Origin of the sequence: Acuticoccus sediminis (assembly GCF_003258595.1) — a bacterium.
In the GTDB taxonomy this organism is placed as follows: domain Bacteria; phylum Pseudomonadota; class Alphaproteobacteria; order Rhizobiales; family Amorphaceae; genus Acuticoccus; species Acuticoccus sediminis.
In genome coordinates this window covers 1-224,252 of record NZ_QHHQ01000005.1, presented here as the reverse complement: position 1 = coordinate 224,252, position 224,252 = coordinate 1, and the positions used below count along the sequence as shown (strand labels likewise).

Annotated in this window: 217 protein-coding genes, 2 tRNA genes and 2 pseudogenes (1 of these 221 running past the window's edge); 127 read left to right on the top strand and 94 right to left on the bottom strand. The window is 69.0% G+C overall.

All coding sequences use genetic code 11. The features are described 5' to 3' along the window. Window positions 1–203 carry the final stretch of a transporter substrate-binding domain-containing protein gene (locus tag DLJ53_RS22645; RefSeq protein ID WP_111349474.1) on the top strand. Its footprint begins 1,009 nt before the window's first position, so only the last 203 of its 1,212 coding nucleotides appear in the window; its start codon lies beyond the left edge, outside the window; its stop codon occupies window positions 201–203. Here the strand turns inward: DLJ53_RS22645 and DLJ53_RS22640 are convergent. Further along, window positions 182–1,537 carry a DNA polymerase IV gene (locus DLJ53_RS22640; RefSeq protein ID WP_111349473.1) on the bottom strand — a complete coding sequence of 452 codons (1,356 nt, stop codon included), beginning with the start codon at window positions 1,535–1,537 and terminating at the stop codon, window positions 182–184. The two genes, DLJ53_RS22645 and DLJ53_RS22640, sit on opposite strands and share 22 nt — an antisense overlap. Window position 1,538: 1 nt before the next feature. Continuing rightward, entirely contained in the window at window positions 1,539–1,928 is a 390-nt protein-coding gene (locus DLJ53_RS22635) for a DUF3572 domain-containing protein (RefSeq protein WP_202913295.1), read from the bottom strand. A gap of 60 nt (window positions 1,929–1,988) precedes the next feature. Here DLJ53_RS22635 and DLJ53_RS22630 point away from each other — a divergent pair, with 60 nt between their 5' ends. Further along, complete coding sequence (locus tag DLJ53_RS22630) at window positions 1,989–2,357, top strand: response regulator (protein ID WP_111349471.1); 369 nt, start codon at window positions 1,989–1,991, stop codon at window positions 2,355–2,357. Here the strand turns inward: DLJ53_RS22630 and rpmG are convergent, their stop codons facing one another. The 6 genes from rpmG to rnr all read right to left on the bottom strand — a co-directional run bounded on the left by rpmG (window position 2,358) and on the right by rnr (window position 7,980). Continuing rightward, window positions 2,358–2,525 (bottom strand): 50S ribosomal protein L33, encoded by a 168-nt coding sequence (gene rpmG, locus DLJ53_RS22625; protein WP_111349470.1) that lies wholly within the window; start codon window positions 2,523–2,525, stop codon window positions 2,358–2,360. A gap of 103 nt (window positions 2,526–2,628) precedes the next feature. Continuing rightward, window positions 2,629–3,888, bottom strand: coding sequence for an MFS transporter (locus DLJ53_RS22620; protein WP_111349468.1), 1,260 nt, complete (start codon window positions 3,886–3,888; stop codon window positions 2,629–2,631). 225 nt (window positions 3,889–4,113) lie between these two features. After that, window positions 4,114–4,863: an NUDIX hydrolase gene (locus tag DLJ53_RS22615; RefSeq protein ID WP_244935135.1), complete on the bottom strand. Its 750-nt coding sequence runs from the start codon at window positions 4,861–4,863 to the stop codon at window positions 4,114–4,116. After that, window positions 4,860–5,321 (bottom strand): DUF983 domain-containing protein, encoded by a 462-nt coding sequence (locus DLJ53_RS22610; RefSeq protein WP_226579746.1) that lies wholly within the window; start codon window positions 5,319–5,321, stop codon window positions 4,860–4,862. The genes DLJ53_RS22615 and DLJ53_RS22610 overlap by 4 nt, the downstream gene beginning before the upstream one ends. Beyond that, window positions 5,318–5,701, bottom strand: a complete 384-nt coding sequence (locus DLJ53_RS22605) for a DUF983 domain-containing protein (protein ID WP_111349465.1) — start codon at window positions 5,699–5,701, stop codon at window positions 5,318–5,320. The genes DLJ53_RS22610 and DLJ53_RS22605 overlap by 4 nt, the downstream gene beginning before the upstream one ends. Continuing rightward, window positions 5,698–7,980, bottom strand: coding sequence for a ribonuclease R (gene rnr, locus DLJ53_RS22600; protein WP_425320972.1), 2,283 nt, complete (start codon window positions 7,978–7,980; stop codon window positions 5,698–5,700). Before rnr ends, DLJ53_RS22605 begins: the two co-directional genes overlap by 4 nt. 166 nt (window positions 7,981–8,146) lie before the next feature. On the opposite strand from rnr, the gene DLJ53_RS22595 reads away from it, so the two are divergent. Beyond that, entirely contained in the window at window positions 8,147–8,638 is a 492-nt protein-coding gene (locus DLJ53_RS22595) for a GFA family protein (RefSeq protein ID WP_111349462.1), read from the top strand. 87 nt (window positions 8,639–8,725) lie between these two features. On the opposite strand, the gene DLJ53_RS22590 is transcribed toward DLJ53_RS22595, so the two are convergent. Further along, window positions 8,726–8,977: a hypothetical protein gene (locus tag DLJ53_RS22590; RefSeq protein WP_111349460.1), complete on the bottom strand. Its 252-nt coding sequence runs from the start codon at window positions 8,975–8,977 to the stop codon at window positions 8,726–8,728. 207 nt (window positions 8,978–9,184) lie between these two features. Between DLJ53_RS22590 and topA the strand changes: the two genes are divergently transcribed. The 6 genes from topA to crcB all read left to right on the top strand — a co-directional run bounded on the left by topA (window position 9,185) and on the right by crcB (window position 16,897). Beyond that, window positions 9,185–11,977, top strand: a complete 2,793-nt coding sequence (topA, locus tag DLJ53_RS22585) for a type I DNA topoisomerase (RefSeq protein ID WP_111349458.1) — start codon at window positions 9,185–9,187, stop codon at window positions 11,975–11,977. A 138-nt stretch (window positions 11,978–12,115) separates the two neighbouring features. Further along, a complete protein-coding gene (locus DLJ53_RS22580; protein WP_111349457.1) occupies window positions 12,116–13,540 on the top strand; it encodes a Do family serine endopeptidase in 1,425 nt (474 codons plus the stop codon). Between the two features lie 145 nt (window positions 13,541–13,685). Beyond that, entirely contained in the window at window positions 13,686–15,062 is a 1,377-nt protein-coding gene (locus DLJ53_RS22575; protein WP_111349455.1) for a replication-associated recombination protein A, read from the top strand. Continuing rightward, complete coding sequence (locus DLJ53_RS22570; protein WP_111349454.1) at window positions 15,059–15,607, top strand: AAA family ATPase; 549 nt, start codon at window positions 15,059–15,061, stop codon at window positions 15,605–15,607. The genes DLJ53_RS22575 and DLJ53_RS22570 overlap by 4 nt, the downstream gene beginning before the upstream one ends. A 91-nt stretch (window positions 15,608–15,698) precedes the next feature. Next, entirely contained in the window at window positions 15,699–16,523 is an 825-nt protein-coding gene (locus tag DLJ53_RS22565) for a sterol desaturase family protein (RefSeq protein ID WP_111349452.1), read from the top strand. Next, window positions 16,520–16,897 carry a fluoride efflux transporter CrcB gene (gene crcB / locus DLJ53_RS22560; protein WP_111349451.1) on the top strand — a complete coding sequence of 126 codons (378 nt, stop codon included), beginning with the start codon at window positions 16,520–16,522 and terminating at the stop codon, window positions 16,895–16,897. The genes DLJ53_RS22565 and crcB overlap by 4 nt, the downstream gene beginning before the upstream one ends. A gap of 3 nt (window positions 16,898–16,900) precedes the next feature. Here crcB and DLJ53_RS22555 read toward each other — a convergent pair whose 3' ends face one another. Beyond that, on the bottom strand, window positions 16,901–17,632 hold the full coding sequence (locus DLJ53_RS22555) for a hypothetical protein (protein WP_146620068.1): 732 nt from the start codon (window positions 17,630–17,632) through the stop codon (window positions 16,901–16,903). A 218-nt stretch (window positions 17,633–17,850) separates the two neighbouring features. Here DLJ53_RS22555 and DLJ53_RS22545 point away from each other — a divergent pair, with 218 nt between their 5' ends. Next, entirely contained in the window at window positions 17,851–18,798 is a 948-nt protein-coding gene (locus DLJ53_RS22545) for an RluA family pseudouridine synthase (RefSeq protein WP_111349446.1), read from the top strand. A 33-nt stretch (window positions 18,799–18,831) separates the two neighbouring features. On the opposite strand, the gene DLJ53_RS22540 is transcribed toward DLJ53_RS22545, so the two are convergent. Further along, window positions 18,832–19,170 carry a hypothetical protein gene (locus DLJ53_RS22540; RefSeq protein ID WP_111349444.1) on the bottom strand — a complete coding sequence of 113 codons (339 nt, stop codon included), beginning with the start codon at window positions 19,168–19,170 and terminating at the stop codon, window positions 18,832–18,834. 312 nt (window positions 19,171–19,482) lie between these two features. Between DLJ53_RS22540 and DLJ53_RS22535 the strand changes: the two genes are divergently transcribed. Further along, window positions 19,483–20,409, top strand: coding sequence for a LysR family transcriptional regulator (locus tag DLJ53_RS22535; protein ID WP_111349442.1), 927 nt, complete (start codon window positions 19,483–19,485; stop codon window positions 20,407–20,409). 3 nt (window positions 20,410–20,412) lie between these two features. Here DLJ53_RS22535 and DLJ53_RS22530 read toward each other — a convergent pair whose 3' ends face one another. Beyond that, the gene (locus tag DLJ53_RS22530) at window positions 20,413–21,738 is read right to left on the bottom strand and encodes an MmgE/PrpD family protein (RefSeq protein WP_111349441.1); all 1,326 of its coding nucleotides are present in this window, start codon (window positions 21,736–21,738) and stop codon (window positions 20,413–20,415) included. 9 nt (window positions 21,739–21,747) lie between these two features. Next, on the bottom strand, window positions 21,748–22,923 hold the full coding sequence (locus DLJ53_RS22525; protein ID WP_111349439.1) for an acyl-CoA dehydrogenase family protein: 1,176 nt from the start codon (window positions 22,921–22,923) through the stop codon (window positions 21,748–21,750). Window positions 22,924–23,103: 180 nt separating this feature from the next. Between DLJ53_RS22525 and DLJ53_RS22520 the strand changes: the two genes are divergently transcribed. Both DLJ53_RS22520 and DLJ53_RS22515 read left to right on the top strand, forming a co-directional pair. Beyond that, window positions 23,104–24,240, top strand: a complete 1,137-nt coding sequence (locus tag DLJ53_RS22520) for a CaiB/BaiF CoA transferase family protein (RefSeq protein ID WP_111349437.1) — start codon at window positions 23,104–23,106, stop codon at window positions 24,238–24,240. Window positions 24,241–24,401: 161 nt separating this feature from the next. Continuing rightward, window positions 24,402–25,289, top strand: coding sequence for a DUF1932 domain-containing protein (locus tag DLJ53_RS22515; RefSeq protein ID WP_111349435.1), 888 nt, complete (start codon window positions 24,402–24,404; stop codon window positions 25,287–25,289). A gap of 7 nt (window positions 25,290–25,296) precedes the next feature. Here DLJ53_RS22515 and arsH read toward each other — a convergent pair whose 3' ends face one another. Further along, window positions 25,297–26,007, bottom strand: a complete 711-nt coding sequence (gene arsH / locus DLJ53_RS22510; RefSeq protein ID WP_111349434.1) for an arsenical resistance protein ArsH — start codon at window positions 26,005–26,007, stop codon at window positions 25,297–25,299. A 328-nt stretch (window positions 26,008–26,335) separates the two neighbouring features. On the opposite strand from arsH, the gene DLJ53_RS22505 reads away from it, so the two are divergent. The 14 genes from DLJ53_RS22505 (at window position 26,336) to DLJ53_RS22440 (ending at window position 42,333) form a co-directional block, all read left to right on the top strand. After that, the gene (locus DLJ53_RS22505) at window positions 26,336–27,373 is read left to right on the top strand and encodes a serine hydrolase domain-containing protein (protein WP_111349432.1); all 1,038 of its coding nucleotides are present in this window, start codon (window positions 26,336–26,338) and stop codon (window positions 27,371–27,373) included. A gap of 122 nt (window positions 27,374–27,495) precedes the next feature. Beyond that, window positions 27,496–28,515 (top strand): LacI family DNA-binding transcriptional regulator, encoded by a 1,020-nt coding sequence (locus tag DLJ53_RS22500; protein ID WP_111349430.1) that lies wholly within the window; start codon window positions 27,496–27,498, stop codon window positions 28,513–28,515. 124 nt (window positions 28,516–28,639) lie between these two features. Continuing rightward, window positions 28,640–30,112, top strand: coding sequence for an FAD-binding oxidoreductase (locus DLJ53_RS22495; RefSeq protein ID WP_162409483.1), 1,473 nt, complete (start codon window positions 28,640–28,642; stop codon window positions 30,110–30,112). After that, window positions 30,105–31,601, top strand: a complete 1,497-nt coding sequence (locus tag DLJ53_RS22490) for a xylulokinase (RefSeq protein ID WP_111349427.1) — start codon at window positions 30,105–30,107, stop codon at window positions 31,599–31,601. Before DLJ53_RS22495 ends, DLJ53_RS22490 begins: the two co-directional genes overlap by 8 nt. Next, entirely contained in the window at window positions 31,601–32,668 is a 1,068-nt protein-coding gene (locus tag DLJ53_RS22485; protein ID WP_111349426.1) for an ABC transporter ATP-binding protein, read from the top strand. Before DLJ53_RS22490 ends, DLJ53_RS22485 begins: the two co-directional genes overlap by 1 nt. A gap of 46 nt (window positions 32,669–32,714) precedes the next feature. Further along, window positions 32,715–34,040 carry an ABC transporter substrate-binding protein gene (locus DLJ53_RS22480; protein ID WP_111349424.1) on the top strand — a complete coding sequence of 442 codons (1,326 nt, stop codon included), beginning with the start codon at window positions 32,715–32,717 and terminating at the stop codon, window positions 34,038–34,040. 127 nt (window positions 34,041–34,167) lie between these two features. Then, entirely contained in the window at window positions 34,168–35,028 is an 861-nt protein-coding gene (locus DLJ53_RS22475; RefSeq protein ID WP_111349423.1) for a carbohydrate ABC transporter permease, read from the top strand. Next, window positions 35,025–35,855 (top strand): carbohydrate ABC transporter permease, encoded by an 831-nt coding sequence (locus DLJ53_RS22470; protein WP_111349422.1) that lies wholly within the window; start codon window positions 35,025–35,027, stop codon window positions 35,853–35,855. The genes DLJ53_RS22475 and DLJ53_RS22470 overlap by 4 nt, the downstream gene beginning before the upstream one ends. Before the next feature lie 3 nt (window positions 35,856–35,858). Next, a complete protein-coding gene (locus DLJ53_RS22465) occupies window positions 35,859–36,932 on the top strand; it encodes a glycerol dehydrogenase (protein ID WP_111349421.1) in 1,074 nt (357 codons plus the stop codon). Then, on the top strand, window positions 36,929–37,624 hold the full coding sequence (locus tag DLJ53_RS22460; protein WP_111349420.1) for an SDR family NAD(P)-dependent oxidoreductase: 696 nt from the start codon (window positions 36,929–36,931) through the stop codon (window positions 37,622–37,624). The genes DLJ53_RS22465 and DLJ53_RS22460 overlap by 4 nt, the downstream gene beginning before the upstream one ends. Before the next feature lie 240 nt (window positions 37,625–37,864). Then, entirely contained in the window at window positions 37,865–39,187 is a 1,323-nt protein-coding gene (locus DLJ53_RS22455) for an HlyD family secretion protein (RefSeq protein ID WP_111349419.1), read from the top strand. Next, the gene (locus DLJ53_RS22450; RefSeq protein ID WP_111349418.1) at window positions 39,184–40,788 is read left to right on the top strand and encodes a DHA2 family efflux MFS transporter permease subunit; all 1,605 of its coding nucleotides are present in this window, start codon (window positions 39,184–39,186) and stop codon (window positions 40,786–40,788) included. Before DLJ53_RS22455 ends, DLJ53_RS22450 begins: the two co-directional genes overlap by 4 nt. A gap of 180 nt (window positions 40,789–40,968) precedes the next feature. Next, window positions 40,969–41,271, top strand: coding sequence for a hypothetical protein (locus DLJ53_RS22445; protein WP_146620067.1), 303 nt, complete (start codon window positions 40,969–40,971; stop codon window positions 41,269–41,271). Window positions 41,272–41,658: 387 nt separating this feature from the next. Next, window positions 41,659–42,333 (top strand): L,D-transpeptidase, encoded by a 675-nt coding sequence (locus DLJ53_RS22440; RefSeq protein ID WP_162409481.1) that lies wholly within the window; start codon window positions 41,659–41,661, stop codon window positions 42,331–42,333. A gap of 27 nt (window positions 42,334–42,360) precedes the next feature. Here DLJ53_RS22440 and DLJ53_RS22435 read toward each other — a convergent pair whose 3' ends face one another. The 4 genes from DLJ53_RS22435 to DLJ53_RS22420 all read right to left on the bottom strand — a co-directional run bounded on the left by DLJ53_RS22435 (window position 42,361) and on the right by DLJ53_RS22420 (window position 47,741). Beyond that, entirely contained in the window at window positions 42,361–44,151 is a 1,791-nt protein-coding gene (locus DLJ53_RS22435) for a gamma-glutamyltransferase family protein (protein WP_111349416.1), read from the bottom strand. Between the two features lie 267 nt (window positions 44,152–44,418). After that, window positions 44,419–45,255, bottom strand: a complete 837-nt coding sequence (locus tag DLJ53_RS22430) for a PPC domain-containing DNA-binding protein (RefSeq protein WP_111349415.1) — start codon at window positions 45,253–45,255, stop codon at window positions 44,419–44,421. Continuing rightward, entirely contained in the window at window positions 45,252–46,898 is a 1,647-nt protein-coding gene (locus DLJ53_RS22425; RefSeq protein ID WP_111349414.1) for an acyl-CoA synthetase, read from the bottom strand. Before DLJ53_RS22425 ends, DLJ53_RS22430 begins: the two co-directional genes overlap by 4 nt. A gap of 30 nt (window positions 46,899–46,928) precedes the next feature. Then, a complete protein-coding gene (locus tag DLJ53_RS22420; RefSeq protein WP_111349413.1) occupies window positions 46,929–47,741 on the bottom strand; it encodes an IclR family transcriptional regulator in 813 nt (270 codons plus the stop codon). A 175-nt stretch (window positions 47,742–47,916) separates the two neighbouring features. Between DLJ53_RS22420 and DLJ53_RS22415 the strand changes: the two genes are divergently transcribed. The 5 genes from DLJ53_RS22415 to DLJ53_RS22395 are packed head-to-tail and all read left to right on the top strand — an operon-like array spanning window position 47,917 to window position 52,492. Then, complete coding sequence (locus tag DLJ53_RS22415; RefSeq protein WP_211100658.1) at window positions 47,917–48,939, top strand: TRAP transporter substrate-binding protein; 1,023 nt, start codon at window positions 47,917–47,919, stop codon at window positions 48,937–48,939. Between the two features lie 44 nt (window positions 48,940–48,983). Then, complete coding sequence (locus DLJ53_RS22410; protein ID WP_146620066.1) at window positions 48,984–49,523, top strand: TRAP transporter small permease subunit; 540 nt, start codon at window positions 48,984–48,986, stop codon at window positions 49,521–49,523. Next, window positions 49,520–50,887 carry a TRAP transporter large permease gene (locus tag DLJ53_RS22405; protein WP_111349411.1) on the top strand — a complete coding sequence of 456 codons (1,368 nt, stop codon included), beginning with the start codon at window positions 49,520–49,522 and terminating at the stop codon, window positions 50,885–50,887. Before DLJ53_RS22410 ends, DLJ53_RS22405 begins: the two co-directional genes overlap by 4 nt. Continuing rightward, window positions 50,884–51,702: an SDR family NAD(P)-dependent oxidoreductase gene (locus DLJ53_RS22400; RefSeq protein WP_111349410.1), complete on the top strand. Its 819-nt coding sequence runs from the start codon at window positions 50,884–50,886 to the stop codon at window positions 51,700–51,702. The genes DLJ53_RS22405 and DLJ53_RS22400 overlap by 4 nt, the downstream gene beginning before the upstream one ends. Before the next feature lie 13 nt (window positions 51,703–51,715). Next, window positions 51,716–52,492, top strand: coding sequence for an SDR family NAD(P)-dependent oxidoreductase (locus DLJ53_RS22395; RefSeq protein ID WP_111349408.1), 777 nt, complete (start codon window positions 51,716–51,718; stop codon window positions 52,490–52,492). 93 nt (window positions 52,493–52,585) lie between these two features. Here the strand turns inward: DLJ53_RS22395 and DLJ53_RS22390 are convergent, their stop codons facing one another. After that, complete coding sequence (locus DLJ53_RS22390) at window positions 52,586–53,767, bottom strand: CaiB/BaiF CoA transferase family protein (protein WP_111349407.1); 1,182 nt, start codon at window positions 53,765–53,767, stop codon at window positions 52,586–52,588. Between the two features lie 275 nt (window positions 53,768–54,042). Between DLJ53_RS22390 and DLJ53_RS22385 the strand changes: the two genes are divergently transcribed. Both DLJ53_RS22385 and DLJ53_RS22380 read left to right on the top strand, forming a co-directional pair. Beyond that, the gene (locus tag DLJ53_RS22385; RefSeq protein WP_111349406.1) at window positions 54,043–54,879 is read left to right on the top strand and encodes an ABC transporter ATP-binding protein; all 837 of its coding nucleotides are present in this window, start codon (window positions 54,043–54,045) and stop codon (window positions 54,877–54,879) included. After that, window positions 54,876–55,760 (top strand): ABC transporter permease, encoded by an 885-nt coding sequence (locus DLJ53_RS22380; RefSeq protein WP_244935134.1) that lies wholly within the window; start codon window positions 54,876–54,878, stop codon window positions 55,758–55,760. The genes DLJ53_RS22385 and DLJ53_RS22380 overlap by 4 nt, the downstream gene beginning before the upstream one ends. A 184-nt stretch (window positions 55,761–55,944) precedes the next feature. On the opposite strand, the gene DLJ53_RS22375 is transcribed toward DLJ53_RS22380, so the two are convergent. After that, a complete protein-coding gene (locus DLJ53_RS22375; RefSeq protein WP_111349405.1) occupies window positions 55,945–56,982 on the bottom strand; it encodes an ABC transporter substrate-binding protein in 1,038 nt (345 codons plus the stop codon). Between the two features lie 318 nt (window positions 56,983–57,300). Between DLJ53_RS22375 and DLJ53_RS22370 the strand changes: the two genes are divergently transcribed. From DLJ53_RS22370 to DLJ53_RS22355, 4 genes are all read left to right on the top strand, one after another. After that, entirely contained in the window at window positions 57,301–58,485 is a 1,185-nt protein-coding gene (locus tag DLJ53_RS22370) for a DUF3734 domain-containing protein (RefSeq protein WP_111349403.1), read from the top strand. A 175-nt stretch (window positions 58,486–58,660) separates the two neighbouring features. Continuing rightward, complete coding sequence (locus DLJ53_RS22365) at window positions 58,661–59,416, top strand: acetoacetate decarboxylase (RefSeq protein ID WP_111349401.1); 756 nt, start codon at window positions 58,661–58,663, stop codon at window positions 59,414–59,416. Window positions 59,417–59,663: 247 nt separating this feature from the next. Then, window positions 59,664–60,053, top strand: coding sequence for a MarR family winged helix-turn-helix transcriptional regulator (locus tag DLJ53_RS22360; protein ID WP_202913293.1), 390 nt, complete (start codon window positions 59,664–59,666; stop codon window positions 60,051–60,053). Next, entirely contained in the window at window positions 60,050–61,381 is a 1,332-nt protein-coding gene (locus DLJ53_RS22355) for a multidrug effflux MFS transporter (RefSeq protein ID WP_111349398.1), read from the top strand. Before DLJ53_RS22360 ends, DLJ53_RS22355 begins: the two co-directional genes overlap by 4 nt. A gap of 79 nt (window positions 61,382–61,460) precedes the next feature. Here DLJ53_RS22355 and DLJ53_RS22350 read toward each other — a convergent pair whose 3' ends face one another. After that, complete coding sequence (locus DLJ53_RS22350) at window positions 61,461–62,831, bottom strand: MFS transporter (protein WP_111349397.1); 1,371 nt, start codon at window positions 62,829–62,831, stop codon at window positions 61,461–61,463. Window positions 62,832–63,084: 253 nt separating this feature from the next. On the opposite strand from DLJ53_RS22350, the gene cyoA reads away from it, so the two are divergent. From cyoA to DLJ53_RS22315, 7 genes are all read left to right on the top strand, one after another. Next, the gene (cyoA, locus tag DLJ53_RS22345; RefSeq protein WP_111349395.1) at window positions 63,085–64,164 is read left to right on the top strand and encodes a ubiquinol oxidase subunit II; all 1,080 of its coding nucleotides are present in this window, start codon (window positions 63,085–63,087) and stop codon (window positions 64,162–64,164) included. A gap of 12 nt (window positions 64,165–64,176) precedes the next feature. Further along, window positions 64,177–66,174 (top strand): cytochrome o ubiquinol oxidase subunit I, encoded by a 1,998-nt coding sequence (gene cyoB / locus DLJ53_RS22340; RefSeq protein ID WP_111349393.1) that lies wholly within the window; start codon window positions 64,177–64,179, stop codon window positions 66,172–66,174. Next, on the top strand, window positions 66,175–66,807 hold the full coding sequence (gene cyoC, locus DLJ53_RS22335) for a cytochrome o ubiquinol oxidase subunit III (protein ID WP_111349391.1): 633 nt from the start codon (window positions 66,175–66,177) through the stop codon (window positions 66,805–66,807). Then, a complete protein-coding gene (gene cyoD / locus DLJ53_RS22330) occupies window positions 66,807–67,214 on the top strand; it encodes a cytochrome o ubiquinol oxidase subunit IV (RefSeq protein ID WP_111349390.1) in 408 nt (135 codons plus the stop codon). Before cyoC ends, cyoD begins: the two co-directional genes overlap by 1 nt. A gap of 7 nt (window positions 67,215–67,221) precedes the next feature. Beyond that, window positions 67,222–67,998, top strand: a complete 777-nt coding sequence (locus DLJ53_RS22325) for an SURF1 family protein (RefSeq protein ID WP_211100656.1) — start codon at window positions 67,222–67,224, stop codon at window positions 67,996–67,998. Between the two features lie 99 nt (window positions 67,999–68,097). Continuing rightward, window positions 68,098–69,432 carry an ATP-binding protein gene (locus DLJ53_RS22320; protein ID WP_202913292.1) on the top strand — a complete coding sequence of 445 codons (1,335 nt, stop codon included), beginning with the start codon at window positions 68,098–68,100 and terminating at the stop codon, window positions 69,430–69,432. Continuing rightward, window positions 69,422–69,955: a response regulator transcription factor gene (locus DLJ53_RS22315; RefSeq protein ID WP_111349388.1), complete on the top strand. Its 534-nt coding sequence runs from the start codon at window positions 69,422–69,424 to the stop codon at window positions 69,953–69,955. Before DLJ53_RS22320 ends, DLJ53_RS22315 begins: the two co-directional genes overlap by 11 nt. Window positions 69,956–69,992: 37 nt before the next feature. Here the strand turns inward: DLJ53_RS22315 and ppk2 are convergent, their stop codons facing one another. The 4 genes from ppk2 to mnmA all read right to left on the bottom strand — a co-directional run bounded on the left by ppk2 (window position 69,993) and on the right by mnmA (window position 73,041). Continuing rightward, the gene (ppk2, locus tag DLJ53_RS22310) at window positions 69,993–70,859 is read right to left on the bottom strand and encodes a polyphosphate kinase 2 (RefSeq protein WP_111349386.1); all 867 of its coding nucleotides are present in this window, start codon (window positions 70,857–70,859) and stop codon (window positions 69,993–69,995) included. A gap of 211 nt (window positions 70,860–71,070) precedes the next feature. After that, window positions 71,071–71,147: transfer RNA gene (locus DLJ53_RS22305), tRNA-Met, on the bottom strand. Window positions 71,148–71,228: 81 nt separating this feature from the next. Beyond that, window positions 71,229–71,861, bottom strand: a complete 633-nt coding sequence (locus DLJ53_RS22300; protein WP_111349385.1) for a class I SAM-dependent methyltransferase — start codon at window positions 71,859–71,861, stop codon at window positions 71,229–71,231. A 16-nt stretch (window positions 71,862–71,877) separates the two neighbouring features. After that, the gene (mnmA, locus tag DLJ53_RS22295) at window positions 71,878–73,041 is read right to left on the bottom strand and encodes a tRNA 2-thiouridine(34) synthase MnmA (protein ID WP_111349383.1); all 1,164 of its coding nucleotides are present in this window, start codon (window positions 73,039–73,041) and stop codon (window positions 71,878–71,880) included. A gap of 139 nt (window positions 73,042–73,180) precedes the next feature. On the opposite strand from mnmA, the gene sciP reads away from it, so the two are divergent. Continuing rightward, a complete protein-coding gene (sciP, locus tag DLJ53_RS22290; protein WP_111349381.1) occupies window positions 73,181–73,456 on the top strand; it encodes a CtrA inhibitor SciP in 276 nt (91 codons plus the stop codon). A gap of 126 nt (window positions 73,457–73,582) precedes the next feature. Here the strand turns inward: sciP and DLJ53_RS22285 are convergent, their stop codons facing one another. Further along, a complete protein-coding gene (locus DLJ53_RS22285) occupies window positions 73,583–74,458 on the bottom strand; it encodes a metallophosphoesterase family protein (protein WP_111349380.1) in 876 nt (291 codons plus the stop codon). Window positions 74,459–74,661: 203 nt separating this feature from the next. On the opposite strand from DLJ53_RS22285, the gene DLJ53_RS22280 reads away from it, so the two are divergent. Further along, window positions 74,662–75,087 (top strand): NUDIX domain-containing protein, encoded by a 426-nt coding sequence (locus DLJ53_RS22280; RefSeq protein ID WP_226579855.1) that lies wholly within the window; start codon window positions 74,662–74,664, stop codon window positions 75,085–75,087. Here DLJ53_RS22280 and DLJ53_RS22275 read toward each other — a convergent pair whose 3' ends face one another. Genes DLJ53_RS22275 through DLJ53_RS22265 form a run of 3 tightly spaced genes read right to left on the bottom strand, consistent with a single transcriptional unit; the run spans window position 75,088 to window position 78,159 of the window. Then, window positions 75,088–76,359 (bottom strand): HlyC/CorC family transporter, encoded by a 1,272-nt coding sequence (locus DLJ53_RS22275; protein ID WP_111349376.1) that lies wholly within the window; start codon window positions 76,357–76,359, stop codon window positions 75,088–75,090. Window positions 76,360–76,399: 40 nt separating this feature from the next. Next, window positions 76,400–77,524, bottom strand: coding sequence for a 3-dehydroquinate synthase (gene aroB, locus DLJ53_RS22270; RefSeq protein ID WP_111349375.1), 1,125 nt, complete (start codon window positions 77,522–77,524; stop codon window positions 76,400–76,402). Then, window positions 77,521–78,159, bottom strand: coding sequence for a shikimate kinase (locus tag DLJ53_RS22265; RefSeq protein WP_111349373.1), 639 nt, complete (start codon window positions 78,157–78,159; stop codon window positions 77,521–77,523). Before DLJ53_RS22265 ends, aroB begins: the two co-directional genes overlap by 4 nt. 221 nt (window positions 78,160–78,380) lie before the next feature. On the opposite strand from DLJ53_RS22265, the gene DLJ53_RS22260 reads away from it, so the two are divergent. From DLJ53_RS22260 to DLJ53_RS22245, 4 genes are all read left to right on the top strand, one after another. After that, window positions 78,381–79,295 carry a tyrosine recombinase gene (locus tag DLJ53_RS22260; protein ID WP_111349371.1) on the top strand — a complete coding sequence of 305 codons (915 nt, stop codon included), beginning with the start codon at window positions 78,381–78,383 and terminating at the stop codon, window positions 79,293–79,295. A 67-nt stretch (window positions 79,296–79,362) separates the two neighbouring features. Next, entirely contained in the window at window positions 79,363–80,319 is a 957-nt protein-coding gene (locus DLJ53_RS22255) for an acetyl-CoA carboxylase carboxyltransferase subunit alpha (protein ID WP_111349370.1), read from the top strand. Window positions 80,320–80,469: 150 nt separating this feature from the next. Continuing rightward, window positions 80,470–81,807, top strand: a complete 1,338-nt coding sequence (locus tag DLJ53_RS22250) for a L,D-transpeptidase family protein (RefSeq protein WP_111349368.1) — start codon at window positions 80,470–80,472, stop codon at window positions 81,805–81,807. A gap of 310 nt (window positions 81,808–82,117) precedes the next feature. Beyond that, a complete protein-coding gene (locus DLJ53_RS22245) occupies window positions 82,118–82,954 on the top strand; it encodes an SDR family NAD(P)-dependent oxidoreductase (protein ID WP_342353611.1) in 837 nt (278 codons plus the stop codon). Between the two features lie 85 nt (window positions 82,955–83,039). Here DLJ53_RS22245 and DLJ53_RS22240 read toward each other — a convergent pair whose 3' ends face one another. Next, window positions 83,040–83,681 (bottom strand): VOC family protein, encoded by a 642-nt coding sequence (locus DLJ53_RS22240; protein ID WP_111349364.1) that lies wholly within the window; start codon window positions 83,679–83,681, stop codon window positions 83,040–83,042. Between the two features lie 145 nt (window positions 83,682–83,826). On the opposite strand from DLJ53_RS22240, the gene DLJ53_RS22235 reads away from it, so the two are divergent. After that, the gene (locus DLJ53_RS22235; RefSeq protein WP_111349362.1) at window positions 83,827–84,603 is read left to right on the top strand and encodes an IclR family transcriptional regulator; all 777 of its coding nucleotides are present in this window, start codon (window positions 83,827–83,829) and stop codon (window positions 84,601–84,603) included. 31 nt (window positions 84,604–84,634) lie between these two features. Here the strand turns inward: DLJ53_RS22235 and DLJ53_RS22230 are convergent, their stop codons facing one another. The 5 genes from DLJ53_RS22230 to DLJ53_RS22210 form a co-directional block, all read right to left on the bottom strand. After that, the gene (locus DLJ53_RS22230) at window positions 84,635–86,929 is read right to left on the bottom strand and encodes a xanthine dehydrogenase family protein molybdopterin-binding subunit (protein WP_111349360.1); all 2,295 of its coding nucleotides are present in this window, start codon (window positions 86,927–86,929) and stop codon (window positions 84,635–84,637) included. A gap of 146 nt (window positions 86,930–87,075) precedes the next feature. Further along, the gene (locus tag DLJ53_RS22225) at window positions 87,076–87,408 is read right to left on the bottom strand and encodes a Rid family hydrolase (protein WP_211100655.1); all 333 of its coding nucleotides are present in this window, start codon (window positions 87,406–87,408) and stop codon (window positions 87,076–87,078) included. Between the two features lie 19 nt (window positions 87,409–87,427). Then, the gene (locus tag DLJ53_RS22220) at window positions 87,428–87,778 is read right to left on the bottom strand and encodes a RidA family protein (protein ID WP_111349356.1); all 351 of its coding nucleotides are present in this window, start codon (window positions 87,776–87,778) and stop codon (window positions 87,428–87,430) included. A gap of 48 nt (window positions 87,779–87,826) precedes the next feature. Beyond that, entirely contained in the window at window positions 87,827–89,188 is a 1,362-nt protein-coding gene (locus DLJ53_RS22215) for an AtzE family amidohydrolase (RefSeq protein ID WP_111349354.1), read from the bottom strand. Next, window positions 89,185–89,355: a DUF4089 domain-containing protein gene (locus DLJ53_RS22210; RefSeq protein WP_146620065.1), complete on the bottom strand. Its 171-nt coding sequence runs from the start codon at window positions 89,353–89,355 to the stop codon at window positions 89,185–89,187. The genes DLJ53_RS22215 and DLJ53_RS22210 overlap by 4 nt, the downstream gene beginning before the upstream one ends. A 397-nt stretch (window positions 89,356–89,752) precedes the next feature. On the opposite strand from DLJ53_RS22210, the gene DLJ53_RS22205 reads away from it, so the two are divergent. Beyond that, window positions 89,753–91,372: an ABC transporter substrate-binding protein gene (locus DLJ53_RS22205; RefSeq protein WP_111349350.1), complete on the top strand. Its 1,620-nt coding sequence runs from the start codon at window positions 89,753–89,755 to the stop codon at window positions 91,370–91,372. A 149-nt stretch (window positions 91,373–91,521) separates the two neighbouring features. Here the strand turns inward: DLJ53_RS22205 and DLJ53_RS22200 are convergent, their stop codons facing one another. Next, window positions 91,522–92,364 (bottom strand): universal stress protein, encoded by an 843-nt coding sequence (locus DLJ53_RS22200; protein ID WP_111349348.1) that lies wholly within the window; start codon window positions 92,362–92,364, stop codon window positions 91,522–91,524. Window positions 92,365–92,513: 149 nt separating this feature from the next. Here DLJ53_RS22200 and DLJ53_RS22195 point away from each other — a divergent pair, with 149 nt between their 5' ends. Beyond that, entirely contained in the window at window positions 92,514–93,512 is a 999-nt protein-coding gene (locus tag DLJ53_RS22195) for an NADPH:quinone oxidoreductase family protein (RefSeq protein WP_202913290.1), read from the top strand. Window positions 93,513–93,548: 36 nt separating this feature from the next. Here the strand turns inward: DLJ53_RS22195 and DLJ53_RS22190 are convergent, their stop codons facing one another. Beyond that, entirely contained in the window at window positions 93,549–94,337 is a 789-nt protein-coding gene (locus DLJ53_RS22190; RefSeq protein ID WP_111349346.1) for an ABC transporter permease, read from the bottom strand. 1 nt (window position 94,338) lies between these two features. Then, on the bottom strand, window positions 94,339–95,232 hold the full coding sequence (locus DLJ53_RS22185) for an ABC transporter permease (RefSeq protein WP_202913289.1): 894 nt from the start codon (window positions 95,230–95,232) through the stop codon (window positions 94,339–94,341). A gap of 248 nt (window positions 95,233–95,480) precedes the next feature. Here DLJ53_RS22185 and DLJ53_RS22180 point away from each other — a divergent pair, with 248 nt between their 5' ends. After that, window positions 95,481–96,566, top strand: a complete 1,086-nt coding sequence (locus DLJ53_RS22180) for an SGNH/GDSL hydrolase family protein (protein ID WP_111349343.1) — start codon at window positions 95,481–95,483, stop codon at window positions 96,564–96,566. A gap of 20 nt (window positions 96,567–96,586) precedes the next feature. On the opposite strand, the gene DLJ53_RS22175 is transcribed toward DLJ53_RS22180, so the two are convergent. The 9 genes from DLJ53_RS22175 to DLJ53_RS22135 form a co-directional block, all read right to left on the bottom strand. Further along, a complete protein-coding gene (locus tag DLJ53_RS22175) occupies window positions 96,587–97,591 on the bottom strand; it encodes an ABC transporter permease (RefSeq protein ID WP_111349341.1) in 1,005 nt (334 codons plus the stop codon). Then, window positions 97,588–99,123 (bottom strand): sugar ABC transporter ATP-binding protein, encoded by a 1,536-nt coding sequence (locus tag DLJ53_RS22170; protein WP_111349340.1) that lies wholly within the window; start codon window positions 99,121–99,123, stop codon window positions 97,588–97,590. The genes DLJ53_RS22175 and DLJ53_RS22170 overlap by 4 nt, the downstream gene beginning before the upstream one ends. Next, window positions 99,120–99,992: an amidohydrolase family protein gene (locus tag DLJ53_RS22165; protein WP_111349338.1), complete on the bottom strand. Its 873-nt coding sequence runs from the start codon at window positions 99,990–99,992 to the stop codon at window positions 99,120–99,122. Before DLJ53_RS22165 ends, DLJ53_RS22170 begins: the two co-directional genes overlap by 4 nt. Window positions 99,993–100,262: 270 nt before the next feature. After that, the gene (locus DLJ53_RS22160; RefSeq protein ID WP_111349337.1) at window positions 100,263–100,700 is read right to left on the bottom strand and encodes an RbsD/FucU family protein; all 438 of its coding nucleotides are present in this window, start codon (window positions 100,698–100,700) and stop codon (window positions 100,263–100,265) included. A 7-nt stretch (window positions 100,701–100,707) separates the two neighbouring features. Next, entirely contained in the window at window positions 100,708–101,490 is a 783-nt protein-coding gene (locus tag DLJ53_RS22155) for an SDR family oxidoreductase (RefSeq protein ID WP_111349335.1), read from the bottom strand. A 33-nt stretch (window positions 101,491–101,523) separates the two neighbouring features. Then, entirely contained in the window at window positions 101,524–102,573 is a 1,050-nt protein-coding gene (locus DLJ53_RS22150; RefSeq protein ID WP_111349334.1) for a phosphotransferase family protein, read from the bottom strand. A 119-nt stretch (window positions 102,574–102,692) separates the two neighbouring features. Further along, a complete protein-coding gene (gene alaE / locus DLJ53_RS22145) occupies window positions 102,693–103,121 on the bottom strand; it encodes an L-alanine exporter AlaE (RefSeq protein ID WP_111349332.1) in 429 nt (142 codons plus the stop codon). A gap of 16 nt (window positions 103,122–103,137) precedes the next feature. Beyond that, window positions 103,138–104,091: an aminotransferase class IV gene (locus DLJ53_RS22140; RefSeq protein WP_111349331.1), complete on the bottom strand. Its 954-nt coding sequence runs from the start codon at window positions 104,089–104,091 to the stop codon at window positions 103,138–103,140. A gap of 143 nt (window positions 104,092–104,234) precedes the next feature. Beyond that, window positions 104,235–104,645 (bottom strand): response regulator, encoded by a 411-nt coding sequence (locus DLJ53_RS22135; RefSeq protein ID WP_146620064.1) that lies wholly within the window; start codon window positions 104,643–104,645, stop codon window positions 104,235–104,237. A 255-nt stretch (window positions 104,646–104,900) separates the two neighbouring features. Between DLJ53_RS22135 and DLJ53_RS22130 the strand changes: the two genes are divergently transcribed. Together DLJ53_RS22130 and hspQ are read left to right on the top strand one after the other, a co-directional pair. After that, window positions 104,901–107,936: a chemotaxis protein CheB gene (locus tag DLJ53_RS22130; RefSeq protein ID WP_111349328.1), complete on the top strand. Its 3,036-nt coding sequence runs from the start codon at window positions 104,901–104,903 to the stop codon at window positions 107,934–107,936. Between the two features lie 222 nt (window positions 107,937–108,158). Further along, on the top strand, window positions 108,159–108,470 hold the full coding sequence (gene hspQ / locus DLJ53_RS22125; RefSeq protein ID WP_111349326.1) for a heat shock protein HspQ: 312 nt from the start codon (window positions 108,159–108,161) through the stop codon (window positions 108,468–108,470). Window positions 108,471–108,493: 23 nt separating this feature from the next. Here hspQ and DLJ53_RS22120 read toward each other — a convergent pair whose 3' ends face one another. Next, window positions 108,494–110,692 (bottom strand): putative bifunctional diguanylate cyclase/phosphodiesterase, encoded by a 2,199-nt coding sequence (locus DLJ53_RS22120; RefSeq protein WP_111349325.1) that lies wholly within the window; start codon window positions 110,690–110,692, stop codon window positions 108,494–108,496. Between the two features lie 607 nt (window positions 110,693–111,299). Between DLJ53_RS22120 and DLJ53_RS22115 the strand changes: the two genes are divergently transcribed. After that, window positions 111,300–112,244 carry a hydroxymethylglutaryl-CoA lyase gene (locus tag DLJ53_RS22115; protein WP_111349323.1) on the top strand — a complete coding sequence of 315 codons (945 nt, stop codon included), beginning with the start codon at window positions 111,300–111,302 and terminating at the stop codon, window positions 112,242–112,244. Between the two features lie 5 nt (window positions 112,245–112,249). Here the strand turns inward: DLJ53_RS22115 and DLJ53_RS22110 are convergent, their stop codons facing one another. Then, the gene (locus DLJ53_RS22110; RefSeq protein ID WP_111349322.1) at window positions 112,250–112,987 is read right to left on the bottom strand and encodes a GntR family transcriptional regulator; all 738 of its coding nucleotides are present in this window, start codon (window positions 112,985–112,987) and stop codon (window positions 112,250–112,252) included. A 492-nt stretch (window positions 112,988–113,479) separates the two neighbouring features. Between DLJ53_RS22110 and DLJ53_RS22105 the strand changes: the two genes are divergently transcribed. From DLJ53_RS22105 to DLJ53_RS22080, 6 genes are all read left to right on the top strand, one after another. Then, window positions 113,480–114,787, top strand: a complete 1,308-nt coding sequence (locus tag DLJ53_RS22105; protein ID WP_111349320.1) for an ABC transporter substrate-binding protein — start codon at window positions 113,480–113,482, stop codon at window positions 114,785–114,787. A gap of 122 nt (window positions 114,788–114,909) precedes the next feature. Next, window positions 114,910–115,815 carry a branched-chain amino acid ABC transporter permease gene (locus tag DLJ53_RS22100; RefSeq protein ID WP_111349319.1) on the top strand — a complete coding sequence of 302 codons (906 nt, stop codon included), beginning with the start codon at window positions 114,910–114,912 and terminating at the stop codon, window positions 115,813–115,815. A 31-nt stretch (window positions 115,816–115,846) separates the two neighbouring features. Further along, window positions 115,847–116,839 (top strand): branched-chain amino acid ABC transporter permease, encoded by a 993-nt coding sequence (locus tag DLJ53_RS22095; protein ID WP_111349317.1) that lies wholly within the window; start codon window positions 115,847–115,849, stop codon window positions 116,837–116,839. After that, window positions 116,836–117,585, top strand: coding sequence for an ABC transporter ATP-binding protein (locus tag DLJ53_RS22090; protein ID WP_111349315.1), 750 nt, complete (start codon window positions 116,836–116,838; stop codon window positions 117,583–117,585). Before DLJ53_RS22095 ends, DLJ53_RS22090 begins: the two co-directional genes overlap by 4 nt. After that, window positions 117,585–118,262, top strand: coding sequence for an ABC transporter ATP-binding protein (locus DLJ53_RS22085; protein WP_111349314.1), 678 nt, complete (start codon window positions 117,585–117,587; stop codon window positions 118,260–118,262). The genes DLJ53_RS22090 and DLJ53_RS22085 overlap by 1 nt, the downstream gene beginning before the upstream one ends. A 27-nt stretch (window positions 118,263–118,289) precedes the next feature. Then, window positions 118,290–119,249, top strand: a complete 960-nt coding sequence (locus DLJ53_RS22080; protein WP_111349312.1) for a cyclase family protein — start codon at window positions 118,290–118,292, stop codon at window positions 119,247–119,249. Window positions 119,250–119,403: 154 nt separating this feature from the next. On the opposite strand, the gene DLJ53_RS22075 is transcribed toward DLJ53_RS22080, so the two are convergent. Then, entirely contained in the window at window positions 119,404–120,324 is a 921-nt protein-coding gene (locus DLJ53_RS22075; protein ID WP_111349310.1) for an EF-hand domain-containing protein, read from the bottom strand. Window positions 120,325–120,507: 183 nt separating this feature from the next. Here DLJ53_RS22075 and DLJ53_RS22070 point away from each other — a divergent pair, with 183 nt between their 5' ends. Next, a complete protein-coding gene (locus DLJ53_RS22070; protein WP_111349308.1) occupies window positions 120,508–121,227 on the top strand; it encodes a response regulator in 720 nt (239 codons plus the stop codon). An 11-nt stretch (window positions 121,228–121,238) separates the two neighbouring features. Beyond that, window positions 121,239–123,086, top strand: coding sequence for an ATP-binding protein (locus DLJ53_RS22065; RefSeq protein WP_146620063.1), 1,848 nt, complete (start codon window positions 121,239–121,241; stop codon window positions 123,084–123,086). A 141-nt stretch (window positions 123,087–123,227) separates the two neighbouring features. On the opposite strand, the gene DLJ53_RS22060 is transcribed toward DLJ53_RS22065, so the two are convergent. Further along, window positions 123,228–126,665 carry an indolepyruvate ferredoxin oxidoreductase family protein gene (locus DLJ53_RS22060; protein WP_244935133.1) on the bottom strand — a complete coding sequence of 1,146 codons (3,438 nt, stop codon included), beginning with the start codon at window positions 126,663–126,665 and terminating at the stop codon, window positions 123,228–123,230. A 101-nt stretch (window positions 126,666–126,766) separates the two neighbouring features. After that, complete coding sequence (locus DLJ53_RS22055; protein WP_146620062.1) at window positions 126,767–127,765, bottom strand: M15 family metallopeptidase; 999 nt, start codon at window positions 127,763–127,765, stop codon at window positions 126,767–126,769. 309 nt (window positions 127,766–128,074) lie between these two features. On the opposite strand from DLJ53_RS22055, the gene DLJ53_RS22050 reads away from it, so the two are divergent. From DLJ53_RS22050 to DLJ53_RS22035, 4 genes are all read left to right on the top strand, one after another. Further along, window positions 128,075–129,925, top strand: coding sequence for an ABC transporter ATP-binding protein (locus tag DLJ53_RS22050; RefSeq protein WP_111349302.1), 1,851 nt, complete (start codon window positions 128,075–128,077; stop codon window positions 129,923–129,925). 177 nt (window positions 129,926–130,102) lie between these two features. Continuing rightward, a complete protein-coding gene (locus DLJ53_RS22045) occupies window positions 130,103–130,957 on the top strand; it encodes a transketolase (RefSeq protein ID WP_111349300.1) in 855 nt (284 codons plus the stop codon). An 11-nt stretch (window positions 130,958–130,968) separates the two neighbouring features. Beyond that, complete coding sequence (locus DLJ53_RS22040) at window positions 130,969–131,997, top strand: transketolase family protein (protein ID WP_111349892.1); 1,029 nt, start codon at window positions 130,969–130,971, stop codon at window positions 131,995–131,997. Between the two features lie 61 nt (window positions 131,998–132,058). Next, window positions 132,059–132,811, top strand: a complete 753-nt coding sequence (locus DLJ53_RS22035) for an SDR family NAD(P)-dependent oxidoreductase (RefSeq protein ID WP_111349299.1) — start codon at window positions 132,059–132,061, stop codon at window positions 132,809–132,811. Window positions 132,812–132,835: 24 nt separating this feature from the next. Here the strand turns inward: DLJ53_RS22035 and DLJ53_RS22030 are convergent, their stop codons facing one another. Next, window positions 132,836–133,816, bottom strand: coding sequence for a LysR family transcriptional regulator (locus DLJ53_RS22030; protein ID WP_162409477.1), 981 nt, complete (start codon window positions 133,814–133,816; stop codon window positions 132,836–132,838). 234 nt (window positions 133,817–134,050) lie between these two features. Between DLJ53_RS22030 and DLJ53_RS22025 the strand changes: the two genes are divergently transcribed. Continuing rightward, window positions 134,051–134,124: transfer RNA gene (locus tag DLJ53_RS22025), tRNA-Gly, on the top strand. 64 nt (window positions 134,125–134,188) lie between these two features. On the opposite strand, the gene DLJ53_RS22020 is transcribed toward DLJ53_RS22025, so the two are convergent. The 6 genes from DLJ53_RS22020 to DLJ53_RS21995 form a co-directional block, all read right to left on the bottom strand. Next, on the bottom strand, window positions 134,189–135,487 hold the full coding sequence (locus DLJ53_RS22020; RefSeq protein WP_111349296.1) for a hypothetical protein: 1,299 nt from the start codon (window positions 135,485–135,487) through the stop codon (window positions 134,189–134,191). After that, window positions 135,484–135,729 carry a hypothetical protein gene (locus DLJ53_RS22015; protein ID WP_146620061.1) on the bottom strand — a complete coding sequence of 82 codons (246 nt, stop codon included), beginning with the start codon at window positions 135,727–135,729 and terminating at the stop codon, window positions 135,484–135,486. Before DLJ53_RS22015 ends, DLJ53_RS22020 begins: the two co-directional genes overlap by 4 nt. A gap of 402 nt (window positions 135,730–136,131) precedes the next feature. Beyond that, window positions 136,132–136,413 (bottom strand): hypothetical protein, encoded by a 282-nt coding sequence (locus DLJ53_RS22010; RefSeq protein ID WP_111349292.1) that lies wholly within the window; start codon window positions 136,411–136,413, stop codon window positions 136,132–136,134. Between the two features lie 10 nt (window positions 136,414–136,423). Beyond that, entirely contained in the window at window positions 136,424–136,552 is a 129-nt protein-coding gene (locus tag DLJ53_RS35310; protein WP_162409475.1) for a single-stranded DNA-binding protein, read from the bottom strand. 304 nt (window positions 136,553–136,856) lie between these two features. Next, the gene (locus tag DLJ53_RS34840; RefSeq protein ID WP_146620060.1) at window positions 136,857–137,105 is read right to left on the bottom strand and encodes a hypothetical protein; all 249 of its coding nucleotides are present in this window, start codon (window positions 137,103–137,105) and stop codon (window positions 136,857–136,859) included. A gap of 84 nt (window positions 137,106–137,189) precedes the next feature. Further along, the gene (locus tag DLJ53_RS21995) at window positions 137,190–137,507 is read right to left on the bottom strand and encodes a helix-turn-helix domain-containing protein (protein WP_111349286.1); all 318 of its coding nucleotides are present in this window, start codon (window positions 137,505–137,507) and stop codon (window positions 137,190–137,192) included. Window positions 137,508–137,602: 95 nt separating this feature from the next. On the opposite strand from DLJ53_RS21995, the gene DLJ53_RS36705 reads away from it, so the two are divergent. The 22 genes from DLJ53_RS36705 (at window position 137,603) to DLJ53_RS21890 (ending at window position 153,716) form a co-directional block, all read left to right on the top strand. Beyond that, window positions 137,603–137,860, top strand: coding sequence for a helix-turn-helix domain-containing protein (locus DLJ53_RS36705; RefSeq protein ID WP_111349285.1), 258 nt, complete (start codon window positions 137,603–137,605; stop codon window positions 137,858–137,860). Window positions 137,861–138,454: 594 nt separating this feature from the next. Beyond that, window positions 138,455–138,799, top strand: coding sequence for a hypothetical protein (locus DLJ53_RS21985; RefSeq protein ID WP_111349283.1), 345 nt, complete (start codon window positions 138,455–138,457; stop codon window positions 138,797–138,799). Continuing rightward, window positions 138,799–138,948, top strand: coding sequence for a hypothetical protein (locus DLJ53_RS35305; RefSeq protein WP_162409473.1), 150 nt, complete (start codon window positions 138,799–138,801; stop codon window positions 138,946–138,948). Before DLJ53_RS21985 ends, DLJ53_RS35305 begins: the two co-directional genes overlap by 1 nt. 199 nt (window positions 138,949–139,147) lie before the next feature. Continuing rightward, on the top strand, window positions 139,148–139,501 hold the full coding sequence (locus tag DLJ53_RS21980) for a hypothetical protein (RefSeq protein ID WP_111349282.1): 354 nt from the start codon (window positions 139,148–139,150) through the stop codon (window positions 139,499–139,501). Beyond that, on the top strand, window positions 139,491–140,342 hold the full coding sequence (locus DLJ53_RS21975) for a DUF2303 family protein (RefSeq protein ID WP_111349280.1): 852 nt from the start codon (window positions 139,491–139,493) through the stop codon (window positions 140,340–140,342). Before DLJ53_RS21980 ends, DLJ53_RS21975 begins: the two co-directional genes overlap by 11 nt. A 30-nt stretch (window positions 140,343–140,372) precedes the next feature. Beyond that, complete coding sequence (locus DLJ53_RS21970) at window positions 140,373–142,904, top strand: phage/plasmid primase, P4 family (RefSeq protein ID WP_111349279.1); 2,532 nt, start codon at window positions 140,373–140,375, stop codon at window positions 142,902–142,904. 350 nt (window positions 142,905–143,254) lie between these two features. Continuing rightward, window positions 143,255–143,896, top strand: a complete 642-nt coding sequence (locus DLJ53_RS21965; protein ID WP_111349277.1) for a hypothetical protein — start codon at window positions 143,255–143,257, stop codon at window positions 143,894–143,896. 122 nt (window positions 143,897–144,018) lie between these two features. Continuing rightward, window positions 144,019–144,393 (top strand): HNH endonuclease, encoded by a 375-nt coding sequence (locus DLJ53_RS21960; RefSeq protein WP_202913286.1) that lies wholly within the window; start codon window positions 144,019–144,021, stop codon window positions 144,391–144,393. Window positions 144,394–144,550: 157 nt separating this feature from the next. Then, the gene (locus DLJ53_RS21955; protein WP_202913285.1) at window positions 144,551–144,886 is read left to right on the top strand and encodes a hypothetical protein; all 336 of its coding nucleotides are present in this window, start codon (window positions 144,551–144,553) and stop codon (window positions 144,884–144,886) included. 93 nt (window positions 144,887–144,979) lie between these two features. After that, window positions 144,980–145,471, top strand: a complete 492-nt coding sequence (locus DLJ53_RS21950) for a P27 family phage terminase small subunit (protein ID WP_111349276.1) — start codon at window positions 144,980–144,982, stop codon at window positions 145,469–145,471. Further along, a complete protein-coding gene (locus tag DLJ53_RS21945) occupies window positions 145,468–147,264 on the top strand; it encodes a terminase large subunit (RefSeq protein ID WP_111349274.1) in 1,797 nt (598 codons plus the stop codon). The genes DLJ53_RS21950 and DLJ53_RS21945 overlap by 4 nt, the downstream gene beginning before the upstream one ends. Then, complete coding sequence (locus DLJ53_RS21940) at window positions 147,264–148,547, top strand: phage portal protein (RefSeq protein WP_111349273.1); 1,284 nt, start codon at window positions 147,264–147,266, stop codon at window positions 148,545–148,547. The genes DLJ53_RS21945 and DLJ53_RS21940 overlap by 1 nt, the downstream gene beginning before the upstream one ends. Further along, entirely contained in the window at window positions 148,519–149,358 is an 840-nt protein-coding gene (locus tag DLJ53_RS21935; protein ID WP_111349271.1) for a head maturation protease, ClpP-related, read from the top strand. Before DLJ53_RS21940 ends, DLJ53_RS21935 begins: the two co-directional genes overlap by 29 nt. Window positions 149,359–149,364: 6 nt before the next feature. Then, a complete protein-coding gene (locus DLJ53_RS21930; RefSeq protein ID WP_111349270.1) occupies window positions 149,365–150,609 on the top strand; it encodes a phage major capsid protein in 1,245 nt (414 codons plus the stop codon). 68 nt (window positions 150,610–150,677) lie between these two features. Then, window positions 150,678–150,857, top strand: coding sequence for a hypothetical protein (locus tag DLJ53_RS21925; protein WP_111349268.1), 180 nt, complete (start codon window positions 150,678–150,680; stop codon window positions 150,855–150,857). A gap of 5 nt (window positions 150,858–150,862) precedes the next feature. Beyond that, window positions 150,863–151,450 (top strand): head-tail connector protein, encoded by a 588-nt coding sequence (locus tag DLJ53_RS21920; RefSeq protein WP_111349267.1) that lies wholly within the window; start codon window positions 150,863–150,865, stop codon window positions 151,448–151,450. After that, the gene (locus tag DLJ53_RS21915) at window positions 151,450–151,770 is read left to right on the top strand and encodes a phage head closure protein (protein ID WP_111349265.1); all 321 of its coding nucleotides are present in this window, start codon (window positions 151,450–151,452) and stop codon (window positions 151,768–151,770) included. The genes DLJ53_RS21920 and DLJ53_RS21915 overlap by 1 nt, the downstream gene beginning before the upstream one ends. After that, complete coding sequence (locus DLJ53_RS21910) at window positions 151,770–152,231, top strand: HK97-gp10 family putative phage morphogenesis protein (RefSeq protein WP_202913284.1); 462 nt, start codon at window positions 151,770–151,772, stop codon at window positions 152,229–152,231. Before DLJ53_RS21915 ends, DLJ53_RS21910 begins: the two co-directional genes overlap by 1 nt. A gap of 9 nt (window positions 152,232–152,240) precedes the next feature. Then, the gene (locus DLJ53_RS21905) at window positions 152,241–152,651 is read left to right on the top strand and encodes a DUF3168 domain-containing protein (RefSeq protein ID WP_111349262.1); all 411 of its coding nucleotides are present in this window, start codon (window positions 152,241–152,243) and stop codon (window positions 152,649–152,651) included. A 2-nt stretch (window positions 152,652–152,653) separates the two neighbouring features. Further along, window positions 152,654–153,073 carry a phage tail tube protein gene (locus DLJ53_RS21900; RefSeq protein WP_111349261.1) on the top strand — a complete coding sequence of 140 codons (420 nt, stop codon included), beginning with the start codon at window positions 152,654–152,656 and terminating at the stop codon, window positions 153,071–153,073. After that, on the top strand, window positions 153,073–153,417 hold the full coding sequence (locus tag DLJ53_RS21895; protein WP_111349259.1) for a hypothetical protein: 345 nt from the start codon (window positions 153,073–153,075) through the stop codon (window positions 153,415–153,417). Before DLJ53_RS21900 ends, DLJ53_RS21895 begins: the two co-directional genes overlap by 1 nt. 20 nt (window positions 153,418–153,437) lie before the next feature. Beyond that, window positions 153,438–153,716, top strand: coding sequence for a phage tail assembly chaperone (locus tag DLJ53_RS21890; protein ID WP_111349258.1), 279 nt, complete (start codon window positions 153,438–153,440; stop codon window positions 153,714–153,716). 8 nt (window positions 153,717–153,724) lie between these two features. Here DLJ53_RS21890 and DLJ53_RS21885 read toward each other — a convergent pair whose 3' ends face one another. Further along, a complete protein-coding gene (locus DLJ53_RS21885; RefSeq protein ID WP_111349256.1) occupies window positions 153,725–154,012 on the bottom strand; it encodes a hypothetical protein in 288 nt (95 codons plus the stop codon). Window positions 154,013–154,034: 22 nt separating this feature from the next. Between DLJ53_RS21885 and DLJ53_RS21880 the strand changes: the two genes are divergently transcribed. The 12 genes from DLJ53_RS21880 (at window position 154,035) to DLJ53_RS21825 (ending at window position 169,416) form a co-directional block, all read left to right on the top strand. After that, window positions 154,035–157,388: a phage tail tape measure protein gene (locus DLJ53_RS21880; protein WP_111349255.1), complete on the top strand. Its 3,354-nt coding sequence runs from the start codon at window positions 154,035–154,037 to the stop codon at window positions 157,386–157,388. After that, the gene (locus DLJ53_RS21875) at window positions 157,388–157,963 is read left to right on the top strand and encodes a hypothetical protein (RefSeq protein WP_111349253.1); all 576 of its coding nucleotides are present in this window, start codon (window positions 157,388–157,390) and stop codon (window positions 157,961–157,963) included. The genes DLJ53_RS21880 and DLJ53_RS21875 overlap by 1 nt, the downstream gene beginning before the upstream one ends. 1 nt (window position 157,964) lies before the next feature. After that, window positions 157,965–158,363, top strand: a complete 399-nt coding sequence (locus DLJ53_RS21870) for a DUF6950 family protein (protein ID WP_111349251.1) — start codon at window positions 157,965–157,967, stop codon at window positions 158,361–158,363. Beyond that, on the top strand, window positions 158,363–160,180 hold the full coding sequence (locus DLJ53_RS21865; RefSeq protein ID WP_111349250.1) for a phage tail protein: 1,818 nt from the start codon (window positions 158,363–158,365) through the stop codon (window positions 160,178–160,180). The genes DLJ53_RS21870 and DLJ53_RS21865 overlap by 1 nt, the downstream gene beginning before the upstream one ends. Window positions 160,181–160,192: 12 nt before the next feature. After that, window positions 160,193–160,801 (top strand): hypothetical protein, encoded by a 609-nt coding sequence (locus DLJ53_RS21860; protein WP_111349248.1) that lies wholly within the window; start codon window positions 160,193–160,195, stop codon window positions 160,799–160,801. Further along, window positions 160,801–161,220, top strand: coding sequence for a hypothetical protein (locus DLJ53_RS21855; RefSeq protein ID WP_111349247.1), 420 nt, complete (start codon window positions 160,801–160,803; stop codon window positions 161,218–161,220). The genes DLJ53_RS21860 and DLJ53_RS21855 overlap by 1 nt, the downstream gene beginning before the upstream one ends. A gap of 15 nt (window positions 161,221–161,235) precedes the next feature. Continuing rightward, the gene (locus DLJ53_RS21850; protein WP_111349245.1) at window positions 161,236–164,073 is read left to right on the top strand and encodes a hypothetical protein; all 2,838 of its coding nucleotides are present in this window, start codon (window positions 161,236–161,238) and stop codon (window positions 164,071–164,073) included. Window positions 164,074–164,153: 80 nt separating this feature from the next. Beyond that, entirely contained in the window at window positions 164,154–166,721 is a 2,568-nt protein-coding gene (locus DLJ53_RS21845) for a hypothetical protein (protein ID WP_111349243.1), read from the top strand. Between the two features lie 38 nt (window positions 166,722–166,759). Then, on the top strand, window positions 166,760–167,005 hold the full coding sequence (locus DLJ53_RS21840) for a hypothetical protein (protein WP_111349242.1): 246 nt from the start codon (window positions 166,760–166,762) through the stop codon (window positions 167,003–167,005). A gap of 513 nt (window positions 167,006–167,518) precedes the next feature. After that, complete coding sequence (locus DLJ53_RS21835) at window positions 167,519–168,487, top strand: C40 family peptidase (RefSeq protein WP_111349240.1); 969 nt, start codon at window positions 167,519–167,521, stop codon at window positions 168,485–168,487. Further along, window positions 168,484–168,735, top strand: a complete 252-nt coding sequence (locus tag DLJ53_RS21830) for a hypothetical protein (protein ID WP_111349238.1) — start codon at window positions 168,484–168,486, stop codon at window positions 168,733–168,735. Before DLJ53_RS21835 ends, DLJ53_RS21830 begins: the two co-directional genes overlap by 4 nt. A gap of 228 nt (window positions 168,736–168,963) precedes the next feature. Then, on the top strand, window positions 168,964–169,416 hold the full coding sequence (locus DLJ53_RS21825) for a hypothetical protein (RefSeq protein ID WP_111349237.1): 453 nt from the start codon (window positions 168,964–168,966) through the stop codon (window positions 169,414–169,416). A 357-nt stretch (window positions 169,417–169,773) separates the two neighbouring features. Here the strand turns inward: DLJ53_RS21825 and DLJ53_RS34835 are convergent, their stop codons facing one another. Next, window positions 169,774–170,235 (bottom strand): hypothetical protein, encoded by a 462-nt coding sequence (locus DLJ53_RS34835; protein WP_146620059.1) that lies wholly within the window; start codon window positions 170,233–170,235, stop codon window positions 169,774–169,776. Window positions 170,236–170,697: 462 nt separating this feature from the next. Continuing rightward, window positions 170,698–170,863: pseudogene (locus DLJ53_RS21820) on the bottom strand (helix-turn-helix domain-containing protein); the annotation flags it as partial. Between the two features lie 89 nt (window positions 170,864–170,952). On the opposite strand from DLJ53_RS21820, the gene DLJ53_RS21815 reads away from it, so the two are divergent. After that, window positions 170,953–171,765 carry an IS5 family transposase gene (locus DLJ53_RS21815; protein ID WP_111349235.1) on the top strand — a complete coding sequence of 271 codons (813 nt, stop codon included), beginning with the start codon at window positions 170,953–170,955 and terminating at the stop codon, window positions 171,763–171,765. A 387-nt stretch (window positions 171,766–172,152) separates the two neighbouring features. Beyond that, window positions 172,153–173,442 carry a class I SAM-dependent methyltransferase gene (locus DLJ53_RS21810; RefSeq protein ID WP_111349234.1) on the top strand — a complete coding sequence of 430 codons (1,290 nt, stop codon included), beginning with the start codon at window positions 172,153–172,155 and terminating at the stop codon, window positions 173,440–173,442. Here DLJ53_RS21810 and DLJ53_RS34830 read toward each other — a convergent pair. The 10 genes and pseudogenes from DLJ53_RS34830 to DLJ53_RS21765 all read right to left on the bottom strand — a co-directional run bounded on the left by DLJ53_RS34830 (window position 173,423) and on the right by DLJ53_RS21765 (window position 184,674). Then, entirely contained in the window at window positions 173,423–174,523 is a 1,101-nt protein-coding gene (locus DLJ53_RS34830) for a hypothetical protein (RefSeq protein WP_146620058.1), read from the bottom strand. The genes DLJ53_RS21810 and DLJ53_RS34830 overlap by 20 nt on opposite strands. Then, window positions 174,516–175,169 carry a hypothetical protein gene (locus DLJ53_RS34825; protein WP_146620057.1) on the bottom strand — a complete coding sequence of 218 codons (654 nt, stop codon included), beginning with the start codon at window positions 175,167–175,169 and terminating at the stop codon, window positions 174,516–174,518. The genes DLJ53_RS34830 and DLJ53_RS34825 overlap by 8 nt, the downstream gene beginning before the upstream one ends. After that, entirely contained in the window at window positions 175,169–177,151 is a 1,983-nt protein-coding gene (locus DLJ53_RS34820; RefSeq protein WP_146620056.1) for a coiled-coil domain-containing protein, read from the bottom strand. Before DLJ53_RS34820 ends, DLJ53_RS34825 begins: the two co-directional genes overlap by 1 nt. A 660-nt stretch (window positions 177,152–177,811) precedes the next feature. Beyond that, window positions 177,812–177,922, bottom strand: a pseudogene (locus tag DLJ53_RS21800) (transposase); the annotation flags it as partial. Window positions 177,923–178,783: 861 nt separating this feature from the next. Then, on the bottom strand, window positions 178,784–179,881 hold the full coding sequence (locus DLJ53_RS21790; RefSeq protein WP_111349229.1) for a mandelate racemase/muconate lactonizing enzyme family protein: 1,098 nt from the start codon (window positions 179,879–179,881) through the stop codon (window positions 178,784–178,786). Between the two features lie 10 nt (window positions 179,882–179,891). Then, window positions 179,892–180,617 carry an ABC transporter ATP-binding protein gene (locus DLJ53_RS21785; RefSeq protein ID WP_111349228.1) on the bottom strand — a complete coding sequence of 242 codons (726 nt, stop codon included), beginning with the start codon at window positions 180,615–180,617 and terminating at the stop codon, window positions 179,892–179,894. A gap of 3 nt (window positions 180,618–180,620) precedes the next feature. Beyond that, window positions 180,621–181,388, bottom strand: a complete 768-nt coding sequence (locus DLJ53_RS21780; RefSeq protein ID WP_111349226.1) for an ABC transporter ATP-binding protein — start codon at window positions 181,386–181,388, stop codon at window positions 180,621–180,623. Continuing rightward, on the bottom strand, window positions 181,385–182,434 hold the full coding sequence (locus tag DLJ53_RS21775) for a branched-chain amino acid ABC transporter permease (protein WP_111349225.1): 1,050 nt from the start codon (window positions 182,432–182,434) through the stop codon (window positions 181,385–181,387). The genes DLJ53_RS21780 and DLJ53_RS21775 overlap by 4 nt, the downstream gene beginning before the upstream one ends. Continuing rightward, window positions 182,431–183,291 (bottom strand): branched-chain amino acid ABC transporter permease, encoded by an 861-nt coding sequence (locus tag DLJ53_RS21770; RefSeq protein ID WP_111349223.1) that lies wholly within the window; start codon window positions 183,289–183,291, stop codon window positions 182,431–182,433. The genes DLJ53_RS21775 and DLJ53_RS21770 overlap by 4 nt, the downstream gene beginning before the upstream one ends. A gap of 168 nt (window positions 183,292–183,459) precedes the next feature. Continuing rightward, window positions 183,460–184,674, bottom strand: coding sequence for an ABC transporter substrate-binding protein (locus DLJ53_RS21765; RefSeq protein WP_202913283.1), 1,215 nt, complete (start codon window positions 184,672–184,674; stop codon window positions 183,460–183,462). 192 nt (window positions 184,675–184,866) lie between these two features. On the opposite strand from DLJ53_RS21765, the gene DLJ53_RS21760 reads away from it, so the two are divergent. Beyond that, on the top strand, window positions 184,867–185,733 hold the full coding sequence (locus tag DLJ53_RS21760) for an IclR family transcriptional regulator (protein ID WP_162409469.1): 867 nt from the start codon (window positions 184,867–184,869) through the stop codon (window positions 185,731–185,733). Between the two features lie 75 nt (window positions 185,734–185,808). On the opposite strand, the gene DLJ53_RS21755 is transcribed toward DLJ53_RS21760, so the two are convergent. From DLJ53_RS21755 to DLJ53_RS21745, 3 genes are all read right to left on the bottom strand, one after another. Next, window positions 185,809–186,000 (bottom strand): 2-hydroxymuconate tautomerase, encoded by a 192-nt coding sequence (locus DLJ53_RS21755; RefSeq protein ID WP_111349220.1) that lies wholly within the window; start codon window positions 185,998–186,000, stop codon window positions 185,809–185,811. A gap of 91 nt (window positions 186,001–186,091) precedes the next feature. Further along, complete coding sequence (locus DLJ53_RS21750) at window positions 186,092–187,177, bottom strand: mandelate racemase/muconate lactonizing enzyme family protein (protein WP_111349219.1); 1,086 nt, start codon at window positions 187,175–187,177, stop codon at window positions 186,092–186,094. A gap of 33 nt (window positions 187,178–187,210) precedes the next feature. Further along, window positions 187,211–188,188, bottom strand: a complete 978-nt coding sequence (locus DLJ53_RS21745; RefSeq protein ID WP_111349217.1) for a quinone oxidoreductase family protein — start codon at window positions 188,186–188,188, stop codon at window positions 187,211–187,213. 204 nt (window positions 188,189–188,392) lie between these two features. On the opposite strand from DLJ53_RS21745, the gene DLJ53_RS21740 reads away from it, so the two are divergent. After that, a complete protein-coding gene (locus tag DLJ53_RS21740; protein ID WP_244935148.1) occupies window positions 188,393–190,039 on the top strand; it encodes a thiamine pyrophosphate-binding protein in 1,647 nt (548 codons plus the stop codon). A gap of 60 nt (window positions 190,040–190,099) precedes the next feature. Here DLJ53_RS21740 and DLJ53_RS21735 read toward each other — a convergent pair whose 3' ends face one another. The 5 genes from DLJ53_RS21735 to DLJ53_RS21715 are packed head-to-tail and all read right to left on the bottom strand — an operon-like array spanning window position 190,100 to window position 194,335. Then, the gene (locus DLJ53_RS21735; RefSeq protein WP_111349214.1) at window positions 190,100–191,086 is read right to left on the bottom strand and encodes an amidohydrolase family protein; all 987 of its coding nucleotides are present in this window, start codon (window positions 191,084–191,086) and stop codon (window positions 190,100–190,102) included. A gap of 1 nt (window position 191,087) precedes the next feature. After that, a complete protein-coding gene (locus tag DLJ53_RS21730) occupies window positions 191,088–191,546 on the bottom strand; it encodes an OsmC family protein (protein WP_111349212.1) in 459 nt (152 codons plus the stop codon). Then, complete coding sequence (locus tag DLJ53_RS21725; RefSeq protein ID WP_111349211.1) at window positions 191,546–192,202, bottom strand: cysteine hydrolase family protein; 657 nt, start codon at window positions 192,200–192,202, stop codon at window positions 191,546–191,548. The genes DLJ53_RS21730 and DLJ53_RS21725 overlap by 1 nt, the downstream gene beginning before the upstream one ends. Next, the gene (locus tag DLJ53_RS21720) at window positions 192,199–193,431 is read right to left on the bottom strand and encodes an alpha/beta hydrolase family protein (RefSeq protein ID WP_111349209.1); all 1,233 of its coding nucleotides are present in this window, start codon (window positions 193,429–193,431) and stop codon (window positions 192,199–192,201) included. The genes DLJ53_RS21725 and DLJ53_RS21720 overlap by 4 nt, the downstream gene beginning before the upstream one ends. 10 nt (window positions 193,432–193,441) lie before the next feature. Beyond that, window positions 193,442–194,335: a polysaccharide deacetylase family protein gene (locus DLJ53_RS21715; protein ID WP_111349207.1), complete on the bottom strand. Its 894-nt coding sequence runs from the start codon at window positions 194,333–194,335 to the stop codon at window positions 193,442–193,444. Between the two features lie 216 nt (window positions 194,336–194,551). Between DLJ53_RS21715 and DLJ53_RS21710 the strand changes: the two genes are divergently transcribed. Then, window positions 194,552–195,139: a cupin domain-containing protein gene (locus tag DLJ53_RS21710; RefSeq protein WP_111349206.1), complete on the top strand. Its 588-nt coding sequence runs from the start codon at window positions 194,552–194,554 to the stop codon at window positions 195,137–195,139. A 39-nt stretch (window positions 195,140–195,178) separates the two neighbouring features. On the opposite strand, the gene DLJ53_RS36425 is transcribed toward DLJ53_RS21710, so the two are convergent. Further along, window positions 195,179–195,310 carry a hypothetical protein gene (locus DLJ53_RS36425; protein WP_264194648.1) on the bottom strand — a complete coding sequence of 44 codons (132 nt, stop codon included), beginning with the start codon at window positions 195,308–195,310 and terminating at the stop codon, window positions 195,179–195,181. Here DLJ53_RS36425 and DLJ53_RS21705 point away from each other — a divergent pair. Genes DLJ53_RS21705 through DLJ53_RS21680 form a run of 6 tightly spaced genes read left to right on the top strand, consistent with a single transcriptional unit; the run spans window position 195,309 to window position 201,025 of the window. Next, window positions 195,309–196,319: a TRAP transporter substrate-binding protein gene (locus tag DLJ53_RS21705; RefSeq protein ID WP_162409467.1), complete on the top strand. Its 1,011-nt coding sequence runs from the start codon at window positions 195,309–195,311 to the stop codon at window positions 196,317–196,319. The two genes, DLJ53_RS36425 and DLJ53_RS21705, sit on opposite strands and share 2 nt — an antisense overlap. A 21-nt stretch (window positions 196,320–196,340) precedes the next feature. Continuing rightward, window positions 196,341–196,913 carry a TRAP transporter small permease gene (locus DLJ53_RS21700; RefSeq protein WP_111349202.1) on the top strand — a complete coding sequence of 191 codons (573 nt, stop codon included), beginning with the start codon at window positions 196,341–196,343 and terminating at the stop codon, window positions 196,911–196,913. Beyond that, window positions 196,913–198,187, top strand: coding sequence for a TRAP transporter large permease (locus tag DLJ53_RS21695; RefSeq protein ID WP_111349201.1), 1,275 nt, complete (start codon window positions 196,913–196,915; stop codon window positions 198,185–198,187). Before DLJ53_RS21700 ends, DLJ53_RS21695 begins: the two co-directional genes overlap by 1 nt. A gap of 4 nt (window positions 198,188–198,191) precedes the next feature. Next, window positions 198,192–198,629, top strand: a complete 438-nt coding sequence (locus tag DLJ53_RS21690) for a DMT family transporter (protein ID WP_111349199.1) — start codon at window positions 198,192–198,194, stop codon at window positions 198,627–198,629. Between the two features lie 11 nt (window positions 198,630–198,640). Continuing rightward, on the top strand, window positions 198,641–199,513 hold the full coding sequence (locus DLJ53_RS21685) for a polysaccharide deacetylase family protein (protein ID WP_111349197.1): 873 nt from the start codon (window positions 198,641–198,643) through the stop codon (window positions 199,511–199,513). 3 nt (window positions 199,514–199,516) lie between these two features. Further along, the gene (locus tag DLJ53_RS21680) at window positions 199,517–201,025 is read left to right on the top strand and encodes an aldehyde dehydrogenase family protein (RefSeq protein ID WP_111349195.1); all 1,509 of its coding nucleotides are present in this window, start codon (window positions 199,517–199,519) and stop codon (window positions 201,023–201,025) included. Here the strand turns inward: DLJ53_RS21680 and DLJ53_RS21675 are convergent. Both DLJ53_RS21675 and DLJ53_RS21670 read right to left on the bottom strand, forming a co-directional pair. Further along, window positions 201,016–201,873, bottom strand: a complete 858-nt coding sequence (locus DLJ53_RS21675; protein WP_111349193.1) for an alpha/beta fold hydrolase — start codon at window positions 201,871–201,873, stop codon at window positions 201,016–201,018. The two genes, DLJ53_RS21680 and DLJ53_RS21675, sit on opposite strands and share 10 nt — an antisense overlap. Further along, window positions 201,870–202,799, bottom strand: coding sequence for a LysR family transcriptional regulator (locus DLJ53_RS21670; RefSeq protein WP_111349191.1), 930 nt, complete (start codon window positions 202,797–202,799; stop codon window positions 201,870–201,872). The genes DLJ53_RS21675 and DLJ53_RS21670 overlap by 4 nt, the downstream gene beginning before the upstream one ends. Window positions 202,800–202,900: 101 nt before the next feature. Between DLJ53_RS21670 and DLJ53_RS21665 the strand changes: the two genes are divergently transcribed. The 7 genes from DLJ53_RS21665 to DLJ53_RS21635 all read left to right on the top strand — a co-directional run bounded on the left by DLJ53_RS21665 (window position 202,901) and on the right by DLJ53_RS21635 (window position 210,223). After that, a complete protein-coding gene (locus DLJ53_RS21665) occupies window positions 202,901–204,040 on the top strand; it encodes a CoA transferase (protein WP_146620055.1) in 1,140 nt (379 codons plus the stop codon). A 70-nt stretch (window positions 204,041–204,110) separates the two neighbouring features. Beyond that, window positions 204,111–205,154 (top strand): TAXI family TRAP transporter solute-binding subunit, encoded by a 1,044-nt coding sequence (locus DLJ53_RS21660; protein WP_111349187.1) that lies wholly within the window; start codon window positions 204,111–204,113, stop codon window positions 205,152–205,154. 85 nt (window positions 205,155–205,239) lie between these two features. Next, a complete protein-coding gene (locus DLJ53_RS21655; RefSeq protein WP_111349185.1) occupies window positions 205,240–207,228 on the top strand; it encodes a TRAP transporter permease in 1,989 nt (662 codons plus the stop codon). After that, the gene (locus DLJ53_RS21650; protein ID WP_111349183.1) at window positions 207,225–207,437 is read left to right on the top strand and encodes a hypothetical protein; all 213 of its coding nucleotides are present in this window, start codon (window positions 207,225–207,227) and stop codon (window positions 207,435–207,437) included. The genes DLJ53_RS21655 and DLJ53_RS21650 overlap by 4 nt, the downstream gene beginning before the upstream one ends. Before the next feature lie 4 nt (window positions 207,438–207,441). Next, window positions 207,442–208,359, top strand: coding sequence for an HpcH/HpaI aldolase/citrate lyase family protein (locus DLJ53_RS21645; protein ID WP_162409465.1), 918 nt, complete (start codon window positions 207,442–207,444; stop codon window positions 208,357–208,359). Continuing rightward, complete coding sequence (locus DLJ53_RS21640; RefSeq protein WP_111349180.1) at window positions 208,356–209,483, top strand: CaiB/BaiF CoA transferase family protein; 1,128 nt, start codon at window positions 208,356–208,358, stop codon at window positions 209,481–209,483. Before DLJ53_RS21645 ends, DLJ53_RS21640 begins: the two co-directional genes overlap by 4 nt. Then, the gene (locus DLJ53_RS21635; protein ID WP_111349178.1) at window positions 209,480–210,223 is read left to right on the top strand and encodes an SDR family oxidoreductase; all 744 of its coding nucleotides are present in this window, start codon (window positions 209,480–209,482) and stop codon (window positions 210,221–210,223) included. The genes DLJ53_RS21640 and DLJ53_RS21635 overlap by 4 nt, the downstream gene beginning before the upstream one ends. A gap of 15 nt (window positions 210,224–210,238) precedes the next feature. On the opposite strand, the gene DLJ53_RS21630 is transcribed toward DLJ53_RS21635, so the two are convergent. After that, window positions 210,239–211,045 carry a helix-turn-helix domain-containing protein gene (locus DLJ53_RS21630; protein ID WP_111349176.1) on the bottom strand — a complete coding sequence of 269 codons (807 nt, stop codon included), beginning with the start codon at window positions 211,043–211,045 and terminating at the stop codon, window positions 210,239–210,241. A gap of 132 nt (window positions 211,046–211,177) precedes the next feature. Between DLJ53_RS21630 and DLJ53_RS36140 the strand changes: the two genes are divergently transcribed. From DLJ53_RS36140 to DLJ53_RS21620, 3 genes are read left to right on the top strand one after another with little or no spacing between them, the layout of a single operon-like run. Next, window positions 211,178–211,573 (top strand): hypothetical protein, encoded by a 396-nt coding sequence (locus DLJ53_RS36140; protein ID WP_244935131.1) that lies wholly within the window; start codon window positions 211,178–211,180, stop codon window positions 211,571–211,573. Beyond that, the gene (locus tag DLJ53_RS36135) at window positions 211,570–211,950 is read left to right on the top strand and encodes a DUF1330 domain-containing protein (protein ID WP_244935130.1); all 381 of its coding nucleotides are present in this window, start codon (window positions 211,570–211,572) and stop codon (window positions 211,948–211,950) included. The genes DLJ53_RS36140 and DLJ53_RS36135 overlap by 4 nt, the downstream gene beginning before the upstream one ends. Before the next feature lie 60 nt (window positions 211,951–212,010). After that, a complete protein-coding gene (locus DLJ53_RS21620; protein ID WP_111349172.1) occupies window positions 212,011–213,012 on the top strand; it encodes a peptidyl-prolyl cis-trans isomerase in 1,002 nt (333 codons plus the stop codon). Window positions 213,013–213,097: 85 nt separating this feature from the next. Here DLJ53_RS21620 and DLJ53_RS21615 read toward each other — a convergent pair whose 3' ends face one another. From DLJ53_RS21615 to DLJ53_RS21580, 8 genes are read right to left on the bottom strand one after another with little or no spacing between them, the layout of a single operon-like run. Continuing rightward, window positions 213,098–213,613 (bottom strand): TRAP transporter small permease, encoded by a 516-nt coding sequence (locus tag DLJ53_RS21615; protein WP_111349170.1) that lies wholly within the window; start codon window positions 213,611–213,613, stop codon window positions 213,098–213,100. Window positions 213,614–213,616: 3 nt separating this feature from the next. Beyond that, entirely contained in the window at window positions 213,617–214,645 is a 1,029-nt protein-coding gene (locus DLJ53_RS21610) for a TRAP transporter substrate-binding protein (protein ID WP_111349169.1), read from the bottom strand. Window positions 214,646–214,679: 34 nt separating this feature from the next. Beyond that, window positions 214,680–215,978, bottom strand: a complete 1,299-nt coding sequence (locus DLJ53_RS21605; RefSeq protein WP_111349167.1) for a TRAP transporter large permease — start codon at window positions 215,976–215,978, stop codon at window positions 214,680–214,682. A gap of 31 nt (window positions 215,979–216,009) precedes the next feature. Then, window positions 216,010–217,299 carry an MFS transporter gene (locus DLJ53_RS21600; protein ID WP_146620054.1) on the bottom strand — a complete coding sequence of 430 codons (1,290 nt, stop codon included), beginning with the start codon at window positions 217,297–217,299 and terminating at the stop codon, window positions 216,010–216,012. A 4-nt stretch (window positions 217,300–217,303) separates the two neighbouring features. Next, the gene (locus DLJ53_RS21595) at window positions 217,304–218,593 is read right to left on the bottom strand and encodes a TRAP transporter large permease (protein ID WP_111349164.1); all 1,290 of its coding nucleotides are present in this window, start codon (window positions 218,591–218,593) and stop codon (window positions 217,304–217,306) included. Then, window positions 218,593–219,087, bottom strand: coding sequence for a TRAP transporter small permease (locus DLJ53_RS21590; protein ID WP_111349162.1), 495 nt, complete (start codon window positions 219,085–219,087; stop codon window positions 218,593–218,595). The genes DLJ53_RS21595 and DLJ53_RS21590 overlap by 1 nt, the downstream gene beginning before the upstream one ends. Next, window positions 219,084–220,067, bottom strand: a complete 984-nt coding sequence (locus DLJ53_RS21585; RefSeq protein WP_111349160.1) for a TRAP transporter substrate-binding protein — start codon at window positions 220,065–220,067, stop codon at window positions 219,084–219,086. The genes DLJ53_RS21590 and DLJ53_RS21585 overlap by 4 nt, the downstream gene beginning before the upstream one ends. Window positions 220,068–220,118: 51 nt before the next feature. Further along, window positions 220,119–220,982, bottom strand: a complete 864-nt coding sequence (locus DLJ53_RS21580; RefSeq protein ID WP_111349886.1) for an isocitrate lyase/PEP mutase family protein — start codon at window positions 220,980–220,982, stop codon at window positions 220,119–220,121. Between the two features lie 92 nt (window positions 220,983–221,074). Between DLJ53_RS21580 and DLJ53_RS21575 the strand changes: the two genes are divergently transcribed. Further along, window positions 221,075–221,725 (top strand): GntR family transcriptional regulator, encoded by a 651-nt coding sequence (locus DLJ53_RS21575; RefSeq protein ID WP_244935129.1) that lies wholly within the window; start codon window positions 221,075–221,077, stop codon window positions 221,723–221,725. A 374-nt stretch (window positions 221,726–222,099) separates the two neighbouring features. Here the strand turns inward: DLJ53_RS21575 and DLJ53_RS21570 are convergent, their stop codons facing one another. Continuing rightward, on the bottom strand, window positions 222,100–222,831 hold the full coding sequence (locus DLJ53_RS21570; protein ID WP_111349156.1) for a formyltransferase family protein: 732 nt from the start codon (window positions 222,829–222,831) through the stop codon (window positions 222,100–222,102). A 485-nt stretch (window positions 222,832–223,316) separates the two neighbouring features. Then, the coding region (locus DLJ53_RS21565) for a GMC family oxidoreductase (protein ID WP_202913282.1) at window positions 223,317–224,252 on the bottom strand (936 nt) is incomplete at its 5' end.

The window sequence follows — 224,252 nt, the reverse complement described above, 5'->3', positions numbered from 1 at the left end:
CGGAGCTTCATGCGGCGATCGCCAGGGAAGGGGTCCGGCGCGCCCTGGTGGCGACCACGCGCGACCCGCAGTACGTCGCGATGGCGATCCGGCAGGACACGCCGAAGGCGTTCAGCGAGGCGCTGGAGCGCGCGGTGCTGGCCCAGGTGACGAGCCGCGCCTGGTGGGCGCTCGTCGCCCGCTACGTTCCCGAATCGCCCTGAGGCGGCTTGCCGGGCTTCGGTCCGCCCGGCGCGGCGAGGTCCTTCGCCGAGGCGGGACGCCGCCGCGGGTGTGACAGGGAGAGGCCCGTCATCACCGCGTCGTCGCCGAAGCGGGCACGCAGCGCGTCCATCGCCTTCTCGGCCTTGCCGAGGCGGGTGCGGGCGGGATCGAAGAGTTCCTCGCCGTCCGCCTCGCCGGCCGGGACGAGGCCGCTGACGCCGATGCCGATGAGGCGGTAGCGCTGCCCCTCGGGTTCGGCCAGCAGCAGCGACTTGCCGACCGCGAAGATCCGGTGCGCCATCGCCGTCGGCGCGTCGAGGCTCTCCGAGCGGGTGATGGAGCGGAACTGCGGCGTCTTCAGTTTCAGCGTGATGGTGCGCCCGCCGATCTCCGCCGCCTTGGCGCGCGTCGATACCTTCTCGGAGAGGTGGCGCAGGATCGCGAGGAGCGTGTGGCGGTCGGAGAGGTCGACGTCGAACGTCTGCTCGGCCGAGACGGACTTGCGCTCGCTGGCCGGGTCGACGACGCGGTTGTCCTCGCCGTGGGCGAGGCGCTTGAGGCGCTGCCCGGTCTCGCCGAAGCGGCGCATCAGGTCGGTGAGGTCCGCGCGCTGCACGTCCCGCACGAAGGTCACGCCGCCCTGCTGGAGCTTGCGTGCCGCGGCCGGTCCGACGCCGGGCAGGCGCGTCACCGGCTCGTCGGCAAGGCGCGCCTCGGCGTCGCTCCGGCCGATGACGGTGTAGCCGCGCGGCTTGTCGTGGTCGGAGGCGAACTTCGCGAGGAACTTGTTGGGGGCGAGGCCGACCGACACGGTGATGCCGATGTCCGCCTCGATGCTCCTCGCGAAGCGGGCCATCACCGCCGCGGCCGGGGCCCCGTGGAGCCTCTCGGTGCCGGAGAGGTCCAGGAAGGCCTCGTCGATCGAGAGCGGCTGCACGAGGGGCGTGAGGGCCTTCATGCGCTCGCGCACCTCCCGGCCGACGGCGACGTACTTCTCGAAGTCGGGGCGCAGCACGACCGCGTCCGGGCAGAGCTGGAGCGCCTTGAACATCGGCATCGCCGAGCGGACGCCGTGGATGCGGGCGAGGTAGCAGCAGGTCGAGACGACGCCGCGCCGGCCGCCACCGACGATGAGCGGCACGTCGCGCAAGGACGGATCGTCCCGCTTTTCCACAGAAGCATAGAAGGCGTCGCAGTCGACGTGGGCGATGACGAGGCGCGTCATCTCCGTGTGGCGCACGAGGCGCGGGCTGCGGCACCGCGGGCAGCGGGCCGGGGTGTCGTAGGGGAGGATCGCCGCGCAGTCGCGGCAGAGCGCCGCGGCGGCGCTCATCTCATGCCCAGTCGTCGTGGGGGCGGGGCGGCCAGCCGTCGTCGCCGACGGGTTTGGAGCCCACGTCGATCGGCTCGTTGGGGCGACGCTCGAGGGCCTGGCGGGCGCGCACGATGGCCTCGGGCGTCGTCTCCTGCGCCTCGGCGACGGCGAGCAGGATGCGCTCGTCGGCGAGGACGAAGTCGAGGAGGCCGGCGACGAAGGTGGGCGAGGCCGCGGCGTCACGCAGCGAGGTCGGATCGAGGCCGGTGAGCGCGAAGAAGCGGCTCATCGTCTTCGGCTCGGTGGCGAAATAGGATAGAGCGGCGATGGCGATCGTGCCCGCGTCGGGGTCGTCCGCCTGGCGGCGCGACCTGGGAGCGGGATGGCGTGGCGAGCGACTTGACGGCACGGTTATCGCCCCACACACACGAGAGGCCGCCACGTCGGCGCGGTCACAGAGGAAGTGCGCATGGCCCACAGGGTGCTCATCGTGGAAGACAACGAGCTGAACATGAAGCTCTTCCACGATCTGCTCGAGGCGAGCGGGATGGAAATCCTGGAAACGCGCAACGGGATCGACGCCTTGAAGGTGGCCAAAGAACAGCGGCCGGATCTCATCGTGATGGACATCCAGCTGCCTGAGATGTCCGGCCTCGAGGTGACGGAGCAGATCAAGTCGGACCCCGACCTGAAGCCGATCCCCGTCATCGCGGTGACGGCGTTTGCGATGAAGGGCGACGAAGAGCGCATCCGCGCCGCCGGTTGTGAGGCCTACCTCTCCAAGCCGATCTCGATCGACCGCTTCATCTCGACGATTAAATCGTTCCTGCCGAAGTAATTACTTGATTTTCGCTTCGCGGAATTCGACGTGCTTCTTCGCGACCGGGTCGTACTTGGTCTTGGTCATCTTCTCGGTCATGGTCCGAGTGTTCTTCTTGGTCACGTAGAAGTAGCCGGTGTCGGCGGTCGACACGAGCTTGACTTTAATGGTGTTGGCCTTCGCCATAGGAGCCTCCGACGCCGCCCCGCGGCGCTAACTGGGTGAACCGGAACAAACCTTGCTGATGGGGGCCCGACGCGTCGCTGTCAAGCCTTGCGGCGCGCGCTTCTCAGTCCCCGACACCGTCGTGAAGGATCCTGAACGAGCCCAGCAGCACGTAGATGCCAAAGATTACGGCGATGGCAAGAGCAAAGCCGTGCGGCGGGATCATTTCGAGGCCCGCGCCCAGGGAAACCGGCCCGATCAGCATCCCGAACGCGTACATCATGACGAACGCGGCGTTGGCCGAGGCGAGGTCGCTGCCGGAGAAGCGCGACCCGAGCTGGGTGAGGCCGATGGTGTAGAGGCCGGTCACGATGCCGCCGGTCACGAACAGCACCGCCAGCAGCACGAAGTAATGGTCCGACACCAGCGGGATGAGGAGCGCACCGCACGCGCCGACCGTGGCCGAGCCGAGGAGCAGGACCCTCCGGTTCACCCGGTCCGCCAGGTAGCCGATCGGGATCTGCGAGATGATGTTGCCGAGGGCGACCGCGCTGACCAGCACCACGGAGTGGCTCGCGGCGAGGCCGATCGCCGTACCGTAGAGCGGCAGGATCGCCGTTCCGCCCGACTCCACCGCGCCGAACACCAGCGCCGCGAAGAGGGCGAGGGGGGCCATCGCAACGAAGCGCAGCAGGTTCTTCTGGCCGCCCGTCGGCAGCACCGGCTCGCGGCCGGAGACGAAGAGGACGGGCACCGTCGCGGCGAGGATCGCCGAGGCGCCGATGGCGAACGGCAGCACGCCCTGCGTGCCGACGAGCGCCAGGATGAGCGGGCCCATCGAGATGCCGATGGACAGGAACGCGGTGTAGATGCCGACGACGAAGCCGCGGCGTGTCGGCGGCGCAAGGCAGCCGATCCAGAATTCGGTCAGCGCGAAGATGAGCGTTACCGAGGCCGAGAAGACGAACCGCAGCGGGAACCACAGCGCGAAGGTGTGCGTGACGTGGAAGCCCATCAGCGTCACCGACATGGCGATGAAGGCCATGACGATGACGCGGGACGTCCCGAACTGCTTGGCGAGGGTGGTGACGAACGGCAGGATGACGATGGCGGCGATGCCGCCCGTCGCGGTATTGATGCCCACCAGCATCGGCGAGACGCCGCGTTGCTCCAGTACGATGGAGAGCAGCGGAAGGCTCAGCGACAATGCGGCGCCGACCCCGGTGATCCCACTGATGACGGCCGCAAGCGCCCAGATATCGGTAGGACCGTCCGGCGGGCGGTGCTCTTCATGGGGCATCGGCCGCCCGGGGACCGCCGCATAGGGATCGGCAGCGATCGAGGGGGACATCGAGGCCACAGTCTGGCGAGACGTCTGGTCCATGGCTCCGACGGGGTACGCTCTTACGGGTTGTCTTTGGCCGAAAACGCGACAAAGCGCCAGCGGCGATCGGATACGGGATGCGGCCCCGCGCAAGCCGCAGAACGACTGTGGCGTGGCTGCGACGGCGTCGTTCGGGAAGGGCGGTCGTGGTGGCCGCTCGTCCGGCGATCCATCGTCGGCAGGGCGCGGGCGGATAACCCGTGCCTGCGGCTCCGGATCGGGAGGCTAGAGCAGTTCCATCGTCCGCTCGCCGCGCACGAAGCGGAAGAAGGGCACGGGTCCGCCCGCAGGCAGCTCCGGCGACTCCGCGAGGCGCTTGGCGAGGCTGTCGATCACCGTGTGGGTGATGCCGGGAAGCTCCAGGGTGCGGGCCTCGTCGAGCGTCACCCAGGCGATCTCCTCCAGCTCGGCGTCCTCGCCGATGCGGGTGGGATCGATCTCGGCGATCGCCTCGCGCGGGACGGCGAAGAAGCGTGTGTCGAACCGCCGCGGCCGGCCGGGGGGCGTGATCGCCCGGAAGACGTAGCGCAGCGCCGAGAAGTCGAGGCCGATGCCGCGGTCGCGGAAGGGCTGCCAGGCCGGCCCCGTAGGCAGCGTCTCCGCGCCCTTGGCGCCGACGAGGACGCCTGTCTCCTCGTACACCTCGCGGATCGCCGCCGCGCCGAGCGCGCGGGCGCGGGCGTCCGAGTGCTTGGAGCGCATCTGCGCGGTGAGCTTGGTGAGCGTCGCGTCGTCGAACGTGGTGTGCAGCCTGACGCGCGAATCGGTCGGGTCGACGCGTCCGCCCGGGAACACGAAGCGCCCCGGCATGAAGACGTGCTTCATCGAGCGGCGGCCCATCAGCACCGACGGGCCGTTACTGTCGATGAGGATCAGCGTGGCGGCGTCGCGGATCGTGACTCGGCGGTGCGCCTCGGTCTTGGCGGCGGCCTGGTCGCGCTTCAGCCGCTCGGCGGCGGTCATGGCTCCGCTCACACGTCACCTCCCGCGTATTCGGGGTCGAAGCCGTGCATGAGGTTGGCCCACTGGAGGCCGACGAGCGCGCCCTTCGTGGGGCGCATCAGGATGAGCGACATGAGAACCGTTAGAGGCAGGAAGATCGCCGCGTGCAACCACAGCGCAGGAGACATGGTGATCTCGTATAGCAGCATTATCGCAACCACCACATGTCCGACGATCATCATCACGATGTAGGGCGGTGCGTCGTCGGCGCGGTGGTGGTGGAGCGCCTCGCCGCAATGGGGGCACGCGTCGCTGACCCTGATGAAGCCGTCGAAGAGCCCGCCGGTGCCGCAGCTCGGGCAGCGGCTCCTGAGGCCGTTCCACATCGCGCGCCAGACCGAGCGCTCGGCCAGCAGCGCCATCGACGCTTCGGACGGCAGCCGCGGATGCGGGGAGGGGACGGTGTCGCCCGCGCCCGATACGTCGTTCATGCGTCGCCTCCCGCGCCGTTGGGGTTGAAGCCGTGCATCCGCTTGGCCCACTGCAGGCCGACCATGAGGCCCTTCGTCGGCCGAAGCAGCACCAACGAAAGCACAATGGTCAGCGGCAGGAAGATCGCCGCGTGGATCCAGAGCGCCGGCTCGTAGGCGATCTCGACGTAGAACATCACCGCCACCACGAAGATCCCCACAAACGACATGACGATGTAGGGCGGCGCGTCGTCGGCGCGGTGGTGGTAGAGCGCCTCGCCGCAGTGGGGGCAGGTGTCGCGCACCTTGAGGAAACCGTCGAAGAGGCTGCCGACGCCGCAGTTGGGACAGCGTCCCATCATCCCCTTCATCATGGCGTCCATCGGCGAGCGGTCGTTCATCTCCGGCCTCTTTTCATCGGGCGTTTCATCGGGCGCTTGTGCGACGGGCGGGACGTGTGGCGGCCCCGACGGGGCAGCTTCGTCGTCGCCTCGTGCTCGATGATGTCGAACCGGAGCGCGCCGGAGAACGGGGCCGCCTCCATGAGGCGCACCGTCACGTCGTCGCCGAGCCGGAAGGTCGTGCCGGTCGCCTCGCCGACGAGCGCCTGGTTGGCCTCGTCGTAGATCATGTACTCGTTGCCGAGGGTGGAGATCGGCACGAACCCGTCCGCGCCGGTCTCCTTCAGCTTGATGAAGAGCCCGGCCTTGGTGACGCCGCCGATGCGGCCCTCGAACGTCGCGCCGATCTTGTCCGTCAGCCACTGGGCGATCAGGCGGTCGATCGTCTCGCGCTCGGCCAGCATGGAGCGCCGCTCGGTGGAGGAGATGTCGGCGCCGATCTGGCTGAGCTCGGAGATCTCGTGGTCCGACAGCCCGTCCCTGCCGAGGTCCAGCGCGCGGATCAGCGCGCGGTGGACGATGAGGTCGGCATAGCGGCGGATCGGCGAGGTGAAGTGCGCATAGCGGCGCAGCGACAGGCCGAAGTGGCCGATATTGTCCGGCGCATACTCCGCCTGCGCCTGGGACCGCAGGATGACCTCGTTGACGAGCTGCGCGTTCTGCGTCCCGCCCACCTTGAGGAGGATGCCGTTGAAGTCGCCCGGCCGCACGCCCGCGCCGCTCGCCAGCTTCAGGTCGAGCGTCCCGAGGAACTCCTTCAGCGCCTCGATCTTCTCGAGGCTCGGCTGGTCGTGGATGCGGTAGAGCAGCGGCAGCCGCGCCGCCTCGCAGGTCTCCGCCGCCGCGACGTTGGCCTGGATCATGAACTCTTCGATGAGCTTGTGCGCGTCGAGCCGCTCCGGAACGACGACGCGGTCGACCTGGCCCTCGGGGGTCAGGATGATCTTGCGCTCGGGAAGGTCGAGCTCCAGCGGGTCGCGCGCGTCACGGCCCTTCGACAGGCAGCGGTAGGCGGCCCAAAGGTTGTCGATGAGCGGCTTGACGTCCGACTCCAGCGCGCCGTCCGCGATCTTCTGCGCGTCCTGGTAGGCGAGGCGGCGCTCGGAGCGCATCAGCACGCGGTGGAAGGTGTGGCGCTGCTTGCGCCCGTCGCGGGCGAAGACCATCCGCACCGCCATGGCCGGCCGCACCTCGCCCTCGCGCAGGGAGCAGAGGTCGTTGGAGATGCGCTCCGGCAGCATCGGCACGACGCGGTCGGGGAAGTAGGTGGAGTTGCCGCGCAGCCGCGCCTCCTCGTCCATCGCCGAGCCGGGCGTCACGTAGTAGGCGACGTCGGCGATGGCGACGGTGACGATGTGCCCGCCCTCGTTGTGCGGGTCGGGCTCGGCGAAGACGGCGTCGTCGTGGTCCTTCGCGTCGGGCGGGTCGATCGTCAGGAAGGGGACGTCGCGCCAGTCCTCCCGCGCCTTGAGGGTCGCCGGCTCGGCCGCCGCGGCCTCCGCCAGGACGCGCTCGGGGAAGCGGTCGGGAATGCCGTGCGCGTGGATCGCCAGCAGCGACACCGCCTGCTCTGAGCCGACCGGGCCGACCACCTCGACGACGCGGGCCGAACGGCCGCGGTCCACCTCGATCCGCACCAGCGTGTCGCTGGGGATGTCCTTCACCGCGTCCGGGTGCACGAAGTAGATGTCGCGCTCCTTCTTGGACGTCGGCGAGAGCTGCGGGCGGTCGCCGAATCGCTCGAGCACCGCGAGCGTCGAGGCCGGGCGGCGCTCGATCACCTTGATGACCTTGCCGACCGGACGCCCGTCGTCATCGTAGGAGATTCGCGCCAGCAGCCGGTCGCCCATGCCGGGGGCCGGCTTGGTGCCGATGAGCGTCACCTTCGGGCGCGGCTCGTCGAATTCCCAGGTGGTCGGCTCGGCGAGGAGGTCGCCGTCGGAGGTGCGGCCCGAGACCGACAGCAGCGCGACGCGCGGCAGCTCGCCCGGGCGCGCCAGACGCTTGCCGGACTTGGCGAGCAGCCCCTCGTCGGCCATCTCGGCGAGCAGGGACTTCAACTCGACTCGATTCGCGCCTTTGACGTTGAAGGCCTTCGCGATCTCGCGTTTCCCCACTCGGCCGGTGCTATCGGCGACAAAGCGCAGGATCTCGTCGCGGGTGGGGACGGGTGTCTTTGACATATGGTCTATGTGGAGTCGGGAAAGGCGCCCGTCGAGCCGCAGGGATGGGGCCGCCGCCGATGCATTACTACCAGCGACGGTATTTAACGAACCCATCTTATGCGCGTTCGTTCGACGTACTTCTACCCCGGCGGCCGTTCCTGCGCATATTCAACCGAGCCGCACTGCGCCGCGAGCAGGACGCGGCGCCTGGCCGAATCCCTGTCGCGACGGTGGCTTAGCCGGGCCCGACGGTTCCATGGTGACGAAGCGAGGGCCGAACATGCCGATGACACTCGAGGGGAGCTGCCGCTGCGGCGCCGTCTCCTTCACGCTGGCGAGCCATACGCCTGTGCCATACCAGCGATGCTACTGCCGCATCTGCTGCAAGACGCAGGGTGGGGGCGGCTACGCGATCAATCTAGGCGGGATCGCCGACAGCCTCGATGTGAAGGGGCGCGACGCCATGGCCGTCTACAAGGCCGAAATCGAGGACGGCGGGGTCTGTCACGTCTCGTCCGGCCAGAGGCACTTCTGCCGCCACTGCAGCAGCGGGCTCTGGCTCTTCGACCCCACGTGGCCGGAGCTCATCCACCCGTTCGCCTCGGCGATCGACACGGACCTCCCGGTGCCGCGCGAGCAGACGCACATCATGCTGGCCTACAAGCTCAACTGGGTGGAGCCCCAGCTGAAGCCCGGGGACGTCTGCTTCGACCAGTATCCCGACGAGAGCCTGGCGGACTGGCACCGGTCGAGGGGCCTTTGGGTCGAATGACCGGCGCGGCCCCCGGCGCGCTGCGGGTTACGCTGCGGGTTACAAGGCGTCCGGCCCCGTCCCGGAGTTGCGGGCGGGCCGGTGGACTCACATGTTGGGTGGCGGCAGCTCGCCGTGGAATTCCATCGGGCGGGCTTTTTGGGGGGTGCGGTGCAGCGCCGCTTCCTCGCGCGCCACTTCGAGGAGGTAGGCCAGGAACCCGAGGCCCGTCTGTTCGGCAAGGGAGACGAGTTCGCCGGACATCTGCTCGATGTAGTCGGCCACGTCGCGCTCGGATTGGCCGAGCTGCCGGGCCGGGATTGCCGTCTTGGCGGGGACCTGTTCGCTCAAGGCTGGCATGGTGTTCTCCTTCAAACGGTGAACCTATGGTGCAACAAGACCACCATGCGAGCCGAAGCTGGACTCAACCTTGCCGAGTATGAACATCTTTTTTCGAGTGTGGACCGAACGGAACACGAGTACGCTTTTGGCGGAAGTTGAAGCACTCCCCCTTTGCGTCGGCGGCCAACCGCCTCTATGTGCGGGACGGCTTGAGGGGGGCCAGAAATGAACGTCGTCGTTGTCGAGTCTCCGGCCAAGGCAAAAACGATCAACAAGTACCTGGGGTCCGACTACCATGTGGTCGCGTCCTACGGTCACGTGCGCGATCTGCCGCCCAAAGACGGCTCGGTGGATCCGGACAATGATTTCGAGATGCTGTGGCAGGTCGACGCCAAGGCCGCCAAACGTCTCAATGATCTTGCCAAGGCCGTGAAGGATGCAGACCGCCTGATCCTTGCCACCGACCCGGACCGTGAGGGGGAGGCGATCTCCTGGCACGTCCTGCAGGTGCTGAAGGAGAAGAAGGCGCTGAAGGCGCAGCCGGTCCAGCGGGTGGTGTTCAACGCCATCACCAAGCAGGCCGTGCTCGACGCCATGGCCGCGCCGCGCGACATCGAGGACCACCTCGTCGACGCGTACCGCGCACGCCGTGCGCTCGACTACCTGGTCGGCTTCAATTTGTCGCCGGTGCTGTGGCGCAAGCTCCCGGGCTCGCGCTCGGCCGGCCGCGTGCAGTCCGTCGCCCTGCGGCTCGTCTGCGACCGCGAGGCGGAGATCGAGCGATTCGTCGCGCAGGAGTACTGGTCCGTCATCGCGACGCTGACCAACCCGGCGGGCGAACCGTTCGACGCGCGCGTCTCGGTCCTCGACGGCAAGCGGCTCGACCGTCTCGGCATCAAGAACGAGACGGACGCCCGGGCCATCGTCGACCACCTCAACCAGGCCGCCTTCTCGGCCGTCTCGGTCGAGGCCAAGCCGCAGAAGCGCAACCCGGCGCCCCCGTTCACCACGTCGACGCTGCAGCAGGAGGCGAGCCGCAAGCTCGGCTTCTCGTCCGCCCGCACCATGCAGACGGCGCAGAAGCTCTACGAGGGCATCGCCCTAGACGGCGAGACGACCGGCCTCATCACCTACATGCGGACCGACGGCGTGCAGATGGCGCCGGAGGGCATCTCCGCGATCCGCCGCCTCATCGGCAAGGACTACGCCGAGCCGTATCTGCCGGAGAAGCCGCGCTACTACGCCACCAAGGCGAAGAACGCGCAGGAGGCGCACGAGGCGATCCGTCCGACCGACCCGTTCCGCCGCCCGGCGCAGATGAAGCGCTACCTCGGCGACGACGAGTTCCGCCTCTACGACCTCATCTGGAAGCGCGCGATGGCGAGCCAGATGGAATCGGCCGAGTTCGAGCGCACGACCGTGGAGATCGACGCCAAGGCCGGGGCGAAGTCCATCGGCCTGCGCGCCACCGGCTCGGTCATGCTCTTCGACGGCTTCCTGTCGGTCTACATGGAAGGTGTGGACGACCAGGAGGACGACGAGGACGGCCGCCTGCCGAAGATCACCCAGGGCGACAGGCTGGACCGCAAGGCGGTCAAGCCGTCCCAGCACTTCACCGAGCCGCCGCCGCGCTTCACCGAGGCGACGCTCATCAAGCGCATGGAAGAGCTCGGCATCGGCCGCCCGTCGACCTACACGGCGACGCTGTCCACCCTGCGCGACCGCGAGTACGTGACGCTCGACAAGAAGCGCCTCGTGCCGGGGTCCAAGGGCCGCATCGTGACGGCGTTCCTGGAGAGCTTCTTCGAGCGCTACGTCGAGTACGGCTTCACCGCCGACCTCGAGGAGAAGCTCGACGCCATCTCCGACGGCAAGGCGGACTGGCGGGAGGTGCTGCGCGAGTTCTGGGCGGACTTCTCGCGCCAGATCGGCGAGGTACTGGAAGTTCGTACGGCCGCCGTCCTCGACGCGCTGAACGAGGACCTGGCGCCGCTCATCTACCCGCCGCGGCCGGACGGCTCGGACCCGCGCATCTGTCCCGTCTGCCACCAGGGCAACCTGTCGCTGAAGACGAGCCGGTACGGCGCGTTCATCGGCTGCTCGAACTATCCTGAGTGCAACTACACCCGGGAGTTCGGCGACGACCCGAACGCCGACCCGAAGCCGAGCGGGCCGCAGGTGCTGGGCATCCACCCGGACACCGGGCTCGAGATCGCGCTGAAGTCGGGCCGCTTCGGCCCCTACATCGAGATGGGCGCGGCCGCCGATGGCGAGAAGCCGGCCCGCTCCTCGCTGCCGAAGGGCTGGGCGCCGCAGGAGGTGACGCTGGAGAAGGCGATCCAGCTCCTGTCGCTGCCACGCGAGGTGGGGCTGCACCCGGAGACGCAGGATCCGATCCAGGCCGGCCTCGGCCGGTACGGGCCGTACCTGCTCTACGGCGGCAAGTACTCCAAGCTCGATTCCATCGACGAGGTGTTCGAGATCGGCCTCAACCGGGCTGTCGCGATGATTGCCGAGCGGAAGGAGGGCAAGGGCTTCTCCCGCACGCCCGCCGCGCTGAAGAGCCTCGGCGAGCACCCCTCCGGCGGTGAGGTGACGGTGCGCGAGGGCCGCTACGGGCCGTACGTGAACCACGGGAAGGTCAATGCGACGCTCCCGAAGGGCACCGACCCGCAGGCGCTCACGCTGGAAGAGGCGCTGAAGCTGATCGCGGAGCGCGCCGGCAAGACCAAGGCCGCGCCGAAGGGCAAGGCCAAGGCCGCCAGCTCGAAGAGCAAGGCGTCGGGCACCAAGGCCAAGTCGGCCGCGAAGTCGAAGGCGGCGAAGGCCGACGGCGATTCGCTGGTCGAGGACGACGGCGAGACGCCGAAGGCGAAGACCGCGTCCAAGGCGAAGTCGACGGGTGCCAAGTCGACGGGAGCGAAGTCGGCGGGCAGCAAGAAGGCGGCCGCCTCGAAGTCCTCCGCCGCCTCGACCAGGCGCAGCGCGGCGAGCGATACGCCGCCCTGGGAGGACTGACAGCACCGGCCCCGCGATCCGGGGCCGGGACGCGCTGCGACCGTGTGCCTCCCCGAGGCCGGGGCGCCCCACCTTGCCCGACGGGCCGGAGGGGCGCATCCGGTTGACCGGACTTTGCGGACCAGTCGAAGTTAGCCGATGCGTTTGTCCCTGATCCTCCCCGCCCTCGCCGTCGCCCTCGTTCCCGGAGTGGCGAGCGCCGAAACTGCGGTCACCCCGACGCCCCCCGCGGCCGAAGCCGCGGCACCGGCGGCGCCGGAGATACCCCAGTCCCGCGCCCAGATCGCGCTGTCCTTCGCCCCCGTGGTGCGGCAGGTCGCGCCGGCGGTGGTCAACGTCTACTCGATGCAGAAGACGGTGGACCCGTTCTACTCGGACGATCCGTTCCTGCGCCGGTTCTTCGGCCGGCAGCAGCCGCGCGGCGGCTCCGCGCTCGGCTCCGGCGTCATCGTCGACCCGTCCGGGCTGATGGTCACCAACGCCCACGTCATCAAGAACGCCAGCGAGATCCGCGTCGGCTTCAACGACCGGCGCGAGGCGGACGCGAAGCTCCTCCTGCGGGACGCGCGCAGCGACCTCGCGGTGCTGCAGATCGAGGGTGACGGGCCGTTCCCGACGATCCCCTTCGCCCCGGCGGACGAGCTGGAGACCGGCGATCTGGTGCTCGCCATCGGCAACCCGTTCGGCGTCGGGCAGACCGTGACGCAAGGCATCGTGTCCGCGACGGCGCGGACGCAGGTCGGCGTCGCCGACCAGCAGTTCTTCATCCAGACCGACGCGGCCATCAATCCCGGCAATTCCGGCGGCGGACTGATCGACATGGCCGGGCGCCTCGTCGGCATCAACTCCGCGATCTACTCGCGCTCGGGCGGCTCCAACGGCATCGGCTTCGCGATCCCGGCGGAGACGGTGCGGCTCGTGGTGGAGGCGGCGAAGAGCGACGGCGTGGTGCATCGTCCCTGGCTCGGCGCCAAGCTTGAGAACGTGACGCGCGAGCTCGCCCGCCAGCTCGGCCTCGACCGCCCCGCCGGCGCCGTCGTCGTCGAGCTGTCCGAGGACGGCCCGGCGCGGCGTGCCGGCATCCGCGTCGCCGACGTCATCACCGCCGTCGACGGCGTCCCGGTGACGGACATCGACAGCTTCAGCTATGCCTTCGCGACCCGCGGCACCGAGGGCGAGACGGAGATCACGTTCGAGCGCGCCTCCACCAGGCAGACCGCTGCATTGACCCTGGAGCGCCCGCCGGAGTCCGAGCCGCGCGACACCCGCCGCCTCGGCGGCCGTTCGCCGTTCGCCGGAGCGACGGTCCAGAACCTGTCGCCCGCCGTCGCCGACGAGCTCAACATCGACATGACCGCCACCGGGGTCGTCATCGCGAGGGTCAACGAACGCACGCCGGCCGCCCGGTTCGGACTGCGTCCTGGCGACATCGTGCGCAGCGTCAATGGCAACCGGGTCGAGACCACCGAGGACCTCGAGCGCATGACGCGCCAGCGCGCCCGCTACTGGGACCTCGACATCGAGCGCGACGGCCGCCGGCTCAGCGTCGTCTTCGGCGGCTGACCCGTCCGGCCGCGGGCGCGGGGCGGGAGACGTCCCCGCCGCTCTCGGGACGGTGGGGCGGACGCGCCCCTTCATCCCCGGCCGATGTTGTCCTATTGTTCATGCCGATGGCGCGGCGCCGCACCGGCGCGTCGCGCGGATCGGCATGGCCCGTCGGGGGTGCCGTCCCGGGGACAGACCAACGGAAAGACTGGAATTGACCGACCTCTTCGCCGCTTCCGGCCTCGAGAAGGCCGCGCCTCGGCCGCTCGCCGACGAGCTCAGGCCGGGCCAGCTTTCCGACATCGTCGGCCAGCCGCACCTCCTCGGCCCCGAGGGCCGGCTCACGCGCATGCTGAAGGGCGAGCGCATCGGCTCGCTCATCCTCTGGGGACCACCCGGCACCGGCAAGACCACGCTCGCGCGCCTTCTCGCCCATCACGTCCGGCTCGAGTTCGTGCAGATCTCGGCGATCTTCTCCGGCGTCGCGGACCTGAAGAAGGTGTTCGACACGGCGCGCGGGGCCCGCAGCGTCGGCCGCGGCACGCTCCTCTTCGTGGACGAGATCCATCGCTTCAACCGCGCCCAGCAGGATGCTTTCCTGCCCGTCGTCGAGGACGGCACCATCACCCTCGTCGGCGCCACCACCGAGAATCCGTCCTTCGAGCTCAACTCGGCGCTCCTGTCGCGGGCGCAGGTGCTCGTCTTCCACCCGCTGGAGGACGCGGCGCTGGAGACCCTTCTCACCCGCGCCGAGGGCGTGCGGGGTCCGCTTCCCGTCGCGCCGGACGCCAGGGCCAGCCTCATCCGCATGGCGGACGGCGACGGCCGGGCCATCCTGACCCTCGCCGAGGAGGTCTACCGCGTCGCCGAGGAGGGGGAGGTCCTGTCGGCCGAGGAGGTGCAGGCCATCCTGCAGCGCCGCGCTCCCGCCTACGACAAGGACCGCGACGGGCACTACAACCTCATCTCGGCGCTGCACAAGTCGGTCCGCGGCTCGGACCCCGATGCGGCACTCTACTACCTGATGCGCATGATCGCGGGCGGCGAGGACCCCATGTACCTCGCCCGCCGCCTGGTGCGCATGGCGGCCGAGGACATCGGCCTCGCCGACCCGCATGCGCTGACGCTGGCGATCGCCGCGCGCGACACCTACGAGTTCCTCGGCACGCCGGAGGGCGAACTGGCGCTGGCGGAGATCACAGTCTACCTCGCGCTCGCGCCCAAATCGAACGCCCTCTACAAGGCATTCAACAAGGCACGCCGCTTCGTCGCCGAGACGCCCTCGCTCAACCCGCCCAAGATCATCTTGAACGCGCCCACCAAGCTGATGCGCTCGGAGGGCTACGGCGCGGGCTACGAGTACGACCACGACGTCCCCGGCGGCGTCTCCGGTCAGAACTACTTCCCCGAGGGGCTGGAGCCGCAGCGCTTCTACGAGCCGACCGAGCGCGGCAAGGAGGCCTCGCTGCGGGCGCGGATGGACGAGCTCTCGCGCGTGCGGCGCCAGCGCCGGGACAAGGGAGGGCCGGACGAGTCGTGACCTGCCGTGTCGTCATCTCCGGCTGCTCCGGCGGCGGCAAGTCGACCCTTCTGGAGGCGCTCGCCGCGCGCGGCTACGCCACCGTGGAGGAGCCGGGCCGGCGCATCGTGCGGGAGGCGCTCGCCAGCGACGGCGGCACGCTCCCCTGGCGGGACCCGGTCGCCTTCGCCCACCGGGCGATCGCGATGGCGCAGGACGATCACGCCCGGGTGGACGGTCTCGGACCGCTGGTCTTCTTCGACCGCGGCCTCGTCGATGCCGCCTCCTTCCTCGACCACGTCACCGACGGCGACGCGCTTTCCGGGCTCGCTTCGGCGACGCGCTATCACACGACCGTCTTCCTGACGCCGCCGTGGCCGGAGCTCTTCCAGAACGACGCCGAGCGGCGGCACGGGTTCGGCGAGGCGATCTCCGAGTATGCGCGCCTCGCGCAGGCGTACCCCGCGGCCGGGTACACCGTCGTCACCCTGCCGCGCGTCTCGGTGAAGGAGCGGGTGGGGATCGTTCTGGCCGAACTTGATGCGCCGCAATTCGCGGAGCCTTGAATTGACGCAACTCTGATCGACGCCGGCGCGGTTGCGTTCGCCCCGCTGTCGGCCCTAAGTCGGTACGAGCCAGCGAGAGAGGTGTAACGCGATGCGTACTGTCCTGGAGTTCCTCGCCGTTTGGGCGGCAGTCTACGCGACCACCTTCGGCACCTACCTCGCGTTCGGCGCGATCTTCAACTGGTACTGCTTCCGCCACCCCGAACGGCGGATCCAGAAGAACCGGGACGGGCTGAAGCGCCGCGGCAAGGAGATCCGCCAGTCCGCCTGGTCGCTGCTCGGCACCTGCTTCTGCCTCGCCGGCGGCCTCTACGCGCAGTACCGCGGCTGGACGCTGTTCGCGCCGCTGGAGCTGTCCTGGTGGTCGGTGCCGCTGATGGCGGTCGTCTCCATCCTCGCCTACGACACCTGGTACTACTGGGGGCACCGGGCGATGCACTGGGGGCCGCTCTACAAGCACCACCAATACCACCACCGCTCCGTCGCGCCGACGGTCTGGTCCAACTACTCGGACTCGATGGTCGACGCGCTGGCGATGCAGAGCTACTACCTCGTCGCCCCGCTGATCCTGCCGATCCCGCCGCTGGTCCTCGTCGGCCACCGCGTCTACGACCACTTCAACGGGATGATCGGCCACTCCGGGTTCGAGTTCGCCGCGTCGAAGTGGACGCGGGTGCCCTCGCCGATGGTGTGCACCCTGTTCCACGACCTGCACCACTCGAAGTTCAACTACAACTACGCCAACTTCTTCTCGTTCTGGGACCGGGTCTGCGGCACGCTGCACACCGACTATGACGAGGGCGTCGAGCGGTGGGAGACGCTGCCGGACGGCGGCGTGCCGATGCCGAGGGCACGCGCGGACAAGCGGACGCCCGGCGCGGTGGCAGGCCCGGTCTCGGCGACGCCCGCCGAATGAGCCCCTTTGCAGCGAGCCTTTGCGTCGCGCTCGGCGGCGCCGTCGGTGCGCTCGGGCGCTTCTGGGCCAACGTCCTCATCAGCGGTCTCGTCGGCGCCGCGCTCCCGTACGCGACCTTCACCGTCAACGTCCTCGGCTCGTTTCTCATCGGTGTGCTGGCGACGCTGCTGTCGGGCCGCCTCGCGCTGACGGCGCTGGTGGTCACCGGCGCGCTCGGCGGCTTCACGACCTTCTCCACCTTCTCGATCGAGACGGTGCGCCTCATCGAGGGCGGGCGCTGGGTCGAGGGGGTCGGCTACGCGCTTCTCAGCCTCGTCGTGTGCGTCGTCGCGGCGGCGATCGGGATCGCCGCCGTCCGGGCCACCATGTCGTAGGCGCTATTTCGTGGCGGAGCTCAGCGAATAGGCGCTGAAGGCGAAGGTGCCGATGCCGGCGGCGATGATGCCGGTCGCGCCCTTGCCGAGGGTGGACGACTTGGCCGTCCCGAGCGACTTGCCGTTGACGGTCATCTCCACCGACTCGCCCTCCTCGGCGATCGCGAGGCGGTAGGGTCCGCCGCCGAGGACGCCGAGGCCGGCCTGGGCGAGGCGCTTCATCCCGCTCGGGTCGCGGCGGTAGAGGCCGACGCGCTCGCCGCTCTCGATCACGAGCATGAAGTAGGTCTTCGTCGCCTCGTCGAAGCCGTAGAGGAGGCCGGCGAGGGCCGGGCCGGTGCCGCGCGGCTCGACGCTGACGTCGACGCTCACCGTGCGCGCGCCCTTGGTCTCGCCGGCGTTGACGTAGAAGTAGCGCACCGCGTTGGCGTCGGTGCGGTTCGTCATCGTAAAGCCCGCGGGGGTCTTCTCGACCGTCCAGGGACCGTCGGTCTCGGTCTCCGGCAGGATCGTCGTGAGCTGGCCCATCGTCCCGGCGGCGTCCGGGGCAGCGTCCTGGGCGGCGTCCTGGGCGGCGGCGGGGGAGGCGAGGGGGAACGGCGCGACCAGCGCCGCCGCCATGAGCGACAGGGCGAGCAGGGCGCCGCGCGGCATCGATCGCAGGGCCGCTGTCCGGATCGGGGGTACGATCGAGGATCGGGTCGCGGGCATCGCCGCGGCGGGGTTCGCGGACATGGACGGACTCCTCATGTTCGTCGCCCGGGCGCCGGTTGTGCAGCGGGGACAACGTGTTTTCCATAGACCTGGGGTGCCCGGTGGAGGCATGAACGCAACCGACACCCCAAGTATCGACGGCGGCCTCGGCCGCCCCCATGTTGGGGCGGACCCTATGCGATGACGCCGCCGACGTCACCGCGACGCCCCGCTGCGGGCCGGATTCTGGAGGATGATTGATGGCCGAGGCGCAGGTCTCCCACGTCGAGGTGGATCCCGACGACGCCGGGATGCGGCTCGACCGCTGGCTGCGGCGCTCGTTCCCGGACGTGCCGCTTGGCGCGCTGTCGAAGGTGGTGCGCACCGGGCAGGTCCGCGTCGACGGTGCGCGGGCGAAGCTGGAGACGCGGCTCGAGGCCGGGCAGAGCGTGCGCCTGCCGCCGCAGATGACGATGCCCCCGCCCGCCGGCTCGCTCGGCGGCGACGCGGCCGCGCTCGAGGCGATGGTGATCTACCGCGACGACGCGCTCGTCGTCCTCAACAAGCCCTACGGCCTCGCCGTGCAGGGCGGCTCGGGCGTGTCGCGGCACGTGGACGGGATGCTGGAGGCCTGGCGCGACCGCAAGGGCCGCAAGCCGCGCCTGGTCCACCGCCTCGACCGGGACACGACCGGCGTCCTCGTCGTCGCCAGGACCCGCAGCGCGGCGGCCGACCTCGCCGAGGGCTTCCGCGGCCGCGACGCGCACAAGACCTACTGGGCGCTGGTGCGCGGCCACCCGGTGCCGGAGGAGGGCAAGGTCTCCACCTGGCTCGGCCGCGATCCGAACGACTCCGAGAAGATGGCGGTGCTGCCGCAGAAGACGAAGGAGGCGGTGCGCGCGACCAGCCTCTACGAGACGCTCGACCGCTCCGGCCAGCTCTCGCTCCTGCGGCTCTCGCCGGTGACGGGGCGCACCCACCAGCTTCGCGTACACTGCATGCACATGGGCGTGCCGATCATCGGCGATCCGAAGTACTTCAATATCGAGAACTGGGCGCTGCCGGGCGGCATCCAGAACCGCCTCCACCTGCACGCGCGGCAGATCGAGCTGCCGCATCCGGACGGCGGCACGCTCAACGTGACCGCGCCGGTCTCGCCGCACTTCCGGCAGAGCCTCACCGTGCTGGGGCTCTCGCCGGACGGCTGACGCCGAAGACCCCGCCGAAGCGGGGTCTTTCTCTCAGTGATACTGGTTGTAGCAGACGGTCTCGTAAGTATAGACCCAGTCGTGGTAGTGGTCGCTCCACACGCGGACCTTCTCCTGGTAGCAGCGCTTGTAGGGCTGCGCGTAGTAGTGGGTCTTGTACCCGTGGCCGTAACCATGGCCATACACGTAGCCGTAGCCGGTGTTGTAGCCGTGGTGGCCGTGGTGGCCGGACTTGTGGTGGAAGCCGACCTGCGTGACCGCGGCCTCGGCCTTCACAACCGGTGCGCCCAGCGGGGCGGCGCTCGCGACGTTGGCACCCGCGATGGTGCCGAAGCCGACGACAGTGGCGATCAGAACGGATTTGATGCTCATCTTGGGGAACCTTGTTTCCTTGTGGCCGGTCCATCCGGCGACACTCCGAAGATGGGCGCCTCCGACATCTTCCCTCGTGATGGCTGTCACGCTGCGACGTCTTTGTTTACTTCACCGTCTGTTGGTTTCGGTGTAGACGACGCGGCTTATTTATTTCGTTCGATAAAGCATTGAAGTTTTGGGGGAGAGACGCGCGCCGGTGCGCACAATCGGCTATAGGTAGTGTGAAGAGCCCCCCGACCGCCCGCCGGCAAGGAGGCTCGTCCGGCCCGCCCGGGCCGGAGATAACGATAGAACGATCAGGGCAAGACGGTGGACCTCAGGCACCTCAGATACTTCCTCGCGATTGCCGAATCGCGGTCGATTTCCGTTGCGGCGCATACCATCGGGGTCGCGCAACCGTCGCTCTCGCAGCACCTGAGGCGGATGGAGGAGGAACTCGGCGTGCGCCTCGTCGAGCGTTCGCCCCGCGGCACGATGCTCACCGAGGAGGGGCAGGTCCTGGTCGAGCACGCGCGCCGCATCTGCGGCATGCTGGACGCGTGCGTCGAGGAGATGCGCAACCTCTCCGGCGAGGTGAAGGGCACGGTCGCGTTCGGCATCCCCCCGTCCGCGGCGATGGCGATGTCCGTCCCCCTTGCCGAGACGGTGCGGCTGGAGCTCCCGCACGTGCGCCTTCGCGCGATCGAATCGATGAGCACCTACATCAAGAGCTGGATCGACGACCGCACGGTGGACCTCGCCATCGTCTACGACCTCGAGAACGCCGACCACCTGCGCGCGACACACCTCGTCAACGAGGAGCTGCACTTCATCTCCGCGCCCGACAGCTGGCCGTTCGACACCGATCCGGGCACGCCCGTGCCGTTCAAGGCGCTGGAGGCGGTGGAGATGATCCTGCCCTCCAACGGGCTGCGCCGCACGATCGAGCGGTACGCGGAGGCCCACGGCGTGACGCTCAACGTCGTCATGGACATGGACGCGATGACGCAGATCAAGGAGCTGGTGGCCCGCGGTTCCGGCTATGCGATCTTCGCCCCCGCGGCGACGCAGGACCTCGTGGCGCGCGGCGAGCTGGTGCGCGCGCGGATCATCGACCCGGTGCTCATCCGCCCGGTCCATCTCGTCAACCACCGCGACGTGGTGCTGAGCCGCGCGGGCCGCGCCGTCGAGGCGATCACCCTGAAGGTGGTGCACGAGCTGGTGAGCCGCGGCCTCTGGGAGGGGAGCCTCCCCTGACGGTCAGGCGACGGCGCGGGGCGAGGCGCGCTCCGCCCGGTCGCCACGCAGGATTGCGCCGATGTCCGCCGCCGAGAGGCCGGCCTCGGCGAGACTGGCGGCGAGTGTGTCCCCCTCCGGTCCCAGCAACGTGCGCGCCTTGACGGCGAGCCGTGCCTCGAGCGCCTCCGGCGTCGGCCGCTCGGTGACGTCGTGCGCGAGGTCGACGGTGGCGCCGTCGCGTGCGGTGAGGGTCACGGCGACGGCCCCGTCGCCGAGACCCGCGTCGCCGGCGACGCTCACCCGCGAGGCGAACGCGGTGAGGACGGGGTCGGCGGCGAGCTCGTCGGTGTAGAGGCGGCCGTTGCCGGTCGGGATGTCATGCAGGACCATCCCCGCGAGCCACGCGTAGCTGAACTTCACGTCGCCGCCGGTCTTCGGGGCCTTGATGTCGCAGACCGTCAGCCAGCGCGGGTTGGTGCGCACCTCGACCCCGGCGACCTCGGCAGCGCCGAAGCCCGCGGGGCGCTCGCCCAGTGCCTCGATCATCGCGTGCAGCCCGTGGCAGCAGGCGTGGAACTTGTAGGTGTTGTCCAGAAAGAGGAAGCGGTCGGGCCCGGGAAGGGCACCCACCTCCTCGGTGTGGGTCGGGATGAAGCCCTGGTGGCCCGACAGCCCGTCCTCGCCCGCGGTCAGGCCCAGCTTCGCGAGCCGAGCCACCTCGACGCCGTTGGAGGCGGCGGTGCCGGCGTTGTACGGCTTCGCCATCGTGCCGAAGAGCGAGCGGAGCCCGCCTGCGCGCGAGGCGCAGAGGCCGATCGCCGAGCGCATCTCGTCCCGCGTCAGCCCGAGGATCCGGCCCGCGGCGATGGTCGCGCCGAACGCGCCGGCGGTGCCGGTCTGGTGGAAGCCGCGGTCGTAGTGCGCCGCGCCCAGCGTGACGCCGACCCGCACCGCGCCTTCCGCACCCACCAGGAAGGCCGCGACGACCTCCTCGGCCGACGCGCCCGCCTCCTCGCCGAGCGCCACCACAGCCGGGTAGATCCCGACCGAGAGGTGGCCGATGTGCGCGAGGTGCGTGTCGTCGAGGTCGAGCGCGTGGCTGATCACGGCGTTGACCATCGCGGCCGTCCGCGCCGACGTCCGGTCGCCGCCGAAGAGCGACGCCGTGGGGCGCCCGCCCTCGGTGTCCGCGAAGGCGCGGAACGTGGCCGCCACCGGCACGTCGAGCGCCGCGCGGCCGCAGACGACCCAGTCGACCAGCGACAGCCTCGCCATCGCCAGCGCCTCGCCGGGGAGTTCCGCGCGGGGGCGTTCGGCGAGGTCGAGGAGGTCGTCGATGAGCGCCATGTCAGCCTGCTATTTCTTGCCGTAGGACTTCGGCAAACCTAGCACCTGCTCGGCGATGTAACAGAGGACGAGGTTCGTGGAGATCGGCGCGATCTGGTAGAGGCGCGTCTCGCGGAACTTGCGCTCCACGTCGTACTCCTCCGCGAAGCCGAAGCCGCCGTGCGTCTGCAGGCACGCTTCGGCCGCCTCCCAGCTCGCGTCGGCGGCCAGCATCTTGGCGGTGTTCGCCTCGACGCCCGGGTTGTGACCGGCGTCGTACATCGCCGCCGCGCGGTAGACGATCGCCTCCGCCGCCATCAGGTGCGCGTAGGCCTTCGCGAGGGGGAACTGAACGCCCTGGTTGGCGCCGATGGGAGTGCCGAACACCTCCCGCTCGCGCGCATAGTCGGAGCCCTTCTTGAGGAACCACTTCGCATCGCCGATGCACTCCGAGGCGATGAGGATGCGCTCGGAGTTCATGCCCGACAGGATATAGCGAAAACCTTTGCCCTCCTCGCCGATCAGGCTGGAGGCCGGGATCACCGCGTTGTCGAAGAAGATCTCGGTGGTGGCGTGGTTGATCATCGTGCGAATCGGGCGGATCTCGACGCCGTTGCCGCGCAGCTCGCGCAGGTCGATGAGGAAGACCGACAGCCCGTCGGTGCGCTTCGCGACCTGGTCGGCCGGCGTGGTGCGGGCGAGCAGAACCATCAGGTCCGAGTGCTCGGCGCGGGAGATCCAGATCTTCTGGCCGTTGACCACGTACGTGTCGCCCTCGCGCCGCGCGGTGGTCTTCAGCGCCAGCGTGTTCGTCCCGCTCGTCGGCTCGGTGACGCCGAAGGCCTGGAGGCGGAGCGAGCCGTCGGCGATGCCGGGGAGGTACTGGCGCTTCTGCTCGTCGCTGCCGTGCCGCAGGACGGTGCCCATGGTGTACATCTGCGCGTGGCAGGCGCCGGCGTTGCAGCCGCTCTTGTGGATCTCCTCCAGAATGACCGCCGCGGCCGTCAGCGGCAGGCCGGAGCCGCCATACTCCTCCGGGATCATCGCGGCGAGGTAGCCCTCGCGGATCAGCGCGTCCACGAACGCCTTGGGGTAGGCGCGCTCGCGGTCGAGCTCCTGCCAGTAGGAACCGGGGAAGTCGGCGCAGACGTTCGCCACGCCCTCGCGAATGTCGGCATAGGCCGCTGTGGGGTCAAACTGGTCCATCGGTCGTCCGTCCTCGTCCGTCGTTCGCGCAGATAGGTGGCAGCAATGTGCGCCCCTCAGAAGCCGCGATGAGGCGCTCGCCACCATAGGATTTGTCAATAGCGGTCCGAACCGGCGACAACCTTCCTGCGCCGCCCGCGCGTGTGCAAGGTTCGGCCAAACCGGCGAAGGAGGTTCAACGTGCGCGATCTCGAAGGCTTGACTGTCGTCTCCGTGGAGCAGGCGGTGGCGGCACCGTACCTGTCGGGCCGGCTCGCCGAGGCGGGGGCGCGTGTCATCAAGGTCGAGCGTCCCGAAGGCGACTTCGCGCGCGGCTACGACAGGTTCGTGAAGGGGCAGAGCGCCTACTTCGTCTGGCTGAACCGCGGCAAGGAATCGGTCTGCCTCGACCTGCGCACGGATGCCGACAAGGCCGTCCTGGAGGCGCTGATCGCCAAGGCGGACGTCTTCATCCAGAACCTCGCGCCCGACGCCATCGACCGGCTCGGCTTCGCCCCGTCGCGGCTGCGGGCGGACTACCCGCGCCTCATCACGGTGTCGATCTCCGGCTACGGCGACGAGGGTCCGATGCGCCTGGCCCGCGCCTATGACCTGCTGGTGCAGGCCGAGACCGGGCTTGTCACCATCACCGGCAATCCCGCCGGGCCGGCCCGCGTCGGCGTCTCGGTCTGCGACATCTCCTGCGGGATGACGGCGCATCAGGCGGTGCTGCAGGCGCTCTACGCCCGGGAGCGGACGGGGGAGGGGCGGCATATCGCCGTCAGCCTCTTCCACGCCCTCTCGGACTGGATGAACGTGCCGTACCTGCAGTTCACCTTCGGCGGCGTGACGCCCCGGCGCGACGGGCTGCACCACCCGACCATCGCCCCCTACGGCGCCTATGCCGGGCGCGACGGCAAGGAGGTGCTGTTCTCGATCCAGAACGAGCGGGAGTGGGTGCGCCTGTGCGAGGAGGTGCTGAAGCGGCCGGACGTGTCCGTCGATCCGCGCTTCAACAACAACACCGTGCGGGTCGAGAACCGGGTCGAGCTGAACGCCATCATCGACGGCGTCTTCGGCCGGCATGACCGGGACGAGCTGGCGGCGATGCTGACGGCGGCGAGCATCGCCAACGGCCGCGTCAACACGATGGACGACCTCGCCGCCCATCCCCAGAACCGCTACATCGAGGTCGAGACGCCCGCCGGCCCGGTGCGGATGCTGGCGCCCGGTGCGACGGTGGACGGGACCGTCGCACCCACAGGCGCCGTCCCGGCGCTCGGCGCCCACACCGAGGCAATCCGCCGCGAGGTGCTGGGCGAGGATGCGCCGTCCTGACCCCCGGCACGCCCCGCACCCGCGCTACCCCCCGGGTGGGGGAGTTGCGGTATCATCGCACCTGCGGTGATTTGGGCCGAGCGTCGCTCCGCACGGTTCGCGCTATAGCGGCGGACCGGCGCGCGCGACGCGTCCGGACGACCCATGTGTAGGGGAAGAGTATGAGCGACTACGTCACCAACGCGCACACCATCGCGCTCGTCGGCTTCGGCGAGGCGGCCAACGCGGTCCTCGCCGGCTGGGGCCTCGGCGGAAGCGGCCGCGTCAGCGCGTACGACATCAAGACCGACGACGCCGAGACCGCGCCCCGGATGCGCTCCCACTACACCGTGGCGGGCGTGAGGGGCGCCGACACGCTGCAGGACGCGCTCGCAGGCGCCTCGCTCGTCTTCTGCCTGGTGACGGCGGACCGCGCGCTCGCGGCGGCGGAGGCGGCGGCCGCCGCCATCGAGCCGGGCACGCTATGGCTCGACGGTAACTCCTGCGCGCCGCAGACCAAGCGCGCCGCCGCCGAGGCGATCGACGCCGCGGGCGGTCGCTACGTCGACGTCGCCATCATGGCGCCGATCTTCCCCATGCGGCACCAGACGCCGATGCTGCTCGCCGGCCCCTTCGCCGAGGACGCCGCGGCGGCGATGACGGCGATGGACATGCGGGTCGACATCGCCGGCGAGACCGTCGGCGACGCCTCGACGATCAAGATGATCCGCTCGGTGATGATCAAGGGTATCGAGGCGCTGACGGCCGAATGCATGCTCGCCGCGCACAGGGCCGGCGTCGCCGATGCGGTGCTTCAGTCCCTCGCCGGGTCGGACCCCGGCCGCAACTGGCCCGCCAAGTCCGCGTACAACCTGGAGCGGATGATGGTCCACGGCGCGCGACGCGCGGCGGAGATGCGCGAGGTCGCGGCGACGCTCGACGGGCTGGGCCTGCCGAGCCGCATGGCGCAGGCGACGGCGGAGTGGCACGACCAGGTCGCCCGGCTCGGACTGCCCGGCGGCGAGGCCGAGCTCGACTCGCGCGCCCGGCGCATCCTCGACGCGCTCTGAGCCGGGCTCAGATGCGGGACTGGTTGACCCGCGCGGAGAGGGCCGCGGCACTCTCCACCCGCTCGGAGTAGCGGTCGGTCAGCATCCCGGAGCGGCCGCGCGTCATGTAGGTGAACTTCACCAGCTCCTCCATCACGTCGACGATGCGGTTGTAGTAGGGCGAGGGGCGCATCCGGCCGGCGTCGTCGAACTCGTCCCAGGCCTTGGCGACGGAGGACTGGTTGGGGATCGTCACCATGCGCATCCAGCGGCCGAGGATGCGCATCTGGTTGACGGCGTTGAAGCTCTGCGAGCCGCCGCAGACCTGCATCACGGCGAGCGTCTTGCCCTGCGTCGGCCGCATTCCACCGAGCGACAGCGGCAGCCAGTCGATCTGCGCCTTCATGATGCCGGTCATCGCGCCGTGACGTTCCGGGCTCGACCAGACCATCCCCTCCGACCACATCGCGAGCTCGCGCAGTTCGGTCACCTTGGGGTGGTGTTCCGGCTCGCCGTCCGGAAGGGGCAGGCCGGCCGGGTCGAACACCCGCACCTCGGCGCCGAACCATTCGAGGATCCGCCTGGCCTCCAGGGCGGCGAGGCGCGAATAGGAGACGGTGCGCAGGGATCCGGTGAGGATCAGGATGCGGGGCGGATGCCCGTCGTCGTCCGGCGCCGCATAGGGCGCCGGGTCGATGGGCTGAAGGCAGGCGGGGTCGATGTTCGGCAGATCGGTCATGGAGATCGGTAAGGTGCCCTTGGTGCAAGCTGAGGGTCGGACGGGGCCGGGACAGTCCGAGCGGTGTTAACCGACGCGCGGCGGCAGGCAAGGGGCGCCCGCGCGTGGCAGCGCCGCAGGTGCCCTGCCGGACCGCCGTCGATGGCCCGCGCCGGAGCGGCCGGCGAGGGGGGCACGCTGCTGCGCGGCGGATCGGGATCGTCCTCCCTCGCGGGCTGCCCGGCGGCCCCGCGCGGCCATGCCACGTTTTGGCCGCGTGTGCGATGGCCCATTCTGGTGGCGCGTTACGACATGAACTTTCTGCCGATTCTGCTCCGGAGTGTGCCGCATGGACCGACCCGTACCCGATCGACGCATGGTCCTCGCCGCGCTGGCGGGTGCCGTGGCGGGCGGCCTCGCGGTGCCGCGGGCGGTGAGGGCGGCGGGCCAGGCGGACGGCGCGTTCGAGGAGGTGGCGGCTCGGGCCGGCGCGCTCGACCAGCTTCACGCGATGGTCGTCGTCCACGACGGCGAGACGCGTTTCGCCCGCGCCTTCCGGGGCCCGAACCTCGAACGCGCCGTCAACGTGAAGTCCGTCTCGAAGTCCATCGTCGCGCTGCTGGCGGGCGTTGCCATCGACCGCGGCTTCATCTCCGGCACGGACGCGACGCTGGGCGAGCTGATCGACGATCTCATCCCCGCCGACGCGGATCCCCGGGTAAAGGACATCACCGTCGCCGACCTCCTCACCATGCAGGCGGGGCTGGAGCGGACCTCCGGGCCGAACTACGGCGCCTGGGTGGGGAGCGCCAACTGGCTGCGCTTCGCGCTGACGCGCCCGTTCGTGGCCGAGCCGGGCGAGGCGTTCCAGTATTCGACCGGGAGCTACCACATCCTCGGCGTCGTCCTCGCGCGGACCACGGAGCGGACGCTGCTGAGCCTCGCGCGCGAATGGCTCGGCGTGCCCCTCGGCATCGACCTCCCGGCATGGACGCGCGATCCGCAGGGCTACTATCTCGGCGGCAACAACATGGCGATGACCCCGCGGGCGATGGCCCTGATCGGCGAAACGGTGCGGCTGGGCGGCACCTTCGGCGACGCGGCGGTCATCCCGCCGGAGTGGATCGAGGTGTCGCTGCGCCCCCGCGCGCGCTCGCCCTTCTCCGGCGACGAGTACGGCTACGGCTGGTTCCTGACCGAGCTCGCCGGCGAGCGGGCCGTCTACGCCCGCGGCTATGGCGGGCAGATGATCTACGTCCTGCCGGACGCGGTGCTGACCGTGGCGATCACCTCCGATCCGACCCGCCCGGCCCGCACCGAGGGGCATGTCGGAGACCTGCACCGGCTCGTCGCCGAGGCCGTGCTGCCGGCAGTCACCGCGGGATAGCCGACATTTCAAGGTTGTAGAGCGAGGGCTCGCGGTCGGACGAGAAATGTTGGACACGTCGGGGCATTGATCCGACCCTAGCGGTCGACGAGCCATGCCTGGACGATGTTGGACCCTGTCCGTTGAACAAGAAAACTCTCACCGGCCCCGCCACCCTGCGCGACGTCGCCGCCGCAGCGGGCGTCGACGTCTCCACCGTGTCGCGTGTCCTTCAGAACAAGGGACGCGTGGGGGCGGAGACGCGGGCGCGAATCCTCTCCACCGCCGAGCGGCTCGGCTACCAGGGCAATCCCGTCGCGCGGGCGCTGAAGACGGCGCGCTCCTCGACCATCCTGATGGTCGTGCCGCAGATCGAGAACCCGATCTTCGCCTCCGCCATCATCAGCGCCGAGATCGAGGCGCGGCGCTGCGGCTACGCGCTGCTGGTCGCCTACGACCAGGGCGGGACCGGCGGCAAGATCATCGAGGACATTTCCCGCTCCAGCATGATCGAGGGCGTCATCATCGCGAGCTACGACGATGACGAGCGCATGCGCCAGACGCTGGCGAGCACCGACCGTCCGCACGTCATCATCAACCGCGTGCTGCCTGGCGACGCGAACTGCGTGGCGATGGACACGCGCAGCGCCGCCCGGATCGGCACGCGACACCTGATCGACCTCGGCCACCGGCGCATCGGCCATCTCGCGGGCCGGCTCGGGCGCTTCAACGGCGAATCGCGCCGCCGCGGCTGGGCGGAGGCGATGGAGGAGGCGGGCCTCGAGGCGAGCGACGACCTCGTCGCCGAGGCGGGCTACGACCCCGACCGCGTCCCCGCCGGCGTCGACGCGCTCCTCGGCGCCGGCGTGACCGCGATCCACGCCGCGACGCTCCTGACCGGCGCCGCGGCCATCGCACGGCTCCACTCGCGCGGCCTTCGCGTCCCGGACGACGTCTCCGTCGTGACGATGCACGACGACCTCCTCGCCCGCGTCGTCTACCCGGACGTCACCACCGTGGCGCTGCCGACGGAGGAGATGGGGCGCGTCGCCGTGCAGAGGATCGTCGGGCTGATCGAAGGCGGGGCGACCGGGGAGGGGGTCGTGCTGCTGCCGCCGGGGGACCTCGTGGTGCGCTCCTCGGCCGCGCCGCCGAGTTCATAAAACGTGGGTTGACAGGCGCCTCGCCGATAGGCATCAAACGGCATGAACAAACGTTTGCTCAACCGCGGCGACCCCGGTGAGCGACGACGACATTCGACGTCCGACAAGGGCGCAGGGAGGACCTTTGGCGTTGCAAGACCACGACCTCGCGACCGCGTGCGCGAAGATCATCGGCGCGGACAACGTCCTCACCGAAGAGACCGCCCGCGACGGCTACGCGCACGACCGCCTGCCGTACGCGAACTTCCGCGCCCGTGAGGGTGCCCGCGTCGGGACACTCCCCGGCCTCGTGCTGCGCCCCCGCACCACGGACGAGGTCGCCCACCTCGTCTCGGTCGCGGCAAAGGCGGACCACCCGGTCATCGCCTACGGCAGCGGCTCGGGCGTGCTCGGCGGCATCATCCCGCTCGGCGGCGAGATGACGCTCGACATGCAGCGGATGGACCAGATCCTCGAGATCGACACCGAGAACAACCTCGTGCGCGTCGAGGCCGGCATGAACGGCGGCGCCTTCGAGGAGGCGCTCAACGCGAAGGGCTACACCTCCGGCCACCTGCCGCAGTCGCTCACCATATCCACCGTCGGCGGCTGGGCGGCCTGCCGCGGCGGTGGCCAGGAATCGAGCCGCTACGGCAAGATCGAGAACATCGTGGTCGGCCTCAAGGCGGTGCTGCCGGACGGCCGCGTCCTCGAGATCCGCCCGCTGCCCAAGCGCGCGACGGGGCCGTCGATCCTCGACCTCATCGTCGGCAGCGAGGGAACGCTCGCCGTCATCACCGAGCTGACCCTCAGGATCTGGAAGCTGCCCGAGGCGGAGGAGGCGCTCGTCTTCGCGCTGCCCACCCGCCAGGCGGCGCTCGCGCTCGCCAAGCGCATCATGCAGACGGGCCTCCACCCTCGCATCGTGCGCCTCTACGACGAGAAGGAGACCAAGGGCCGGACCGAGGGGATGGACGCGTTCGCCGCCCGCCCGGTGATGGCCAACGTCGTCCTCGCCGGGGAGGCGCCCATCGTCGCCGCCGAGGCCGCCGTGGTGCGCGAGTTCGCCGCCGAGGTGGACGCCGTCGAGACCGAGAGCACGCCCTTCGATGCCTGGCGCGCGCACCGCTACATCTCGATCACCAAGCAGTGGCTCGACAAGGGCTACTACAACGACACGATCGAGGTGACGGTGAACTGGACCCAGGCCGCCGCGCTCTACGACACCATCGCCGCGCAGGTGGCCGAGCTGCACGAGGACGCCCACTTCAGCGCCCACTGGAGCCACGTCTACCCGGAGGGCGTCTGCCAGTACATGACGTTGCGCCTGCCGCCGATGGACCAGTCCAAGGCTCTGCCGATCCACGCCCGGATGTGGGAGATCGCCACCGGCGAGACGCTGGCCCACGGCGGTTCGATCGCCCACCACCACGGCAGCGGCCTCTTCCGCGGCGCGTGGATGGACGGCGAGCACGGTGTCGGCATGGACATCCTGCGCAGGATCAAGGCGGCCATCGATCCGCAGAACCTCTTCAATCCCGGCAAGCTGGGCTTCCCGCCGCGCGCCGGAGCCGTCGACCCGTACCGCGACCGGCACGCCGATGTCGCCAATGTCTGAGCCGCTGCTTCTCGGCATCGACCTCGGCGCGGGCTCGCTGAAGTCGACCGTCATCACCGGTGCGGGGGAGGTCGTGGCGAGCGCCTCCGCCCCCGTCGAGACGCTGGTCCCGAAGCCGGGCCACAGCGAGCAGGACCCCGCCGGCTGGTGGGTCGCGCTCGTCGCCTCTCTGAAGTCGCTGTGGGAGGCGGGCGTCGACCCGGACCGCGTCGTCGCGCTGTCGCTTACAGCGGGCGCGCACACCAGCGTGCTCGAGGACGAGGCGGGCGAGGTGCTGCGTCCGGCGATCATGTGGAACGACGCGCGCTCCGGCGCGCAGGTCACCCGCGGCCGGGCCGAGGCGGGTACGGAGATCCTGAAACGCTCCGGCAACCGGATCAGCGCCACCTGGACCCTGCCGCAGCTCATGTGGCTCGCCGACGAGGAGCCGGACGTGCACGCCCGGATCCGCAGCCTGACGCCGGCCAAGGACTGGTTGCGCCGCAAGCTCGACGGCAGCCGCGCCACCGACCTCACCGACGCCTGGGGCATCATGCTGGCCGACGCGCAGAACGGCGGCTGGTCGGACGCGCTGTGCGAGATGGCGGGGATCAGGACCGCCGTCCTGCCGGCGATCGTCCGCTCCACCGACGCCACCGGCACGGTGACCGAGGCGGCCGCCGCCGAGACCGGCCTTCGCGCCGGGACGACCGTCATCTGCGGCACGTCCGACACGAACGCCGAGACCTACTCGGCGGGGATGACGCGCCCCGGCATCGGCGCGCTGAAGCTCGCCACCGCCGCCACCGTCTCGACCCTCACCGCAACGCCCGCCTTCTCGGACGACGTCATCCATTATCCGCACCTCGTCCCCGGCCACTACTACGCCATCACCGCCACCAACTCGTGCGCCTCGGCCCACCGCTGGCTGCGTGACGCGCTGTTCGAGGACATCGGCTTCGACGGGATGGACCGGAAGGCGCAGACCGTGCCCGCCGGGTCGGAGGGGCTCCTCTTCCACCCCTACCTCTCCGGCGAGCGCAGCCCCTACTGGGACCCGGACCTGCGGGCCTCGTTCGTGGGCCTCGGCTTCGCGCACAAGGCGGCGCACATGTGCCGCGCGCTCTACGAGGGCGTCGCCTACTCGCTGCGGGACTGCCTCGAGGTGCTGCGGCAGCGCGGCATGGGCTTCACCACCGCCCGCCTCGTCGGCGGCGGCACGCGCAGCGCATTGTGGCGGCAGACCATCGCCGACGTGACGGGCCTCACCATCGAGGTTCCGGAGCAGGGCGACGCCTCGTTCGGGGCCGCGCTCATCGCCGGTATCGGCGCCGGTGTCTTCAGCGACACGGACGACGCCGCGCGGGCGATCCGCGTCGGCGAGACGCTCCACCCCAATCCCGAGAACGCGTCGGTCTACGAGACCGGATTCGGCCTCTTCCGTGCCGCGACGCAGGCGCTGACGGGCGTGAACCACGATCTCGTCGCCGCCGCGAGGGGCGCCCGCTGATGGCCGAAGTCTCCCTGCGCGGGATGCGCAAGACCTATGGCCGCGTCGTCGCCGTCGAGGGCGTGGACCTCGAGATCGCCAAGGGCGAGCTCATCGTGCTGCTCGGCCCGTCGGGCTGCGGCAAGTCGACGACGCTGCGGATGGTGGCGGGACTGGAGACCATCAGCGCCGGCCAGCTCTTCATCGGCGGGCGCGACGTCACCAGGCTGGAGCCGAAGGACCGGGACATCGCGATGGTGTTCCAGAACTATGCGCTCTATCCGCACAAGACGATCCGCAACAACCTCGCCTTCGGCCTCAAGATGCGCGGCACGCCGCCCGACGAGATCACCCGGCGGGTCGACGCGGCGGCCGAGATGCTCGACATCACGCACCTCCTAGAGAGGAAGCCCGGCCAGCTCTCCGGCGGGCAGATGCAGCGCGTCGCGCTCGGCCGCGCGCTGGTGCGCGACCCGGCCATCTTCCTGCTCGACGAGCCGCTCTCCAACCTCGACGCCAAGCTGCGGGCGCGCATGCGCGAGGAGATCGCGCTGCTGCAGCGGCGGATCGGCAAGGCGATGCTCTACGTCACGCACGACCAGACCGAGGCGATGACGCTCGCGGACCGCATCGTCATCATGCGCGACGGCCATGTGCAGCAGATCGGCTCGCCGCTCGCCGTCTACGACCGGCCCGCCAACGCCTTCGTCGCCGGCTTCATCGGCTCGCCCGAGATGAACCTCGTCGCGGCCGACATCGCGGGCGGCCGCCTCGTCCTCGGCGAGGGGGTCTCGCTGGAGGCGCCGGCGGGCGCGGCGGACGGTCCCGTCACCGCCGGCATCCGCCCCGAGGCGCTGACGCCGGGCGGGGAGGGGGCGCCGCTCAGGATCCGAGGAATCGAGCAGCTCGGCTCGCAGACGCTTTTCATCGGCGAACTCGGCGGCCACCGGATCCGGGTGATGACCGACCGCAGGGACGACCGGTCCATCGGTGACACGCTGACGATCACGGCCCGCCCGGCCGCGATCCACCTGTTCGACCGCACAAGCGGCGAGCGCATCCGGACGGCCGAGCTGGCCGCCGCATAATCGATACGAAGACCGCGGCACACGCGGGGTTTTGGGAGGAAGACCAATGACGAAATGGACGTCGAAGAACGGCATGTGGACCCGCCGGCAGACCCTTCGTGGCGTCGGCGCGCTGGGGGCGGGGATCGCGCTGTCGGGCCTCGCCGCGCCGGCGCTGCGCGCGCAGGGGCGGCCGATCCGCTTCCTCAACTGCGAGACCGGCAAGGACAGCCTCGCCTTCTTCGCCAAGGCCGCGGAAGAGTACCAGGCCAAGACCGGCATCGAGGTGATCGTCGACTCGGTGCCGCTCGCCGAGACCTTCACCAAGATCACCAACGGCATCCGCTCCGGCCAGCCATACGACGTCGCCAACGTCGGCTTCATCGGCCACGTGCTGCTGCTCGCGGAGGAGGGGCAGATCGTTCCGCTCAACGAGCTGACCGACGCCCACGAGTGGGGCAACAACATCCTCTTCCCCATCGACGGGAAGGTCTACTGGTACCCGTTCGACTACAACCTCGCGCTCATCTACTACCGCAACGACCTCTACGAGGAGAACGGGCTCGAGATCCCCGAGACGTGGGACGCCTTCGCCTCCAACTGCGAGGCGCTGGTGAAGGGCCGCCGCAAGGGCTGCCTCTTCCCCATCGGCTCCAACAGCGCCACCAACTGGATGTCCTTCGGCTTCATGTGGGCCGAGGGCGTGAAGCTGTTCGACGACAACTGGAACGTCCTGCTCGACAATGACGAGATGAAGCCGAAGGCGGCCGCCTACCTCGACTTCATGGCGCGCATCTACCCGACGATGCCGCCGGGGGCGCTGCAGGCGAGCTACGGCGAGATGCTGACCAACCTCGTCGCCGGCACGGTGGCGCACGGCTCCTACGCGGGCCGCGTCTACGAGGTCGCCGAGCGCGACAACCCGGACATGGCGGCGAACCTCAGCGTGATGCCGTACATGGATTCGGCCGGCAAGCAGAAGGCCGTCAGCCACGGCTACGATGGCTGGGTCGTGCTCAACACCGACAACACCGGCCCGGCCATGGAGTTCATGCGCTGGCTCACCACGGAGCGGCTGGTCGACTTCCTGCACACCGCGCCGGTGCATTTCCAGCCCGCCCGCCTCGACATCTACGACAACGACCAGTGGCGCGCGAACCCGCTCGTCCAGAAGTACGGCGATGCGATCGAGACGATGCGCGGCCTCATCACCGACCCCTCGGTAGTGCTGACCTCGATCGACACGCAGGGGCCGCGGCCGGACGTGCGCCCGGGCACCGTCTTCGAGTCGTTCGCGCTGCCGGAGATGCTGCAGAACAAGATCCTGCGCGGCATGGATTCGGGCGAGGCCGTGGACGTCGCCGCCGCGAAGATGCGCGAGCTCATCGACTGACGCCCCCGCGGGCAGCCGCCTCCGGCCGGTCCCGGCCGGTAGGCGGCGCCCGTCACGCCGCATCCGAGCGCGACCTCCGCCCGCGAGGGCGGGGGACGCGTCCGCGCCCCCCTTTGGGAGACATGGAATGACCCGCTGGATGTTGCCCGGCTTCCTCGCCGTCGGCGTCATCGCGACCCTGGTGCTGATCGTCGGCCCCGCGATCTATGCCGTCTCGCTCAGCTTCTACGATGCGCCCTCGCTGACGTCCGAGCCCCAATGGGTGGGCCTCGCGAAGTACGCCGCCGTCCTGCAGAGCGCCGAGTTCTGGAACGCGCTCTGGAACGGCATCGTCTACGCCGGGCTCTCGATCGTCCTGCAGGTGGTGCTCGGGATCGGCTTCGCGCTGCTCCTCAACCAGCGCTTCTTCGGGCGCACCCTGCTGCGTGGCGTCGCGTTCCTGCCCTATCTCCTGCCAACCGTCATCGCCGTGCTGACGTTCAAGTGGATGGTCGACGGCTCGCTCGGCATCGTCACCATCACCATGGACGACCTCGGCCTGCCGCCGATCTACTGGTTCGAGACGGAGACCGCGTCGATGGTCTCGGTCATCCTGATCTCGGTCTGGCTGTGGACGCCGTTCGTCACGACGACCTTCCTTGCCGGCCTGCAGACGGTGCCGCAGCAGCTCTACGAGGCGGCGCGCGTCGACGGGGCAGGTCCGATCCGCCGGTTCTTCCACGTCACGCTGCCGTCGCTGCGGCCGATACTGACCGTGATCATCCTCCTGCGCAGCGTGTGGATGTTCAACAAGTTCGACGTGATCTGGCTGACCACCCAGGGCGGCCCGCTCGGCGCGACCGAGCACCTCCCCGTCCTCTCCTACCGCAAGGCGTTCACGCTCTACGACATCGGGTCCGGGGCGGCGGTGGCGACGCTCTCCTTCGTCGTCCTGATGGCCGTGGTGTCGCTGTACTTCCTGCTCTTCCCGATGGAGAAGGCGAAATGACCCCCTCGCGCATCGCCGGGCGCGCCGGCGTCTACGTCGCGGCCGTGGTCCTCGCGGTCTACAGCGCGTTTCCGATCTACTGGATGATCGTCTCATCCCTGCGTCCGACGCAGGACATGCTGATGAACCCGACGCTGGTGCCCGACCGCCTGACGCTCGACTACTACATCAGCCTCCTCGCCCAGACGGACTATCCGCGCCAGTTCCTCAACAGCCTCATCGTCGCCGTCTCCACCGTGGTGCTGACGATGGTGCTCTCCATCATGATCGCCTACGGCGTCACGCGGCAACGGATCCGCGGCAAGCAGATGATCATCGGCGGGATGCTCTACGCCTACATGTTCCCGCCGCTGCTGCTGGCGATCCCGCTCTACGCGATGTTCGCCAAGGTGGGGCTCAACGACACGCTGCTGTCCCTCGTCATATCGCACCTCACCATCACGATGCCGCTCGGCGTCTGGTTCCTCTGGGGCTTCTTCAAGACGATGCCGTTCGAGCTCGAGGAGGCCGCGATGGTCGACGGCTGCACCCGGCTCGGCGCCTTCCTGCGGGTCGTGCTGCCGCTCTCCGTGCCGGGGCTCGTGACGGTGGCGATCTTCGCCTTCCTCCTCTCCTGGACGGACTACACCTTCGCCCTCGTCATGATCGGCTCCGACGCCAACAAGACGGTGCCGCTCGGCCTCGCGTCGATGGTGGGAGCGTTCGACCTGCGGTGGGGCGACGTGATGGCCGGCTCGACCCTGATCGCGCTGCCGCTGTTCGCCGCCTTCGTGATGCTGTCGCGCTACTTCGTGCAGGGCCTGACGGCCGGCGCGGTGAAAGGCTGACCCATGACCATTCGGATTCTCGGCGCGCCGCAGCGCTACGTGCAGGGGCCGGGCGCCATCACGCGCCTCGCCGACGAGGTGGCGATCTTCGGCGGCGGCCCTGTCGCGGCGATCGTCGACCCCGTGGCGCGCGACCTCATCGGCGCCGAGGTGGAGCGCCAGCTTCCCGGCGTACGGCTCCTGTCCTTCGGCGGCGAGTGCACCCGCGACGAGATTGCCGCCCGGGCCGACGAGGTGGGCGACGCCCGCATGGTGCTGGGTATCGGTGGCGGCAAGGCGATCGACACCGCCAAGGGAGCGGCGCTGGCCCGGGGCCTGCCGGTCGGCATCGTGCCGACGATCGCATCCAACGACAGCCCGACGAGCCACATCGCGGTGGTCTACACGCCCGCCCACGAGGTGGACGGCGTGATCCGCATGAAGACCAATCCCGCGCTGGTCCTCGTCGACACCGCGGTGATCGCCGGCGCCCCCCGGCGCTTCCTCGCGGCCGGGATCGGCGACGCCATGTCGAAGACCTACGAGCTCGCCGGCGCGCTCTCGGCGGGCGGCCTCAACTTCTTCGGCGGTGCGCCGACCGAGCTGACGAAGGCGATCGTCGGCCGCGCCCGCGAGATCCTGCTGGCCGACGGGGAGGCGGCGCTCGCGGTCACGACGCCGGACGCCGCATTCGAGCGCGTGGTGGAGGCGGCGATCCTCCTCAGCGGTCTGGCGTTCGAGAGCGGCGGCCTCTCCATCGCGCACTCGATGGTGCGCGGCTTCTCGGTGATGCCGCAGCTCTCCGGTCTCCTGCATGGCGAGCTGGTGGCCCTCGGCACGCTGACGCAACTCGCGGCGGGGCAGGGGAGCGAGTCGGAGATCGCCGAGCTCGCCGCCTTCTTCCGCCGCCTCTCGCTGCCGACGTCCTTCGCGGACTACGGCGTCACCGACCACGCGGACTTCGAGCACATCGCCGAGGTCTCCCTGCGGGCGCCCTACGCCACGAACTACGCCCGGCCGCTCACCGCGGCCGATCTCGTCGCCGCGATGCGCTCGCTCGACACCGCGCTCGCCGCAGCGCCCGGGGCCATCCGATGAGCGCGCGGACCGTCGTCGTCACCGGCGGCGGCACCGGGATCGGCCTCGCGACGACGACGCTCCTCGCTGAACGCGGCTGGGAGGTGACGGCCGCCGGCCTTGAACGGGACGCCGGCTTCCCCGGGGCCGCGCGGTTCGCGGAGTGCGACGTGACCGACCCGGCGGCGCTCCGGGACGTGTTCGAGCCGATCGGACGCCTCGGCGGCCTCGTCACCTGCGCCGGCACGATCCGCTACGGCGAGGAATGGGACCCGGCGGTGTTCGAGAAGGTAATGTCCGTCAACGTGACCGGCGTCCTGGCGTCGATCAACGCGGCGGCCGAAGCGCTGGCGGCTGGCGGCGGCTCGGTGGTCAACATCGCCTCGATGTGGAGCTGGTTCGGCAACCCGGCCGCGCCGGCCTACGGGACCAGCAAGGGCGCCGTCGCCGCGCTCACCCGCTCCTTCGCGGTGGCGTGGGGGCAGCGCGGCATCCGCGTCAACGCGGTCGCGCCCGGCTGGGTGGAGACGCGCATCTCCGAGGGCGCGCGCAACGACGCCGCCCGCCGCGCGCGGATCGACGCCCGCATCCCCCTCGGCCGCTGGGCCGACACGTCGGAGATCGCCAGGGTCGTGGCGTTTCTTCTCTCCCCCGAGGCGTCCTACGTCCATGGCGCGATCGTCCCGGTGGACGGCGGCTACCTCGCGGCCTGAGCGCCGCCGCCGCTGGGCGCAGGGCTGATGTGCAGCGGCGCGCGGGAACCCTCGCGCGCGGAGACGATTTGTCCTTGGCACTTCGGACGGCCTGTCTTGCGCAGTCGGGTCGCCTCGCCGATGCCAGACTGCAGAGCCCGCCCCACCCGAATATAGGCCGGACATCCCTAGGGATGATTCAGCCGGGTCCAGGCGCACTCTAGCTTAACTGCGACACGTTCGCGGTTCGGAGAATGCCCGATGACCGACCAGATCACGCGTTTCGAGGAGCGTGGCGCGAGGGAGGATCACGCCCGCGACCGCGTCGACCCACCCGACCCAGCGCCGGAGACCACCGCCCGTGCGCCGGACGCCCCGCCCGCCGATGCACCGCCGCCCGGCGCCGGAGAAGGCCGCCGCCGCGAGGTACCCGAACCGGAGCATCCCGAACCCGCCGCGCCGCCGGCTGACACTCCCGCTGCCGAAGCTCCGCCGTCTCACGAGGGGACCGGCGAACCCGCCGCACAGCCCGCCGCCGACCCGCGCGCCCGGACGCGACGGCGCCGGCTGCTCCTGTTCCTCGGCCTTTCGGTCGTGCTGCTCGCCGCGGCTTTCGCCGCCTACTACTTCCTCTACGCCGTCCACTACGCGAGCACGGACGACGCCTTCATCGACGGCAAGATCGTGCGCGTCTCCGCCGAGACCTCGGGTGTCCTGTTCGACGTGTCGGTGACGGAGAACCAGCGGGTCGAGCCGGGTACGGTGCTGGCGAGGATCGACCCGCGCCAGGCGAACGCGCAGCGCGACGTCGCCGCCGCCCAGCTCAGCCAGTCGAGGGCCGCCCTCAAGGTCGCCGACGCGCAGGTCGGCGAGGCGCAGGCGACGCTGGACGCCCGCCGGAGCGCCCAGAACGCCGCCGAGGTCGCCGCCAAGAACACCTCCGACACCGCCGACCGCTACGAGAGCCTCGCCCACCGCTCCGGCAACCTCGCGATCTCCCAGCAGGACATCGAGGACGCCCGCTCCACCGCCGACCAGGCCGCCGCCGACCTTGCCGAGGCGAAGGGCGCCACCGCCGAGGCCGAGGCCGCCGTCGTCGGCGCCACCGCCCAGCAGGAGCAGGCCGCGGCCGAGGTGAAGGCCGCCGAGGCCCAGCTCGCCGACGCAGAGGTGACGGTCGACTTTCTCTCCGTCCAGTCGCGCATCGCCGGCCACGTCGCCCAGGTCGCGGTCAACGACGGCAGCTACGTCGCGCCCGGCAACCAGCTCATGGCCATCGTCCCGGACGATCTCTACGTCACCGCCAACTTCAAGGAGACGCAGCTCGAGGGGATCGAGCCCGGCGCGCCGGTGGACATCCGCATCGACGCCTTCCCGGACGTCGACTTCAAGGGTCACGTCGACTCCATCCAGCACGGCGCCGGCCAGGCGTTCGCCATCCTCCCGGCGCAGAACGCGACGGGGAACTTCGTCAAGGTGGTGCAGCGCGTCCCGGTGAAGATCGTCATCGACAGCCCGTCCATCGCGGACTACCCGGTCGGTCCGGGCATGTCCGTGGTGCCGACGGTGCACCTCGGGTCATGAGCGCGGCCACGACGGCGGACGCGGCGGGGGTGCCCGAGGCGCCCCGCCGCGCCGACCCGCTGCCCCGCTCCGCCGCCGGACTCGGCGGCCCGTGGGTGATGACGACCATCGTCTCCATCGCCACCTTCATGGAGATCCTCGACACCTCCATCGCCAACGTCGCGCTCGACACGATCTCCGGCAACCTCGGCGTCGCGGTCGACCAGGGGACGTGGACGGTGACGAGCTACCTCGTCGCCAACGCCATCATCATCCCCATCTCGGGCTTCCTCTCGGCGGTACTGGGGCGCAAGCGCTACTTCCTGATCTCGATCGTGCTCTTCACCGTGTCCTCGTTCGCCTGCGCCTTCGCGCCGAGCCTCGGGGCCCTGGTGCTCGCCCGCGTCTTCCAGGGGATCGGCGGCGGGGGGCTTGCCCCGGTGGAGCAGTCGATGATCGCCGACTCCTTCCCGCCGGCGAAACGCGGCCAGGCGTTCGCGGCATTCGGCATGGTGGTGATCGTCGCGCCCATCATCGGTCCCACCATCGGCGGCGCGATCACCGATTCGATCTCGTGGCACTGGATCTTCCTGATCAACATCCCGGTCGGCATCCTCGCCTTCTTCGCGACGCTCGTCGCGGTGCGCGAGCCGGAGCTCCTCCAGCGCGAGCGGGCGGAACTCTTCGCCAGGGGGATCCGCATCGACTGGGTCGGCTTCCTGCTGCTGGCGGTCGGCCTCGGCTCGCTCCTCATCATGCTGGACCGGGGGCAGACGGAGAACTGGTTCTCCTCGGACCTCATCGTGACGACGGCGATCATGGCCTTCCTCGGCCTCGGCGGCATGGTCGTGTGGGAGCTGAACCACGACGATCCGATCGTGCCGCTCAGGATGCTCGCCTACCGCAACTTCGCCATCTGCGCGCTGCTGATGCTGCTGCTCGGGCTCCTGGTCTTCGGCACCATCCAGCTCGTGCCGCAGATGCTTCAGGGCGTGTTCGGCTACGACGCGTACGATGCCGGCCTCGCGCTGACGTACGGCGGCTGGAGCGCGGCGATCATGATGCCGCTGTCCGGCTTCGTCACCGGCAGGGTGGACACGCGCGTCCTCCTCGTCCCGGCCTTCGGGCTGGCGGGGCTGTCCTTCTATCTCCTGTCGGTCTTCAGCACGCAGTCGACCTTCGCGGATGCGGCGATGGCGCGCTTCGTCCTCTCCTGCGGGCTGCCGTTCCTCTTCATCCCGATCTCGACGGTCGCCTATCTCGGCATTCCGCCGGGCTATGCCTCCCGCGCGTCGGCGATGCTGAACTTCTTCCGCAACCTCGGCGGGGCGTTCGGCATCTCGCTGTGCCAGACGCTGCTCGCCCAGCGCGAACAGTTCCACCAGTCGCGCCTCGTCGAGGGGCTGTCCGGCCTCAATCCGACCTTCTCAGGCGCGCTTCATTCCCTCACCGCGCAGGTCGGATCGCAGACCGAGGCGATGGCGCTCCTCTACCAGCAGGTCCAGACCCAGGCGGCGATGTTGAGCTACAACGAGACCTTCCGCCTCCTCGCGTGGATGATCGTCGCGGTGATCCCGCTGGTCCTGGTGCTTAAGGTCCGCTCCGACGGCGCCGGCGGGTAGGCGCGGGACGGGAGGGAGTGCAGCGATGTCACGCTGCGCCGCCCGCGTCATGCCGCGGGGCGGGGAACCGGGCGGCCGGTCGTTGACACCCCGGGCGGGCCGAACATATTCGCTGGTATGCGGTTGGTTTTGTTTCTTGTTAAGGTCGCTGTACTTGTGGGGCTCGTTGCCGCCGCACCGATGACGGCGTCCGCAGCGTCCGCCAAGATCGCCAAGGTCCAGCGCGCGATCGCCGCCGCCGAGGCCCGCCTCCACTCCATCAAGGAGTGTTCGGACGGCGAGTGCACCGTCCGGATCAACCGCAACCAGCTCGACTGCCTCGCCAACGCCGCGCACTGCACGACGGCGCTCGCGGCCATCCTGCCGAGCCTGCCGTCGCTCAGCCATCGCCGCGCCACATCCGCCGTCGCCACCGAGGACACCGGCTGTACGTGGGATACGGCCGCCGCCGACCCACCGCCTCCCCGACCCGTCCCCGTGTAGGGCCCGCTGCGGGGCTGCCGCAAGGCGCCGCGCCAGGGAGGCCGGCCGGACCGCCGCACGCTCGATGCGCGCGCGGGCCGGGTGAGGCTCGTCCGCGCCGCTCGCGGTCGGGCCGGTGGTTGCGCGCGCGCTCCCCGGGGCGTGCTGCCTCGCGCTGCGCCACGGTCGGCGTGCGGAGGACCAATCGGATTTCGTCATGACAGACCCAGATCGCGCCCGAGCAGCCCCCGGGCGTGCGCAGTCGAAACGGGCCGCCGGACGGCGCCCGGCCGCCGCGACAGGATATGAGGCCAGCCCGTTCGGAACGGGCAGCGGCCTCAACGCTTTCTATCTCCAGACCCAATCGCGTCACGGCCTCAATCAAGCCGTGCTCCACGAGGCCGAACAATGACCCTGATCAACCGACGCAATTTTACCCTCGGCCTCGGCGCCTTCTCGCTCGCCGGCTGCCAGATGACGCCCGACGCGGCCGTCGGGCCGATGCAGAGCCCGCTCCCCTACGACGTCGCTGCCATGTACGGGCCGCGGCCCGAGGAGCAGTTCCCGCTGCCGGCGGTCGACCTCTCCAAGGTGCAGCCGCAGTACCTGCGCCGTGAGGTGCGCGACCCGACGGGCGAGCGTCCGGGCACCGTCGTCGTCGACACCGGCACCCGCTACCTCTACCTCGTGCGCGAGAACGGGCGGGCGATCCGCTACGGCATCGGCGTCGGCCGCGACGGGTTCTCGTGGAACGGCGAGGCGAAGATCCAGTACAAGCGCGCGTGGCCGACCTGGACGCCGCCGGCGGAAATGATCGCCCGCCAGCCGGAGCTGGAGAAGTACCGCAACGGCATGCCCCCGGGCCTCGGCAATCCGCTCGGCGCCCGCGCGCTCTACCTCTTCCAGGGCGGCAAGGACACGCTCTACCGCCTGCACGGCACCAACGAGGCCTATTCCATCGGCCGCGCGGTGTCGTCGGGCTGCGTCCGTCTCCTCAACCAGGACATCATCGACCTCTACGAGCGGGTGCCGTCGGGAAGCCGCGTCATCGTGCGCCCGCAGAGCGCGCCGCTGACGGCGTAACGCCGCCGCCGCGACGCGGCCGGCCCGTCAGCGGCCGACCGCGTAGGCCTGCATCAGGCGCGGCGAGGCGGCGGCGCAGAGGCGCCCGTCCGCGCGCCGCTCCGCCGCCGTGAGCCGGCCGACGCTCCATTCGTCGACGACCGTCACCCGATGGCCGCGCCGGGTCAGCTCGTCGATCACCTCCGCGCCGAACGAGGCTTCGAGCGTCAGCTCGCCCGCCTTCGCCGCGCGCGGGTAGAACGATCCCTGCACGTGCATCGAGTGGAAGAGCGGGGCGTCGAGGTTCGCCTGCAGACTCATTCCGTGATGAACGTGGCGCAGGAAGGCGATGAGCTGCCACTGGTCCTGCTGGTCGCCGCCGGGCGTGCCGAGGGCGAGGCGGATGCCGTCCTTCTCCGCGATGGTGGGCGTCAGCGTCGTGCGCGGGCGGGCGCCCGGCATCAACGAGGTCGGCAGCCCTTCCTCCAGCCAGAACATCTGCGCGCGCGTGTTGAGCGAGAATCCGAGCCCCGGGATCGACGGTGAACTCTGGAACCAGCCGCCCGACGGCGTTGCCGAGACGACGTTGCCCCAGCGGTCGATGACGTCGAGGTGCACGGTGTCGCCCCGCCGCTCGGTGAGGTGCGCCATGGTGGGCTCGAGCGGGCTGATGTCCGGCGCGCTGTCGCGTGCGGCCCGCTCCACGAACGCGTCGGCGAGGTGCTCGAAGCCGGGGAGGCGGCTCGGCCGCTGCTCCAGGCTCGCCGTCTCGGCGATGAGCGCGGCCCGGGCGCGGTTGTGCTCCGGGTCGAGCAGCCGGGCGAGGGGCACCTCGCAGAAGGCCGGGTCGCCGTAGAAGGTCTCGCGGTCGGCGAAGGCGAGCTTGATCGCCTCGGTCACGGTGTGCACGAACACGGCCCCGTCGGGGTCCATGCCGGCGATGTCGATGTGCTCGAGGATCGCCAGCGCCTGAAGCAGAACCGGCCCCTGGCTCCACGGCGCCGTCTTGTGGACGGTCCAGCCGTGATAGGTCCCGCTGACCGGGGACTCGATGGTGGCGCGCCACTGGGCGACGTCATCGCGCGTCAGCAGCGCGCCGTGCGAGCGGCCGGTCATGTCCGGCACCGACGCGGTGTCGAGGTAGGCGAACATCGTGTCCGCCACGAAGCCCTCGCGCCAGGCCGTGCGGGCCGCCTCGATCTGCGCCACGCGGTCAGGACCGGCGCGCTCCGCCTCCTCGACGATCCGGGCGTACATCGCTGCGGTCTCCGGGTTGGCGAGGAGCTCGTGCGCGGCGGGAGCCGTGCCGTCCGGCATCCAGGTGGCGCCGGAGGTCGGCCAGTCGGTGGCGAAGAAGTCGGCGAGGCCCGCCAGCGTGTTGGCGACGCGCGGCATGACGGGGTGGCCGTCGCGCGCGAGGTCGATGGCCGCCGCCAGAGCCTCCCGCACCGTGATCGTCCCGTATTCGCGCAGGAGCAGCATCCAGCCGTCGAACGACCCCGGCACCACCGTCGGCAGGAGGCCCGAGCCGGGGACCATGTCGAGGCCCAGCTCCCGGAACCTTGCGATGGTGGCGGCCTGGGGGACGATCCCCTGCGCGCACAGGACCGCGGTCCGGCCGCTCGCCGCCTCGTGGAAGAGCACGGGCAGCTCGCCGCCGGGGCCGTTGAGGTGCGGCTCGACGATCTGCAGCGCGAAGCCCGTCGCGACGGCCGCGTCGAACGCGTTGCCGCCGCGCTCCAGCACGCCGAATCCCACGGCGGAGGCGATCCAGTGCGTGGACGTCACCACGCCGAAGGTGCCGCGGATGTCGGGTCGGGTCGTGAAAGGCGGGGTCATCAAAGCTCTGCCGGTGGGAACGGGACGGGGCGTTGGCACTGCCGGGGGCGTTCGCACCCCGGCCCGGCCATCGCCGGATCAAGCCCTGGGCCAGGTGGGGACGGAGTGCAAGGCACGCATCACGGTTCGCCATGCACCCGCCCCACCCGGAGCGCGCCCCGGTCCGGCATCGTCCCCGCCGCGGAGCCCGCCGGTGCGGGCCCCGAACCGGCGCGGCGGCCCGGCCCGCCCGCGCGCTTCCGGCCGCCCGGAGAGGTCGCGCGGGTGCTAGACCTCCGGCGAGGTCAGCATCAGCTCGAATGTGATCAGCACCGGCCCCGCGCCCTTCAGGAGGTCGCCGCGGAACATCCCGCCGTCCGGATCGACGCAGTGGAGCGGGATCCGGCCCGCCGTGGCCCCCGGCAGCGTCAGCACCTCCGAGGCGAGCGACTCCATCGACGGCCCTTCGGCGAAGTCGGCGCCGATCACGCTGCCGAGGCCGTAAAGAGGTGCCGACGTGCCGCCGTAGGGCGCCGCGAGCCCCGGCATGACGGTCACCAGATCCTCGAACGGGGCGAGCGTCGCGATGGCAGCGTTGGGCGCCCCGGCCGGCGGGCTCGTCGGCCGCGCGCGGAAGAAGGAGAAGTGCGTCTCCTCGTCGGCGGTGACGTCGAAGACACCGCCCCAGAAGGCGAAGGCGGTGACCGTGCTGTCGGCGCCGATGGTCACCTGATCGGGGAGCAGGTGGCCGGACTTCGGCTCGCTGTCGACGTCCCACACCGCGTGGCAGTGGAGGAACCAGGCGCCGTCCTTGCGGCCGACCGAGGCGACCCCGTGCTCCAGCACCGCCGACACGCCCTCGTGCGTGTCGCTATACCAGGCGACGCGGATCCCGTCGGGCGAGCCGAAGCGCGGCATCACGAAGCGGTATGGCCCCAGCGCCAGCCCGTCGAGCACCAGGATGGCGCTGTCGCAGCCGATCTCCTCCATCGCGTCCGCGACCGCGTCCATCAGGATGCGGCCCGCCGCGAGGCGCACCGGCACGCGGCGCGCGATACCCGGGACCACGTGCTGGCGGATCGCGTTCCGCGGCCCCGGGTGGGTAATCCTCTCCGCACGGCTCATGCGCGGGCGGGCTCGGTGCCGAGGAGGCCCTTCGCCTCCAGCGTCTCGCGGACCAGTTTCTTGGCGATCTTGCCGTATCCGGTCTTGGGCATCTCATCGAGGAAGACGTACCGCGCCGGGAGCTTGTAGCGCGCCAGCTTGCCGTCGAGGTGCGCCGCCAGCGCGGCTTCCGACAATGTCTCGCCCTCGGCGGCGATCACCACGGCGAGCCCGACCTCGCCCCACTTCGGGTGCGGAATGCCGATGATCGCGACTTCCTTCACGGTGGGGTGGGTGAGGAGCAGCTCCTCGATCTCGCGCGGGTACACGTTCGAACCGCCGGAGATGTACATGTCCGAGGCGCGGCCGGTGATGTAGAGGAAGCCCTCCGCGTCCACGTAGCCGATGTCGCCGGTGACGAACCAGCCGTTGCGGAACGACTTCGCGTTGGCCTCGGGGTTGTTGTAGTAGCCCGCGAAGACGCCCGGCCCGGTGACGCAGATGTCGCCCGACGCGCCGGCCGGAAGCTCGTTGCCCGCCGCGTCCTGGATGGTGAGCTGCATGCCCGTGCGCTCGAACCCGCAGGTCCCGACCTTCACGCCCGGGCCGTCCTCCGCCTCGTGCAGCGCCTGCGGCAGAACGGTGATGCACCCGGTCACCTCGCCGAGGCCGAAGTACTGCACCATAACCTTGCCGAGCTTGGCGAGGGCGTACTTCTGGTCCTCCCGGTACATCGGTGCACCGGCGTAGATCACCACCTTCAGCGAGGAGTGGTCGTAGGTGTCGACCGCCGGATGCTCGGTGAGGATCTTCACGATGGTCGGCACGGTGAAGATGTTGGTGACGCGCCACGTCTCGACGAGACGCCACGCCTCCTCGACGTCGAGCCGCTCGCCCGGCATCAGGATGGACTTTGCCCCACGTGCCGCGAGGACCAACTGGTTGACGCCGGCGCCGTGGGAGAGGGGGGCGACCACCAGCGAGGCGTCCGCGCTGGTCGTCCCGGGCATCAGGTCGCACAGGTGGTTGGTGACGATGAAGGCCATCTGCCCGTGCGTCAGGACCGCGGCCTTGGGGCGGCCGGTGGTGCCGGAGGTGAAGAAGAACCAGCACGGGTCGTCGTACTCGACGTCCGCCAGCGGGCCGGTCTCGCCCAGATGCCGGGCGACGATGGCGTCGTAGTCCTCGGCGAAGTCGGACGGGCCGATGGAGATCGCGATGTCGATCGCCGGCGCGGCGGCGCGCACGGCGGCGGCATGGTCCGGGAAGGCGGCGTGGCAGATGAGGGCGCGCGCGCCGCTGGCGGTCGCGAGATAGGCGACCTCGTCCGGCGTCTGCCGGTAGTTCGTCGGCACCCAGACCGCACCGACGCGGAAGGTGGCGAACATCGACTCGAACATCTGGTTGCAGTTCTTCGACTGCACCAGGATGCGGTCGCCCTTCGATACGCCGCGCGCCCGCAGCGCCGCCGCCATGGCGTCGACGCGGCGCTCCATCTCGCTCCAGGTCCAGGTGTCGTCGCCCCAGACGAAGCCGATCTCGCCGCCGAACCGGCGCGCGTTCTGGCGCAGGATGTAGGAGAGGTTGGCGACGCGCCGGCTGACGGGAAGCCCGCCCGCGGCGCCGCCCGGCGAACCTGTGCCGCCCGTCTCTGATCGTTCCATGCCTGTCCTCCCGTTTTATCGTTTTGTTGTTCAGGCGACGGCTGCGGTGACGTTCAGCCTTCGCTCCAGGCGCTCCTCGAAGGTGGCGGCCTGGCGCCGCAGCAGCACGGCGAGTTCCTGTTGCCGCTCGGCGCCGAGGCGCACGTCCAGCGCGGCGATGGAGAAGGCGCCGATGATCGCGCCGCCCGGCGCCCTGAGCGCCATCCCGATGCCCCAGGAATTGGCGACGTTGAGACCCGGATTGAGCGACCAGCCGCGCGCCCGCGTCTCCTCGACCATACGGCGCACGAGGGGCAGCGAGTAGTTCGGGTAATAGTTCGTCAGGGCGCAGGCGTTCTGGGCGATCGCCGCCTCCGCCTCCGCCGGCTCCAGCGCGGCGAGGATCGCCAGCGAGCCCGCGCCGACGCCGAGCGGGTGGCGGTCGCCCACCTGCAGCGCCTGCGTGCGGATCGGAAAGTCGCCGTCCTCGCGGTGCATGCACACGCCGTGGGCGCCGCGCCGGACGGTGAGGAAAGAGGTGTCGCCGCTCTCGGCCGAGAGCTTGACGAGGCTGTCGATGGCGAGGTCCACGAGGTCGAAGCGGCGCTGCGCCATGAGGCCGACGAGGTAGGCCTCCGGGCCCAGCGCGTAGTCGCGCGTCACCGCGTCCTGCTCGACGAGGCCCGAGCGCATGAGAGCGAGGAGCAGTCGCCGCACGGTCGGGCGGCTCAGTCCCGTCTCGGCCACGAGGGCGACGATCGACACGCCGCCGCCGGCGCGGGCGATGTGCGCCAGCAGCGAAAGGGCGCGGTCGACGCTCTGGGTTCCGCCCCGGCTGTCGGGCTCTGTGTCGGCAATGTCCATATTGTGGAGGTGCTTTAGACGGTCGATCTATTCCCGCATAGGCTTTCCTGAGATTCAATCCCGAAAATTGCTTTACGGACGCCAAAGCGATCCGTTATGTTGCTGCAACCAATATCCACAATGTGGATGAACCGCGGCCCAGATCGCGGAAACAACATAGGTTTTGGGAGGAACCATGAAGACTTTGGCCACGGCGCTCGTCGCCGCACTCGGCTTTGCGTCCGCAGCGCAGGCGGACACGCTCATCATGCAGAGCGTCTACCCCTCGTCCCTGCCGCTCCTCGGCGACACGGGCGTGAGGCTCACCGAGCAGGTGTCCAAGCTCACCGGCGGCGACCTCCAGATCGAGTTCAACGAGCCCAACGCCATCGTCTCCGGCAACGAGATGTGGGACGCGATCTCCACCGGCGCGGTCGACGCGGGCTGGTACAGCCCCGGTTTCGCGCAGGGCATCATACCCTCCGCCGGCATCTTCACCGCCGTTCCCTTCGGACCGGACGTGCGCGAGTACACCGCGTGGTGGTACTTCGGCGGCGGCAAGGAGCTGTGGGCGGACATCACCGCCAAGTACAACATCCACACCGAGCTCTGCGCGATCCTCGTGCCGGAAGCGTCCGGCTGGTTCGCCAAGGAGATCAACAGCCCCGAGGACCTCGCCGGCCTGAAGATGCGCATCTTCGGCCTCGGCGCGGCGGTGATGCAGAAGCTCGGCGCGGAAGCCCAGTCGATGCCCGTCGCCGACACCATGACGGGCCTGCGCCTCGGCACCATCGACGCGGCGGAGATCTCCTTCCCGCTGATCGACAAGTCGCTGGGGATGAACGAGTACGCCTCGCACTACTACTTCCCCGGCTGGCACCAGCAGACCTCGCTGATCACCTTCATCATCAACCAGGACGCCTGGGACAACCTGTCCGAACAGAACCAGTTCGCGATCCAGACGGCCTGCGCGGCGAACGTCGCCACCACCTCCGCGCGCGGCGAGGCCGAGCAGCTGAAGCCGCTGGCCGAGCTGGAGGCCGCGGGCGTCCAGGTCCACAAGTGGAACGACGCGATGATGGACGCCTTCCGCGGCGCATGGGACGAGGTCGTCGCCGAGCAGTCGGCGGCCGATCCGGACTTCAAGCGCGCCTGGGACAGCCTTTCCAAGTTCCGTGAGGACTACAAGCAGTGGTCCGACATCGGCTACGTGAAATGATCTGACGGGGGGCGCCCATCCGGGCGCCTCCCGCCTGTTTGCCCATGCGTTCGCTGCTCATCATCGCCGAAGTCCTCGCCGTGCCGTGCCGCATCGTGGCGCGCATCATCGGCTGGCTGCTCCTCGTCCTGATGGCCGTCATCATCTACGACGTCATCGGCCGCCGCTTCTTCTCGACCGGGTCCTTCAAGCTCCAGGAGCTCGAATGGCACATCCACGGCGCGATCGCGGTGCTGGGCTTCGGCTACGCCTACGTCCACAACGCGCACGTGCGGATCGACGTGTTCTCGAACTCGTTCTCGACCGCGACGAAGATGCGCATCGAGATCCTCGCCATCATCGTCTTCCTCATCCCCTTCATGGCGCTCATCTTCTGGTTCGGCCTCGACTTCGTCATGCGCTCCTACGAGCGCGGCGAGGGGAGCCCCGGGGGCGTCGGCCTGTCCGACCGCTGGATCATCAAGACCGCCATTCCCGCGGCTGCCGTGCTCGCCATCATGGGCGGCGTCTCGGTGCTGATGCGTGCCATCGTGGCGCTGCGCCGGCCGGACCTCCTCGCCGACCCGTGGGTGGACCGGTCATGACCCAGATGATCGCCGACGCCCTCCCGGGCGCGATGTTCCTCGCCCTGATCGTCACGCTGTTCTCCGGCGCGCCGGTGGCGATCATGCTGATGGGGGTCAGCCTCACCTTCGGCCTCCTCGCCATCGCCGTCGGCGAGATGCGCGTCGTGCAGGCGACGCTGATCCCCAACCGCATCTTCTCCGGCACGATCGACAACGCCGTGCTGGTCGCGGCGCCGATGTTCATCTTCATGGGCATCATCATGGAGAAGACGCGGCTCGCGGAGGATCTTCTCCTGACGCTGCAACGGCTGATGCGCGCCGTCCCCGGCGGCCTCGCGCTGGCGGTTGTGCTGATGGGCACCGTGCTCGCCGCCGCGACCGGCATCATCGGCGCCTCGGTGGTGATGCTGACGGTGCTGGCGCTCCCGACGATGGTCGAGCGCGGCTACGACAAGGGGCTCGCGGCCGGCACCGTCGCCTCGGCGGGCACGCTCGGCATCCTGATCCCGCCATCGATCATGCTGGTCTTCATGGGCGACCTGCTGTCGGTCTCGCTCGGCCACCTCTTCGTCGCGGCGCTCCTGCCGGGCCTCCTCCTGTCGGCGGCCTACGTCGTCTACATCGTCGGCCGCAGCGCGCTGCAGCCGAAGCTCGCGCCCGCCGCGCCCGCCGAGACGGCGGAGGACCGCAAGGGGTTGTGGCTCGAGACGGTGAAGTCGGTGGTCGCGCCGCTCATCCTCATCGTCGCCGTGCTGGGCTCGATCCTCGGTGGCATCGCGACGCCGACGGAGGCGTCGGGCGTCGGCGTCCTCGCCGCGCTGGTCCTCGGCCTGCTGCGCGGGCGGATCAACTGGACCACGCTCAACGAGTCGATGGACGGGTCGATCCGCCAGCTCGCGATGCTGTTCTTCATCTTCGTCGGCGCGACGGCCTTCTCCTACATTTTCCGCATCGTCGGCGGGGAGCACTTCATCGTCGAGACCGCGCGGGCGCTGCCGTTCGGCGACTGGGGTCTCCTCATCGCGATGATGGGAATGATCTTCGTGATGGGCTTCTTCTTCGACTGGATCGAGATCACGCTCATCATGCTGCCCATCTTCGCGCCGGTGGTGAAGGTGATGGACCTCGGCGACCACGTCACGTCCGCGCAGATGATCTACTGGTTCGCGATCCTCGTGGCGCTGAACCTCCAGACGTCCTTCCTGACGCCGCCGTTCGGCTTCGCGCTGTTCTACCTGAAGGGCGCCGCCGGCAAGACCATCACGATGGCCGACGTCTACCGCGGCATCGTTCCCTTCGTCCTGGTGCAGCTCGTCGTGCTGGGCCTGTGCATCGCATTTCCGGAGATCGTCCTGTGGCTACCCGAGAACGTGATGCAATGACCGGCGGCAGCGCGAAGGGGCGCGTCGCGGGCAAGCGCGTGGCCGTCATCGGGGCCGGCTCGGTGGGGCCGGGCTGGGGCAACGGCAAGGCCGCGGCGGTGCTTTTTGCCCGCGAAGGCGGCCACGTCCTCGCCGTCGACCGCGACCTCGCGGCCGCGGAGGAGACCGCCGCGATCATCCGGGACGAAGGCGGCAGCGCGCAGGTGCTCGCGGTCGACCTCACCGCCGAGGGGGCCGCGGCGACGGTGCGCGACACCGCCGCCGAACGCCTCGGCGGGCTCGACATCCTGCACTTCAACATCGGCATCTCCACCCGCGGCGGCGTCGAGGATACGCCGATGGCCGACTGGCGCCGCGTCTTCGAGGTGAACCTCGACAGCGCCTTCGTGCTGACCCAGACGCTGCTGCCGCTGGTCGAGGCGGACGGCGGCGGCGCGCTGGTCTTCGTGTCGACCCTCGCCGCCCAGCGCAACGGGCCGTACCCCTACGTCGCCTACGAGGCCTCGAAGGCCGCGCTCTGCCGGCTCTCACGCTCCATCGCGGTGGAGTACGCGGCGCGCGGCGTGCGCTCCAACACGGTCGTGCCCGGGCTGATCGACACGCCGCATGTCCTCGCCCACGTCGACAAGGGACCGGACGTCGAGGCGATCCGGTCGGGCCGCGCGGCGATGGTGCCGATGAAGCGGCAGGGCACCGGCTGGGACGTCGCCAACGCGGCAGTCTTCCTCGCCTCGGACGCGGCGGGGTTCATCACCGGCGTGGACCTGCGCGTCGACGGCGGAATGGCGCTCCTGATGGGCAACGCATCAGCATGAGAGGGAGGGGGCGATGACAAGAACGATACTCGTCACCGGCGGTCCGTCGGGCATCGGCCGTGCGGTCACGGAGGCGGTGCTCGCCGAAGGCTGGCGCGCCGTCGCGGTCGACCGTTCCGAGGAGATGCTCGCCAAGTGCCGCGAGGACCTCGCCGAGGCGGGCGAACACCTCGTCTGCCTGCCGCTCGACGTGACCGACGAGGAGGCCGCCAAGGCGCTCATCGACGGGCTCGAGGCGGAGGGTCTCGCGCTGTCCGGCGTCGTCAACTGCGCCGGCATCGCCGCCGACATCCCCGCCTTCGAGACGTCGACGGACCTCTTTCGGACGATCCTCGAGGTCAACGTGGTGGGCTCGTTCGTGGTGGCGCGCGAGGCGGCGCGGTACATGGCGAGGCGCGGCGACGGCGCGATCGTCAACATCGCCTCGATCTCGGGCATGGTCGGCAGCAGCGGCCGCGTCGCCTACGGCGCCTCCAAGGGCGCGGTGATCACCGCGACGAAGGTCCTCGCGATCGAGTGGGCCAAGCACGGCATCCGCGTGAACACCATCTCGCCGGGGCCGATCGAGACGCCGATGGTCGCCGCCGTCCACACGGCGGAGGCACGCAAGGCCTACTACGACCGCGTGCCCGCCGCCCGCTACGGCACGCCTGCCGAGATCGCCTCCACGGCGGTCTTCCTGCTCGACGGGTCGAAGTCGGGCTATATCACCGGCCAGAACATCGCCGTCGACGGCGGGATGACGATCGCCGGCGTCATGCACGGCAACATTCAGCCCGCTCAGGTCTAGGACCCCGCCCGGACGGAAGCCGGCGGCGCGGCCGGCGGCGCACCGCACGCGATGCCCGGGCCGATGCGCGGGATGCGGCCCGGGCGGCGGCGGTCAGAGGATCGTGCCGTCGGCCCGCATCCGCGCGACCTGCGCCTTCGAGTAGCCGAGCTCCTCCAGCACCGTCGCGCCGTCCGCCGCGAGCGCGGGGGGCGCGCGGTCCGGCCGGTCCTCGACGCCGTGGAAGGCCACCGGCTGGGGAACCGAGCGCGCGCGGCCCTCGAGGTCATCCGTCGGCCGGAAGAAGCCGGTCGCGGCGAGGTGCGGGTCGTCGATCAGGTCGTCCAGCGTGTTCACCCTGGCGTGCGGCACGTCGAGCGCCTCGAACATCGCGAGACACTGCGCCGTCGTCCGGGTGGCGAGCGCCGCGCCGAGGATCTGGTAGAGCGTCGCCGTGTTGGCGTTGCGCCCTGGCGCGGTGGCGAACCACGGCGCCTCGGTAACGTCCATGCGGCCGATCTCGGCCAGCGTCCGGCGCCACTGCGCCTCGGTGTAGGGGAGGGCCGAGATCCAGCCGTCGGCGGTCGCGAAGGGCCGGCGGTGCGGGCTCAGCAGCCGCTGGTAGCCGGGCTTGCCGCCCGCCTCGAACGTCGCGGCGCCGAGGTGCTCGTTGAGGATGAAGGCCGCGAGCGCCTCGAACATCGGCACCTCGATGGCGCAGCCTTCGCCCGTGCGCGCCCGGCGCATCAGCGCCGCGAGGACGGCGTAGACGATGTGCAGCGCCGCCACCTTGTCGGCCATGATGCTCGGCACGTAGTCCGGCTGCCGCCCGACCTTCAGCGGCAGCGCCGCGAGCCCGGACGCGGCCTGGATGACGTCGTCGTACGCGGCCGTACCGGCGTAGGGGCCGCCGCTGCCGAAGCCGACCGCGACGCAGTGGACGATGGACGGCTTGATCCGCCGCACCGCCTCCGCCGAGAGGCCGAGCCGTTCGGCCGCCTTCGGGCGCATGTTGTGCAGCACCACGTCGCCGCCCTCGATCAGCCGCTGCAGCACCTCCTGCCCGTCGGGACGCCTGAGGTCCAGCGCGATACTCCTCTTGTTGCGGTTGTTGCTGGCGAAGATCGAGCTGATCCCGTCCGGCCCCGGCGTGCCGGAATAGCGGGCAAGGTCCCCCTCCGGCGGCTCGACCTTGACGACGTCGGCACCGAGATCGGCAAGGATCTGGCTCGCCATCGGTCCCATCACGATGGTGGTCACGTCGACGATCCTGACGCCGCCCAGCATGTCCTTCATGGTCGCCCTCCCACGCCGCCCGTCGTCGCGACCGGCTCGTTTTGCGGCAATGATGGCCGCAAGCGGCGGCGAGCGCGAGAGCGAAGATCACGGCGGCGGCAGACCGGCGGGGGCGCCGCCCGGGCGGTTGCAGGGCCGGCATGAGCGGCGCCGCTTTGACCGCGGCCCCCCAGCTGGCGCACATGAAGCACCGCGTCGCTTTGCCAGGGGCGGATGGCGTGATCGTTGCGTCCCACGACCCACGCGCTCGACGCATTGAAAAGGAACGTGAATTGATGGCAATCGCCGAACCGGTCGCGGGGAGTGGCGTCAACCCACCGCCCCGCGACGCTCTCGTCGAAATCGACAATGTGAGCCTTGCCTACGGCCGCGGGCCGGGGCGCACGCTCGCGCTGCGCGGGGCGACGATCAACGTGGAGCGCGGCGGCTTCAGCGCCGTCGTCGGACCGAGCGGTTGCGGCAAGTCCTCGCTGATGAAGCTGGTGACGGGGCTGATGCGGCCCACCCTCGGCTCGGTCCGCGTCGACGGCAAGCCGGTGGACGGCCCGCTCAAGATCGCCGGGATGGCCTTCCAGAACCCGACCCTGCTCCCCTGGCGCTCCACGCTCTCCAACGTGATGCTGCCGCTCGAGATCGTCGAGCCGCACCGAGGCAGGCTCCGCCGCCAGCGCAAGGAGTACGAGGCGCGCGCCGAGGAGCTCCTCGAGGCGGTCGGCCTCAAGGGGTTCGGCTCCCGTTCGCCCTGGCAGCTCTCCGGCGGCATGCAGCAGCGCGCCTCGCTCTGCCGCGCGCTCATCCACGAGCCCGACCTCCTGATGCTCGACGAGCCGTTCGCCGCCCTCGACGCCTTCACCCGCGAGGAGCTCTGGGGCGTCCTCCAGAAGCTCTGGATGGAGCGCAAGTTCACGGTGATCCTGGTGACCCACGACCTGCGCGAGGCCGTTTACCTCGCCAAGACGATCCACATCATGTCCGCCCGTCCGGGGCGGATCGTGGCGACCCGCGACGTGCCGTTCGACTTCCCCCGCACCCTCGACGACACCTTCAGGCCGGAGTTCGTCGACATCGTGCACGAGCTGCGCGACCACATTGGCCGGGAGCGCCAGGCATGACCACGACGAGCCATCCCGACACGCCAGCCCCCGCCGCCTCCGACCCCGCCGCGTCGGACCTGGAGCTGGAATTCGAGGACGACGGCGCCTCCGCCCGGCGCAGCCTGATGCGCGAGAACGCCGCGCCCTGGATCATCGCCGGCGCCACGCTCGTCGTCTGGCAGCTTGCCTGCTGGGTGTTCGGCATCAAGCGCTTCGTCCTGCCGGCCCCGAGCGACATCGCGATGAGCCTCTGGAAGTGGAAGGAGGTCATCCTGATGCACGCGGGACAGACCCTCTACACCACGGTGCTCGGCTTCATCTTTGCCGTCGCCGGCGGCCTGCTGCTGGGCATCGCCGTCGGCTACTCGCGCGTCCTCTACAAGGCGCTCTACCCGATCCTCATCGCCTTCAACTCGGTCCCGAAGGTGGCGATCGTCCCGGTTCTGGTGATCTGGTTCGGCATCGGCACCATCCCGGCGGTCATCACCGCCTTCATGCTGTCCTTCTTCCCGATCGCGGTGAACGTCGCTGCCGGCCTCGCGACGGTGGAACCGGAACTCGAGGACGTCCTGCGCTCGCTCGGGGCCTCTCGGCGGGTGATCCTCTTCAAGGTCGGCCTGCCGCGGTCGTTGCCGTACTTCTTCGCCTCCCTCAAGGTCGCGATCACGCTGGCGCTGGTCGGCTCGGTCATCTCCGAGACGATCGCCTCGAACGCCGGCATCGGCTACCTCATGCTGAACGCCAGCTCGCGCTTCGACGTGCCGCTGGTGTTCGCCGGCCTCTTCGTCATCGCGGTGATGGGCGTCGCGATCTACGCGATCTTCGCGGCCATCGAGACGCGGACCACGGGCTGGGCCGTCCGCGGCCAGCTCGCCCGCTTCGACGCCGGCGGCGGCTGAGCGGCGCGCCCCGCCGAAACGAAAAAGGCGGCGCCTGGCGCCGCCTTTTTTGTGCAGATGGAGGATGGGCGAGGCCGAGGGGGCTCGGGCTTCACCAGCGAACAGGCACCGGGATCCGCCGTGCCGCGTTGTGGCGGGGCGGGGCCGCCCTGCCACGAAAGGGGAGGCGCCGAGGCGCCCCGCCTTACTTCACGTCAGCCGGAACCTGGCGCTCGTCGAGCGGGGGCAGGAAGCTGGCGTCGAAGTAGCTCTCCGACTCCGGGGTGAGCGTGATGCCGTAGGCCTCGGCGATCTGCTTCGCGGCCGTGGCGAAGCGCTCCGGGTCCACCTCGCTGATGCCCTTCTCGATCACGTCCGGCGTCAGGATTGACAGCTCCTTGGCGAGCTCCCAGCGCGCCGTCTCGACGTCGAGGTCGACCAGCGGCTCGCGCTCCTTCAGGAGCTGCAGGCCCTCCTCGGGGTTCTCCAGCATCTCGATGAGGCCGCGCATGGTGGCCTTCACGAAACCCTTCACCACGTCCGGGTGCTCCTCGGCGTAGTCGGCCTTCACGAGGATGCCGGAGCTGTAGGGCTTCAGGCCCCACTGCGCGAAGGTCGAGTAGGCGATGTCGTCGCGGTCGACGCCGGCCTGCACCATGTTGAGGACCGTCGTGGTGGCGAAGCCGAAGGTGGCGTCGGCCTGGCCCTGGATCACCAGCGCGTCGCGCAGGTTCGGCTCGACGTACAGGAACTCGACGCCCGCCGGGTCGAGGTCGTGCAGCTTGGCGACGACCGGCCACGTCAGCACCGTCGCCTCGTTCTGCGTCGCGGAGATCTTCTTGCCGATCAGGTCTTCCGGCTTCTCGATGCCGGTGTCGGCCATGGAGATCACGCCCGTCGGCGACTGGTCGTTGATGACCATCACCTGGATGACGCGGTTCTCCGGGTTGTCGGTGTTGAACTTGAAGAGGCCCGTGCCCTCGGCGAAGCCGACGTCGTAGGCGCCCGAGGCCACCTTCGAGATGGTGTCGCCGCTGCCGAAGCCGCGGTCGATGGTCACGTCGAGGCCTTCCTCCTCGTAGTACCCCTTGTCGAGGGCGATGAGGAAGGGGCCGTGCATCGCCTGCCAGGCCCAGTCGAGCACGAAGCTGACGTCGGTCTTGTCCTGGGCGTGGGCGGCGAAGCCGGACAGGGTCAGTGCGGTGCCGGCGGCGAGGGCGCGCAGCGTGCGGCGAATGGTCAAACGAGGACTCCTGTATGGCGGTTTCTGGCAGCGGACCGGTGTGCCGATCCGACACGGGCCGTCAAGCGACGGCGCTCGGACGAAATGGCATGCAAATCGAGGACCACACGAACGGGCCCTTCGCCGCACCTTTTTCCGGGCATCGCCGTGGCGGGGTCGAGATGATTCGCGTCGCGGCGCGGTCCACTCATGCTGCGTTGCAATATAACAAGTTTGGCAAACCAAATTATCACCTTTCGCAAGAGGGACTTGTCCGTCGCCTTTCGATCCGGGCCCATTCTCGATAAGACTTACTGTGGTTGGGCAGGGTTGAGGCGAATGACGACGGACGCTCCTTCGACGAGAAAGCCGCGGGTGTATGACAATCCGCCGTTCGAGAGGATCGCGCTGCTCCTCCAGGGGGGCGGTGCGCTGGGGTCGTATCAGGCCGGGGTCTACCAGGCTCTCGACGAGGCCAGGATCATGCCGGACTGGATCGCCGGGATCTCCATCGGCGCCATCAACGCGGCCCTGATCGCCGGCAACGCCCCGGAGAACCGGGTCCCCGCGCTGCGCAAGTTCTGGGAGGGGGTGACGTCGTCGCCGCTCCTGGCGCCGCCTCCGGCATTCTGGGCCGACCTCGGCGTGCCCCAGCCGAAGGGCGACCTGGCCCATTCCCTCATCAACCAGGTCCGCGCGTTCGGCAACCTGATGGCGGGGGCGCCGACCTTCTTCAGCCCGCGCCCGATCCCGCCCTTCTTCTCCCCGCCGGGCAGCATCGAGGCGCAGAGCTTCTACGACGTCTCGCCGCTGCGCCTGACCCTGGAGCGCCTCGTCGACTTCGACCGCATCAATGCCGGGGAGACGCGCTTCAGCGTCGGCGCCGTGAAGGTGCGCAACGGCAACTTCGTCTACTTCGACAACGACACCCACGAGATCGGTCCCGAGCACATCATGGCGAGCGGCGCGCTGCCGCCGGGCTTCCCCGCCGCGAAGGTCGACGGCGAGTTCTACTGGGACGGCGGGCTCGTCTCCAACACGCCGCTGGACTGGGTGCTGGACAGCCGCCCGCGCAAGGACACGCTCGCCTTCCAGGTCGACCTGTGGAGCGCGCTGGGCGAGTTCCCGCGCGACCTCATCAGCCAGGAAGTGCGCCAGAAGGACATCCGCTACTCGAGCCGCACGCGCGCCTCGACGGATCAGTTCAAGCGCATGCAGCGAATGCGCCGGGCGCTCGGCCGCCTCCTCGAGCACGTGCCCGACGCCGACGCGCTGAAGGACGACCCGGCGCTCAGGGAACTGATCGACGAGGCGGACGACAAGGTCTTCAACATCGTCCACCTCATCTACCACGCCAAGCAGTACGAGGGGGCCTCGAAGGACTACGAGTTCTCCCGGCTGACGATGGAGGAGCACTGGGCCACCGGCTACAACGACATGGTGCGCACCCTGCGCCACCCGGAAGCGCTGAGCCGCCCGACCAACCCGGAAGGGGTCAAGACCTTCGACGTGTCGCGCCACTGAGCGCCCCCGCGCGCCGTGCCGGACGGGCCGGCGCGCCCAGCGTGTCCCGGCCCCCGGGGGCCGGCCGAGTGCGAGTTTCATCCCTGGCCGGGGCGTTCGATGCCACAGCGCGCCATGAGCGGTGCCGTGCGCGATCCCGGATCGCCATGACCGACCCTTCAATGACGAGGACACCATGAAGATCGCTGATGTGCGCGCCAAGGCGTTCGCGATGCCGCTCAACAACCCGGCCTACCCGCGCCCGCCGTACAAGTTCTACAACCGCGAATTCATCATCATCAACTACCGCACCGACCCCGAGCGCCTGCGCGAGGTCGTGCCGGAGCCGCTGGAGGTCGTCGGCGACACGGTCGCCTACGAGTTCATCCGCATGCCCGACTCGACGGGCTTCGGCGACTACACCGAGAGCGGCCAGGTGATCCCCGTGCGCTTCACCACGCCCTCCGGCGAGGTGCAGGAGGGCGGCTACGTCCACGCGATGTACCTCGACGACAACTCGCCGATCGCCGGCGGCCGCGAGCTGTGGGGCTTTCCCAAGAAGCTCGCCACCCCGGTCATCCGGCACGAGAAGGAGACGCTCGTGTGCACGCTCCACTACGGGACGATCCCGTGCGTGGTCGCGACCATGGGCTACAAGCACGTCGAGCTCGACCTCGCGCCCGTCGCGAAGGGGATGGAGAAGCCCGCCTTCCTCATCAAGATCATCCCCCACGTCGACGGCACCGCCCGGGTGTGCGAGCTGGTGCGCTACTACATGGAGGACGTCACGCTGAAGGGCGCCTGGACCGGCCCCGCGGCGCTGCAGTTCTTCGAGCACGCGATGTGCGACGTCGCCCGCCTGCCGGTCCGCGAGGTCGTCTCCGCGACGCACTACGTCGCCGACATCACGCTCGGCCTCGGCGAGGTCGTTCACGACTACCTCGCCGACTGACGGGGCCGCGGCCGGGCCGCCCGCGCCGCGATCGCCGCCGTCCTCCACCGCGCGCCGTGCCGAGACGCGGGGCGCGGCCGGGGCATCCGCCGCCTGCATCCTTACGGTGATCTTGTAGGGGCGGTGCAGTCAAGTTAGATGATATGGCATCTATTTGTACTGCAGTGGTTGAGAACCGACGATGGACGGCGGAGAACGCGCGGAACTTGGGGCGAAGATTGCGTATGTGTCCCGACAATGGCGGCGAGTGGTCGACACCCGCCTCAACGCCTACGGCCTGACCGAGGCGACATGGCTGCCCCTCCTGCACCTCGCCCGCGCGAGGGCGCCGATGCGCCAGAAGGACCTCGCCGCCTCGCTGACGCTCGACTCCTCGTCCGTCGTGCGCATCCTCCAGGGCCTCGAGAACGAGCGCCTCATCGAGCGGCGCGAGGATGCGGACGACCGCAGGGCCAAGACGATCGAGCTCACCGACGAAGGGCGGCGACGCGTCAAGGAGGTCGAGGCGGTCGCCAGCGCCGTCCGTGAGGAGCTGCTCGGCCCCGTACCGGATGCCGACATCGCCGCCGCGACGCGGATCCTGACGACGATCTGCGACAGGCTCTGCCGCATGACCGAGGAGGCGAACGCCGAATGAGCCCGCCTCCCTTGAGCACCATCGACGTCTCGATCGCCGACGGCGAGGCGGCCGATCCCGCCCCATCAGGCCCGTCGAGTACCGGAACCGCCGCGCCGTCCCGCGCGGCGGTTCCCGCAACGCCGATCGTGCCGCTCTGGCTTCTGGCGCTCGTGACCTTCAGCGGTACCATCGCCATGCACGTCTTCGTGCCGGCGCTCCCGGAGGCGGCGAAGGGGCTGGGGGTCGACAGCGGCGCGATGGCGCTGACGATCAGCTTCTACATCCTCGGCCTCGGTGTGGGGCAACTCATCTACGGGCCGGTCGCGGACAAGTACGGGCGGCGGCCGGTCCTGATGTTCGGGATCACCGTCTTCACCCTTGCCAGCATCGCCGCCTACTTCGCCCCGAACCTCCACCTCCTCAACATCGCGCGGCTCCTTCAGGCGCTGGGCGGCTGTTCCGGCATCGTGCTCGGCCGGGCGATCGTGCGCGACGGGTCGGCGGCGGGGGAGGCGACGCGGCGCCTCGCGCTGATGAACCTCATGGTCACCATCGGTCCCGGCATCGCGCCGATGATCGGCGTGGTGCTCGTCGAGGTGACGGGCTGGCGCTCGATCTTCCTGGCGCTGACGGCGATGGGTATCGCCAACCTCTTCCTCGTCATCCGCCTGATGCCGGAGACGGGGGGCGGCAAGGGCCGCAGCGCCCGCGTGGTGGCGCGCGACTATCTGCGCCTGATGCGCTCGCCGGCCTTCCTCGGGTTCGCGATCGGCGGCGGGTGCGCGACCACGGCGCTCTACGCCTATGTCAGCGTGGCGCCGTTCGTGTTCGTCCACCAGCTCGGCCGGCCGAGCGGGGAGGTGGGCGTCTACCTCGCGCTCAACGTCCTCGGCCTTTGGTTCGGCAGCCTGCTTGTGAGCCGTCTCGTGCGGCTGGTGACGCCGATGCGCATCATGGTCGCGGGCAACATCGTCAGCGTCTGCGGCGCGGTGGCGATGCTGGTGCTGGCGCTCGTCGGCGAGCTCAGCGTGCCGGGCGTCGTCATCCCGATGATGGTCTTCACCTTCGGCGCCGGTCTCGCCGCCCCGGCGGCGCTGACCGAGGCGATGAGCGTCAACCCGCTCGCCGCCGGGTCCGCGTCCGGGCTCTACGGGGCGGCGCAGATGGTGATCGGCGCCCTCTGCACCTCGCTCGCCGGGCTGGGGTCGAACCCGGCCGTCGCCGCGGCGGTGGTGCTGGTGGTGGCGGGCGTCCTCGCCCAGGTCGCGTTCCACGCCGCGCGGCGCTTCGCCGGGCGCAGCCCCGTCGCCGGGGAGGTCGTGGTCGCTCCGGTGACGGTGAAATGAAAAACGGCGGGCGGGGAAACGTGTCCCCGCCCGCCGTTCGTTCCGTCCGAAGCCGGGGCCGAAGCCCCGGACGTCCGGCTCAGTTCTCGTCTTCGTGGCCGCGCAGGACCAGCCGGCGGTTGAGCGACAGCACGACCAGCGTGCACACCGCACCCGACAGCAGGTAGGCGCCGGCGGAGATCAGGCCGAAGTTGCTGGCGAGGAGCAGCGCCGCCAGCGGCGCGAACCCGGCACCGAAGAGCCAGGACAAATCCGAGGTGATCGCGGAGCCGGTATAGCGGTACTGCTGCGAGAAGTTCGAGGCGACGGCGCCCGAGCTCTGGCCGAACGAAAGGCCCAGCAGGATGAAGCCTAGCACCATGAACACGCCTTCGCCGACGCTGCCCGCGTCCAGAAGCTGCGGCGCGAAGCCGGAGAAGACGGCGATGGCGACCGCGCAGATCGCGAGGAGGAGGCGGCGACCGTAGCGGTCGGCGAGGATGCCGGAGGCGACCACCGCCGCGACGCCGAACATTGCGCCGATCATCTCGATGATGAGGAAGTTGGCCGGCAGCTCCTGAGTGTAGAGGAAGATCCAGGAGAGCGGGAACACCGTCACCATGTGGAACAGCGCGAAGCTCGCCAGCGGCACGAAGGTGCCGATGGCGACCGTGCCGCCCTCGTTGCGCAGCGTCTGCATGATCGAGGCGGGCTGCAGCTCGCGGTTGCGGAAGAGGCGCTCGAACTCCGGCGTCACGACGATGCGCAGGCGCGCGAAGAGCGCGACGACGTTGATCGCGAAGGCGACGAAGAACGGGTAGCGCCAGCCCCACGAGAAGAAGTCCTCCGCCGACAGGTTGGCGAGGAAGAAGGCGAAGAGGGCGCTCGCGACGATGAGGCCGAGCGGTGCGCCGAGCTGCGGGATCATCGCATACCAGCCCTGATGCCGGGCGGGGGCGTTGAGCGACAGCAGCGAGGCGAGGCCGTCCCACGAGCCGCCGAGCGCGAGGCCCTGGCAGATCCGGCAGATGGCGAGGATGACGATCGCCGCGGCGCCGATGCTCTCGTAGCCGGGCAGGAAGGCGATCGCGACGGTGGACGTTCCGAGCAGGAACAACGCCGTCGTCAGCTTCGCGCCACGGCCGTGGTTCCGGTCGATCCACATGAAGATCATCGTGCCGATCGGCCGGGCGATGAAGGCGAGCGCGAAGAGGGCGAACGAGTAGATCGTGCCCTGCACCGGATCGACGAACGGGAAGATGAGCTGCGGGAACACGACCACCGAGGCGATCGCGTACACGAAGAAGTCGAAAAACTCGGACGTGCGCCCGATGATGACACCGATGGCGATCTCGGCGGGCCGCACGGGGCCGAGGTGCGAGTTGACGCGGGTGGCGTCGGCCAGAATCGAATCGGTGGAGGCGGTCGATGAACTCACGGGAGCGTTCGGTCCTCGGCTAGGGGGCGACATGCGCGCTGGCATGAGCGCTGGGTAAACTAGGCGCGTGTAAGCGGTTCGCCAATCGGCGGCCATTCTTCCATCGCACAGATTGTGCACATGCGAGATTGGACGATTTGTCCAAGCCTCGTTTGTGCTGCGACGCAATATACGAAGAGCTAAGTCGATTGGGGGTGGGCAAAATGCCCAATGCCTCCTTTGTTGCGCTGCAGCTAGAACGCCCGCGTGCGGTCCGGCCGCGAGTCTCCCAAAGACAGGATTCGTCTTGCGTCCTCTAAAGCTTCTTCTCCTCCTTCCGCTTCTGGCGGGACTTGGAGGGTGTAATTTCGTTGTCCTCGATCCGTCAGGGCATATCGCTGCCCAGCAGCGCGACCTCCTGGTCATCTCGACCGGGCTGATGCTCATCATCATCATCCCGGTGATGGCGCTGACGGTGCTGTTTGCCTGGCGCTACCGCCACTCGAACAACGCCGCCAAGTATGAGCCGGATTGGGACCACTCGACAATGCTGGAGCTCGTCATCTGGGCGGCTCCGCTGGCGATCATCATCTGTCTCGGGGCGCTGACCTACCTCGGCACCCACCTTCTCGACCCGTACCGCCCGCTGGCCCGGATCAATCACGACCAGCCCGTCCCGGCCGACACCAAGCCGCTCGAGATCGAGGTCGTCTCGCTCGACTGGAAGTGGCTCTTCATCTACCCCGAATCCGGCGTCGCCTCGGTCAACGAAGTGGCCGTCCCGGTGGACCGTCCGGTCCGCTTCCGCCTGACCTCCGGGTCGGTGATGAACGCCTTCTACGTCCCCGCCATGGCCGGCATGATCTACTCGATGGCCGGCATGGAGACGCAGCTTCACGCGGTCATGAACCAGCCGGGCGAGTTCGAGGGCTTCTCGAGCAACTACAGCGGCGAAGGCTTCTCGGGCATGCGCTTCGTCATGAAGTCGGTCGACGACGCCGGTTTCGACGCCTGGATCGAGGCGGCCCGGAGCTCCGCCAGGACCCTCGACCGCGACGCCTACCTGGAACTCGCCAAGCCCAGCGAGAAGGTCCCCGCCGAGACCTTCACGAACGTCGACCCGTCGCTGTTCCAGGCGATCGTCGAGCAGTGCGTCGAGCCGGGCTCGCTCTGCATGAGCGAGTGGATGGTCGCGGACGACGGCTCGCCGCTGTGCGGCCCGCTCACGACCGCGAGCCTCAACGAAGCCGATTTCACCGTCGACGCGCCGATGTCGCGGCCGCACGGCACGGGCCTCTCCCCCGTCCGCGGCGCCGGCATGAAGACGCCCACCGACAAGTCCTGGCAAGCGACGGAAGCCGCGCTTCCCGCCCCCACGCAACTCTGACCGAGCCCAGTAATGTTTTCTCAGCTTTGGGCGTTCCTGTTCGGGCGCCTCTCGTTCGACTCCCTGCCGTTCCACGAGCCGATCCTGATCGTGACCTTCATCGCGGTCGCGATCGGCGGCGCGGCGGTCCTGGGCGCGATCACCTACTTCAAGCTCTGGGGCTACCTGTGGCGTGAGTGGTTCACCACCGTCGACCACAAGCGCATCGGCATCATGTACATGGTGCTCGGGCTCATCATGCTGCTGCGCGGCTTCGCGGACGCGATCATGATGCGCGCGCAGCAGGCGATGGCGTTCGGCGGGAACGAGGGCTACCTGCCGCCGCACCACTACGACCAGATCTTCACCGCGCACGGCGTGATCATGATCTTCTTCGTGGCGATGCCGTTCGTCACCGGCTTCATGAACTACGTGGTGCCGCTGCAGATCGGCGCGCGCGACGTCGCCTTCCCGTTCCTGAACAACTTCTCGTTCTGGATGACGGTGTCCGGCGCGGTCCTGGTGATGACGTCGCTGTTCATCGGCCTGTTCGCGCGGACCGGCTGGCTCGCCTACCCGCCGCTGTCGGACATCACCTACAGTCCGGACGTCGGCGTCGACTATTACATATGGGCGTTGCAGATCGCGGGTGTGGGCACACTCCTATCGGGCGTCAACCTGATCGCGACCATCATCAAGATGCGCGCGCCGGGCATGGGCATGATGAAGATGCCCGTGTTCACGTGGACCGCGCTGTGCGCCAACATCCTCATCGTCGCGGCCTTCCCGGTCCTGACGGCGGTGCTCGCGATGCTGACGCTCGACCGCTACGTCGGCACGCACTTCTTCACCAATGACGGTGGCGGCAACGCCATGATGTACATCAACCTCATCTGGATCTGGGGTCACCCGGAGGTGTACATCCTCATCCTGCCGGCCTTCGGCATCTTCTCCGAGGTCGTCTCGACGTTCTGCGGCAAGCGCCTCTTCGGTTACACGTCGATGGTCTATGCGACGGTGGTCATCACCGTGCTCGCCTACATCGTGTGGCTGCACCACTTCTTCACGATGGGGTCGGGTGCGAGCGTGAACTCGTTCTTCGGCATCACGACCATGATCATCTCGATCCCGACCGGGGCGAAGATGTTCAACTGGCTGTTCACGATGTACCACGGCCGCATCCGCTTCGAGCTGCCGATGATGTGGACCATCGCCTTCATGCTGACGTTCGTGATCGGCGGCATGACGGGCGTGCTGCTGGCCGTGCCGCCGGCGGACTTCGTCCTCCACAACTCGCTGTTCCTGGTCGCGCACTTCCACAACGTGATCATCGGCGGCGTGCTGTTCGGCATGTTCGCGGGCATCAGCTTCTGGTGGCCGAAGGCGTTCGGCTTCAAGCTCGACCCGTTCTGGGGCAAGGTCTCCTTCTGGTTCTGGGTGATCGGCTTCTACTTCGCCTTCATGCCGCTCTACGTGCTCGGCCTGATGGGCGTGACGCGCCGCCTGAACCACTTCGACGATCCGTCGCTGCAGATCTGGTTCATCATCGCCGCCTTCGGCGCCGCGCTGATCGCGGTGGGCATCCTCGCCTTCCTCATCCAGATCGCCTGGTCGATCAAGAACCGCGAGAAGCTGCGGGACACGACGGGCGACCCGTGGAACGGCCGCACGCTGGAGTGGTCCACCTCCTCGCCGCCGCCGGACTACAACTTCGCCTTCACCCCGGTCATCCATGACTCGGACGCCTGGTGGGACATGAAGAGGCGCGGCTACACGCGGCCGCTGGAAGGCTTCAAGTCGATCCACATGCCCAGGAACACGGGCACGGGGATCATCCTGGCCGGCCTCGCCTTTATCTGCGGCTTCTCCCTGGTCTGGTACATCTGGTGGCTCGCCGTCGTGGCCTTCGTCGCGATGATCGCCACCGCGATCCACCACACCTTCAACTACGACCGTGACATGGACGTGCCGGCCGATGTGGTCGTCGAGACCGAGGCCCAGCGCACCACGCTCCTGGGGCAGGGGGCCTGAATGTCGACTGCAACACCCGCGCCCGAGAGCGAGATGACGACGCCGACCTTCTACCTGACGGACGAGCACGCGCATGAGTCGGGCGGCTCGACCATGCTCGGCTTCTGGATCTACCTGATGAGCGACTGTCTCATCTTCGCGAGCCTGTTCGCCACCTACGGTGTGCTGAGCCAGGCGACCGCGGGCGGTCCCGGAGCGGCGGAGCTGTTCGAGCTGCCGCTCGTCGCGATCAACACGACGATGCTGCTCCTCTCCTCCATCACCTACGGCTTCGCCATGCTGGCGATGGAGAAGGGGTCGGTGCCGCAGGTGCAGCGCTGGCTCGTCGTCACGGGCCTCTTCGGCGCCGCGTTCATCGGCATCGAGCTCTACGAGTTCGCCCACCTCATCCACGAGGGGGCGGGCCCGGGCCGCTCGGCCTTCCTGTCGGCCTTCTTCGCGCTGGTCGGCACCCACGGGCTGCACGTGACCGTCGGCATCGTCTGGCTGATCGTGCTGATGGTCCAGGTCAGGAAGCTCGGCCTGATCGCCGCCAACCGCCGCCGTCTGATGTGCCTCAGCCTGTTCTGGCACTTCCTCGACGTCATCTGGATCGGCGTCTTCACCTTCGTCTATCTCCTGGGAGCCCTGTGATGAGCGCTGAGACCCACACCGACGCTCACCACGACGACCACGGCCACGGACACGACGCCGGTCACCCCGGCGGCACCTTCTCCGGCTACATGACCGGCTTCATCCTGTCGGTCATCCTGACGGCGATCCCGTTCTGGCTGGTGATGAGCGGGTATATCCCGGACAAGACGACGACGGCGCTCCTCGTCATGGGCTTCGCCGTGGTCCAGATCGTCGTGCACATGGTGTTTTTCCTGCACATGACGCCAAGCGCGGAAGGCGGCTGGACGATGATGGCGCTGATCTTCACCCTCGTCCTGGTGGTGATCACGCTCGCCGGCTCGCTCTGGGTCATGTACCACATGAACACCAACATGATGCCGTGGAACGTCGCGCCCCTCTCCGGGAGCGCGGCCAGCGGGGGCTGAGACCGCCGTGGGACGCAAGCGCCGTACGCTCGCCATCGGATTCGCCGCCTTCGCGACGGTCGTCTTCGTGTGCCTCGGCGTGTGGCAGCTGCAGCGGCGGGAGTGGAAGCTCGACCTGATCGCCCGGGTCGACGCGCGCCTCGCCGCCGCGCCGGTCGCCGCGCCCGGCCCCGACGGCTGGGCCGGCATCACCGCCGACGGGGACGCCTACCGCCGCGTCACCGCCACGGGCACCTACGAGACCGGCCACGACACGCTGGTGCAGGCCGTCACCGAACTCGGCCCCGGCAGCTGGGTCCTGACCCCGCTCGCGACGGCGGAAGGCTTCACCGTCCTCGTCAACCGCGGCTTCGCGCCGCCGGACCGCCGCACCCCCGCCGACATCGCGCCGCCGGAGGGACCGGTGACGGTCACCGGCCTCCTGCGCGTCACGGAGCCGGGCGGCGCCTTCCTGCGCTCCAACGACCCGGACGCCGGCCGCTGGTACTCGCGCGACACCGCCGCGATCGCCACCGCCGGGGGCCTCGGCGCGGTCGCGCCCTATTTTATCGACGCGGACGCGGACGCGCCGGGCGAGGTCCCGGTCGGCGGCCTCACGGTCGTCCAGTTCCGCAATTCCCACCTCGTTTATGCGTTGACATGGTTCGCCCTGGCGCTGACATCCATCGCGATCACGGCGCTCGGACTGCGCCGTGAGAGGGGACCGTCCGAGGCCGGACGATCCGGGACGGCGCGGTCCGAAAGCGGGCGGGGCGATACGAAGCGGGTGGCCGTCGGCGGTTAGCCCGGCCACAGGCCTTGCGTGCCCGCGCGGACGGTCCGGCGGCACGCCGGGGCCGGCACCCGGCGGCGAACGGACGCCCCGAATTTTGGAGGCGAGAATTTGAGCGGCACCGGCGCGGCGCGGGTCAGCGCTGCCGACGCGCTTCGGCCAGGGTCCGGCGCGGACGACAGCGGCAAGAAGAACATGCTCCTCCTGATCCAGCTCCGCTGGATCGCGGTGGCGGGGCAGGTGGTGACCATCCTCGTCGTCGGCCCCGGCTTCGGCGTGGCGCTGCCGCTCCCGGAGATGGGCATCGTCGTCCTCGCCCAGATCGCCCTCAGCCTCGTCAGCCTGCGCTGGGTGCGGCGGCGCGAGAGGGTCGCGCCGGAGACGCTCCTGCTGGTGCTGGTGCTCGACGTCGCGGCGCTGACGGCTCAACTCTACATGAGCGGCGGCGGGGCCAACCCGTTCGCCGCGCTCTACCTGCTGCAGGTCGCGCTCGCGGCGGTCCTGCTCGACGCAAGGTCGGCGTGGCTTATCGTCGCCATGACGACCGCCTGCTACATCGGCCTCACGCTCAAGTACGAGCCGCTTCAGGTTCCCGGCCGCAACGATTCCGAGCTCTTCCGCTTGCATACGTTGGGGCTTTTGACCTGCTTCGTGCTGATGGCCGGCCTCCTTGTCGCCTTCCTCACCCGCATCGCCGGCAACCTGCGCGAACGTGACGCCCGCATAGCGGCCTTGCGCCAGAACGCAGTCGAAGAAGATCATATTGTGCGAATGGGACTTCTGGCATCGGGGGCCGCGCACGAGCTCGGCACGCCGCTCGCCTCGCTGTCGGTCACGCTGGGTGACTGGCAGCACATGCCGGAGTTCGCCAACGACCCGGATCGCGCACAGGAGATCGCAGAGATGCAGGCGGAGGTGAAGCGGTGCAAGTCGATCGTCACCGGCATCCTCGTATCCGCCGGTGACATCCGCGGCGAGGCGCCGTCGGTCACGTCGGTCAGCGCATTCCTCGACACCCTCGTCACCGCGTGGATCGAGGCGCGCGGCACCAACAGCCTGCACTACCGCAACGACTTCGCGCCGGACCTGTCGATCGTCTCCGACGAGGCGCTGAAGCAGGTCGTCACCAACGTTCTCGACAACGCCTACGAGGCCTCGCCAAACTACGTCGAGCTTCGCGCCGAGCGCGACCACGAGGACCTCCTGATCATCGTGACCGACCGCGGCCCGGGCTTCGCGCCGGGCATGATCGCCGAGTTCGGCCGCCCCTATCACTCGACAAAGGGACGGCCCGGCGGCGGCCTCGGGCTCTTCCTCGTCGTCAATGTCCTGCGCAAGTTCGGCGGGGAGGCGAGGGCGGAGAACCGCCCGTCCGGCGGCGCCCGCGTGACGATCCGCCTGCCGCTCGGCGTGCTGGCGCTGGAGGGGCAGGGCCATGTCCACTGACCGCCAGCTGCTCATCCTGGAGGACGACGAGTCTTTCGCCCGCACGCTCAAGCGCTCGTTCGAGCGGCGCGGCTACGAGGTCGTGGTCGGCTCCAGCCCGGACGATATTCCGGACATCCTCGCCGTCCACGACATCCGCTTCAGCGTCGTCGACCTGAAGCTCGCCAACGCGTCCGGCCTCGTCGCCGTCGACATGCTCCACAAGAGCGACCCGGACATGCTGATCGTCGTTCTGACCGGCTACGCGTCGATCGTCACCGCGGTGGAGTCCATCAAGCTCGGCGCCTGCCACTACCTCGTGAAGCCGGCCAACACCGACGACATCGAGGAAGCGTTCTGCCGCACGTCCGGGAACGCCAACGTCGCCCTCTCGCCGCGCACAACGTCGATCAAGACGCTGGAGTGGGAGCGCATCCACGAGACGCTGGCCGACACGGGCTTCAACATCTCCGAGACCGCGCGCCGTCTCGGCATGCATCGCCGCACGCTCGCCCGCAAGCTGGAGAAGCTGCGGGTCCACTGACCCCGGTCGCAATCCCGCGAGACCCCTCGCAGGCCCGTCAGAATATGGACGGGACGACGTTGCGGGCGATCGGATCCTCCACGTAGTCGTCGGGGCGCTTCTGACGCCTGCCGAGCTCGGGCACCTCGAACGGGATGCGCTCGTAGGGGATCGAGTTCAGGATGTGCGTGATGCAGTTGATGCGCGCCGCCTTCTTGTCGTCCGAGTCGACGATCCACCACGGCGCGTGCGGCGTGTCGGTGGCCCGGATCATGTCGTCGTACGCCCTCGTGTAGTCCCACCAGCGGCGGAAGCTCTCGAGGTCCATGGGACTGAGCTTCCACTGGCGCATGGGATCGTCGATGCGCTGATTGAAGCGCCGCTCCTGCTCCGCCTCGCTGACATCGAGGAAGTACTTGAGGAGGACGATGCCGCTCTCCACCAGCAGCCCCTCGAGCGCCGGCAGGACCTCGAGGAAGCGCTTGACCGTCTCCTCCGGCGTGAAGCCCATGACGCGCTCCACGCCAGGCCGGTTGTACCAGGACCGGTCGAAGATCACGACTTCGCCCGCAGCGGGGAAGTGGTTGATGTAGCGCTGGAAATAGATCTGGGTCCTTTCGCGGTCGCTCGGCGCGGGGAGCGCCACGACGCGGAACACGCGCGGGCTGACCCGCTCGACGAGGCGCTTGATGACGCCGCCTTTCCCCGCCGCGTCGCGCCCCTCGAAGATGATGACGATGCGCGCGCCCGTTGCCTTCACCCAGGCCTGGAGATAGGCGACCTCCTCCTGGAGCCGCTCCAGCTCGCGCTCGTATGCGGCGTTGCGCTCCTTTTTGGAGGGAGCGGCAGCGTCCTTCGCGGGAGCGGGCGTGCCCGTCGCCGCGACGTCGTGTTTCCGGTCCTTGTTCTTGTGCTTCTTGCCCATCCTCGCCTCCCCCGGGGCTCCGGCGGCTCGAAGCGCGATCCCACCCGGCCGCGGTTGAGCCACCATAGGCCCACAAGCGACGCCCGGACCGCAGCGACCGTCAAGAGCCCCGACGCATTGCGGCTCGCCCTGCAGGCGTGCGACGGCTGACAGACATGGCTGCACGAAGCCGAAGCGCCGCGGTCACGATGGGAACTGGATGGGAAAGGATTGGTAGCGGAGGAGGGACTCGAACCCCCGACACGCGGATTATGATTCCGCTGCTCTAACCAACTGAGCTACTCCGCCCGGGTCGCGCCTAAGTGCGTTGGCGCGCCGTGAAAGTCAAGCGGGCAAACGCGCGATTCGCACCGCCTCTCGCAACTTCTCCTACGCGGTCCGGCGGAAGCTCAGCAGCGTGATGAGGCCGACCGGCGGGAGCTCCTCGCGCTTCTCCAGCGTGAGGCCCGGCGTGTCGAGGACACCGTCGATCGACATCGACGGGTTCCAGCCCAGGCGCTTGGAGAACGGCGTCAGGATGCGGTCCGTGACCTGCCACGGGCCGGCCTTCGCCTCGAAGTGGCTGGCGATCATGACGATGCCGCCCGGCTTCACCACGCGCGCGAACTCGGCCATCACCCTGGAGGCGTCGGGGACGGCCGTGATGGTGAACATGCACACGACGCCGTCGAACGAGGCGTCCGGGAAGGCGAGGCTCATGAGGTCCATCTCGAGGATGGCCTCGACGTTCTTCAGGCCGTTGTCGACCCGCTCGCGCGCGATCTTGAGCATGTCGTGCGAGAGGTCGACGCCGACGAGGCTGACGTTGTCGTCGTAGAGCGGCAACGCCGACCCGGAGCCGACGCCGGCCTCCAGGAAGCGCCCGCCGATGGCGTTCACGCGCTTGGCCGCGATCTTGCGGGCCGGAACGGTCGGCGTCGCGATGAACTCGTAGATCGGCGCCCAGCGGGCATAGGCCGACTTTACGTCGCGGCCCTCGACGGTGCGGTTGGTCGAAGTCATCAGGTCCGTTTTAGGTTCAGGCGTCGACGAGGCGAGGGGCCATGTTCGCCGTGGTGCGCTGGATGAAGCCGCCGCCGAGTATCTCGGCCCGCGGCGCGTTGGAGGCGTAGAGCACGCAGGCCTGGCCGGGTGCCACGCCCTCCTCGCCCTCGTCTAGCTCCACCTCCAGCCCGTCGGCGGTGCGGCGCACGAGCCCCGGCGCCGGCGGCCGCGTCGAGCGCACGCGCGCGTAGATCGAGGTCTCGTCGCCGATCTCGAGCGGGTCGCCGAGCCAGTTGGTGTCGCGCAGGATGATCCGGCGGGTCCGCAGCGCCTCGCGCGGGCCGACGATCAGCTCGTTGGTCTCCGCGTCGATCCGCACCACGAAGAGGGGCTCGCCGACCGCGATGTTGAGGCCGCGCCGCTGGCCGACGGTGTAGCCGATCACGCCGGCATGACGGCCGAGGACGCGCCCGTCGACGTGGCGGATCGGGCCCTCCTCGGTGGCGTCGGGGCGCATGGCGGCGACGATGTTGGAGTAGCGCCCGTCCGGCACGAAGCAGATGTCCTGGCTGTCCGGCTTGTCGGCCACAACGAGCCCCATCTCTGCGGCGAGCTCGCGCACCCGGTCCTTCGGCAGGTCGCCGAGGGGGAAGCGCACGTAGTCGAGCTGCTCGGCCGTGGTGGCGAACAGGAAGTAGCTCTGGTCGCGCTGCGCGTCGTGCGGGCGGAAGAGGCGCCGCCGGCCGCGCTCCACGCGGCTGGCCACGTAATGCCCGGTCGCGAGCGCCGAGGCGCCGAGCGTGCGCGCAGCCGACAGGAGGTCGGTGAACTTGACGGTCTGGTTGCAGGCGATGCACGGCACCGGGGTCTCGCCCCGGGCGTAGGCGTCCGCGAACGCCGCGATCACGCCTTCCTGGAAGCGGCTCTCGTAGTCGAGCACGTAGTGGGCGATGCCCAGCCGCTCGGCGACGACGCGCGCGTCATGGATGTCCGACCCCGCGCAGCACGCCCCCTTCTTCGCGGTGGCGGCGCCGTGGTCGTAGAGCTGCAGCGTCATGCCGACCACGTTGAAGCCCTCGCGCGCGAGGAGGCCCGCGACGACGGACGAATCGACACCCCCCGACATCGCGACGACGACACGGTGGTCCTCGGCGCGCCCGGGCAAGCCCAACGAATTCGAAGGTTCTGACGAATGCATCACGACCGTTAGCTAATAACAAACCGCTCTGACGGCAACGTACCTCGCGTGAGGGGACCTCGCCGCGTCACATTAGCTTCGCGTTAATAGGAGTCGCGGCTTATCGAAAGGACAGAAATTGGGCGTATGTCGAGGCGTCATGTCTGAGTATCCACAGCCGCGTTATCGTTATGTCATCGGTCCGGATGGCACTCCGTTAACCCTGGCGGACCTGCCACCGAAGAATACCAAGCGGTGGGTGATCCGCCGCAAGGCCGAGGTGGTGGCCGCAGTCCGCGGCGGGCTCTTGTCCATGGACGAAGCCTGCGAGCGGTATACCCTCACGGTCGAGGAGTTCCTATCCTGGAACGCGCTGATCGATCGCCATGGCCTCGCCGGACTGCGTGCCACGAAGGTCCAGCAGTACCGCGCCTGAACGTGACGGCAGGCCGGGTCCGCCCGGCCGCCATCGCGCTGTCGCCCCAGCGGCCCCGCGGCAGCGTTCCGGACCGTGGCTCCGGCCGGTCCCAGAAACGCCGCGACACCCCGCCCGATGAGACCCTCACGCCACCGCGTTGGCCTCGATTTCCACGGTCTCGATCGTGCGGATGCTCTCCCCGCCATTCACGCGTCCGCGCCGGGTCAGGTGCACGGTGCGCGCATCCGTGTCGATGTCGATCATCGCCCAGGCGCCCGGCGGGTGCGACGATCCGTCGGAGGAGGCGGACGGCACGCCGATCACCGCGGCACGCCCGCGCGGCGTCTCGAGGAAGGTGAGCGACGGCTTGTGGGTGTGTCCGTGCAGGACGAGGTCGGCGCAGCCGGCCGCCAGCACCTCGCGCACGGCCGTGACGTCCGTCAGCCCGCGCCGGCCGGAGGCGAGCGAGGCGTCCGGCGGATGATGGATCATCACCACCTTGTAGGCGTCGTCGTGCCGGTCGAGGAGGGCGGCGAGGCTCGACAGCTGCGAGCCGCCGACGCGGCCGGAGGCCACCAGCGGCGGCGTCGCCACGGCGGTCGAGACGCCGACCAGCGCCACCGCGCCCAGCCGCCGCGCGTAGGGGAAGTTCCCGCCCGGGATATAGGAGCCATAGGCCTGGACCGCGCGGCAGGCGGCGCCGGGGACGTATGCGTCGTGATTGCCGAGGACGACGCTCACCCGCTGCGCCGGCCCCAGCTTCTCGAGCCACGCGCGCGCGGCGGCCACCTCGGCGTCGGTGGCGATGTTCACGAGGTCGCCGGTGACGCAGTAATGGTTCGGGTTCTGCGCCCGCATGTCGGCGATGAGCCGGTCGAGGTCGGCCTGCACCAGCGACCCTTTGCGGTTCTTCACCCAGTTCGCGTACCCGAAGACGCGCTTGGAGACGAGCTCGCCCAGCGTCGGCTTCGGGAAGGGGCTGAGATGCGGGTCGGACAAGTGGGCCAAGCGTAGTCGCATTGCAGTCCTTGAGAGAGTCCTGTGGCGGGGTGCAAGCGTCCAATCTGGGGCGCAAACACCAATATCGAGTTTCCGATCGGCCGAGGGGTGGTGTCGATCCAAATCGGCTTTACAACCAGTTAACGCGCCGAGTGGGGCGCGCGTTCGCAAGAAGGAGGGCCAATTTGGGGCTATCACGCGCGCTGCGCTGGCGAGTTGCCGCGTTGCTGAAACCGCCTGTCAGCCTGGGAGTCCGCCTGATCGTACGTGACCCTGCGGGCACCATCCTCCTCGTCCGGCACACCTATACCGCCGGCTGGCATCTTCCCGGCGGCGGCGTCGACGTCGGCGAAACCGCCCAGGAGGCGGCCGTCCGCGAGTGTCGCGAGGAGACCGGCTACGTCCCGGACGGAGCCCTGCGCCTCGTCGGCGTGCACTTCAACCGCGGCTACTCCAACCGCGACCACGTCGTCACCTACGCCGTCGACGTGGTCGACGATCTCAACAGCTTCCCCCTGCGGGCCCAGGCGCTGGAGATCGCCGAGGTCGTCGCCGCGCCCATCGCCGGCCTTCCGGACGGCACGACCGCCTCGACCATGCGCCGCCTGGCCGAGGCGTTCGAGAGCGTCCCGACCTCCACCGACTGGTGACTACTCGCCGTCCTGCTGGTTCAGCTTCAACAGGGTGATCCGGTTGCGCTCGCGCTCCGCGACCTCGAAGCGCACCCCGTGGAAAGTGAAGGCCTGACCCACCTCCGGGATCATCTGCGCCTCGTGGATCACGAGGCCGGCGGCCGTCGTCGCCTCGTCGTCCGGGAGGTCCCAGTCGAGCGCGCGGTTGAGGTCGCGGATCGATACCGAGCCGTCCACCATGACCGTGCCGTCCGGCTCGACGCGCAGGCCCTCGACCTCGTTGTCGTACTCGTCCTCGATCTCGCCGACGATCTCCTCGATGATGTCCTCGAGGGTGACGAGGCCCATCACCTCGCCGTACTCGTCCACCACCAGCGCGAAGTGCGCCTTCTTCTTCAGGAAGGCGTTGAGCTGGTCCTGCAGCATCGTCGATTCGGGCACGAACCAGGGCGGCTTGGCGATCGCCCTGACGTTCAGCCGCTCCATGTCCCCGCCGAGCGACTGGACCGCGCGCAGGAGGTCCTTGGCGTGGAGGACGCCGACGATGTTGTCCGTCTCGCCCTCGAAGAGGGGCATGCGGGTGTAGGGGGAGTTGGCCGCCTCCTCGACGATCGCGGCCGGGGGCAGCGAGGCGTCGATCATGCGCATCCGGGTGCGGTGGACCATGACGTCCGACACGTCGAGCTCGGCGAGGTCGAGGATGGCGCCCAGCCGGTCGCGGTCGGACTTGTGCAGGCCGCCCTCGGCGTGCTGCAGGTCGACCGCGCCGCGGATCTCCTCGCGCGCCGAACTCACCGTCGCCATGTCCGCCCTGACGCCGAAGAGGCGCAGGATCAGGGCCACGATGTGGTTCACGAGGTTCGTCACCGGCGCGAAGACGATGACGATGACGCGCACCGTCGGCGCGACCGCGAGCGCGAAGCTCTCCGGCCGCAGGATCGCCAGCGTCTTCGGCAGCACCTCGGAGAAGATCAGCACGAGGGCGGTCATGATGAACGTCGCGTAGACGATCGCCGTGTCGCCGAAGATGCGGATCAGCGCCGACGTCGCGAGCGCGGACGAGAGGATGTTGACGAGGTTGTTGCCGACGAGCAGCGCGCCGATAAGCCGCTCACGCATCTCCATCAGCTTGGCTGCGGTGCCGGCGCGCTCCGAGCCCTGCTTCTCGTGCTGCATCAGCCGGGCGCGCGAGGCGGCCGTCAGCGCCGTCTCGGAGCCGGAGAAAAAGGCGGACAGGGCGAGAAGCACGGCGATCGCGCCCACTGTCAGCCAGAGAGACCAGTCGATCACCGTCAGGCTCGATCCGTTGCCACGGTCATGGCGATGGCGGTCATGGTGTGGCGAGACCCTCGGCGGTCAGGAAGTCCCGTAGCGCTTCGGGCGCCACACCGTCGGACACGAACGCATCGCCGATTCGGTTCACCAGAACGAAGCGCACGATCCCGTCCTTCACCTTCTTGTCCTGTGCCATCGCGGCGATGATCGACGGGGCGTCGAAGGTCACCGGAAGGGCGCCGAAGGTGGTGGGCAGGCCCACCGCGGCGAGGTGACGCTCGACCCGGACCGTATCCTGACCGGGGCAGAGGCCCAGAGTCTGCGAAAAGCGGAAGGCGAGGGCAAGACCCAGTCCGACAGCCTCGCCATGCACCACGCGACCATCGTACCCGGCGCAGCGCTCCACCGCATGGGCGAAGGTATGGCCGAGGTTGAGGAGGGCGCGGCGGCCGGCCTCGCGCTCGTCCGCCACCACGATCTCGGCCTTGGCGGCGACCGCGGTCGCGATCGCCTCCTGGAGGCCGTCGGTGAAGACGCGGGGTCCGAGCGCCTCGAGGCGGTCGAAGAAGTCCACGTCGCCGAGGAGGCCGATCTTCACGATTTCGGCATAGCCGGCGCGCCTGTGCCGTTCGGAGAGCGTCGCGAGGACGCCGAGGTCGGACAGGACCAGCGCGGGCTGGTGGAAGGCGCCGACGAGGTTCTTGCCGTGGCGCGTGTTGATCCCGGTCTTGCCGCCGACGGACGAATCCACCTGCGACAGCAGCGTCGTCGGCACCTGCACGAAGGGCATGCCGCGGCGCGCCACCGCGGCCGCGAAGCCCGCTAGGTCGCCGATGACGCCGCCGCCCAGCGCGATCACGATGTCGTTGCGCTCCAGCCCGGCGTCGAGGATCGCGTCCACCGTCTCCAGCAGCCGCTCGGGCGACTTGGTGGCCTCGCCTTCCGGCAGCACGATGTGCGTCGCGCCGATGCCGGCAGCGGCGAGGCTCTCCATGAGGGCGGGGAGGTGCAGGCCGGCGACGACGTCGTCCGTCACCACCAGCGCGCGGCGGCGGCCGAGACGCTCGGCGATCAGCGCGCCGGCGTTGGCGAGGAGGCCCTCGCCGATCAGCACGTCGTACGCGCGGTCTCCGAGCGGGACGTGAACCGTCTGCGGCCGGAGGGTGTCGAGAGTTGTCATGCCTGATCGGCCACCTGGGGTTCGGCCATGCCGCTGGCCTTGCAGTCGGTCTCGCCCGCGTCGCCCTGCGGCATGCCGTCCACCCGCGCCTTCAGTTCGCGGATGATGGCGTTGACGACGCGGTCATGCGGACCGGCGGACGAGGTGACCCGGATCGGCGCCTCGGCGAACACCGGGTCGCGCACGGCGCGCAGGTCGACGAGCTTCTGGCGCGGGTCCACGTTGTGGAACAGCGGGCGGTTGGTGCGGCGCACGATGCGCGACAGCAGGACGTCGGTCGACGCGTCGAGCCAGATGGCGATGCCGTCCCGGGCGATGGCCTCGCGCGTGTCGGCGCGCATGAACGCGCCGCCGCCGGTGGCGATGACCTGCGGGCCGCCGGTGACGAGGCGGGCGATGACCCGCGCCTCGCCGTCGCGGAATGCGGGTTCGCCATGCATCTTGAAAATCTCGTCGATCGTCATGCCGGCGGCTTTTTCGATCTCGGTGTCCGCATCGACGAACGGGACACCCAGCCGGGCCGCGAGTCGCTTGCCGACGCTCGATTTGCCTGCGCCTGGCAAGCCGACCAGAACCGGGTTGCGCCCCAGCGCCGTCACCAGCCCAGGTCGATCCTGGCTCAACGTCGTCTCCATCCCAGTTCACACCACGTCGGCGTCCGCTCAGCGGACCCGAAATCCGTGGCGAGGGCAAGCCCTTATCCACCCATTCATTGAAGCCGGACTTGCTGCCTGACCCCCGGCCGGCCGTCAAGTGATCCGGCCGCATTCTCTCCCCTCGATACAATTCGAATGGCCGCGGCGACGGTTGGTCAACGGCAAGGCCGCATGGTCTCCCGTGCGAGGGAGGGCGTGCCATGCAAGCGACCAGATCGAAGGCCCCGGACGCGCATCTGCACCTGATCGACGCGTTCCTGGAGATGATGGCGGTGGAAAAGGCCGCCTCGCCGCACACGCTGGCGGCGTATCGTCACGACCTTCTGACCTTCTCCGGCCACTGTGCCCGCCGCGGCACCGCCGCCGACAGGGCGGGGGCCGAGGACATCACCAGCTTCGTGCGCGCGATGGCCGCGGACGGGGCGGCCGTCTCCACCCAGAACCGGCGCCTCTCGGCGGTGCGGCGGTATCTGCGCTTCCTCTACGCGGAGGGCGCGCGCGGGGACGATCCCGGCGCCCAGGTGGCGAGCCCCAAGAAGACCCGGCCGCTCCCCAAGGTGCTTTCGGTGGAGGAGGTGGACCGCCTCCTGACCATCGCCGAGGAGGCGGCGCAGCGCGGCGATCCCGGCGCGATCCGCCGCGCGGCGCTGGTCGAGCTTCTCTATGCGGGCGGCCTGCGCGTCTCCGAGCTCGTCGGCCTGCCGGACGCGGCGCCGCGGGCGGAGAGCGACATGATGGTGGTCCGCGGCAAGGGCGAGAAGGAGCGTGTCGTGCCCCTGTCGCGCCACGCCAAGGCGGCGGTGGCCCGCTGGCGCACCGTGCGCGGCCCGTCGCGCTTCATGTTCCCGGCCACGTCGCAGACCGGCCACCTGACCCGCCAGGCGTTCGCGCGGGAGCTGAAGGCGCTCGCCGGCGCGGCCGGCCTCAGGGCGGAGAGTGTCTCGCCGCACGTGCTCCGCCATGCATTCGCGACGCATCTGGTGGCCCGTGGCGCGGACCTTCGCGTCGTCCAGGCGCTTTTGGGCCATCAGGATATTGCCACGACGGAGATTTATACCCACGTCGGCACAGACCACCTGGCCTCCGTCGTCGCCGATTGCCATCCACTTGGCTGACGCGGCTTGACAGGGCGGTCCACCCACTTAAAGGGTCCCGCCGACCCCCAACCTGCATTGCGGACGAATGCGTACATTCCTCGACTTCGAAAAGCCCGTCGCCGATGTGTTCGGCAAGATCGAGGAGCTCCGCTCGCTGGGCGACTCGTCCGCCGTCGATGCGCGTGACGAGATCCAGAAGCTGAAGGACAAGGCCGAGAAGGCGCTCGGCGAGATCTACGCCAAGCTCTCGCCCTGGCAGAAGACCGAGGTCGCGCGCCACCCCGACCGGCCGCATACGTCGCACTACATCGCCCGCCTGCTCGAGGACTTCACGCCGCTCGCCGGTGACCGTGCGTACGCGGAAGACGCGGCGATCATCGCCGGGGTCGGCCGCCTCGACGGTCATTCCGTCGCAGTCCTCGGCCACGAGCGCGGCGTCGATACCGAGAGCCGCCTGCGGCACAACTTCGGAATGGCGCGGCCGGAGGGCTACCGCAAGGCCAAGCGCATCATGCAGATGGCGGAGCGCTTCCGCCTCCCGGTCGTCACCCTGATCGACACCGCCGGCGCCTATCCCGGCATCGGCGCGGAAGAGCGCGGCCAGGCCGAGGCGATCGCCCGCTCGACCGAGCAGGCGCTGACCCTCACCGTCCCCACCGTCGCCGTGGTGATCGGCGAGGGCGGCTCGGGCGGCGCGCTGGCGCTCGCCGCGTCCAACCGCGTCATGATGCTGGAGCACGCCATCTACTCGGTGATCTCGCCGGAAGGCGCCGCCTCGATCCTGTGGCGCGACGCTGCCCGGGCGCAGGACGCCGCCGCCAACATGAAGATCACGGCGCAGGACCTCCTGCGCCTCGGCGTCATCGACGACATCATCGAGGAGCCGGTCGGTGGCGCGCACCGCGACCGCAACGTCGCGATCGACCGTGTCGGCGAGAAGATCGCCTCGGCGCTGCGCGAGCTGCGCCAGGAGGACGGCGCCGCACTGAAGTCGATGCGGGCGCAGCGCTTCCTGAACATCGGCCGCAGCCTCGAAGTTTAATCTGGACCGTTGCCCAAAGGTGACGGTCGCCTTGATTCGCGGACGCAAGCTGGGAACAAGCCCGGTCCGTGATTTGTCATGCGTGCCGTCAGACGGTAGAGGCAATGATTGGCGGCGCGTACCTGTCGCCAGAGACCGCGGGATCCACGCATGACGCATGACCCCCTCCGCACCTCGCCTCGCTCGATCCGCCGTCGGACGCGTGTCGGTCTGACGCTTGCGACGCTGATGCTGGGTGCGACCATCCTTTCGGGCTGCCAGGTCTCCGACCTCAGCACGGCGAAGCACCTCGCTCCCGTCCCGTCCGCGCTCGAGACCAAGATCTCGCGCATGAACATGGACAAGCGCTCGCCGATCATGCTGCGCATCTACAAGGAGGACAGCGTCCTCGAGGTGTGGAAGCAGGACAAGGCCGGCAAGTACAAGATGTTGAAGGAATACGACATCTGTGCCTGGTCCGGGAAGCTCGGTCCGAAGCTCAAGGAGGGCGACCGCCAGGCGCCGGAGGGCTTCTACATGGTCAACCGTGGCCAGATGAACCCGAACTCGTCCTACTACCTGTCCTTCAATCTCGGCTTTCCGAACTCCTTCGACCGCAGCTACGGCCGCACGGGCTCGAACCTGATGGTCCACGGCGACTGCTCCTCGCGCGGCTGCTACGCGATGGAGGACGAGGGGATCCGCGAGATCTACGCCCTGGCGCGCGAGGCGTTCGTCGGCGGCCAGCAGGCGTTCCAGGTGCAGGCCTTCCCGTTCCGGATGACGCCGGAGAACATGGCCAAGCACGCCGACAGCGAGAACCTCGAGTTCTGGGAGAACCTGAAGGAGGGGGCCGATCACTTCGAGGTGACCGGCGTCGCGCCGAAGGTGGACGTGTGCGAACGGCGCTACGTCTTCAACGCCTCGTCCTCCGGCCGCTTCATCCCGTCGGCGTCGTGCCCGAGCTACACGGTCGACCCGCAGGTGGCCCAACTCGTCACCAAGAAGCGCGACACGGACCTCGAGAAGCGCGCATCGCTGGTCGCGCGCGTCGAGATGCGCAAGCAGCGTGAGGAGCGGTGGGAGGAGCGCGAGCAGGCGATCTCCGGCTTCTTCTCGCGCGCCCGTGCCGACAGCCCCGAGCCTGCGGCCGCGGCGACCGCCGACACGAACACCGAGGCCGCAGCGCCTGCGGCGGCGACCCCGGCCCCGGCCCCGGCCCCGGCCGCGGCTCCGGCGGCCACCAAGCCGGAGCCGGCTCCTGCCGCGCCGCCCGCCGTGGCGTCGACGTCCGGCACGCAGCCGTCCGCGCCGGCACCCGCACCGGCTCCAGCCGCCGCTCCGCCGGCGCCCGAGGTCCCGGCCGACACGCCGGTCGCCTCCACAGCCAATCCGGACAATACCGCTCCGCTCGGCTACGCCGCGGAGGAGGAGGATACCGGCTTCTTCTCCTCGGTCGCCAAGAGCAGCCGCGGTCTCTTTCGCAAGGCCGGCAACCTCTTCAACTGACCCGCCGCTCCGGGCGATCCCCGGAGCGTCTCGTCCCGAGGCCGATCCTGAAACGAGCCCGGCGCCCATGGCGGCGGGCTCGTTTCGCTTGCGGCACGGCGCGGGACGGCGCCGCTTCCGGTCCGCCGTCCCGGTGGGTTCCGGCCGGGCCGTCGCCGCGGCAGCCGTCAGGCGCGCGGCACTTGCGGCGGGCCGGACGGCGTGTCTTTATACGGAACAATGTTTCCGGTATTCGGAACGATAGGGCCAACGCGCGGCGCGCCCACGCGTCCGTCCCGGGCCGCTTCGGGCGCCTGACGGCGGTGCGCGCATCGGCCGATCGCGGACCCGGGCGCCCGCCGTCCGGACACCGCGCGGACGCTGGCGCCCGGCGCGGCGAAGGAGAGACGACATGCTACTTTCAGGGCGAAGCGCCATCGTGACCGGCGCGGCCAAGGGGATCGGCCGCGCGTGCGCCGAGGCGCTGGCCGCCGAGGGCGCCAAGGTCGCCGTCACCGACATCGACCTCGAGGCCGCCAGGGCCACCGCCGCGTCGATCGGCGGCGACGCCGTCGCCATTCACTGCGACGTCGCCGACGACGCCAGCGTCGCCGCGATGCTCGACGCCGCCATCGTCGCCCTCGGCCCGATCTCCGTGCTGGTCAACAACGCCGGCATCGCCATCGGCAAGCCGTTCCTCGACCTCGAGGTCGCGGACTTCGAGAAGGTGCTCGCGGTCAACCTCACAGGCACCTTCCGCACCACCCAGGCGGTCGCGCGGCACATGGTCGCCGAAGGGATCAAGGGCAGCATCGTCAACATGTCCTCGATCAACGCGGTGGTGGCGATCCCGGCGATCGCGGCCTACTGCGCCTCCAAGGGCGGCGTGGCGCAGCTGACCAAGGCGTCCGCGCTGGCGCTCATCGACCACGGCATCCGCGTCAACGCGGTCGGCCCCGGCTCGATCCTCACCGACATGATGAAGGGCGTCGCCGCCAGCGAGGAGGCGATGCGGATGGTGATGTCACGCACCCCCATCCACCGCCTCGGCCAGCCGAGCGAGATCGGCGACGTCGTCACCTTCCTCGCCAGCGACAAGTCGAGCTACATCACCGGTGAGACGATCTTCGTCGACGGCGGCCGCCTGGCGCTCAACTACACGGTCTGAGCGCGGGACGGGGCCGGAGCGGGCCGAGACACGCGCGGGTCGAGACAGGGGCGGGCTGAAACAGGGGCGGGTCGAGGCGGCGGCGTCAGCCGAGCGTGACGGTCCGTCCGTCCGGCGTCAGCAGCGTGAAGCCGAGGCCGGCCACGGGCGCCTCCTCCACGGTGGCGAGATGGGCGATGCCGACCGCCTCGAGGAAGGCCTCGACCTTCGCCGGTTCCGGCGACTTCAGGGTGATGCCGGCGAGCTTCAGTCCGGCGTCCTGCATGCCCGTCGCCGGATGCGGCTCGGCATCCCACTGGATGAACGAGGGCACCAGCCCGCCGAGCGCCGCGACGCCCGATTCCGGCACGGTGAGTGTCCAGGTCAGGTTGCCGCGGCTGAGGCGGCGCGGGGTGCCGACGTCCTCCGGCGTCGCCGCGAGCACGGCGTTGAGATCGTCGGTGCGCACGACCCAGGAGACCGGCGCGGGCCCCGCGGCGAGGCGGGCCCTGGTGGCCGCCTCGTCGAGGCCGAACCACCGGGGATGGCCGGGGGCGGGGGCCTCGGGGTCGATCGCGATCAGCTCGACGAATTCGCCGGGGCCCGTTCGCGTGAGGCGGTTGTGCGTTCCCATGTCCGGATGCTTGCCGCCCGGCGCCAGCTCGACGCCCAGCATATCCTTCAGGGCCGCGCCGCCGGCTTCCAGTGTGGCCGCTCCGATCGCGACGTGGTCTATGACGTTTTGCATGGGATCTCCGACGGCCGGCGCGCGCACAGTGCCGTGAACGGGCTGGTATTGTTTGATTCTTCCAATATATGGAACGACAGTTCTAGATATTGGCACGCGGTGTTAGGCTTCTCAAGCTGCGGCGTTCACGACGAGAAGGGGCGACATGACCGAGCGTGGGGAGAGCACGGAGCGGGTGGACAGCACCCTGTCCAAAGGGCTTCAGATCCTGGAGACCCTCGCGGCGTCCCCGAAGCCTCTCGGAATCACGGAGATCGCGGCGCAGCTGTCGATGAACAAATCAAATGTTCATCGGCTTGTGAAGACATTGTGCAAAATGAACTACGCCGCGCAGGAGCCCGACCGGACCTACCGGGCGAGCCTCAAGCTCTGGCGTCTCGGCACCGCCCTGATGAGCCACCAGCGTATCGCCGGCCTGTGCGTCTCGGCGATGCACGGCCTCGTCCAGGCGACGGGGGAGAGCGTGCACCTCTCGGTCATCGAGGGCGCGCACGTCATGCATATCGACAAGATCGACAGTGACCAGACCGTACGCGCCTACACCGAGCGCGGCGAGACGGCGCCGCTCCACTGCGTCGCGTCCGGCAAGGTCCTCCTCGCCTACAACTACGAGCATCTTCGCGACGCGGCGATCCAGTCAATGATCCGGTTCACCCCGCGTACCATCACCGACCCCGAGGCGCTCGACGCCGAGATGGCGCAGATCCGCAAGCTCGGCTACGCCCGCAACACCGGCGAGCATCGGGCGGACGTTGCCGGCATCGCCGCCCCCGTCTTCGCTCTGGGCGGGGCGGCGGTTGCGGCCATCGGCATCTCCGGCCCGACCCAGCGTCTCACCCGCCAGCGGATCCGGGAGATCGCGCCGGCCGTCGTCGAGGCCGGGCGGGCCGCGTCCGACGCCCTGTCCGCCTCCTCGGCCTGACGGGCGTCCGGGCTGCCCGGTTCCGGTCGGCCTATCGCCGGGCGGCCTGAAGCGCGGCCCAGACCCGGTCGGGCGTCGCCGGCATGTCCAGCGTCTCGACGCCGAGCGGCCTGAGCGCGTCTAGCAACGCCGACATCACCGCCGGCGGCGCGCCGACGGTTCCGGATTCGCCCGCCCCCTTGGCGCCGAGCGGATTGTTGCGGCACGGCCAGCGCTCGTCGAGGACGCTGTGAATGGGGCAGAGGTCGTCCGCCCGGGGCACGGCGTAGTCCTGCAGCGAGGCCGTCAGGAGCTGGCCCGACGCCTCGTCGTAGACGATGCGCTCCGACAGCGCCTGGCCGATGCCCTGCACCACGCCGCCGTGGATCTGCCCTTCGACGATCTGCGGGTTCACCACGGTGCCCACGTCGTCGACGCAGGTGTAGCGCACCACGGCGACCTCACCCGTCACGGGGTCGACCTCCACCTCGCAGACGTGCGCGCCGTTGGGCCAGGTCTCCCCCGAGACGGTGTGCGAGAACGGGACGCCGATGGTGCCGCCCGCCTCCGCCGCGAGGTCGAAGATCGAGACGCCGACGTCCGTCCCCGCGACATCGAACCGTCCCGCCCGGTATTCGAGGTCCGCACCGTCGACCTCCAGCCTGTCGCTGGCCTTTTGGCGCAGGACGTCCAGCGTGTGGTGCGTGCCCACCGCGAGAGCGCTGCCGCCGACGAAGAGGGAGCGGGAGCCGAAGGACCCGAACCCGTTCGCGACATCCGTGTCGCCGGACAGCAGGCGGATTCGCTCCGGCGGGATCTCCAGGATCGCCCCCGCCATCTGGGCGAACGAGGTGTGGAGGCCCTGGCCCATCGGGATCGTCGCGGTTTCGAGCGAGACGGTCCCGTCCGCGTGGACGGCGATCGTCACGTCCTCGGTGAAGGCGCCGCCGCCGGTCCACTCGACGAACATCGAGAGGCCGCGTCCGCGCAGTCGCCCTTGCGCCGCGCTCCCGCTCCGCCGCGAGGGGAAACCGTCCCAGTCCGCCGCGCGCAGGATCTGCGCGAGGACTTCCGGGAAGTTGCCGGAATCGAAGGTCTCGCCGAGCGCCGTGCGGTAGGGCATCGCCTCGGGCCTGATGAGGCTCCGCGCACGCAGCTCGGCCGGGTCGACGCCGAAGCGCGCGGCGGCGTGGTCCATCAGCCGCTCCATCGCGTAGATCGCCTCCGGCCGGCCCGCCCCGCGGTAGGGGGCGGTCGCCTGCGTGTTGGTCAGGACGCCCTCGACGGCGATGGCGACCGCCGGAATGTCGTAGACGCTCGCGGCGACCTTCGGCCCCAGCATAAGGGCGAGGATGGGGCCGGCCGGGTGCGGGTAGGCGCCGACGTTCACCAGCGTGTGGCTTCGCATGGCGGTGACGCGGAGGTCCGCATCGAATGCGGCCGCGATGGTCGTGACCTGGTCGCGCGCGTGGGTCGCGCCGAGGAATTCGTCGACCCGGACCGCCCGCCAGCGCACCGGACGGGCTAGGCGCGCGGCGAAGTAGGTGACGAGGACGTCCTCAGGGTAGAGGTAGCCCTTGAGGCCGAAGCCGCCGCCGATGTCCGGCACCCTGATGCGCAGCGAGGCCTTGTCGCCGCCCAGCGTCTCGGCGAGCTGCTGCAGGGTCGCCGTCGGGTTCTGCGACCCGGTGTGCAGCGTGACGCGCCCGTCAGTTGACGGGATCGCGACCGAGGCGCGTGGCTCGAGCGGCAGCGCGGTGACGCGCTGGTTCTCGACCGCGAGCTCCACCACATGCGCCGCCGCGGTGAACGCGGCGGCGACGCGCTCCGGGTCGCCGTGAGTGCGGCCGGTGACGACGTTGCCGCCCGCTTCGGGTGCCACAAGAGGGGCGCCGGGGGCGGTCGCGGCGGCGAGCGAAAGGACCGCGTCCCGCTCGTCCATCTCGAACGCGATCGCCTCCAGCGCGTCGTTGACCGCCGCGAGCGTCTCGCCGACCACCGCGGCGACGATCTCGCCCACGTGGCGGACCATGTCGACCGCCACCGCATGGCGCGGCGGAGCCGTCATCGCCCCGGTTCCGTCCGGACCGGGATAGTCCCGCAGCACCGGGATCGGGCCGACGCCGTCGGCCACGAGGTCGCGCCCGGTGACGGCGGCGACGATCCCCGGCATCGCCAGAGCGCCGTCCACCGAAATACTGGCGATGCGTCCATGAGCGAACGGCGCGCGCAGGACTCCGAGGACGAGGTGCCCCGCCGGCGCCATGTCGTCGGTGAACGCCGCCGTGCCGGTGATCAGTCGGCCATCTTCGAGGCGGCTTGGCCGGCCGCCGGCTCCGAACTTCATACGCGCATCCGTCCGACGGCGGCGGGAGATGCCGCCACCCTGGCCTCTGCGTCCTGCGCATTGTCGCATGCAGGCAGGACGCTCCGACTGACGATCACCAGCTGCGCCCGCTCCATCGAGCCCGGGGGAGCGGGCGCCGCCGCGGCCTATTCGGCCGCGATCACCTGCACACCGACCTTGGCCCCCTCCGGCGCCATCTTGGCGACGAGCTCGGTGCAGACGGGGGGATCGTGCCACGGGACCCACTGATCCCAAAGCGCGTGCATCTCATCGAGAAAGCGCGCGTCCGAGACGAACACCGTGACGCTCAGCATGCGGTTCTTGCTGGTGCCGGCGGCGGCAAGGCGCGCGTCGATGGCGTCCAGCACCTGCTGCGTCTGGCCGGTGACCGACGGCGTGTAGACCGGCGCGGTGATGACCGGCAGGTAGACCACGTGGTCGTGGATCACCGCTTCGGCCGAGCCCGGGCCGTCGCCCATATGGCGCATCTGCATCGCCTCAGACCGCCGCGGTGACCTGGATCGCCACCAGGTGGCGCGGCGTCACGAGCTTCGATTCCATCGGCGTGCGCGTCGGCAGCGAGCCGCCGTCCGACACCCACTCGTCCCACACCTCGTTGACGGCGTCGAAGTCGCGCATGTCGGCGAAGATGATGTTGGCGGTGAGCAGCTTGGTCTTGTCCGTCCCGCAGAGCGCCAGGGTCGCCTCGATCTGCTTCAGGATCTGGCGGCACTGCTCGGCGGCCGTCGGCGCGGGATCCTTGGCGACGTTCCCGGCCAGATAGGCTGTGTTGTTGTGGATCACCGCCCGGCTGTAGCGGGTGCCGGATCCGACGTATTTGATGTCCATGAAGCGTCCTTGTCGTTGATCAGGTCTCTGGCCGTGGCGGCACGGCCGTCAGGCGCTGTGTGCGGTGACGGCCGCGGCGTTGCGGGCTGCGACGGCGCCCTCGAGGCGGCGCGCGACGTCGAGGAGCAGGGGTTCGCTGTCCGGCCGGCCCATCAGCTGCACGCCGACGGGAAGGGCGCCCGGCCGTGCCACCGGCACGCACACGATGGGTAGGCCGAGGCTGGACACGGCCTGCGTGAAGCGCCCGATGGTCGGCCGCACAGGGTGGATCGCGCCGTCGATCTCGACCTCCTCCTCGCCGAACCGGGGGGCGGGGAAGGGGTTCGCCGGCATCATGACGACGTCGACACGCTCGAACAGCTCCCGCACGCGGGCGCGCAGCCAGTCGCGGAACACCTGCGCCCTGACGTACCAGTGGGCCGGCAGGAGCGCGCCGGCGAGGAAGCGGTCGCGCGTCGCAGGGTCGAACCGCTCCGGCTGGCGGCGGAGGTCGTCCATCCGCAGCGAGGACGCCTCGATGGAGGTGATCGCGTAGGCCGCGGCGCGGGCCATGTCGGGCTCGGGAAACTCCACCGGCACCGTCGGGCCGAGCAATTCGGCCGCCTCTGTGACGGCCGCGCGCACGTCGCGGCTCATCAGTTCGGCGAAATAGCCGCCGGCGAGGCCGATCGTCGCTTCCCGCGGCGCGGCGCCATCGGTTGCGAGGGCGCCGGGCGAGGGGTGGCTGACGCGCCATGCGGCGGCGACGTCGTCGACCGTGTTCGCGAGCCACCCGACGTGGTCCTGGCTGGGGGCGAGGAGCACCATCCCGCGCCGGCTGATCCGCCCGTAGGTCGGCTTCAGGCCGACGACGCCGCAGAACGCGGCCGGAATGCGCACCGACCCGTTGGTGTCCGAACCGAGGGTCAGCGGCACGAACCCGGCGGCGACCGCCGCGCCCGACCCGCCGGAGGAGCCGCCGGCGGTCCGCGCGGTGTCGACCGGGTTGTGGGTGCGGCCATAATGGGCGTTGTCGGTCAGGAAGCCGTAGGCGAGCTCTTCCATGTTGAGCGCGCCGACGAGGACGGCGCCGGCCGCCTCGAGGTCGGCGATGCACTGCGCGTCCGCCGCCGCGGGCGGATTGTCGGCGAGGATCACCGAACCGGCGACCGTCGTGAGCCCGGCGACGTCGAAGAGGTTCTTGGCCGCGAACGGGACACCGGCGAGCGGCCCGACATGCCGGCCGGCCGCCACGTCGGCGTCGACGGCATCGGCCCGGGCGCGCGCGCGCTCCGCGGTCACGGCGGTGAAGGCGTTGATCGCCCCGTCGCCGGCCTCGATCCGCTCGAGCGAGGCGTCGACCACGTCGCGGGCACGGGTCGCGCCGGCCGCGACGCTGCGCGCGATCGTCGCGGCGTCCAGCGCCTTCAAGGCTCGAAGACCGGGGCGGGGGCCGCGTCGGCGTCCGGAGTGAAGCGCTCCAGCGGGGCGACGAGGCGCGCGTTCAGTGCGAGCTGATGCCGCACCCCGTCACGAAAGGCGGCCGGGATGTCGAGCCCGACGAGTTTCGCCATGGCGTCCAGTTCGGCGTCAGCCACCGCGTTGTCGGCACTGATTGTGCGGTCGTCCGGCACCGGCGGCCCTCCCTCGATCGCTGCGACAACACGTCCGGGCGAGCCCGTCCGGCGAGGGCGCCGCAGAATCGTGCGGTCCTGGCCTGGGGGATCGCGGCTCCAATCGTCCTGAAAGGACGGGGGCGGGCATTGTACGCCGTTGTTCCAAATGTCGGAACAATAATTTTATATATTGACACGGACGGGATGTCCATCATTAAACTTCGCTGGTCGGCGAAAAGGCGCCCCCGTCAGTGGGCACGCTCCGCCGCTTCCGTCTATGGAAATGCCCAGCTTCGCCCGCACGATGGCTGCGAGCGAGGCACCGAGATGAAGGCCCTCGGGCCACCGCATTCATGCCTCTCACGCACGGGGAACGTAGATGAACCTGACGGCTCGCGACCGACTGAAGCTTCTGGGCGGTTTGGCCGGCTATGCCGCCCTCCAGTCCACCGGGCTGGTATCGCTCGGCGATGTGGTCGGACAGGCCGTCGCGGCCACGCCGAAGAACATGCTGCGCGCCGTCCTCGTGCCCGAGCCGCCGACGCTCAACACCGCCTTCAACACCGCGATCATGGTGCAGCAGATCTCGCCCAAGATGCTGGAAGGGCTGATCGGCTACGACAAGGAATTCAACCCGACCCCCTCGCTGGCGACGGCGTGGGAGCTGGCGGACGACGGCCTGTCGATCACCTTCAAGCTGCGTGACGGCGTCACCTGGCACGACGGCAAGCCGTTCACCTCGGCGGACGTGAAGTTCACCTTCGAGGAGATCCTCAGCCAGCACCACCCGCGCGGCCGGGCCACCTTCGCCAACCTCACCGAGGTGGAGACGCCGGACGAGCTGACCGCGGTGATGAAGCTGTCGACCCCGTCGAACTACATCATGTCGGCGCTCTCGGCCTCCGAGTCGCCGATGCTGCCCAAGCACATCTACGAAGGCTCCGATCCGATCGGGAACCCGGCGAACACGAAGCCGATCGGCACCGGCCCGTTCAAGTTCTCCAAGTGGGAGAAGGGCCAGTACCTCCTCCTCGACAAGAACGAGGACTACTGGCAGGAGGGCCGCCCGCTGCTCGACCGCCTGTTCTATCGCTTCATCCCCGACGCGGGCACGCGCGCGGCCGCATTCGAGACCGGCGAGATCGACCTCGGCGGCACCGACCCGGTCTCGCTGAGCGACATCGCGCGGGTGGAGGAGCTGCCGGACCTCGCCGTGACGACCGAGGGCTATGCCCTGTGCGGCGCGATGTACTACTTCGAGTTCAACATGCGCGACCCGCAGTTCCAGGACGTGCGTGTGCGCCAGGCGGTCGCCCATGCGATCGACAAGGACTTCGTCGCCCAGAACATCTGGTTCGGCTTCGCCTCGCCGGCGACCGGGCCGATCTCGCAGAAGCTCTCCCGCTGGTACAACCCGGACGTGCCGAGCTATCCGTTCGACACCGCGAAGGCCGAGGCACTGCTGGACGAGGCGGGCTTCCCGCGCCAGAGCGATGGCGTGCGGTTCCGCATGACCCACGACCCCTCGACCTACACCGAGCAGTACCGCCGCTTTGCGGAATACTTCCGCCAGGCGATGAAGGTCATCGGCATCGAGGTCGAGGTGATGAACACCGACGCGCCGACCTTCAGCCGCCGCGTCTGGGGCACGAACGAGTACCAGACCGCGTCCTACGGCATCTTTAACCTGCCGGATCCGACCATCGGCGTGCAGCGCATGTTCTGGTCGAAGAACATCCGGCCGGGCGTGCCCTATACCAATGGATCGGGTTACGCGAGCGCGGAGATGGACCAGATACTGGAGGCGGCGCAGACCGCGGTGGATCCCGCCGAGCGTGAAGCGCTTTTTTATCAAATGCAGGTGCTGGCGATGACGGAACTGCCCATCATCCCGCTCCTGAACATCGACTACACGACCGTCTACAACACGCGTGTCTCGGGCATCACCGACGACCTGGAAGGCGTGTTCGGATCGTTTGCGAATGTGTCGGTCACCTGACGCGTCGGCCGCTCTGTTCGAGCGACGCACGTCAGGGACAGCGTAGGGCGTCTGGCGTCCGGGGGGTGTGGTGGCCCATCCGGTAGACTGTCCCTCGCGACCGACAGCGCCCGGGCCGGTTTTTTGCTCCTCCCCGGTCCGGGCGTCCCTTATCTCACGATGAGAACCGGGATCCTGCAGGAGCGCATCATCTGCGACGTCGTCGACCCGACGAGGAGGTTGCGCACGCGGCTGTGGCCGTAGGCGCCCATCACCAGGAGGTCGATGCAGTTCTCCTCGACGTAGCCGGCGATCACCTTCTCCGCGTCGCCCGGGGCCGCGTCCGTCACCACGTCGCCGCTCCAGTTCAGCGCCTCCTCGGCGGCTTCGAGCTGCCTCTGCGCCTCGGCGGTGTTGGGCGAGACGGTCAGGATGTGCGGCTTCAGCCCGGTATAGAGCGGGCTGCGCGAAATCAGCTCGATCGCCTTCCTCGCCGATCGGCCGCCGTCGTAGGCCACCAGGAACCGCTTGACCTTCGAGAAGGCCCGGCTCGCGACCATCACGTTGACGCGCGAGGCACGGACCACCCGCTCGATGTTGGAGCCGAGGTGCAGCTTGGCGAAGTCCGCCGCCGCGCCGCGCTTGCCGACGACGATGTAGCGCGCGTCCACCTCGAGCTCGTGAAGCGCCTCGATCAGGTCGCCGTGGCGCACCTTGCGGTGGACTTCCGGCGCGCCGGCCGCCGTCGTCAGCGCGGCGGCCTCGGCGAGGATCGCCTCGCCCATCTGGTCCGCCAGCGCGTGACGCTGGCCCTCCATCTCCCGCAGCCTGTCGAGGAGGTCGCCGCGCGCGCTGTCCTCCAGCAGGTCGTGCGGCGCCGTCTCGCGGCGCCCGATGACGTGGACCAGCTCCACCGGGACCTGATGCCGGCTGGCGATCCAGGCCGCATGTTCACAGACGCTCGTCGAGTAGCTCGATCCATCGACGAGGGCGACGACTTTGCCGACAGCCATAGGGCCCTCCCTGAGGAGGCCAGAGTGCGCCGGGGCGCTTGCGCCAAACTGATATTGCGGTGCAACGCGCGGGCACTGGATGGCACAGGGCGGTGCACAATCCGGTCCGACTGGGTTTAAGGTGCCGGTCAAACATTGGGAGGACGTTCGTGAAGGCACTGATTTCGCGCAAGCCGGGGCCGCCAGACACACTCGAATACGCCGAGATGCCCGATCCGGTCCCCGCCGCCGGCGAGGTGCTCATCCGCACCGAGGCCTGCGCGCTGAACTTCCCGGATGTCCTGGTGATCGAGGACAAGTACCAGTACCGGCCCGAGCGCCCGTTCGCCCCCGGCGGCGAGGTGGCCGGCGTCATCGAGGCGGTCGGCGAGGGCGTCACACGGTTCAAGGCCGGCGACCGGGTGATGGCCGACACGCGCTTCGGCGGGATGGCGACCCTCGCGACGGCCTCCGCGGAGGAGACGTTCGCGCTGCCCGAGGGGGCCTCGGCCGTGGAGGGCGCCGCGCTCCTCTTCACCTACGGCACGACCATCTATGCGCTGCTCGACCGCGGCGAGCTGAAGGCGGGGGAGACCCTCCTCGTCCTCGGCGCGGCGGGCGGCATCGGCATGTCGGCGGTGGAGATCGGCAAGGCCGTCGGCGCGCGCGTCGTCGGCGCCGTCTCCAGCGAGGAGAAGGCCGCCGCGGTGCGCGAGGCGGGCGCCGACGCCACCGTCGTCTACGGCCGCGGTCCGCTCGACAAGGACGCCTCCAAGGCGCTCGCCGCCGAGTTCAAGGCCGCGGTGGGCGAGAACGGGGCCAACGTCGTCTACGACCCGGTGGGCGGCGACTACGCCGAGCCGGCGCTGCGCTCCATCGCCTGGGAGGGGCGCTACCTGGTGACGGGCTTCACCGCCGGCATCCCGCGCCTGCCGCTCAACCTCACGCTCCTCAAGAGCTGCGACGTGCGCGGCGTCTTCTGGGGCGCGTTCGCCCGGCGCTTCCCGGAGAAGAACCGCGCGCACATCGCCCAGCTCATCGCGTGGTGGGGCGAGGGGAAGGTCCGCCCGCGCGTCAGCAGGACCTGGCCGCTCGCCGAAGGCGCCGAGGCGATCAAGCACCTCGCCTCGCGCCAAGCCATCGGCAAGGTCGTCGTCACGATGGACTGAGCGGGCCCGGCGCGCGGGACCGGCGGCGCGCGCCGGTCAGCCCGCGCGCCGCGTCCGGTACCCCGTGGCGAAGGTCGCCGCCACGACGCCGACCGCGACGATGCCGATGAGGATGGTGCACGCCGCGTTGATGTCCGGCGAGACGCCGAGGCGCACGGCCGAGAAGATCTTCATTGGCAGCGTCGTCGACCCCGGCCCGGAGGTGAAGCTCGCGATCACCAGGTCGTCGAGCGACAGCGTGAAGGCGAGGAGCCAGCCCGCGGCGACCGCCGGCGCGATGGCCGGCAGCGTCACCAGGAGGAACGCCTTCCAGGGCGGCGCGCCGAGGTCCTGCGCCGCCTCCTCGATGCTCATGTCGAACGCTGCGAGGCGCGACTGCACGACCACCGCGACGAAGCACAGCGCGAAGGTAGTATGCGCGATGGTGATGGTCCAGAACCCGCGGTCGATGCCCAGCGCGACGAACAGCAGGAGCAGCGAGAGGCCGGTGATCACCTCCGGCATCACGAGCGGCGCGTAGGTCATCGCCGTGAACAGCGAGCGGCCGGGAAGGCGTGCCGTCCGCGTCAGCGCGACGGCCGCCAGCGTGCCGAGGACCGTCGCGATGCACGCCGTGGTGAGCCCCACCAGGATCGACACGCGCGCCGCGTCCAGCAGTTGCTGGTTACGGAAAAGCTCCACGTACCACTTGGTGGAGAAGCCGCCCCACACCGTCACCAGCCGCGACTCGTTGAAGCTGAAGATGATCAGGAGGACGATCGGCAGGTAGAGGAACGCCATCCCGAGCGCGAGGGAAACGGCGTTGAAGCGGGTGAACCGGGCCATGTCAGCCGGTCGTCCGCGACTGGGCGCGCTGGAAGATGGTGATCGGCACCACCAGCACCAGCACGAGGATCACTGCCACTGCGCTGGCGAGCGGCCAGTCGCGGTTGGAGAAGAACTCGTCCCACAACGTCTGCCCGATCATCAGCGTGCTGGATCCGCCCAAAAGGTTGGGGATGACGAATTCGCCCACCGCCGGAATGAAGACGAGGAGGCACCCGGCGAGGATCCCGGGGACGGCGAGGCGCACGGTGATCTGCCAGAACGCCAGCCAGGGCGGGCTGCCGAGGTCGGAGGCCGCCTCCAGCAACGCGGGGTCCTGCCGCTCCAGCGAGGCGTAGAGCGGCAGCACCATGAACGGCAGGTAGGCGTAGACGATGCCGATGAACACCGCCGGCTCCGTGTTGAGGATCGTCAGCGGCTCGGTGATCACCCCGAGGGACATGAGGAGCTGGTTGAGCAGTCCGTCCCGCTTCAGGATCCCGATCCAGGCGTAGACGCGGATCAGGAACGACGTCCAGAACGGCAGGATCACCAGCGCGAGGAGGAGCGGGCGCCACCGAAGCGGCGCGCGCGCCATCGCGTACGCCATCGGAAAGCCGATCAGGAGCGTGATCACCGTCGAGATCGCCGCGATCCGCACCGATGAGAGGTAGGCGCGCCAGTAGAGCGAGTCCTCGGCGAGGAAGGTGTAGTTGAAGGTCGAGAATTCCTTGACGCTCTCCCACAGCCCGGAGAGGCCCTGCGATATGTCGAACGTCGGGCTGTAGGGCGGCTGCGCGATCACCGATTCGGAAAACGACATCCGCAGCACGATGATGAACGGCGCGAGGAAGAAGGCGAGCAGCCAGATGTACGGCGGCAGGGCGACGGCGATGCTGCGGAGCCGATCGGCCATTCCCACCCTTGGAGACGCTTCTTCGCCCTCCAAAGCCTGCAAATCGCCGACGCTCATCCGCAACCGCTCCCGTCAAGTCCGGGCAAGCGTGTCGCGTGGTGGGAGCGTTGTCCAGATCCGTCCCCCGGCGGACCGGCTTTACGGCCATCATTCCCGTGCAATAGACCCCACACGGCAACCAGCCCGTCTCCACGTCCCGCACCCCGGGGCGGCCGGGTTCGGCCGGCCGTGGTGAGGAGGGGGCTTCGATGACGCAGCATGGCGAGGTGAAGGCCGCTGCCGGACCGTCGGAGCCGGACGCCGCTCCGGGCGCATCGAAGACCGCCGGGCCGGACGACGGACGCAAGGTCCTCGTCGTCGGCTTCTCCAACACGCTGATGTTCGGCTACGCGCCGAGGCTCAAGCAGTCCTTCATGGAGGCGCGCGACGGGATCGACTTCGTGCGCGTCGGTCTGGGGGCGCAGCAGCCGCACGTCGTGCCGGCCTTCATCCGCCTCGCGGCGCGTCTCCATGGCCCGTTCAGCCACGTCCTGTTCGAGATCAACACGTCCGCCTTCACCCGCCACCCGCTCAGCAGCGACGAGCTCGCGGTGGAGCTGCTGTCCGACATCGTCCTCACCGCGCAGGAGGTCGGCGCCGAGCCGGGCTTCGTGATCCTCTACCGCGACTACGGCGACACGCGCACGATCGACTTCAACGCGCTGACGCGCACGTTCTGCGCCGCGCACGGCGTCCCCGTCCTGGACCGCGCCGAGGGCCTCCTGGCCGAGAGGGGGGAGCCCTTCGTCCGCTCGATCCTCCGGGACGACGTCCACACCACGCCGGAAGGATCGCGCTTCATCGCCGACGAGATCCTCCCCTTCCTGCTCGACCACATCGAGCGGCCGCTGACCCGCCGCCCGCTGACGCCGCGCTTCCGGCGGGGATACCTGGACATCCTCGACCGACTGCCCACCGGCACCGCGGTCGAACGGATGGAGGCGAGCAACCTCGGCCTCGACTACGCGGTGGTGAACGAGGGGGAGACCCTGACGGTCGATCTGGGCCGCGACGTCGTCGCCCTCGGGCTCGTCTACCTCTACGGTCCCTACGGCGGGCAGGCGGACCTTCGCTTCGGTGCGGACAGCGCCGTGCAAGCGCTGGTGTCGATGGACCGGATGAGCCACGTCACGCGGATCGCGGTGCATCCCTTCGCCTCCCACCGCGGGATGACGGGGCGCACGCTGCGCGTCGGCAACCTCCGGGACCTCGCCGAGGTCGTCCCCCTGCGCGGCGACAAGACCCCGCCGGTGCGTCAGTACGTCGGCCCGCTGCTGACGCTCGACCCCGCCTGACGATCGGGCGGGCGCGGCGCCTACGCGGTCCGCCGCCGCCGGGCCTGGTCGGCATAGACGGCGAGGATGATGATCGCGCCCGTCACCACCGTCTGCCACTCCTGCGCGACCGAGAGGATGCGCAGGCCATTGGTGAGGACCGCCATGATGAGCGCGCCGATCACCGTGCCGAGCACCGTGCCACGGCCGCCCGACAGGGAGGTGCCGCCGATCACCACCGCCGCGATCGCCTCCAGCTCGTAGCCGAGCCCCAGCGCCGGCTGCGCCGAGTTGAGGCGTGAGGCGATGAGGATGCCGGCGATCCCGACGATCGCCCCCGACAGCGCGTAGATGCCGATCTTCCACGCGTCCGTGTTGACGCCGGAGAGACGCACCGCCTCCTCGTTGGAGCCGAGCGCGAAGGTGTACCGGCCGAGGACCGTGCGGCCGAGGATGTAGGCCACGGCGAGCGCCACGAGGAACAGGATCAGCACCCCGTTGGGGATCGGCAGGCCCGGCACGACCCAGCCGATCAGCGACCCGCGCGAGATGAGGTCGAAGCCCGGCGTGTCGTTGAAGTAGATCGGCCGCGTGCCGGAGATGACGAGCGCCAGCCCCTTCAGGATGAGCATCATCCCGAGCGTCGCGATGAACGGCGGGATCTTCAGCTTGGCGACGAACGTGCCCGAGCACAGCCCGCAGAAGGCCCCCGCGCCGATCGCCGCGATCACGCCGAAGGGGAGCGGCAGACCCCAGTAGGTCAGGACCACGCCCGCGATCACCGCGCAGAAGGTCATCATCGTCCCGACCGAGAGGTCGATGCCGCCGGTGATGATGACGAGCGTCACCGCCACGGCGAGGACGCCGTTGACCGACGTCGCCTGCAGGATGGCGATGATGTTGGAGAGCTGCATGAACTGCGGCGAGGCGAGCGAGAAGCCGACGAGCAACAGCACGAGGCTCGCGAACGCGAGGAGCTTCTGCGTCGCGCCCGACGAGCCGATCCGGGAGAGCGCGCCCGGCCGCGGTGCGTCGGCGGTGGTCATTGGATCGCCTCCTGGGCCGTGGTGGGTTCCATGACCGCCTCGCGCTGGGTGGCGAGGCGCATGATGTCCTCCTGCGTCGTCTCCGCGCCGCCGGGCAGGATGCCGGTGAGGCGCCCCTCGCACATCACCGCGATCCTGTGCGACAGGCGCAGGATCTCCGGCAGCTCCGAGGAGATGACGATGATCGCCCGGCCCTCCGCGGCGAGGTCGGCGAGCAGGCGGTAGATCTCGGACTTGGCGCCGACGTCGATGCCGCGCGTCGGCTCGTCGAAGATGAGGACGTCGCAGTCGCGCAGCAGCCACTTGGCGATGACGACCTTCTGCTGGTTGCCGCCCGACAGCAGCCGCACCTCCTGCCGGTCGGACGGCGTGCGGATGCCGAGGCGGCGGATGTAGTCCTGCGCGGTCTCGCGCATCGCGCGCTCGTCGAGCGCGCCGGTTCGGCTGGTGAACCGCTCCATCGAGGCCATCGCGATGTTCGCGCGCACGTCCATGCCGGTCGCGAGGCCGAAATGCTTGCGGTCCTCGGAGAGGTAGCCGATGCCCGCCGCCACCGCGTCGTAGGGGGCGCGGATCTCCACCTTCTTGCCATGCACGAGGATCTCGCCGCTGTCCCTGCGGTCGGCGCCGAAGACGGCGCGCGCCACCTCCGTGCGGCCGGCGCCCATCAGCCCGGCGAAGCCGAGGATTTCGCCCTTGCGCACGCTGAACGAGACGTCGCGGATCTCCCGCCCGCGGTTGAGCCCGCGCACCTCGAGGAGGTCCGGCGCCGCGGAAAGGTCCGGGATCTGAAGCGTCTCGTTGTCGAGCTCGCGGCCGACCATCATCCGGATGATCTCGGCGACGGGCGTCTCGGCGGCGCTCACGGTGCCGACGGTCGCCCCGTCGCGCATCACCGTCACCCGGTCGGCGATGCGCTTCAGCTCGTCCATCTTGTGGCTGATGTAGACGATGCCTGCGCCCTCGTCCCTGATCTGGCGGATGATGATGAAGAGCTCGTCGATCTCACGGTCGTTGAGCGCGGCGGTCGGCTCGTCCATCACGAGCACCCGGCTCCTGTAGGAGAGGGCCTTGGCGATCTCCACGAGCTGCTGCCGGGCGATGGTGAGCGTGCCGACCTGTGTGCGCGGGTCGAGGTGGAGGTTGAGCCGCTCGAAGATCCCGGCGGCGGCCCGGTTCAGCGCCGGCTCGTCGAGGCGGCCGAAGCGGCGGCGCGGCTCGCGGCCGATGAAGATGTTCTGCGCCACCGTCAGGTCGTTCATCAGGGAGAGCTCCTGATGGATGATCGACAGCCCGAGGGTCTGTGCGGTGCGGGGGCTGTCGATCTCGGTCGGCGTGCCGTCGATCAGGATGTCCCCGCCGTCGCGCTGGTAGATGCCGGAGAGGATCTTCATCAGCGTGGACTTGCCCGCGCCGTTCTCGCCCATCAGCGCGTGGACCTCGCCGGGGCGGAGCTCGAACTGGACGCCCTTGAGCGCGTGCACGCCGGGAAAGCGCTTCTCGATCCCCCGCATCTCGACCAGCGGCGTCATGCTGACTTCTCCAGCCCGTAGAAGGTGGCGGCGTTGTTGCGCAGGATGGCCGCGCGCTCCTCGGCGGTGAGGTCGGCGAGGAGGAGCGCCGTCGCCGCGTCCCAGGCGCCGTAGGGCGCGGCCAGGGTGAGCACCGGCCAGTCCGAGCCCCACGCCATGCGCGACGGGCCGAACCACTCGAGGAGGTCGTCGACGAGCGGGCGCAGGGTCGCCGCCGCGGCCTCCGGGGTGGTGCGCTGGTCCGGACGCATCTCGGTGAGGAGGCCGGAGAGCTTGACGTAGGTGCCCGAATGCCGGCCGAGCGCCTCCATTCCCGCGCGCCAGGCGACGTGGCGCGGATCGTCCGGCGGGGCGCCCAGCGCCGGCTTGGCCGCGTGGTCGACGATGACGGGGAGGTCGGGGTGCGCCTCGACGAAGCGGACGAGGTGGGCGAGGTGGCGCGGCATCACCAGCGCGTCGAACCGCAGCGCCCCCGCCTTCAGGGCGGCGATGGCGTCGGCGTCCGGGCGCGTCGCGATCCAGTCGTCCTCGGGGAGGTCCTGCAGCATCGGGCGGACGCCGACGAGGTAGGGGCTGGCGATCTCCTCCAGCGTCTCGGCAGCGTCGGGGGCGGAGAGGTCCACCCACCCGACGACGCCGGCGATGGCGGGGGTGATCTCGGCGAGGTCGAGCAGGAACTGCGTCTCGGCGACGGTGGGAGCGGCCTGCACGGCGACGGAGTGGGCGACGCCCGCGGAGCCATGGACCGCGGCGAGGTCGGCCGGCTCGAAGTCGCGGCGGATGGTGTCGAGACCTTCGCCGGAGAGCCATCCGTAGTCGCCGCGCGACAGTCGCCACAGGTGGCAGTGCGCGTCGATCCGGGTCGTCATGGCTTCTCCCGCACGCCGTCGGCTGCGGACCGCCCAGTCGTCATCCGTCCCCTCCATCGACGCCTCTGGCGAGCGTCTGCGGCGAGGGTAAAGCAACATCCCGGTGGCTGTACACTACCGGGTTGTGGCCCCTGCGGTACCCGACCGGAGGGTGGGCGGACGCCCGCACACGGGCGGCGCGGCCGCCGGCGCGAGCGGGCGCCGGCCCGGCCCGGCCCGGTATGGATCAGCCGCCCGGCCGCCGCGCTCCCCGTTCGTCCCGGCGGGCGATCATTCGGGCGGGATGACGCCCTTGGTGAGGATCACGTTGCCGTAGAAGCGGCGCTCGGCCGTCTGGACGACGGCGAAGGATTCCTTCGCGAAATCGTAGAAGTCGTAGCGGTCGACGGACGCCCAGGGAAAACCCTCCGCCGCGACCACCGCCTCCATCTCCGCCACCACGGCGGGCTTGTCGTCCGGGTCGCCCACCGTCAGCATCCCGACCGCGGGGTTCGGCTCGAAGGTGTCGAGCGGCAGGAGGGTGAGGATCGCCCGCAGCGCCTCCGGCGCGCTCGCGTCGCAGCGGATGACGTTGCCCGTCACGGTCGCCGCCGCGACGCTGGTCCCGGGGAAGTTGGCGTCGACGAGGACGATCCGGTCGCCGTGGCCCATCGCGGCGAGCGCGTAGAGGAGATCGGGCGAGAGGAGGGGGTCGATGGACTTCAGCATGGGAACCTCAACCGGCGCGCAGGGTGCGTTGGAACTTCGCCATACCACCGATCCACCGCTCGTAGTTCTCCGCCTTTCGGGCCATGTAGCCGGCGACCTGGGCGTGCGGCAGGATGAGGAAGCGGTCCTCGGCGAGCCCTTCCAGGGCCGACGCGGCGACGTCCTCCGCCGTCATCACCCCGTCCGCCGACTCCGCGCCCGCCGGCATCGAGCGGAGCATCGCGGTGTCGACGCCCTGGGGGCAGAGGATCGACACGCGGATCCCGTCGTCGCGGTGGGTGATGGCGAGGTTCTCGGCAAAGCCGATCGCGGCGTGCTTGGTGGTGGAGTAGACCGAGCTGCCGATCTGGCTCAGCAGCCCCGCGGCGGAGACCGTCTGCAGGAAGTGCCCGCCGCCCCGCGCCTTCATGCGCGGCACCATGATGCGCGCCGCCCGCACATGGGCGAGGACGTTCACCTCCCAGGCCTTCTGCCAGGTCGCGTCGTCCGCGCCGGCGGCGTTGTCGAACTGGCCGAAGCCCGTCGCGATGCCGGCGTTGGAGCAGAAGAGGCCGATCGGACCGTCCTCCGCCTCGACCGACGCGACCAGCGCCTCCATGGCGTCGGGGTCGGTGACGTCGAGCCGTTCGCCGCGCCCGCCGATGGCCGAGGCGACGGCCTTCGCGCCCGCCTCGTCGATGTCGGTCACGACGACCCGGCCGGCGCCCGCGGCGGCCAGCGCCCCGGCGAGCGCGCGGCCGATCCCGCTCGCACCGCCGGTCACCACGGCGATGCATCCCTCGATCTTCATCCCAGTCCTCCCTGCGCCGTCGCGGGCGCCCGTTTATCCGCGCCCTTCGATGATCTCGCGGGCGCGTTCGGCGATCGGCAGGGCCTTGGCGCCGATGGCCGCGGCGTCCGCGTTCGCCGCCGTCCCGTCGAGGGCGCGCTTGGCGATGCCCTGCACGATCGCGGCGATCCGGAACATCGACAACGCGAGGAAGAAGGTCCAGTCACCGCGCGGGTCGAAGCCGGAGGCCTCGGCGTAGCGGCCGACGTACTCGTCCTCGGACGGGATTCCGAGCGCATTGAGGTCGGCGCCCTCCAGGCCGCGGAAGAGGTCCGGCGCGAAACGCCACGTCATCGCGTGGTAGGCGAAGTCCGCCCGCGGGTCGCCGAGCGTGGAGAGCTCCCAGTCGAGGACCGCGACGATCCGCGGCTCGGTCGGGTGGATGAGGACGTTGTCGAGCCGGTAGTCGCCGTGGACGAGGCGCGTCTCGCCTTCCGCCGGCTTGTTCTCCGGCAGCCAGGCGATGAGGTCCTCCATGGCCGGGTTCGGCCCGGTCTCGCTGGCGCGGTACTGCCGCGTCCAGCGGCTGATCTGGCGTTCGAGGTAGCCGCCGTGCCGGCCGAAGTCGTCGAGCCCCACCGCCGCCGGGTCGATCCGGTGGATCGCCGCGATGGTCTCGTTCATCGAGGCGAAGATGCCGCCGCGTTCGGCCGTCGTCAGCTCCTCGAGGCGCGGGTCCCAGAAGACGCGGCCCGGAACCATGTCCATCACGTAGAACATCTGCCCGGCGACGTCGTGGTCCTCGCACAGGGCATGGACCGGCGGCACCGGGACGTCGGTCGCGGCGAGGGCGCTGAGGACGCGGAACTCCCGGTCCACCGCGTGCGCGGAGGGGAGCGTCTCGCCCAGCGGCTTGCGGCGGATGACGTAGCGGCCGGAGGGCGCGGTGGCGCGGAAGGTCGGGTTCGACTGGCCGCCGGAGATCTTGTCCAGCGTCGCCGGACCCTGGTAGCCCGCAACGTTTGCCGTGAGCCACGCCTCCAGCGCGGGCGGCGCCGGCCCGTCGCTCAGCGGGTCGCGCGTCGGTGCCGAGACACCCGTCATGCCGTTTCCTTCCCCGTCGTCTTGGCCGACCTGATGCGGCGTTCCACCAACTGTGCCGCGGGGAGGGGTCGAGTCAACCGCATCGCCTGACGATCTCGTCAGGCGTCATGGCCGGGGCGCTAGTCCCCCAGCGTCATCGGCGTCATGCCGCCGTGGCCGAGGCCGAAGCGTGCGCGCACGAAGTCGAGCCACAGGCCGTAGGGCCGGCCGACGACCAGCATCAGCACCGCGAAGCTCGCCGAACCCTGCGCGACGCCGGCCACCGACGCACCGCTGACCCAGAGGATCGCCGCGTAGATCGGCACCTGGAAGATGAGGAGGGCGAGCGCGTCCGCCGCGACGCGCGGAAGCGGCGGCGCGATCCGGCCGATCAGCCAGTCGCGCCAGATCCCGTAGGGCCGCGCCGTCAGCACCATCAGGGGCGCGCCGATGGTGCGCGAGCGCGCCACCTCGGACCACGCCATCCCGGCGATATAGTGCTCGTTGAGAGCGCCCAGCACCGTGAAGAAGGTGACGAGCGCCAGCGTGTCGGCGATGAAGGTACGCATGGCGGGTCCCGTCGGGTCAGGCCGTGTTCTTCGCGACCAGGTCCTTGTAGAGCGCGCGGATCCGGTCGAGGACGGGACCGCCGCCGCCCGGGCGCGGGCCGATCGGCTTGCCGTCGATCTCGGCGACCGGCGTCTGCCCGCCGTGGGTGCCGGTGAGGAAGGCCTCGTCCGCGCCGTAGGTGTCGAACAGGGAATAGTTGCGCTCGAGGACGGGGATGCCGTTGTCGCGGCAGAGGTCGATCACCTTCTGGCGGGTCACCCCGTTCATGCAGTAGTCGCCGGTGGACGTCCAGACCTGCCCCTTCCGCACGATGAAGAAGTTGCAGGCGTTGGTGGTGTTCACGAAGCCGTGCGGGTCCAGCATCAGCCCCTCGTCGGCTCCCGCCTGCTCGGCCTGCAGGCACGCGATCACGCAGTTCAGCTTGGAGTGCGAGTTGTACTTGGCGTCCTGGCTCATCGGCAGGCCGCGCACCTGCGGCACCGTCGCAAGGCGGATGCCCCGGCCCTTGCTCGCCGTCGGCACCGAATGCTCCATGATGATGACGACCGTCGGCCCCGAGCGGGACAGCGACGGGTGCTGGAATGGGCGCACCTTCACGCCACGCGTCACCATCAGCCGGCAGTGGACGTCGTGCGTCATGCCGTTGGCCTCGGCCGTCATCGTCAGCGCGTCGAGGATGCCGGCGCGGTCCATGCCGATGTCGAGGGAGACTGCCTTGCAGCTCTCGAACAGGCGGTCCATGTGCTCGTCGAAGAAGGCCCACTTGCCGTTGTAGAGGCGCATGCCCTCCCACATGCCGTCGCCCAGCATGAAGCCGGAGTCGTAGACGGAGACCTTCGCCTCGGCCTTCGGCTTCATCTCGCCGTTGACGTAGATGAGCAGCGTCTCGTTGCGCGGATCGTCGGCGGCGTCGTGGGTGGTCTTGTGCTCCGCCGGCGTGTGATCCGGGGTCGTCTGGTCGGGCAGCATCGGGCCTCTCGCACGTTGTCGGTCGTTGCACCATAGGCATCACGACCGGGAGCGATAGGCCCCTGCGCACAATCCTCTACGGCCTCGCGGACATGGCACGCGATCGGAGAAGAGGAGAGCGGCGCGACGGGGGGCCTGCGGGGTCAGGCCTCCTGCGGGGAGCCTCCCGCGTCGGTCTCACGTGTGAGCGCGCGGCGGATCTCGCTCAGCACCGCGTTCGGATCGACGGGCTTGGAGAGGAGCGGGGCGGGCGGCATGTTGTCCCGCACGTAGTTCGCGCTGTACCCCGAGAGGTAGACGAACGGCACGGCGAGGGCCGACAGCGTCTCCGCGACGGGGGCGGAGGTGACGTTGGGGCCGAGGTTGATGTCGAGAATGGCGATGTCCGGCCGCTCGGTGGACAGGAGGGTGTGTGCTCCGTCGAGGTCCGCGACGGGGCCGATCGGCTCGAACCCCGCCTCCTCGACGATCATGGACAGCTCCAGCCCGATGAACATCTCATCCTCGACGATGAGAATTCGCGGTGCGCGGTCACGCGGCGCAAACTCACTCATGAACGTCTGCACACATCGGAAACAGACAGGGGGCCATAAAGAACTGCGTCCTCCACGACAGGGCCACTCGGGCACGGCGTGCTGCTGGCGTTCGCGACTTGCGACAAAGTCACAGTTAAACGCCGTTTCGATCGGGGTTAGCCTCAGGTCCGGGAAGAGATGGCGCAGGGAAGAGCGAAAGCTAGCCCCCGGGAATAATTCATGTCATTCGCTGAGACTCTGCGCGACCAAAATCATAGATTGGGTTGAGGCCGGATGGACGCCGAAGTCAGAGACATCCCCCAGCACGGCCGAACCATGGTCCCGGTCGTCGCGATCGGCGCGTCGGTCGGTGCCGCGGATGCGCTCTGCGAGCTTCTGGGCGCGATCCCCCGGTCGACGGGGGCCTGCTACGTGGTCGTCGGCCATCTCGACCCGGGCGACGACGGCACGACGCGCGAGCGGATCGTGCGCTCCACCGACCTCCCCGTAAGGTCGGCCGAGAGCGGCACCGTGCCCCGCGCCGACACCGTCGTCATGGTCGAGGAGGACGCCGCGCTGACCCTGAGCGGCGGACGCTTCCGCCTCGCCGAACGGACCCTTCAGAGCGCGCCCATCGACACCCTCTTCGCCGCCGTCGCGAGCGAGCTCGGCGAGAAGGGGATCGCCATCGTCCTCTCGGGGACAAGCCACGACGGCAGCCAGGGCCTGCGCCTCGTCAAGGCCGCCGGCGGGTACGTCATCGCCCAGTCGCCGGACAGCGCCGCCGACGCGGCGATGCCGAGCCACGCCATCGCCACCGGCCTCGTCGACAAGGTGCTGCTGCCGCGGGAGATGCCGGGCGCGGTGGTCGACTATCTCGCCATCCTCGCCGGCGCCACGGCCCCCGGCCGCGGTCCCGAACCGGACGGGCGCGCCGGCCGGTACGGCGCGAGGCCGCGCCGGAGCGAGGTCATCGCCGACGCTCACGCGGTCCTCGTCAACGAGATGGCGCCGGCCTACGTCGTCGTCGGGCCGACCCGGGAGCTGGTCCACTCGGGCGGGCCCGTCGCCGACTATCTCGAGGCGCAGCCGGGCAGCGCGTCGCTCGAGCTCGTCAACCTCATGCGGGACGACCTCAGGATCGACCTGCGCCTCATCTGGCACAGCCTGATGTCCGGCGAGGAGCAGGCGGTGCGCGACCGCGTCGGCTATCGCGACGGCGAGCGTCTGCGCCTCGTGCGCATCTCCGGCCGACGGCTGACCCACGAGGAGGGCGGCGAGCCGCACTACCTCTTCGTGTTCCAGGACCAGGGCGAGGTGACGCCCGCGCCCCCCGCCGAGCCTGCCGCCGAGGAGATCCGGGAGACGGCCGCGGACGCCCCGGAACGCTCCAGGGAGGAGCTGCAGAGCGTCAACTTCGAACTCGCCCACAAGATCGACGAGCTGCGCCGCACCAACAACGACCTCGCCAACCTCCTCGCCAGCACCAACATCGCGACGCTGTTCCTCGACACGAGCGGGCGGGTGCGCGGCTTCACGCCCGTCGCGCGGCGCACGTTCGATCTCGACGACGCGGATATCGGGCGGCTGATCGGCGACCTCTGCGACCATCTGGAGGATACCGACCTCACCGCCGAAGTTGCGGCGGTGGTCGTCTCGGCGGAGGTTACCGAGAAGGTCGTCGAGCTCCGCGACGGCAGCGCCACGTTCCTGATGCGCCTCGTGCCCTACCGCACGGCGAGCGGGATCATCGACGGCGTCGTCATCACCTTCGTTGACGTCAGCGGCTTCAAGCGGGCGCAGGCGCGGATCGACGTCCTCAACACCGAGCTCGAGGGCCAGGTCGCCGCGCTGGAGGCGATCCTCGACATCGCGCCCATCGCCATCGCCTTCTCCGACCAGCCGATCAGTCGCATGCGCCTCAACTCATACGGCCAGAAGATGCTCGGCCTCGGGGCCGAGACCGGGCCGCCGCGGTCCGAGCTGGGGCAGTACGCCATCCTCCAGAACGGTCGCGAGCTGACGCTCGACGAGCTGCCGAGCACGATCGTCTGGCGCACCGGCGAGATCGTCGAGGACGTGCAGGCGCGCTACGTCGGCCCCGGCGGCACGTTCGACGTGCTGATCTCGGCCGCGCCGATCCTCAACCGCGCGGGCGAGACGACGCGCGTCGTCGCCGTGATGCGGGACATCTCCGCGCTGACCTCCGCCCGCGCCATCGCCGAGCAGCGCGCCGAGCAGCAGGCGTACGTGGCGCGCCTCGGCGGACGCAGCCTGTCCGGCCTCACGGCCGACGAGATCATCGCCGAGCTGCCGGACCGCCTCGCCGTGCTGCTGAAGTGCGAGTACGCCAAGGTCCTGCGGCTGCAGCCGGACCGCAAGCGACTCGAGCTGATCTCCTCGCACGGCTTCGGCTCGCCGCTCGGAACGGTCGTCGACGGCGGGCTCGACAGTCAGGCCGGCTACACCCTCACGGTGCACGAGCCGGTGGTCGTGACGGACCTTCGCACCGAGACGCGCTTCTCCGGTCCGGCCCTCCTGCGGATCGAGGGGATCATCAGCGGGATGAGCGTGATCGTCGGATCGCCGGACGAGCCGTTCGGCGTCATCGGCGTCCACTCGCGCGGGCAGCGCACGTTCACGCAGCGGGACGCCGCGTTCCTCCAGTCGGTGGCGAACATCCTGGCGGCCTCGCTCCGGCGGGACGAGGCCGACCGCCAGAAGCGCCTGCTCCTCGACGAGCTGCGCCACCGGGTGAAGAACATGCTGGCGACGATGCAGTCGGTGATCCACCTGTCGCTGCGCGACTCGAACGCCACGACCGAGCTGGGCGAGCAGCTCACCCAGCGGGTGCGGGCCCTCGCGCTCGCCCACGACATCAACTTCCGCCGCGCCGACAGCGCCGTCAGCCTGCGCGACCTCATCCGGGTCCAGACCCAGGCCTACGATCCTGACAACGCGCGAATCGTGATCGACGGCGACTGCACCGTCCCGCTCCCGCCCGGCATCGCCATCGACACCTCGATGGTGGTGCACGAGCTCGTCACCAACGCGGTGAAGCACGGCGCGATGGCCCAGGACGGCGCGGTGTCGATCGCGATCGGGTGCGACACCGAGGACGGCATCTGCGTGGTGCACTTCGTGTGGCAGGAGACCGGGCCGAAGCCGGTCGGCGCGGTGCGGGAGGGGGCCGGATCGCGGCTGATGCGCGCCATCGCGAGCCGCCGCCAGTTCGACATCAAGCGCCGCTTCACCGAAGAGGGGATGCGCTGCGAGATGACGATCACCTTCGACGTGGCCGCCAACGACGCCATGACGCCGCTGGGGTGAGGCGCAGGCACCCCGGACGCACGAAACGGCACGGGTTCGCGGCGCACCGGCGGCCATGCTTGTCCCTGACTTGCGCGGCGCGGCGCGGCGACTGAACCGAACCCGCCCTCGCGCGCTTTGGTCTGCGAGGGCAGCGCACAGCCGACGAACCCACCGACCCGATGTGCCGGCCCACTCCCGTCCCCGTTCCGGCGCGCGCCGGCTGTAGAGTGAGTGCGTTCGATGGTCGTCAAATCTGCGAAGTTCAACATCGGGCAGGCGGTGCGGCATCGCGTGTACGATTTCGGCGGCCTGGTGGTCGACGTCGACGCGATCTACTCCGACAACGAGGAGACCTACAAGGCTCTCCCGAAGGCCGGCCGGCCGGACCGCAACCAGCCCTTCTACCGCGTTCGGGTGGACTACGAGGGGGTGGAGTCGATGGCGTACGTGTCGGAGGAGAACCTCCTCGCCGACGAACTGGGCGTCTACACCAGGATCGACGCCAGCGCGGGGCCGGACGACGACGGGATGCTCCTCAGCCTCATGAACTGAGCGCGGGGCCAGCGCGGGCCGCGCTATTCCGCGTTCGGCAGCGCGAAGGCGGACGCCGCCCGGGCGCGGTCTGCCGGATCCGCGCCCGGCTGCGGCTCGACCGAGGCGAGACCCGCCTGCGATGCCGGCAGCGCCGGGCCGAAGATGTAGCCCTGGACGAAGTCGCACCCTTCCGCGCGCATCGCGGTGAGCTGCTCGACCGTCTCGACGCCCTCGGCGACGACGGGCACGCGCATCATCTCGGCGAGCTTCACGACGGCGCGCATGATCTGCCGCCGCTTGCGGTCCTCGGCGAGCGACTGCGCGAACGACTTGTCGAGCTTGATCTTGTCGAACGGCAGGCTCTGCAGCATCGACAGCGACGAGTAGCCGGCGCCGAAATCGTCGATGGTGATCGTCAGGCCGAGGTGGCCCAGCGCCGTCAGCCGCTCCGCGGCGCCCTCGTTGTCGCGCTCGAAGCAGCCTTCGCCCACCTCCAGCTCGAGCCGGGTGGCCGGCAGCCCGGTCTCGGCCAGCACGCGCTTCACCGTGGCGACGAGGTCGGACCCGCCGAGCTGCACCGGGGAGACGTTGACGGCGACGGTGACCTCGCTCGGCCAGCCTGCCGCGTCGCGGCAGGCGCGTTCCAGAACGAGGGCGCCGAGCGCGTCGATCAGCCCGTGCTCCTCGGCGAGGGGAATGAAGATCTTCGGCGCGATGGGGCCGATCTCGGGATGGTGCCAGCGCGCGAGCGCCTCGTAGCCGCAGACGCTGTTGTCCGAGAGGCGCACCTGCACCTGGTAATGGACCTCGATCCTCTTCTGCTCGATCGCCTCGCGCAGGTCGTCCACGAGCTTGCGCTGCTTGTGAACGTTGCCGTCGATCGCGTGATCGAAGAAGCAGTATTTCATCCGCGCGCGCTTCGCCCGGTACATCGCGAGGTCGGCGCTGTTGAGGAGGGCCTGCACCGTGTCGCCGTCGGTCCGCGACAGGGCGATGCCGATGCTGCAGCCGCAGCGCAGCGTCGCACCCTCGAACTCGACCTCGGTGGAGAACGCCTCGTGGACCGTCTCGGCGAGGGCGACGACCTCGGCCTGACTCGTCACGCTCGCCATCACTGCGAACTCGTCGCCACCGAGGCGTGCCGCGATCTGCCCGTCGCGGAGCGATGCCGACAGGCGGGCGGCGGTGGCGCGAAGCACTTCGTCGCCGGCGGCGTGACCGTAGGAGTCGTTGATCTCCTTGAAGAAATCGAGATCGAGGCAGAGGACTGCGAACTGCGTCTCCCCGCCCTGCAAGTGGAGCAGGGTGGTCGCCCGTTCCAAAAAGGCGGCGCGGTTCCGCAGCCCCGTCAGGTCGTCGTGCTGGGCGAGGTAGGCGATCCGCTCCTCCTGCCCGATACGGTGGGTGATGTCGCGCACGCTGTAGACGATCGTCGGCGCGTCGCCGGCGTCCGGTGTCTCGCTGCGCACGGTGAGCTCGATCGACCGGGTCCGGCCGTCCGCGGCGTTCACCCGCATGGCGATGATCTCGCTCTCGGGGAGGGCGCCGAGGCCCAGCCCGTCCGGGGCCAGGAACTCGCCGATCTGCCGGCCGACGATCCCGGCACGGTCGACGCCGCAGATGCGCGAGAACGCCTCGTTGGTCTCCACGATGACGCCGCCGCGGGTCACCGCGACGCCATCGACACCGTTGTCGGCCATGTGGCGCAGGTGCGCGGCGGCCTCGGTCTTCGCCCGGCCCTTCAGCGTGTGGGAGACGATGCCGGCGGCGAGCGTGACGATGGCGAGGGTCGTCACGCCGAGCCCGGCGAGAAGGTCGATCGGCTCCGGCCGGCTCGGGTCGAGGTCGACGAGGCAGAGCCCCAGCGCGTGCATCGCAGCCGATGAGAGACCGAAGATGACACCGCCCAGGACCAGCGCCAGCGGCGACTTCAGGTCCGCGACGAGGAAGGCGAGGAGCGTTCCGACCGCGGCGAGGACGAGGAAGAGGACGCTGAGAAGGCCGTCGATCGACGCGTCGGTGCCCGTCGCGAGGACGGCGATCACGTGGGCGCACCACACCGTCGCGCCGGACATCAGCCCGCCGGCGAGGATCAGGAGTCCTCGCTGCAGGCGGCTGTGGCCGGTGGAGCGATGCAGTGCCCTTGCGGTGAGGACGGCGCCGGCGAGGCAGATCAGACCGGCCAGGGCGACCAGCGCCGTGTCGTAGTGATCGCCGGTCCACTCGGAGAGATTCAGCATGGTTGGACGGCATCCAATCTTGCTTCGGCCGACCGCGCGTGACGGACCTCAGACACGGCTATCTTGCAAAGTTACTACGTTGGCTTGCAATTGAACATCATCCCGCTGCCTCAACGTTCACACTCACCGAGATTGTGGCTGATCCGTGCACTGCATCCGCAGGTCGGCATCATGCAGGGTGTGGGTGTGGCTCGGGTCGAGCGCGGTGCTGGTCGCCATTGGCACAGACGTTCGCCTTTCTCCCGAGCGCAGAGAACGATCCAACGCACGAGCCGGCGTTACGATCCGTTCCGGTGGGCGGCGGGGCCGCCGTCGTCCGCTTAGACTGGTTCTGGCATCCCCACTCAAAACGTTGATGGAATGCAGAAAATTGGCAACATTGTGGCGTATTTCGTGATTGCATACCTAAAAGATTACACGAAATCCATATCAATTTTAGAAGTGTGTCCCTGTTGTTGGCGAACCTGCGGATCTGTCGTCGCCGCCGCAGTCCGCCCCCGTGCGGCCTGGCTCATCAGGCTGCCGACGGGGCAGAACCATGAGCGGACGGGCATTTCCGCGACGGGAGTGCTAGGAGGGGGTCGAACGACACGGAGGGGGTTCGGGAATGCGTGAAGACATTCTGGTGCGTGAGGTCGGGTTGCGTGACGGGCTTCAGCTGGTCCCCGAGATGATGCCGACCGAACGCAAGATCGAGTGGATGACCCGGTCCGCCGCCGCCGGCGTGCGCGAGATCGAGGTGACGTCCTTCGTCCCGGCGAAGATCATCCCCCAGTTCGCGGACGCCGACGACGTCGCGGCCGCGGCGCTCGCGGACGCGAGCTTTCTCGCCTCGGTGCTGGCGGTGAACTTCAAGGGCGCGGTGCGGGCGTTCGACGCCGGTTTCCGGAAGATCAACACGCTCGTCTCCGCCAGCGAGACGCACAGCCTCGCCAACGTGCGCCGTACCCGGGCCGAGGCGGTCGACGCCTTCCGCGCGATGATCGCCGAGCGGGAGGCGCGCGGGCTCGCCGGCGAGGTGACGATCGCCTGCTGCGTTGCCACCGCCTTCGGCTGCACCCTCCAGGGCGAGGTTCCGGAGCGCGACGTGGTGGACCTCGCCCGTCAGGTGGCCGAGGCCGGCGCGGACGAGATCATGATCGCCGACACCGTGGGCTACGCCGACCCGCTGCGGGTGGGCCGGCTGATGCGCGCCGTCGCGGCCGAGATCGGCGATCTGCCGATCCTCGCCCATTTCCACGACACGCGCGGGCTCGGCCTCGCCAACGTCGTGGCGGCGGTCGAGGCGGGCGTCCGGCGTTTCGACGCGTCGCTGGGCGGGCTCGGCGGCTGCCCCTTCGCCCCCGGCGCCACCGGCAACATCGACACCGAGGACACCGTCTACCTGCTGGAGACGATGGGCTTCGACACCGGGATCGACCTCGACGCGCTGCTGGCGCTCAGGACCGACCTCGAGGCGTGGCTGCCGGGGCAGCGGCTCGGCGGTGCGGTGCATCGCGCGGGCGTGCCCAAGCTCCCGGCGACCTACCCGACGCTGGTCGCCGCCGAGTAACGGCGTCAGCGTTCGCGGTAGACGGTCGCGAGCACGTACCGGCCGCTGGGGTAGAGGTGGCGCGTCAGTTCGAACGCGCGCCCGCCGGTCTCCACGAAGCGGCGCGTGACGAGGAGGGCCGCCGTCTCGCCCTCCGCCTTCAGGAGGCGTGCCATCGCCGGCGACAGCGCGATCGCGGCGACGGTCTGCGCGATGTAGTCGAGCTTCAGCCCGTAGCGCTCGAGCGCCAGCTCGTAGACGGGGGAGTGGCCGGCGCGCATCTGCTCGCGCAGTTCCTGAAAATCCTCCGGGACGAGGATCTCCGACCAGCACAGCGGCTCGCTCGCGCCGAACAGGTAGCGCGGGCCCGCGACGCGGAAGTATCGCCCGGCGTCGGCGGGGTCCGGCGCGCTGTCGGCATCGACGGTCACGATGCCCTGCTGCTGGACGCTGAAGCGCGTGACACGGCCGAAGTTCGTCACCTCGCGCAGGTCGCGCAGGGTATGGACGAACTGGGTGACGGGGGTGTCGGACAGGACGACCGAGCCGGTCTTGGGCCGCCGGGCGATGAGCCCCTGCTCGGTCAGGATCTTCAGTGCCTTGCGGATGGTGTAGCGGCCGACGCCGAAGCGGGACTGCAGGTCCGCCTCGGTGGGGAACTTCTCGCCGACGGCCCACGTCCCCGCCTCGATCTCCTGCCGCAGCACTTCGGCGAGAGCGGAGTGGCGCGACGCCGTCCGGGACTCCTCCTGTGCCACGATCACCGCCTATCGTTCGAACAATAGCGGAGAGGCCGACCGCCATTGCCCGGAACGTACGCCTCAAAATTCGGATTTGGAAGTCTTTTTAGGGACTTATATCAGGCGATCGGGCGCGGGTCCATGGCCCGGCGCCTGCCTCTCGCAGGAGCCGATCATCGCGATCGACCGCAGGTCCCAGCCGGTTTCTGCCGAATTGGCGGTGGTCCGGCATGTGTGTTCGGCCGCAATTCCGGCCGCGACAGGCTCCTTCCGTCCCGGGTGCGTGACCTGGCACCCGCAGGGCTTCAACCGCGTCGGATGTAGAGCCGGGATCGGGCGGAATTGCGGCCGGATCCGGATGCGTTTCGTCATAATTCGTCATGTAATTAATTTTTCGACCGAAAATCACCGAATGGGTCGAACAATAGCGCGTTGGCCGTAGACAAGCTGGTTAATAGGCGCCACTGTCGCGCCGCGAAGGGCCCACAGAGGCCCGCGCGAGGGAAGGAGACACGGATGTTGAAAGCCATTGCCGCTGCGACGGCGGCCCTCGTGGTGGCCTCCGGCGCCATCACCTCGGACGCGATCGCCGCCGACAAGCCCGACAAGGTGAAGGTCGGCATCACCACGTTCCTGTCCGGACCGGCGTCGGTCTTCGGCGTGCCGGGGCGGGCGGCCGCGGAGATCCTCGCCAAGGACCTCAACGACCGCGGCGGCATCGGCGGAGTGCCCGTCGAGCTCTTCTTCACCGACGAGGGCGCGGGCGGCGAGACGCTCGCCAGCGAGTTCCGCCGCCTGGTGCAGGACGAGAAGGTCGACGTCATGATGGCGGCGATCTCGTCGGGCAACTGCCTCAACCTCGCGCCGCTGGCGGAGGACCTCGAGGTCATCAACATCCTCTGGGACTGCGGCACCCAGCGGATCTTCGAGGAGGAGGACTACAAGTACAACTTCCGCACCCAGGGCAACGCCACGCCCGAGATGATGGCGGCGCTCCTCTACCTCCTTCAGACCAAGCCCGACTTCTCCACCATCGCCGTCGTCAACCAGGACTACGCCTGGGGCCGCGATAGCTGGAACCTCTTCTCCAGCGCACTCAAGGCGCTGAAGCCCGACGTGAAGGTCGTTGCCGAGCTCTTCCCCCGCTTCGGCGCGCCCGACTACTCGGCCGAGATCTCCCGCCTCCAGGCGCTTCGGCCCGACGTCATCCTCTCCACCTCCTGGGGCGGCGACCTCGAGACGTTCGTGCGCCAGGCGAGCCAGCGCGGACTGACGCAGTCGTCCACGTTCGTCCTGCCGCTGGCGGAATCGTCGTTGCAGCGGCTGGGCGGCGCACTCCCCGACGGGGCGATCGTCGGTGGCCGCGGCGACCACTACTTCCTCCATCCGGAGACGAAGGACACCGACAAGTTCAAGGCGTTCGTCGCCGAGTTCCAGGACGCGACGGGCGACTACCCGATCTATCCGGCCTTCCACATGGCCCAGGCTTTCGCCGCCCTAGAGGGCGCCTATGCCAAGGCGATCGAGGCGAACGGCGGCGAGTGGCCCGACGAGGACCAGGTGATCGAGGCCATGAACGGGCTGTCGTTCACCGGCCTCGGCCGCGAGGTGACGCTGCGTGAGGACCACCAGGGCCTCGAGGACCAGCTCATCGGCACCGCCCGCACCGTCGGCGAGTACGACTTCCCCATCATCGACAACATGCGCATCTACGCCGCCGAGGACATCATGCCTCCCGTCGGCACCGAGTCGGTGGAGTGGATCGGCGGGCTCGACCAGAGTTTCCTCGACACGAAGTTCGACGCCTACACCTACGGCGACTGAGCCGAGGCGGCGGCCCGGCCCCGTGCTCGGCCGCCGGACCTCGTGATCCGTCCGGCCCCGCGCCGGTGTCCGATGGCCCGGCGGCCGCGCCGGGCGGCACCTCTCGCCCGCAAAGGTCGCGCGTGAACACGCAACTTCTCCTCCTCGTCCTCTTCGATGGGATCGCGTACGGGGCGCTCGTCTTCCTCGTCGCCGTCGGGCTGACGCTCGTGTTCGGCGTGATGCGCATCCTCAACGTCGCGCACGGCAGCTTCTACGCGCTGGGGGCGTATGCCGCCGTCAGCCTCGCCGCGTGGCTCGCGACGCGGGGGATGCCGGGGTGGCTGGCGCTGCCGGTCTATCTCGTCACGGCGGTCGTCATCGGCGTCGTCGTGGGCGGGCTGATGGAGCGCTTCCTGCTGCGGCGCATCTACGACAACGAGCAGGCGCTGCAACTCCTCGTCACGTTCGCGATCTTCATGATCCTGGAGAACCTGCAGCGCGTGATCTGGGGCGTGCAGCCCTACTTCTATTCCGGCCCGCTGCAGGCGCTCGGCAACGTCTCCGTCGGCGGCGTGACCTATACGGCCTACCAGACGCTGTTCCTGCCGGCGATTGCGCTCTGCGTGCTCCTCGGCCTGCGCTTCTTCCTGCGCCACACGCTGGCGGGCTCGGTGATCGTCGCCGTCACCGAGGACCGCGAGGCGGCGATGGCGGTCGGCATCAACGCGCGCCGCGCCTTCCTGGTGACCTTCGTCATCGGCGCCACGCTGGCGGCGCTCGGCGGCGCGCTCGCCTCGCCGACCACCTCGGTGCTGCCGGGCATCGGGCCGGACATGATCGTCCTGTCCTTCGCGGTCGCCGCCACGGCGGGGCTCGGGCAGATCGAGGGGGCGGCGCTGGCCGCGCTCCTCATCGGCCTCGGCCGGTCGTTTGCGGTCTTCTACGCGCCCGAGTTCGAGGTCGTGATGCCCTACCTCATCATGGTCCTGGTGCTCCTCGTCCGCCCCGAAGGCCTCTTCGGCCGTACCGCCGCACGGAAGATCTGATGCGCCACACCCGAGCGGACCGCACCCCGTCATGATGCGCATCCTCTTCCCCGCCATCCTGGCCGCGCTCGCCGTGTACCCGTTCGTCGGCACCTCCTACGTGCCGCTGCTGACGATCGTGTTCGCCAAGGCGCTGCCAGTGCTGGGCATCATCCTGCTGCTTCAGGCGGGGCAGGTGTCGTTCGGCCACGCGCTCTTCTTCGCGGTCGGCGCCTACACGATGGGCTTCGTCCTGCGCGACGTCGGCGCGGTGGACCTCGTGCTGCTCCTGCCGCTCGCGACCCTGGCGGCGGGGGTGGCCGGTCTGGCGGTCGGCGTCTTCGTGGTGCGCTACCGCTACATCTTTTTCGCGATGCTGAACCTCGCCTTCTCGATGGTGCTCTACTCGCTCCTCGAGAAGTTCTTTCACATCACCGGCGGGACCGACGGCCTGCGCGTCGCCCGGCCCACCGTTCTCGGCCTCGCCATGGACCGGGCCGAGTTCGAGCTCGTCCTCTACGGCGTTTCGCTGGCGCTGCTGGCGGCGGCGCTCGCGGCGGTGCACCGCCTGCTCGACAGCCCGATCGGCCACACCCTGAAGGCGATCAAGACGAACGAGACGCGGGTGGAGTACCTCGGCGTGTCGCCGCGCCGCACGCTGCTCGCCTTCTACGTAATCTCGGCGATGCTGGCCGGGCTCGGCGGCGCGCTCGTCGCCGTCTTCCAGGGCCTCGCGACGCCTGACTACGCCTACTGGACGCGCTCGGGCGAGATGGTGTTCGTCGCGATCCTGGGCGGAGCGGGGAACGTCCTCGGCGCGCTGGTCGGCTCCTTCGCGTTCGAGTTCATCCGCTCCTTCGCGGCGGCCTACGTCGGCGACTACTGGCAGATGACGCTCGGCGTCGTCCTCCTCGTCATCATCCTCTTCCAGCCGGACGGGCTGATCGGCCTTGTCCAGCGCCTCGGCCGGCGGCCGGGGCGGGGCCGCGCCGGCGCGGCTGGCGAGCGGGGCCGGTCGGAGCGCAACGCGATGGAGCGGGTATGAGCGGGGCCATGCTGCTGGAGGCCTCGGGCCTCGAGATCCGCTTCGGCGGCGTCGTCGCCGCGGACGGGATCGGCCTCACGATCGCCGAGGGCGAGCACATCGCCATCATCGGCCCGAACGGGGCGGGGAAGACCACCTTCCTCAACATCTGCACCGGCTACCTGAAGCCGCGCGCGGGGTCGGTGCGCTATCGCGGCCGCGAGCTGATCGGCAAGAGCCCGCGTGCCATCACCCGGCTCGGCATCGCGCGCGCGTTCCAGATCCCGCAGCTCTTCGCCCAGCAGACCGTGCGCGAGAACGTCGCCATCGCCGCCGCCGCCCGCGCCGGCCGCATCGCCCCCTTCACGCGGCTGCTGGCGACGCCGGAGCGCGACAAGGCGGACGCGCTGCTGGCGCTGATCGACTGCGCGGACGTCGCCGACCGGGAGGCGCACGAGCTGCCCGAGGGCAAGCGCAAGCTGGTCGACATCGCCCTCGCGCTCGCGCTGGAGCCGGAGCTCCTGCTGATGGACGAGCCGACCTCCGGCGTCGCCTCGTCGGAGAAGTTCGCCGTCATGGAAACGCTCATCCGGGCGCTCGAGGCGCGGGGCGTCACGTCCGTCTTCGTCGAGCACGACATGGAGATGGTGACGCGTTACGCGACGCGTGTCGCGGTGTGGTCCTCCGGCCAGATCCAGCGCGACGGGCCGCCTGCCGAGGTCCTCGCCGACCCCGAAGTCATCCGCACCGTGATCGGGACGGCCTGATGCTCGAGCTCCAGGATCTCTCCGTCGCGATCGCCGGCATCCCGATCCTGCGCGGCGTGACGTTCTCCGTCGGCGAGGGGGAGACGGTCGCCTATGTCGGCCGCAACGGGGCCGGCAAGACCACCACCCTGCGCGCCATCATGGGGGCGGTCGCCTCCACCGGCACGATCCGTCTCGGCGGCCGGGCGATCGAGACGGTGCCGGCGCACGAGCGGCCGGGGCTCGGTATCGGCTGGGCGCCGGAGGACCGGCGGCTCTTCTCGGCCTTTACGGTGAAGGAGAACATCCTCCTGCCGGCACGCGTGGCGCGGCTCGACCCGGCCGAACGGGACCGGCGGCTGGAGCGGGTCTACGCGATCCTGCCGGAGTTGAAGGAGATGGCGGGGCGGCCGGCCGGCTCGGTCTCCGGCGGGCAGGGCAAGATGGTGGCGCTCGGCCGCGCGCTGATGATCGGCACGCGCCTCGTCCTGCTCGACGAGCCGTTCCAGGGCCTCGCCCCGGTGCTCGCCCAGCGCTACGGCGAGGCGCTGCGGGCGCTGCAGGCGGCGGACCCGTCCCTCTCGCTCCTCATCACCGAATCCAATCCGGCACTGCTGAAGAGCTTTGCCGACCGAACCATCGGCATCGAGCGCGGCGAAATCGAGACCGCGCCGGTGCTGGCGGATCCAGGGCGCTGACGGCGTCCCAGACAAAGGAGGAAACCGATGACGACTCACACATGGAAGACGGCCGGTCTCGCCGCGCTGCTGGCGGTCGCGATGGGCGGGACGGCGCTCGCCGAGTGCACGCCCTCCAAATGGGGACCGGACGACGAGATCGGCGCGGCCAACACCATCACGCCGGAGCGCGTGAAGGCCGCCGCCGCGCTCGTCAAGCAGGGCAAGACCCAGCACCTCGGCATCATCATCGACAAGACCATCCCCGCCTTCGGGGCGCGCAACCTGTCGGTTACGATCCTGCAGCCCGGCCAGCAGTGGGGCGAGATGCCGTTCCCGAACGGCTTCATCTACAACGACGACATTTTCACCGGCTGGCTCGGCATCGGCTCGCAGCTCGACACGCTGGCGCACGGCGGCCTGCACAACGAGGACGGCAGCTACTTCTACAACTGCAACGAGGCGGCCGAGATCTCGCAGGTCACCGGCATGACCAAGCTCGGTCTCGAGAAGGTGCCGCCGCTGGTCGCGCGCGGCGTGGTGCTCGACATGGCCGCGCACGCCGGCAAGGAGCACCTCGACGCCGGCGAGTACTTCACCGCCGACGACGTGAAGGCGCAGGCCGAGGCGCAGGGCGTCACGCTTGGCGAGGGCGATGTGGTGCTCTTCCACACCGGCTGGACCGACCACGTCCTGCCGTCCGACCCGAAGGCCTGGGGCTCGGGCGAGCCGGGCATGGCCGAGGACGTCGCCGAATACATGGCCGAGCTCGGCGTTCTGGCGGTCGGCGCCGACACGTGGGGCGTCGACGTCGTCCCGCCGCAGAACCCCGGCCGTCCGTTCCAGGGCCACATCACGCTCCTGAAGGAGAACGGGATCTACATCCTGGAGGTGATGAACACCGGGCCGCTCATCGAGGACGACGTCTCGGAGTTCATGTTCGTGCTCGGCCCCTCGCGTCTGCGCGGTGCCGTCCAGGCGATCATCGATCCGATCGCGCTGTACTGATCGCTCCACCGCAGCGAGCGCGAGCGGTGCAGGACGCAAGACAAGATCGGCACCGCTCGGCTCGGATCGGCTGAGCGATGCGGCGCCCCTGCGGGAGGGCGCCGCGCTATCGCGCCGGACGGTCGGTCCGTCCTGAGGCGCGAGGTGTCAGGCCTCAGTCGGCGGCAGCCGGAGCGTCGGCAGCGGGTGCGTCGGGCGCGTCGGTGGCCGGAGCGTCAGGCGCCGGCATCTCGGGGCGCTCGCCACGCGGGCCGTCCCAGTCGGCACGAGGACCGCGGGGACCGTCACCGCGCGGGCCGCGCGGGCCGTCCCAGTCGCCGCGGTGGCCACGCGGACCGTCCCAGTCGCCACGCGGGCCGCGGGGGCCGTCCCAGCCGCCGTGATGGCCGCGCATGCCGTCCCGGTCGCCGCGGGGGCCGCCGGGGCCGCACTGGTCACGCTTGCCATGGTGGCCGCGCGGGCCATGGTGGAATTCGCCGCGCTCGCCGCGCTCGCCGCGTTCACCCCGCTCGCCGCGCATGCCGTGACGGCCGTGCATGCCGTGCCGGCCGCGCGGGCCGTCCTCACGTGACAGCGAGCCGTCGCCGTTGCGGTCGAACCGCTCGACCACGCCGCCGAACTTCTCGGCGCGCTCGGCCTCGGAGATCTTGCCGTCGCCGTCCTCGTCGAGCGACTGGAAGCGGTCGACGATCATGCGGTTCATGAGGTCGAGATAGATCGTCTTGAACTCGTCGAGGGTGATCTCCCCGTCGCCGTCGGTATCGCCGAGCTCCACCTTCGACTGGACGAAGACGTCGATCTCCTCCTGGGTGATCTTGCCGTCGCCGTTGGCGTCGGCCTGGCGCATGATCTCCATCATCATCATCGGACCGCGCGGGCCGCCGGGACCACCCGGGCCGCCGCGACCGAAGTGCCGCCCGCCGTGCGGTCCGAAGCCCTTGCCCTCGAACTGGGCGTTGGTCACGCCGGCCTGGGCCTTGACCGGGCTGTCGGGACCCGCGGCAAACGCGGCACCCGCGCCGGCGGCCGTCAGCATGCTGCCGGTGAGCAGGGCGGCAAGGATCACGTTTCTCATCTGTGGCTCCTGTAGACTGTGAGGCGTCGTTCGCCTTCCACCCACAGCTAGTGCCTCCGGTTCGCGAATGTGTGTCGGTGCAGGACCGTGTTTGTCGCGGGGTCTGTCGTGCCGTGCGGGCTGTTACAAATGGCGACAAAGTTCTCCCCGCGCGGGCGAGATCGGCAGGTTATCTGTTTCGCCATGGACGAGACTTATGAGCCCCATATCCTGGTCGTCGACGACGCGCGCGACATCCGCGAGCCGCTCGGCGCCTACCTTCGCAAGCACGGCCACCGTGTGACGCTCGCGGCGGACGCGTCCGCCGCGCGGACGGCGATCTGCAACGGCTCCATCGATCTCGTGGTGCTGGACGTGATGATGCCGGGAGAGGACGGGCTCTCCCTGTGCCGCTGGCTGAGGTCGTCGGGCGGGCCGCCGGTCATCCTTCTGACGGCGATGGCCGACGACGCGGACCGGATCGTGGGGCTCGAGATCGGCGCCGACGACTATGTGGTGAAGCCGTTCAACCCGCGCGAGCTTCTGGCGCGCGTGCGGGCAATCCTGCGCCGCGTGCCGCCGACACGCGACCCGGTGCCGTCCGGCCGCCGCGCCTTCGCGGGGTTCGTCCATGACCCGGCGACCGGCACGCTGCTCGCCGAGGACGGGCGGGAGATCACCCTGACGACGGCGGAGAACCGCCTCCTCATCGTGCTGCTCGACCGGCCCGGGCAGGTGCTCGGTCGGGACCAACTCCTCGACCTCACCCAGGGCCGCGAGGCCAAGCCCTACGACAGGGCGATCGACAATCAGGTCAGCCGGCTGCGCCGCAAGATCGAGCCGGACGCCCGGCGCGCGACGATCATCGTGACCGAGTGGGGCGGCGGCTATCGCCTCGCCGCGGACGTCGTGGACGTCGCGTAGTGGGCACCGGTGTGACGCGTGCGTTGACGCGGTTCGGCGCGGCTCTGGTGCCACGCACCGTCACCGCGCAGTTCGCGCTGCTTCTCGTCGTGGCCCTGCTGGTGGCGAACGTCGTCGCGCTGCTGGTGGTCGGCTCGGAGCGGGCGCGCGTCGCGCGCGAGGTGCGGCGCGGGGCGCAGATCGAGCGTCTCGCCGGCATCGCGGCGGTGATGGAACAGGTCCCGCCGCACCTGCGGGCCGGCATCGCGGCGACGACGTCGTCGCCCTTCCTGCACCTCAACGTCGCCGACACGCCGATCCTCGAGGAGGACTTCGACAGTCTGACCGCCCGCGCCGTGGCCTCGCGACTGCGCAAGGAGCTGGTGGAGGCCGGCTTCGAGGCGCCGGTGCGCGTCGCGGCGGACGAGCCGCCGGTGCTGCCGCGGATGCAGCGCCCGTGGCGCCGCGAGGAGGGGGCGGCCACCGTCCCGCGCGAACCGGGCCCGCCGGCTCCGCCCTGGTGGGACCGGTCGGACGCGCCGCCCGCGGACGGTGCTGCACCGGTCGAGGAGGCCGCCGCGCCGGCCGAGGATGAGGCGCCAACCGGGCAGACCGGCGGCGCCGACGTGCGCGGGGTCCGCGAGGGGCGGCGCGCCGAGGACGCGCGGCGCGCCGATGGGCGGGACGAGGAGCGCGGAGAGGGCGGGCGCGGCTCGCGCCACGCTGAGCGCCACGGCGGGCATCACCGCGATGGGCGCGGCGCAGGCGACGGACCCGGCCGGCACCGGCCGCCGTCGATCGTCGCTTCGATTCCGTTCGGTGACGGGATGTGGCTCAACGCGGAGCTGCCGCTGGTCGATCGCGGACCGCCGGTCGACGGGCGCGCGGTGATGATGACGCTCGGCTTCTCGCTGCTCTTCGTCCTCGGGGTCGGCATCACCTTCACGCGGCGCCTGACCCGGCCGATCCGCTCCCTCGCGGCGGCCGCCGAGCGGGCCGGCGAGGGCGACCGCAGCGCGACGGCCGCGGTGGCCGGACCCGCCGAGGTCCGCCGCGCCGCCGAAGCGTTCAACGCCATGCAGGGCCGGATCGCCCAGTTCGACGCCGAGCGGGCCCGCACCATCGCGGCGGTGGGGCACGATCTGCGCACCCCGATCACCTCGCTGCGCATCCGCGCCGAGATGCTGGACGACGAGGAGCGCGACGCGATGGTGCGCACCCTCGACGAGATGCGCGTGATGGCCGAGGGCCTGCTCGCCTACGGCCGGGCCGAGGCCGAGCACGAGGCGCGCACGCTCGTCGACCTCGCCGCCCTCCTGAAGGATCAGGCCGTCGGCGGGATCCGCTACGAGGGGCCGGACAGCCTTATGGTTGAGGGGCGCCCGGTCGCCCTGTCGCGCGCCTTCGCGAACCTTGCCGAGAACGCGCGGCGGTACGCCGGTGGCGGGCGGATCCGGCTCGTCGACCGGGCCGCGGCGACGACGGTGGTGCTGGACGACGACGGTCCCGGCATCCCCGAGGAACGGCTTGCGGAGGTGCTGGAGCCGTTCGTCCGCCTCGACCCGTCGCGCAGTTCCGAGACCGGCGGTGCGGGACTCGGGCTCTCCATCGCGCGCACGATCATCCGCGCCCACGGGGGGACGCTGACATTGGAGAACCGGCCGGAAGGCGGGCTTCGCGTCACGATCGTCCTGCCGCGCGATCCGCTGCGGCGCGGCCGCCCGGGTGGGCTGGTCTCCGGCAGGCCGCGCCGCGGTCCGGTGTTCGGGCCGGCGCCGGCCAACCCGGGCGGGCAGGCCGGGGAGAGCGCGCGTCGTGCGCTCGCCGCCTCCCGCCGCCGCGAGCGCGTCCGCGCCGCCCGGATGGGCGGCGTCGCCTGACGGCGGGCCGGGAGGGGCGGCCTCGGTGATGTCCGGGGGAAATAGGTCCGTCGATGCCGGGCCTGGTCGCGCGACGGTCGCCGGCGGCCGGGTCGGCCGGGGCGAAGATCCTCTCCCGGCGGGGCCGGGAGAGGGGGACGCTTACTCCGCCGCCTGGCGGGTGGTGCTGGGGGCGTCGTTGTAGGCCGCCTCCAACTCGGGGAGGCGCGCGAGGGCCTTCTTGACGTTCTCGGCACGCACGGGGCCGTAGCCCTTGATCGGCTCGACCCACCCGGCGAGCGCGACGGCGGCGTCCGCCCGCTCGGGGCTGAGAGTCTTGACGATGTGGTCGACGGTCGCCTCGTAGCGGGCGAGCATGGCCCGCTCCTCGCGGCGCTCGGCGTTGCGCCCGAAGATGTCGAGCCAGGTGCCGCGGTGACGGCGCCACCTGGCGAGGTGCGGCAGGAGCTTCAGCATGCGCGGGCCGAAGCTGCGCTTGGCGGGCCGGCCGGTGCGGTGGTCCGTCTGCGACATGATCGGCGGCGCCATGTGGAACTCGAGGCTCTTGTACTCGGCGAACTGAGACTTGAGCTGCTCGGCGAAGCCGCCGTCCACGAAGAGGCGGGCGACTTCGTACTCGTCCTTGATCGCCATCATCTTGTAGAGCTCGCGGGCCACGGTATCGACGAGGCGCTCGCCGTCGATGCCGGCCTTCGTCGCCGCCGCGCGGACCGCCTCGATGCGGCTCTCGAAGCGGCGGGCGTAGGCCGCGTCCTGGTACTCGGTCAGGCTCGCGACGTTCTTGGCCACGCGCTCGGCGGCGTTGGCCGGGAGCTGACGGTGCGGCAGCGGCGTGCCGGCGGCGGCGTCCAGCATCCCCTGGAAGCGCGCCGGGTCGGCGACGGACAGGCGCCCGGCGCGGAAGGCGGCGAGGTTCATCGCCACCGCGGCGCCGTTGAGGCGGATCGCCTCCTCCAGCGAGGCGGCCGACAGGGGCAGGGCGCCCGACTGATAGGCCGCGCCCATCACCATCATGTTGGAGGCGATGGCGTCGCTGAAGAGCGTGGTGGCGGCCTTCGTGGCGTTGAAGGAGACCGTGTCGGCGCGCGCCTCTAGCGCCTGGACGATCCGCCGCGCGGGGAGCGAGAAGTCGATGTTCCGGGTGAAGTCGCCCGGGAACTGCTCGTGCGTGTTGACGACGACCTTGGCGTTGTCGCCGATCGCGGCCAGCACCTTGGCCGAGCCCGCGACGGCGATGTCGCAGCCCAGCACGGCCTGCGCGTCGCCCGGGCCGACGCGGATCGTGGTCACGTCCTCCGGCTTCGGCGCGATCTTGATGTGCGAGAGCACTGCTCCGCCCTTCTGGGCGAGGCCGGCCATGTCGATGACGCCCGCGCCGAGACCCTCGATGTGCGCGGCCATGCCGATGACAGCGCCGACGGTGACGACGCCGGTGCCGCCGACGCCGGTGACGAGGACGCCCATCGGCCCTGTCAGTTCGGGCCGCACCGGCTCGGGCAGGTCCTCAGGCATGTCGGGGACGGTGGTCGCCTTCAGCTTCGCGCCGTGGACGGTGACGAACGAGGGGCAGAAGCCCTTCAGGCAGGAGAAGTCCTTGTTGCAGGTGGACTGGTCGATCTGCCGCTTGCGGCCGAACGCGGTCTCCACCGGCTGGATCGCCACGCAGTTGGACTGCACGCCGCAGTCGCCGCAGCCCTCGCAGACGCGCTCGTTGATGACGACGCGCTTGTCCGGATCGGGGAAGGCGCCGCGCTTGCGGCGGCGGCGCTTCTCGGACGCGCACGTCTGGTCGTAGATCATCACCGTGACGCCCGGCGTCGCCGCGAGGCGCTTCTGCACGTCCATGATGTCGTCGCGGTGGTCGACCGTGACGTCGTGCAGGGTGACGCGGCCGTACTTCTCCGGCTCGTCGGTGACGATGGCGACTTCCTTGACGCCCTCGGCGCGGACCTGCGCGGCGATGACCGCCGGGGTGAGGTGCCCGCCGTCGTGGGTCTGACCGCCGGTCATCGCCACCGCGTCGTTGAAGAGGATCTTGTAGGTGATGTTGGTGCCGGCGGCGACGGCCGAGCGGATCGCCAGCGAGCCGGAGTGGTTGTACGTCCCGTCACCGAGGTTCTGGAACATGTGGGGGCGGGTGGAGAAGGGGGCCTCGCCAACCCACTGCGCACCTTCGCCGCCCATCTGGGTGAAGCCGAAGGTGTTGCGGTCCATCCAGATCGCCATGAAGTGGCAGCCGATGCCGGCGCCCGCCTTCGAGCCTTCCGGCACCACGGTCGACGACGAGTGCGGGCAGCCGGCGCAGAAGTAGGGCTTGCGCTCGGTGATGTTGGTGGTGGCCTTCATGCGGCTCGCGAGCGCTTCGAGCTCGGCGAGCGGGGCCTGCACCTGATCGGCGCCCATCGCGGCGAGGCGGCGGCCGATCTCGCGCGCGACGTGGTTGGCGTCGAGCGCGGCGGGGGCACGGAAGAGCTGGTGGCCGAGCTCGTCCTCCTTGCCGACGATCGCCGGGGCGTTGGCGGTGCCGTAGAGGATATCCTTCATCTGCGGCTCGATCAGGCCGCGCTTCTCCTCGACGACGATGATCTTCTCGAGGCCCTCGGCGAAGTCGGTGACATCCTCGCGCGGGATCGGCCAGGGCATCCCGACCTTCATGACGCGGATGCCGAGGTTGGCGGCGGCCACCTCGTCGATCCCGAGGGCGGCGAGCGCCTCCAGGAGGTCGAGCCAGCTCTTGCCGGTGCCGACGAGGCCGATGCGGGCCGACGGACCGCCGCGCATCACGATCGGGTTGATGCGGTTGGCGCGGGCGAAGACCCTCGCGGCCGGAAGCTTCACGTCGTGGAGGCGGGCCTCCTCGGCGAGCGCGTCGAAGCCGGGCTGGATGTTGGGGTTCTCGGCGAAGAGGAAGTCGGGCGTCACGATCTGCAGCCGGTCGGTCCGCCCGTCGATGGAGGCGGTCGACTCAACGGTGTCCTTGACGAGCTTGAAGCCCATCCAGAGGCCGGAGAAGCGGCTCATCGCGATGCCGAGGAGCCCGTAGTCGACGATGTCCTGCACGCCGGCGGGCGACAGGATCGGCATGAGCGTGTTGATCATGCCGAATTCGGACTGGTGGGCGGTCGTGGAACTCTCGCAGGTGTGGTCGTCGCCCATCAGGGCGAGGACGCCGCCGAGGGGGGCCGTGCCGGAGAGGTTGGCGTGGCGGAAGACGTCGCCCGAACGGTCGACGCCGGGGCCCTTGCCGTACCAGAGGCCGAAGACGCCATCGAACTTGTTCTCGCCCGCGAGGGCGGCACGCTGGCTGCCCCAGATCGCGGTGGCGGCGAGGTCCTCGTTGATGCCGGGCTGGAAGACGACGTTCTCGCCGAGGAGCTTCTTGGCTTTGCCGAAGGTCTGGTCGAGGCCGCCGAGCGGGGAGCCGCGGTAGCCCGTGACGTAGCCGGCGGTGCGATGGCCGTTGGCGGCATCGCGCGCCACCTGAGCGAGACAGAGCCGGACGAGGGCTTGGGTTCCCGAGAGGAAGACGTGGTCCTTCGAGAGGTCGTACTTGTCGTCCAGCGAGACCGAACGTGTCACAATCTACCCCTCCTGTTTGTCCTGGACGGTACGCCCTGGCGGGGCGGTGATCAACTTCGTCCAATTCAATTGTGGTCTCGTTCAGCTGTCGAAATCAGCGTTCAGTGGCAATGGCGTAAGAGTTCGGGTCTGTATTCGAAGTGCATTGTATCATAGTGATACCAGCGCCCCCCCCAGACGAAACAATGTTGCTCAAACACCGCGACAATCTCGGCGGGAATTTGGTTGCGGTAGGGGATCGTGCCGCCCGCCTGCTGGGCGTCCCAACGCCAATAGTTGGTAAATTTGGTGTTGATATCGATGGCGGCGCCGTACGAATGGACGCTGAGACGGTTCGTCCCGGCGATCGCGCGCCAGTTGAACGTCCCCGCCGGCGGGACGAGGTACTTGTGGAAGCGTGAAGGCAGGCGCTCCAGGTCGCGCGAGACGGCCTCCAGCTTCTCGTCGACCCCGAACCGGGTGGTGACGAGGAGCGTCCCGCCGCCGAGCTTCGGAACCCAGGGGACGGCACGCAGGTTGGCCCGCACCGCGCCTTCGCTCGCGCCGTAGAGCGCCTTGAAGAAGGCGTCGCTGCGCACGCGCCCGGGGTCCTCGTCCCGGCCCGGGGGCCGGGAGCTTCCGGCCGGGTAGGGGTAGTGGAACATGTCCTCGACGTCGCCGTCGGTGAGGAGCTCGGCCGCGGACTTGCGCCGGCCGTCGTCCCACGGGACGCGCGTGCCGGACGGGAAGACGACCGCGTTGCCCTCGATGCGGAACGCGCCGGGATAGGCGTTCAGGAGCGCCCGCTGGTCGGCACTGCCGCCGCCCGTCGCCGCTGCCGTGGTGGCTGGCGTGGTGCTGGCCGGCGCGTTGTCCCGGCCGCCGCCGAAGAGGCCGAAGAAGCCGCGCCGGGGCTGGTCGTCCGAGGATCCGCCGGTCTGCCCGGGCCGTACCCGCTCGCCGAGCGGCGCGGACGGCTTGCCGGCGGGGACCGGCGCCTGCGCGGCCGTGATCCCGGAAACGGGCGCGACGCCCGACGGCACGGGGACGGGGGAGAAGCCGGCGAGGAGCGGGGCGAGGCCGATTGCCGCGGCCAGTCCTGCCAGACGGCGTCGCCGCAAACGATGGTCCGGACGGGGGGCCGCCTGCGCCGCGAGACCGCGGCGAGACGCCCGCCGCATTGCCCGGATGGTCCGCCGGTCGCGGCGGGGATCGTCAAACTCAGCCATGGCCGCGACGTTACGGGGTTCGCCTTTGCGCCGAAAGGCCCGTCCGCCGATCGGCCGGGGGATATTGCGCCGGGCTATGGGCCCGCCGGCGTGCCGTGAGGGCGGGTGGCACGGGCGCGCGAGACGTCGGCGAAGGCGGACAAAAAACCTTCATTTCACATCCGGGGTCGGCACCTCTATATGCCTGCGACGGAGGGCACCATGCTTGGTTTCTTTGAGCGCCTGGTCGACCCCTATCCCGCTCGCGCAACCGAGACCCCGCCGAACCGCTTCCTCGCGTTCATGTGGCATTTCTCGCGCGATGTGTGGCCCTGGGTCGCGATGATGTGCGTACTGTCGGCGGCCATCGGCCTCGGCGAGGCATTCCTGTTCGGCTTTCTCGGCACGCTGGTCGACTGGCTGGCGACACGCGACCCGGTCAGCCTGATGGCCGAGGACGGGACGACGCTCGCGCTGGTCGGGGCGGCGATCCTCATCGGCCTGCCGACGCTCGTCACGCTCCAGTCGGTCCTGCTGCACCAGACGCTCGCGGGCAACTACACGATGCTGGTGCGCTGGCTCAGCCACCGCCACCTGCTGCGGATGCCGGTGTCGTTCTACGCGGACGAGTTCGCCGGCCGCATCGCCACCAAGGTGATGCAGACCGCGATCGCCGTGCGCGACGTGGCGCTGCGGGTCTGCGACGTCTTCACCTACGTCATCTCGTTCTTCGTCGGCATGGTCGTGGTGGCGGCGCAGGCGGACTGGCGGCTGATGATCCCGCTCCTCGTCTGGGCGGCGATCTACTCGGTGATGCTGTGGTGGTTCATCCCCCGGCTCGGCCGCGCGTCCGAGGCGCAGGCCGACGCGCGCTCTATGATGACGGGCCGCGTGGTCGACGCCTACACCAACATCCAGACCGTCAAGCTGTTCTCCCACGCCGACCGCGAGCGGGACTATTCGCGCGAGGCGATGGACGGGTTCCTGGGCACGGTGCATCGCCAGATGCGGCTGATCACCGGCTTCAACGTGTTCAACTACGCGCTCAACGCGCTGCTCCTGTTCGCGATCGGCGCGCTCGGCATCTACTTCTGGACGGTCGACAGCATCTCGCTCGGCGCGCTGGCGGTGTCGGTGACGCTGGTCCTGCGCCTCAACGGCCTCTCCCACTGGGTGATGTGGGAGATGACGATGCTGTTCGAGGCGGTGGGCACGATCGTCGACGGGCAGCGGATGCTGTCGCGCTCGCCGACGGTGACGGACGTCCCGGCCGCGCCGGTCCTGACGGTGCCGCGCGGCGAGATCCGCTTCGAGGGGATCCGTTTCCACTATGGCAAGGCGAAGGGCGTCATCGACCACCTCGACCTGACCGTGCGGCCGGGCGAGAAGATCGGCCTCGTCGGTCCGTCCGGCGCGGGCAAGACGACGCTGATGAACCTCCTCCTGCGCCTGCACGACCTGGAGGCGGGGCGGATCCTGATCGACGGGCAGGACATCGCGGCCGTGACGCAGGATTCCCTGCGCGCGGCGATCGGCGTCGTCAGCCAGGAGCCGGCGCTGCTGCACCGCTCGATCCGCGACAACATCGTCTACGGCCGGCCGGATGCGACGGAGGCGGACCTGCGCGAGGCCGCGCGCCGCGCCAACGCGCTCGACTTCATCGAGGGCCTCTCCGACGCGCAGGGCCGCACGGGCTTCGACGCCTACGTCGGCGAGCGCGGCGTGAAGCTCTCGGGCGGACAGCGCCAGCGCATCGCCATCGCGCGCGTGTTCCTGAAGAACGCCCCGATCCTGGTGCTCGACGAGGCGACCAGCGCGCTGGACAGCGAGGTCGAGGCAGCCATCCAGGAGAGCCTCTTCGCGCTGATGGAAGGAAAGACGGTGATCGCGATCGCGCACCGGCTGTCGACCATCGCCTCGCTCGACCGCCTCGTCGTGCTGGAGAAGGGCCGCGTGGTGGAGGAGGGGCGCCATACCGACCTCGCCGCCGCCGGCGGGCTCTACGCCCGGCTGTGGTCGCGCCAGTCCGGCGGCTTCATCTCCGCCGACATCGTCGAGGAACCGGCGGAGTAGGCGGACACTCCGAGGGGGCGGCGGACGCCCCCTCGCCCGGACGGTGGGGCGACGTCCGCAGGGTGGTCGGCGCATGAATGTTAAGCTGCGCTAATCAAGTCGTTAATCTTTCGCAAATGACAGCGCCGGCCCGGCAGTGCAGGGTCGCGCAAAAGAACATGTCATTCGGAGGAAGCGATGAGATTAGGGTCGCGACCCGTTCCAATGTCCAATCTCTCGCTCGAGCAGCGCGCCCACAACATCCGGCGCAACTCGCTGCGGATGGGCGAAGTCCAGGGACAGGGTTATATTGGCCAGGCGCTCGGTATCGCCGACGTCCTGGCCGTCGCCTACTTCCACGCCCTCGAATATCGGCCGGAAGACCCGGAGTGGGAGGGGCGGGACCGCTTCCTTCTGTCGATCGGACACTACGCCATCGCCCTCTACGCCGCGCTGATGGAGGCGGACGTCCTGCCCGTCGACGAGCTCGAGACCTACGGGATGGACGACAGCCGCATGCCGATGTCGGGCATGGCGTCCTACACGCCCGGCATGGAGATCACCGGCGGTTCGCTCGGACAGGGGCTCGGCATCGCCGTCGGGATGGCGCTGGGGCTGAAGCGCAAGTCCAACCCCGCCTTCGTCTACAACCTCATGTCCGACGGGGAGCTCGGCGAGGGGTCCACCTGGGAGGCGGCGATGGTGGCCGCGCACCATCGGCTCGACAACCTCGTCTGCCTCGTCGACTTCAACAACCAGCAGGCCGACGGCCCGTCCACCCGGATGAACTCCGCCGAGCCGCTGGTCGCCAAGTGGGAGGCGTTCGGCTGGCACTGCCAGCGCGTCGACGGCAACGACCTCGGCGCCGTGGTGCGCGCCTTCGATGCCGCGCGCGAGCTCTCGGCGCCGCAGCCGCGCGTGATCGTCTTCGACACCAGGATGTGCAAGGGCGTCCCCTTCCTCGAGAAACGGGACATCACCCACTTCGTCCGCGTCGAGGCCGACGAATGGGCCAAGGCGCTCGCGGTGCTCGACGAGGGAGGCCCGCAGTGACGCTCGCATCCATGGCCCGCAAGTACGAGCCGCGCCGCGTCCCGCGCAGCGCGGACGGCGAGGCGCTCACCACCTCGGCGATGATCGCGTCGCTGGCGGCGGAGGGCTACGACACCGTCGCCGCCCCGTTCGGCCACGCGCTCGTCAACCTCGCGAAGTCGAACGACAAGGTCGTCGGGCTGACGGCGGACCTGTCGAAATACACGGACCTCTACGTCTTCGCCGAGGCGATGCCCGATCGCTTCTACCAGATGGGGATGGCCGAGCAGGCGCTGATGTCGGCCGCCGCCGGACTGGCGCGGGAAGGCTTCGTCCCGTTCGCGACCACTTACGCCGTGTTCGCCTCGCGCCGCGCGTACGACTTCATCGCGATGGCGATCGCGGAGGAGAATCTCCCGGTCAAGATCGTCTGCGCGCTGCCCGGGCTCACCACCGGCTACGGTCCGAGCCACCAGGCGACCGAGGACCTCGCCATCTTCCGCGGCCTGCCGAACCTCACGATCGTCGACCCGTGCGACGCGGACGACATCGCCGGAATGGTGCCGCAGGTCGCGGCGCACGACGGGCCGGTCTACTGCCGGCTGTTGCGCGGCAAGGTGCCGAAGGTGCTGAGCCGGCACAAGCCGGGATACCGGTTCAGGCTCGGCGAGGCGCAGATGATCCGCGAGGGGCGCGACGTTCTCGTGGTCTCGACCGGGTTCATGACGATGCGCGCGCTCGACGCGGCGGTGGCGCTGGCCGCGGACGGGATCGACGTCGCGGTGCTGCACGTGCCGACCATCAAGCCGCTGGACACCGCGACGATCCTCGCCGAGGCGGGCAAGGGCGGGCGCCTGGTGGTGACGGCGGAGAACCACACGGTGATCGGCGGCCTCGGCGAGGCGGTGGCGTCGACGCTGCTGACGAACGGCGTGACGCCGACGTTCCGGATGATCGGCCTGCCGGACATGTTCCTCGAGGCCGGCGCGCTGCCGACGCTTCACGACATGTACGGCCTCTCCGTCGCGAAGGTCGCGGCACGGATCAAGGGCTGGCTCTGACACCGCCGCGCGGCGCTCCCCCGGGGCGGCGCCGCCATCAACGACAACTGTGGGGGGAACTATGGGGCTGCTGGAAGGCCGCTATGCCGTCGTGACCGGCGCGGCGAGCCCGAGAGGCCTGGGCCGGGCCACCGCACGGCTCTTCGCCGAGCACGGCGCGACGGTGGCGATCCTCGACCTCGACGCCGCGGCGGCGGAGCGGGTCGCCGCGGACCTGGGCGCGGACCACGTCGGCCTCGCCTGCGACGTCACCGACAAGGGCGCGTGCGAGGCGGCGGCGAGGGCGCTCGAGGAGCGCTGGGGTCGGATCGACATCCTCGTCAACAATGCCGGGATCACCCAGCCGCTGAAGATCATGGACATCGCACCGGCGAACTACGACGCGGTGCTGGACGTGAACCTTCGCGGCACGCTCTACATGAGCCAGGCCGTCATTCCGGGGATGCGGGCGCGCCGGTCCGGCTCGATCGTCAACCTCAGCTCGGTCTCCGCGCAGCGGGGCGGCGGGATCTTCGGCGGGCCGCATTATTCGGCGGCGAAGGGCGGGATCCTGGGCCTCACCAAGGCGATGGCGCGCGAGCTCGCCCCCGACGGGGTGCGCGTCAACGCCATCTGCCCCGGCTTCATCGCCACCGACATCACCGCCGGCGCGCTGACGCCGCAGATGCTGGAGTCGATCATCGCCGGGATCCCTATGGGCCGGGCCGGGGAGGCGTCGGACGTCGCGGGCTGCGCCCTCTTCCTCGCCTCGGACCTCTCCGCCTACTGCACCGGCACGGAGGTCGATGTGAACGGTGGCTCGCTGATCCACTGACGCGGAGCGTCCGCATCCGGCCGTCTAGCGCGGGGGAGGCTCGAAGAAGTCCGGGCCCGCCCCGGTGCGGACGGTGCATCCGGCCCCGGCGAGGAAGGCGCGCGCCTGCGTCTCGTGCGCGGCGCACGCCTGCGACAGCCACTCCACGAAGCGCTTGACGATGCGGCGGTTGAGGTGGCGCGCCGGGCACACGACCCAGTAGGCGCGGAACGAGACGACCTCGAACTCCGGCGCGAACGGGACCAGCTCGCCCCGCATCAGCTCCGGAAGGCACAGGTTGACGCTGTCCAGCGTGAGCCCGCCGCCCTGCTTGGCGAGCTCGATGGACATAGACGAGCGGTCGAAGCGGAAGGGGAAGGTGAGGCTCGGCAGGCTGATCCGGTTGGCGGCGAGCCACAGGTCCCAGCGGTAGAAGCCCTTGACGCTGTCGATGAGCCGCGCCTGCGCGAGCTGCTCGGCCCGGTCGCCGGAATGGCGCATCAGCTCGTCGCGGTAGGACGGGCTGCACAGCGGCAGCACCATGTCGTCGAGGATGCCGGTCTCCGAGAGGCCCGCCCAGCCGCCGAGCCCGTAGCGCAGGTCGAGGTCGATCGCCTCCGTCTCGAACGAGGAGAAGTCGGGCGTGGCGTCGATCCGGATGGCGAAGTCGCGGTTCTGGGCCGCGAAGTCGGCGATGCGCGGGCAGAGCCAGCGCACGCCGAAGCTCGGGCTGGCGCGGATGACGAGGGTGCGCAGGTCGCGCTGCCGGGTGATCGCGCTGCGCGCGTTGCGGATCGCGCCGAACGCCTGGGTCGCTGTCTGGTAGAGCCGGTCGCCCTCCAGCGTGAGGATGAGGCGGCGCTTCTCGCGGCGGAAGAGCCGCACGCCGAACTGCGCCTCGAGGTGGCCGATCTGCTGACTGACGGCCGACGGCGAGACGCCGAGCTCGTCCGCGGCGCGGGTCACGCTGCCGAGCCGCGCGACGGCCTCGAAGTATTCGGTCGCCTTGAGATTGAGGTCCCTCATCGGCGTGAGCTTAGGGGGTGGCGGGGTGCCGCGCCATGGCCGTGGACGGGCGCGGCGGCGGCCGCCCGTGCCAGCTTGCCAACGCCATGTCATCGTGCGAAGGCATGGAGTGTCGCGTCGAGGACCGTCGCCTCGCCGCCGGTCTTGCCCGGGCGGATCGGGCTCTGCGCCGCCTCCGGCCGGGGCCGGTATGCGTCGCGCCGCGCCGCCACGGTCGGCGACACGGCCCGGAATGCGGGTGTAGCTCAATGGTAGAGCAACAGCCTTCCAAGCTGATGACGAGGGTTCGATTCCCTTCACCCGCTCCACCCGCCTTTGCCAGCGATATCAGCGGCTTGAGCCTTTCGTTCCCCGTTCGTGCATGGTGCCGTTTCAACCGCTGTCAGCTGACGCGTTTCTACCGGTCGTTTGCCCGGCGTTCTCGGACGTGCCGTTTGGGGCCTCCGCGGCGACACGGAAGGCGCGGCGCTTCAGCGACGGACCAACCGCCCGTTCCTGGGTCCGCTTCGCATATCCGTGATAGGCCTTCGCCTGCTTGTGGGCCGACAGCGCCATGCCTTCGCCTTCGGTCAGGCCGGCCTCCTCGAGCTCCGTCATGCCGCCATGTCGGCAGGCGTCGAGGGTGAAGCCCGTCAGCGCGGCATTCCTCTCGGGATCGTCCCTGAGTGCCTTGTCGCGGATGCGCGCCACCAGCTTGGCAAAGGCCTGCGTCGCGTAAGGCTTGCCGCCGGCGTTCAAACATACGAGGAGGCCCCGGCGAGGGACACACGCCAGCACAGCTTCCGCTTCCGGATAGAGCCGCTCGCCCGTCCGGGGATCGGCCAGGGGGTGCCAGCCCTCCACGCCCGTCTTGTGGTGCTGGACGCTGACCCATCCGCGATGCGCCGGTGGATCGTAGCTCGCCCAGGTGAAGTGCTGGATCGTGTTCTCGGGACGCTGCAACCATTCGAAGCACACGACGGCCGCCGCGGCCGCCTCCGGTTTGCCTTGGCGCAACGCCTCCTCCGCGAAGTGATAGACCACGTCCCGGGTCACCGCAGCCTTCGGCGTTGAAGCGCGCCGTACCAGTGCGACACCGCGCCAGGGGTTCCGCTCCGGTGTCGGCATCGTGTCGGGGTAGAGGCGCCCGACCACGTCCCAGGCGCGGCGCATCTGCTTGATGGCCATCTCGCCCCGGCGAAACTTCCCGCCTTCGCACATAGCCTCATAGATCTTGTCGGCAGCACGCGGGGTGATGCTTCTCGTCGAGACCTGACCGAAGCGGGGTGTCTGCTCCGACTTCGTCGGCAGGTTGCCGACCTGCTTGAAGACGTTCCTGTAGGTCCTGGCGGTTCGGTCGCTGACGTTCGCCGCGTAGTCACGGCTCTTGACGTACTGGTCGATCAGCCAGTCGATGGTCCCATATTTCGACGGCAGGACGCTGCTGGCGTCCCGCATGATGTTCAGCTCGGCGCGCCATTCGTCCAGGGCAACGTTCCATGTCCGCGCAGCGTCGTCGAGCTCGCGCTGGCCAAGGTCGACGCCGAGGGCGATGATGTTGAAGGGGAAGGTGATCCCGTCCTTCGTGGCGCGCGCCTTGTCGCGATGCGGCGGGTTCCAATAGAAGCCGCTCCTGCCTCCGGAGAGTGGCCGCACAATCACATAGCGCGGCAGGTTGACCTTGATGCTCACAGGATGTCTGCGGCGTCGGCCACCATCTCTTCCGTCGCGTTTCCGATCGCGTGATCCAGATCCCTCTTCAGCCACAGCCGCCGCCTGCCTTCCGCTACCACGGGTCCAGGGTATTCCGATCCGACGCGGGATAGGAACGCCTCGACGCTCACCTCACCGACGTACCCGGCCGCCATCGCCGAGCCCATTCGAGCGGGCCACGATCCAGAGGGGACGACAGCTGGCCGGTGTTTCGCGCTCATCCGTGTTCTCCTTCCCCAACAGTGCGCCGGCACGACGCCGGAGCCGTGGCATGTCGCGCAACGTCGCTCCCGCACGCCAGTAAGTGCTTGCGGCGGCAAAACGGCGAGCTCCTCGCAGAGACGCCCTGAGCGACAGCCGGCGGGCTCGGACGCAAGTCGCGGGTGTCATCCGCACTGTCGCTTGCCTCGAATTGTCCCCGGGACTTCGGGCCGCCGCCGGGTCGACGTCTTCAGGTGGACGCGGTTGAGGGTGTCAAACGCAGCCGCCGTCCCCCTGGCCCGTTGCCTATCCGATCGCCCAGGCGATGCCGGCGATCAGCCCGGTCCAGATCGCGGCCGAAGCGGCAAGCGCTGCGGAGTATCCGATGATCACGTTGCGCCGCGGCGGGAGGGCTGCGGGTTTCATCGCGGCTGTCCGGTCGCTTTTCTAATGGCGGCGCGGGCGCGACAGGCGTCGGCCTCGAACCGTTCCACCTCGCGACGCAACGCGCAGTCTAGGCCGGCGGCAACGACGCCGTCGTGATCCATCAGCGCCCGCAATGCCGCGAGCATGTCAGCCGCGGCCGACGTCAGGCAATCGGAATGCTGCATTACCGGAACGGGGCGCAGCGGTGGCAGGTACTCGGTCCCCGCGTTTAGGGCGAGGGCCTTACGGTAGGGGCAGGTGTGGCAGAGGCCGGTCATCGCTGCGTCCTCAGAACGGAACATCGTCGTCAAACGGAGCGGGGTTCGAGCTCTGGAACGTGGCGACGTGCGTCCCGTTGGGAGTTTGGCGGGTCTCTGGCGCGCCGCCGACGTAGCCGATCAGCTGGACGCGGTTCACCGTAGCCTCCGTGGGTGAGGCGGAGCGCAAACTACGCGAGCCGCGCGCCTGACCTCGCGGCTGTAGGCGACCCGCGCTGCGGCCTGCGTAAGGCGGCCGGTGTATGCGTTGCGATTGAAGAGGTCCTGCTCGGACGTCGCCAGTTCGCCGAGGAGGGTGCCCAGCGCCTGAGACAGGTCGTTGACAACCTCGCCGGCGGCCTCACGGCGCGAGCAACCCGCCGCGATGTGCTGCGTCAGGGTGCTGTCAATCGCGGAGAGTAGCCAGGGGGCGGCGTCTTCGTGATGTGCGGCTTGGTTTGCCATCACGCATGCCCCGCGACGTCGGCTTCTTCATCTGCGATGGCTAGCGACTGAGCCGTGACGTCGCGATAGTCCGCGAGCGACCATCCGAGCGCCTTGGCCGCGCTTTCGCGGCGGGCCTGGCGGCTGAACCTTAGGGCGACCGTTGCGGGATCGAACCCTGCCTCAGGCGCATAGAGAAGGGGAACAGAGGCGTTGGCGGCAGCGCGGCCGTGCGCCCGAGTGCAATGTTGGTCGTTCGTGCGGAGCACATGAGCCTCCTGTCATCGTGACAGGATGAATATGGCATCAGTCGATATCGAGTGCAACGATAATTCGGTACTCAGGCGATAATTTTATCGGCGAGGCCCTGACTTCATCATCTTCAAGGTATCGAAATAGTGCCGCCGCTCTTCCGGGGTGGCGTCCGCCATCAGCAAGTTGAAGTCGGGAGAATCCGGATCGATGAACAGCTCCTGCCATTGACACTCGAGCGCCTCGGCGATCGCGAAAATGCTTGGCCACTCAATGGTTTTCCCGCGCTCAAAGTCGGAAATTACGGATTGGCTCACTCCACTGTGAACCGAGAGATCGACTTGCGTCCAACCTCGCGCACGGCGGCGAGAGCGGACTGAGGGCTTTCCTAGGGACAGTTGCGATGGCGATCTCGGCATAGACCTTACGGTAGGCCCAGTGGTCGATATCGATGTCACGAGTGATCCGGATTATTGGTTGACACGGTATACCTACCTAGTAGATATTCCCGACCATGCAAGCCGCTGACAAAATCCGTCACTGGAGGAAGCTGAACAAGCTTACACAGGTTCAGCTTGCCACCAAGCTTGGCAGGCGTCAGTCCACGATCTCCCGGGCCGAGAATGGCGGCCAGGTAGAATGGGATCTGAAAGTCGCCCTGCACGAACTCACCGAGGGGTTCGTTTCGTTCAGTGACTGGATTGAGACAGTTCCGGGGATGTCTCTCTCAAGATCTGCCACAGCGTCTGACGAAGAAGGTCATCTGTCATGACGATGGATGCACTCGACGTTGAAATATCGGCCCGCCGCGACGTCCATAGTATTCGAATAGCTCCAGGAGCGACTCTCTCGCAGTACGCTCCCGTAACAAATAGATCGATATTCGTGCCTGGTTCGAATGGGCGTTTCATAGCCGCTCCCTTGTTTGGCATGTGGGCGAAGGGTAACGGCCTTTCTCAGGTGGCGACTATGTCCAAAGTGCGGACATGGGCAACAGCAGCCCAACAGGAGCGCGAAACTTCAACTGGATGTGAAACGTTCTCCAAGACCCGCCGGGCAAGCTTTCCTCCCACTACCGTGGTCACCGGCGCAACTGCCGGAGGCCTGGTGCCTCCGGCTTCTTGCCCGATCGAAGGCTGGGGTGGCTATCGTCTTGTCGCGAGCCCGACGGCGAGTTCTTCATGACGATCGCGGGCGCACTCATCCTCTTCGCTGCGATCACGGCCGCAGCGATCCTCGCCGACCGATCCTCCCGAGGGCTCGGCGAGCCAACTGACAGGGGGTCGTCCCTGTCCCTCTTACTCCGCGGCGGCTTCGTCGAAGTGCACCGCCCTATGGCAGGCCCTCCACCCATGGAGGGCAGCCGATGAACGCGGCCGCCACCGAACGCGAGATGATGGACGAGGCGGACCGCGCCTGGCTCTTGGCCGAACCGCTCGTGCGCGATGCCTCCAAGGCGTTGGCGAGGCATCTCAACGTCCCTCACGTCCAGGCGATGACGCTTCTCGCCGAGGTCGTCCTCGGCTGCATGCAAGCTCTCGACAGCGAAGCCGCGCAGCGCCTGATCGATGCCATCGCCCGCCAGGTGCTTGCGGCTGGGAGTGACCCGCCGGCATTCCGCCGGGCGCTCGCCGACAAGGAGGCCGCGCTCGAGGAGCTCCATCACCTCTTCGTCCTCTCGATGCTTCCCGCCGAAGGCGCGGGGAACTAATGCCGCGCGGGCTCCGGTCATTGCTCTGCCGGCTGATCGGCCACGACGACGTGGACGAGTGGGAGACGTCCTGCGCCAACCGGATGATCGCGGTCGTGCGGCGGTGCCGCTGGTGCGGCCGCCAGCGCGTCGACCTGCTGGATCACTGAGACGGTCCGGCGGGCGGGGCCATGAACGAGCGCGACGCGGCGGGGGATTGGAAGCCGCTGCGCTGCGCCTGCGGCGCGTACGCCACGCATCGGCTCGGACGGGGGCCGTGGTGTTGCCGCTCGTGTTTCGAGGTGGCCCGGCTGGCGCCCGACCGGCGCGCCAGGCCGCCTTCCGACGAACCCGAGACAGGAGACCGGGATGGCGAGGCCAATCGCGGACGTGCTGCGGGAGATGAACCGTGGCGACTTCTTTGACGAGGTGTCCGACGAGCTCGGCGCGCTCGTCGAGGCCGTGCAGGAGACCGGCAAGGCCGGGATGCTCACCCTCAAGATCAGCGTGTCGCCCAACGGCGGCGCCACCGTGAAGGTCGCTGGCGACGTCAGCACCAGGCTGCCGCGGCGCGCCCGCGGCGACAACGTCTTCTTCGTCGCCAGCACGGGGTCGCTGCAGCGCCACGACCCGCGCCAGAGCGACATCTTCGAACCGCGGCTCGCCACATCCGATGACGCTGAACCGCGCCAGGCACGAAAGGTGAAGGGCTATGACGACTGATGAGACGCGCGGTTCCGGCCGCGAGATGGACCGGGTCAGCGCGATGGCCGCGCAGGTCGTGGCGGCAACCAGTCAGAGCCTTCCGGACGGCCCCGACGGCTCGCAGGTTCGGCTCGTACCGCCCGGCTGGAGCCTGGAGCGGCTCGCGCCGATCGTGCCGCCGCTGCTGCCGCACGTGAGCCAGGTCATCTCGGTCGACGAGGCCGATTCCTTCACCCTGTACTACGAGGCGTTCGCGACCCCGCAGACGCGGCTCTTCGCCGATGTCCGCCACGGCGTGCTGACCGCGGTGCTGGACTATCACGACGCCGGCTCCGACGAGACGGAGTATGCCGATCCGGCGCCGGGCCGGTTGGCGCACCGTCTGGTTTATGCGGCGCCGAAGTCCGTGGAGTGGCAGCGCTGGGCGGACCTCCACCGGCGGGCGATCGATCAGGAGGCGCTGCTCGAGTTCCTCGAGGAGAACGCCCAGGACATCGTGCGTCCGGCGGCGGCCGACGTGCTGGAAATGGTGACCGAGTTCCGCTCGATCCGCTCCACCAGGTTCAGCCGCAAGATGAACCTGACGAACGGGTCCGTCGCGATGTCCTTCTCGGACGAGGAGGCCGGCGACCAGACGGTCCATGCGCCGTCCGAGATGACGATCCATGTGCCGGTGTTCGAGGGCGGCGAGCGCGTCGAGATCAAGGTGTTCCTGCGCACGCGGGCGCCGAACGGGAAGCTGTCGTTCCTGCTGGTGATCCACCGCAAGGAACTCGTCGAGCGCGAGCTCTTCTGCGAGACGGTGCGGGGGATCGAGGAGACGCTCAGCACCCCGGTCTGGTGGGGCCGGATCTCGTGATCCAGCCGCGCTGCTGACGGACGCTCTGCCATGACGATACTCGACGCCGCCCTGGCGCTCGCCAAACGCGGGTGGCCGGTCTTCCCGTGCAATCCCGAGGCCGACAAGGCCAAGGGTTCGAAGCGACCACTCACCGAGCACGGCCTGAAGGATGCCTCCACCGACGCGGGGACGATTCGGGGCTGGTGGGGACGCTGGCCCGAGGCCTTGATCGGGCTCCCGACGGGGCCCGGCCTTGGGGCCTTCGTCGTCGACCTCGACCCTCGAGAGAAGAGCTGCTCGGAGCTTTGGGACGAGCTCGAGGCGCTGATCGGCGCACCGCTCGGCGAGCCGATTGTCGCCGTCACGCAATCGGGTGGTTGGCATCTCTATTATTCCTGGCCGACCCTCGGCGCCGGCGAGAAGCTCGGCAATCGGTCCGGCACGCGCTCCGGTCTCCCGGCCCACGTCGATGTCCGGGGAGAGGGCGGGTACGTCATCGCGCCGCCGTCCATCATGCTCGATGGCCGCCGCTACGAGTGGCGCTCGGGCCCGACACGCGGTCTCACGGCGGCGCCGGCCGAGCTGATCGACTGCATCCTGCGCCGCGGCAAGTTCGCGAGAGAGGAGGAGCCGCCGCGGCCGCGCGGCGCGCCCGTGGAGGCCTCGGAGCGGGTGCGCAAGTACGCCCTCGCGGCCCTCGACGCCGAGGTGCGCAAGGCGGCCGCCGCGCCGAACGGCGAGCGAAACGAGACGCTGAACGCGACGGCCTATGCGCTCGGCCAGCTGGTCGGCGCCGGCGCGCTCTCCGAGAGCGTCGTTGTGGCCGCGCTCGATGACGTGGCGGCCCAATGGCCGAACCGGAAGAAGAGCCGCGGCACCATTCAGTCCGGCCTTCGCGCCGGGATCGCCTCGCCGCGTGATCTCTCCGAAATCGAGGCAGCACGAACCCGGTCCCCTGATGAATGGCGTTCCCGTGGCTCGCAAATCCCGCCTCGGAGTGACGGCGCCGGCGGTGGTGGTCAGCCTCCTGGTGGGGGGCCGACGATCGGCGGCGGTGGGGGCGGGTTCGACCGCGCCACGCTGGAGCGGTGCGCCGAGCTGGAGGTGAACGACACCGGCAACGGTCACCGGCTCCTCGAGTGGTTCGGCGATCACGTCCTGCACGTTCGCAACGTCGGGTGGTCCGTCTGGGATGGGAAGCGCTGGAACGTCGACGGCGGCGACGAGGCCGTCAGCCGGATGGCTCAGGATACGGCCAGCCGCATCCGCCTCGAGGTGCCGCTCGTAAAGATCGACGACGACGAGCGTGCGGCGATGGAGGCGCGGGGCGAGAGCGAGGACGCGATCGACAAGGCCGAGAAGCAACGCCGAGCCAGCCGGATCCGCCACTCGGTGCAAAGCGGCAACTCGGGGAAGCTCGCCGGGATGATGGGCGTCGCGGCAACCCACGCGACGATCACGGTGCCTGAACTCGACGCCGAGCCGCTCGCCATCAACGTCCAGAACGGCACCTTGCGCCTGGTCGAGGCCGTCGATCCCGAGTGCCCCGACCCCGATGTCGAGCGCAAGATCTGGTCGGTTCGGCTCGATCGGCACGACCAGCGGGACCACATCTCGAAGGTCATGTCGGCCGCCTACGATCCGGGGGCTTCGTGCCCGAAGTGGGAGGCGTTCTGCAAGCGATTCCTGCCCGATCCGGCCATCCGCTGGTGGATGCAAAGATGGGCCGGTTACGCCCTGACGGGCCTGACGGGCGAGCAGATGCTCATCTTCAACCACGGCTTCGGCGCGAACGGCAAATCAACCTTCTGCGAGGCGCTGAGGCGGCTGATGGGGGATTACGCGGCGTCGCTTCCGGCCGAGGCCGTGACGGGCGATCAGGTTCGGCGAGGCGACCAGGCGACACCGGAGTGGGCTCGCCTCACCGGCGTGCGCTTTGTCCTCATCGCGGAACTGCCCCGCGGGCAGCCGCTCAAGGAAGAGACGATCAAGCTCGTCACCGGCGGTGAACCGCTGCTCGTGCGCCATCTGCACCAGAAGTTCATCGAGCTGAACTCAGTCTTCAAGGCGATGATGACCGGCAATCACAAGCCGCAGGCGACAGGCTCGGACTACGCCGTCTTTCGGCGCGTGTGCCTGGTCCCCTGGACAGAGACCCTCCTGCCTTCGGAGCGGCGGCCCATGGGCGAGGTGCTGGCCGAGTTCGGGGCCGAGGCCTCAGGCATCCTGAACTGGGCGCTGGAGGGGCTGCTCGGCTACCTTAACGAGGGGCTGAAGCCACCGGAAGGCGTCGTTGCGGCGACGGAGGATTACCGATCCGACATGGACCCGGTCGGCGAGTTCGTGAAGGCGTGCGTGGTGTCCAGGCCCGGCAACGATGTCGATGCACGCGCCTTCTACGGCGCATATGTGGCGTGGGCCGAGGCGAACGGCATGCGGCCGTTCAGCGAGAAGCGGTTCGCCCAGGAGATGGCGCATACGCGTATCCAGAAGAAGAGAGGGCGCGTGATGAAGTATCTCGATGTCATTCTGCAAGATGTTCCAATGGTGTCCGATGCGGCCGATGCGCCTCTCGTGTGACACCAGATCTGGTGTGTCGGTGGCCGCGCGAGGGTTGCGAGGGTTGCGAGAGTTCGGTGCGAGGGTCGCGAGGGGGAAAAAGGCAATATGCGCAGTGGATTAGGGATGAGGCGCGAGGGTTGCGAGGGTTTCCCGTGTACGCGTACGCGCGCGTAAGGGCTCAGCTCTCATGAGAGAACGATTCTCACACACACACCTATAGAAAACCCTCGCAACCCTCGCAGAGAGGAGAGAAGTATATGAAAAGATTGGCAAATCGGGCTGCGAGGGTTGGGTTTGGGACCCTCGCAGACCCTCGCAGACCCTCGCAACCCTCGCAACAGCGTTTTTTGAGCTCGGTGGAGACGACGATGGCGAAGTCGAAGGTGCGGAAGGCAAGGGAAGCGGCTGGGGCCGCCGGCAAGACGGCGGCCGAGGCGCGGCGGACGACGACGGCGCAGGTCGAGAACCCCTACGGCAACGGGGGCGTCGATCGCGTGACGGTCGTGTCGGACACGGTCGCCTGGCTGGCGGCCCGGGGGATGATCGACGCCCGGCAGCAGGCGGCTGCCGCAACGTATCGGCGGGCCTACGACGTGGCGCACGCTGACCTCGCCTGCCTTCTCGGGAAGGACACGATCGACGGGCGGCGTGGGGATGGCGTGACCGCCAGTCGGCTCGATGCGGGCCGGGTGCTCCGTGAAGCCGATGCCGTGCTGGGGCCAGTCAGCCGCGTGGTTCGGTCGGTGATCGGTGAGGGGCGGACCGTGGAGGAGGCTGCCGCCGAGATCCACGGCTCGTCCGGTCGGGCCCAGCGGACGGCGGTGTCGTACATGCTCCGCTTGGGGCTCGAGGCACTGGCGGACGCCTGGGAGCGTCCCGTGCGCCGGGTCGGGATCGTCTCCAGCCACTCGGACGACTATCGCCCGATGGCCGATGCTGACGGCGACCGCGCGCTCGATCACCTGATGCGCGTCGCCCACTGCACACTGCGCCGGGTGTATCTCGCTTGACGGCCTGGAACACCGCTTGACAGGTGTCATATGGTTGGGCACCTTTCCGGCACATTCCACAACTGGGTTCGAACAACGCGCCAGGAGCGACGCTCCGGGGCGCGTTTTGCGTTGGGGGTACGGTGGTGAAGGTCGCGCGGACTGAGCGAGACGTCGCCCGCGGCCGCGCCGACGATGCGCGGCGGCGTTCCGCTCAGCCGTGGCGGCGCTGGTACAAGCTCGCGGTCTGGCAGCGGCTGAGGGACACGCAACTCTCCCGGCAGCCCTTGTGCGAGAGGCACCTCGTCCGCGGTGAGGTGGTCGCGGCAACTGTTGTTCATCACCGCGCACCGCATCGCGGGGACTGGGATCTCTTCGTCGACCCGGCGAACCACGAGTCGCTGTGCGCTCCGTGCCACGATGCCGAGGTGCAGGCCGAAGAGCGGCGCGGCTACTCCAACGCGGTCGACGCGGACGGGTGGCCGAGCGACCCGCGCCACCCCGCGAATGCCGGCTGACCGGCCGCGTCGTCGACGGGAAGGGGGTGGTCCAATCTCTGGAGCCCGTCAGAGCGGGACCGGTGGATGGCCCTTTTTTTTGAACGAGCCGAAATTCAGGAGAGAAAGCCCGCCGTCGCCGCTGGAAGTTATGATCGTGTGACGCGAGGATGCTGTGATGAGCTGGCACCCCATATCGAGCGCGGACCTATCGGCTGAGATCGGCCGCGCCATTGACGCTTTGTCGCTCCCGGAACGTCAGTTCTGGGAGGCCATAAAGGTCGAGCCGCAAAAATGGCGGTGTCCGCCTTGGGGGGATGCCGGCGGCGGATTCTGGGTGGTAGGCCTCTTCGGTCAGTACGTGATCTGGTACAACGACATCGAGGACGGGTTTAACTGTTCTCGGTACACGACCCGTGGGACCATTGGCGAATACACCTGCGATCAGAACGAGCTTCAATATACCGTTCGCAGCTTGAAAGTGCTTGCCGACAGGTCCGCCGCTGACCTTTGACCGTCGGCCGACCCTGACCTTCGCACGATTGAAAGTGAGTTCCGTTGGCAAGGCATGCCTTGGTGACAGAGCTTGCGGTCGAGGAACACATCCATGAGAGGACGCCGACCCACGATCGACAACGTCGTCCCGCTGACGGAGGCGAACGAGGATGCCGCGGCGGAGCGCGAGGTGCGTCTGCTGCAGCGGGCCGAGGCGACGGCCGTCGCGCTCCGTCCCGATGGCATGGACGAGGAGACCGCCGCGGTGTGGGACCGCCTGGCGCCGCTCTACGCGCACCCGCAGGTCGGGCGGCTGAAGCCGATCTTCGTGCCGGCGTTCGAGCTCGCCTGCCAGGCGCGGGCCCGCTACGAGCGGCTGCGGGCGTTCCTCGTCGAGAACGGCGAGACGTACGCCAGCATGACGCGCAACGGGCTGCAGCAGAAGTCGCGGCCGGAGGTGGCGCAGATGAACGTCGCCTTCGGGCAGTTCCGCTCGCTGATCGAGCGGTTCGGCGGCGACCCGTTCAGCGACCGGGCGCTGCTGTCGGCCACCGCCGGCCAGGCGGACATGTTCGACGAGCCCGAGGGGATCGACTTCGCGTGACCGAGGGGACCGCCGAGCTCGACCCCACGACGGCGTGGGCCGAGGATGTCGAGGCGGGGCGGATCGTGGCGGGACCGCACATCCGCTCGGCGGCGCGTCGGCACCTCGTCGACCTCGACACGGGGGCGGCGCGCGGACTGCGGTGGGACCGGGACGCCGCCGGTGCGGCGCTGCGCTTCTTCCCGTCGGTGCTGCGGCTCAACGGGGGGCAGTTCGAGGGCAAGCCCTTCACCTTGCACCCGAGCCAGGCGTTCCGGATCGGCTCGCTGTTCGGCTGGCGGCGCGACGACGGCTCCCGCCGGTTCCGGCGGTTCTACGACGAGGAAGGCAAGGGCAACGGCAAGTCGCCGCTGCTCGCGGGGCTGGGGCTCTACGGCCTGTGCGTGGATCCCGAGCCGGGCGCCGAGGTCTATGCCGCCGCCTCGAGCCGCGACCAGGCGATGGTCCTGTTCCGCGATGCTGTGGCGATGGCGAACCAGTCGCCGGCGCTGTCGCGGCGGATCAAGCAGATGGGGATCGATCCTGTCTGGGAGCTCGTCTACCGGGGCCGCAGCGGCGACCGGCGATTCTTCAAGCCGATCTCCGCCGACAAGCGCAAGTCGGGGCCCCGGCCGCACTTCGCGCTGGTGGACGAGGTCCACGAGCACCGCGACCGGGCGATGATCGACATGCTCGAGGCGGGGTTCAAGTTCCGCCGCGAGCCGCTGCTGGCGATGGCGACGAACGCCGGTCACGACGTCGGATCGATCTGCCACGAGGAGCACATGCACGCGGTCGCGACGGTCACCGAAGGGGCGGCCGGCAATCCGATCGACGACCGCACCTTCGCGTTCGTGTGCAGCCTCGACGAGGACGACGAGTGGGAGACGGACCCGTCCTGCTGGATCAAGGCGAACCCGCTGCTCAACGTCACCATCTCCGAGGCCTGGCTTGCCGGCGAGGTGCAGAAGGCCCGGCTCATGCCCGGCAAGCGCAACGGCGTCGCGCGGCTGCACTTCTGCCAGTGGACCCACGCCGAGACCGCGGCGCTCTCACGCGAAGCCTGGATGCGGTGCGTCGGCGATGTCGACCCCGACGCCCTCACCGAGGCGGGTTATCCCTGCTACGGCGGGCTCGACCTGTCCCGGACGCGCGACTTCACCGCGCTGACGCTGGTGTGGGTCCTCGACCCGACGCCGGACGCGTGGGTGCTGGCGAGCGCGACCTGGTTCTGGACGCCGGACGAGACGATGGAGCAGCGGAGCCGCGTGGACGGGCCGCCCTATCCGGTCTGGGCGCGGGAGGGATGGATCGAGCCGGTCGCCGGCAATCGGGTCTCCTACCGCTGGCTCGCGTCGGCCCTCGCGGAGATCAACGCCCGGTATCATCCGGTGCAGTACGGCTGCGACGAGTACGGTCTCGATCAGCTGCGGGAGCATCTGGAGGAGATCGGCGCCAGGCTGCCGATCGTCGTCCACCCGCAGGGCTTCCAGCGGAAGGTCCTGGAGTCGCTGCCGGACATGCCGGAAGGTCTCGACGAGACGTACCTCTGGATGCCCGACAGCATCAACAAGCTCGAGGCCGCGGTCTACGACCAGCGCCTCACGGTGCGGCGCAACGAGATGATGAACTTTTGCGCCGGGTCCACCCGGTACGCGGAGAACCGGTCCGGCCACCGCATGTTCGACAAGGCGAAGGCGACAGGGCGCATCGACGGGATGGTCTCGCTCGCCATGGCGATCGGGATCGCGACGTGCCGGGATGAGATGCAGCAGCCTTCGGTCTACGAAGGGCGCGGGGTCCTGGTGCTCTGATGGGTCTTCTCGACGCTGTCCGGCGCTTCGCCAGCGCCGCGGGCCCGGCTCACATCGGCGCCGTGCGCGCGTCGGGCGACATCGCGACCTTCGAGGGGCTCACCGACCCATACCTCGCGCAGTTCATGCGCGGTGGGGGCCGGACCCAGAGCGGGGCGTCGGTGACGGTCGAGACGGCGATGAGGAACACGGCCGTCCTGCGGTGTGTGAACCTCATCAGCTCGTCGATCGGCATGCTGCCGCTGCACCTCTTCAGGACGGACGCGGCGAAGGCGAAGGCGGTGGACCATCCGCTCTTCGCGGTCCTCTATCGGCAGCCGAACGACTGGCAGACGGCCTTCGACTTCCGCTCGCTGATGCAGACCCGCGCGCTCGTCCACGGCAACGCCTATGCCCTCGTGGTGCGGCGCGGGCAGGAGGTGCGGCGGCTCATCCCGCTCGACCCGGCACGGGTGCGTGTCGAGCAGGATGCGAGCTGGAAGGTGACCTATCGCTGGTCGCGCGATGGCGGCGGCGAGACGATGCTGCCGGCGCCGGACGTCTTCCACCTCCGCGGCCCGTCGCTCGACGGCCTTCGCGGCCTGTCGACGGTGAAGCAGGCGGCAGAGGCCATCGGGCTGTCGCTCCAGGCGGAGAACGCCGCGGCGCGGATGTTCTCCAAGGGCATGATGGTGGGCGGGGCGCTCACGCTGCCGGAGGGCCGGACGTTGAGCCCCGAAGCGCTGGCTCGGCTGAAAGCCAGCATCGAGGAGCGCTACTCCAGCGCGGAGAATGCCGGCAAGTGGCTTCTCCTCGAGGAGGGGATGGACGCCAAGACGCTGACGCCGAGCGCGAAGGACAACCAGCACCTGGAGACCCGGCGCCACCAGATCGAGGAGATCGCCCGCGCCTTCGGCGTTCCGCGGCCGTTCCTGATGGTCGACGACACGTCGTGGGGGACCGGCATCGAGGTGCTCGGCCAGGCGTTCGTGCGCAACTGCCTGGCGCCGTGGTTCGCCGCGTGGGAGCAGGCCATCTCGCTCCGGCTCCTGACGCCGCCCGAGCAGGATCTCTTCTACGCGAAGTTCAACGCCGGCGCCCTGGAGCGCGGCAATCTCAAGGACCAGGGCGAGTTCTTCGCCAAGGCGCTCGGCTCCGGCGGCCATGCTCCCTGGATGCACCAGGACGAGGTGCGCGAGCTGATGGAGCTCGGTCCGCGCGACGACCTGCCGGCGGCGCCCGGCGCCGCTCCGGCCCCAACCAGCGAGGACGACGATGACGGTACGTCAGACGCCGGCGATTGAGGTCGCGCGGCCCGCGAGCGTGCAGGCCTTCGACCCGCTCTCGCGCCCGCAGGTCGCGGACCGCTGGCAATCGAACGTGCGGGCCGCCGATGCCGACAACAACGTCATCAGCATCCTCGACATGATCGGCGAGGACTACTGGAGCGGCGGCGGTGTGACGGCGAAGCGGGTCGGCGCGGCCCTCCGGTCCATCAAGGCCGACACGGTGACCGTCGACATCAACTCGCCGGGCGGCGACTTCTTCGAGGGCGTCGCGATCTACAACATGCTGCGCCAGGACAGCCGACCGGTCCGGGTGCGCGTTCTCGGTCTGGCGGCGTCCGCAGCCTCGGTGATCGCGATGGCGGGCGACGAGCTGGCGATCGGCCGCGCCGGGTTCCTGATGGTCCACAACGCCTGGGTCGTCGCCGTCGGCAACCGGCACGATTTGCGCTCGGCGGCCGCGACGATCGAGCCGTTCGACGACGCCATGGCGGCGGTCTACGCGGCGAAAGCGAGCGTGGAGCGGTCCGAGGCCGCCGGCTGGATGGACGCCGAGACCTGGTTCAACGGCGAGCGGGCGGTGGAGGTCGGTCTCGCCGACGCGCTGCTCGAGGCCGATCTCGAGACGAAGGACGAGGGCGGCCCGGCGAGCGCGATGAAGCGCGTCAGCCAGGCCCTCGCCCGGCAGGGTTTTCCTCGTGCGGAACGCGAAAGGCTTCTGCGCGAGATCCATGGCGGTGAGCGCAAGGCCGCCGCCGACGTCGCGCGCAACGCCGACGCATCGTGGATCGCCGGAGCGCGATCCCTACTCGACACACTCAAAGGGTAATCCAACATGACGATGCACCAGGCGCCGCGGGACATGCGCGGCATCGTGGCCGTGCGCGCGGACGCGGGCGGCGACCCCCGGGCGATCTTCGCGGAGCTGCAGACGGCCTTCGCGGCCTTCAGGGACGAGCACGCCGCGCAGATCGGGGATCTGCGCAAGGGGCTCGACGACGTCGTGCGGGTGGAGAAGGTCGACCGGATCAACGCCGACGTCGGCAAGCTGCAGTCCGCGCTCGATACGGCGGTGAGCGATATCGCCGCCCTCAAGCTCGGCGGGGCCGGCGGCTCCGACGACAAGGTGAAGGACGCCGAGTACACCGACGCGTTCCGGGCGCACTTCCGCAAGGGCGACGTGAAGGCGGCGCTCAACAAGGGCGCGGCCGACGAGGGCGGCTACCTCGCGCCGGTGGAGTGGGACCGGACGATCACCGACCAGCTCGTCCAGGTCTCGCCGATGCGCTCGATCGCGGCGGTCCAGCAGATCTCGACGGCGGGCTTCACCAAGCTCTTCAACGCCCGCGGCACGACGTCCGGCTGGGTCGGCGAGAATGCGGCCCGGCCGCAGACCGGGACCCCGACGTTCGGCTCGCTGACCTACACCACCGGCGAGATCTACGCGAACCCGGCGGCGACGCAGCAGATGCTCGACGACGCGGCGGTGAATCTGGAGGCGTGGCTGTCCGGCGAGGTCGAGCTCGAGTTCGCCTACCAGGAAGGCATCGCCTTCGTCTCCGGCAACGGCACGAACAAGCCGAACGGGCTCCTGACCTACGCGGCCGGAGCGGCGAACGCCGCGGCGCATCCGTGGGGCGCGATCCCGCAGGTGGACGCGGCCGCCACGACCGCGATCGATCCGGACGAGCTGATCGACCTCGTCTACGACCTGCCGACGGAGTTCTCAACCGGCGCGCGGTTCATCATGAACCGGACGACCCAGGCGGAGGTCCGCAAACTGAAGGACAGCGACGGCCGTTACCTGTGGCAGCCGTCCTACCAGGCCGGCGAACCGGCGACGCTGCTGATGTACCCGATCACCGAGATGCCGGCGATGCCGAGCATCGCGGCCGGGGCGATCCCGATCGCCTTCGGCGACTTCCGCCGCGGCTACCTGATCGTCGACCGGGTGGGCGTGCGGGTCCTGCGCGACCCGTTCACCAACAAGCCGTACGTCCACTTCTACACCACGAAGCGCGTCGGCGGCGGCCTGCTCAATCCCGAAGTGCTGCGGCTTTTCAAGATGGCCGCCGCGTAAGCCGGTCAACGCGACCAGTGCGCCGGGCCAGCCCCGGCGCGCCCTCCCTCTGACAAAGGACAGGATCCATGGTTCAGACCAAGGACACGCCGGCCGAGCAGCCCGAGGCCGAGGCTGCGGCAACCGCCGCCGCCGAGCGGAAAGCCGCCATTCTCGCGGAGAAGGCGGCGAAGCATGCGCGCTCGCTGCCGCCGGGTGTCGACCTGACGCCCTACGGCACCGCCGCCTCGGGCAAGCGGAAGGGGTAAGTCCCATGGGGCGGCCCTATCGCGTCGCCGCACCGGCGGACGCTCCCGTCACGCTCGCCGAAGCGAAGGCGCATCTGCGCGTCGACCACGACGACGAGGACGAACTGATCGAGCATCTCGTCCGGACCGCGACGGAGTATCTGGACGGTCACCACGGGATCCTCGGCAAGGCGATCATCACGCAGACCTGGGAGGAGGACGTCACCGCCTGGCGTGGCGGACCGCTCGCTCTGCAGGTGGGGCCACTCCAGAACGTCGTGTCGCTCGTCGTCGTGGACGCGGACGGAACCGTCGCATCGTCAGTCGACCTGTCCGGCTATCGCGTCGACACCAACCACGGGTGCCTGGTGCCTCTCCGGGGAACGAGCGTCCCTCGCACCGAGGCCGATCAACGCGTCTTCGTCCGGTACACCGCCGGCTACGGCGATGCGCCGGGCGACGTTCCTGCACCCCTCCGCCAGGCCATGCTTCTGCTGATCGGGGCCTGGTACGAGAACCGGGAGGGGACCGCGATCGGAGTGTCCGTCGCGTCGATCCCGTCGAGCTTCAACGTGCATGCACTGCTCGCACCCATCCGCGGCATCCTCATCTGATGCGTGCCGGCAAGCTGGACCGCCGCGTGACGCTCGAACGCGCGACCGTCATCGGCAAGGACGAGTTCGGTGCGGACCTGCTGCGGTGGGATCCGGTTGCAACGGTCTGGGCACAGGCACGGCCGAACCGCGGCGCCGAGCGCTTCACCGCCGCGGAGGTGAATGGGTCGGCGGTGATGTCCTTCCAGATCCGGTATCGGCCCGACGTCACCGTGAAGGACCGCCTCATCTACGAGGGCAGGGTCTGGAACATCGTCGACGTGCGCGAGATCGGCCGGCGGGTGGTCACCGAGATCGATGCGACCGCGAGGGCGGAGTGATGGCGCTCAAGGTCAGGATCGAGGGGCTGCGCGAACTCGAGAAGGCGCTCGGCGAGCTGCCCAAGGCGACCGGCAAGAACGTGCTGCGGCGTGTCCTCAAGAAGCGCGCCGAGCCGATCGCGATCAACATGGCCTCGCTTGCGCCGGTGCGGACTGGCGCCCTGGGGCGGTCCGTCGATCATGGACCGATCGGACGCCTGTCCAGACGACAGAAGGCCATGCACCGCAAATGGGGCTCGTCCACCGCCGTCGAATGGTTCATCGGCGCCGGCACGAACCCGCAGTCGGTCACCCAGGAGTTCGGCACCTTCAAGGAGCCGGCGCAGCCGTTTGCCCGACCCGCATGGGACGCCGGCAAGATGCAGATGCTTGGCGGCATCAAGGACGACCTCTGGATGGAGATCCAGAAGTCGGCGCAACGCCTGGCGCGCAAGCGGGCCCGGGCCGGCGGGGCCGGGTAGGGACCATCCATGGAAGAGGTCCTCGTCAGGATCCTGCTCGCCGATCCCGGCGTGCGGGCGTCGGTCGGCGACCGCGTCACGCCGGTCACCCGGCCGCAGGGCGTTACGCTGCCGGCGATCGTCGTGCAGACCATCAGCGGCCGGCGCGGCTACGCGATGTCCGGTCCCGATGGCCTGATCACCTCTCGCGTCCAGCTCGACGCGTGGGGCAGGCGCTATGCCGACGCCAAGACCGCGGCGCGGGGCGCCATCCGGGCGCTGTCGGGCCTCAGTGGCGAGATCGCCGGCGTCGCCTTCGGCGGCGTCTTCGTCGACGGCGAGGACGACAGCCTCGACGCCGGCAGCAACTCACAGAGCGGGCAACCCGAGCGGTACTACCGCACCCGCGTCGACTTCATCATCTGGCACCACGGAGCTTAGGCATGACGACGAATGCCGCGATTGGCTACGGCACGCTGTTCGGCATTTCCGACGACGGCGGCACCTCCTACGACACGCTGGCCGAGGTGACGTCCGTGACGCCGCCGGGGTCCTCGGTCGACATCATCGACGCGACGCACATGCTGTCGCCGGACAAAACCCGCGAGTTCATCGAGGGACTGAAGGACCCCGGCGAATGCTCGCTGGAGATGAACTTCATCCCCGGCGCGACCACGGCCGATGGCATCATCCGCGGCCTCAGCGGTGTGCAGAAGCTGCAGATCACCTTCCCCGGCGGGTTCAAGTGGCAGTTCGACGGCATCCTCACCGGCTACGAGCCGGAAGCCCCGGTCGACGATAAGATGACGGCGACGGTGACCTTCAAGGTGACGTCGTCCGTCCTCGGCGTGGCGGGCGCCTGATGGCGAGCCGTCTCACCGGCGAGCTGACGTTCTCAGCGCTCGGCTCCCACGTCATCATGGTGTTCGACTTCAACGCGATCTGCGAGATCGAGGACGAGTTCGACATGAGCGTGTCGGAGCTGCAGGACACGCTGCAGGCGCCGCGCATGAAGATGATCCGCTCCATTTTCCGGATCGGCCTGTCGCGTCACCACCCCGACATCACCGACCGCAAAGCCGGCGAGATCATCGGCGACATCGGCATCCAGCGGGCCGCCGGCCTGATCGGCGAGGCGTTCTCCGCCGCCTTCCCGAAGGCGGAGGCGACCGGCATGACCGAGGCGCGCCCTCCCGCGAGCGCCTAGCCGCCCTCGACCTTCTCGGCGTGTGGTCGGGGGAGATCGGCCTGCCGCCGGATCAGTTCTGGCGCCAGACGCCCCGGACCTTCGCCGCCATCCTGGCCGGCCGGACCCGCCGCCTCGAGGCCGAGCAGGACGGCCGTGCCTGGACGGCCTGGCACACCGAAGCCCTGGCCCGGGTGAAGAAGCTGCCGAAGCTCGAGACGCTCCTCGGCCGCAGGCGCAAGCCGAAGCGCCGGCAGACCGCGAACGACATGATCGCGATCGCGAAGGCGTGGGACGCGGCGGTGAACAAGTCTCAATGAGATGGGTCTTACTCGCCGATGATTGTGGTGCTGCCATGCCTGAATGTGACGACTTGGTAGTCTAGCTCACAGAACAAAGCGTCGCCGGCTGAGGTGCTTGCCAGTAGTTGTATCAGATATTGGCCATCAGAGGTCGGCTGAAGCCTTACAACGTTAATGCGATCGGGGAGAGGTGCATCTCCGAGCGCATCGATCTGTGCAAGGTCGCAGGCCATCCATAGGTCATCGAGCCCGGCGGAACGTGCGGTTGGTGCGCTGGCAACCAGCATCGCCGCAGCAATGATCATTTCTCTCATTCGTATCTCCTAGGACAGAGTTGTGGCTGGATCTGCCGTCATCGGCGCGCTGCGCGTCAACCTGGGCATCGACACGGCGGCCTTCACCAAAGGCCTCGATGGCGCCAGCAAGTCGCTCGCCTCGGCCGGCAAGAGCATGCAGTCGGTCGGCGCGAAGATGTCGATCGGCATCACCGCGCCGGTCGTCGCGTTCGGCGCGTCGATCGTGAAGACCGCCGGCGACTTCGAAGCGGCCATGAACAACGTCGGCGCGGTCACCAGTGCCTCGGGCGACCAGATGGCGGCGCTGGCGGACCAGGCGAAGCTGCTCGGCCGCACGACACAGTTCTCGGCATCCCAGGCGGCGGACGCGATGGGCTTCCTCGGCATGGCGGGCTTCAGCGCCGAGCAGATCATGGCCGCGCTGCCGGGGACGCTCCAGCTCGCCGCGGCGGCGCAGATGGACCTCGCCAGTTCGGCCGATATCGTCTCGAACGTCATGTCGGGATACGCGCTCGAGGCGAAGGACCTCGGCCGCATCAACGACGTCCTGGTGAAGACGTTTACGCGCACGAACACGGATCTCCGCCAGCTCGGCGAGGCGATGAAGTACGCCGGTCCCGTGGCGAGCTCGGCGGGCATCTCGTTCGAGGAGGCGGCGGCCGCGCTCGGCCTCATGGGCAATGCCGGCATCCAGGCGTCCATGGCCGGCACGTCGCTCAAGGGGGCGATCTCGCGGGTCCTGACGCCGACGAAGACGGTGTCGAAGGCCATGGCGAAGGCCGGCCTCAACTTCACCGATGCACAGGGCCGCCTGATCGGGCTCGACGAGATCATCCGCCAGCTCGAACCGCACGCCGATGACGCCGGCCTCTTCATGCAGCTGTTCGGCCAGCGCGCCGGACCGGCCATGGCAGCCCTCGTCTCGCAAGGGTCGGACGCCCTCGTCGGGCTGACGGACGAGCTCGAGAACAGCGGCGGGACGGCGGAGCGGATCGCCAACGCGCAGATGAAGGGGTTCAACGGCGCCATGAAGTCGCTGATCTCGGCCTTCGAGGGGCTGAAACTGGCGATCGCCGACTCCGGTCTCCTCGATTGGGCGACACAGGCGGTGCAGGCGTTGACCGGCTTCATCCAGACGCTCGGCGAGACCAACCCCGCGATCCTGAAGTGGGGGACGATCCTGGCCGGTGTGGCGGCCGCGCTCGGCCCCGTCGTCATGGCGATCGGCGCCGTCGCCCTTGCACTCAGCGCCATCAGCCTGCCCGTCGCCGGCGGCATTGCGGCGGTCGTCGGCCTGGGGGGCGCGTTCCTGGCGTTCGGCGATCAGATCTCCGCGGCTCTCGGCCGGGTGTGGACCTGGCTGAAGCAGACCTTCGGCCCGCCGCTCGAGGAGCTCACCCATGCCGCGGGCAACGTCCTGCGCGCGCTCGGCGAGCTCTTCGAGACCGTGTTCGGGGGCGACACGGGCGATGTCATGTCGGGGATGTCCGAGGCGCTGGGGGATCTGTGGCGCAACGTCTCCGGGATCGTCCGGGACGGTGCGGTGAAGCTGCTCGTCAACCTCATCCGGGGGCTCGCGCTCGTTCTGCGCGGCACGGAGACCGTCGTGCGGACGCTGGTCCAGCTCTTCCAGGGCGACTTCAAGGGCGCGTTCGACACGATCGGCACCGCGGCGAGCGAGCTCAAGGACACGATCTTCAACGCCTTCGCGGAGATGGGCGCCACCGTCGGCGCGGCGATTGCCGAGGTCGCGTCGACGATCTGGAACGGCCTGCAGGCTATCCCGTCACAGGTCCGCCAGATCGGCGTCGATATCGTCAACGGTCTGGCGAACGGGATCCTGTCGCGCAAGGCCTACCTGATGAGCACCGTCACTGGGCTCGCGCTTCTCATCCCGTACCTGTTCCGCAAGGAGACCAGGACGCAGTCGCCCTCGCAGGTGATGCACGAGGTCGGCGCCGACATCATGGCCGGGCTCGAACGGGGGATGGAGGCCGGCGAGGGCGGGGTGGTCGAGACCGTCAAACGGATCGCCTCATCGGTGATCGGTGCGTTCAGCGGGATCGGCGATGGAGGTCTGGCGGACAAGCTGTCGTCGGCGTGGTCCTCGATCAAAGGGGCGATGTCCCGATCTGCTTCCGTTGATGTGGCGTCCGGCGTTGGTCTCGACGCGGCGTCGGGTGCCGGCTCGCTCGATGCCGCCGCTGTCAGCGTGCGCAGCTTCCTCGCCGCGGTCTCCGAGCTGTCGGCATCGGAGGTGCTTCAAGGCGTGCGGGCCGGTGTCGACGGGCTGATGGCCGCGATCACCGGGTTCGGCTCGTCGGTGCTGGGCGTCGCCGAGATCGTCCGCGTCGAGTTCCTGACGGCGCTGGCTGGTGTCGGAGAGGCGGCAGCATCTGTTCGTGATGGTCTGGTGAATGCCTTCGTCCAGATGGTCGAGCCGGTCCGCGCCGCGGTCGGGCAGATCGCGGCCGCCGTGATGCAGGCGTTCGCCGAGCTGCCGGCGCGCATGGTCGAGGTCGGCCGGCAGATCGTCCAGGGACTGATCGACGGCGTCCGGTCGATGGCCGCGTCGGCCGTCGAGACCGTCCGCTCGGTCGGCTCGAGCATGTACAACGCGGTCACGGGCTACTTCGACATCCGCTCGCCGTCGCAGCTCATGCACGACGTCGGCATCAACGTCATGGCGGGCCTGCAGAACGGCCTGCAGGCGGGTCAAGTGGGCGTCGTCGGAGCGGCCCAGCAGACCGCGGCACAGGTCCAGCAAGCCATCGCCATGGTGCAGGGAGCCGGCGATCCGTGGGCTGGACTGAAGACGTCGACCGATGCCGCCACTGGCAGCCTGCAGAGCATGGAGAACGTCGGCCAGTCGCTCGGCTCGACGATCGGCGGCGCCTTCAAGAGCCTCATCGACGGGTCGAAGTCCGTGAAAGAGGTGCTCGCGGACCTTCTCGGCAAGCTCGCCGACATGTTCTTCAACCAGGGCTTCCAGGCGATCGTCGGTGCGTTCGGCGGCACCGGGACGAACGGGAGCGGCGGCTTCCTGTCCGGGCTGCTGGGTGGCCTCGCCAACGCCTTCAAGGGGATCGCGGGCTTTGCCGCCGGCGGGGTCATGGAGTTCGGCGGCGGCAACAACTCCATGGACAGCCATCTCGCCGCCTTCCGCGTCTCCGCGGGCGAGAAGGTGAAGGTGACGCGTGGCGACGAAGAGGCGCGGGCTGGCGCCGGGTCGGTCGGCGTGACCGTCAATGTCGAGGGCGCCAACGGCGATCAGCACGTCATCAATCTCGTCAAGCAGGGTGTGCAGGTCGGGATGCAGCAACTCAGCAAGCAGCTCGAGGGGCCGGCACTCCTGGAGCGCATCGACAGCGCCCAGCTGCGGTTCCAGACCTGATGGACTTCTCCGCCGCCATCGCCGCACAGCTCGCCGGCGACGTCGTCCGCGTGGACGCCCTCGTCGAGTTCCAGTTCGCCTCGGAGACCATCCGGCTGTGGAACGGCTTCGGGCAGCTCACGACGTCGGACGCCAAGACCTGGGAAGGGCTGTCGGGGCTCGGCTCCATCAGCGGGATCGACCAGTCGATCAACGGGTCGGCGCCGACGCAGACGTTCACCGTCTCCGGGGTGGACTCGCGCTTTGCCGCGCGGGCCAAGGGAGCGCAGGCGGAGTATTACCGGCAGCCGGTGCTGACCTACCTGCAGTTCTTCGACGAGGACTGGCAGACGCTCGACGCGCCGTTCGCCGTCGCCTTCCGGCAGATGGACACCATCAAGGCGCGCCGGGAGATGACAGACGACGGGCCGGTGTTCACGGTGTCCGTGGCCGCGGAGACGCCGTTCATCACCCGGCGCCGGCCGCCGAACGGCTACTTCACCGACCGGCACCAGAAGCTCATCGACCCGACCGATCTGGGGCTCGCGTACACCGCTGGCATCGACGGCAAGTCGATCCTCTTCCCGGACTGGTAGCATGCCGCCCGAACTCGTCCCTTTCCTGCGCTGGCTTGCACGGGAACCGTTCGCCTGGGGCCAGCTCGACTGCCTCCTCGCGCTCGGCTCGTGGTGGGAGGCGCTGCACGGCGTCGATCCGGCGGCGCATCTGCGCGGGACCTATCACGACGAGAGATCCTGCGCGGCGGTCCTCGCCGCCCACGGCCACGCGCCGCGTATCGTCGCCGGCATCGCCCGGAACGTCGGCGCGCCCCTGACCCGGGAACCGCCCCGCCCGGGCGACGCCGCGGTGCTGCGCTTTCCCGGCACCTGGTACGGCGCCATCCGCACGCCGTCCGGTCGGTGGGCGATCAAGAGCGGGGAGGGCCTCCTCGTGACGCGGGCCGGCCGCCCTGTGGCCGTCTGGAGAACGACCTGATGCCGCAGCTGCTCCTGACGGCCGTGGCGGCGCTCGGCGTCCCCGGTCTGGTGACGTCCGCCGGCGGGTTGACGGCGCTCGGCGGCGTCATCTCCGCGGGGCTCGGCATCGGTCTCAACTTCGCCGCCCAGCTCCTGCTGGCGCCGAAGCCGAACCGGCCCAAGCCGCAGGACGTCAAGAACGTGGTGCGCGCGTCGGTGACGGCCCGGTCGCGGCACTATGGCCGCGGCCGGTGGGGCGGGTCCCTCGCCTTCATCGAGACCTACAGCGGCGACCTCTACCAGATCGTCTGCTTCGGGCACGGCCGCGTCGACGCCTTCGAGACGTTCTACGTCGACGACCGTCCCGTGACCCTCGACACCAACGGCTGGGCGACCGACGATCCGTACAAGGGCAACAGCGTGCGGATCGACTGGCGCTTCGGCACCGAGCTGCAGACGGCCTACGAGATCATGCTGTCGGATCTGCCCGAGGGCGTGTGGACGGCGGACCATCGGATCGCGAGCGTCGCGCACGCCCTCATCGTGGCGAACGCGGTCAGCCAGGGGCGGTTCAACAACGTCTATCCGAACAGGATCCCGACGCTGAACGTCGTCGGCCGCGGCGCCCGCGTCTACGATCCCCGTATCCCGGGCAACGCCTGGTCGGCGAACCTCGCACTCTGCCTGCGGGACTATCTCGTCTACGAGTACGGCGGCCGGATCGACCCAGCGCGGGTCCACATGGGGTCGTTCTCGACGGCGGCCGACATCTGCGACGAGGCCGTCCCGGTGAAGGCCGGCGGCACGATCCCCCGCTACCACGGCGCGCTGTCCTACAGCTTCGAGGAGGAGCCGCGGTCGGTGCTGGAGCGATTCCTCGCGGCGATGGACGGGCGGACCTACCTGGCGCCCGACGGGCGGATCGCCCTCCTCGTCGGCAAATGGGCGGCGCCGACGATCACCATCACCGACGGGCACGTCATCGACTACGACATCGAGGACGGCTCCGGCGCGCACCGCTCCGCCAACGAGATCATGGTGAAGTACACCCAGATCGAGGCGAACTACTCGGAGACGACGGCCGACGCCTGGCGCGACGAAGCCTCGATCGCCGCCTACGGGATCATGTCGAGCTCGCCCGAGCTCTACGAGATCCAGCACCACAACCACGCCCGCCGCATCGCCAAAATCCTCGCGCACCGCGCGAACCCGCGGTGGACCGGTACCATCCGCACGACCCTGTTCGGCATGCAGTGCATCGATCAGCGGTGGATCTCCCTGCAGCTCGCCGACCTCGACATCGACGAGACGTTCGAGATCATGAGCTTCGCGCTCGATTTGCGGACGATGACGGTGATGCTCACGGTCCAGAGCTTCTCGTCCGACGCCTACGACTTCGACGCGGCGACGGAGGAGGGCGATGCTCCGGCGGTGCCGGACAGCATCGAGGCGGCCGCCCTGCCGGCGCCGGCGTCCGTGTCTCTCACCAGCGACACGCGGACCGTGTCGTCGGTGACCTACACCGACACGGACACCGTCTGGAACAACGGCGAGGAATCGAACAACACGACGACGAACAACGTCACCGAGACGGTCTCCGCGGTGACCTTGCAGATCACCGTCGCCGCTCCGCCGTCGTCGGCGCTGGAGGCCCGGGCGCAGTACCGCGTCGAGCCGGGCGGCGCCTGGCGGTCCGTGACCCTGACCGACGACGACGGGCCGCCCTACGGCGAGGTGTCCGGCGTCGCGCGCGGGCAGACCTATCGTGCCCGGGCCCGGTACGTGTCGGCCGGCAAGGAAGGCACCTGGGTCACCTCGTCGACCGTCTCCACCTAGAGGACTCCCGTCATGACCATCACGTGGCCGGCCGCGCTGGTGCCGCAGCGATGCGTGCCGGCCTTGCGCAACTTCGCGCTGTCCGGCGGGCGAGCGCTGACCGGCCGCCAGCAGCGCACGTTCTTCGACGCCGGCTTCTGGACGGTGCGATACGACGGCATCGTCGTGAAGGACCGCGAGACGGCCAACACCTACCAGGCGACCCTCGCGCGGCTGCGGCAGGGCGAGGACGTCAATCTCCCGATCCCGAACCTCTATCCGCCGGACGGCGTGACGACGCCGGGCAACGGCCTGACGCTGAGGCAGGCGCACACGCTGCGGACCACGACGCTCGACATGATGAGCGTCGAGGTCACCGTCACCGCCGGCACGTACCTTTGCATCGATCAGTGGATCTACCAGGTCACCGACGTCACCCTGGCGCCGGCGCCGGGCGGCACCGGCCGCTACATCGTGGGCATCCTGCCGCCGCTGCGGCTCGCCTATCCCGAGGCCAAGACGGTCAAGCCGCGCATCCTCACGCTGCGGTGCGTGCTCGACGACCTCAAGGCCGGCGACCTCGACTACGACCGCAGCGGCGTCGCGTTCCCGTCCCTCACCTTCATCGAGCAGGCGCCCTGATGACCGCGCGATACGACCTCGAGGTCTTTGCCGGCACCGACGAGACCGTCGTCTTCGAGCTCGTCACCGTCGACCAGGCCGCGCTCGACGTCGCCGGCTCCACCTTTACCGCCCGGATCCTCGCGGTTGGCGAGCTGGTCGGGGAGGCGACCCTCACCCCGGCCGAGGCGGACGGCGCGACGGTGCTGGCGTGGAGGATCGACCGGGAGACAACAGCGGCTCTCGCCGAGCGGTCAATGCTCGCCCAGCGGATCGCCTACCGCATCGACCGCGAGACCGAGGATGGCCGCCTTCGCACCTACGCCCACGGCGCCGTCAACGCGACGTCGCCCGGCGCCAGCCATCCAAGCCGAGCCATGCACGACACCGTCGTACGCGACAAACCCGCAGTCGTTCGCCTGACGATCGACGTCGAATAGCCGAGGCCCCCTGCCATGCAAGTCGTTCAGCAGAACATCGAACTCTACCGGGACAATGACCGGAGTATCGTTTTCGAGCTCCAGGACGGCGCCGGCGATCCGTACGACGCGACGGGCGTGACCTTCCACGCCTCGGTGTTCACCAAGCCGGACCGCCGAGACGCGAGCCGCATTTTGCTCCGACAGTTGGTCGCTGCTGCGGGGCCGACCACCGAGATCGCGTGGGAGGTGTCGGCCGATCGATCGATCATGTTCGCCACCCAGGAGACGCTCTACTACCGCCTCGACCGCATGCGCTCCGACGGCAAGCGCAAGACGTGGGTCGCCGGTGCACTGCGCCTGCTCAGCGCGCCATCGCCGATGGGAGACGAAACGGCCTTCGTGCTCCAGGTCAACGATGGCGACGAGGTCACCGTGCTCGCGGTCAATGACACGTCCGGCGCCCGCCTGGCGGCCGAGCTGGCACGTGACCAGGCGCAGGCCGCCAAGCTGGCCGCCGAGAATGCAAGAGACGTGGCGCTCGGGACCGAAGTCGGCACGTTGTCGCTTCGCGTTGACGACCTTGAATCGGAGACCTCGGATCTCAGCGACATCCGTGGCAGCGTCGCCACGTCCGCCATGTTCGCCTTGGCGAACGTCGCCGGCACCGGTGAGGCATACACCGCCGATACCGTGGAAACGTCGGCGACGGCCCCGTCGATCGTCGTCTTCACCCCGCACGCAACAAACACGCTGGCGGGTCCAACCCTGTCGGTGAATGGCGGACCGGCCTATCCGATCGGAGAGTCCGGTTCGGACCTTCTGGGTGTCGGACGGCTCCTCGCCGGATATCCGTATATCCTTCGGCGCGTCGGCGGCGCCTGGCGGTTGCTGACCGACAAATGGTTGAAGAACCAGATCGATGCGGAAGCGACTGCGCGTGGTGCAGGGGACGCCGATCTGCTGGCCCGCATGGTCGCACGAACGGACTACGCCGACACTGCTGCATTCCTGGCGGATACGGCGGACCGGGCCTTCGGCTACGTCGCCGGTGCGCTGTTCCAGAACCGGGGTGGCGTTGCCACGCAGCTGACGCTGGATGCTCTCGGACGGCTTCGGAACAATCGGATCCTGGTGCTGCAGGATATTTCCGGCACCGGGGCCGCCTATACGGCAACGCACCCCGACGGTTCGTTTGCCGATGACGACGACCGTGTCGCCATCTTCACCCCGCACGCAACGAACACGCTGGCGGGCCCAACCCTGTCTGTAAATGGTGGTCCGGCCTTTCCGATCGGTGAGTCCGGTTCGGACCTTCTGGGGGTCGGACGGCTCCTCGCCGGATATCCGTATGTCCTTCGCCGCGTTGGCGGCGCCTGGCGGTTGTTGACCGACAAATGGTTGAAGAACCAGATCGATGCGGAAGCGGCTGCGCGAAATCAAGCCTTGGCCGTTGCCGAGGACAACGCCGTCCAACAGGCCCGGTGGGACGCGATTTCCCGAGGGCAGTGGCTCAACAATCTGAACGAGGGCGGACGGGACGATGCTCCCATCCTCGTCCTCAATCCGGCCGATGGTGCCGAATACTGGATCGCCACCAGCGGCGATCTGGATCAGATCATCACCGTTTCCAACGACCAGTTCATCGATGCGCGGCACCTGAAGAGCGGGGCAGCGCGGCCGGTGACGATCCAGACCTATGGGGCGAGTTCCGCATCGGTGATCGTCGATGGGGCCAGTCATCTCGTCAACGCCAACTCGCTCGTGCAGCTCTATCGCTCGGCGCAAGGCAACTACTATTTCCAGGCGATCCACGGGAGCGTGACACTGGACGGAGGGTCCCCAGCTCCGACGTGCGACTACACCCTGATCACCGCAGGGGAGGCGTTGGCGCAACGCTTTACCAACGGAGCCAGCCTTTACGGTTTCCAGTTCGGGTGGCGCGACTTGGCAGGCACCGAGGAGACCAAGTTCTGGTTTGTGAACGGCGCCAACAGCCGGTCCGGACTTGTGCCATTCGCCAATGCGGCAAATTACTGGTGGGACCCTGTCAACGACGCGCCTGGTCCGAGCGCTCTGGCCTGGAAGGCGGCACTCGACGCCATTCCGGTCGATCAGTCTGCGCCGGCCGCCATCCTCTGGATCTTCGGGCAGACCGACACCGGCGCGATCGGCGGTGCACCAACCATGTCGCTCGCCGCATACAAGTCGACGCTGCTGAAAGTGCTGGAATGGATGCAGGATCAGATCGATCCGCTCGCCCCGACGCCGGTCATTCTCTCGCCGGTCGGGGCATGGGACGATCCGAACGACACCGGCGCCCAAGCGGTTCGCTGGGTCGAGCTGGAGCTGATTGCCGAAAATGCAGCCTTCCACCTGGGACCGGCGTACTTCGATCTCCCCCGCGGATGGCAGGACATTCATCTGAGCAAGGCTGGCCAACGCCTGTTCGGTTGCCGGATGGCGGCGGTGCTCGACAACGTTCTCAACGCCGGCTCGAACACGACCGGCCCGGAAGTGGTCGGGATCGAAGAGCTGGACGCAGGGAAGAAGTTTCGGCTCACCATCTCGGGCGGCGAATTCACCCGGCCGCTCGATCCGGAGGGCTTTGCTCTCTATCAGTCCGGGAATGACCCGACGGTCCACGCGACGCTCAATGTCGTCTCGGCCGTTTGGGAGGACGCTGGCGGCGGGAGCTACACGCTGACCTTGGAATGCGGGAATCCCCAGCCGGGCGCCACCGTGACATTTCCGGCGGGCGCCTGCACCTGGGCTCGGCGGGGGCGATGGCCGATGGCCGTGAACCATTCCCCGCAGGCGCACGGCTACGGCAATCTGTGGCCCTTGAAGCCCTTCAAATCCGGCGCGTTCTGAACGGCCTCTCCGGCCGACATCCCGGCACATAGCGCAATGGCTCCGTCGTAGGACGGGGCCCATCATGCGTGGAGAAACGAATGTTCCCTGCGTCGACCGTCATCAGCGTCTATCGCAACAATGATCAAGTCATCGTCTTTCGAGTTTCCGGGCTGGGTGAGCACCCCTACGATCTGGAGGGCGGAGCATTCTGGGCATCGGTCTACTCCGGCGAAACTCCGATCCACAAAACGCGTCTCGACGGTGAGGATTATGCTGCCTACACGCTATTTGCGTGGGCGATCGATCGGTACACGACGGTCGATCTCGCCCGCGTCAGAGGAAACCTCGCGTTCCGTCTGACCAAGATCGCGGCCAATGGCGAGGAGACGACCTTCCTCACCGGGGCGTTCCGCGTGCTGTCCCACCCCGATCCGAAGGACGGTGAGACGACCTACGATATAACGGTTTCGGATCAGGATACCGCCGTCAACGTCGTGGTCGGCGATGCATCCGGCGATGCCCTCCAGGCCCGCGTGGATCGGATAGCCGCGCAGGCCGCCGCGGCGCAGGCACAGGTGGCGGCCGACGCTGTGACCGGGGCGCAGGACGCTCTCGCGCTCGCCGCAACGTCGGTCCAGCCGGACCGATCGATCATCGCTGGAGAGGGGCTTGCTGAAGGCGGAACCCTGCTCAGCGACGTGACTCTGGCGCTGTCGGAAGCATCGCTTGCGTCTCTCGCCAAAGCCGACTCTGCGATCCCGCGGACCCGGAAGTTCAGCGCCGGCGATGGCCTCACCGGGGGCGGTGATGGCACGTCGGACCTAACATTCTCGCTCGACGACGCATCGCAGGCGGCGCTTGTCCTGGCACAACGGTCACGGCAGGCGGTGGCGTCTCGCGCGGCCATCGCTGGTCTCAGCATCCCGGCCGGTATCGACAAACTGAGCGTCGGCGGGTGGGCGACGGAAGGGGACACGCCGACCGTCGACTACGCCTACGCCGCACTGGAACCCATGCACGATGCGAAGGCCAGAAGCTCCAACGGGCGCTGGTTCGGGGCCGAAGCCGGAAAGACCGTATTCCAGACGGTCGCACTGTTCTTCGCGGCGACCGATCCCTTGGGCACTGCGTGGAAGGCGGCGCCCGGCCATATCGTGGAAGCTGAAGGTCTGCAGTTCCGGAACTCTCCCGGCGCGTTGGCGATCGCCGCCGCACCGGGATGGGTGCCGAATGGCCCCGCCACGCCGGCGCACTGGGGCGGCTCCGGGGCGGCGCAGATCGCTGCAGCGCAAGCCTATGCCGCGTCCGTCGGGACGGGACCGGCGAAGTTCGATGGCAACCTGACGCTCGATCAGAACTACTGGTACGCGCTCCCGGGCGGAAACATCGCAACGGATGGGGTCGGAGAGCTCGTCGGTGCGACGGGGTTCGGTGGCCCCAATTTCTTCAAGCTGATCGACTCGGCGCCGGCAGCCAGCTGGATAAACTTCCACGGTCGGGTCTTCGACTACGAGAAGGTTCTACCGTTTCGCCGCGGCCTGCGGATCACGGGCGCCGACACGCTCGGCAATGTCCCCAATCCCGGCCCGGACTATCTGGGCTACTATGGCGGGTTCGAGACCTCGCTGGAGCACGACGTGGTGCTCAACGAAAGCGGCTACAACGGTGATGCCGGTGAACCCGGCCGCACGAATTACAGCATGTACCGTCCCTGTCTCTATCAGGAGGGTGCCGGCGACGCGGTCGTCTATAGACCCCTCGTCCGGGTCGGAGACGGATCCGGGACCGGCGCGGCCGCCGTCGACAAACCGTCCGGCGCCGTCTACGGGGGCACGATCTACGCCGCCTCGGACTACATTCGGCTCACGTACGGCGAGTTCCATTTCGAAGACCAGGGGCGTGACGTCAGCGTCGAGGGTCCCAATTTCGTCTTCGAGCGGAACAACGCCGCCGAGGAGAACGAGTGCTCGTGGTCGGGCTTTCGCATGTACTCGGCTGGATCCGAGGCGGTCAACATCGGGTTCTACTTCGCAGGTCGTTGGAAATCCGGCATCGACTTTTCGAACTGTCTGCTCACCAATGGCGTCGCCGTTGCACTGAAAAAAGACCAGTACATCGACCTCAACGGCACCCATTCTCGATGGCCGAACCGGAACACCTACAGGGATCAGCTGCCGAGCGGATGGAAGTTCGGCTACACAGCGTCGGAGGACGCCATCGAGGTGTACGCCGACGGCGCCGCCGTAGCCCGGTTCGGCACCGACAAGGTGATCTTCCGCAAAGGTGCCGACAATCCTGAGATCGTGGGCATTCAAGGCGCCGTCGCGACCGACGAGTTGACCTTCGGTCGCTCCGGAACCGACGCAGTCGTGCGCGCCGCGGCCGGCGGGACGGACGATGCAAACCTGACCGTCCACACGACATTGGCCGGCGTCACGGAGGCCGCGTTTACGGTCGACGGCGCCGGGAACCTCAACCTCCACAAAGACGGCGCGCGGCTCGAGATGCGGGACCGACCGGTCCTCATTTGCGATGACGGCGATCCCGAAGGCGTCGTGTCTGCGACCGTCGGAGCGATCTATCTCCGGACGGATGGCGGCGTGGGGGCGACCATCTACGTCAAAGAGACCGGCGGTAGCGGAAGCACAGGGTGGGCGGCGAAATAGTTCGCCGCCCACGACGACACCAGCACAGAGAGAACACCATGGACCCGAATCAGGTCTTCATCGACCGGATCTGCCTAGCGCTCGGCCGTCAGACCTACCTTGCGGAACGTGCGCGCTTTGACGCCGAGATGCTCAACTCGGAGCGCGGGCAGCTCCTCGCAGAAATCGACCGGCTAAAGGCTGACGCCAACACGCCGGACCATAAGGCGTCGGCGGCGAAGCCGTCTGAGGCGAAGTCCCGGACTGCAGAAGGAGCTTCGAAAGGCGCAGATGGAGCAACCTGAGCTGCGCTCGCCGCGGGCCAGTACGTTCACGACGAGTCGGGCTACGACTTTGACATTTACTGGCCACTGATGCCGGTCGCGGTCCGCCGCGTTCCGAGAAGCTCCGAGCGAGCGCTCGTCAGCCTCAGAGAACCTCGACCGCGGATTGCAAGGCGCGTCTCACGGCCGCTCGTGCGACCACCTCGATGTCCGACTCCGACGGCGAGTCCGGAACTGCGATAGGCGCGGTGACGGTGATGTGGGTCGCATTGAGCTTCTGTTCAGCAAAGCCGATAGAGGCGCGATGACCAATCAGGTCAACGTTAAGGTGAACTATTCGCATGGATCGCCCTGCAAGCCTTCTTGTCGTTGAAACAATCGGTCGAGTTTAAGCACTGATCTAGACTCCATTCCACAGCTCCTGGTGGAACGTCGGTCTTTCTTTGACGCCGTCGGCTCTGTGCTTCGGCAGTAAACCTCACTCCCTTCTGAAGTGCCGCCCGCCCGGGCGGCTTTTTTGTGCCTGGAGGAACCATGGCAGCAATCGAACGAGCCCCCTGGCTCGACTATCTCATCGACCACATCGGCCTGAAGGAAATCCCCGGGCCTGAGAACAACCCGCTGATCGTCGCGTGGGGTCAGCAGTCCGGCATCGACTGGTGGAACAACGACGACGACGCCTGGTGCGCCGTCGCCGTTAACGGCGCGCTCGTCAACGCTGGGTACCCGTCGACCCGGTCGGCGCTCGCCCGGTCCTTCTGCAAGTACGGGACTCGCCTGTCCCGGCCTGTACGCGGCGCCATCGTCGTGTTCCCGCGTGGGACCAACCCGCTCTTCGGGCACGTCGGGATCGTCGATGAGGTCCGATCCGATGGGACGATCGTCGTCGTCAACGGCAACGTCAGCAACATGGTGCGCCGCTCGACGTTCCGCATCTCGAGTATCCTGCCGGACGGCATTCGTTGGCCGCCGGGCGCGCCCATGGACGGCCAGGTCGCTGCCATCCCGACCACGGTCGAGCTCGGTGAGCGCATCCTCGAGCGCGGCATGTCCGGAGACGACGTCGAGGACCTGCAGGTCGGTCTTGCCGCACTGGGTCATATAGGCGGCGCGGACGAGGTCGACGGGATCTTCGGGCCGAACACAGAAGACGCCGTGCGAGCCTTCCAGCGGTCCATCGGCCTGACGATCGACGGCCTCGCCGGGCCGGCGACGCTCTCCGCGCTGGATCGGGCCGTGCAGGGCGCGGCCAACAAGGTCAAGGCCAGGGAGGCGGCGAAGGCAGCGGCGAAGCCGGCGGCGGCCACGGCTGGAGGGCTCGGCGCCGTGGGCGGAGTGGCGGCCACGGCGGCGGCGGTCTCCAGCGCGGCGCGCGACGTCGGCGGACTGTGGGACGGGACGGCTCTCGGGCTGGGCTTTGTCGCCATCATCGTCGCCGGCGGACTGGGCTTCCTCGCCTACCGGTACTTCACCAGCAAAGCGGCCGATGAGGCGGCGGCATGATGGCGGCCATCGCTTGGCTTGTCGTGCGGCCGAGGCTCGTCTTCGCCGGCGCTGTGGTGTTGGTGGCGGTCGTGATCCTCGGCGGCACCTACTTCGCCGGCCGCGACGAAGGGGCGCGTTCGGTCACCGACGCGATTGAACGCCAGGACGCTCGGGCCGAAGCCGAGGCCGATGGCGCGCGTCGTGACGTCCGCCAGTGCGCAGACAGGGGAGGGGTCTGGGATGTGGCGACTGGCACTTGCGAGTAGCGCTGCACTTGCACTCGCCGGCTGCGCGACGAGTTATCCGGCGACGCGGCACGGGGAGTGCCGTCTCCTCGAGCCGGCGCCCTACGCGATCCGCGCGGATACCCGTGTCGGCCAGGCTTGGATCGACGGCACCATCGAAACCGGGGTCCGGGCGTGCGGGCATCCGCGGCCGCCGCGGGCAGCGGCACCGCTCGATCCTGACGCCCTCCGTCTCAAACGAGGATCCTGATGACGGATGATGACGCCCAGGAGCTGTCACAGCGCGTCGACGCGATCCATACCGATCATATCGAGCTGAAGGCGCGTGTGGTCGGGATCGATGAGCGCCTGTCCGGTTACATCGAATCGCGGTCGAAGCAGATCGAGGAGGAGGAGGAACGACGCGACGAAGAGCGAGCGGACCGCAAAGCCATGTGGTTCTGGGCCAAGATCGCCGGCGGGGTCGCCAGCGTCGTCCTCACAGTCATCGTCGGATCGCTCGCCACCAGCACCGTCGCCATCATTCGCGGTCTGACTAAGATCGAGCTGCACGACAAGGAGATCGCGAAGAACTCTGCCAATGTCGATGTCATGCGGCAGGTGTTGGGAGACATGCGGCCTGATCTGGCGACCATCAAGGCTGAGGTCCGGTCCACCGGAGAACGGGTTCGGCGCATCGAGGCGCAGCAGGATCGGCGATAGCTGTCGCACTTTTGCGTCAACACCGGACTTCGAGAAATACGATTCACATATGAATACAACAACGCCCGAAGCGACGTTACTCGAGATGTGAAAAAAGTATTTCAGTGCGTTAGCCATCAGGTGAGTCTAACATTCGCCCCCTTACCGTCAGGCGAATCGCGTCCAATATGGTCTTCCCTTCGGTCTCTAGTGTTCTTATTTTCTGAATATCGAGTTTTGATCCGTTGTGTTCTCGAAAAAATTCATATTCATCCATGGCTGCGTCGATGATACCTTGTAGTTTATAAAATTCGGTCAGAAGCTCGTCGCTTATAAAAATACCGCCCAATCGAAGTGCATCACGAAAATCGATCGACGCTAACTGAGCCGTATTTTTTCGGTGATATATTTCGCCTCATTGTATTCCTTGCCAGGATTTTCAGAATTCAAAATTTTATTTTTTAGGTATTCGTGGAGATTTTCTGTATTAAGGTAATTTTTAAGTTCATTCGGATCCATTTTCGTGATATCTGCTCGCCTCTTGATTGGACTTGTAAAATGTAAAGCCGATCGATATGCCTCCCAAGCTTTGCTCCACGCCTCGGATAGAACATCGAATTCTCGGGTTTTAAAACGAACGGCCCGGTCCATCAAAGAGTTTATTTCAAATCGTAGTTTCTCGATTTCTTTGGTGTTGTTGTGTTTGTAGTATTCAAGCTCCTTTTCGAACTTAGATGATATCCATTTATCGCCAAGCCACCTAAAGAGAGTGAATGCGGTACCCACCGCGACCGTAACTGTTAGGCCTAGCTGACCTAATACCGAAAATACATCATTCACAGTTCCACTCTCGGGTTTAATTCTGACATTTTGGCGTGTGCATGTGCAGCAATCAATGCTAAATGAAGGTTTATTCATCCATAAGCTTTATTTAAATCCGGTGGGGAGTCGTGGGTTCTGCAGCCATAATGCCACCTCCAAGCCTAAGGTTCAAACTTCGCACCGTTGCTGCCAAGGGTCTGAATTCACAACCGATAGCTGAAGGTGGCGACGAGGCAGGGGGCGGACGTGAAGTTGACTGCCAAGCGGTCGTAGCGGGTTGGGGCGTGGGACTAGCCCGCAAGACGGCCGATTATAGGCGCGATGGCGTTACGGTCGCGGTAGGAGAAGGGCGAGAAGCAGCTCTTCCAGCGCGGGCTGGACTTCGACGGGATTTTCGGGAAGGCGGCGCGAGCCTCGACAGCGCGGCGGATGGCGTTGGTGCCGCGACCTTGTCGGCGTGAGCGACACAGTCGTACCGCATCTCCTGCGGATGAATCTTGGGGATCGGCGCCGGATTCTTGATGGCCGCGAAACCCTTCGTCTGGAAGCGCCGCTTCCACTCGTAGAAGCTGGAGCGGTCGAGGCCGCGCTGGCGACACGCCTAGGCGACGTTCCCAAGCCCCTTCGCGAGTTCCAACATGCTCAGAGGCCGTCTCGAAAGTGGCTCCGAGGGGTGGATGGCCGGTGGCCAAACATGATTCCCAAGCGGTTGTTGAAGCCAGCCTGGAGAACGTCATGTGGACCTCGACCACCCGTCGGCACCATAATCGCGGAGGCCTGCGCTACGGAAGCGACCTGACGGACGCGGAATGGGCGCTCGTCGAGCCGTTCGTGCCGCCACCGAGCCGTACGGGCCGGCCGCGCCGCTGGCCGATGCGCGAGATCGTCAACGCGATCTTCTATGTGCTGCGGTCGGGCTGTCCATGGCACATGGTGCCGGACGGCTTCCCGCCGGCGAGCACGGTCTATCGCTGGTTTATGCGGCTGCGCGACGACGGCGTCTTCGCGACCATGAACCACTACCTCATGATGCGTGACCGCGAGCATACCGGGCGGGACGCGAGCCCTTCGGCAGCGGTCATCGACAGCCAAAGCGTCAAAACGACGGAGGCGGGCGGTCCTCGCGGCTACGATGCAGGCAAGAAGATCAAGGGCCGCAAGCGGCACGTCATGGTCGACACCGACGGGCGTCCCCTGGTGCTGCAGGCCCACACCGCCGCGACCCAGGACCGCGATGGCGCAGTTCCTCTGCTGAAGGCCTCGCGGGCCGCCTTCCCGTTCGTCGAGCATGCTTTCGCAGACAGCGCATACGGCGGTGAGCGCGTTGCGGATGCGACCTCCATCACCATCGAGATCGTGCGCAAACATCCAGCGCAGGTGGGCTTCGCAGTGCATCCACGACGCTGGGTGGTGGAGCGCCTGCTCGCCTGGCTCAACCGCAACCGCCGACTCGCCAAGGACTTCGAGGCGTCCATCAAGTCGGCAGAGGCCTTCCTCTACGCCGCTTCCGTCATGCTCCTCGCGCGACGGCTGGCACGCTCATCATGAGTTTCGAGTCGGACTCTCAGGCGCTGCCGGGAGAGCTTCGTGCCGTCGTCCCGTTTCGCGGACGCGGCGTTCGTCGATCCTCCGCGGGCGCTGCGAGGGATCCTCGGCGCGGAGCCCGAACGGTCGCTGAGCGCGTACGATTCGCTGTAGCCATCGCGCTTTCCTTCCTTGCCAAAATAGCACGGGAAGAAGCTTAAGAAGACACCTTGACGAAACGCGTCTATTGGTCCTGAACCTAGTGAGATAGACCCGAGATACATCGATCCGTTATCTTGATATTTACGAAAGAAAATGCACCCTGCGATCTTGCAGTGATCCGACCTCCTGCGCCTCTCAAGCCCGCTCGCAAACCAGCGGAAATTTCGGAACGTGGCTCCCCGCAACCCTATGACACAGGCAGAACGAACGGCAACCTTCGAAGACTGGCTAGACGGTCGGCGGCTGTCTCATCTATCGACAAACGCAGGCACAGACAGGATTGCATTCCAGAGTTGGCGGAACTTCAAGGAGGCATTCGCGCCAGAGCTGATTGGGCAGGCTGTAGAGGAAACCAGCCTGTCCCTCGGACGACCAGTGAGAAACTGCATCGATCCCTTCGCTGGTTCCGGCACGACTTCTTTAGCCTGTCAGTTTCTCGGCATTGATCCGCTAACGATCGAAGTTAACCCCTACCTCGCGGACCTGGCCGAAGCGAAGCTTGCTACCTACGACATCGGATGTTTGATCAATGACTTCGCTGCGGCTGTCGATCGTGCAAGCTTGACTTGCGTCGACGCGCCGCTTCCGAACCTTCCCGCTACGTTTGTCGAGCCTGGGGTGCGGGGACGGTACATCTTCAGCAAAGCTGTGGCGAAACGTCTCGCGGCTCTGCTTGATAGCATTGAGGTGGTATCCTCGCAATCCAACCAACGATTGATGCGAGTGCTTCTGGGGTCGATCGCTCTCGATGTCAGCAACGTGGTTGTGAGCGGCAAAGGTCGGCGGTATCGACGAAACTGGCAGCAGCGTCAGCCTAACCCTGAAGCCGTGGATCAACTATTTGTAGCATCCGTCACAAATGCAATCTACGAGATTAGGCGCTACGAGAATAGGAAGGCGAAAGGCTATACCCTCCTCAGAGGAGACGCACGTAGTTTGACACCGACGAAGGGTCAGTATGATCTCGCAGTCTTCTCGCCGCCCTATCCGAACTCGTTCGATTATACCGATGTCTACAATGTAGAGCTGTGGGTGTGTGGGCACCTCAAATCGTTCGACGACAACCGCGCACTACGCAATGCCACGCTTCGCAGTCACGTTCAGGTAAAGCGGGAATACGACGTACCAGAATACGACCTCCCCAGCTTGACGCAGGTTTTGGCCGATCTAAATCGCGTCCGTCTGGATCTTTGGAGTAGAGATATTCCTGAAATGGTACAGTCGTATTTCGCGGACATGGCGACGATCTTAAAGCGCTTGCACTCCAGCCTAGTCCCCGGAGGGCGTGTTTACATGGTAGTTGGGGACAGTCGCTATGCGGGCGTGACCGTCCCCGTTGCGACTGTCCTGTGCGAAATCGCCGGCGCGATTGGACTGTCCTGCATCGCCCAAGAGCCGTTCCGTTCGATGCGCGCTTCACCACAACAGGGCGGGAGATTGGAACTACTCGAGACACTTGTCACACTTGAGAATGTGTGAGCTTCCCTATCTTGGCATGTCGTGCCGCATCAGTGCTCCGAAACATATACCATCGCCAGAGCGATATATTTTCGCCGCTTGCCAGATCTCGAATGTCCGCAAAGCTCACTGCATCGCCTTCATCCGTCGCCCGCATGTCGAAATAGCAGACAGCAGCCTGTAAGGCGTGATGATTGTCGCGATAGGCAATAGCCTGTTCGACGCCTTTGATGATCGCTTCCGCAATCTTCGTCGCGCTGACCGGATTTCCAGTCGAAGTCTTGTCGGCGAGAGCTTTCAGTTCGAGGATCCATTCCGTCACGGTCGCGCGTATTCCGCCAGCACTCGTGGGGCGAGAACCTACGAGATCTGCTCGTCCGTCTTCCGTTACAGGCTCGGCACGCCATGTCAGCCCCGGAATTGAAAGACGCAGGCTATCCAACAGGCGCCCCTGGATCCGCTCCTCCGGCCTCGAGGAAGGGATCCCTTTCCGAGCGTCTCCGCTATTTGCTCCCCATATGGCGAGCTTGTGTCCCATGGTGGTTGCGGAAGGTGTTCGAAGGACTGTTTCGTAGAACAGATCCAAAGTTCTTTTCAGTTGTCCCTCGGAGACCGGGGTCGAACAATCGAAGTTCACCGGGTGAGAGATGTCATGGTTTGACACGCCAGTACTGTATAGGCGTCCTGACGGTGAACTGCCGCGCCAGTCCACCACCACCGCGGGCCGATTACCAAGTCCAGCATCTTCTAGGCCCGCAGTGATCGATTCCTCCGACGTGATATCGATCCGGAGACGAAGGCTGGTAGTAATCCCGATCGTTGTTATCCAGATATGACCGGTGATCGGATCGTTACCGTGCTGCAGCATCATGACGCGATCACAGGCGAGGCGCTCTTCGTCGATTCGGATAGCGTCGGTACTGACGAAGACAGAAAAGTCGCCGCTTTCTCCATGTACGACCCTTGTTGCGACCAACTTTGCAACACCAAAACAGAACCGAGCGTCCGCGGAAGATCCCGTATCCTGTGGCAAGTTTGCACTTCGGATAAACTCTTCGATTTCCGCCGGCTCGATCCCACCGGTCCCTCTTCCTTTATGCATATGCACGCTTTTTCATGAGCTGCATGTATAGGTTGATCTTCTCGGCACGGTTCAGGGTTGTACCTTCCGGCATACGCTGCTGCAGAGCTTCGGTCGTGACCCAAGCTGCATTCCCTTCTGTCGCCGATTGCCATTCGCCGAAATCAACCACCCGACCTTCTGCAATACCTGGATCAGAGTAGTTCGCATCTTGTTGGGCAGCATCATCCCAATAACCGGTTTCAATTTCGATGAACGCGTCGGCCACTTCCAACAGGAACTGATCGACACCCGCTTGGTCTGGGAGCTGGGCAAGAACATCCAAGACCGGGCGAGCTTGCTCTAAGGAAAGGGCAAATGTCGCTTCTAACCGATTCGTCTGAGTCATCTGAAGATCGGTAACCTCGATGAAACGCGCGCCGACTAGCCGATCAAGCTCCTCCTGCAGCGTATAGAAGATCGGTGAGCCTTCATCTTTGAGAACGGCGCCTTCGAGCGGTTCAAAGCCCCAAATGGAGCTGAGAACGTTTGAGAAAAAGGCAAAGGCGTGAAATGTTCGCGTATCGATTGGTGTTGCTCCGACCCGCTCCAAGGCCAGGAACATTTGCAGAATTCGTCCGCGGAGCATCATTGTTTGATGCCTGACGGATGGGGGTTGGTTGGCCATTAGACCGTCCGACCTAGGATCTCGTCCACGGCGCTGTCGTAGTCCGCCCGGAGGTTGGACAATGCAGCCGTCGGCGCCGCGAGGTGCATCAAATTGACCGTCCGATCTTCGCGGGCCTTCGTCGTCCTGAAGTTCTTGAGTGTGTAGGGAATGAAATCGCCGGCCACCACGTTGCAGGCAAGGATAACGCTCATGGCGGACCCTGAAGCCGCCACCCCTGAGAAAAGCTCTCCGGCACGACGAGCGAAAACGGCGTCGACGGATCCTTCGGGGCCGTCCACTACGAATGTCCCAGCGTTGTTCTCGCCAAGAGCCTCGACAAGGCTCATACGGAATATCAGATCGATGTACTCTCGCTGTGAAAGCGATACGTCATCCTCATCCCTGCGAATGTATTCTCCAACTGCCGACCCACTAGTGAGCTCGACCTCAAAAGCGGGGAACTCGAACGTTCGACCACCCTGACCAATGCGCTCACGTCGGGGATCATAAACCAGACGTACGCCTTCGGCGAAGAAGGCCTTTGCACGACGGGCAAAGATGCTCTCCAAGTCCGATCGTATTTTTACGGTCGCTTCGGACAAATCGCTTAAGAGAGAGGATATATCATCTTCAGCCTGGTCTCGCTCCGCGCGGAAGGCGAGTACCTCCCGGCGAAAAGTTTCTATCCTATTGTCGTAGTCAATCTCTTCGGCATACGTCTCAGAGGGAAGCTGCTTCTGGATCCTGCGTACATTCCGCTTCGCGGCGTCAAGTTCGTCACGAATTGCGTCGAGTTGCTTGCGCTGTTCTGAATATGCCTCAACGGCTCTAGAAAGTCGCTCTTCAGAGCCCTTCAGTCTAGTTCGAGCCAGTTCGAGGTCCAGGTGTAGCTTCTGGGCTTTGTCTTGCACGGCTTCGGCCAACGGCATGACGGTGTCGTCTGAATTTCGCTTTGATCCACAAACGATACAGCGTCCGTCCTTCGCGCGAGCTTCCAACTGCCTCGCAGCTTCTTCTGACTCGTTGCCGCATACGTAGCACTCACCGTCCGAAATTAGCTTGAGAAGTATATACTTGTCGGAATTCGGAACTTTGGCAAACGCGTGGCGTAACAGCCTATACTTCTCTTCCTCGTATCGTGCCGATAGTTCGGCGACCTCCTTCGCGGAACTCATTCTGCTCGTTCTCGCGTCACCCCGCTCTCGCTCGAGGTCGAGCATATCCAAAACTAATTGTTCTTCGTGTCTCTGTAGGTCTGCCAGCTTTCCCTTTACGTCGGCGAGCATTGCGGTAGTCTCCGCCACATCAATACGCTTCGCCATCTCTTGGCTGCGCCGCAATGCCAGCTTATGGAGGGATGCGTTGAGGTTTCGCGCTGAACTGTCGCTCGAAATGATGATGCCTTCTAGAGACCGGATGGCTTCTGACTCTGCCGGCATGAGCAGGGCGCGAAATAACTCATACTGTGCAGCCGTATTCCAAACAAGTGATTTTCGACCTTCAAGATAAAATACAACTCGATCAATAATTCTAAGAAAATCCTCGTACCGAGACAGGCCTGTTGCGCTAGTTAATTCCGCTCGTAGTATCGTCTCTTCTGGTAGGGCGATCTCTGCGCCGTCATCGCTCAATATAGCCGATACAAGCGACAGATCAGACAATTTGCGGCGAATCGTGAATCTGCGAGTGCCAACGCGCACACGCAGTGTAGCATAAGCATCGGTGGCCCGATCTCCTACCCGGGAGGCAAAAACCTTCTGGTCAGATGCCTGAAGTTCATTTGCCTGACCGCTGAAGCCCGCATCTCTTACTGTTGCGGCTCCCGTCAAGAGTCGCTTAAGCATTAGTAGCAGGGTACTTTTTCCGAGGCCGTTGACTCCAAGAATTATCCACGGGCCCTTGTCGAACTCGATCCGTAGTCCGGACCGTCCGTTTTCGCCGGGGTACAATTGGTAATTTGTCACTTCGAGATATTCGATGAGGGGAAACTTAATCTTCATTCGCGCTACAACCCTGAGGCGTCCAAGTTATTCCATAAAGCTCGGGTGGTTTCCTTGGATCATCGCATGCCTGCGTTGAAGGCACTCCCGCGCGCAAGCCGCTGCACCGACCTAGCACAGCATGATCGCAATGACCGACGTTGTAAGCAAGGGCGCTAGTTCGACGACCATCCCGAGGGTCGACTGAGTGGACAACGTAGCGCGACCGGCGTAGCCACCTCGATGCCCAAACCGGCACCACCAGCGCAAATGCTTGCGCCCCCTACGACCCTGCGTGACGAAGTGGCGATGTCCGGCCCGCTTTTCAGGCGCAGTGCACAATCGCTTTCCGCCCAAGTCGAATATTGAGTGCGGTGGATCGTAAATCGGCTTTGGGTAATCGCGGGCCAAGCAATCGGTTCGGCCAGGTGCCACTCAATATGATTCCTCTGCGGGCGATGCGCTGTCGCATAGAGATAGTAAGCGCTATACCTCATTGATCGCATTCAAGCGCGAGTCACCCACCATGGTCCGGCGAGTTGATGTTTCGTCCGTGGAGTGCGGCGATCGCCGGACGTTTCAACTTGCGCCACTTCGAGATGCGTAGGCACCACCGTCTCATCGTGTAGACGGCGTCGACAAAGTCGCCGCGGGTGGTGATTTTGTGGATTTGTGGGAGCACGTCGGAACCGAAATGCCGGCCTTGCGGCACACTTCAGCGACTGGCGTTCCTTCCGTCGCCTGACGTAGGATGAACGCAATCTGCGCCTCCGAGAGCTTCGACCTCTTCATGGAACTCTCCTCCTCCCGTTGCCGGGATCAGAAGTGGAAATTTCAGCTCAGAAACTATGAAATCCGGAAGGCGTGTCAGCTGCGTTGGCGCGCGCGGGCTGCAGCGTCGAGGAGCTGGCGCACGAGTTCGAGCTGTGTGTCCATACGATCCACGGGCGGATCAGGCATGCCGAGCTTGACAGCGGCAGCCGGTCGGACGGTGCGGCGAGCGAGGAGCGCGAGGAACTGCGGCACCTTCGCCGCAAAAGCCGCCGGCTGCGGCAGGAAAGAGATATCCTGTCAAAGATCGTGGCTCGGGAATCTCACAAGAGAGCGGCGCGGCGCGCTTCCGTTCTTTCGATTCATGATTGCGAACCAAGTCGTTGACACGATCAAGACGATGTGCCGCGCGATCGATGTCTTCCGTGCCGGCTTCTCCGCTTGGCGGGACCGAGGGCCCAGCCCGCGGACGCGCAGCGACGCGAACCTCACGGCGCGGAGCCGCACGATCCATGCGGAGTCGAGAGAGAGCTACGGTGCGCGTCACTGCCGTGGAAAGTCCACCCGACGTTTCAACCGGCAGGAAAAGATCAATGATTTCAGTGGGGGAAGGAACGAGCCCATACCGCGAACCAGTCGAACTGACCGTTGATTTCATTGGCGATTTCACAGCCTTCCAAGCTGATGACGAGGGTTCGATTCCCTTCACCCGCTCCACCCTTCCGCCTCGCCAGCGATCCCTCGCCACTCCCCCTCGCCACTCCCCCTCGCCACCGACCGCTGCGACGGCGCTCCCGACTGATCGCCGCGCGGCGCCGACGGCCATTCGCGTCCGGACCCACGCGGCGCCGGCGGATGCGGGCGGCGCGCCGGGCCGGGGCGTCAGTTGATGCGCAGGCGGGCGATGGCGCCGGGGTCGGGATCGGCGCCGAGGCCGGGGGCGGTCGGGACCTCGATCCGTCCGTCCGCGCCGGGGAGGCCGACCGGGCCGAACACCGTGTCGCCCAGCCGCACGCCGAAGCATTCGATCGACGAGACCAGCGGCGTCGTCGCCGCGACCTGCAGCGTCGCCAGCAGCCCCGGTCCGAAGTAGGGGGAGTGGGGCGCGACGCGCACGCCGACGAACTCCGCCCGCGCAATCACCTTCATCATCTCCGTGATACCGCCGACCTTGGTGACGGACGGCTGCACGTAGTTCAGCACCGACGCGTCGATGTACGGCTGGAAGGCCCAGACGTTGGGGATGTTCTCGCCCGCCGCGAGGTCGACCGGGGCGGCCGCCTTCAGGCGGCGCAGGCCCTCCACGTCCTCCGGCGGCCAGACCGGCTCCTCCAGCCACTTCAGCCGGTAGGGCTCGAACCGGTGCGCCATGTCGAGCGCCTCGTCGAAGCGCCAGGGGCAGTTGACGTCGACCATCAGCTCGACGTCGTCGCCGAGCGCGGCGCGGGCCGCGGCGACGGCCTCGACGGTGGTCTCGTGCAGCTTCAGTTCCCTGAAGCCCTGCTCCAGCGCCTTCTCGCAGCCGCGCGCGACGATCGCCGGCTCGCCGAGCTTTAGAAGGCTGGTGTAGGCCGGGATCGCCGTCTTCTGTCGCCCGCCGAGGAGCTCGGCCACGGGGAGCCCGGCGCGCTTGCCGGCGAGGTCCCAGAGGGCGATGTCGAGGCCGGACAGCGCATACTGCGTCGGCCCGCCGCGGCCGAAGATGTGCAGCTTGCGCTTCAGCTCTTCCATCAGCCCGGCGATGTCGGTCGCGTCGCGGCCGATGGCGAGCGGGGCGACCAGGTTGTCGAGCACGGCGATCGACGCCGGCAGCACCGTGTAGCCGAAGCATTCGCCCCAGCCGACGAGCCCGTCCTCCGTCGCAACGCGCACCAGGCAGGACTGGAGGACCGGCCAGTCGTGGCCGCCGAAGCCGGTCAGCGGCCCCTCGTGGGTGTAGGGCAGGGCGAGGACGATCGCCTCGATGCTTTCGATCTTCATTCCCGTCTCCTCAGTGCCCGCCGAGGAAGACACGGTTCAGCGTGTCCCCGGCGCGGATGTCGTCCGGCGAGCCCTGGGCGGCGATCTCGCCCGTCGCCATCAGGTAGCAGTGGTCCGCCACGTTGAGCGCCTTCTCCACGAGCTGCTCCACCAGGAGGATCGCGACGCCCTCGTCGGCGAGCTGGCGCGCGACCTGGAGGATGCGGTCGATCACCACCGGGGCGAGGCCGCTCGACGGCTCGTCGAGGATGAGGAGCTGCGGCTCGCCGATGATCCCCTGCGCGACGGCGAGGATCTGCTGCTGCCCGCCGGAGAGCCGCGAGGCGTGGTCGTGCCGCTTCTGCGCCATCTCGGGGAAGAGGCTGTAGACGCGTTCCAGCTTGGAGCGGTCGCCGCCCGAGGCCCTGGCGTAGGTGCCGATGAGGAGGTTGTCCTCCACCGACAGCGAGGTGAAGACCCGGTGGCCCTCCAGAACGTGCACCGCGCCGGCGGCGACGATCTCACGCGGGGTGGCGTTGGTGACGTCCCGGTCGGCGAGGCTGATCCGCCCGCCGCGCTTGGGGATGAGGCCGGTGGAGGCGGCAAGGGTGGTCGTCTTGCCCGCGCCGTTGCGGCCGAGCAGGACGACGAACTCGCCGCGATGGATCGTCAGGTCGACGCCGTGGACGACCTCCGCCTTGCCGTAGGCGACGTCGAGCCCCTTCACGTCGAGGAGCACGGGTTGTTGGCTGCGCATCGCTCAGGCTCCGAGGTAGACGCGGATGACTTCCGGGTCGGTGCGCACCTCGTCGGGCGTGCCGTGCCGGAGCGTCTGGCCGAGGTTGAGGGTCGTCACGCGGTCGGAGATCTTGAAGACGAAATCGGTGTGGTGCTCGACGATGAGAATGCCGAGGCCGCAGTCGCGCAGCGTCCTGAGGACGTCGGCGAGCGCCTCGATCTCGTGCTCGGCGAGGCCCCCGGCCGGCTCGTCGAGGAGCAGGAACTTCGGCCCCAGGACCAGCCCGCGGGCGATCTCCAGGAAGCGCTGGTGGGCGTGGTCGAGGACGTCGGCGCGGCGGTCCATGATGTCGCCGAGGCCGATGGCGGCGAGGATGTCGCGTGCGCTGTCGCGGGTGCGCCGCTCGTCCTTCAGCGCGCGGGGCATGCCGAAGAGCGTCTCCACGAAGCCCGCCTCGGTGTGGACCCAGCCGCCCAGCATCGCGTTGTCGAGCACGCTCAGCGAACCGAGGAGGCGCGGCTTCTGGAAGGTGCGCGCGATGTCGAGCCGCGCGCGGGACTGGACGCTGGCGCCGGTGAGGTCCTTCTCGCCGACGCGGATCGCGCCTCCGTCCGGCTTGTAGTAGCCGCACAGCAGGTTGAGGAGCGTCGTCTTCCCGCTGCCGTTGGGGCCGATGAGGCCGTGGATTTCCGCCGGGCGCGCGTCGAGCGTGACGCCGTCGAGGGCGTGGATGCCGCCGAAGGTCTTGGTGACGTTGTCCGCGACGAGGCTGGTGACGGGGCTCGTCATGCGTGGACCTCCCGGGCCTCGTAGGCGGGGTGGGCCTCCGCCTCGCCCTCGGCCCGGCGCACGGCGGCGGCGAGGCGGGCGAGATCCGGCTTCACCGGCGCGTTGACGTTGACGGCCGGCTTCATCCGGTTCCGGATCACGATGACGAGGTTGGAGATCCCCTCCGGCAGCAGCAGCACCACGACGAGGAGCAGGGCGCCGTAGAAGAAGTTGCCGAGGTTGGCGAGGGGCGCCACCACCTCCGGCAGCGCGGTCAGGACGACCGTGCCGAGCAGCGGGCCGACGATCGACCCGCGCCCGCCGATGATGATGCAGACGAAGAAGAACAGCCCCAGCTCGAAGATGAACGTGTCCGGCGTGATGTAGCTCTGCAGCGAGGCGAAGAGCGCGCCCGCGACGCCGGCGGTGAAGCCGGAGAAGGTGAACGCGGTGAGCTTCGCCCGGTAGATCGACACGCCCACCGACTGCGCCGCCACCTCGCTGTCGCGCACCGCGACGAGGGCGCGGCCCCACATCAGCCGCGTGACGTTCCAGGTCATCCAGGTGACCGCGACCGCGAGTGCCGCCGTGAACCAGTAGTAGCCCCAGGGCGTGGCGAGCGGGCCGGGGAAGCCGGGGACGGACAGGCCGATGCCGCCGCCCGTCAGCCACTGCTCGGCGACCGACAGCTCCGTCACGATGAGCGCGAAGGCGAGCGTCACCATCGCGAAGTAGAAGCCCGGCAGGCGCAGCGAGGGCAGGCCGAGGAGCACGCCGATGAGCGCGCCGAGCGCACCGCAGAGGAACAGCGTCAGGAACGGGTCGAGGCCGTGGCTGCCGGCGAGGATCGCGAAGCAGTAGGCCCCGACCGCGAGGAGGCCGACATGGCCGATCGAGAGCGTCCCCGTGAAGCCGACGACGAGGTTGAGGCCGCCGATCAGCACCCAGTAGACCGCGATCAGCGTGGCGAGGTGGAGCTGGTAGAAGTCGCCGACGAGGTAGGGGACCGCGACGACGATCGCGATGCCCACGACCGCCGCCACCCAGAGTTCGATTTGCCGGGTCATACGGGTCGCACCGATTTGGAGCCGAAGACGCCTTCGGGCTTGATGAGGAGGACGGCGATGAGGAGGCCGACCGCGATGGTGTTCTGGTACTCGCCGCCGAAGAAGTAGGTCGCGCCGGTGGTCAACAGTCCGAGCGCGAGGCCGCCGAGCATGGCGCCGACGTTGGAGCCGAGCCCGCCCACCGCGACCGCGATGAAGCCGTTGAGGGTCAGTGTCAGGCCGAGGGCGAAGTAGGCGAAGGTGAGCTGGCCGGCGGCAAAGCCCGTCAGCGCGCCGATGACGCCGGCGATGATGTAGCTGAAGGCGCGGACCCGGTCGGTGGCGATGCCGCGCGCCCGCGCCGCGTAGGCGTCCTCGGCGACGGCGATGAAGATCTTTCCGGCGAGGGTGAAGCGGTAGAAGGCCTCGAGCGCCACGGCGATGACGGCGACCGCGATGATCGGGAGCCAGTACTTCTGGTCCCACAGGCCTTGCCCGTAGTCCTGCGGGATGAGGCGCGGGAAGGGGCGCGGCTCGGTGCCCCACCACAGGCCCACCGCCTGCTGCACCATGATGGCGAGGGCGAGCGTCGACAGCAGCCACAGGTGCTCGTCGGAGCGGTTCAGCACGCGCCGGACGGCGACGACCTCGGTGAGCAGCCCGAACGCCGCGCCGATGAGGACCGCGAGGAGAAGACCGAGCACGGACGGCAGCCCGAGGTCGGCGATGAAGAAGGCGCCGAAGACGCCACCGAGCATGAAGATGTGCCCGGTGGTGACCGACAGCACCTTCGAGGTGGAGAACATGACGTTGTAGGCGAGCGCACAGGCGGCATAGAGCGCGCCGATCGCCAGCCCCGTCACAACAACGTTGAGCACGAGCGTTCCTGACGGCTGCGGGTTTCGAGGATGCGTCGAGGCGCCGGCGGCGGGGCCGCCGGTCGCCGGTCGGGTCCGGGGCGGTCCGGCCGCGCCCGGGTGTCCGGCGCGCGGCGGATCCGCTGGCGGGCCATCAGCCCGGGCCGGGTCGACCCGGGCGGACGCGCTCTAGTCCGCGGGCTTTCCGTCCATCGGCGCGGCCTGGAACGCGCCGTCCTTGAAGGTGTTGGCGAGGTCCATGGCGATGGCGCCGTCGGGGAAGCCGTTCCGGTCGTCCGGACCCCAGGTATAGGTCGCGTAGACGCCGGGCAGGTCGCTGGTCCCTTCGAGCGCCTTCTGGATCGCCTTCGGCTCGGTCGAGCCGGCGGTCTTTACCGCGTGCTCGATGATCCTGACGGTGTCGTAGCCGAGCGCGACCCACCAGAAGGTGAAGTCGATCTCGCCGCCGCCGAGCTTCGGGCGCACCTCTTCCATCAGCTTGACGGTGCGTTCGGGCAGGTTCCCGTCCGCGTCGAACGTGGTCGAGACGTAGCCGGAGCCGTAGGCGTTGTCCCAGTATTCCGGCTTGTTGAGGAGGTCGCGGATGTTGGACCCCATCAGCGCCGGATGCCCGACGATGGGCACGTCCCACCCCATGTTGCCGCGCGCGTTGAGGATGCGGGCGAGGAGGCCGGTCGCCGCGGACCAAGGCATGACGACGTCGGCGCCGGCGGCTTTCGCCTTCGACATCTCGTCGTTCACGTCGGTCTTGTTGGGGTCGATGAGCGCCTGGTAGACCGGCTCGACCCCCGCCTCCTTCAGCAGCTCGATCGCCTGGTTGACCGTCGCGGTGCCGTAACCGGTGGTGTCACCGATGACGGCGACCTTCTTCAGGCCCAGCGTGTCGAGCGCGTAGCCGTTCGCGGCCGAGACCCACTGCAGGTTCGTGTTGATCGCGCGGAAGGCGAGGGGGAACTTCTTCGGGTCGGTCAGCGTGTCGACCGTGCCGATGATGATGTTGGGGATCTGCGCCTTGGCGAGGATCGGCACGGTGGCGAGCGACTCGCCGGAGTTCACCGGGCCGATGACGAAGTCGACCTTCTCCGAGAAGGCGAGCTGCTGGGCGAAGTTCACCGCCTTGGTCGGCTCGCCCGCGGTGTCGCGGGTCAGGAGCTCGAGCTTGCGTCCGTCGATGCCGCCGGCCTCGTTGATCTGCTCGATGGCGAGCTGGACGCCCTGGTTCTCCGCCTGGGCGGCGGCCGAGAGCGGTCCCGTCAGCGACGAGAGCCAGCCGATGCGGATCGGTCCGTCCTCGGCGTGCGCGGCCGGCCCCACCATGGGCGCCATGGCGAGCGACAGCGCGGTTGCCGCGAGGAGCGTGCGTCTTGTGATTGCGCTTCGCATCCTTCCCTCCCTTTTTGTTGTTGAAGGGAGGGTGCATCAGCTCATCGCTGAGTGCAACGAAGTTTTTATCTGCTGGAATGACTATGTTGAAGTATGATGGTGTTTTCCCGGCCGGCCGGGCCTCGCGTATGGCGGTGCGCGCCGCGGGAGGCTACGAGACGCGCCAGTGCCGTGCAGCTCGAGCGAGGACGAGTGACGACCGATTTCAACAATGACACCGACGATGACCGCGAAGCCGCCGGCGAGCGCGGCCCGCCCGAACCCGCCAAGCGGGAGGCGGCGCCGACCGGCACGCTCGCCCGGGGGCTCGCCATCGTCGACGTGCTCCTGTCGGCAAGCCAGCCGCTGACGCTGGCGGAGATTTCCGAGGCGGTCGGCCTCGACCAGTCGACGGCGCTCCGCCTCATCCGCAGCCTGGAGGAGCTGGGCCAGCTCATCCGCATCGGCGACGGCAAGCGCTACGTGTGCTCGCCCAAGGCGCTGAAGCCGATGCCGATCCTGCATCCGCTGGAGCGTCTGCGCCGCGAGGTCGCGCCGCTGATCAACGGCCTCGCAACCCGCTCCGGCCAGAGCGTCGTCCTCGTTGCCTACCTCGGGACCAACCGCGTGGTGCTGGACGTGGCGCTCACCCAGGGCTCGCTCAGCCCCTACTACACTGCCTGGCTGAAGGGTCCGTTCCACGGTTCCGGCCCCGGCAAGGCCCTCCTGTCGGCGCTGGACCCCGCCCGCCGGCGCGAGCTTCTCGGCGAGGAGCCGTTCCGCGCCTACACCCCCCGCACGATCACCACCTACGCCGGGCTCGACGCCGACCTCGCCAGGGCGAAGGAGCGCGGGTTCGTCACCATCCGCGACGAGTTCTATCTCGGCCTGTCGGCGCTGGCGGCGGTGTTCCGGACCTGGAACGGCGGCATCGCGGGCGCGATCGCCGTCACCGGCCACACCACCGACATGACCGACGAGAGGATCGCCGCCATCGGCGCCGACCTCGTCGCGGTGACGCGCCTCATCCCGATGCAGGCCCCGTCGCTGACCCTCCTGGAGCCGTTCTGCGCGCGGTGATCCGCGCGCTGCCGGTTCCCGCCGGATGCCTGGGCACCGCGCCGCGGACGGCGACGGTGCCCGGCCTCGCGGTCGTCAGGAGGAGGCGCCCTCCTTGCGCTTGCCGGCGACCACGAAGTGGCTGGGCTCGACCTCGTTGACGATGATGCGCACGCTCTCCTTGGGGGCGCCGATGGTGGTGTGGATCGCCTCGGTGATCGCCTCGTACATCGCGTCGAGCTTCTCCTGCGGGCGGCCCTTGATGATCGTCATGTTCAGGACTGGCATGGGTTCCTCCTAAGGTGGCCGGCGCCCGTCGCGCCGGCTTTGGTATGGGCCGGCAGACCGTGCCGGCGCGGGATCTGGCCGGCGTGCCGGCTCAGAAGGTGTGGGCCTCGATCCGGTCGCGGTCGAAGGTGAAGCCGACGCCCGGGCGGTCCGGCACTCGGATCGTGCCGTCGGCCTCGATCGGCATCGCCTCGTTGAAGAGGCCCTCGAACCAGGGCATGTGCTCGGCGTAGATGCCGCCCGCCGCCGAGGCCACGAGGTGCAGGCTGTGCTCGGTGAAGATGTGCGGCGCGAAGGGCACGTCCGCCGCCGCCATCTGCCCGATCACCTTGCGGAACTCGGTGTATCCGCCCATCCGCTGCAGGTCCGGCATCAGGATGTCGGCGGCCCGCTTCTCCAGCATGTTGCGGATGCCGTAGCGGATCCATTCGGTCTCGCCGGTGGCGAGCGGGGTGTCCAGCGCGGCGGCGATCTCGGCCTGTCCGGCATAGTCCCAGGTGGGGATCGGCTCCTCGAACCAGACGAGGCCGTGGGGCTCGAGCGCGCGTCCGAGGCGGATCGCGTCGGGCGTCGTCAGGCCCTGGTTGGCGTCCGCCATCAGCGCGAAGTCCGGCCCGACGACGTCGCGGATCGCCTCGACGCGGGCGACGTTGGCGGCGACCGGCAGGTTGCCGAGGCGCACCTTCATCGCCTTGAAGCCGGCCGCCATGAACGCCTTCGCCTCACGCTGCAGCCCGTCGAGGTCGGACGAGAGCCACAGCCCGCCGCTCGCGTAGACGGGTACGTTGGTGCGGTGACCGCCGAAGATGCGGTAGAGCGGCTGGCCGAGCGCCTTTCCGACCATGTCCCAGCACGCGACGTCGAGCGGCGTCATCGCCAGAACCAGCGCGCCGCCCTGGCCGAAGAAGTTCATCGCCTTGAGGATGCCGGACCAGATCGCCTCGGTCATGAACGGGTCGGCGCCGATGATGTGGGACTTCAGGGCCGTCACCATCGCCTCGATGGCGGTGAGCTTCTCGCGGCCGAAGCAGAAGGCGTAGCCCTCGCCGGTGATCCCCTCGTCACTCGTCAGCGTGACGAGGAGGCAGGACACCGACTTGATCTCGTGGATCGAGGTCCTGAGCGGGCTCGGCAGCGGCAGGTCCACCCTTTGGGTGGTCAGCTCGGTGATCTTCAATTCGTCCTCCCTCGCCGGGTCTTCGCGGCCCGGTCATCGTTGGTCCATCGTCAGTACGACGGATCCTGTCGTTCGGCGCCCCTCGAGGTCGCGATGGGCGTCGGCGGCGCGCTCCAGCGGATAGCGGTGCTCGGCGCGCACGGCGATCGTCCCGTCCGCGATCCGGCCGAAGAGCGCGGCCGCGCGAGCCGCGCGGCGGTCCGCGTCCGCCATGTAGTCCGGCAAGCGCGGACGGGTGAGCGTCAGCGACCCCCGCTCGCCGAGCTCCTGCGGGGCGATCGGGGCGATGTGGCCGGAGGACTGGCCGTAGACGACCATGTGCCCCAGCGGCGCGAGGCAATCGAGCGACAGGGCGAACGTGTCCCGTCCGACCGCGTCGTAGACGACGCTGGCGCGCCGCCCGCCGGTCGCCTCGCGGAAGCGGGCCGGCAGTTCCGCGCCGGGGGCGACCAGGACACCGGCGCAGTGGAGGCGGGCGATCCCGGCCTTCGCCTCGGTCGACACGGTGCCGATCACCGTCGCCCCGAGCGCGCTCGCCCACTGTGACAGGATGAGACCCACGCCGCCGGCCGCCGCGTGGACCAGCACCACGCTGTCCGGGCCGACGGGATGGACGTCGGTCACCAGCACGGCGGCGGTGAGGCCGCGCAAGGTCACGGCCGCCGCGGTCACGTCGTCGATCCCGTCGGGCACGCGGATGAGGCTGGCGGCGGGGAGGTTGCGCTCCTCGGCGTAGCTGCCGGTGACGGAGGCGTAGCTGACGCGCTCGCCGACCGACCAGCCGGTGACGCCCGGGCCGAGCGCGGTCACGACGCCGACGCCTTCGCGCCCGGGGATCGACGGGAGCGGCGCCGGATAGAGGCCTGAGCGGGAGTAGATGTCGGTGAAGTTCACGCCCGACGCGGACTGGCGGATGCGCACCTCGCCGGGGCCGGGCGCCGGCACGTCCACCTCGTCGAGGCGCAGCACCTCGGGCCCGCCCGTCTCATGAAACCGCACCGCGCGCGTCACTGGATCCTCATCGCGCTTCGAAACGCCGATGGGCAAAAAATAAAACCTTCATTTCGCATGTTGCAATCATTTTGATGACAAAACTACACTTCCGCCAAAACGATCGGTGGGAGCGCCATGACGCAGACTGACATCCGGCCCCGGCCACGTGCCGACGGGGACGAGGGACCGCACACGCCGGCCGCCGGGACGGTCTCCCGCAGGCTGCGCACCGGCGGCGAGGTCCTCGTCGACCAGCTTCTGATCCACGGCGTCAGCAACGCCTACTGCGTGCCCGGCGAGAGCTACCTCGCGGTGCTCGACGCGCTCTACGGCACGCGCATCGCGCTCACCGTCTGCCGCCAGGAAGGCGGCGCGGCGATGATGGCGGAGGCGAGCGGCAAGCTGACCGGGCGCGCCGGCGTCTGCTTCGTGACGCGCGGTCCGGGCGCGTCCAACGCGATGCACGGGCTCCACATCGCGCAGCAGGACTCGACGCCGATGGTCCTGTTCGTCGGCCACGTCGCCCGGAGCGCGGCGGGCCGCGACACGTTCCAGGAACTCGACTATCGCGCGGTCTTCGGCACCGTCGCGAAGTGGGTCGAGGTGATCGACGACGCGAGGCGCGTGCCCGAGCTCGTCGCCCGGGCCTTCCGCATCGCCGAGTCCGGCCGGCCGGGCCCGGTGGTGCTGGCGCTGCCGGAGGATATGCTCACCGACATCGTCGAGGTCGCCGACGCGACCGCGGTCGCCCCGGTTGAGACCTACCCGTCCGCCGATCAGGTCGAGGCGTTCGCGGCGATGCTGGCGGCGGCCGAGCGGCCGGTCGCGGTGCTCGGCGGCTCGCGCTGGTCGGCCGAGGCGGTGGCGGGCTTCACGGCCTTCGCCGAGGCGGCGTCGCTGCCGGTCTACGTCTCGTTCCGGCGCCAGATGCTCTTTCCCGGGTCGAGCCCCTGCTACGGCGGCGACATGAGCCTCGGCGCCAACCCGGCGATCGCGCGGGAGATCGAGGCGGCCGACCTCGTGATCCTGCTCGGCACCCGCCTGTCGGAGGTGCCGTCCAACCACTTCACCCTGCTCGGCATCCCGGTCCCGCGGCAGAAGCTCGTCCACGTCCACCCGGAGCCGCAGGAGATCGGCCAGATCTATACGCCGACGCTCGGGATCGCCGCGTCCCCGGCCGCCTTCGTGCGTGCGCTGGCGACGGTGGACCCGCACGCCCCGGATGCCGGACGGCGGTCGCGGACCGAGGCGATCCATGCGTCCTACCTCGCCTGGAGCGATCCGTCCGGCGTGACGATCCCGGGCGAGCTGCAGATGGGCGAGGTGATGGCGTCCCTCGCCGGGCGGCTGGGTCCGGATACGATCTTCTGCAACGGCGCCGGGAATTATGCGATCTGGCTGCATCGCTTCCGCCGGTTCGAGCGGTTCGGCACGCAGCTCGCGCCCACCAGCGGGTCGATGGGCTACGGCGTTCCCGCGGCGGTCGCGGCGAAGACGATGCGGCCGGACCGGACCGTGGTCGCCTTCGCCGGCGACGGCTGCTTCCTCATGAACGGGCAGGAGTTCGCGACCGCCGTGCAGTACGGCCTGGCGTTCGTGGTGATCCTCGTCGACAACACGATGTACGGCACGATCCGGATGCACCAGGAGCGGGACTACCCAGGCCGCGTCTCCGGCACCGGCCTCAAGAACCCGGACTTCGCCGCCTACGCGCGCGCCTTCGGCGGCCACGGCGAGACGGTGCGCACCACGGCGGAGTTCATGCCTGCGCTCGAGCGGGCGCTCGCCTCCAACCTGCCGGCGATCCTCCACTGCCACATCGCGCCCGAGGCCCTCTCGCCGACAATGAGGATGGCCGAGCCGGCCTGACCGGCCCGACCGCAGCGCCGGGGCACCGGGCCGCGCCGAGGCGTGGCCCGGCCGGCGCGGTCAGGCGTCGATCGCGAAGAACCGCCTGGCGGTCGTGGCGAGGATGGTCTCGACCTCTCCGCCTGAGAGGCCGGCCTTTCGCAGCGTGCCGACCGGGTCGGTGTCGCCCATATCGAACGGGTAGTCGCTCCCCAGCATGACGCGCTCGGCACCGACGAGGTTGACGAGCGTCGCCACCGCGTCGGGCCGGAAGACGCACGTGTCGAAGGTGATCCGCTGGAGGTAGTGGGAGGGGGGATGCGGCGTCAGGCGCCGCACCTCCGGCCGGGCGGACCAGGTATGGTCGAAGCGGCCGATATAGAACGGCGAGAAGCCGCCGCCATGGGGGATGAACACCTTCAGCGCCGGGAAGCGGTCCAGCACGCCGCCGAAGACGAGGTGGTTGAAGGCGATCAGTTCCTCCAGCGGCTGCGCGACCGAGTTCACCATGAAGAACGGCGACAGGCGCTCACCGTGCGAGAAGCCGAGCGGGTGGATCATCAGCCCCGTACCGTGCCGCTCCAGCGCGGCGTAGACGGGGTCGAGGGCCGGGTCGGAAAGCTCCATCGGCCCCGCGCGGGAATCGGTCTGGAAGGCGCGCAGGCCGAGGGCGGCGCCGCGCTCCACCTCCTTCACCGCCGCCTCGGGGGCGGAGAGGGGGAGCGTGCCGATGCCGACGAGGCGGCCCTGTGCCCGTCCGACGAGCGCGGCGACGTGGTCGTTCTGCGCGGCGCTGAGCCGCGCGAGCAGCTCCGCCCCGGCCCAGAAGTGCTGCTGGCCGGGAGCGGGGGCGACGACCTGGATGTCCACGCCCATCGCGTCCATGTCGGCGAGGCGCCGCTCGAGGCTGTTGAACTTCTCGCCGAGCTCCGGTCCCTGCTCGGCGTCCCGCGCCTTGCTCTCGGGCGACATGTCCCGCTGGTACGGCACGCTGTCGGGGCCGATGGCGTCCGCCACCATCGCGTTCACGGCGGGGCAGAGCGTGTGGGTGTGCGCGTCGATGATCATCTCAGGCGAGGGTCCAGGTCTGCTCGATCGTCGTGCCGGCCTGCCGCAGGATCACCGACATGGGACAGCGCGCCTCGAGCTCGGTCTTGAAGCTCTCGAAGGCGGCCGCGTCGAGGTCCGTCGCGACGGTGATGGCCATCTCGATCTTCGGAAAGGGGACCGGGACGTCGGCCTCCTTGTCGATGCCGCGATGGTCCAGGTAGCCGGTGCAGGACATCGCCTTGAACGTCATGGCCACGCCGCGCTCGTGGGCGATGCGCGCGCCGATGACGTGGGTGCAGCTCATCAGCGCGGCTAGCATCGTCTCGAGCGGCGTCGGGCCGACGTCGGTGCCGTGGCGGTAGGGCGGCTCGTCGACCACCAGCGAGTGGCCGCGCACGCGCACTTCGGTGAGGCTCATCGTCGGGCAGTGCGCGTCGAGCTTGACCTCGATGAGCTCCTTGCGGCGCACGGTGACCATCAGGCGGCCTCGCGCGCCGGGCCGGCGAGGCCGAGCGCCATGATCTCCTCGGTGGAGAGCACCCAGCCGAAGGCCGTGTCGATGATCGACAGGGCCGCGTGGTGCAGGGCGGGGTCGTCCATCGTGTCCACGCAGTCGCGCGCGACGATCACCGCGTAGTCGAGGACGTTGGCGGCGGTGGTCGTCGCCATCACGCAGGAGTTGGTGTTCACGCCGGTGACGATGACGGTGTTGATGCCGTGGGAGCGGAGGTGGAAGTCGAGATCCGTCGCGCGGAAGCAGTCATAGCGCTTCTTGGTGTCGACGATCCGGTCCGCGGGGTCGAGGAGGTCGGCCATCACCGTGCAGCCGGGCATGCCGTCGAGGTTGTGCTTCAGGACGTTCTTGCGCGTCGCCTTCGGGTCCTCGGCGCGGGTGCGCCAGAAGGGGTTGCTGGCGATCTCGGTGGCGTCGCGGTACCGCGTCACGAGATGCACCACCGGAATGCCGACGCCGCGACACCAGTCCATCAGCCGCTTGTTGGCGTCGACCACCCGCCGGGCCGCGTCCGCTGCGACGGGCATGGTGGCGACCTCCGGGTCGAGGTGGCCGCAGTGGCAGTCTATGGCGACGAGGGCGGCGCGCGGGACGTCGACGCCGAGGTTCATCGTGGTCATGCGAGGGGGCTCCACCCGGTCTTCATCAGGGCGCGCTGGTCGATGCCGAAGCGGTCCGCCAGCCAGTCGGCGAGGAGCTCCTGGCCGATCGTCGGGTTGTCGTGCTGGCAGTGCTCGGCGCCGGTCTCGTCCGGCGTCGTGAGGCGCAGCGTGGCGTCGACGCCGGCAGCGATCGCCGCCTCGTAGGTCTGCGTGGCGGCCTTGACGGTGAGGACGTCGTGGCCGCCGTGCAGGACCAGGAAGGGGCAGCGCATGTTGTCGATGTGCCCCTCCAGCCTGAACGCTTTCGCGGTCTCCATCGCCTCGGCCATCGAGCCGGCGCCCATCACCCAGCGGATGTGCATGGCAAGGCCGAAGCTGTCGTCCTTGTCGCCCCACATCTCGTGCACGTCCCAGATGGCGCCGTGGGCGATGCAGGCGGCGAGGCGCGGCTCGTAGCAGCCGGCGCGGGCGGCGTAGTAGCCGCCCATGGAGGAGCCGCAGCAGGCGATGCGGTCGGGGGCGACGTCGCCGCGCATCAGGAGCCAGTCGATGCAGGCGCCGACGGGCACCTCGGTGTCGGCGCGGGCGGTCAGGCCGTGGCGGCGGAGCGTCCCGCCCTGCCCGGGCAGGTCCACCATCAGCACCGAGATGCCGCGCTGCAGGGCGCCGTGCGCCTGCATGAACCACATCTCGTCCTTGATGGAGTCGAGCCCGCCGAAGCAGATGAGGACGGGGAGCCGGTCGCCGGGGTAGGGTGCGCGCACGAAGTAGCCGCAGATGGGCTTGCCCGGCTCGTAGGGGATGTCGACCACCTCGCCCGGCGGGTTGAGGTGCTTCAGGAAGCCGTGGGAGCAGGCCTCCATCTGCTCGAACGTCGGCAGGCGGCGCGGGTCGGTCGGCTCGAGGTGGAACTCGGCCTGCCGGAAGTGCTCGGCGGCGCGCAGGTAGCAGTTCATCGCGGTGCGGACGTGGCCGGACGCGTCCGCCTCCTGGCCGCGCGCCCGGTTCTGCTCGGCCATCACCATGTATTCGCGGTGCCAGCTCTCCTTGTCGCCGGGGATCATCCGCGAGGCGGCGAGGAAGTGCTCGGAGACGGCGCCGCCGCCCTCCTGCGTTTCGCCGAGGCCCCGCCGGAACTGGTAGGAGAGCCACGGGAAGGCCGGCCAGTGGTGCCAGCCCATCGGCTCGAAGTGCGGCTCCAGGTTGTCCGGCGCCGCGTCGATCATGTTTTCGGTCGTGTCGGTCATCGTCTTGGTGTCAGCCCGCGGTCGGTGCCTGGCGCGTGGTCATGAACCACTCGTAGATCTGCTCGCCGGTCCAGAAGACGACGCCCTCGTGGGCGGCCATCCTCTCGAAGATCTCCTCGAAGTACCTGATGCGGTGCGGCACGCCGGAAATGTACGGGTGGACGGCGACCGAGATGAACTTCGCCCGCTCGGCGCCTTCCTGGTAGAGGCGGTCGAACTGGTCCATCACGCGGCGGGCGAAGTGCTCCCCCTCGTGGTGCTGGACGAGCATCATCGGGATGTCGTTCAGCTCGACGGTGTAGGGGAGGGTGACGAGTTCGCCGTTGTCGGTGCGCATCACCGTGGGCTCGTCGTCGAAGACGAAGTCGCCGCAGTACCTGACGCCGTGCCTGGTGAGGAGGTCGGGCGTCTCGTAGGTCTGGGTGAGGCCGGGGCCGAGCCAGCCGATCGGACGCTTGCCGGTGAAGCGCTCGCAAGTGTCGAGCGACTTCACGATGGTCGCCTCCTGATCGTCCAGCTTGTGGGTCGGCATCTGGACGAAGGAGTGACCCATGAACTCCCAGCCGGCATCGCGCGCGGCGGCGGCGACGGGCGGGTAGGAATCGCACACGCCCGCGTTGATCGACAGGGTGGGACGGATGTCCATCCGGTCGAGGGCCGCCTTCAGGCGCCAGAAGCCGACGCGCATCCCGTACTCGTGCCACGCCCAGTTGGGGATGTCGGGGGTGAGGGTCTGGCCGGTCGGCGCTGGCAGGACCTGCCGGGCCATCGGCCGCTCGATCTCCCAGACCTCGAGGTTGACGATCGGCCACACGACCAGGCGCACGCCTTCGGGCAGTCTGAGCGGCGGGCGATCGACGATCGGGCTGAAGTCGATGCGCTGGCGCGGAAGCGTGTTGGTCATTCCGGCTTTCGTCTCCGTGATGTCCGCTGCCGCCGGTGAGCGTGGCCGGGGGCGGCGGGGGCTCGGTTCGTCCGCGGGCTTGCGCCGCGCATGTGGTGTGGCACGCTGGTCGGCGGTGGGGCGCACCGGCGCGCCCGCAACGAGCGGCGTTGCTTGACATATAATCAAGTCGGCTGTCCCACTTGTAAAGTCACTTTGGTGGGCTCCGGGGGAACCATGGGCAGCGCGGCGGACGACGAGCGGGACGAGGTGGGTGTCGGGGTGCGGCTGCGCGAGATGCGCCGCGCCGCGCATTTGCGCCTGAAGGACGTCGCCGAACTGGCGAACTGCTCCGAATCGATGCTCTCCAAGATCGAGAACGGCAACGTCAGCCCCTCGATCAACACGCTGCACCGGATCACCCGCGCGCTCGGCACCTCCATCGGCGACCTCTTCGCCAAGCCGGATGCGGGGGCGCCGTTCGTGCTGCGGCAGGGGCGGCGGCCCACGCTGGTGCGCCACCCGCTGCGCTCCGGCGACGGGATCTCGCTGGAGAGCCTCACCCCGTTCGAGATCGAGGGGCGCCTGCAGGCGCAGCTCCACATCGTCGAGCCCGGCGGCGCGTCCGACGGCCTGATCAGCCACGAGGGCGAGGAGATGGGCTACGTCCTGGAGGGCGCGCTGGAGCTCATCGTCGACGATCACCGCGCCGTCCTCGGCCCCGGCGATTCCTTCTTCTTCGCGTCGAAGCGGCCGCACGGCTACCGCAATGTCGGCGACACGACCGTTCGTGTCGTCTGGGTCAACTCCCCCGCGACCTATTGAGGGCGCGCTTTCTCCGCATCGGCAGGGCGCGCGAAGGCGTCACGAAAGAATTTTCTTCTCATGAAAGTTCGCTTGATTGATGGCACGCCATTTGCAAACTTTGTGCTGGCAGGTGGCGCCCGGCCACCGTTCCGCTGACAGACCGTCGCCGACCAAGAGGATGGCAGCCATGAAGTTCGCTCTCACCGTGACGACCGCGTTCGGCCTCGCCCTAGCGGCCGCGGCCACCTTCGCTCCCGAGGCGCATGCCCAGCAGGTGCTGAAGATTGCCCACATCCTGCCCGCCGGCGACCCGCGCGACCTCGGCGCCCGCAAGGTCGAGGAACTCGTCGAGGCGAATGCGTCCTGCGAGATGGACGTGCAGGTCTACCCGGCCGGCCAGCTCGGCATGTTCAAGGACATCAACGAGGGCGTGCAGTTCGGCTCCATCGAAGTCAGCGTGATGCCGGCGTCCTACATCGTCGGCACCGAGCCGCTGTTCGGCGTGTTCGACCTGCCGTTCTTCTGGCCCGGCGACAGCGAGAAGCTGCGCGCGCTGCACCAGGGCCCGGCCATGGAGAAGCTCGGCGAATCGCTCGCCAAGCACAACATGGTCCTGCTCGACGTCTGGCACACCGGCTACAAGCAGTGGACCGGCAACAAGCCGCTCAACACGCTCGGCCAGTACGACGGCCTCGTCAGCCGCGTCATGCCGTCCCCGGTGCTCGCCGAGCAGCAGAAGGCCCTCGGCCTGACGCCCGTCACGATGCCGTTCCCGGAGACCTATTCGGCCCTCCAGTCCGGCGCCATCGACGCGCAGGAGAACCCGAACCCGACGTCCTGGAACATGAAGTTCCACGAGGTGCAGAGCCACCTCACGATGACCAACCACGGCACGCTCGACCAGGTCATCCTGATCAACAAGCCGTTCTGGGAGGGGCTCTCGCCCGAGTGCAAGGCCGCCATCGAGGAGGCGCTCCCCGCCGCCAGCGAGGTCACCTTCACCGAGACGATGAAGCAGGAGGAGGAGGCGATGGCCGACTTCAAGGCCAACGGGCTCACCATCGTCGAGCTGTCGGACGACGAGCGCGCGGCGCTGCGTGACGCCATCCTGCCGAAGGTGCGCGAGTTCTACATCGAGAGCACCGGCGACGAGGGCAAGGCGATCGTCGAGGCCTTCGAAGCCGAGATGAACGACTAAGCCCCCGCCGGAGCCGAGCCCGTGCAGCCCATCGTCACCGCAGCGCGCGTCCTCCTGCGCGCGCTGGATCGCATCGTGTCGGTCGCGGCGGGGATCGCCCTCCTCGTCGTGACCTTCACGATCTTCCTCAACGCCACGGGGCGCTACACGCTCGGCCTGTCCTTCCTGGGAGGCGAGGAGCTGGCGCGCCTCCTCACCGTCTGGATCACCTTCGTCGCCGCCTACACGATGCTGAGGGAGGACGGGCACGTCTCGATCGACCTCGTCCTGCGCGTGGTGCCGCCGGTGGTGCAGCGGGTCTTCCGCGGCCTGATCGCCGTCATCGGCACCGTCACGATGGCCTACCTCGCCTACCGCGCCTACCAGCTCTCCGCCTTCTCGCTCGGCACCGGGCAGATGGGGACGACCCTGCCGGTCCCGCGCGGGCTCTTCTTCGTGCCGGTCTGCCTCGGCGCGGTGCTGATGACCCTCGCCTTCGTCGAGAAGCTCGTGCGCGCCATCACCGACACGCTGCCGCCGCTCCCCGCCCTCGCCGACACCGGCGCCGAGGGCACGCCGCTGACGCCCGCCGCCCCGCGGGAGGAGACCGTCTGATGCCCGTCCCCCTTCTCGTCGGCTCGGCGCTCTTCATCCTCGTCCTCGGCGCGCCGATCTTCCTCGCGATCCTCGCCGCCACGTTCGGCACGTTCGAGCTGTTCGCCCCGCCGATGCCGCGCATGGTGCTGCCGCAGCGCATGGTCGACGGCGTCAACAAGTTCTCGCTGCTGGCGATCCCGCTCTTCATCTTCGCCGCCGACATCATCGCGCGCGGGCAGATCGGCTCGCGCCTCGTCGCCATGGTCGAGAGCTTCTGCGGTCACGTGCGCGGCGGTCTCGCCATCGCCACCATCATCGCCTGCGCGCTGTTCGGCGCGATGTCGGGGATCGGCCCGGCGGCGGTCGTCTCGATCGGCCCGATCGTCTTCCCGGCACTGATGCGCCAGGGCTACTCGCGCGGCTTCGCCGTCGGGCTGATCGTCACGGCGTCGACGCTCGCCATGCTGATCCCGCCGTCGGTGGCGATGATCCTCTACGCGCTGCAGACCAACACCTCGATCGGCGCGGTCTTCCTCTCCGGCCTCGGCTCGGGGGTCCTGTTCACGATCGTCCTGTGCGTCTACGCCTACGTCTACGCCCGCCGGCACGACATCGCGACGGACACGCGCGCCACGTGGCCGGAGCGGCTGAAGAAGACGCGGGAGGCGGCGTTCGCGCTCGGCCTCCCGGTGATCATCCTCGGCGGCATCTACGGCGGCGCGTTCACGCCCACCGAAGCGGCCGCGTTCGCCTGCGTCTACGCGATGCTGGTGGAGGTGCTGATCTACCGCAAGCTGTCGGTCGCCGAGCTCTTCCGCATCTCGTCGACCTCGGCGGGGACGATCGCCATCATCCTGATCCTCGTGTCGGCCGGGACGGTGCTCACCTACTACCTGACCCTCTCGCAGGTGCCGCAGCAGGTGACGGCGACGCTCTCGGGCGCCTCGGACGTGACGATCCTCTTCATCATCAACGTCCTGTTCCTGGTCGCGGGCATGTTCGCCGACCCGAACTCGCTGATCATCGTGCTGACGCCGCTGATCTACCAGGCCGCGCTCGCGGCGGGGATCGACCCGGTGCACCTCGGGGCGGTGATCGTCGCCAACGTGGCGCTCGGCATGGTGACGCCGCCGTTCGGCCTCAACCTCTTCATCGGCATCACGACCTTCCGCGTGTCCTACCTCGACGTCGTGAAGGCGGTGATGCCGTTCATCGTGCTGATGCTCGTCGTCCTGGTGCTGATCACGTACATCCCGGCGATCTCGCTCATGCTGCCGGAGCTGATGAGGTAGGCCGATGCAACCGGTTCTTCTCCTGCTCGGTCTCGGCGTGGGTGCCGTGATGGCGATCTACCTGCCCCTCGTCGGAACGATGGGGCGGGCGCTGTCCTCGCCGGTGCTGGCGGCGGTGCCGTTCTTCGTCGTCGGGCTCATCTCGGCGGTGACGGCCACCGTGCTGACGGGGCAGGCGGAGGGGCTCGCCCGGCTCCGTGGCCTCGCGCCGTGGCTTCCGCTCACCGGGTTCGGCGCCTTCCTCATGATCGTCGGCTCGGCGCATCTGATCCCGCGGATCGGCGCGTCGACCTTCTTCGTCGTCATCGTCGCGGGCCAGCTCGCCGTCGGGGCCATCGTCGCCCACTACGGGCTCCTGGGCTCCGCGACCGTCCCGCTCACCCTGACGAAGGTGGCCGGCTTCGCCCTGGTGGTCGGCGGCGCCTGGCTCGCCATCCGCTGAGGACCTCTGCGATGCTGCCCAACGAACGCCTCTCCTATGCGCCGATCACCGACCGGCCGGCCCTGACGCTGCCGGACGGCAAGCGCATGGTGGTGTGGATCATCATCAACATCGAGGAATGGGACCCGACGCAGCCGATGCCGCGCACGGTCCTCACGCCGCCCGCCGGCGGCTCGCCCTCGCCGGACATCCCGAACTGGGCCTGGCACGAGTACGGCAACCGCGTCGGCTTCTGGCGCCTCCTCAAGATGTTCGACGCGCTGTCGCTGCCGGCGGTGCTGGCGATCAACGGCACCGCCGTCGAGAGCTACCGCGCCATCACCGACGCCGCGCTCGAGCGCGGCTGGGAGTTCATGGGCCACGGCTTCACGCAGAAGAACATGCAGAAGGTCGAGGACGAGGCCGCCGACATCGCGAGGACCACCGAGGTGATCTCGCGCGTCACCGGCCGCCGCCCGCGCGGCTGGCTCGGCCCCGGCCTCACCGAGACGTGGCAGACGCCGGACCTCCTCGTCGAGGCGGGCTACGAGTACGTGTGCGACTGGGTGCTGGACGACCAGCCCGTGCGCCTTCAGACGCGCGGCGGACCGATCCACAACATCCCCTACACCCAGGAGTGCAACGACGTCGCGATGATGCTGATCCAGCACCACCCGGCGCGCGAGTACTTCCAGCGGGCGAGCGACCAGTTCGACCAGCTCTACGAGGACAGCGCGGACGCGACGCGCGTGATGGCGCTCGTCCTCCATCCCTACATCGTCGGCGTGCCGCACCGCGCGCCCTATGTCCGCAAGATCCTCGAGAAGATCGCCGCCGCTCCGGACGTCGCCGTCTGGAACGGAGCGCAGATCCTCGACTGGTACAAAGAGCAAGCTCCGGCCTGAGTCATGACGTCATCCGAACCGCGCGGGGCCATGCCCGCCTACGGCCTCTTCATCGACAACGCGTTCACGCCGGCCGCCTCCGGCCGCACCTTCGAGGTGGAGAACCCGGCGACGGCGGCGACCATCGCAACCGCCGCCCACGGCGACGCCGAGGACGTCGCGCGCGCCGTCGCCGCCGCGGAACGCTCGGTCTGGGGGCGCATGCCGGGGGCCGAGCGCGCCCGCATCCTGACGCGCGCCGCCGACATCCTGGCGGAGCGGATGGACGACTTCGTCGCCGCCGAGGTGGCGCAGACCGGCCGGCCAATCCGCGAGATGAAGGCCCAGCTCGCCCGCACCCCGGAGTGGTACGCCTACTTCGGCGCGCTGGCGCGCACGCACGAGGGGCGCGTCCACCCGTTCGGCGGCTCCTACCTCAACTACTCGCATCGGCGCCCGCTCGGCGTCGTCGGCGCGCTGACGCCGTGGAACCATCCGCTGCTGATCCTCACCAAGAAGGTGGCGCCGGCGCTGGCGGCGGGGAACACCATGGTGGTGAAGCCCAGCGAGATCGCACCGCTGACGCCGCTGATGCTGGGAGAGGTGCTTGCCGAGGCCGGACTGCCGGCGGGCGCCTACAACGTCGTCACCGGCTTCGGACCGGACGCGGGCGCGGCGGTCGTGAACCATCCTTCGATTGCCAAGATCGATCTTACGGGCGGCACGCCGACCGGGCGCAAGGTCGCCGCCATCGCCGGGGAGCGGCTGATCCCCATGTCGGCCGAGCTCGGCGGCAAGGCGTCGGTGGTCGTCTTCGCGGACATGGTCGAGGCGGGGACGGCGGGCGCGCTGTTCGCCTCGTTCGTCGCCGCCGGGCAGACCTGCGTGCAGGGTGCCCGGCTTCTTGTCGAGCGGTCGGTCTACGACGAGGTGGTGGAGACGCTCGGCCGGCGGGCCCGCGCCATCCGCGTCGGCGACCCGACCGACCCGGCGACCGAGATGGGGCCGCTCGTCTCGGCCCGCCAGCGCGAGACCGCGGAGCGCTACGTCGCCATCGGCAGGGAGGAGGGCGGGCGGGTCGTCGCAGGAGGCGCCCGGCCCGGCGGCGAGGCCTTCGCCCGCGGCTACTACTACACGCCGACGGTGCTGGCGGACGTCGCGAGCGGCGCGCGGGTCGCCCAGGAGGAGATCTTCGGCCCCGTCGTCTGCTGCCTGCCCTTCGAGGACGAGGCGGACGCGATCCGGCTGGCGAACGACACGCCCTTCGGACTCGCGGCGAGCGTCTGGTCCCGCGAGGTCTCGCGCGCCCACCGCGTCGCCCACGCCATCGACGCCGGCATCGTCTGGGTGAACGATCACCACCGGATCGACCCGTCCTCGCCGTGGGGCGGCTTCGCGGCCTCGGGGCTCGGCAAGGAGAACGGGATCGCCTGCTACGAGTCGTACACCAAGGTGCAGTCGGTCGTGGTCAACCTCTCTCCCGAGCCGTTCGACTGGTTCGAGGGCGAGGCCGAGGGCAAGCGCTACAGCTGATCCGCGCCGCCCGCACCCTGCGCTGCGGCGATTGTCGCGCCGCGTGCTCCGGCCGGAGCCGCCACCTCGCCGAGCCAGCCGAGGATCGCGGCCGCGGCCGCCTCCGGCTTCTCGCGGTGCGGACAGTGTCCGGCGTCCGGGATCTCGACGAGCGCGGCATGGCGGAAGGCGGCGGTGAGCTCGGCGGCCTCGGCCGCGGTGCGCGTCCGGTCCCTGGCCCCGCGCATCACGAGGACCGGAAGGTCCAGCGCCGCCAGCCGCTTCTTGGCCGCACCGAGGTCGTAGGCACCGATCGCGGCGCGGACGCCGTCGAAGGAGGCCGGCGTCATCCGCATCGCGTCCTCGACGAGCGCGTCGACCAGCGCCGGATCGGGGTCCACGAGCCACCCCGCGACGTAGCGGGACATGAGCTCCCGCTCGAGCGCGGGTGTCCCGTAGGCGGCGATGGAGCCGGACCCTCCGGAGCGGCCGAGCCCCGTACCGATCAGCACCAGCCCGTCGACGACGTCGGGCGCCGCGAGCAGGAGCGTCAGGGCGATCGCCCCGCCCATCGAATGGCCGACGACGACGGTCGGCCGGGGGTCCTCGCGCAGCACCGCGGCGATACGGGCCGCCTGCGCCGAGTAGCCGTAGCCGCCTCCGGGCTTCGACGAGCCGCCGAAGCCCGGCAGGTCCACCGCCAGCGTCGACAATCCGGAATGCCCGGCCAGAAGGCGGTCGCTGAGGGCGTCGAACATCCGCCGGGACGACATCGCGCCGTGGAGCATCGCGACGCGGAGCCCCCCTGTGCCGGCCGTCTCCACCTCCATCTCGGCGCCGTCGCCCAGTCGGATCCGGCGTTCTGTCATCGGTCGGTCTCCTGCGCCGGTGCCGCCAGGCGGGCCTCGACGAAGCGGATGAACGCCTCGGCCGCCGGCGAGATCGGACGGTTCACGCGGGTGACGATGCCCAGCGTGCGGAAATACGGCTTCGGCGCGATCCGCACCGTCCGGCAGCGCGCGAGGTCGAGCTTCTTGGCGAAGGTGGCCGGCACGAAGCTGACGCCGACGCCGTTCTCGGCGTAGGCCATCAGGGTCGAGAGGTTGTGCGCCTCGCGGGCGGGATTGAGCGTCAGGCCGTTGGCCGCGAACGCCGCGTCGATGTCCGCGCGGAAGCCGGAGCCGCGGATCGGCGCCAGCACCGGGCGTTCGGTCAATTCCTCGAGGCGCAGCGAGGACCGGGCGGCGAGCGTGTCGTCGAGCGGAACGACGACGAGGCACTCGTCCCGGAAGAGGGGACGGAACTTCAGGCCGCGATTGGGCTGCGGCGGGGAGGAGAGCGCGAGGTCCGCGTCGCCCGCCAGCAGCAGCGCCTCGCACCGGTCCGCGACCATGTCGGCCACCGACACCTCGATGCTTGGATGCCTCTCGCCAAAGCGCAGCAGCAGCGCCGGGATCACCGTCGCCGCGATGGAGGGAAGGGCGGCCGCCGTGACGCGGCCCTCCCGCAGGAGACCCTCGTCGCGAAGCTGCGTCGCCAGCTGCTCCAGCTCGCCGAGCGTCACGCGCGCCGCCGCGAGGAGCCGCGTGCCGCCGCTCGTCAGCACCACGTGCCGCGTCGATCGCTGCAGCAGAGTGATCCCGAGCGCCTCCTCCAGGTGGCGGATGCGCACGCTCACCGTCGATTGCGCGACATTCAGCCGGTCCGCCGCCGCGCGGAAGCTCTGGAGCTCGGCGACGGCGACGAACGTCGCCATCTCGGTGAGCTTGAAGTTGATTGCAGTGATCGGTTCCATCGATCAACAGTTCAAATAAATTCGTTTGAATAAACCTGAGCCGCGTGAAACCCTTTCGTCAAGTCAGGCGATACGACCTGGCACAATCGGGAGGATCTGCCGTGACCGTTTCGGAGCCGGCATCCGGGCTCCTTGCCGGAGTCTTTGCTGTCGAGTGCGCGGATACGCCGGCCGCGGCCTTTGCCGCGGCGATCGCGGCCGACTTCGGCGCGACGGTGGTCATCGTCGAGCCGCCGGAGGGGACGCCGCTGCGCCGCCTCGCGCCATCCGCGGCGCAGGCGCCCTGGTGGGCCTCGCTCGGCCGCAACAAGCGCTCGATCGCCATCGATCCGGGCACCGAGGACGGCGCGTCCACGCTCGCCCGCCTCGCCGAAAAGGCCGACATCGTCTTCCGTGACACGACGTCCCGTGCCGCGCCGCTGGCGGAGGCCGCCCGGAAGGCCGTGGACGTCGAGCTCTTTCCGACCGGTGCCGACCGGCCGGACCTCTGGCCGTGGAGCACGCGGACCGAGTTCGCCGGCGCGGCATCCGGCATCGGCGCCATCACCGGCCCGCTCGGCGGCCTCGCCGTGCAGCCGGAGATGCCGCTCGCCGACTACACCGCCGGGATGATGGCGCTGATGCTCGCGATGGGCGAGCTGCGCGCAGCCCGCCTCGCCGGGGTGAAGCCCGAACCCGTGCGCCTCGCCCTCCACGAGGCGCTGGCGCGGATGAACGAGTGGCAGGTCATCGTCGCGACCGCCTTCGGCCGGGCCGAGAAGCGCACCGGGAACCGTTTCCCGATGAACGCCAATATCGGCAACATCTTCACGACGCGCGACGGCCAGATGCTCTCCGTTTCGGCCGCCACGCCGGCGATCGCGCGGCGGTTGCTGACGATGGTCGGCGGCGAGGCGCTGAGCGCGGATCCCCGCTTCGCGACCCCCGCAGCGCGCGCCCAGCACATGGACGAGCTGGAGGACCTCATCGGCGACTGGTTCGCCCGTCACGACGGCGAGGAGGCGCTGCGCCTCGTCGCCGAGAACGACGTCGTGGTCGGCCCGATCTACGGCGCGGCAGAGCTGATGGCGGACCCCCACGTCGCGGCCCGGGGCAACATCGTCGACGTGCCGGCGGACGGCGGCGGCTGCATCGCGATGCCGGCCGCGCTGCCGCGCACGAGTGACGGCGGCGCCGACGTGCGCTCGACGGGCCCTACCGTCGGACAGGACAGGGACGCGGTGCTCGCCATGCTCGGCTGACCGTCCGCCGGACCCGCATCGAAGACGGCGACCGGCGACCCGTAAGGACAATAAAATCAGGAGGAGACCCATGAGATATTTTGCCAGGATCGCGCTCGGTGCGGGTGCGCTTGCGGCTGCGTTCACGGTGCTGCCGGCAAGCGCGCAGAACAACTCGTTCGTCATCATCGGGCGCGGCTCGGCAGGGTCGACCAGCGATCTCGCCTTCACCGTCCTCGAGGAGGCGCTGAAGCGCGCCCATCCGGACACGCGCATCTCCATCCGCCGCCTGCCGGGCACCGCCGCCGCGGCGCCGCCCCGCGTCGAGAGCGGTGAGGCCGACTTCGGCCACGGCGTCGGCGAGAACGTCCTCGACGCGTGGAACGGCGAGCGCACCTTCGAGGGCCGCGAGCCGATGAAGGACCTGCGCTACGTCGGCTCCTACCTGGGCTTCCTCAACCGCCCGTCCGCGAGCCCGACCTTCGTCGTCAACGCCGACAGCGACATCCAGTCCTGGAAGGACCTCGCCGACAAGCGCATCGGCGTCGGCCCGGCGGACAGCCTGACCTCCACGATGGTCAACGTCGCGCTCGGCGGGGTGGACCTCTCCTACGACAAGATCAAGGCGAACGGCGGCCTCGTCGTGACCGGCGACTGGAACCAGCAGATGGACATGCTGGGTGACGGGCAGCTCGACGCGGTGTTCTTCACCGGCGATCACCCGGCGCCGATCATCACCCAGTTCGCCGCCAACAACGAACCGCGCCTCGTCTCGATGGACCCGGAGGTGAAGGCGGCCCTCCTCGACCGCTACAAGACGTTCGTGGCCAACACGATGCCGGCCGGCACCTACGACTGGCAGACCGAGCCGGTCGAAGGCGTGCAGCTCTCGCTCGGCTACATCGTCAACAAGGATGCGGACGAGGACCTCGTCTACAAGGTCTGCCAGCAGCTCTACGTCGGCGACAACGCCAAGATCTGGGGCGAGGTCGTGCCCGGCTGGAAGGGTGCGGAGAAGCAGGCGGAGCGCGCCGCCTCGACCGTGTTCGTGCCGCTGCACCCCGGCGCACAGCGCTGCTTCGAGGAGGCCGGCATCCCGATCACCAAGATCGGCGCCGCCAACGATCCGTCCTGACCGCAAGGACGCCCCGAGGGCGTTCTGACGAGACGACCGGCGCGCGGCGATCCCCGCTGCGCGCTCCCTGGCGAAGGCGAGGCCCATGACCCCTGACGCAGCGACCGCGGCCGCCGGCGAGGCCGTGCGTGACGACGCGACCGAGCACATCGACGACAACACCGTCGATCACCTCCGCCGGGTGATCCGGCGCGGCTCCGGCCTGCAGCGCGGGCTCGCCGCGGCGATCATGTTCCTCAGCCTGGCGCTGGGGACGATGCTCATCATGACCGCGGCGTTCGGCGCGATGACGGGCTACCTGCAGCGCATCGCCTTCGTCTTCGCGATCCTGTCGATCGGCCTCCTGTCGCGGTCGCCGGTCGGGACGCCGTGGTACCGGCGCGGGCTGCCGCTCCTCCTCCTCGACCTCTTGATCATCGCCGCGCTCTTCGCCGGGCTCGTCCACGTGCTGTCGGACTACGAGGCGTTCGCGCGGCGGATCGGCTTCCCGCTGCCGGTCGACCTCGCGTTCGGCATCATCTACATCGCGGCGACGCTCGAGGTGACCCGCCGCTTCATCGGCTGGCCGATGATCGCGATCATCCTCCTCTTCCTGCTCCAGGCACTGTTCGGCGAGTGGTTCCCGGCCGGCTTCTCCGCGCCCAACGTGCGCTGGCAGACGCTCGTCGAGATCCTCTTCATGCAGGACCAGGGCGTGTTCGGACCGACGACCGCTGTGGCGGCGAGCTACCTGATGCTGTTCCTCGTGTTCGGCGCGATCCTCGTCACAACCAACGCCGTCGCCTTCTTCCAGGACTTCTCGCTCGCCGTGATGGGCCGCCAGCCGGGCGGGCCGGCGCACGTCGCGATCTGCTCCTCGGCGCTCCTCGGCACGGCGTCGGGCTCGGTCGTCGGCAACGTCGCCGGCACCGGGTCGTTCACGATCCAGCTCATGAAGCGGTCCGGCTTTCGGCCGGAATATGCCGGCGCGGTCGAGGCGGTGGCCTCCTCCGGGGCGCAGATCATGCCGCCGATCATGGGCTCCGCGGCGTTCCTGATGGCCGGCTTCCTCGGTATCAACTACTGGGACATCGTCATCGCCGCGCTGATCCCGGCCGCGCTCTACTTCGGCGCCCTCTTCGCTCAGGTGGCGCTGAGGGCCCGCCGCCGCGCGCTCGGCAGCATCGAGGGGGAGCTTCCGCGGCTTCTCCCGGTGCTCGCGTCGGGCGGTCACTTCCTGCTCGCCATCGCCGCGCTCGTGGCGCCGTTCTTCTACGGCTACTCGCCGCAGCGCGCGGCCCTCATCGGCATCGTCTCCCTCTTCCTGCTCTCGCTGCTGCGGCCGGCGACGCGACGGCCCCTCGGGCGCTACCTCGAGGCCGTCATCTCGGCGATGGCGGGCAACGTGCCGGTCGGCGCAGCGGTGGCGGCGGCGGGCGTGCTGATGGGCACCGTCTGGGTCTCCGGCGCCGGCAACCTCCTCGCCGAGTTCGTCATCAGCGCCTCGCACGGGATCCTGCCGCTGGCGCTAGTGCTGACGGCGATCATCGCGCTGGTGCTGGGCATGGGCCTGCCGACGCCGGCGGTCTACCTCACCGTCGCGGTCCTCATCGTGCCCGGGCTGGTGCAGATGGGCGCGCCGGAGATCGCCTCCCACCTCTTCGCCTTCTACTTCGGCATCCTCGCCAACGTGACGCCGCCGGTGGCGCTCGCGGCCTACGCGGCGGCGTCCATCGCGGGCGCGGACCTCAACAGGACCGGCTACCAGGCGCTGAAGCTGGCGCTGGCGGGCTTCATCGTGCCGTTCATCTTCATCTACAACCCCGGCCTGCTGATGGACGGCGCGTGGTGGCAGATCACGCTCGCCGCGATCACGGCCGCGCTCGGCGTCTTCCTCCTCGCGATGGCCGTCGAGGGCTGGTTCCGCACCACGCTCTCCATCGTCGAGCGGATCGGCCTCGGTGTCGCCGCGCTGCTCCTCATCTGGAGCGACCGCCTGACCGAGGCCGCCGGCGCGGCGCTCGCGGCCGGCATCATCGCCTACGTCGTCACCCGCTCGCGGGGCGCGGCCGCGCTCTCCAGGAGGACCGCATGAGAAACCTTGCCGTCTGGGCCGGGACCATCGCCGTCGGTGTCGTCCTGTGGTGGTTCACCGCCCGCGTCTCGCTCCAGTTCATCGATCCGGCCGGCTTCCTCGTCGCGATCGCGATCGCCGCGGCGGCGCTGACGGCGCTGCTGTGGTGGGAGATCGCCACCAGCGATGGCGACGCCGCCGCCGACACCCAAGACACAAGAGAGGACTAAGCCGATGTGGCCGCTGCGGACCATGCTCTTCATCCCCGCCCACAAGCTCGACTGGGCGAAGAAGGTCGACCGCTTCGCTCCCGACTCGGTCGTCATCGACATCGAGGACGCCCTGCCGCGGAGCATGAAGGTGGAGGGGCGGGCGATGGCGCGCGAGATGATCGCCGTCCTCAAGGAAAAGGGCGTGCCGGCGTTCGTGCGCGTCAATGCCCTGTCGGACATCGGGATGGACGACGTGCCGGAGATCGTCACCGACGGTCTCGCCGGCATCATGCTGCCGAAGTCCGACTCGGTGGAGGAGATCAGGACCCTCGACCGCCTCATCTCCTACGGTGAGGGGAAGGCGGGAATGCCCTTCGGCAGTGTCGCGATCCTGCCCTTGCCGGAGACCGCGCGCGGCATGGTGGCGACGCGCGAGATGGCCGCCGCCAGCGACCGTTGCCGCGGCGTCATCGGTCTGATGGGCGGGCCGATCATCGGCGATTTCGCCCGCGCCGCCGGCTTCCTGCCGACGATGGAGGGCTCCGAGCAGTTCTACCTCGCCTCGAAGATGATCCTCGACAGCCGGGCCGGCGGTGCGCCGTACCCGATGGCGAGCCTCATCGGCACCGGGCTCGACGACCTCGACGGCGTGCGCATGCTGGCCGAGCGGGCCAAGCGGTTCGGCTTCGTCGGCGCGGTCCTCATCCACCCGAGCCACGTGAAGGTCGCCGCCGAGGTGTTCGTGCCGACCCGCGAGGAGGCGCAGTACTTCGCCGGCATGATCGACGCGATGGCCGCCGCCGAGGCGCGGGGCGACTCTGCCGTGCGCTACGAGGGGACGATGGTGGACTACGCGATGCTCCCCCACGCGCACGACATCGTCGACGAGGCGACGCGGCGCGGCATCCTCCCGGCGACCGCCGCGGGGGAGGCGGCATGAGCGCTGCGGGTCCACTCGCGGGACTGAAGGTCGTCGAGGCGGGCCTCGTGATCGCCGGTCCGTTCTGCGGCAGCCTGCTCGCGGACCAGGGCGCGCAGGTGATCAAGGTCGAGCGGCCGGACAGCGGCGACCCGGTGCGCCAGATGGGCCCGGCGCCGAGCGGCGTGCCGCTGTGGTGGGGCGTCGCCGCGCGCGACAAGCACTGCGTCGGCCTCGACCTCAAGGACCCCGCCGAGCGCGAGCGCTTCCTGACGCTGATCGAGGAGGCGGACGTCTTCGTCGAGAACTACCGTCCCGGGGTGCTGGAGCGCCTCGGCCTCGGCTTCGACGTGCTGTCGGCCCGCAATCCGCGGCTCGTGGTGATGAGCGTGTCGGGCTTCGGGCAGAGCGGGCCCTACGGCAAGCGGCCCGGCTTCGGGAAGATCGCCGAGTGCTTCTCGGGCCTCCTGCCGGTGACCGGGGCACCGGAGGAGACGCCGCTGTTCGTGGGCTTCAGCCTCGCCGACACGACCGCCGGGCTGATGGGGGCCATGGCGATCAACATGGCGCTCTGGCACCGCGACTGTGCGGGCGGCCGGGCCGTCCACATCGACGTCGCTCTCTACGAGCCGCTGCTGCGGATGATGGAGACCCAGTTCGCCCTGATGGCGGCGACGGGCGAGCCGCCGCGCCGCCGTGGCACCAACGACCCCTACGGCTGGGGCGCGCCCGGCGTGCCGGAGCGCTGGTTCGTGCCGGTCGCGATGCGCGACGGGGCCGAGGCGTTCGTGCTCGTCGACGGCGATTCGCGACCGCGGATCCGCACCCTGACCGGCGGCGACACGGACGAGGCGCTGCAGGCGTGGGCCGCGACCGTCGACGCCGACGAGGCCGCGGAGCAGTTGCGCCGCCACGGGATCGAGGCGGGGCGGGTCCATGACGGCCTGTCGATGGCCGGGGACGCCTACTTCCGCGCCCGTGGCGACGTGATCGCCGCGCCGCGTCCGGAGTTTTCCGCGATGGCGGTGCCCGGCCGGGTGCCGCGGCGCAGCGACCGGGGGGCCGAGCGCGCCTTCCGTCCGGCCGCGATCGGCGAGGACGACGCGATGCTCCCCGCGGGCCGCCAATCGGAGACGATCTCATGACGAACACGATCATTACCGGCGGGAGCCGTGGCATCGGCGCGGCGACGGTGCGCCGTGCGGCCGAGGCGGGCCACGCGATCTGCTTCAGCTACGGGCGTGACAGGGCGAGCGCGGACGCCGTCGTCGCCGAGGCGGAGGCGCTCGGCGCGAAGGCGATCGCGGTCCAGGCGGACATGGGGAGCGAGGTGGGCGTCCTCAGCCTCTTCGCCGCCTGTGACGAGGCGTTCGGCGCGCCGGACGTCCTCGTCAACAACGCCGGCGTGAGCGGCCGCAACGGTCCCATCGTCGACCTCCCGGCGGACGACCTCGAGCGGCTGCTGGCGGTCAACGTCGCGGGCTACGTCCTCTGCTGCCGCGAGGCGGTACGGCGGATGTCGACGAAGCGCGGCGGGCGCGGCGGGTCGATCGTCAACGTCGGCTCGCGCGCCGCGCAGCTCGGCGGGGCCCATACGTGGGTGCACTACGCCGCCAGCAAGGGAGCGGTGGACAGCCTCTCGATCGGCCTCTCGATCGAGGTGGCGCGCGAGGGGATCCGCGTGAACTCGGTCCGCCCGGGGCTGATCAACACCGAGATCCACGCCAACGCGGGGATGCCGGAGCGCATCGCGACCATGGGTCCGAAGCTGCCGATGGGCCGTGCGGGGACGCCGGAGGAGGTCGCCAACCTCATCCTCTGGCTCGCCTCCGACGAGGCGTCCTATGTCTCCGGCGCGGTGATCGACGTGGGCGGCGCCCGCTGAGGCCCCGTCTTCCCGCTAGGGGCCGGCGGCGAGGTCGTTGAGGATCGCGGCGCCGGCCTCGTCGATCGGGTAGAAGCACTCGAGGACGATCTCCGACAGCGTCACGTCCGTCGCGGTCCCGAACACCGTCGTGGTGCTGATCAGGCGCAGGACGCCGCGCGGCGTCGCGAGCTCCAGCGGGACGGCAAGGGCGCGGGCCTCCGCGCCGGCGTTCGCTCGGTAGGGCCGGGCGCCCGGCGGCGGCGCGTAGCCGCGCAGCTCCGTCAGGAGGTCGCCGAGCGCCGGATCGGCCGAGCGCTCGACGTCGCGCGCGAGGCGGTGGAGGATGTGCGCGCGCCACTCGCGATAGTTGGCGATCCGGTCCGCGATGGCGCCGGGGCCGAGGGTCAGGCGAAGCACGTTGACCGGCGGTACCGCGAGCGCCGGATCCGCATCGCCGAGGAGCGCCGCGAGGACGCGGTTGCTCGCGATCAGCGTCCAGTACCGGTCGACGGCGAGGGCCGGATTGGGGGAGTGTCCGTCCAGAATGGACTGGATCTGGGTACGGATCGCCCCGGAATCCGCCGCTTCCAGCGAAGATTGACGGTAGGACGGAGCGTAGCCGGCGGCCAGCAGGAGGGCGTTGCGCTCCCGCAGCGGGATGTCGAGCCGCTCGGCGAGGCGCAGGACCATCGAGCGGCTCGGCGCCGAGCGGCCGGTCTCGACGAAGCTGAGGTGGCGTTGGGAGACGTCCGCGTCCGAGGCGAGCGCGAGCTGGCTCAGGCGGCGCCGTTGCCGCCAGTCTTTGAGGAGCGCGCCGACAGGGTGCGAGGTCTCGTCCATCGCTGACTGGTACGGTGCGCGCTCCGCCGCGTCTACGACCTGACAGGTAATCGAACCGCCGTCGCGGACGCGGCAGGGTCCCCCCGAACTCCGGTGCGGCAGCCGCCACCGGGCATGAGAGGAGACCTGACGATGTCACCCAATCGCAACTCGCTCCGCGCGATCCTGCTGGTCGATGCGGGGACATGCGGCGTCATGGGGGCGTTCCTCCTGGCGGCGCGCCAGGCGGTCGCCGGGGCGACGGGGCTTCCGCCCGACCTCGTGGTCTACGCGGGGCTCGCGCTGCTGCCGACCGCCGCCGTCATGGCGCTCGTCGCGATGGAGACCCTGCCGCTGCGGACCGGAACCGGGCTGGTGGTGGCGGGCAACGTGCTCTGGATCGCCGGCAGCCTCGCCGTCGTCGCACTTCTTCCGTTGACGATCTTGGGAGTCGCCTTCGTCCTCGCCCAGTCCATGGCGGTCGCCGTCCTGATGGCGATGGAGGCGGCCCTTGCCATGCGCAGCGCGCCGCTCGGGGCACAGTCGTGAGCGGAGACGGATCGCCGTCCGGCAACCGCGTCGCGCCCCGGGGAGACCGGCCCGCCTACGCGGTGGGGTGGCTGCGGGACGTGCGGATGGGGCCGGATATCGCCGAGTACCTGCGGCGGATCGACGGGACGCTGGCGCCGTTCGGGGGGCGGTTCATCATCCACGGCGGACGGGCGGCGGTGCTGGAGGGGCGGTGGGATGCCGATCTCATCGTCATCGCCTTCCCCTCGGCGGAGGCCGCGCACGCGTGGTATGTGAGCGAAGACTACCGCGCGCTCATCCAGTTGCGTCTGCGCAACAGCCATGGCGCGGTTGCAATAATCGAAGGGACGGACCCGGATCACAAGGCGACGGACATCCTCCGAGACAATGGCTGACGGCTCCCGGCATGGTCGCCCGCCCCGGCGGTGGGTCCGGAATTGGACCCGGAGCCGCGCGTGATCGACTATGCTCCCGTGCTTGACGGCCTGATGGCGCGGGGAACTGCCGACGATGCGCGGATCGAGGGACGGACATTGCCGGACGTGCCGGAGCGGACCGTGTTCCGACCCGCCGGGACGGGCGGTCCGCGCGCGGCACAAGCCGCGGCCCGGCGGGGCCGGGGGTGGTGGGTGATGCTGCGCCTGCTGCGCGAGCCGCTGGTGCACTTCCTCGTCCTCGGCGCGGCGATCTTCCTGCTGTTCGGCGCGCTGGACGACACGCCGGCGCCCCCGCCGGTCGCCCGGCTGGAGGTGACGGCGAGCGACGCCGCCCGGCTCGTGAGCCAGTTCGAGGCGACGTGGCGCCGCCCGCCGACCCCGGACGAGCTCGAGGGGCTGATCGACCAGTATATCCGCGAGGAGGTGCTCGTGCGCGAGGCGCGCACGCTCGGCCTCGACCAGGGCGACGCGGTCATCCGCCAGCGCCTCGCGCAGAAGATGCTGTTCCTGACCGAGAGCGCCGCCGACGCGATCGACCCGAGCGAGATCGATCTGGCGGAGCACCTGGAGTCCCACCGGGAGCGGTTCGAGACACCGGCCCGCGTCGCGTTCGAACAGGTGCGGCTGCGCCCCGAAACTCCCGCCGACGTCGTGCTTGCCGCGGTCCGCGAGGGCACGGTGCCCGATGACCTGGTCGAGGGGTCGATGCTGCCGGAACAGGTACCGCCGAGCACCGAGGCCATGATCGACGGCACGTTCGGGCGGGGATTCTACGCGGAAATAAAGGGGTTCGAGCCGGGGGTGTGGGCGGGACCGGTCGACAGCGCCTTCGGCCGGCACCTCGTGCGCCTCGGAAGTGTGGTGCCGAAGCGCCTTCCGCCGCTGGAGGAGATCCGCGCGGCGCTGGAGGAGGACTGGCGCAAGGAGCTTGGCCGGCACCTCGCCGAGGAACGGCTGGCGGCGCTGACGGCGGGCTACGAGGTCGTGCGTCCGGCGCCGGAGGCGGTTTTGGCACGGTGACCCGCGCCGCCCAGGCCGGGCCCATGAAGGGAGAGGCCGGGCCTCCCGGTGGAGAAGGCCCGGCCCCGGATGCGGCTGCGGGCGGCTACAGGACGGCGGACGGGACGCCGTCGTCCTGCGCGGGCTTGGGGTCGCGGAAGGCGTTGATCAGGAACTGCAGCGCCAGCGTCGTGAAGCCGATCGGCAGCATGGCGTAGGGGATCCACGTCGGCGTGCCGAACGCGCTGGAGACGCGCTCGCCGTAGCGGAAGGCGTCATGGCTCATGAGGTAGCCGCGCCAGGCGAGGATCGAGCACAGGATGATCCCGACCACCGCGGTGATGACCCTGAGGACCCGGCGTGTCGCCGGGCCCGCACTCTCTGGCCACAGGGTGATGGCGATGTGCTCGCCCCGCCGGTGCACGTCCGCCGCCGTCATCACCGCGAGGTAGACGACCAGGTAGGAGTTCACCTCCAGCGACCAGGACGTGGGCGCGGCGAAGAGATAGCGCATCATGGCGTCGTAGCAGATGGTGAGCGCCATGAAGCCGACGGCGAAAAGGCCGATGGCTTGCAGCACCCACCCGACGCCCTCGACGATCTTGACCGGCAGGGCGAGCATCGATCAGCTCTCTTTGCCGAGCGCCAGGGCGATCGCGCGACGGCCGACCTCGTCGCCGACCTGACCGATCCACTCCTCGCGGACGTCCTCGGACACCTCGTCGAGCTTCTGCATCGCCGCCTCGTCGGCCTGGTACTCGGAGAGGCCGGCCTCCTTGAAGGCGGGCCAGTACTGCTTGGCGAAGTACTCCTCGTTGGCCGCCTTCACGCTCTCGGCGTCGAACCACTCGACGCCCGCGTCGAGCGCCGCCTTCTCCTCGTCGGAGAGCGCGTCGTAGCGGTCCTTGCGCATGAAGATGCCGATGGCGAAGGCCGTCAGCGGCAGGCGGTAGACGTTGGCGGTCTGCTCGTTGAGGTCGCGGCCGTTGATGGTCGAGATCGTCGCCACGGCGGCGTCGACGGTGCCGCGCTGCAGGGCGAGGTAGAGCTCGGAGGAGGGAACGCGCACGGCCGCGCCGCCGAAGTCCTCGATCACGTCGGTCGCCTCGTAGGAGACGACGCGCACCTTCTTGCCCTTGATGTCGTCGATCGACGTCACCGGGGCGTTGGCCGTCGACCAGATGTACTCGGGCTCGAAGATGCCGCCGCCGAGGGTCAGGAGCTTCAGGTCCTGCTTCTCGAGTTCACCGGCGATCAGCTCGAAGAGCGGCGAGCCGCGCTTCAGCCGGTCCGGGTTCTCGTAGAGGGCTTCCACGACGCCGGGCAGGCCGAGGATGCCGAGGATCGGCAGCGAGCGCGTCACGTAGCTCGTGGTGTGGAACATCAGGTCGATGTTGCCCGAGCGCAGGGCGGGGAGCTGCTCGTCCGCCTTCAGGAGGCGGCCGGAGTCGTAGAAGTCGAGCTGCAGGACGTCGGGGTCGGCCTTGTTCACCGCCTCGACGAAGCCCTGGTAGCCGTAGGCGAGGTCCTCGTAGGACGGCGGGATGTAGGTGACGCCGGTGAGCGTCTCCTGCGCCTGCGCGGCGGGGACGCCGGCGATGGTGGCGAGAATGGCGAGCGCGCTGGCGGCGCCCAGGAAATGACGGCGGATCATGTTTGCTTCCTCCATGTTGTTGATGACCGATCCCTCAACGCACGAGGTTCGGGAGCCACAGGCTGATCGACGGGAATAGGACGAAGACGACCAGCAATGCGAATTGCACGAAGACGAACGGGACGACGGAGCGGATGATCTCCTCCAGCCGCAACGTCGGAACGACCGCCTTCAGGGTGTAGAGATTGAGCCCGACCGGCGGGGTGATGACCGCGATCTCGAGGTTCATCACGAGGATGATGCCGAACCAGAGCGGATCGTAGCCGAGGGCGAGGATCAGCGGCAGCAGGATCGGCACCGAGACGACGATCAGCGACACCGCGTCGACCAGCATGCCGAGGCCGACGAGGACGAGCATCACGAGGATTAGCACGATCTCGGGCGGCAGGCCGGTGCCGATGAGGGCACTCGTGATCGCGTCCGGCACGCGGACGAGGTTGAGGTAGTCGCCGAAGATCCGCGCGCAGCCCATGATGAGCAGGATCGCGCCGGAGATGCGGGCGGTGGAGCCGAGCACCTTGACGATGCCCTTGAAGTCCAGCGCACGGAAGATGACGACGGCGATGACGAAGGCCCCGAACGCGCCGAACGCGGCCGCCTCGCTCGGCGTCGCGATGCCGGAGTAGATGGCGCCGAGCACGAAGACGATCAGGATGATCGCGTGCCAGATGCCGCCGAGCGCGCGCATCCGGTCGCCCCAGGTGAAGGCCTCGCCGTCGTACGCGGGCGCCTCCTCCGGGTAGATGCGCACGCGGATGTAGAGGTAGAGGGCGAGCGCCGTGGCGAGGGCGATGCCCGGCACGATACCGCCGATGAAGAGGTCGGCGACCGAGACCGACGACACCGCGCCGTAGATGATGAGCGGCACCGACGGCGGGATCAGCATCGCGAGCGCGCCCGACGAGACGACGCTGCCGGCGGCGATGGTGCGGCTGTAGCCGCGCTCCAGCATCTGCGGCACGGCGATGGACCCGACGGCGGCGACGCCGGCGATCGAGACGCCGCTCACCGCGCCGAACACGGCCGACGCGCCGACGGTCGAGATGGCGAGGCTCCCGCGCAGCCAGTGCAGCCATGCGACCGCGGCGTGGAAGAGGTTCTTGCCGACCGGCGTCGCGGCCAGGAAGTTGCCCATCAGGATGAACAGCGGCAGCGCCAGCAGCTCGAAGCTGTTGAGCTGGCCGAACAGCGACGTCGGCCCGAAGAAGAAGGCCATGGAGCCGCGTGCCATGTAGAGGCCGAGGAGGCCCGACGCGCCGAGCGCCAGGAAGATCGGCGCGCCGATTGCGATCAGTCCGAGCATGACCGCAACGACGATGATGGGCTCGATCACGCGGCCATCTCCACGCCGACGTCAGACTGCCTCATCGGTGTTCTCCCTTCGTTGCGCCCCGCGTCTGGTGCGAGGGGTCGCTTGACGTGTTTTGGACGGCGGTCGCGTGGACCGGAAGTCCGTCCGAGGACGGACGGCGCATGAGGATGGTGGTCATGAGCACGAAGGCAATGCCGGCGGCCACGACGAGGGCGATAAACGACTGCGAGAAGGAGCCGAGCACGGAGTGGATCGCCACGAAGATGTTCGGCCCGACGAGGACGCCGGCGAAGGTGAACACCATGGCGGCGCCGGTGATCGCGCCGACGTCCCCCATCGGGGCGTAGCGTGCCACCTCGGAGAGGTAGACGCCGTTCCAGCCGACGCCGGTGAAACCGAGGACGATGAGCGCGCCGATGACGACGGCGACCGGCCAGCCGAGGAACCCGGCGGCGACGATGACGCCGGCGGCGCAGGCCATCATGAGGGCGAGGCCCGCGAGGACCTGCGCGCCGGCGCCGGCCACGTCCGCGACGACGCCCCAGAAGAGGCGCCCCGCCATGCCCGTCCCCTGCACCGCGGCGAGCACGCCGCCGGCCCCGACGAGGGTGAAGCCGTACTCCTCCACCAGCATGACGACGAGGAAGGAGATCGTGCAGAGCTGGATGGCGGAGAAGCAGAAGGAGGCGAGCGCGATGCACGCGAGCGGGCCGTTGCGCAGGATCCCGGCGAGGCCGCGGATCGCCGCGCCGGCCGAGAGGGTGCTGCGCGGGGCGTTCGAATCGAGCGTCCTGCGTCCCAGTTCGAGCGCGATGGCAAGGCTCAGCGAGATCAGCGAGATGCCGACGAGGAGCGCGCTCCAGCCGACCGACAGCGCGAGCGGGGGACCGACGAGGCCGACCAGCGCGCCGCCGATCGGCACCCCGGTCTGCTTGATGGAGAAGACGATGTTGCGCCGGCGCGGCGGCGCATGTTGGGCGAGCAGCGTCGACGCGGACGGGTTGATCAGGCCGTAGGCGAGGCCGATCAGGAAGGTGCCGGCGATGATCGGGCCCACCGACGGCACGGCGCACAGGCCGGCGCCCGCCGCGTTGAGGACCATCGCGATCTGCGCCGTGCGGCACGGTCCGACACTTCCCACCAGCATTCCGGCAAAGACCGAGGAGGTCATGCCGCCGAGATAGGCGATCGCGATCTGGGTGCCGACGAGCGAGGCCGGAACGCCGATCGACACCGCGACGGCCGGCGCGACGGCCGCGATCGCCAGGACCGCGGCCGTGCCGACCGCCTGGACCGCGGTCGTCTCGGCTAGGAGGAGGGGGAGTTTAACCGTGGACGTCATCAACCTAACGCATAAGCCCTGGAAGCCAGAGCGCCAACTGCGGCACTGCGGCAACGAGCAGGATGACGACGAGAATCGCTCCGAGCCAGGGTAGAGACGCGAGTGCGACCTTTTCGTAGCTCGTGTCGGCGACCTTGGTCATCGCGAAGAGGACCATGCCGAACGGCGGCGTCGCCTCGCCGATCACGAGCAGCATGATCATCACGACGCCGAAGTGCACCGGGTCGAAGCCGAACGCGATGACGATGGGGACGAGGATCGGCGTCAGCACGTTGATCGCCACCGAGACCGCCATGAAGCAGCCGATGAAGAGCAGGAAGACGATCAGCAGCGCCATCAGGACGGCGGGCTGAGTCGTCAGCTCGGTGATCCAGTTCGCCATCGTGTCCGGCACGCGGGCGCGGGTCAGCACCCAGGCGAACAGCGACGACGCGGCCAGGATGAAGAAGATGACCGCCGTGTCGTAGGCGGTGCGCCGGAACACCTCGATGACGCCGCGCAGGCCGAGGTTGCGGTAGAAGACGGTCGCGACGATCAGCGCCCAGAGGCCGGCCACCGCGGCGGCTTCCGTGGCGGTGAAGACGCCGGCGAAGATGCCGGACAGGAGGATCACCGGCGTCATCAGGGGCGCGAAGGCGCGGGCGAAGGCGCCGGCGAGGGCCCGGCCGCCGGGGAAGGGGCTCGAGGGCAGGTTGCGCCACCGCGCCATCAGCGCCGCCAGCGCCATCAGCGCGCCGGCCATGAGGAGGCCGGGGATGAGGCCTGCGAGCAGCATGTCCGCCGCGCTCACGCCGGCCAGAACGGCATAGAGGATCGCCGGGATGCTGGGCGGGATGATCGGGCCGATCAGCGAGGAGCCGACCGTCACGCCGATGGTGGTCTTCTCGTCGTAGCCCGCCTCGCGCATGGCGCGGACTTCCATCGCGCCGAGGCCGGCGGCGTCCGCGACGCCCGAACCGGACATGCCGGCGAACAGCATGGAGGCGACGATGTTGACCTGGGCGAGGCCGCCGCGGACGTGGCCGACGAGGGCGTTGGCGAAGGCGAACAGGCGGCTCGTGGCGCCCGACCCGTTCATCATGTGCCCGACGAAGATGAACATCGGGATCGCCAGCAGCGTGAAGGAGTCGACGCCGGCGACGAGCCGCTGCGCGATGATGGTGTGGGGAATTTCCAGGATGCCGCGGGTGACCGCGAAATAGCCCATCGAGGCGAGGCCCAGCGCCACGGCGGCCGACACGCCGACGAGGAGCAGGACGATCAGGACGAGCATCGAGACGAGGCCGGATGCCATTATTCGGTCTCCTCGATGAGAGGCTCACCCAGCGGGGGGACGGGCTGCACGAGCCGAAGAAGCGAGACGACGGCGCCGAGCGCCGCACCGAGGAAGGGGGCCAGGTAGATGGTCCCCTTGGGCATGAAGTCGAGTGTCGCGAGCGGATAGGGCCAGTTCGCGTAGGTCAGCGACCACGAGCCCCAGGCGACCGAGGCCAGGAACACGAAGGTCAGCACGAGCTGGATCCGGTAGAGCGCCGACGTCACCGGGCCGGGGCCGAAGATCCGGTCGAGGAGGTCGATCCGGATGTGGCCGTGCCGCACCGTGACCACGACGAGGCCGATGAAGACCACGTAGAGGTTCAGAAGCCGGGCCACCTCCTCGGAGAAGACCAGGCTGATTCCGAGGTAGCGGTAGCCGATCTGCGCCAGGATGGCGGCGAAGAAGCCGATGAATGCGATCGTCGCCAAGGCCTCGGAGGCCTTGGCGAGCTGGTCCGTCACGCGGATCATTTTGCGGTGTCGTTGCTCGACTGCGCCTCGATCACCTCGACTGCCGCCTCATAGATGCCCTCGTCGAGGACGCCCTTGGCCGCCTTCTCGATGACCGGCATCGCCTTCTCGCGGAACTCCGGCGCGGGCTCGACGACCTCGACGCCGGCGTCCTTGATGAGGCCGATGATGCGCTCGTTCTCGGCCTCGGCGGCCTCCGTGGCGGCGGCGGTCGCTGCATCGACGGCGGCCTGCAGCGCCTCCTGCTCGTCGCCGGAGAGGCCGTTCCAGAAGTCGAGGTTGGCCATGACGGTCACGTAGCTCTGCTGGTGACGCGTGCCGACGAGGTACTTCTGCACCTCGTAGATCCGGCGGCCGTAGATATTGGAGATCATGTTCTCCTGGGCGTCGATGACGCCGGTCTGGAGCGCGGAGAAGACCTCGGGCGAGGGCATCGGCGTGGTGACGGCGCCGAGACCGGACCAGATCTCGATCCACAGCGGGATCTCCGGCATGCGGATCTTGAGGCCCTTAAGCTCGTCCAGCGTCGTGAACGGCTTGTTCGCCGTCGCCCAGCGGGCGCCCTGGTAGTAGGTGCCGAGGAACTTGGCGTTGCCCTTCTCCTCGAGCGCGGCCTTGATCTTGTCGCCGGTCTCGGAGGCGAGGAAGGCCTCGACGGTCTCGTAGTCCGGGAAGAGGTAGGGGACGAGCGTCGCGTCGAGGTTCGGGAAGTACTCCGACGCGTGGATGACGCCCATGTGGATCTGCGTCTCGCCGATCCGCACGAGGTCGATCAGTTCCCGCTCGCCGCCGAGCGTCCCGTCGAGGAAGACATCGAGGGACGCGTCCGGCAGGCGCTCGCCCAGCTCTTCGGTCAGCGTGTCGACCATCACCTTGTTGATGCCGTTGTTGGGCACCGTGGAGGCGAGGGTGATCATCTCCGCCTTGGCCGGAACGGTCAGGCACACGGCTGCCGCGAGGGCGAGAAGCGTATGTTTCATTGGGGTTTCCTCTTTATCGGTTTTGTTGGGGCCGGGCGGACGGGCCGCGCGCTAGTCGCGCGCGTGCTTGGCGTCGAAGTCCCAGACGCGCTGGAAGCCCATCAGCTTGGAGAAGTCGTTGAAGGGGTAGAGCTGCTGGGTCGGCACCGTCTGGCCGTCGTGGATCAGCCGGCGATAGGCGTCGTCGAGCGCCCGGCCGGCGGACAGGAAGCCGATCGCCGGGAAGAGGGCGATCGAGAAGCCGAGCTCGGTCAGCCGGTCGCGGGTGAGGACCGGCGTGCGGCCGCCCTCGACCATGTTGGCGAGCACCGGCTTCTTGAAGTGGCTGGCGACCCTGGCGAGTTCCTCCTCGCTCTCGGGCGATTCCAGGAACAGGATGTCGGCGCCGGCCTTGTCGAAGGCTTCCACGCGCTCGAGCGCCGCGTCGAAGCCGTGAACGGTGCGCGCGTCGGTGCGGGCGATGATGAGGAAGTCGTCGCTGCGGCGCGCTTCGGCCGCGACCTCGATCTTCTGCACCATGTCCTCGAGCGGGATCACCGCGCGGCCGGGCGTGTGGCCGCACTTCTTCGGGAACACCTGGTCCTCGAGCTGGATGGCCGACGCGCCGGCGCGCTCGTACTCCTTGACGGTGTAGTCGACGTTGAGCAGACCGCCGTAGCCGGTGTCACCGTCGGCGATAAGCGGGATCCCGTATTCCTCCGCGACGACGGCGAACGCGGCGACGCGGTTGACCATGTCCCGGAACGAGGCGAGGCCGGCGTCCGGCAGGCCGAGGTGGGAGGCGACGGTGCCGTATCCGGTCATGTAGAGGACCTCGGCCCCGGCGTCGGCGGCGACGCGGGCTGAGATGAGGTCATAGATGCCGGGAGCGACGAGGCATTCGGGGCGAGCGAGGAGTTCGCGCAGAGTGGGCATCTTCAAGTGCCTTCTTTGGATACAATTTGCTCCGTATAGGGCATGATGGCGCGGCAAATTGCAAGTCTTGTATACAGAAATGGGATATGACTTTGGCCAAGGATGAGAGCGCGGCGGCGCACGCCTACCGGTTGATCCGCGAGTGGATCACCAGCGGCCGCTACGAGGAGGGGGCGCGGCTGAGGGAGGAGGAGCTGGCCGGCGCGGCCGAGATCAGCCGCACCCCGGTGCGCGAGGCGCTGCGCAAGCTGGCCGCCGAGGGTTTCGTCGAGATGCAGCCGCGCTCCGGCGCGCTGGTGAAGGCCTGGAGCAGCGAGACGGTCCGCGACCTCTTCAACCTGCGCGCGCTGCTCGAGGGCTACGCGGCAGAGCTCGCCGCGACGCGGGTGACGGACGCTGATATCGACGCGCTCGAGGCGATGAACGCCGAGATGATCGCCCTCGCCGAGCGCGGCGAGGAAGGCTTCCTGAAGACCTTCTCGGAGACCAATACGGCCTTCCACTGCCGGATCCTGCATCTCTCCGGCAACGCCCAGCTGGAGGCGGTCGCGCTGCCGCTGATCGACCTCGCGCTGATCATGCGCACGTACCGCCGCTTCTCATCCGAGCGGCTCGACAAGAGCTGCGGCGACCACGTCAGCCTCCTCGCCGCCTTCCGGGCGCGCGACGCGGCGCTGGCGCAGGCCGTGATGCGCGCGCACATCCTCTCCGCCGGCGTCATCGCGGCGCGGACGGAAAACTAGGGTCCGGACCGGGGCGGCGATCCTGCCCGGACGGCAGCGGCCTCCGGCGGGCTCGGGACCCACCAGCGATCAGTCCCGCCTGATCGTCGAAGCCGCCATCGCGCTTTCCCCCTGGCAGCGTGCGGGATCCGGAGCAAGGGCAAGCGGCTCCGCCGGCCTCCGGCCCCTTGCACCGGATCCCGCACGCCGCCCTTCGGGGGGCGCGACGGCGGCTCCGACGATCAGGCTCCCGTCCGGGATTGCGTGAGCGCCGAAGGGAGACTCCGTCGTGTCCGGGATGAAATCCGCGTCCGACAGCGGGCGCCGGTCCGGCTCGCCAGAGCCGGGTGGGGTCGGTCGATGGCGGCGGGCCAGACCGGGGGAATGCGGGGCCGTCAGGCGGGGACCGGCGCCTGCTCGCGCAGCTGGCTCACGACCCTGGGCGCGAAGTCCGCGAGCGCCGGCCACATCATCGCGTAGTAGGCGTCGGGCGTGTGCGGGATCGCCCCGGTCGCGTCGCGCACCGGAACCGGGTCGGAGGTCGCGATCACCGGACCCGCGTCGATCGCCTCCGTCATCATGTGCGCCGACCAGATGGACGTGTCGATGTTGCGGGTGTGGGCGTCGACATGCGGCTCGTAGCCTGCGCCATGACCGGCGGAGAGGTCCGACGGGTGCAGGTTCACGGCGCCGAGCCGGGGCGTCCGCAGCAGCGGCTCGTCGAGCTTCTGGCCGAAGCAGCAGCACACGATCAGGTCCGGCTGCGCCTCCGCCAGAAGCGTCCGGAACGCCGCCGTCTTCACGTCGCCGGTCCACAGCCACGGCGCACAGGAGAGCGCCACGTCCGCGACGTCGGCCTGGAGCTCTTCGATGCGCGTGTCACTGAGGTGGCTCCAGATCCGCTTGCGCCGCCCGATGCGCGCGCCGGGGTCGAGTGCGTCGTCGGTGGCGACGCCGACCACGGCGAGCTCGGCCGGATTGGCGGCCGACAGGTCGGCGAGGGCCCGCAACGCCGCGAGACCCACGCCGTAGCTCGTCAGCGCACAGACCCTGAGCGCGCTGGCCTCGGGCTCCGCGCGCGGCGCAGCCGGCCGCGCCAGGATGCCCCAGCCCGCGGCGGAACACATGTGTGGCGCCGGCACCCGTTTTGAGAGCAAATTGCGATAAATAGTAGTCGTATCCTGCATCATCCCAGAACCCATCAAGGCCAAGCGCCTGGGAGGATTAGTTGGTTAATCTGAATTAATGCAACTTATAAGATATTATTAAGTTGTATTGGAGTTCCAAGGCGTGCGCCGCACAACCCGCTATCGAGGGTGGCGCCGGGCGTGTGACGGTCCTTGATGGGGTCTCTGCTTGACGACCACGCTGCCAGGTTCGCCGCGACGTGCGTGGGGCTGGCGCTATCGGCGCCTTGGAGGCGAAGCGCGCGGAGAAGACCGCCCGCGAACGGGGCGAGGGCGGTCCGGCGCCCGGCCGGCCGCTTCCGTCCGAGGGCGCGGTCCGCCCCGACGGTCCACCCCGGACAATGCGGGCGGACGGAGGGCGGCCTCCGTCCACCCGCGCGCCGGGGCCGCCAGGCGGTCGTGGCGTCTTCCGGATGCGTCTGCCGCTAGGGGCGGTCCTCGAGCACCAGCGCGGCGCCGCGCTCGGCGATCATCGCCGTCGGCGTGTTGGTGTTGCCCGAGGTGATCGTCGGCATGATCGAGGCGTCGATCACCCTGAGACCGCGTACGCCGCGGACCTTCAGCCGCGCGTCGAGGACGGCCATCTCGTCGTCGTCGTGACCCATCTTCGCCGTCCCGACGGGGTGGAAGATCGTCGTGCCGATGTCGCCGGCGGCCCTGGCGAGGGAGGCGTCGTCGTCACCCACCGATGGGCCGGGGAGGTACTCGGTCGGCCTCATGCCGGCGAGCGACGGCTGCGCCATCAGACGACGCGTGACGCGGATCGCGTCGGCGGCGACGCGCCGGTCGTCCTCGGTGGAGAGGTAGGCCGGGGCGATCAGCGGCGCGGCGGACGGATCGCCCGACGCGAGCCGGATCGTGCCGCGCGCGGTCGGGCGCAGGTTGCAGGCGGCGACGGTGACGGCGGGGAACCGGTGCAGCGGCTCGCCGAACTTGTCCAGCGACAGCGGCTGGATGTGGAACTGGATGTTCGGCCGGGCCTGCTGCGGGTCGGAGCGGGTGAAGATGCCGAGCTGGGACGGCGCCATCGTGAGCGGACCGCGCCTGCGCACCGCGTAGTCGAGGCCCATCAGCGCGCGGCCGACGAGCGAGTGGTAGGTCTCGTTCAGCGTCTTGATGCCGCTGACCTTGTAGATTGCGCGCTGCTGCAGGTGGTCCTGCAGGTTGCGCCCGACGCCGGGGCTGGCGTGGCTCACCTCGATCCCCGCCTCCGCGAGCCAGGCGGGATCGCCGATGCCGGAGAGCTGCAGGATCTTCGGCGAGCCGATGGCGCCGGCCGACAGGATGACCTCGCCTGCCGTGCGCACCGTGACGCGCTCGCCGTCGCGGCGGTAGACGACGCCGACCGCGCGCCCGTCCTC

Coding starts and splice junctions, on each gene's coding strand:
- DLJ53_RS22640 (WP_111349473.1), bottom strand. CDS start 1,537: ATGAGCGCCGCCGCGGCGCTCTGCCGCGACTGCGCGGCGATCCTCCCC.
- DLJ53_RS22630 (WP_111349471.1), top strand. CDS start 1,989: ATGGCCCACAGGGTGCTCATCGTGGAAGACAACGAGCTGAACATGAAG.
- rpmG (WP_111349470.1), bottom strand. CDS start 2,525: ATGGCGAAGGCCAACACCATTAAAGTCAAGCTCGTGTCGACCGCCGAC.
- DLJ53_RS22620 (WP_111349468.1), bottom strand. CDS start 3,888: ATGGACCAGACGTCTCGCCAGACTGTGGCCTCGATGTCCCCCTCGATC.
- DLJ53_RS22610 (WP_226579746.1), bottom strand. CDS start 5,321: ATGAACGACGTATCGGGCGCGGGCGACACCGTCCCCTCCCCGCATCCG.
- DLJ53_RS22605 (WP_111349465.1), bottom strand. CDS start 5,701: ATGAACGACCGCTCGCCGATGGACGCCATGATGAAGGGGATGATGGGA.
- rnr (WP_425320972.1), bottom strand. CDS start 7,980: ATGGGTTCGTTAAATACCGTCGCTGGTAGTAATGCATCGGCGGCGGCC.
- DLJ53_RS22595 (WP_111349462.1), top strand. CDS start 8,147: ATGCCGATGACACTCGAGGGGAGCTGCCGCTGCGGCGCCGTCTCCTTC.
- DLJ53_RS22590 (WP_111349460.1), bottom strand. CDS start 8,977: ATGCCAGCCTTGAGCGAACAGGTCCCCGCCAAGACGGCAATCCCGGCC.
- topA (WP_111349458.1), top strand. CDS start 9,185: ATGAACGTCGTCGTTGTCGAGTCTCCGGCCAAGGCAAAAACGATCAAC.
- DLJ53_RS22580 (WP_111349457.1), top strand. CDS start 12,116: ATGCGTTTGTCCCTGATCCTCCCCGCCCTCGCCGTCGCCCTCGTTCCC.
- DLJ53_RS22575 (WP_111349455.1), top strand. CDS start 13,686: ATGGCCCGTCGGGGGTGCCGTCCCGGGGACAGACCAACGGAAAGACTG.
- DLJ53_RS22565 (WP_111349452.1), top strand. CDS start 15,699: ATGCGTACTGTCCTGGAGTTCCTCGCCGTTTGGGCGGCAGTCTACGCG.
- crcB (WP_111349451.1), top strand. CDS start 16,520: ATGAGCCCCTTTGCAGCGAGCCTTTGCGTCGCGCTCGGCGGCGCCGTC.
- DLJ53_RS22555 (WP_146620068.1), bottom strand. CDS start 17,632: ATGTCCGCGAACCCCGCCGCGGCGATGCCCGCGACCCGATCCTCGATC.
- DLJ53_RS22545 (WP_111349446.1), top strand. CDS start 17,851: ATGGCCGAGGCGCAGGTCTCCCACGTCGAGGTGGATCCCGACGACGCC.
- DLJ53_RS22540 (WP_111349444.1), bottom strand. CDS start 19,170: ATGAGCATCAAATCCGTTCTGATCGCCACTGTCGTCGGCTTCGGCACC.
- DLJ53_RS22530 (WP_111349441.1), bottom strand. CDS start 21,738: ATGGCGCTCATCGACGACCTCCTCGACCTCGCCGAACGCCCCCGCGCG.
- DLJ53_RS22525 (WP_111349439.1), bottom strand. CDS start 22,923: ATGGACCAGTTTGACCCCACAGCGGCCTATGCCGACATTCGCGAGGGC.
- DLJ53_RS22515 (WP_111349435.1), top strand. CDS start 24,402: ATGAGCGACTACGTCACCAACGCGCACACCATCGCGCTCGTCGGCTTC.
- arsH (WP_111349434.1), bottom strand. CDS start 26,007: ATGACCGATCTGCCGAACATCGACCCCGCCTGCCTTCAGCCCATCGAC.
- DLJ53_RS22505 (WP_111349432.1), top strand. CDS start 26,336: ATGGACCGACCCGTACCCGATCGACGCATGGTCCTCGCCGCGCTGGCG.
- DLJ53_RS22490 (WP_111349427.1), top strand. CDS start 30,105: ATGTCTGAGCCGCTGCTTCTCGGCATCGACCTCGGCGCGGGCTCGCTG.
- DLJ53_RS22485 (WP_111349426.1), top strand. CDS start 31,601: ATGGCCGAAGTCTCCCTGCGCGGGATGCGCAAGACCTATGGCCGCGTC.
- DLJ53_RS22480 (WP_111349424.1), top strand. CDS start 32,715: ATGACGAAATGGACGTCGAAGAACGGCATGTGGACCCGCCGGCAGACC.
- DLJ53_RS22475 (WP_111349423.1), top strand. CDS start 34,168: ATGACCCGCTGGATGTTGCCCGGCTTCCTCGCCGTCGGCGTCATCGCG.
- DLJ53_RS22470 (WP_111349422.1), top strand. CDS start 35,025: ATGACCCCCTCGCGCATCGCCGGGCGCGCCGGCGTCTACGTCGCGGCC.
- DLJ53_RS22465 (WP_111349421.1), top strand. CDS start 35,859: ATGACCATTCGGATTCTCGGCGCGCCGCAGCGCTACGTGCAGGGGCCG.
- DLJ53_RS22460 (WP_111349420.1), top strand. CDS start 36,929: ATGAGCGCGCGGACCGTCGTCGTCACCGGCGGCGGCACCGGGATCGGC.
- DLJ53_RS22455 (WP_111349419.1), top strand. CDS start 37,865: ATGACCGACCAGATCACGCGTTTCGAGGAGCGTGGCGCGAGGGAGGAT.
- DLJ53_RS22450 (WP_111349418.1), top strand. CDS start 39,184: ATGAGCGCGGCCACGACGGCGGACGCGGCGGGGGTGCCCGAGGCGCCC.
- DLJ53_RS22445 (WP_146620067.1), top strand. CDS start 40,969: ATGACGGCGTCCGCAGCGTCCGCCAAGATCGCCAAGGTCCAGCGCGCG.
- DLJ53_RS22440 (WP_162409481.1), top strand. CDS start 41,659: ATGACCCTGATCAACCGACGCAATTTTACCCTCGGCCTCGGCGCCTTC.
- DLJ53_RS22435 (WP_111349416.1), bottom strand. CDS start 44,151: ATGACCCCGCCTTTCACGACCCGACCCGACATCCGCGGCACCTTCGGC.
- DLJ53_RS22430 (WP_111349415.1), bottom strand. CDS start 45,255: ATGAGCCGTGCGGAGAGGATTACCCACCCGGGGCCGCGGAACGCGATC.
- DLJ53_RS22425 (WP_111349414.1), bottom strand. CDS start 46,898: ATGGAACGATCAGAGACGGGCGGCACAGGTTCGCCGGGCGGCGCCGCG.
- DLJ53_RS22420 (WP_111349413.1), bottom strand. CDS start 47,741: ATGGACATTGCCGACACAGAGCCCGACAGCCGGGGCGGAACCCAGAGC.
- DLJ53_RS22415 (WP_211100658.1), top strand. CDS start 47,917: ATGAAGACTTTGGCCACGGCGCTCGTCGCCGCACTCGGCTTTGCGTCC.
- DLJ53_RS22410 (WP_146620066.1), top strand. CDS start 48,984: ATGCGTTCGCTGCTCATCATCGCCGAAGTCCTCGCCGTGCCGTGCCGC.
- DLJ53_RS22405 (WP_111349411.1), top strand. CDS start 49,520: ATGACCCAGATGATCGCCGACGCCCTCCCGGGCGCGATGTTCCTCGCC.
- DLJ53_RS22400 (WP_111349410.1), top strand. CDS start 50,884: ATGACCGGCGGCAGCGCGAAGGGGCGCGTCGCGGGCAAGCGCGTGGCC.
- DLJ53_RS22395 (WP_111349408.1), top strand. CDS start 51,716: ATGACAAGAACGATACTCGTCACCGGCGGTCCGTCGGGCATCGGCCGT.
- DLJ53_RS22390 (WP_111349407.1), bottom strand. CDS start 53,767: ATGAAGGACATGCTGGGCGGCGTCAGGATCGTCGACGTGACCACCATC.
- DLJ53_RS22385 (WP_111349406.1), top strand. CDS start 54,043: ATGGCAATCGCCGAACCGGTCGCGGGGAGTGGCGTCAACCCACCGCCC.
- DLJ53_RS22380 (WP_244935134.1), top strand. CDS start 54,876: ATGACCACGACGAGCCATCCCGACACGCCAGCCCCCGCCGCCTCCGAC.
- DLJ53_RS22370 (WP_111349403.1), top strand. CDS start 57,301: ATGACGACGGACGCTCCTTCGACGAGAAAGCCGCGGGTGTATGACAAT.
- DLJ53_RS22365 (WP_111349401.1), top strand. CDS start 58,661: ATGAAGATCGCTGATGTGCGCGCCAAGGCGTTCGCGATGCCGCTCAAC.
- DLJ53_RS22355 (WP_111349398.1), top strand. CDS start 60,050: ATGAGCCCGCCTCCCTTGAGCACCATCGACGTCTCGATCGCCGACGGC.
- DLJ53_RS22350 (WP_111349397.1), bottom strand. CDS start 62,831: ATGTCGCCCCCTAGCCGAGGACCGAACGCTCCCGTGAGTTCATCGACC.
- cyoB (WP_111349393.1), top strand. CDS start 64,177: ATGTTTTCTCAGCTTTGGGCGTTCCTGTTCGGGCGCCTCTCGTTCGAC.
- cyoC (WP_111349391.1), top strand. CDS start 66,175: ATGTCGACTGCAACACCCGCGCCCGAGAGCGAGATGACGACGCCGACC.
- cyoD (WP_111349390.1), top strand. CDS start 66,807: ATGAGCGCTGAGACCCACACCGACGCTCACCACGACGACCACGGCCAC.
- DLJ53_RS22315 (WP_111349388.1), top strand. CDS start 69,422: ATGTCCACTGACCGCCAGCTGCTCATCCTGGAGGACGACGAGTCTTTC.
- ppk2 (WP_111349386.1), bottom strand. CDS start 70,859: ATGGGCAAGAAGCACAAGAACAAGGACCGGAAACACGACGTCGCGGCG.
- DLJ53_RS22300 (WP_111349385.1), bottom strand. CDS start 71,861: ATGACTTCGACCAACCGCACCGTCGAGGGCCGCGACGTAAAGTCGGCC.
- mnmA (WP_111349383.1), bottom strand. CDS start 73,041: ATGCATTCGTCAGAACCTTCGAATTCGTTGGGCTTGCCCGGGCGCGCC.
- sciP (WP_111349381.1), top strand. CDS start 73,181: ATGTCTGAGTATCCACAGCCGCGTTATCGTTATGTCATCGGTCCGGAT.
- DLJ53_RS22285 (WP_111349380.1), bottom strand. CDS start 74,458: ATGCGACTACGCTTGGCCCACTTGTCCGACCCGCATCTCAGCCCCTTC.
- aroB (WP_111349375.1), bottom strand. CDS start 77,524: ATGACAACTCTCGACACCCTCCGGCCGCAGACGGTTCACGTCCCGCTC.
- DLJ53_RS22265 (WP_111349373.1), bottom strand. CDS start 78,159: ATGGAGACGACGTTGAGCCAGGATCGACCTGGGCTGGTGACGGCGCTG.
- DLJ53_RS22260 (WP_111349371.1), top strand. CDS start 78,381: ATGCAAGCGACCAGATCGAAGGCCCCGGACGCGCATCTGCACCTGATC.
- DLJ53_RS22255 (WP_111349370.1), top strand. CDS start 79,363: ATGCGTACATTCCTCGACTTCGAAAAGCCCGTCGCCGATGTGTTCGGC.
- DLJ53_RS22250 (WP_111349368.1), top strand. CDS start 80,470: ATGACGCATGACCCCCTCCGCACCTCGCCTCGCTCGATCCGCCGTCGG.
- DLJ53_RS22240 (WP_111349364.1), bottom strand. CDS start 83,681: ATGCAAAACGTCATAGACCACGTCGCGATCGGAGCGGCCACACTGGAA.
- DLJ53_RS22235 (WP_111349362.1), top strand. CDS start 83,827: ATGACCGAGCGTGGGGAGAGCACGGAGCGGGTGGACAGCACCCTGTCC.
- DLJ53_RS22230 (WP_111349360.1), bottom strand. CDS start 86,929: ATGAAGTTCGGAGCCGGCGGCCGGCCAAGCCGCCTCGAAGATGGCCGA.
- DLJ53_RS22225 (WP_211100655.1), bottom strand. CDS start 87,408: ATGGGCGACGGCCCGGGCTCGGCCGAAGCGGTGATCCACGACCACGTG.
- DLJ53_RS22220 (WP_111349356.1), bottom strand. CDS start 87,778: ATGGACATCAAATACGTCGGATCCGGCACCCGCTACAGCCGGGCGGTG.
- DLJ53_RS22205 (WP_111349350.1), top strand. CDS start 89,753: ATGAACCTGACGGCTCGCGACCGACTGAAGCTTCTGGGCGGTTTGGCC.
- DLJ53_RS22200 (WP_111349348.1), bottom strand. CDS start 92,364: ATGGCTGTCGGCAAAGTCGTCGCCCTCGTCGATGGATCGAGCTACTCG.
- DLJ53_RS22190 (WP_111349346.1), bottom strand. CDS start 94,337: ATGGCCCGGTTCACCCGCTTCAACGCCGTTTCCCTCGCGCTCGGGATG.
- DLJ53_RS22185 (WP_202913289.1), bottom strand. CDS start 95,232: ATGGCCGATCGGCTCCGCAGCATCGCCGTCGCCCTGCCGCCGTACATC.
- DLJ53_RS22180 (WP_111349343.1), top strand. CDS start 95,481: ATGACGCAGCATGGCGAGGTGAAGGCCGCTGCCGGACCGTCGGAGCCG.
- DLJ53_RS22175 (WP_111349341.1), bottom strand. CDS start 97,591: ATGACCACCGCCGACGCACCGCGGCCGGGCGCGCTCTCCCGGATCGGC.
- DLJ53_RS22170 (WP_111349340.1), bottom strand. CDS start 99,123: ATGACGCCGCTGGTCGAGATGCGGGGGATCGAGAAGCGCTTTCCCGGC.
- DLJ53_RS22165 (WP_111349338.1), bottom strand. CDS start 99,992: ATGACGACCCGGATCGACGCGCACTGCCACCTGTGGCGACTGTCGCGC.
- DLJ53_RS22160 (WP_111349337.1), bottom strand. CDS start 100,700: ATGCTGAAGTCCATCGACCCCCTCCTCTCGCCCGATCTCCTCTACGCG.
- DLJ53_RS22155 (WP_111349335.1), bottom strand. CDS start 101,490: ATGAAGATCGAGGGATGCATCGCCGTGGTGACCGGCGGTGCGAGCGGG.
- DLJ53_RS22150 (WP_111349334.1), bottom strand. CDS start 102,573: ATGACGGGTGTCTCGGCACCGACGCGCGACCCGCTGAGCGACGGGCCG.
- alaE (WP_111349332.1), bottom strand. CDS start 103,121: ATGCGTACCTTCATCGCCGACACGCTGGCGCTCGTCACCTTCTTCACG.
- DLJ53_RS22140 (WP_111349331.1), bottom strand. CDS start 104,091: ATGCTGCCCGACCAGACGACCCCGGATCACACGCCGGCGGAGCACAAG.
- DLJ53_RS22135 (WP_146620064.1), bottom strand. CDS start 104,645: ATGAGTGAGTTTGCGCCGCGTGACCGCGCACCGCGAATTCTCATCGTC.
- DLJ53_RS22130 (WP_111349328.1), top strand. CDS start 104,901: ATGGACGCCGAAGTCAGAGACATCCCCCAGCACGGCCGAACCATGGTC.
- hspQ (WP_111349326.1), top strand. CDS start 108,159: ATGGTCGTCAAATCTGCGAAGTTCAACATCGGGCAGGCGGTGCGGCAT.
- DLJ53_RS22120 (WP_111349325.1), bottom strand. CDS start 110,692: ATGCTGAATCTCTCCGAGTGGACCGGCGATCACTACGACACGGCGCTG.
- DLJ53_RS22115 (WP_111349323.1), top strand. CDS start 111,300: ATGCGTGAAGACATTCTGGTGCGTGAGGTCGGGTTGCGTGACGGGCTT.
- DLJ53_RS22105 (WP_111349320.1), top strand. CDS start 113,480: ATGTTGAAAGCCATTGCCGCTGCGACGGCGGCCCTCGTGGTGGCCTCC.
- DLJ53_RS22095 (WP_111349317.1), top strand. CDS start 115,847: ATGATGCGCATCCTCTTCCCCGCCATCCTGGCCGCGCTCGCCGTGTAC.
- DLJ53_RS22090 (WP_111349315.1), top strand. CDS start 116,836: ATGAGCGGGGCCATGCTGCTGGAGGCCTCGGGCCTCGAGATCCGCTTC.
- DLJ53_RS22085 (WP_111349314.1), top strand. CDS start 117,585: ATGCTCGAGCTCCAGGATCTCTCCGTCGCGATCGCCGGCATCCCGATC.
- DLJ53_RS22080 (WP_111349312.1), top strand. CDS start 118,290: ATGACGACTCACACATGGAAGACGGCCGGTCTCGCCGCGCTGCTGGCG.
- DLJ53_RS22075 (WP_111349310.1), bottom strand. CDS start 120,324: ATGAGAAACGTGATCCTTGCCGCCCTGCTCACCGGCAGCATGCTGACG.
- DLJ53_RS22070 (WP_111349308.1), top strand. CDS start 120,508: ATGGACGAGACTTATGAGCCCCATATCCTGGTCGTCGACGACGCGCGC.
- DLJ53_RS22050 (WP_111349302.1), top strand. CDS start 128,075: ATGCTTGGTTTCTTTGAGCGCCTGGTCGACCCCTATCCCGCTCGCGCA.
- DLJ53_RS22045 (WP_111349300.1), top strand. CDS start 130,103: ATGAGATTAGGGTCGCGACCCGTTCCAATGTCCAATCTCTCGCTCGAG.
- DLJ53_RS22040 (WP_111349892.1), top strand. CDS start 130,969: ATGGCCCGCAAGTACGAGCCGCGCCGCGTCCCGCGCAGCGCGGACGGC.
- DLJ53_RS22035 (WP_111349299.1), top strand. CDS start 132,059: ATGGGGCTGCTGGAAGGCCGCTATGCCGTCGTGACCGGCGCGGCGAGC.
- DLJ53_RS22030 (WP_162409477.1), bottom strand. CDS start 133,816: ATGAGGGACCTCAATCTCAAGGCGACCGAATACTTCGAGGCCGTCGCG.
- DLJ53_RS22015 (WP_146620061.1), bottom strand. CDS start 135,729: ATGAGCGCGAAACACCGGCCAGCTGTCGTCCCCTCTGGATCGTGGCCC.
- DLJ53_RS22010 (WP_111349292.1), bottom strand. CDS start 136,413: ATGACCGGCCTCTGCCACACCTGCCCCTACCGTAAGGCCCTCGCCCTA.
- DLJ53_RS21995 (WP_111349286.1), bottom strand. CDS start 137,507: ATGCCGAGATCGCCATCGCAACTGTCCCTAGGAAAGCCCTCAGTCCGC.
- DLJ53_RS36705 (WP_111349285.1), top strand. CDS start 137,603: ATGCAAGCCGCTGACAAAATCCGTCACTGGAGGAAGCTGAACAAGCTT.
- DLJ53_RS21985 (WP_111349283.1), top strand. CDS start 138,455: ATGAACGCGGCCGCCACCGAACGCGAGATGATGGACGAGGCGGACCGC.
- DLJ53_RS35305 (WP_162409473.1), top strand. CDS start 138,799: ATGCCGCGCGGGCTCCGGTCATTGCTCTGCCGGCTGATCGGCCACGAC.
- DLJ53_RS21980 (WP_111349282.1), top strand. CDS start 139,148: ATGGCGAGGCCAATCGCGGACGTGCTGCGGGAGATGAACCGTGGCGAC.
- DLJ53_RS21975 (WP_111349280.1), top strand. CDS start 139,491: ATGACGACTGATGAGACGCGCGGTTCCGGCCGCGAGATGGACCGGGTC.
- DLJ53_RS21970 (WP_111349279.1), top strand. CDS start 140,373: ATGACGATACTCGACGCCGCCCTGGCGCTCGCCAAACGCGGGTGGCCG.
- DLJ53_RS21965 (WP_111349277.1), top strand. CDS start 143,255: ATGGCGAAGTCGAAGGTGCGGAAGGCAAGGGAAGCGGCTGGGGCCGCC.
- DLJ53_RS21955 (WP_202913285.1), top strand. CDS start 144,551: ATGAGCTGGCACCCCATATCGAGCGCGGACCTATCGGCTGAGATCGGC.
- DLJ53_RS21950 (WP_111349276.1), top strand. CDS start 144,980: ATGAGAGGACGCCGACCCACGATCGACAACGTCGTCCCGCTGACGGAG.
- DLJ53_RS21940 (WP_111349273.1), top strand. CDS start 147,264: ATGGGTCTTCTCGACGCTGTCCGGCGCTTCGCCAGCGCCGCGGGCCCG.
- DLJ53_RS21935 (WP_111349271.1), top strand. CDS start 148,519: ATGACGGTACGTCAGACGCCGGCGATTGAGGTCGCGCGGCCCGCGAGC.
- DLJ53_RS21930 (WP_111349270.1), top strand. CDS start 149,365: ATGACGATGCACCAGGCGCCGCGGGACATGCGCGGCATCGTGGCCGTG.
- DLJ53_RS21925 (WP_111349268.1), top strand. CDS start 150,678: ATGGTTCAGACCAAGGACACGCCGGCCGAGCAGCCCGAGGCCGAGGCT.
- DLJ53_RS21920 (WP_111349267.1), top strand. CDS start 150,863: ATGGGGCGGCCCTATCGCGTCGCCGCACCGGCGGACGCTCCCGTCACG.
- DLJ53_RS21915 (WP_111349265.1), top strand. CDS start 151,450: ATGCGTGCCGGCAAGCTGGACCGCCGCGTGACGCTCGAACGCGCGACC.
- DLJ53_RS21910 (WP_202913284.1), top strand. CDS start 151,770: ATGGCGCTCAAGGTCAGGATCGAGGGGCTGCGCGAACTCGAGAAGGCG.
- DLJ53_RS21905 (WP_111349262.1), top strand. CDS start 152,241: ATGGAAGAGGTCCTCGTCAGGATCCTGCTCGCCGATCCCGGCGTGCGG.
- DLJ53_RS21900 (WP_111349261.1), top strand. CDS start 152,654: ATGACGACGAATGCCGCGATTGGCTACGGCACGCTGTTCGGCATTTCC.
- DLJ53_RS21895 (WP_111349259.1), top strand. CDS start 153,073: ATGGCGAGCCGTCTCACCGGCGAGCTGACGTTCTCAGCGCTCGGCTCC.
- DLJ53_RS21885 (WP_111349256.1), bottom strand. CDS start 154,012: ATGAGAGAAATGATCATTGCTGCGGCGATGCTGGTTGCCAGCGCACCA.
- DLJ53_RS21875 (WP_111349253.1), top strand. CDS start 157,388: ATGGACTTCTCCGCCGCCATCGCCGCACAGCTCGCCGGCGACGTCGTC.
- DLJ53_RS21870 (WP_111349251.1), top strand. CDS start 157,965: ATGCCGCCCGAACTCGTCCCTTTCCTGCGCTGGCTTGCACGGGAACCG.
- DLJ53_RS21865 (WP_111349250.1), top strand. CDS start 158,363: ATGCCGCAGCTGCTCCTGACGGCCGTGGCGGCGCTCGGCGTCCCCGGT.
- DLJ53_RS21860 (WP_111349248.1), top strand. CDS start 160,193: ATGACCATCACGTGGCCGGCCGCGCTGGTGCCGCAGCGATGCGTGCCG.
- DLJ53_RS21855 (WP_111349247.1), top strand. CDS start 160,801: ATGACCGCGCGATACGACCTCGAGGTCTTTGCCGGCACCGACGAGACC.
- DLJ53_RS21850 (WP_111349245.1), top strand. CDS start 161,236: ATGCAAGTCGTTCAGCAGAACATCGAACTCTACCGGGACAATGACCGG.
- DLJ53_RS21845 (WP_111349243.1), top strand. CDS start 164,154: ATGTTCCCTGCGTCGACCGTCATCAGCGTCTATCGCAACAATGATCAA.
- DLJ53_RS21840 (WP_111349242.1), top strand. CDS start 166,760: ATGGACCCGAATCAGGTCTTCATCGACCGGATCTGCCTAGCGCTCGGC.
- DLJ53_RS21835 (WP_111349240.1), top strand. CDS start 167,519: ATGGCAGCAATCGAACGAGCCCCCTGGCTCGACTATCTCATCGACCAC.
- DLJ53_RS21830 (WP_111349238.1), top strand. CDS start 168,484: ATGATGGCGGCCATCGCTTGGCTTGTCGTGCGGCCGAGGCTCGTCTTC.
- DLJ53_RS21825 (WP_111349237.1), top strand. CDS start 168,964: ATGACGGATGATGACGCCCAGGAGCTGTCACAGCGCGTCGACGCGATC.
- DLJ53_RS21815 (WP_111349235.1), top strand. CDS start 170,953: ATGTGGACCTCGACCACCCGTCGGCACCATAATCGCGGAGGCCTGCGC.
- DLJ53_RS21810 (WP_111349234.1), top strand. CDS start 172,153: ATGACACAGGCAGAACGAACGGCAACCTTCGAAGACTGGCTAGACGGT.
- DLJ53_RS34830 (WP_146620058.1), bottom strand. CDS start 174,523: ATGCATAAAGGAAGAGGGACCGGTGGGATCGAGCCGGCGGAAATCGAA.
- DLJ53_RS34825 (WP_146620057.1), bottom strand. CDS start 175,169: ATGGCCAACCAACCCCCATCCGTCAGGCATCAAACAATGATGCTCCGC.
- DLJ53_RS34820 (WP_146620056.1), bottom strand. CDS start 177,151: ATGAAGATTAAGTTTCCCCTCATCGAATATCTCGAAGTGACAAATTAC.
- DLJ53_RS21790 (WP_111349229.1), bottom strand. CDS start 179,881: ATGAAGATCGAAAGCATCGAGGCGATCGTCCTCGCCCTGCCCTACACC.
- DLJ53_RS21785 (WP_111349228.1), bottom strand. CDS start 180,617: ATGCGCAGCCAACAACCCGTGCTCCTCGACGTGAAGGGGCTCGACGTC.
- DLJ53_RS21780 (WP_111349226.1), bottom strand. CDS start 181,388: ATGACGAGCCCCGTCACCAGCCTCGTCGCGGACAACGTCACCAAGACC.
- DLJ53_RS21775 (WP_111349225.1), bottom strand. CDS start 182,434: ATGACCCGGCAAATCGAACTCTGGGTGGCGGCGGTCGTGGGCATCGCG.
- DLJ53_RS21765 (WP_202913283.1), bottom strand. CDS start 184,674: ATGCGAAGCGCAATCACAAGACGCACGCTCCTCGCGGCAACCGCGCTG.
- DLJ53_RS21755 (WP_111349220.1), bottom strand. CDS start 186,000: ATGCCAGTCCTGAACATGACGATCATCAAGGGCCGCCCGCAGGAGAAG.
- DLJ53_RS21735 (WP_111349214.1), bottom strand. CDS start 191,086: ATGATCATCGACGCGCACACCCACACGCTCTGCCCCGCCGTGAACGCG.
- DLJ53_RS21730 (WP_111349212.1), bottom strand. CDS start 191,546: ATGGTCACCGTGCGCCGCAAGGAGCTCATCGAGGTCAAGCTCGACGCG.
- DLJ53_RS21725 (WP_111349211.1), bottom strand. CDS start 192,202: ATGACCACGATGAACCTCGGCGTCGACGTCCCGCGCGCCGCCCTCGTC.
- DLJ53_RS21720 (WP_111349209.1), bottom strand. CDS start 193,431: ATGACCGACACGACCGAAAACATGATCGACGCGGCGCCGGACAACCTG.
- DLJ53_RS21715 (WP_111349207.1), bottom strand. CDS start 194,335: ATGACCAACACGCTTCCGCGCCAGCGCATCGACTTCAGCCCGATCGTC.
- DLJ53_RS21710 (WP_111349206.1), top strand. CDS start 194,552: ATGGGCAGCGCGGCGGACGACGAGCGGGACGAGGTGGGTGTCGGGGTG.
- DLJ53_RS21705 (WP_162409467.1), top strand. CDS start 195,309: ATGAAGTTCGCTCTCACCGTGACGACCGCGTTCGGCCTCGCCCTAGCG.
- DLJ53_RS36425 (WP_264194648.1), bottom strand. CDS start 195,310: ATGGCTGCCATCCTCTTGGTCGGCGACGGTCTGTCAGCGGAACGGTGG.
- DLJ53_RS21695 (WP_111349201.1), top strand. CDS start 196,913: ATGCCCGTCCCCCTTCTCGTCGGCTCGGCGCTCTTCATCCTCGTCCTC.
- DLJ53_RS21690 (WP_111349199.1), top strand. CDS start 198,192: ATGCAACCGGTTCTTCTCCTGCTCGGTCTCGGCGTGGGTGCCGTGATG.
- DLJ53_RS21685 (WP_111349197.1), top strand. CDS start 198,641: ATGCTGCCCAACGAACGCCTCTCCTATGCGCCGATCACCGACCGGCCG.
- DLJ53_RS21680 (WP_111349195.1), top strand. CDS start 199,517: ATGACGTCATCCGAACCGCGCGGGGCCATGCCCGCCTACGGCCTCTTC.
- DLJ53_RS21675 (WP_111349193.1), bottom strand. CDS start 201,873: ATGACAGAACGCCGGATCCGACTGGGCGACGGCGCCGAGATGGAGGTG.
- DLJ53_RS21670 (WP_111349191.1), bottom strand. CDS start 202,799: ATGGAACCGATCACTGCAATCAACTTCAAGCTCACCGAGATGGCGACG.
- DLJ53_RS21660 (WP_111349187.1), top strand. CDS start 204,111: ATGAGATATTTTGCCAGGATCGCGCTCGGTGCGGGTGCGCTTGCGGCT.
- DLJ53_RS21655 (WP_111349185.1), top strand. CDS start 205,240: ATGACCCCTGACGCAGCGACCGCGGCCGCCGGCGAGGCCGTGCGTGAC.
- DLJ53_RS21650 (WP_111349183.1), top strand. CDS start 207,225: ATGAGAAACCTTGCCGTCTGGGCCGGGACCATCGCCGTCGGTGTCGTC.
- DLJ53_RS21645 (WP_162409465.1), top strand. CDS start 207,442: ATGTGGCCGCTGCGGACCATGCTCTTCATCCCCGCCCACAAGCTCGAC.
- DLJ53_RS21640 (WP_111349180.1), top strand. CDS start 208,356: ATGAGCGCTGCGGGTCCACTCGCGGGACTGAAGGTCGTCGAGGCGGGC.
- DLJ53_RS21635 (WP_111349178.1), top strand. CDS start 209,480: ATGACGAACACGATCATTACCGGCGGGAGCCGTGGCATCGGCGCGGCG.
- DLJ53_RS21630 (WP_111349176.1), bottom strand. CDS start 211,045: ATGGACGAGACCTCGCACCCTGTCGGCGCGCTCCTCAAAGACTGGCGG.
- DLJ53_RS36140 (WP_244935131.1), top strand. CDS start 211,178: ATGTCACCCAATCGCAACTCGCTCCGCGCGATCCTGCTGGTCGATGCG.
- DLJ53_RS21615 (WP_111349170.1), bottom strand. CDS start 213,613: ATGCTCGCCCTGCCGGTCAAGATCGTCGAGGGCGTCGGGTGGGTGCTG.
- DLJ53_RS21610 (WP_111349169.1), bottom strand. CDS start 214,645: ATGATCCGCCGTCATTTCCTGGGCGCCGCCAGCGCGCTCGCCATTCTC.
- DLJ53_RS21600 (WP_146620054.1), bottom strand. CDS start 217,299: ATGACGTCCACGGTTAAACTCCCCCTCCTCCTAGCCGAGACGACCGCG.
- DLJ53_RS21595 (WP_111349164.1), bottom strand. CDS start 218,593: ATGGCATCCGGCCTCGTCTCGATGCTCGTCCTGATCGTCCTGCTCCTC.
- DLJ53_RS21590 (WP_111349162.1), bottom strand. CDS start 219,087: ATGATCCGCGTGACGGACCAGCTCGCCAAGGCCTCCGAGGCCTTGGCG.
- DLJ53_RS21585 (WP_111349160.1), bottom strand. CDS start 220,067: ATGAAACATACGCTTCTCGCCCTCGCGGCAGCCGTGTGCCTGACCGTT.
- DLJ53_RS21580 (WP_111349886.1), bottom strand. CDS start 220,982: ATGCCCACTCTGCGCGAACTCCTCGCTCGCCCCGAATGCCTCGTCGCT.
- DLJ53_RS21570 (WP_111349156.1), bottom strand. CDS start 222,831: ATGTGTTCCGCCGCGGGCTGGGGCATCCTGGCGCGGCCGGCTGCGCCG.